Raw genomic sequence first — 228,697 nt, 5'->3', positions numbered from 1 at the left:
TGCCTTCGTTTAGTAACGCTAAACACGTCCACAGCTCTTGGAGCCCCATGTGCGCGGTTGTTCTCCGGAGACCCGGCCACGCCTGTCGAGGCGGCGGATGCCGACCTCACCGATCCGCAGACGGGCGAAGTCGGGCTTCGCATCACCGCGGCGGGGTGTGCCACGCGGAGCGGGTGCGTCTGAATCGGGGCACGGCCTCGGGGGCACACGCGGGTCAAGCACGTCATGGGCCACGTCGATGCCGACCGACTGACGAGCGAAAGAGCGGACACTGACGGATTCAGCTTCTCCGGCCTGCCGAGTGCACAGCAGTCTCGGGCAGCCGCTGCCGCACGGTGGTGGCGCCCCAATGCCGGCGGCCGACCACGCCTCTGCCGGTGACACGGCATGTCGGGGGCGTCGGCACCTCGGATTCAGGGGGACACTTGGACATGAACGAGCTGTGGCCCCCGCCCTCCCGCGAGGTCGCTGACGCGATCAGGTCACTGTGCCAGCGCCTGCTGACGGAAACGGACGCCCTGGTCGACACCTTCGCAAGGCCCTCTCTCGTGGCTCAGAAAGACCCTGCCCTCCTCGCCGATGCCTCGCTGGTCGAGGAGGATTGGGAACTCAACCGCTCCGATCTCGTCCAATGGCTGACCGCGAACGTCCAGCAACCGGGGCGGCGAGTGGAACCCTACGTCGGCCCGAGAGCCATGGCGTACATCAACGATCTCGTCTCCCGGGGCATTGCGCCCGACTTCGCCGGTGCGTGGCGTGTGGCGCTGGGGATCGGCTGGCGGCGATGGCTGGAGGAATGCGTGGCGCGCTGCGCCGACCGCGACCTTCTCGTGGGGGTCCTGGACGTCACGGCGCAGTCGATGGTGCAGTACGCCCTCGACTCGGTCGCAGCCCTGCGCCAGGCCGGCCTGACCGCTGCGGTGGGCAACGCGGATGCCGAGGGGATCGCGCTGATCCAGCTGATCGCCAGCGGGGCGCCGATGGCGGAGGATCTTGCCGAGAGACGCCTGCGCTACCGGATGGCACGGTGGCACACGGGTCTCGTGTTGTGGATCGATGATCCTCAGCAGGTCGATGCCCTGGACGAGGCGACCCTGGCCGTGCGCTCCGCTGCCACCGGTCGAACCGCTCTGGTGGCACGCGCCAGTGCGACGTCGCGGTGGATCTGGCTCTCGGGGGCGGGTGCCGTCCCGGACCTTCACCACGTGGAGCAGGTCATGGCGACGGCTGACGGGGTCCGCGTGGCGGTGGGAAGGCCGGGGCATGGGCTCCAAGGGTTCAGGACCAGCCACCAGGACGCCCTCGCGGCACAGGCGCTGGTCATCCGGCTCGGGTCCGACCGGCGATTCACGGCTTACGCCGACGTCGAGCTGATCGACGCGCTCACGAAGGACCGGGCCGGCGCACGTCGGTTCGTCATCAACACGTTGGGGTCGTTGGCCGAGGCTGACACGGCACTGCGGGAGGCGCTCCTCACCTACGTGCAGTGCGGATTCAACGCCACCCGGGCGGCCGCCCACCTCTACGCCCACCGAAACACCGTCGAGCGGCGCGTCTCGCGCGCCAACGAACTCTCGGCCGTAAAGGTGGAGGACAACCCGGCCCATGTGGCGGCGGCGCTCCTGGTGTTGGACATCGTGCCTGACATCGTGGCGACCAATCCCAGCTGAGCTCCGGGCGCGGCGCTCGACCTTCCTGACTCAGGGAAACGCCCGGAGGACGAACAGGGCAAGGGGTGGACAGGGCCGCGCATGCGATCCCGGAGGGGGTCGTGCAGGCAGGCTGCCATGGCCGGCAGCATAGGTCGGCCGGTATGCCCGCCCGGTGATCAGCGCAGGCCCCGTCGTCTTCGTCCGCGTCCGCAGCATCGACCTCAGAGCACTCCTCACGCTGGACCGCTGACGGATACCACTCCGGATCAGGTCGATCATGTACGCCATGCCTCGGGACGCAACCGAGCGGAACATAGACCGTGATCGCCGGTTGGCCAAACCGGCGGTCACGGCAACCCTTGGAGTGGTTTGTCAATCTCTGGGGCGTGGACGCCCCATCGACTTCTCAGTTCGGGAGGAGCACCCGGACTGGAGGAAAGCGAGTAGTCCTGTCTTATCCGATCAAGAAGCTCGCCCTCGTTGCCAAGGGGAAGGTTCGGTACCGGTTCGTGGTCGATGCAGCCCCTGATCCGGTCACCGGGAAGCGTAAGCAGCTGACGCGTACCTTCGGGGGTTGAGGGAGGCGAAGGCGCAGTACGCGAGCATCGTGCCTCGTCGCAGCTACACCATGACCCTGGCCCGGGTCCGCGGAAGGCTCGGGCACATCAGGCTCCCGGACCTCACCGAGGAACATGTGGCGGCATGGATGCGATGGGCGCTCCAGGAGGGGCGTGGGCGGGGAGCCTGCAGGCACCGTTCCTCCTGGTTCTGATGGGTCTTCGGCCGGCGGAGATCTGTGGCATGCGCTGGGCGGACGTCGACCTGGACGAAGTCACGGTGTCCATCCCCGACACCCGCACGGTCATGGGGAACGACATCGTCGTGGAGAAGGATGCCAAGTCGCTTGCCGGTGAGCGGCAGCTTCCTCTGCCGGCACCGGTTGCGGCTGCCTCGACCGCGTTCAGGGATGCTCAGGCCGACGAGAAGGCGGCGGCGGGGCAGGGGTACGAAGGCAGCGGCCACGTTCTCGTGGATGCTCGGGGCAGGGCGCTCAACGGACGTCAGCTGCGGGAGCTGGCCTACGAGGTCATGGACCGCACCGGGCTGCGTCGGGTCCGTCTGTACGACGCCCGGGCGAGCTGCCTGACATACCTGGCGAACCACGGGGTCCCGGACCACCTTCTCGCCCGGTGGGCCGGTCACGCCGACGTCCGGACCACGAAGCGCTGGTACGTGAAGCCGGATGTGGAGGACCTGCGGCCGGCGGCGGCCACGTGGGGAGGTCTGGCGAGTGGTTCCGCCCCCGTTCACGGAGAGAATGTGAGATGTGGGAGCGTGAACGGGTGAGTGAGAAGAACGTCGACAGCTTGCAATACCGCTTTGACGGGCCGGAACAGGCCCCGGTTCTCGTCATGGGGCCGTCCCTCGGTGCTACGTGGCACATGTGGGACCGCCAGGTGCCGGAGCTGGCCAAGCAGTGGCGGGTTCTCCGGTTCGACCTGCCGGGACACGGCGGTGCCCCCGCGCACCCGGCCGGCTCCGTCGCCGACCTCGCCGGCCGGCTGCTGGCCACGCTGGACGCGCTCGGCGTGCAGCGCTTCGGCTACGCGGGCTGCGCGCTCGGCGGCGCCGTCGGCATCGAGCTGGCCCTGCGCCACCCCGAGCGGCTCGCCTCGCTCGCGCTGGTCGCCGCCTCCCCCCGGTTCGGCACCGCGGACGAGTTCCGGCAGCGCGGGGTGGTGGTCCGTACCAACGGGCTCGACCCGATCGCCCGGAGCGCTCCCGACCGCTGGTTCACCGGCGGGTTCGCCGCCGCGCAGCCCGCGATCACCGAGTGGGCCGTGCAGATGGTCCGTACCACCGACCCGGGCTGCTACATCGCCGCCTGCGAGGCGCTGGCCTCCTTCGACGTACGGTCCGAGCTCGGCCGGGTGGGCGTGCCGACGCTGGTGCTGGTCGGCTCCGACGACCAGGTCACCGGCCCGGCGGAGGCCCGTACCCTGGTCGCGGGCATCCCCGACGCCCGGCTCGCGGTCGTGCCCGGCGCCTCCCACCTGGTGCCGGTCGAGCAGCCCGCCGCCGTCACCGACCTGCTCGTCCACCACTTCTCCACCGCCTGGCAGCAGCCCTTCGACACCGGGCAGACCGCCCTGCCGGCCGCGGTCGCGCCCGCCGTCCCGGCGCCCGCCCCGGCCGTGCCGGCGCAGGCCGCGCCGGTCGCCGAGATCGCCCCGGTCGCCGTACCCGCCCAGAGCGACGGGCCGCCCGACCGGTACGAGACCGGGCTGAAGATCCGCCGCGAGGTCCTCGGCGACGCGCACGTGGACCGGACGCTGGCGGACTCCGACGAGTTCTCCGGGGACTTCCAGGACTTCATCACCCGCTACGCCTGGGGCGAGATCTGGGACCGGCCGGGCCTGGACCGCCGTACCCGCAGCTGTGTCACGCTGAGCGCGCTGGTCGCCGGCGGCCACCTGGAGGAGCTGGCCGCCCACACCCGGGCGGCGCTGCGGAGCGGACTGACCCCGGCCGAGATCGCCGAGGTGCTGCTGCAGACCGCCGTCTACTGCGGGGTGCCGGCCGCGAACAGCGCGTTCCGGGTCGCCCAGCGGGTCATCCGCGAGGAGACCACGCCCGCCGAGTAGTGCCGCGCGCGGCGGGCGCGGGCGTGAAGATGGGAGACATGAAGCTCACGAAGAAGTCCCACGCCTGCGTCCGCCTCGACAAGGAGGGCCGGACGCTCGTCATCGACCCGGGCGCCTTCTCCGAAGAGGACGCGGCGCTCGGCGCGGACGCCATCCTGATCACGCACGAGCACCCGGACCACTTCGACGAGTTCCGGCTGCGGGCCGCCATGGAGGACAACCCCACCGCCGAGATCTGGACCCTCGGGGCCGTCGCCGAGCGGATCACGGCCGCCTTCCCGGGCCGGGTGCACACCGTCGGCCACGGCGACACCTTCACCGCCGCCGGCTTCGACGTCCAGGTGCACGGCGAGCTGCACGCGGTGATCCACCCCGACCTGCCGCGCGTCACCAACGTCGGCTACCTGATCGACGGCGGCGCGGTCTTCCACCCCGGCGACGCCCTCACCGTCCCCGACCACCCGGTGGAGACGCTGCTGGTGCCGGTGATGGCCCCCTGGAACAAGATCTCCGAGGTGATCGACTACGTCCGCGAGGTCGCCCCGCGGCGCGCCTACGACGTCCACGACGCCCTGCTCACCGACCTGGCCCTGCCGATCTACGACGGCCACCTCGGCCGGCTGGGCGGCACCGACCACCAGCGGCTGGCGCCCGGGGCGGCGGCGGAGGTCTGAGCCCGTTGTCACAGGCTCCGGGTAGGTTGTGAGGCATGCGCATCGCCACCTGGAACGTGAACTCGATCACCGCCCGCCTGCCCCGGCTGCTGGCCTGGCTGGAGAGCAGCGCCACCGACGTGCTCTGCCTCCAGGAGGCCAAGATCGCCGAGGAGCAGTTCCCCTTCGACCAGCTCCGCGAGCTGGGCTACGAATCGGCGGTCCACGCGACCGGCCGGTGGAACGGCGTGGCGGTGCTCTCCCGCGTCGGCATCGAGGACGTGGTCAAGGGCCTGCCCGGGGACCCCGGCTACGACGGCGTGACCGAGCCGCGCGCCATCTCGGCGACCTGCGGCCCGGTCCGCGTCTGGTCGGTGTACGTGCCCAACGGCCGCGAGGTGGAGCACCCGCACTACGCGTACAAGCTCCAGTGGTTCGAGGCCCTGAAGGCGGCCGTGTACGGCGACGCGCGGGGCAGCCGCCCGTTCGCGGTCCTGGGGGACTACAACGTGGCGCCGACCGACGACGACGTCTACGACGTGACGGCGTTCGAGGGCTCCACCCACGTCACCGCCGCCGAGCGCGCCGCGCTCGCCGCCCTGCGCGAGACGGGCCTGGACGACATCGTGCCGCGCCCGCTGAAGTACGACCGGCCGTTCACGTACTGGGACTACCGCCAGCTGTGCTTCCCGAAGAACCGCGGCATGCGCATCGATCTGGTCTACGGCAACGAGCCGTTCGCCAAGGCCGTCAAGGACGCCTACGTCGACCGCGAGGAGCGCAAGGGCAAGGGCGCCTCCGACCACGCGCCGGTGGTGGTCGACCTGGACGTGTGATGCCACGCTGGGGGCATGCGTCTTCCGTTCCTGGGCCCCCGGCACGACAAGAACGGTGAGCCGGCGCCGCCCGCCGACCCCGAGGCGGTCGCCGCGCTGCTGTCCGAGTGCGATCTGCTGCGCTCGCAGGCGGCCCGGGCGGGTGTCCGCCTCGACGACACCCCGGCCTCCCTGGTGGCCCTGGACCAGATGGACCCGCGCTGGCGCGACGACCCCGAGACGCTGCCCTGGCTGGGCCATGACGCCGGGCTGTACCTGGGCACGGTCGTGGTGCGCACGGTGCCCGGCGCCGCCTGGCGGATCCGCTCCGACGGCGAACCCGTCGTACGGCTCGCCTCCGGCCGGACGGTGGAGGTGGTGCCGGCCGGACAGGAGTGGGCGGCGAGCGGGGTCCCCGAGCTGTCCCAGGTGTACGCCGAGATCGCCGAGGACTGAGCCCGCCCCGGCCCCGGCCGCCCGCTGAACAGGCTCCTGGCGCCCGCTGACGTAAATACGGCTAATGCCCTGAAGGTGCGTGTCGTCCCTCAACCGCACGGCAGGCTGGATAGGTTGCGGCAACCACGACACAGCCGAGAGCGAGTGGGGCTGCGGATGGCCGTCGATCCGTTGATCGAACTGCGCAACGTCAACAAGTACTACGGGGAGCTGCATGTCCTGAGGGACATCGACCTCACGGTCGGCAAGGGGGAGGTGGTCGTGGTCATCGGCCCGTCCGGCTCGGGCAAGTCGACGCTGTGCAGGACGATCAACCGGCTGGAGACCATCGAGTCCGGCACCATCACCCTCGACGGCCGGCCGCTGCCCGCGGAGGGCAAGGCCCTCGCCCGGCTGCGCGCCGAGGTCGGCATGGTCTTCCAGTCCTTCAACCTCTTCGCCCATAAGACCGTCCTGCAGAACGTCTCCCTCGCCCAGGTCAAGGTGCGCGGGCGGCGCCAGGAGGAGGCCGACCGGCGCTCCCGCGAACTCCTGGACCGGGTCGGCCTGCTGAACCAGGCCGACAAGTACCCCGCCCAGCTCTCCGGCGGCCAGCAGCAGCGCGTCGCCATCGCCCGCGCGCTCGCCATGGAACCCAAGGCGATGCTCTTCGACGAGCCCACCTCCGCCCTCGACCCCGAGATGATCAACGAGGTGCTGGAGGTCATGCGGCAACTCGCCCGGGAGGGGATGACCATGGTCGTCGTCACCCACGAGATGGGCTTCGCCCGCGCCTCCGCCAACCGGGTCGTCTTCATGGCCGACGGCCGGATCGTGGAGGACCGCAGCCCGGACGAGTTCTTCACCGACCCGCGCAGCGACCGCGCCAAGGACTTCCTCTCCAAGATCCTCAAGCACTGACCGGGGGACCGCGACCCATGTGCCGTACCACCCGTGTGCCCCGCGCCCTGTGCGCGCTGCTCGCGCTGCTGGCAGCCGCCTGCGGCAAGGAGGGCAGCCCGCCCGGCAAGGGGCCGGCCGCCGGGAAACTCCCGCACTACCAGGTGGCCCAGGACGTCCGCCTGCCCGCCTCCCGGACCTGGACCCGGGCCAAGCGGCGCGGCCACTTCGTCGTCGGCGTCAAGGAGGACCAGCCCTACCTCGGCGAGAAGGACCCGGCCACCGGCGCCTACTCCGGCTTCGACATCGAGATCGCCAAAATGATGTCCGCCTCGCTCGGCCTGGCACCGCAGAGCATCCGGTTCCGCACCATCGCCTCCGCCAACCGCGAGACCGCCCTGCAGAACGGCCAGATCGACTACTACGTGGGCACCTACACCATCAACCCCAACCGCAAGAAACTCGTGGGCTTCGCCGGCCCCTACTACATGGCCGGCCAGTCGCTCCTGGTCCGCAGGGACGAGGACACCATCCACGGACCCCAGGACCTGGCCGGCAAACGCGTCTGCTCGGCGGCCGGCTCCACGCCGTACCAGCGCATCAGGGCCGACTACCCGAAAGCGGTCCTGGTCGCCTACGACACCTACTCCGTCTGCGTGGACAACCTCCTCACCTACCAGGTCGACGCGGTCACCACCGACGACGCCATCCTCATCGGCTACGCGGCCAAGGTCCCGGACGAACTCAAGCTCGCCGGCAAGCCGTTCTCCAAGGAGCCCTACGGCATCGGCGTCCCGCGCGGCGACAACGCCCTGCGGTTCGCCCTCGACGACGCCCTGGCGGCCCGCGAGAAGAACGGCGACTGGAAGAAGGCGTACGACGCCACGCTCGGCCTGTCCGGCGTACCCGCACCCCACCCGCCCGCCATCGACCGCTACCCGGCGGGCCGAGCGAGGACGGCATGAACGTACTGACAGACAACTTCTCGGCCTACGGCGCCGGTTTCCTCGGCACCCTCGAACTGACCGTCTACGCCTCCCTGCTGGCCCTCGTGCTGGGCTTCGTGATGGCGTCCTTCCGGGTCGCGCCCGTCGGCTCCCTGCGGATCTTCGGCACCGCGTGGGTCGCCGTCCTGCGCAACACCCCGCTCACCCTGCTGTTCTTCGCGGTGCTGCTCGGCCTGCCCCGGTTCGGACTCGTCCTGCCCTTCCAGGTGTTCGCGGTCCTCGCCCTCGGCTGCTACACCTCCGCCTTCATCTGCGAGGTGCTGCGCTCCGGCATCAACACCGTGCCCAGGGGACAGGGCGAGGCGGCCCGCAGCCTCGGCATGACCTTCGGGCAGACGCTGTCGCTGGTCGTGCTGCCCCAGGCGTTCCGGTCCGTGATCCCGCCCGTCGGCTCCACCCTCATCGCGCTCGCCAAGAACTCCGCGATCGCGGGTGCCTTCAGCGTGACCGAGCTGCTCGGCACGTACAAGACGCTCAACGAACTCGGCTACAACATCGTCTGGACGTTCGTCTGGATCGCCGTCGGCTATCTGATCGTCACGCTCGCCATCAGCGCCCTGTTCCACGCGCTGGAGCGCAAGTGGGGAGTCGCCCGATGACCGCCGCCCCCGCGCTCTACGACGTCCCCGGCCCGCACGCCCGGCGGCGGCACGCGCTGTACGGCGTCCTGTCCACCGCCGTCCTCCTCGCACTGCTCGCCTGGATCCTCTACCTGCTGTTCCACACCGGCCAGTTCACCGCCACCAAGTGGATGCCGTTCGAGTACCAGGGCATCCAGTGGCTGTTGCTGCGCGGACTCGGCAACACCCTGAAGGCGTTCGCCCTCGCGGCCGTCCTCTCCCTGGTCCTCGGCGGGGTGCTGGCCTGCGGCCGGCTGTCCGACCACCGGCCGGTGCGCGCGCTCGCCACGCTCGTCGTGGAGTTCTTCCGGGCCATGCCCGTGCTGGTGATGATCTTCTTCATCTTCGTGGCGCTGAAGGTGCAGCCGCTGCCCGCGCTGGTCGCCGGGCTCACCCTCTACAACGGCTCGGTGCTCGCCGAGGTCTTCCGCTCCGGCGTGCACGCCGTCGAACGCGGCCAGGAGGAGGCCGCGTTCGCGCTCGGCATGCGCAAGACGCAGGTCATGACGCACGTCCTCGTGCCGCAGGCGGTGCGCGCGATGCTGCCCGCCATCATCAGCCAGTTGGTGGTCGCGCTGAAGGACACCTCCCTCGGCTTCCTCATCACCTACGAGGAGTTTCTCCATGCCGGGAAACTCATCGCGTCCAACCTCGACTACGATTTGCCGTTCATCCCCGTAGTGATGGTGATCTCGCCGATCTACATCGGGATGTGCATGCTGCTCTCGTGGTTCGCCGGCTGGGTGTCCCGCCGTGAGCAGCGCAGTCCCAAGACCGAGGCGGTGGTCCAGGCCCCGGCCGGCCCTGGGGCGCTGCTGCCCGGTGGGGAGCCCCCCATGGCCCCGAAACCCTGAGGGGGGCGGCAGTTCAACGGGCCAGGCTCGTCCGGCGGCAGCCGGAGATCACTGCTCGCCGAGCGGGACGGACACCTGTGACGGGTCGTCCCCACGGCGGGGAGAAGGTCAGCTGCGCGCCGGACGGGTTGTGCTCGGCGGTGTGACATCCGCCACCGGCACGACCACGCCTGTGCCGTACGCGTGTTCGAGCTCCGGCATGGTGGGGCCGGGCACCGCGGCGTACTGTCGGTACAGCACCGTTCTGGTTACGCTGCGCGGACTGTCCCGACGGGAGGTACGCATGGGTCGCCCAGACAAGCGGAAACTGGCGGTTCTGGCGGTCTCGGCCGCCATGGTGTCGGTGGGGGCGGCGGCGCCGCCCGCCGCGCAGGCGAGCGAGACGGCCGCCAAGACGCCCGTGGCCGTCGGTTACGGCGGAGCCGTCGCCAGCGTCGACGCGGACGCCTCCGCCGCCGGCATCGAGATCCTCAGGCGCGGCGGCAACGCGGTGGACGCGGCCGTCGCCACGGCCGCCGCGCTCGGCGTCACCGAGCCCTACTCCTCCGGCATCGGCGGAGGCGGCTACTTCGTCCACTACGACGCGAGGACCCGCACGGTCCACACGATCGACGGCCGCGAGACCGCGCCGCTCGCCGCGGACTCCGGCCTGTTCCTGGAGCACGGCAAACCGATCCCGTTCGCCGACGCCGTCAGCAGCGGGCTGAGCGTCGGCACCCCGGGCACCCCCGCCACCTGGCAGAAGGCCCTTCAGGAGTGGGGCAGCGAGAAGCTGAGCACCGTGCTGGAACCGGCCGAGCGAATAGCCCGCGACGGCTTCACGGTGGACGACACCTTCCGGGCGCAGACCGCGGCCAACGAGACCCGGTTCCGCTACTTCCCCGACACCGTGAAGCTGTTCCTGCCGGGCGGCCGGCTCCCCGTCGTCGGCTCCACCCTGAAGAACCCCGACCTGGCCCGCACCTACGAGCAACTGGGCCGCGAGGGCACGGCGGCCGTCTACCGCGGGGACATAGGCGACGACATCGTCAAGGCCGTCGAACACCCGCCCGTGGACCCCGCCTCCGGCTGGAACGCCCGCCCGGGCAAGCTCGCCGAGAAGGACTTCGCGGTCTACCGCGCCAAGCTCCAGGCACCGACCCGGACTTCCTACCGCGGCCTGGACGTCTACTCCATCGCCCCCTCCTCCTCCGGCGGCACCACCGTCGGCGAGGCCCTCAACATCCTGGAGCGGACCGACCTGTCGAAGGCGGACCAGGTCCGTTACCTGCACCGCCTCATCGAGGCGAGCCGCGTCGCGTTCGCCGACCGCGGGCGCTGGGTCGGCGACCCCGCCTTCGAGGACGTACCGACCCGGGGGCTGCTGTCCCAGCGGTACGCCGACTCGCGCGGCTGCCTCATCAAGGACGACGCCGTCCTCACCAGCCCGCTCGCCCCGGGCGACCCGCGCCGTCCCGCACCCTGCGGCAAGGGCGGCACCGCGGCCCCGACGACGTACGAGGGAGAGAACACCACCCATCTGACCGTGGCCGACAAGTGGGGCAACGTCGTCGCCTACACGCTCACCATCGAGCAGACCGGCGGCAGCGGCATCACCGTCCCCGGCCGGGGTTTCCTGCTCAACAACGAGCTGACCGACTTCTCCTTCGCCCCCGCCAACCCGGCCGTCCACGACCCCAACCTGCCCGGCCCGGGCAAGCGCCCGCGCTCCTCGGTCGCCCCGACGATCGTGCTGGACCGGCAGGGCAAGCCCGTCGTGGCGGTCGGTTCCCCCGGCGGCGCCACCATCATCAGCACCGTGCTGCAGACCCTGACCGGGTTCCTCGACCGGCGTCTGCCGCTGGTCGACGCCATCGCCGCCCCGCGCGCCAGCCAGCGCAACACGGCGCGGACCGAGCTGGAACCGGGGCTGTACGACAGCGGGCTGAAGCGCCGCCTGGAGGCCATCGGGCACGCTTTCAGCCCCATCCCCGAGATCGGCGCCGCCACCGGCGTGCAGCGCCTGCCGGACGGCAGGTGGCTGGCCGCCGCCGAGAAGGTACGGCGCGGCGGCGGCTCGGCGATGGTGGTGCGCCCGGCGCGGTAGGGCTCCGGCGTGGTGCGCCCGGCGCGGTAGGGCTCCGGCCGCCGGAGCCCTACCGAGGGCTGCGGCGGCCGGAGCCGTGCGTCACGGCTCCGGTGCGGGCGGCGGGACCCGCGGGTCCGACGCGGGCGGGGACGCCCGGTCGGCGCGGAAGTCCAGCCGCCCGTCCGCGACGTCCACCGTGACCCGGCCGCCCTCGGCGACCGTGCCGTTCAGCAGCAGCCGGGACAGCTGGTTGTCCACCTCGCGCTGGATGGTGCGGCGCAGCGGCCGGGCACCGTACTCGGGCTGGTAGCCGCGCTCGGCCAGCCAGTCCACGGCCGCGGGCGTGAACTCCACCGACACGCCCTGCCCCTCCAGCAGCCGCCGGGTGCTCTCCAGCAGCAGCTCGGTGATCCGCCGCAGCTGGTCGCCCGTGAGCTGCCGGAAGACCACGATCTCGTCGATCCGGTTGAGGAACTCCGGCCGGAAGTGCTCCCGCAGCGGCCGCAGGATGCGTTCGCGCCGCGCCTCCTCGTCGGCATCCGAGCCACCCGGCCCGAACCCGATCCCGGTCCCGCGCCGGGTGATCGCCTCCGAGCCCAGGTTGCTGGTCATCACGATGACCGTGTTGCTGAAGTCCACCGTCCGGCCCTGGGAGTCGGTGAGCCGGCCGTCGTCCAGCACCTGGAGCAGGATGTTGAAGACGTCCGGGTGCGCCTTCTCCACCTCGTCCAGCAGCAGCAGCGAGTACGGGTGCCGGCGCACCACCTCGGTGAGCTGACCGGCCTCCTCGTGGCCGACGTAGCCGGGCGGGGCCCCCACCAGCCGGGAGACGGTGTGCCGCTCCTGGTACTCGCTCATGTCCAGCCGCACCATCCGGTCCTCGCTGCCGAACAGGGCCTCCGCCAGCGCCCGGGCCAGCTCGGTCTTGCCGACGCCGGTCGGGCCGAGGAAGAGGAAGCTGCCGATCGGCCGGTCGGGGCTGGCGAGCCCGGCGCGGGAGCGCAGCACCGCCTCGGAGACCACGGCGACCGCCTCCTCCTGGCCGACCACCCGCTGGTGCAGGTGCTCCTCCAGGCCGAGCAGCCGCTCCTTCTCCTCCTCGGTCAACCGGCTCACCGGGATGCCGGTCTGCCGGGACACCACCTCGGCGATGGCCTCCGCCGTCACCTCCAGCTGCCCCTCGTCGGCCCTCCCGTCCTCGCTGGCCGCCGCGATCCGCTGCTTCAGCTCGGTGATCCGGTCGCGCACCTGCTTGGCCTGCTCGTAGTCCTCGTCCGCGACCGCCTGGTCCTTGTCCCGGGCCAGCTGTTCCACCTCGCGCTCCATGGCGCGCACGTCCGTGCCCTTGGTGCCGGCGCCGAGCCGCACCCGGGCGCCGGCCTGGTCGATCAGGTCGATCGCCTTGTCCGGCAGCCGCCGGTCGGTGAGGTACCGGTCCGACAGCTCCACCGCGGCCACCAGCGCCTCGTCGGTGTAGCGGACCTGGTGGTGGGCCTCGTACCGGTCGCGCAGCCCGCGCAGGATGCCGATCGTGTCCTCCACCGTCGGCTCCGGTACCAGGATCGGCTGGAACCGGCGGGCCAGCGCCGCGTCCTTCTCGATCCGGCGGTACTCCTCCAGCGTGGTCGCGCCGACGATGTGCAGCTCGCCCCGGGCGAGGGCGGGCTTGAGGATGTTCCCGGCGTCCATCCCGCCGCCGTCGCCGCCGGAACCGGCGCCGACGACGGTGTGCAGCTCGTCGATGAAGACGATCAGCCGGCCGGAGTGGGCGCGGATCTCCTCCACGATGTTGTTCAGGCGCTCCTCGAAGTCGCCCCGGTAGCGGGTGCCGGCCACCACGCCGGTCAGGTCCAGGGCGACCACCCGGCGCCCGGCCAGCACGTCCGGCACGTCCCCGTCGGCGATGCGCTCCGCCAGCCCCTCGACGATCGCCGTCTTGCCGACGCCCGCGTCACCGATCAGCACCGGGTTGTTCTTGCCGCGCCGGGACAGCACCTCGATGGTCTGCTCGATCTCGGTGTCCCGGCCGATCACCGGGTCGATCCGGCCCTGCCGGGCCAGCTCGGTCAGATCACGGCCGTACTTGTCCAGGGTGGGCGTGTCGGTGGGCCGCTGCCGCTCCGGGCGGGGCGGCGCGCTCTCCGGGGCCTCCGGCGGCATGGAGCGCGGCTGGAACCGGGCCGCGTGCAGGATGTGCCCGGCCGCCGAGTCCGGGTTCGAGGCGAGCGCGCTGAGCACGTGCTCCGGGCCGATGTACCCGGCGCCGCTGGCCCGCGCCATGTCGTGCGCGTCCAGCAGGGCCCGCTTGACGGCCGGGGTCAGGGACAGCGAGGTCGGCGGCGGGGACTCGCCCGGCGGGTGCTGTGCCGGACCCGCCCGGTCGTCGATCTCCGAGGCGAGCGAGTCCGGGTCCGCGCCCGCCCGGCTCAGCAGGCTCCGGGTGGGCTCGGACGACACGGCCGCGCGCAGCAGGTGCTGGGTGTCCAGGTCCCGGCTGCCGTGCTCGGCGGCGTACTGGGCGGCTCCTCTGACCAGCTCCCGGGCCGGCTGGCTGAGCAGCCGGCCGATGTCGATGTGGCGGGGCGCCCCGCCGGCGGAGCCGCCGAAGAAGCGGGCCAGGAAGTCACCGAACGGGTCAGGAGGGTAGCCGTTGGTCATGGCGTTGCGTTTCCTTCGCTGACGACTGGCTCCGCCGGGTAACCGGGTAAGAGGCGCTCATGCCCACGATGACACGATCCGTTTCGTCGGGCATGTCCGCCTACGGGGAGGGGGATTCCCGTATTCGGGCGGCTGCGGGCGCGTTGTGGCCGGGCGCGCCGTTCCCCGCGCCCCCTTGGGGCGCTTACCTTGCCGTCAGGATGCGAGGGCCCTCTTCCGTGACCGCCACCGTGTGCTCGGTGTGGGCCGCGCGGGAGCCGTCGTCGGTGCGCAGGGTCCAGCCGTCGGGGGCCTCGTGGTAGCCGTCCTTGCCGCTCGCGATCAGCATGGGCTCGATGGCGAGGACCATGCCGGCCCGGAGCGGGAGGCCGCGGCCCGGGCGGCCCTCGTTCGGGACCTCGGGGTCCTCGTGCATGCGGCGGCCCACGCCATGGCCGCCGAAGCCCTGCGGGATGCCGTAGCCGGCCGTGCGGCAGACCCGGCCGACGGCGTGCGCGATGTCCCCGATGCGGTTGCCCACGACGGCCGCCGCGATGCCCGCGGCCAGCGCCCGCTCGGCGGTCTCGATCAGCCGCAGGTCCGCCGGGCGGGGTCGGCCCACCACGAAGCTGATCGCCGAGTCGCCGGCCCAGCCGTCCAGCACGGCGCCGCAGTCGACGGAGAGCAGGTCGCCGTCGCGCAGCCGGTAGCCCGTCGGGATGCCGTGCACGATCGCGTCGTTCACCGAGGCGCAGATCACCGCGGGGAAGGGGGTCGGGGCGAAGGAGGGGCGGTAGCCGAGGAACGGCGAGGTCGCGCCCGCCTCGCGCAGCACCTCCCGGGCCACCTCGTCCAGCTCCAGCAGCGTGACACCGACGCGGGCGGCCTCGCGTACGGCCGTCAGGGCGCGGCCGACGACCCGGCCCGCCGCGTGCATCGCGTCGATCGACGTTTCGGTCTTCAGTTCCACCATGCCAATTACTATACCGGTATTTTAATTGGGTGATGCCCGGCCGGGCCGGGAGAGGGGCGGCCGGGGGCAGAATGGGGGCATGGTGCGTACCCCTCTCACTCCCGAAGAGCGCGACCGCGGTGAGCGGCTCGGGCGGCTGCTGCGCGAGGCGCGCGGCGACCGGAGCATGGCGGACGTCGCCGCCGCGGCGGGCGTGTCCGCCGAGACGCTCCGCAAGATCGAGACGGGACGGGCGCCCACACCGGCGTTCTTCACCGTCGCCGCGCTCGCGGAGGCCCTCGGCCTGTCCATGGACGAACTGGTGGCGCGGTGCGCCCTGGCGCCCGTCTGAGCCGCCCGCCCGGCCCCCGGTGACCGGCTCCGCCACCGGAGTGCGAAACGTGATCGACTCCGTGCTTTGACGACGATGGTCTTGGCAAGGGCCGCCCGGAGGCTTACGTTCGTCCCTCTACCGCCTGCTCTACGGGCGTAGAGGCTCTGACGTCGTGTCGAAGGAGCAGCTCATGGCCAACGTCGTCCGCGCCGCCCTGGTCCAGGCCACCTGGACCGGTGACACCGCGACCATGGTGGCGAAACACGAGGAGCACGCCCGCGAGGCGGCCCGCCAAGGCGCGCGGATCATCGGCTTCCAGGAGGTCTTCAACGCCCCCTACTTCTGCCAGGTCCAGGAGCCGGAACACTACCGCTGGGCCGAGCCCGTGCCCGACGGACCCACCGTGCGCCGCATGCGGGACCTCGCCCGCGAGACCGGCATGGTGCTCGTCGTCCCGGTCTTCGAGGTCGAGCAGTCCGGCTTCTACTACAACACCGCCGCCGTGATCGACGCCGACGGCAGCTACCTGGGCAAGTACCGCAAGCACCACATCCCGCAGGTCAAGGGCTTCTGGGAGAAGTACTACTTCAAACCCGGCAACCTGGGCTGGCCCGTCTTCGACACCGCCGTGGGCAAGGTCGGCGTCTACATCTGCTACGACCGCCACTTCCCCGAGGGCTGGCGCCAACTGGGTTTGAACGGCGCCCAGTTGGTATACAACCCGTCCGCCACCCACCGGGGTCTGTCCGCCCACCTCTGGCAGCTCGAACAGCCCGCCGCGGCCGTCGCCAACGAGTACTTCGTCGCCGCCATCAACCGGGTCGGGCAGGAGGAGTACGGCGACAACGACTTCTACGGCACGTCGTACTTCGTCGACCCGCGCGGACGGTTCGTCGGCGAGGTCGCGAGCGACAAGAGCGAGGAACTCCTGGTGCGCGACCTGGACTTCGGCCTCATCGAGGACGTGCGGCAGCAGTGGGCCTTCTACCGCGACCGCCGCCCCGACGCCTACGAAGGGCTGGTGCGGCCGTGACCGACCTCTACTCCCGCCACCGCGCCGTCATGCCCGACTGGCTCGCCCTCTACTACGACGACCCGATCGAGATCACCCACGGCGAGGGCCGCCACGTCTGGGACTCCGCGGGCCGCAGATACCTGGACTTCTTCGGCGGCATCCTCACCACGATGACCGCGCACGCCCTGCCCGAGGTGACGAAGGCGGTCAGTGAGCAGGCCGGCCGGATCGTCCACTCCTCCACCCTCTACCTCAACCGGCCGATGGTCGAACTCGCCGAGCGCATCGCCCGGTTGAGCGGCATCCCGAACGCCCGGGTGTTCTTCACCGCCTCCGGCACCGAGGCCAACGACACCGCCTTGCTGCTCGCCACCGCCCACCGGCGCAGCAACACCGTCCTGGCCATGCGCAACAGCTACCACGGCCGCTCCTTCACCGCGGTCGGCGTCACCGGCAACCGCGGCTGGTCCCCGACCTCCCTGTCCCCGGTCCAGACCCTGTACGTCCACGGCGGCGTGCGCACCCGGGGCCCGTTCGCCCACCTCGACGACCGCGCGTTCATCGACGCCTGTGTGGCCGACCTGAAGGACGTCCTCGGCCACACCCGGCCCCCGGCCGCGCTGATCGCCGAACCCGTCCAGGGCGTCGGCGGGTTCACCTCGCCGCCCGACGGACTGTTCGCGGCCTTCCGCGAAGTCCTCGCCGCCCAGGGCGTCCTGTGGATCGCCGACGAGGTGCAGTCCGGCTGGGGCCGCACCGGCGACCACTTCTGGGGCTGGCAGGCACACGCCCGCAGCGGCCCGCCGGACATCGTCACCTTCGCCAAGGGCATCGGCAACGGCATGTCCATCGGCGGGGTCGTCGCCCGCGCCGAGATCATGAACTGCCTGGACGCGAACAGCATCTCCACGTTCGGCGGCACCCAGGTCACCATGGCCGCGGGCCTCGCCAACCTCACCTACCTCCTCGAACACGACCTCCAGGGCAACGCCCGGCGGGTCGGCGGACTGCTCATCGAACGGCTCCGGGCGGCCACCGCCGGGCTGCCCGGGGTGCGCGAGGTGCGCGGACGCGGGCTGATGATCGGCATCGAACTGGTCAAGCCGGGCACGGACGAGGCCGACCCGCAGGCCGCCGCCGCCGTACTGGAGGCGGCCCGCCAGGGCGGACTGCTCATCGGCAAGGGCGGCGGACACGACAGCAGCGCCCTGCGGATCGCCCCGCCGCTCACCCTCACCGTCGCCGAGGCCGAGGAAGGCGCGGCGATCCTGGAGAACGCGCTCAGGAGCCCGTACTGACGCGCCAGGGAGCCCGTCCCGCACCAGAAGAGAACGGGGTACGGCCATGACCACCGCCTCGGGTTCCCGGCACGGGCGGGAACCCGCCCCGTCCGTCCGCCGGGTGCTCACCCCGGAGCGGGCGCTCGCCGGGCGGCCCGAGGCGGTGGCCGGCGCCGGCCGGCTGGACCGGCCGGCGCGCCGGGCGCGCGTCGCCGGCGCCGCCGCGGCCCCGCCCGGCCGGGAGCCGCCGGCCGTCGTCCCGCTGCGCAGGCGAGGCCGCGAGCGGCCGAGCCCGAACCGAGGAGCAGTATGAGCAGCCGTACCGTCATCCGCCACGGTCTCGTCATCACCGCGTCCGACGAGATCCACGCCGACGTCCTCGTCGAGGACGGCCGCATCGCCGCCCTGGCCACGCCCCACTCGCAGAGCTGGACCGCGGACCGCGTGATCGACGCCACCGGCAAGTACGTCATCCCGGGCGGAGTCGACGTGCACACCCACATGGAGCTGCCGTTCGGCGGCACCCACGCCTCCGACACCTTCGCGACCGGCACCCGGGCCGCGGCCTGGGGCGGTACGACCACCATCGTGGACTTCGCGGTGCAGAGCGTCGGCCACACCCTGCGCGAGGGCCTGGACGCCTGGCACGCCAAGGCCGAGGGCAACTGCGCGATCGACTACGCCTTCCACATGATCGTCTCCGATGTCAACGACGAGACGCTCAAGGAAATGGACCTGCTGATCGAGGAGGGGATCACCTCGTTCAAGCAATTCATGGCATACCCGGGCGTGTTCTACTCCGATGACGGCCAGATCCTGCGCGCCATGCAGCGCTCCGCCGAGAACGGCGGGCTGATCATGATGCACGCCGAGAACGGCATCGCCATCGACGTGCTGGTCCGGCAAGCGCTGGCCCGGGGCGAGACCGGCCCCCGCCATCACGGGGAGGTCCGCAAGGCGTTGCTGGAGGCCGAGGCCACCCATCGGGCGATCCGGCTGGCACAGGTCGCCGGGGCCCCGCTGTACGTCGTCCACGTCTCGGCGACGGAGGCGGTCGCGGAGCTGGCCAGGGCGCGCGACGAGGGGCTGAACGTCTTCGGCGAGACCTGCCCGCAGTATCTGTTCCTGTCCGCCGACAACCTCGCCGAACCGGACTTCGAGGGCGCGAAGTACGTGTGCAGCACCCCGCTCAGGCCCCGCGAACACCAGGAGAGTCTGTGGCGGGCGCTGCGCACGAACGACCTCCAGGTGGTCTCCACCGACCACTGCCCCTTCTGCTTCACCGGCCAGAAGGACCTCGGCCGCGGCGACTTCTCCAAGATCCCCAACGGCCTGCCGGGCGTCGAGAACCGCATGGACCTGCTCCACCAGGCCGTCGTGGACGGCCGTATCTCCCGCCGCCGCTGGATCGAGATCGCCTGCGCCACCCCGGCCCGCATGTTCGGCCTGTACCCGAAGAAGGGCACCATCACCCCGGGCGCCGACGCGGACATCGTCATCTACGACCCGCGCGCCGAGCAGGTGATGTCCGCGGCGACCCACCACATGAACGTCGACTACTCGGCGTACGAGGGCAAGCGGGTCACCGGCCGCGTCGAGACGGTCCTCTCGCGCGGCGAACCCGTCATCGTCCAGCGGGAGTACACCGGCCGTGCCGGGCACGGCGTCTTCACCCCGCGCTCCACCTGTCAGTACCTGAACTAGGAGTGGCGACCATGGACTTCGGACTCGTCCTGCAGACCGACCCGCCCGCCTCCCGCGTCGTCGCCCTGATGCGCCGGGCCGAGCACAACGGCTTCCGCTACGGCTGGACCTTCGACTCCGCCGTGCTCTGGCAGGAACCGTTCGTGATTTTCAGTCAGATCCTGGCGAACACCGAGCGGTTGACGGTGGGTCCGATGGTCACCAACCCGAGCACCCGCACCTGGGAGGTCACCGCCTCCACCTTCGCCACCCTCAACGACATGTTCGGCAACCGCACCGTCTGCGGCATCGGCCGCGGTGACTCCGCGATGCGCGTCGCCGGGCGCGGACCCGACACCCTGGCCCGGATCAGCGAGGCCATGCGGGTCATCCGCGCCCTCGGCCGGGGCGAGGAGGCCGACCTCGGCGGCGCCAGGATCCGCATCCCGTGGATCAAGGAGGGCGCCGAAGTCCCCGTCTGGATGGCCGCCTACGGGCCGAAGGCCCTGAAGATGGCCGGCGAGGAGGCCGACGGGTTCATCCTCCAGCTCGCCGACCTGTACCTGACGGAGTACATGGTGAATGCGGTCAGGGACGCGGCGGCAGCCGCCGGCCGCGACCCGTCCGAGGTGACGATCTGCGTCGCCGCCCCGGCCTACGTCACCGAAAACGACTCGCCCGAGGCCCTCGCCCACGCCCGTGAGCAGTGCCGCTGGTTCGGCGGCATGGTCGGCAACCACGTCGCCGACCTCGTCTCCCGGTACGGCGAGCGCTCCGCCGACGTCCCCGCGGAACTCACCGATTACATCAAGGCCCGGCAGGGCTACGACTACGCCCACCACGGGCGCAGCGGCAACCCCGACACCGCGTTCGTGCCCGACGAGATCGTGGACCGGTTCTGTGTCATCGGCCCCGCCGAGCGGCACATCGAGAAACTGACCGCGCTGCGCGCCCTGGGCGTCGACCAGTTCGCGGTGTACGACATGCACGACGACCGCGAGGGCACCATCGACGCCTACGGCGCCCACATCATCCCCGCCCTGAGCTGACGGGCTGTGCGGGTCCGGGTCCCGGCGCCGCGGCGTCCCCGTGGCGTCCGGAGTGAAGGTCCACAGGGGTCCGGGAGCATCCGTGCTCGTTCGTCGGAGCCGGGAGGATGTCGATGGGGGGAACGCGGGTGCACGAGGTCGCGGCGCGGGCCGGGGAGGTGTTCGGGCTTCTCGCGGAACCGGCGAACTGGCCCTTGATGTCCAAGCCGTTCGTGCATGCCGAAGTCCTGGGCGAGGACGGCGGCTTCGAACGGTGCGGGATGCGGACCACGTCCGGGGAACGGGTGGAGGCCCGGGTCGCGCTGCGAAGGGTGGACGCCGCGCGGATGCGGACCGACTTCGAGCCGGATCGGCCCGCCCCACCGCTGACGCGGATGGAGCGGGCCTGGATCGTGGAGCCCGTGGGGGCGGAGCAGCGCCTGGTACGGGCTCGAGCACCGGTACGAGGCGGTGGGCGGCGACGCGGCGCTGGAGGAGACCGGCGCGGTGATCGACAGGATCGCGCAGGCCGAGACCGCGGCGGTGAAGGCGGCGGCCGAACTGCCCGCGGACCGGCGCATCCTGGTCGTCGACGAGGTGAGGGCGGCGGGTTCCGCGGACGCCGTGCACCGGGTGCTGTACGACGTCGCCGCCTGGCCCGGGCTGCTGGCGCACGTGGAGCGGGCCGAGGTGCTCCAGGACGAGGACGGGGCACAGCTCGTGGAGGTCGACACCCGGGAGGCGGACGGCGGAATCCTGGCCATGCGCACGGCGTGGGTCGGGCGGGGCGGCACGCTCGTCGCGTACAAGCAGTTGGTGCTGCCGCCGATCGGAAGCAGTCACACGGTGCGCTGGCGGGTGGAGCCGGACGGCGACGGCGCCACCGTCCGCTCCGAGCAGGTCGTGGTGCTCGCGCCCGACGTGGCGGACGTGGCCGCCGTTACGTCCCTTCGTGTGCAGGGAGTCGAGCGCGAGGGTGTGCCTGGTCCTCGACCGTGCGAAGGAGATCGCCGAGGCGCCCGCCCCGCGCCGCTGACCCGCGTCGGCGGCCGGGTACGGACCAGCTCGTGGGCAGTGGGCCTCCGGTACCCGCCGGTGCCCCGGAGGGCCACTGCCCCCGCCGTGCGTCAGTCGACGAGCAGCACCAGCTTGCCGCGGCCGTGACCGGTGTCGAGGGCGCGGTGCGCGTCGGCCGCCCGGTCGAGCGGGAACGCCTCGCGGATGTGGAGCTTCAGCAGGCCGCGCTCGTGGAGTCCGGTCAGCTCGATCAGGCGCTCCACCGAGCGGGCCGCACCGAGCAGTGGCACGCCCAGTTCCTTCGCGGTCTCGTCGTCGACCATCGTGCGGACGCGCTCGCGGTCCTTCACGACCTCGACCGAGGCGCGCAGGGCGTCACCGCCGACGGTGTCCATCACCGCGTCCACCCCGTCGGGCGCCACGGCACGAACCCGTTCGGCCAGGCCCTCGCCGTAGGTGACGGGCACGGCCCCGATCGAGCGCAGGTAGTCGTGGTTGGCCTCGTCGGCGGTGCCGATGACGGTGGTGGCCCCCCAGGCGCGGGCGAGCTGGACGGAGAAGGTGCCGAGCGCCCCGGCCGCGCCGTGGACGAGGACGGTGTCCCCCTGTTTGACGCCCATGGCCTCCAGGCACATGTGCGCGCCCTGGCCGTTGCCGGAGAAGCCGCCCGCGATGTCCCACGGCATGGACGCGGGCTTGCGGCAGATCTGGTCCGCGGGCGCGACCACGTACTGGGCGTAGGAGCCCAGGGTGCCGTAACCGAGCACCTCGTCGCCGGGCGCGAAGGCGGTGACACCCTCGCCCACCTGGTCGACGACTCCCGCGAACTCGTTGCCGGGCACGATGGGGAAGCTCAGATCCAGGAACGGGGGCGCCCAGCCCTGGCGGATGCGGCTGTCGAAGTGCTGGACCCCGGCGGAGCGGACGCGGACCCGTACCGTTCCCGGACCGGCCTGCGGGTCCGGTATCTCCATGGGTCGCAGCACGTCGGGAGCGCCGTAGGAGGTCAGGGCAGCTGCCTTCATCACCATCACCTGCAATCGAAGAGTGGAAGGGAAGGAGAGGATCGAGAGAACGCGGGCCGGAAAGAGGAGGGCCGGCGGAGGAGCGTCATTGAAGCAGCTCGGAATGGGCTGGAGCCGGTTTCGGCCGCCGATGGCCGCAGAGTGGTCTGATCCCGTTCCCGCGCGGCGCAGATCTTACGCCTGCCGCATCCGGCACCGTGCGAGCCGGGGTCGAGCGCGGGCGCCGAGGATCGGGCCGCCGGACTTCGCCGGTGTGCGACGGACGGATCACGAGAATCGGGTGGTCGGCTGGGCGCTGTTGTCCACCCTCCTGACCACCTGCGACGCGATCATCCACCACGGCGGCGCGGGCACCACGCTCGCCTCCGCCCACGCGGGCGTTCCGCGACTGGCGATCCCGCACGGCGCCGACAACCGGATCAACGCCGCGATGATCGAGGAGAACGACGAGATCGTGGCGCGGCTGACCGCCCTCGTGAAGTAGCCCCGGCCTCGCCCGCGGCCCCGGGGGCCACCGGAAGCCCCACGGGTGGCGTGCTCCCCGTCTCAAACCCCTTGACCTCAATTGCGCTTGAGGTTCAAGACTCGGACGCGGCGCCCGCTCGCGCCGGTTCGCGAACAACCTCAGAAGGAGCACGCGTTGAGCAACGACAAGATCGTTTCAGTTCTGGGCGGCACCGGTAACCAGGGCGGTGCCACCGCTCGTGAGCTGCTCTCCCGTGGCTGGCAGGTGCGTGCTCTCGTTCGCGATCCCGGCAAGGCCGAGGCCCAGGCCCTCGAGGAGCTGGGCGCCACGCTGGTCAAGGGCGACCTGGAGGACACCGACTCGCTGCGCGCGGCCGTCGACGGCGTCCACGGCGTGTTCAGCGTGCAGGCACTGGCCTACGAGCCGGAGACACTCGCGGCGGAGGTGCGGCACGGCAAGGCCATCGCGGACGCCGCCAAGGAAGCCGGTGTCGCGCACTTCGTCTACAGTTCCGTGGGCGGAGCCGAACGGCAGACCGGCATCGACCACTTCGAGAGCAAGTGGGAGATCGAGGAGCACATCAAGAAGACCGGTCTTCCCGCGACCGTGCTGCGTCCCGTCTTCTTCATGAACAACCTCCTCCACTTCGCGGACGCCCGGCCCGAGCGCCTGATGCGGCTGCCCGTGAAGGCCGACAAGCCGATGCAGTTCATCGCCTCGGACGACATCGGTTTCTTCGCCGCCACCGCCTTCGACAACCCGGCCGAGTACATCGGCAAGGAGATCGAGCTGGCGGGTGACGAGATCACGTTCCCGCAGGTCGCCGAGATCTATGAGCGGGTCACCGGCGTCCCCACGCGCTTCGAGGCCACCCCCGTCGAGGAGCGCATGTTCGAGTGGTTCGCCGAGGAGGGCTACCAGGCGGACATCCCGGCACTGCGCCGGATCCACCCGGGCCTGCTGACCCTCGAGGAGTTCCTGACCCGGCGGCTCCGCGCGGCCTGACGCGCCGGACGACGACGGTGTCCTCGGGGCCCGGCGGTTGCCGCCGGGCCCCGAGGCGGTGTCCCGTCGGACACGGCGGGCGGGCTCCCGGCCCGATCGCCGGGTACCCCCCACGAGTTGCCGGCCTGCCCGGCCGACGGGCCTCATCCGGCCTGCGAGGGGACCGGCCGCCCGCTCGCCCGCTCGTCACGGGCCGGCAGCTGCAGCGACCCGCACCCGGCGCACCGGCCGGGCGGTGGGCCGGTCACATCCCTGGCGGTGTACCGCGCGCCGCACCCGCCCGCCACCGGAACCGGCGCCACGGTGAGCGCACCGCCCGGGGCGGACCGGGCGGAAACCGGCCGGTAGCCGGGCGTTGTCCGGCAGGATGCCCTTGGGGTGCGCCAGGGCCCGGCTGCCGGACCACGGAAGCGGGCACCATGGCGGCGGAGGGGATGACACATGAGTGACGCCGGAACCGTGTCCGCGGCCGACCGCGCCGCCGCCGCGCTCGCCCGCACCGACCAGGTGTCCGTACCGCTCGAACCGGAGACCCACACCGGGACACGAGGACCGGAACTCGACGCCCTGACCGGCGAACTGGAGTCGCTGCTGGCCGAGTTGGAGGCGTCCGGCGAGGACGGCGCGACGGCCGCGGCGGTGGCCGCACGGCTCGGCCGGTGCCGGGCCCTGCGGTTCGTGCTGGAGGGTGATCCGGCCGACCGGGAGCGCGCGCTTCCCCTGCTGGACCAGGCCCGTACGTCGTCCCTGCTCGCAGCGGAAGAGCGGGAGGCCGCCTACCGAGGACTCGTGGCGCTCACCGGTTTCCGGCTGGTGGGACTCAGCCGTGACGCCTCCGTCCTTTCCGAGCCGCACTGGAGCGTGGACCGGCTCATGCGCCTCATGGAACTGGGCACCCCGCTCACCCACGGCGGGCCGGGCATCGTGGAGGACACCGCGCTGTTGACGCGGCTGCTGCTGGAACGCGAGCACCACCGGATGACTCCCGAACTGCGCGCCAGGACAGAGGGATTCCTCGCGATGACCCACGCGCTGCTGGCGGGCGACACCGGTGCGTTCGTCAGCGAGGCACGGCCCGTGCTCGCCGGTCTCACGGGCGAAGGGATACCGGCTTCGCTGGGCACCCTGCTGAACCTGATGCTGGGCGATCTGGAGCAGTCCCTCGCCAGGTCCCCGGGCCCCACGGAGCCGGAAACCGGGGGCACCGACACGGCCGTGGCCACCCGCAACGCCCTCACCGAGTTCCTGGCCCTGGCCGAGGCGATGTCACCCGGACTCGTCGGCCCGCGGAACGTGCCCGCACTCCTCGCCGAACTGACCGGAGAACACCCCGGCACCGGCCGGGAGGACGGCCGTACGCCGCTGCCGTCCCGGATGGTCGGTGCCTTCCTCCATGCTGCCGGCGCCATGTACTCCGGCGACGTCACGGGCTTCAGGGAGGCGCTCCGGCTGGTGCACGACGCGTGGGCCAAGGGCGAATTCGACGGCGAACCCAACGGCGCATGGCTCACCAACATCGTCCCCGTCATGCTCTTCGGGGCCGCCATGAACGGCGGCAGCCTGGAGGACGAGGACCTGGCCCTGAAGTTGTTCGAGACCCAGCGGTGGGAGGGCGACCCCGCCGGCACGGCCGCCGCCAACCTGCGCGTGTGCGGGGAGGCGACGCGGCTCACGGTGCGGCTGACCTCCGCCTTGGAGCGGGGCGACGTCAAGACCGTCTGGGACGTCATCGAGGCGCTGTGCGAACTGGAGGTGGACGAGGTCTACGCCGCCGCCGAGGAATGGACCGGTATCCACATCGGTATGGCCCTCGGCATCGCCTACCTCGGCCTCGTCGTCCTCGACGCCTCGGGCGCGGACCGGACCGCACACCTGAGGGCGGCCGTGCACCACATGCGGCGGGCCGTTGAGACAGCGGTGGACATGCCCGTCCTGCGCATCCTGCTCGACATGATGTGGGCCCCGCTGCTCACCCTGACGGCGATCGCCGAGTCGGACCCGAGCCGCATCGCCGAGGGCGTCCGGCGGGCCCGGGCCGCGCTGGCCGCCACCGAATTCAGCGGCGCGCTGCGGCCAAGGTCGCACGGCGCCATCGCGCTCGCCCTGGACACCCTGCACACGTTCACCGGGGACGCCGGGGCGCTGGACGAGGCCATCGGCGAGCTGACCCAGGGGCTGGCGGGCCTGCCCGCCGGCCTGCCGGGCGGCGTCGGCCTGCCGGGCAGCGCCGGCCTCACCTGGGACCTGGCCGCGCTGCACGCCAAACGCGCCTGGCTGCGGGCGGGCGCGCCCGGCACCGACGAGGACCTGACGGCCGCCCTCGGCCTCGCCCGTACCTCGCTGCGGCACTCCGCCGACGATGTCCTGCTCCAGCAGGGCGTCGGCCACGGCCTGCGGATCGCCCGCGCGGCGGCCGACCGGGGCCGCGCCGCCGCCTTCTGGGCGCTGCGCGCCGGGCGCACCGAGGACGCGATCGCCTGCCTGGAGGCCGGCCGGTCCCTGGTGTTCGGGGCGGCGGCCGTGTCCGCGGGCGTTGCCGACCGGCTGGCCGCGCTCGGCGAGGGCGAACTGGCCGAGCGCTGGCGGGCCGCCGCCGACCCCGCCCAGGACCGCGGCGCCGACCGCTCCCTGTGGGAACTCTCCGCCGACGTGGCCTCCGGCACCCCCGGCGGCCGCTCGGGCGGCTCCCCGATGGAGGTGCTGGCCGGGCTCGGCACGGGCAGTCCCGGACTGCCGGGTGACGTGCGGCGCCGCTCGCTGGAGCTGCTGCGCGGGCGGGGCGGGGCCGACCTGGAGCCGGTGCTGCCCTCGGTGGACGACCTGCGCGCCGGGCTGCGGGCGACCGGCGCGGACGCGCTGCTGTACCTGGTCCCGGGCGTCGACGACCCGGACGGCGCGGTACTGATCGTCCCCCGCGAGGGCCCCGCCGAGGCGCTGCTCCTGCCCGCCCTGACCCCGGACGGCCGCCGGCCCGTCGCGGAGTACCTGGCGGCCGGGGCGGACCGGCAGCGGCTGGAGACCACGGCCGGTGAGGAGGCCGACGAGGTGGCCGTGAAGGAGGGAGCGGCGGTCGGCAAGGAGGAGCGGGGGGCTGACAAGGAGGAGCGGGAGCGTGCCGAGCGGCGCTGGCTGCGGGCCCTGGACGGCATGTGCGCCTGGGCCGGAGAGGTGCTCGGGCCCGCGCTGGACCACCTCGGCGCGGGGGACCGGGCCGTCGCCGGGACGGATGTGTTCGCCACTCCAGCGGTTGTGGGTGCGGGCGCCTATATGGGTGCGGGTGCGGGTGCGGGTGCTGCTGCGGTCGCGGGTGGTGGTACGCGGGCCGATGCCGTACGGCTCGTCCTGGTGCCCTGCGGGGAACTGGGGGTCGTGCCCTGGCAGGCGGCCCTGCTCGGGTCGCCCGCGGGTCCGGGGGAGCCTGCCGGTTCCGGGGAGACTGCCGGCCCTGGGGTGCCCGGTCCCGGGGAGACTGCTGGCCCTGGGGCGCCTGGTTCCGGGGCGCCCGGCCCTGGCGCGCCTGCTGGTTGCGGGGAGCCCGGCCCTGAGCTGCCGGGCTCCGGCGTGCCCGGCCCTGAGGCGCCCGGTTGCGGGGAGCCCGGCCTTCGAATGCCCGGCCCTGGGGCGCTCGCCGGTTCCGGGGCGCCCGGTCCTCGAATGGCCGGTCCTGAGGCGTCAGACCCCGAGGCACCCGGCCTTGAGGTGCCCGCCTCCGGGGTGCCCGGCCCTGAGCCGTCAGGCTCCGGAGCGCCCGACGCCGAACTGCCCGGCCCGCGGGCCCCGCGCCCGGTGCGGGCCTGTGAGGTCGCCGTGCTCACCCACGCGGCCTCCGGCCGGGAGTTCCTGCGGGCCGCGGCGCGGCGGCGGATGCCGCTCACCGACCGGCCCGCCCTGGTCTTCCACGGCGGGGACGACCTGGAGTGGGCCGAGGAGGAGATCGACACCCTGGCCGCCGTGCTCTACCGCGACGCCGTGGTGCACCGGCCGCACGAGGACCCCGCCACCCCGGAGACCGTCCTGGCGCTGCTCGGCGGCCGGGCCGCCGCCCCCGCCTCCCTGGTCCATCTCGCCTGTCACGGGCTGGCCGGTACGGACCCCACCCGGTCCGCGCTGCTCCTGGCCGACCCGGACGAGGCCGACGAGCCGGCCCGGACCGCGGGCCTCACCCTGAGCACCCTGCTGGAGACGCCCGCCGAGGGCGACGCCTTCCGGTCGGCCGGGCCCCTGGTGGTGTGCGGGGGCTGCGAGACCGACCTGACCACCCGCGACCACGACGAGGCCCTGACCGTCACCTCGGTGCTGGTGCACCGGCTGGCCGCCGACGCCATCGGCTCCCGGTGGAAGGTCGACGACAAGCGGTCCGAGCTGATGATGCTCGTCCTGCACGACGCCCTCGGCCGGGGACTCGCCCCACCGGACGCGCTGCGCGCCGCCCAGCGCTGGATGCTCACCCCGCCGGACGAGCGCCCGCCCGTCCCGGCGCTGAGGCGTGTCTCGGCCGGGCGGCTGGCGGAGGACTTCCGCGACCGGCCGGACACCTGGGCCGCCTTCGTCCACCACGGCAACCCGGCACCGGCGGTGCCCGCCGCCCGGCAGCCGAAGGGAGAGCCCGTATGACCTCCGAGGACCTGCTGAGGCTCCTGGAGCACCACTGGACCACCGTCACCACCGGACTGGACGCGGACGACCACCGCGAACTGTCGGACGCGCTACGGGAGTTGCGCGAGCAGACGGTCACCGGCAACCCGGCCGCCGCCGCCCGTACCGTACGCCGGATCAAGCGCACGCTGTCCGCGCTGCCGCCCGGCCACCCGGTGGCCGAGGCGCTCGGCGGCCACCGCTACGCCGCCGGTCCCCGCGAACTGCCCCGCCTCGCCACGATCGACGCGGTGATCGGCGTCCTCGGCACCCCGCCGCCCGACCCCGCCGAACTGCTCCGCGCGGCCCGCCGGCGCCTCCTGGCCGCCCCCGCCCTGACCGAGGCCGAGCACACCGCCCTGGCCGGGGCGGAGGACGGGACCCCTGCCGGGGCGGAGGACGGGACCCCCGCCGGGACGGAGGACGCGACTGCCGGAGCCGGGCACCATGGACCCGCCGTGCGCGACGACGCCGGCTCCGCCCCGCCGCCCGGTGGGCCGGACGCCCCCGCCGCCGGTCTGATCCGGCTGCGCGACCCGGACGACGGCTTCCGCTACCCCCGCTTCCAGTTCAAGCCCGGTACGGCCGAACCCTTGCCGGTCGTCCGCCGGATCAACGTACTGCTGTGCGCGGACCGCGACCCCTGGGGAGCCGCCGACTGGTGGCTGGGCGGCAACCGGTGGCTGGGCGGGGTCCCCGCCGAACTGCTCGGCGTGGTGCCGGACGACGCGCTGGAACGCGCCGCCGCCGAACTGGTGGGGGCGGCCTGATGCCCGAACAGATTCCGCCGGACGGCGTCCCGATGGAGCCGGTGCGGCACGAGCTGCCGGCGGGCACGGTGCTGTGGCGGTGCCACGAGGAGCAGTACAAGGCCACCGAGTTCAACCCGAAGGTCGCCCACGAGTACTTCAAGGGCAACCGCTTCGACCCCACCGAGAAGGACCCCTACCGCCACCTCTACGCCGCCCTCGACCCGGTCACCGCGCTCAGCGAAGTCCTGCTGCGCTCGGTCGAGTTCGGCGGTGACGGGGTGCGCCTGATCCCCTGGGCGCAGGCGTCCCGGTACGTGCTGTCGGCGTTCCGCACCACGGCGGAGCTGTCCCTGGTGGACCTGACGACCGCCGAGGGGCTGGCCGCGGTCTGGCAGGACCACTGGCTGGTCGACACCGAGGAGTACGCCGGTACCCGGTACTGGGTGCGGGTGATCCGCGAGCGGTGCGCCGATGTGCAGGGGCTGTGGTGGACGTCCAAGCGGTGCCGGCCGCGCACGGCGCTCCAGTTGTTCGAGGACCGCTGTCCGTCCGGGCCCCTCGATCCCCGGCCCCGGGAGTGCCTGCGGCTCGCGTCCCGGGAGGACGTGCGCGAGGTCAACCGGCTGCTGGCGCCCCTGCGCGCGGTCGTCTCCCCGGAGGAGTGAGTACGGCACATCGCACGCCGCTGCCCGGCCTCCCGAGAAGGAGGCCGGGCAGCGGCGCGCGGCGTTTGGAGGTTCAGCCGAGCGGTGCCGGGCCGGGCAGCAGCGGCCGGCGGTCGGACCGGCGCATGGCGGCCTCGCTGACGGCGGGGTCCTTCGAAGCCGTCACCACCCCCTGGAGGAACTCGGCGGCGGCGGACTCGTACAGCTCGCGGGTCGCGGCGATCCGCTCCCGCGCGGCCTCCCGGCGGTCCTCCTGCCGGGCCTGGGCCGTCTCCCGCTCGGCCCGTGCCCGCTCGGTGGCGGCCACGCTCTCGTCGTGCTGCCGTTGCAGATCCTCCCGCCGCTCGACCGCCGTGCGGAAGGCGTCGAGGAACGGGTGTTCCCGGAACAGGCCGAGCAGGAAGCCGACACCGCCCGAGAGCAGCAGCAGCGCGCAGAACAGCCAGGTCACCGTCTGCGTGGACAGGTGCAGCCGGTCCACCAGGGAGGTGGCGTCCGCCCCCGGACCGCCGAGCCCGCGGAAGCCGGCGCCGTCTCCCTCCGCCGGAGTGTCGTGCTGCGTCACGAACCTGGCGCGCAATGTGCCGAGCAGCCAGGTCAGTGCGCCCCACACGCCGAGCAGGGTCAGGGACGGCAGCCATCCGCTGCGCGGCGCCCCGGTCGCCGAGCGCCACCGCAGCATGTGCCCCGCCAGGTGCGGCACGATCAGCATGACAACTGCGGACGAGACGGCGAGCGTGCCGGACAGCACGTCACCGCCGGTGCTGCCGACGCCGTGGAAGGGCTGGTAGGCGACCCAGTAGACGGGCACCTCGACGGCCATGATGGCCGCCAGCAGCGCCAGGGTCAGCCACCGGGGCAGGCCGGGGCGGGTCAGCAGTCCCTCCCAGCGGTCGGCCGACCCCTGGAGGCCGGTCTCCCGCAAGGCGGCCCGGTAGTCCTCCCCGAGCGCGGTGGCCGCGGTGCCGTCCGGCGCGGTGGCCGCGGTGGACACCGACTGCCAGTCGTCGCCCGGGTCCGTGCCCTCCTCCTTGCCGGTCGCCGGCCCGGTGCCGTCGTCCCCGGGCGCGGTGGCCGCCGGGGCGGGTCCGGCAGCGTCCCCGAAGCGGGCGCGCAGCCAGCGTTCCTCCACCCGTTCGCGCAGCCGGTCCCGGAAGCGCAGCCAGCGCGAGGAGCGCAGCGCGAGCAGGTCGAGCTGGTCCAGGGCGGTCCGGACGGCCTGGTCGGCCTCCCGCAGCCGTCTGTCCAGCAGCAGCGTCCGGGCCTCGCCCGTGGTCATGTCGGCGGCGGCCCGGGCGTCCTGGAGCCGGGCCTCCTCCTGCCGCCCGTGCAGCTCCTCCTCGATGCGGTGGACCATGGCGTCGCGCAGCCCGGCCAGCTTGGCGAAGTAGGGCAGCGGCTCGTCGCCGTACAGCAGCCAGGGGTCCAGCGTCTTCTTCCGGCCGGCCTGCCGTCCGTGCCGGCCGGCGTCCTTGAGCAGCGTGCCCTGGTCCCTGGCGTCCAGGACCAGGGCCGGGCGGGGAGCCCGCCGGGCGTGGTCCGGCCGGCGCCGGGCGGCGCCCGGTGCGGGCCGCCGGGGGAAGGGCAGCCGGAGGCGGCGCGGGCGCGGCCCGTCAGCGCCGGTAACGGGAGTCGACATGAGCCTCGGCCCTCCCTTCGAGCGCTTCCGTCCAGAAGGACTCGAAGTCGTCGGCCTCGCTGGGTTTCGCCTTGTACTGCATGCCGAGCCCGACCGGGAAGACGTCCATTCCCTTGATGCCGGGCAGCCCCCGCGCCTTGACGAGGGAGTCGATGACCTCGGCCCGCCGGGCCTTGGTGGACAGGTCCTGGCGGGAGAGGAAGAACTCCGGGTCGGCCTGCTGGAAGTCGCTGACGACGAGCAGCTTGGGCGCCGGCCCGTCGCCGGAGACGGTCTCCCCGATGCGGGCCAGCGCGCCCCACACGTCCGAACCGTTCTGGGTGCGGGCGCACTTGAGCTCGGCGAGCGCGGCGAGGGCCGCGTCCCGCCGGGCACCGGCCCGCTGTGCCTGCTGGTCGGTGGTGGCGTCGTGCGGCGGGTCGAGGTCGATCTGGCCCTGCCGGCAGGAGGAGCTGCGCGAGGAACGGGTGATGGGGGCGAAGTCGACGGTTCCGCACTTCTGGTCGGTGAGGAACTCCACGAAACTGTCCTTGAGTTTGGCCTCCGAGTCGAACCCCTCCTTCACCGCGGCGGCGGAACCGGAGCCGTCCACCACCACCCCGCAGGGTGTGGTGAGGGCCTCCTCCTGCTTGGTGCAGGACACGAGGGCGGACAGTGCGCACACCAGCGGGACGACGACGGCGAGCCGGCGGGTGGCGCGGACGGTGGACCGAGGGCCGGTCCTGGCCGAGTGATGCACGATGACGTTCCCTGGCCTTCCTGGGAGACGGGCAGTGGTGGGGCGGCGGACGGACGGCGGAGCGGGCGGGGTCATCCCTCGCGGACGCCGCTCGGGGCGCCGCCGTACGCCGCCTGGTTGTCGAGGATGTGCAGGGCCTGCGCCACGGCCGACGCGGCGGCGCCCCCGGCGTACCAGCGGTCGGTGAGCAGGCTGTCGTCGACGTGGTCCCAGGTGCGGTCCAGGGAGATCTCCCCGGGCAGCCAGCCCGTGGGCCGCGCCCCGTCGACCAGGCCGGCCGCCTGGCCGCCGGCCCACGCGGCGTCCCAGTAGCAGGCGATCAACTGGTTCGCCTCGTCGGCGAGTTGCTGGGCCCGCTGGCGGCATTCGGCGGCGGCCGAGCGCCACTCGCCGACCATCCGCCCGAACCGGGCGAGCGCGGCCGGCGCCGGCGTGCCGCGCACCTGGTACTGGTTCACCACCCGCACCGACTCCGCCCCGATCCGGATGTGCAGGGCGCGGTGCGCCCGGAGGGTGCGGGAGCGCAGCCGCGCGGTGCCGCGCCGCACCTGGGCGTGCAGGCCCAGGATGTACGGCGGGAGGCCGGTGGCGGCTTCGGCCGGCCGGTGCCCCGGTGCCGCTCTCCGCAGGAATTCCCGCAGCCGGACCGCGTCCCTGCGGCCGTGCGACCGGGCGCGCGCGGAGGACAGCAACCCGGCATTCAGTCGTCGGACCCGGACATTTATTCGAGCGTGGCTGATCATTTCGAAAATCCCCCATTCGTCGCGGGCGGTCCGGGTGGGAAGGCGCCGCGATGGGGAGAGGTTAGCGGAGCAAAACCCTTGGCGGGACTGGTCGTTCGCGGAAAACGGATCATTCTCGTGGGGCTTCCGGAAAACAACCGGATCCCGCCCGGCGGAGTACCGGATTAAGGGCCTTCCGGCAATTGCGGACGGTCCCCGGACCGCTGGATACTCGGGGCCGGTACGGGGAGGAGAAGCCGTGGAATTACGTCTCGACGGGACGCACTACCCGTTGGAAACGCTCGGTCCGGGAAAACGGCTCGGCGTCTGGTTCCAGGGCTGCTCGCTGGCCTGCGCCGGCTGCATGTCCCGGCACACCTGGGACCCGGCGGCGGGCACGTCCGGCACGGTCGACGAGGTGCTCGGGCTGTGGCGCCGGGCCCTCGCCGACGGCGCGGACGGCCTCACGGTCAGCGGGGGCGAGCCGCTGCAGCAGGCGGAGGCGCTCGCCGCACTCCTCACCGGCGCGGCACGGCTGCGCGACGGGGCCCGGCGGCACGAGGGGAGCGCCGGGCCCCGCCTGCCCGACCTGCTGGTGTACACGGGGTACGAGCCCGGGGAACTGACGCCCGGGCGGTGCCGCGCCCTCGACGGCGCGGACGCCGTGATCACCGGCCGGTTCCGGGCGGCCGAACCCACCCGGCTGGCCTGGCGCGGCTCGGCCAACCAGCGGATCCACCCGCTGACCCCGCTCGGCGCCGCCCGCTACGGCCCGTACCTCACTCGCGAATCCCCCGGCCCCCGCCTGCAGCCCGCACCCGGCCCCGACGGCGCGCTGCGCCTCTACGGCGTCCCGCTGCGCGGCGAACTGACCGCTTTCGAACGGGAGTTGAGGCGTGGCGGGGTGGCCCTCACGGACCGGAGCTGGCGGCCGTGAGCAGCCGGGCGTGGCTCTCCTCGGGGGTGACCAGCAGCACCGACCAGGACGGGTCCCGCCGCAACTCCTCGCGGACCGCGTCGAGCAGCCGACGGGCCACCGTCTCCACGGGCAGTCCGCCCCGGCCGGAGCCCAGCAGCGGAAAGCAGATCGAGGACATCGGAAGAGAGAGGAACTCGCTCTCGTGGCGGGCAAGTTCGAAGGACCTGCGCACCGCCTCGCCGAGCACGGCGGGGGACACGTGATAGCGGTCGCCGTCCCCGACCGGGGTGGCGATCGCCGCGTGGTGGATGCGCCGCACCCCCTGGGCGGCCAGGGCGCCGGAGGAGGTGGCGACGACCGTGCCCGGCCGCACCGGCATGCCCGTCCTGCCGTGCGTCCGCAGCCACACGCCCAGTTCCCGGGAGAGCACGTCGTCCACGATCTCGCCCTGGGCGTCCCGCAGGGCGGCGGCCCGGCGCAGCGCGCCGGAGACCGTGGGGCGGAACGTCTTGGACATCTCCAGGTAGGTGTTCTCCGAGGACACCAGGATGTCCACGTCCCGCACCTCCTCGATCGGGCACACCCGCACGGTGATCCCGGCCCCCGGGCGCGCCGGACGGGCCACCGCGGGCGCCGTGCGCACCGCGGAGTCCGCGGCCGGCTCCCGTACGACCGCGGCGGGCCGGTCCGCCCCCTGGCGGGCGACGGTCAGCACCGCCGCCGCCAGTTCGGCGATGACATCGTGCTCCTGGCTCTTGCGGAACCGCTCGGTGGTCACGCCGTAGACGGCCGCCGCGGCCTTGCGCCGGTCGGTGCCGGGCACCCCCCGGCGCGCCGGGAAGAGCCCGAACGCATGTGCGGCGGCGCGGGCCAGCGGATCGCTGGAGTCGTCGTCCCGCACCGGGCGCCCGCCGGCCAGCCGTCGTACCGCCGCGCCCAACAGCTCCTCGATGCCTGTCTGTTCGTCCTCCGGTCCGGCGCACAGCCCGGCCGCGACCGCCGCCTGGCGCAGCGCGTCCCTGGTGCTGTGGCGCAGCCCGGGCAGGCCGCGCCGCCTCAGTTCCCTGAGTTCGGCCACGAGGCTCTCGTGCGGGGGCAGGGGGTGCATGCTGCGCATCGTAGCCCCGAAGGGGTATCCGCTGAAGATCCGGGAAACCCCCTGTCACCCGCCGGGAACCGGCACGTCTCCGTCCCCTCGCGGCCCGCGCCCCGCACCACCGCGCCCCGGCGCACCCGCCGCGCCTCCCGGAGGGCCGGACGATGACGACCACGCGGCCCACCCGATTCGTCGACCCCGCCGACGGGGGCTTCACCGACGCCCGCAACACCGAGACCCGGCCGGTCCTCGCCGAGGTGCCTCGCGACCTGGCGGACCGCTTCCCGCTCGTCGCCGTGCTCTCCGCCGCGCGGCGGCCCGCCGAGGCCGTCGTCCTGCGCGTGCGCGACCTGACGGCCCGTCACGGACCGGCGGAGATACCCCTGGTGCTCAAGTGGTACCACCGGCTGCACGCCCCGGATCCGGCCGTGGAACACGAACTGCGGGAACTCGGCGCCCTCCCGGCCCCCCACCTGGAACGGCTCCTGGAGACCGGCGAGGCACACGGCCACCCCTGGCACCTGTACTGGTCGCACGGCGAGGAGACCCTGGAGAAGTACCACCGGGACCGCCCCGAGGGCCTGCCCCCCGACGCCGTACGGGACATGGTGGGCCAGCTGTACGGCGCCGTCACCGCGCTGCACGAACGCGGCGTCGTCCACCGGGACATCACCCCCGACAACATCATGGTCCAGACCCGCCGCGGCGACACGGCCGACCTCGTCCTCGTGGACTTCGGCGCCGCCGTCCACCGGCCCGAGGAGGTGCTGGAACCCCGCACCGACTGGCGCGGCAAGCCCCTCTACCTCGCACCGGAGGCCGGACTGCTCCGGCAGACCGTCTCCGAGGCCGGCGACTGGTGGTCGCTCGGCATGGTCGTCGCCCAACTCGCCCTGGGCCGCCACCCCGTCGAGTTCCGCCGGGACGAGGACGTGCTCGCCGAGATCGCCACCCACGACCCCGACGTCTCCGGGATCGCCCACCGCCGGACCCGGCTGCTGTGCGAGGGCCTGCTCACCCGGGCCCCCGAACACCGCTGGCAGGCACCGCAGGTACAGGACTGGCTGGACGGCCGGGAACCCCACGTCCACCCGCGCACCGGCGGCCGGATCTTCGCCGACGACCCCACCCGCCCGGCGATCCGCCCGTTCCCGTTCATGGGCCAGGAGTTCACCGGGACCGAGTCGCTCGCCCTCCACCTGGACCAGAACCACGTCTCGGCGGCACGCATGCTGGCCGACGACACCGACCGGGCCCGGCTGGCCGAGTGGCTGGAGCAGTTCCGGACCCTCGGCGGGCGCGGCGAGGAGGAACTGGCCCGGCTCGACGAGCTGACCGGGGAACTGGCCCGGCCGCCGTCCCCCGAGACCCTCGCCCGGCTGCTGAACTGGCTCGGCCCCGGCCTCGACGTCACCTGGCACGGGGCCCGGCTGGACGCGCCGACCATGCGCAGGCTGTGCCAGGGCGCCCGGGACGGGCACGCCGACGCGGTCGCGCTGTTGCGGCACCTGGCGGACCACCCCGGAGTCATGACCGAACTCGCCCGGCGGCCCGGCGGCCAGGGACTGGACGACACGGCCACCGCGTGGGCCCGGCTGCGCGCCCGGTGGGAGCCCACCGTCCGGGAGATCGCCCGGGACCGCCAGGACCGGGCGGCCCTGCGCCGCACCGCCGCGGTGGACGCCTGGCTGCTGCAACTGGCCCGGGAACCGGACCGCACCAGGCGCCTGCTCACCGGCACGCTGCTGCGCCTGCGCGCCGGGCTGCCCGAACCGGTGCCCTGGTTCGACGCGCTGCTCGCCGCCCAGGACGACGATCCCCGCCTCGTCGCCGCCGTCCGGCTCGGCGCGCGGGCCCGGCAGGAGGCCGAGCGGCGCAGGGCCCGGCGTGTCCAGGAGGAGCGGGAACTGCTGCTCGCCGCCGACCAGGACGGACTAACCGCCGTACTGCGCCGCATGGACCGCCTGCCCACCCTCGGCTGGGCGCTGTTCGGCGGCATCGCCGGCACGGCACCCTGGACCTTCGTCATCGGCCTCGCGGACGTCCTGGGCCGCGCCTCCCAGGAGGCCGTCGTCACGGCCTGGCTGGAGGCGCTGCCCGCCGCCGCGGTCGTCTTCACGGCGGAACTGTGGACCGCCGTCTACATCGGCCCGCCCTTCTACCACCCCCACCGCTCACTGGCCGGCCTGCTGATCCGCGGCGCGGACCGCCCCGGCCGGCTGGCCCGCACCCGGACCGGCCGCTGGACCGGGGCGGCGCTGCTCGTCCTCGCCGTCTTCCTCGGGTTCTACGCCGTCGCCGCCGCGCCCTGGCTGTGGCCGCTCGCCTCGGCAGTCGCCGTCGTCGCGTGGAGCGTCCACCGCTGCCGGGCATGGGGGCGCCGGCGGCGCGGTCTGCGGGCCCGCCGGCAGGCGAACCGCGCGGGCCGGCCGTGGCGGACCCGGACGGCGACCGACACGACAGGAGAACAGGCATGAGCTCGGGTTTCGCCCTTCCCGGCATCGAGATGGTGGCACCCGCCGTGTACTTCCCGCCGCCCCCGCCGCCCCTGGACCCCCAGGCGCTGCCGCACACCGGCATGCTCCACCTGCACGACGCGGCCGGACAGGCATCGGGCCACCTCACCGACGCCGCCGGCCAGCTCACCGACGTCGCCGAGCATGCCGCACACCAGGCAGCGGACGCGGCGCTCCAGGTGCTCGGCTCGCTCAGCGGCGTGCTGCTCGTCGGGCGCGCCGCCCTGCTCGGCACCCGGCTGCTGGCCGCCGGGGCGGTCCGGGCCGCCGAGGAACAGCGCTGCCTGGAACGGCGGCAGCGGATCGCGGCCACGGCCGCCGAACAGTGGGAGGCCGCCGCCTTCGCCGCCGTACGGGTCAACGCCCGTCGCCACGCCCTGCTGGCCCGGGTCGCGCGCGCCCAGGCCCTCGGCGGCCCGCCCGGGCCCCCGCCCCACCCCGACGTACCGCCGCCGCTCGCCCCCGTCGGCGCCCGGCTCGCCGACCTGCGGCGGGATGTGGCCCGCGCCGAACAGGCCCTGCACAGCGCGGAGCGGGCCCAGGCCGCATGGGAACAGCGGCGGCTCGCCGCCCAGTGCAGGCTGGACGAGGACCGCGACGACGACTGGCAACTCGCCCTGCGCGAGAGCCGCGAGCGCGCGCTACGCCGCTACGCCGCCGAACGCACCGCCGACGCCGAGGCCGGGCGGCTGCCCCACCCGGCCGCAGGCCGCCCGGCCCCCGCACCCACCGACGTCCGCGAGGTACGCCGCACCGGGGCCCGGATCCTCGGCGAACTCGACCCGTACGCCGCCCCCGAGACGGCCGGCCTCGCCGCGCAGGCCGTCCGGGACGCCGTACGCCGCGCCGCCGAGGACCCACGCCGGGCCCGTATCCACCTCACCGAGGCGCGCAAGTTCGTCCGCGACGCCAACCGGCAGGCGCGCGAGACCCGCGAGGCACAGGAACGCGCCGCCCTGCACCACGACTTCCTCGTCTACGAGACCCCCGAGGGCGCCGAGGACCTCACCCCGGCACCGGACGCCGTCGCCCTGCTGCGGCGCACTCTGGACGAGGGCGTCGCGCTCGGCCCGGCCGAACGGGAGCTGGTCGAACGCCGGGTCACCGAACGGGTGCGCGCCCTGGAGGCCCTCTACGTCCAGGAGCGGTGCGCCGGCGCCGTCGCCGAGCTGGCCAGGAGGTTCGGCGGCCGGGCCGGCCTGGGCCGGGGCGCGGGACAGGAGGTACGGCTCGACTGGACACCGCCGGGCTGGGACCCCGGGCACTGGCTCCGGGCCACCCTGCTCGACGGCCGGCTGAGCGTGGCCACCATGTACCGGGGCGGCCCGGGGGAGCGGACACCGCAACAGCGCGCCCTGGACGACGAACGCTGCGCCGAGACCCGCACGCGGCTCACCGAACTGGAACGGATCACCGAATCGCTGGGCCTGGAAGTGGAGTTCACGGTCGAGCACACCGAAGGGGCACTGCCCGGGGTGCCGGGGGAGAACGCCCTGGTGCTCGACGATCTGATCGGCGAGGCGGAACAGCTCGCGGACGCGTACCAGGACGTGCTCCCGCGGCCCGCCCGGCACCGCCACGCGGACGGCGGCGACCGCCGCGCGGGCTGACTTCCGGGGCACGCACCACCGGCGGGGCCCTGAGCACACCGCCGCGTCCAAGGCCCGCGCGCGGCCCGCGACAGCGCGCAACGGGGAGGAACGATGGACCTGTCCAAGGAAGACCGGCTGCCGCCCTTCGTGGAGGAGCTGACCGGAACACTCGGTGTGCACGCGCAGTACGTCCTGCACGGCAACATCCGTGATCTGCACCTGGTGCGCCGGCGCGGCCGGGACCGGTTCCACCCGCTGCTCGACGTGCTGTGGAATCCCCTGCGGCAGCAGGGCTACGAGGCACTGGTGGTGTGCGACCAGATCAGCGGCTTCGGCGTGGCCCAGGCCGGCGCGGGCGACGTCCAGGCCGCCGTGGCCGAACTCCTGCGGGGGACCGGGGACTTCCCCGGCCAGACGGCGGCGCGCCGCCAGGCCGTGCTGGACCAGCTGCGGAACATCACCGACGGGTGGGCGCGGCAGCGGAGCGAGGCACCGCGCGACGGCCGCCGGCTGCCGCCGCTGCGGGTCGCCCTGGTGATCGACCACGCCTCCCGGCTGCTCACCGACCCGGCCCGGCCGGCCCCCGACGAACGGGACTTCTTCCTCGCCTGCCTCAAACTCGCCCACGAGGCGCGGCCGTTGCCGCCCCGGACCGGCCCCGGCGGCCTGCCGCAGGGCCCCGGCCTGTTCAATCCGGTGATCTGGCTGGCCGAGGGGGAACGGGACGTCCCCGCCTGGCTGCTCTCGGGCAGCGAGCGGATCCGCGCCATCGCCGTACCGGAGCCGGACGCGGACGAACGCACCACGATGGCCCGCCTCCTCCACCAGGTCTACGAGCGGTACCCCGGACACGGCACCCGCGACGGCGCCGCCGCGCCCGGCGGCACGGACGCCGAGGAGACCTCCCGCGCGGTCGGCGCCTTCGCCCGCGCGGCATCCGGAATGAGCCTGCGGGCCATGGAGGAGAGCGTGAAGCTCGCCCGCTCCCGCGGCCTGCCGTTCGCCGCCATGCCCGACGCCGTACGCATCTACCGGCTGGGCGTGGAGAAGAACCCCTGGGGCCGCGACGAGATCCGGCAGCGGATCCAGCGCGGCGAGGACCCGGACGACGAACGGTCCATCCCCCGCCGGGTACTGGGCCAGGAGGCGGCCGTGGCCCGCACCCTGGACATCCTCAAGCGGGCCGCGCTGGGGCTGTCCGGGGCGCAGGCCACCAGCCCCGGGCACCGGCCGCGCGGTGTGCTGTTCTTCGCCGGCCCGACCGGCACCGGCAAGACCGAACTGGCGAAGGCCGTGGCCTCCGTGCTGTTCGACAGCGACCAGGCGTATCTCCGGTTCGACATGAGCGAGTTCTCGGCCGCGCACTCAGCGGACCGGCTCGTCGGGGCGCCCCCGGGCTACGTCGGCTACGAGGCGGGCGGCGAACTGACCTCCGCCGTACGGGAGAACCCCTTCCGCGTCATCCTCTTCGACGAGATCGAGAAGGCCGACAAGGGCATCCTCGACAAGTTCCTCCAGGTGCTGGAGGACGGCCGGCTCACCGACGGGCAGGGCGTCACCACCTATTTCAGCGAGTGCGTGCTCATCTTCACCTCCAACCTCGGTGTGCAGCGCACCGACCCGGAGACCGGGGAACGCGAGTGGATCGTGGCCCCCGGAACCCCGTACAAGGAACTGGAGGCCACCGTCCGGGACAACGTCAAGAAGCACTTCGAACAGGTCATCGGCCGGCCGGAGCTGATGAACCGGATCGGCGGCAACGTCGTCGTCTTCGACTTCATCTCCGACGACGTCGCCGAGCGGATCTTCGACCTCCAGGTCCGCAACATCCAGCGGCAGTTGGCCCACGGGCACCGGCTGGTCCTCAGGATCGAGGACAAGGCCCGGCGCGAACTGCTGGAGTACTGCACCCGGGACAAGTGGAACGGTGGCCGGGGCATCGGCATGGTGCTGGAGACCCACCTGATCAACCCGCTCGCCCGGGAGCTGTTCGCCACGTCCGGCCTCGGACCGGGCACCACCGTCGTGGTGACGGAGGTGCGCGAGGCAGAGAGCGGACGGGTGGACACCAAGGTCGTCGTGCGGAAGGGAGACGCCGTTGACGGAGCCGAGCGACTGGGATGACGACGACTGGCAGCCCGTCGACGGCGTCACGCTCCCCGGCCTCCCGCCCCCGGCCCAGCCCCCGCCCCTCGGCGAGCGGTGCCCGCGCTGCGCCACGGTCGTCCCGGCGGGCATCCCGCGATGTCCCGGCTGTCTGGCCCCGTCGGGCGCGGGGTCCCGTCCCGAGCGGCTGGCCGGCGGGGTGCTGCGGCTGGTGTTCCGGGCCGGCGGCGGCCATCTCGACGTCCCGCGCGGCGGGGAACTGCGGCTGGGCCGCAGCGGCGACTGGGCGCCCGAGGCGTCGGCGCTCCTGGCGGACGAGGAGACGGTGTCGGCCCGGCACGCCACCGTCGTGCACACCGCCGAGGGCGCGGCCTGGGTGACCGAGGTCGAGCGGGGCGCCACCAACGGCACCCGGGTCAACGACCGCGTCCTGGTGCCCGGCCGGGCCGTCCGCCTGCGCAACGGCGACCGGATCGAACTGGGCCCCAGGGCCGGCTTCGAGGTCCGCGGTGTCGAGGAGGAACCGGCGGACTGAGCGGCGGCGGCCGGGCTCAGTCGCCGCCCAGCGCGGCCACCGCGGACTTCGCCGCCTTGATGGCACCCTTGTTGATCTCGTCCGTCGTCGGCGCCTCGCGGGTCTCGAAGTCGCTGCCGCTGTAGGTGACGACGACGAGGGCGTTGGCGACGCGGGCCAGCACCACGCCCTCGCGGGTCTGCTGCTTGTCCTCCGTGGTGAGGCCGACGACGGAGTACGCGGTGTCGCCGAGCCCCGGCACGGCTCCGCCGCCGCTCTTCTCCGCGACCCGCTGCTCGTACTCCTTCTCCGCCTCCTGGTCCGACTCGCCGATCTGGAACGACACGTCGAGCCAGCGGTAGTCGTAGCCGTGCAGCGCGTTCCAGGAACAGGTGCGGCGCAGCTCGGTGTCCGTGGAGGGGATCTCCTTGCCGGCCGGCTCGGCGCCGGGCACCAGGGACTTCAGGGTGGCGGCGGGGACGGCGGCGCAGGGGGAGGGCGCGGTGGTGTACGTGGGTGCCGCCGCGGTGCCGGACGGGGCGGCGGCGGAGGTGCCGGCGGACGGGGTCCGGGCCGTCTGGTGCCCGGACGCGGGCGGGGCGGCGAGGCCGGAGGACAGCAGCCAGCCGGCGCAGGCGAGCACCGCGACCGGCGACAGACGCGCGGTGAGGGCGAGCGGCAGGGGGAGGGGACGCACGGGCACACTTCTCGTGGGGGAGAGGGGTGGAGGGGTCCGCGGGGCGGACGGGGGACGACAGTGTCACATGACTGCCTGTGGGGCGGAAGTGCCAACCCACCGCGCACCCACCCGGTCACGGGCCACGGTCACGACGTACCGGTCTGCCCGCCATCCGCCCGGGCCCCGCACCCCTTCGGCCTCGCGGACCGCCGGAGGCTACGGCACGCGCGCCGTCCACTCCGCAGAGCCGAACTTCGTGCGGGCCAGTTCCTCCGCCCGGGCCAGTTCCTCGTCGGTGACCTTGCCCTCGGCCAGGCCGTAGCGCGCGCGGAAGGAGGCGATCATCCGCTCGATGACGGCCTCGCGGGGCAGTCCCGTCTGCCGGCGCAGCGGGTCCACCCGCTTCTTCGCGCTCCTGGTGCCCTTGTCGGACAGCTTCTCCCGCCCGATGCGCAGCACCTCGACCATCTTGTCGGCGTCGATGTCGTACGACATCGTCACGTGGTGCAGCACCGCGCCCGGACCCCCGCCGGGCCCGACCATCCGCTTCTGCGCGGCGCCCGCGATCTTCCCCTGGTCGGTGGCGATGTCGTTCAGCGGCTGGTACCAGGCCCGGATGCCCAGGTCCCCGAGGGCGCCCAGCACCCAGTCGTCCAGATAGGCGTAGCTGTCCTGGAAGGACAGGCCCTGCACCAGGGAGTCGGGCACCGACAGCGAGTAGGTGATCGTGTTGCCGGGCTCGACGAACATCGCGCCGCCGCCGGAGATCCGCCGCACCACCTCCACGCCGTGCCGGGCGGCGCCCTCCGGGTCGACCTCGTTGCGCAGCGACTGGAAGCTGCCGATGATCACCGCCGGGGAGCCCCACTCCCACACCCGCAGCGTCGGCGGCCGGCGGCCCGCGGCCACCTCGGCGGTCAGCACCTCGTCCAGCGCCATGTGCAGGGCCGGCGACTGCGGGGCCTCGTGGATCAGCTGCCAGTCGTAGTCGGTCCAGTCCGTGGCGCGCGCGAGCGCCCGGCGCACCGCGATGCCCACGCCCTCCGAGGTCAGGCCGTACATCACCGTCCCCGCCGGGAGCGCCGCCTCGACGCGCGCGGCCAGCCCCGCCGCGTCGGTGTCCGCGGGCGCGCCCTCCAGGGCGCCGTTCACCGCGTCCAGCGCCTCGTCCGGTTCCAGGAAGAAGTCGCCCGCCACCCGGACGCGCCGCAGCACGCCCTCCTCGACGTCCACGTCCACGACGACGAGCTTGCCGCCGGGCACCTTGTACTCACCGTGCACTGCCTTGGCCTTTCGTTCATGCCGTGGGGATCAACGTCCGGCCCGCCCCGGGTGTTCCCGGCGGGTCACTTCGGGCGGGGGCCGTCCCCGTCGCGGCTCCCGGCAAGGGCGGCCTCCGGATGTACGTGCCGGACGGGCCCGGCAGGATCGGCGGTGGGCCGCGTAGCCGGCCGCGCGGCGGGGCAGCTTCCGGTCACGACAGATCACGACAGCCGTTCCCGGGCAAGCCGGCCGACGCGCGCACACCGAGGTGAGAGATGCCGTTCACGACCCGCCCCACCCTCCAAGGCACCTTCGGCATGGTGTCCTCCACGCACTGGCTGGCCTCCCAGTCGGCGATGGCGGTGCTGGAGGACGGCGGCAACGCCTTCGACGCGGCCGTGGCCGGCGCGTTCGTGCTGCACGTCGTGGAACCGCACCTGAACGGGCCGGCCGGCGAGGTCCCGATCCTGCTCGCCCCCGCGGGCGGCGCCGTGCGCGTGCTGTGCGGGCAGGGCGTGGCCCCGGCGGGCGCCGCCCCGGCCCACTACCGGGACCTCGGACTGGACCTCGTACCCGGCACCGGACCGCTCGCCGCCGCCGTGCCCGGCGCCTTCGACGCCTGGCTGCTCCTGCTGCGCGACCACGGCACCAAGTCCCTGGACGACGTGCTGAAGTACGCCATCGGCTACGCCGAGCACGGGCACGCGCCCGTGGAGAACGTCGGCGCGACCGTGACGAGCGTACGGCGGTTGTTCGAGACCGAGTGGCAGTCGTCGGCCGAGGTGTACCTGCCCGGCGGCCGGCCGCCCCGGCCCGGCACGCTGCTGCGCAACCCCGCGCTCGCCGCCACCTGGAAGCGGCTGCTGGCCGAGACCGCGCACGCGGGCGACCGGGAGACGCGGATCGACGCCGCGCGCGAGGTCTGGCGCTCCGGCTTCATCGCCGAGGCCCTGGTACGGCAGTCCGGGCGGCCCACCATGGACACCAGCGGCGAACGGCACACCGGCACCCTCACCGAGGCCGACCTGGCCGGCTGGTCCGCCCACTACGAGACACCGGTGACGTACGACTGGAACGGCTGGACCGTGTGCAAGGCCGGCCCCTGGAGCCAGGGCCCGGTGCTGCTCCAGCAGCTCGCCCTGCTCCCGCCCGAGCTGCCCGCCCCGGGCTCCGCCGACTACGTCCACCTGCTCATCGAGGGCTGCAAGCTCGCCATGGCCGACCGCGAGGCGTGGTACGGCGACGCCGCCGAGGTGCCGCTCGCCGATCTGCTGTCGGACGCCTACAACGCCGGGCGGCGGGCCCTGATCGGCGAGAAGGCCTCCTACGACCTGCGTCCCGGCAGCCCCGGCGGACGGCTCCCGAGGCTGCCCGCTCTCGCGCACGCGTGCGTGCCGGCGGGCGCGCGGCCCGGCTTCGACCCGATGGGCGCCGGGGAGCCGACCGTCGCCCCGCTGCCCGGCGCGCCCACCCTCGCGGAGGCCACCGGGGAGGCGCAGGTCACCGGGGAGGCCGATGCGGCCGGTGAGGCCGAGGTGGCCGCCGACGGCTCGACCCGGGGCGACACCTGCCACCTGGACGTCGTCGACCGCTGGGGCAACATGATCGCGGCCACGCCCAGCGGGGGCTGGCTCCAGTCCAACCCCGTGGTGCCCGAACTCGGCTTCCCGCTCGGCACGCGGCTGCAGATGACCTGGCTGGAGGAGGGCCTGCCGGGCACCCTCACCCCCGGCCGCCGCCCCCGCACCACCCTCACACCCTCCCTCGCCCTGCGCGACGGGATACCGGTCCTGGCGTTCGGCACGCCCGGCGGGGACCAGCAGGACCAGTGGCAGCTGCACTTCTTCCTGGCCGCCGCCCTGCGCACCCCCGTCCGCGGCGGCCTCGACCTCCAGGGCGCCATCGACGCCCCCAACTGGCACAACGACAACTTCCCCGGCTCCTTCCACCCGCGCCGCCGGAGCCCCGGCAGCGTGACCGTGGAGTCCCGGATGGACCCCGGGGTGATCGAGGAGCTGCGGCGGCGCGGCCATGACGTCACCGTCGGCCCCGCCTGGTCCGAGGGCCGGCTGTGCGCGGTGGCCCGGGACCCGGAGACCGGCATCCTCTCGGCGGCGGCGAACCCACGCGGCATGCAGGGCTACGCGGTCGGCCGCTGACGCCCTGCCCGGGGCCGGACCGACGAGCCCTCAGGGCCCGCGCCGACGGTCCTCCGGGCCGCGGACGACGTGCGCGGCCCACGGACGACGTGCGCGGGACCGGCGTCCGGGGGACCGGGGCCCGGGGGACCGTACGGCCCCCGGGCGGACGGCCCCCGGGCGGACGGCTCCCGCAAGGCCCGCGCCGACGATGCTCGACGGCCCCGTGCCGACGTGCGCGGTGCCCGCACCGGCACCTCCCGCGGGCCCCGCCGCGCCGACGGCCCCGGCCGGCCCCCCACCCGGCGCCGTACCGACCGCCCAACCCGTACCCGTCCGCCCAGCCCGTACCCGTCCGCCCAGCCCTGGACCCAGCGCCCCGCACCGTACCGAGGCCCCTCCGCGGGCCCCCGCTGTTCACCCCGATCCCACCCCGTGGGCACCCGCGGGCCCGGGGCTGTCAGTGGGACGTGGTCTGATGGGGGCATGATCGAAGAGACGGAAACCATCGAGGAGTTTCTCGCCCGCCACTCGGCCGACGTGGAGGAGGCGGTCCGCGAGGCCGCCGAGGCCGAGATCCTGCCCCGCTTCCGCCGCCTCGCCGCGCACGAGGTGGACCAGAAGAGCGGCCCGCACGACCTGGTCACGGACGCCGACCGGCTCGCCGAGCTGCGGCTCACCGAGGACCTCCGCGCGCTGCTGCCCGGCTCCGTGGTGGTCGGCGAGGAGGCCGTACACGCCAACCCGGCGGTGTACGAGGCGCTCCGGGGCGACACCCCGGTCTGGATCGTCGACCCGGTCGACGGCACCCGCCAGTTCGTCCACGGCGACGACGGCTTCTGCACCCTGGTGGCCCTCGCCCACCACGGCACCGTGATCGCCTCCTGGACGTACGCCGCCGCGCGCGGCCGGTTCGCCACCGCCGTCCGCGGCCAGGGCGCCTTCCTCGACGGCGAGCGGCTGTTCGCCGGCCCGCCCGAGCCCGGCCGGGACCTCGTCGTCGCCACCTCCCACCCGGACTACACCACCGACGAGCAGAAGCGCGCGCTGCGCGCCCTGTGGACCGACGGCCTCGCCCCGCGCGCGTGCGGCTCCGCGGGCCTGGAGTACCTCGCGATCGCCCGGGGCGAGCTGGACGCCGTCGCGTTCTCCTGGGAGGCCGCCTGGGACCACGCGGCCGGACTGCTCCTGGTCGAGGAGGCCGGCGGCACGCACCTCACCCTGACCGGCGAGCCGTTCCGCGTCACCGGCGGCAACGCCCTGCCGTTCACCGCCGCGCGGGACGCCGCCACCGCCCGCCGGGTGGCCGGTGTGCTGCGCACCGCCGCCTGACCGGCCGGGCCACCCGGGCCGGGGCGGTGTCGGTGCCCCGGCATATCCTGATCCCGAATGGCCGTCGGCTGACGAAGGGGTCCGAAGGTGCCGTCGATGCTCGATGCGGTCGTGGTGGGTGCGGGGCCGAACGGACTGACCGCCGCGGTGGAACTGGCCCGCCGCGGTTTCTCCGTGGCCCTGTTCGAGGCGAAGCCCACGGTGGGCGGCGGCGCCCGCACGGAGGAGCTGACGCTGCCCGGCTTCCGGCACGACCCGTGCTCGGCCGCCCACCCCCTCGGCGTCAACTCCCCGGCGTTCCGCGCCCTCCCGCTCGACCGGTACGGCCTGGAGTGGCTGCACGCCCCGCTGCCCATGGCCCACCCGTTCCCGGACGGCACCGCGGCCGTGCTGTCCCGCTCGGTGGCCGAGACCGCCGCCTCCTTCGGACCGCGCGACGCGGGCCCGTACCGCAGACTGGTCGAGCCGCTGCTCGCCCGCTGGGACACCCTCGTCCAGGACTTCATGTCCCTGCCGCTGACCGCGCTGCCCCGCGACCCGGTCACCCTCGCCCGCTTCGGCCTGGCCGGCCTGCCGCCGTCCACCTGGCTGATGCGCCGCTTCCAGGACGAGCGGTTCAAGACCCTCTTCGCCGGCCTCGTCGCCCATGTGATGGCACCGCTGGGCGGCCTCGCCACCAGCGCCATCGGGCTGGTCTTCGCCCTGTCCGCGCACGCCCGCGGCTGGCCGGTGGCCCGCGGCGGCTCCCAGGCCGTCTCCGACGCCCTGGCCGCGTACCTGAGGGACCTCGGCGGTGCGGTGCACACCGACTTCGAGGTCAAGCGCCTGGACGACCTGCCGCCCGCGCGCGCGTACGTCTTCGACACCTCGCCCGCCGCGCTCGCCCGCATCGCCGGCCTCGGCGACTACTACGCGAACTACCGCTACGGCCCCAGCGTGTTCAAGATCGACTACGCGCTGGACGGCCCGGTGCCGTGGACCGCGCCCGAGGCCCGCACCGCCGGCACCGTTCAGATCGGCGCGAACCTCGCCGAGATCGGCACCGCCCTGCGCGCCGCCTCCCGCGAGGGACACGCGCCCGAGCGGCCGTTCATGATCACCGTGCAGCCGAGCGTGGCCGACCCCACCCGGGCCCCCGAGGGCAAGCACGTCTTCTGGGCGTACGGCCATGTGCCCAACGGCTGGTCCGGGGACCTCACCGAGGCCATGGAACGCCAGCTGGAGCGCTTCGCCCCCGGCTTCCGCGACCGGGTGCTCGCCCGCGCGACGGCCGGGCCCGCCGAGATGGCCGCCCACAACGCCAACTACGTCGGCGGGGACATCGCCTGCGGCGCGGCCTCCGGACTCCAGCTGCTGCTGCGCCCCAAGCTGTCCCTGTTCCCGTACCACACCCCGCACCCGGCCGTCTTCCTCTGCTCATCGGCCACACCGCCGGGTCCCGGGGTGCACGGCATGTCGGGCCACAACGCGGCCAAGGCGGTCTGGCGGAGACTGAGACAGGGCTGAACCGACGCGAGCCGAGCCGGAGTTGTCCGGAAAGGTGCGACCGACATGACCAGCATCACCCTCGTCCAGGGGGACATCACCCGGCAGCACGCCGACGCCCTCGTCAACGCGGCCAACTCCTCGCTCCTGGGCGGCGGGGGAGTGGACGGCGCGATCCACCGCCGCGGCGGCCCCGCCATCCTGGCGGAGTGCCGCGCGCTGCGCGCCTCCCGGTACGGCAAGGGCCTGCCCACCGGCCAGGCGGTCGCCACCACGGCGGGCGACCTGGACGCCCGCTGGGTGATCCACACGGTGGGCCCCGTCTGGTCACAGGCGGAGGACCGCTCGGACCTCCTGGCCTCCTGCTACCGCGAGTCCCTGCGCGTCGCCGCCGAACTCGGCGCCCGCACGGTCGCGTTCCCCGCCATCTCCACCGGCGTCTACCGCTGGCCGATGCGGGACGCGGCCCGCATCGCGGCGGAGGCGGTACGCGCCACCCCGACCGCCGTGGAAGAGGTGCGGTTCGTCCTCTTCGACACCTACGCGTACGAGGTGTTCGCCCAGCACCTGGGCGGACGGTAGGCGGGCCGGGGCCGCGCGCCCGGGGCGGCGGCCGGCCCGTGCCGCCGACGGCGGCTCCTCGTCCGGCCGGCGCGGCGTGGTGTGGCCCGAGCGCGACGGGGAGAGACGGGGAGAACTGCCCTGGCATCACCGCGCCGGCACACGTCTGCCATCGGCTGTGCGATCAGGGCGACCTGCCCGCCCTGCCCCGGTTCGCGGCCTCCCGCCGACTGCCCCGGCTCCAGGCGGTACGGATGCTCGGCACCACCGACAGCGCCCTCAACGCCCTTCCGCTGCGCGCCGAGTACGAGTCCTCGGCCATGCGGCAGGGCATCGGGCACTCCGGCTCGTACGACGGTGCCGCGCGGCCCCGGCCGCCGGCTGTGCCCGCGCCCTGCCCGCGGGCCCCGGCGGAGCGCGTGACATCATCGGCGGGACCCGCGCCACGGTCCCGTGGGCCGCGGGCGCCGGCCGTACGTCGTACAAGGAGCACGAGACCCGCGATGAACCCCGCTCTGCTGGACGACTTCTCCCTGGAGATGACCGGCAAGGACGTGCCCCGGCTGGAAGAGGCGCGCGACGGCATCCCGCCCGGCACCCGGATCAACATCACCTTCCTGGCCGGCGAGGACAGCGCGACCCGGCTGGCGGCGGCCCGCGCGGTCAAGCGGCTCGGCTTCGTCCCCGTACCGCACATCTCCGCCCGCCGCCTGCCCTCCCGACCCGCGCTGGAGGAGTTCCTCGCCGGGCTGGCGGCCGACGGCACCGCCGAGAACGTGTTCGTCGTCGGCGGCGACCCCGCCCGGCCCGAGGGCCCCTACGAGGACGCCCTCGCCGTCCTGCGCACCGGACTGCTGCGCCGCCACGGCGTCCGGCACGTCGGCGTCGCCGGCTATCCGGAAGGCCACCCCGGCATCACCGACCGGGCCCTGTGGTCGGCGCTCACGGACAAGGCGGCGGCCATCGACGCGGACCGCTTCGCCGGCGACGTCATCACCCAGTTCGGCTTCGACGCGGACCCGGTCCTCGCCTGGATCGAGGCCCTGCGCGCCCGGGGCGTGCGGCTGCCCGTCCGGGTCGGCGTCCCCGGACCGGCCGGGGTGCGCCGGCTGCTGGGCTACGCCACCCGGTTCGGCGTCGGCACCAGCGCCTCCGTCGCCCGCAAGTACGGGTTCTCGCTGACCAACCTCATGGGCACCACCGGCCCGGACCGCTTCCTGCATGCCCTGGCCGACCGCTACGACCCCGGCCGGCACGGCGTGGTGAAGGTGCACTTCTACACCTTCGGCGGACTGCGCGCCACCGCCGAATGGATCGACGGCTTCGGGCGGCGGCACGCCCCCGCCCCCGCGCCGACGAATCGGTGAAGACACCGGCCGGCCCATGTCGACGTCGGATTTCCGCCAGCGGACGGGGCGGGCCGTGGCCGATGCTGGAGGCATGCGGACAGGCACTCACCTCGACCGGGACCACTGCGTGCGCGCGGTGCGCTCCAAGGACGCGCGGTTCGACGGATGGTTCTTCACGGCCGTCCTGACCACCCGGATCTACTGCCGCCCGAGCTGCCCGGTCGTGCCGCCCAAGCCGGAGAACATGACGTTCTACCCGAGCGCCGCCGCCTGCCAGCAGGCCGGGTTCCGGGCCTGCAAACGCTGCCGCCCCGACACCAGCCCCGGCTCCCCGGAGTGGGACCGGCGCGCCGACCTGGTCGCCCGCGCCATGCGGCTGATCGCCGACGGCGTCGTGGACCGCGAGGGCGTGCCCGGCCTCGCCGCCCGGCTCGGCTACAGCACCCGCCAGGTGGAGCGGCACCTGCTCGCCGAACTGGGCGCCGGCCCCCTCGCGCTCGCCCGCGCCCAGCGCGCCCAGACCGCCCGGCTGCTCATCGAGACCACCGCGCTGCCCATGTCGGAGATCGCCTTCGCGGCCGGTTTCTCCTCCGTACGTTCCTTCAACGACACCGTCCGCGAGGTCTTCGCCCTGTCCCCGAGCGAACTGCGCGCCCGGGTGCCCGCGAGCGGCGTCGGCACCCCCGGCGTGCTCACCCTGCGGCTGCCGTTCCGCGCCCCGCTCAACCCGTCCAACCTGTTCGGCCACCTCGCCGCCACCGCCGTACCCGGCGTGGAGGAGTGGCGGGACGGCGCCTACCGCCGCACGCTGCGGCTGCCCTACGGCCACGGCATCGCCGCCCTCGCCCCCCGCCCCGGCCACATCGCCTGCCGGCTCACCCTGAGCGACCTGCGCGACCTGACCGTGGCCATCAGCCGCTGCCGCCGCCTGCTCGACCTGGACGCCGACCCGGTCGCCGTAGACGAGCGGCTGCGCGCCGACCCGCTGCTCGCCCCGCTGGTCGAGCGGGGCCCGGGCCGCCGGGTGCCGCGCACGGTGGACGAGGCCGAGTTCGCCGTCCGCGCCGTGCTCGGCCAGCAGGTGTCCACGGCCGCCGCCCGCACCCACGCGGCCCGCCTGGTCACCGCGCACGGCAAACCCCTGGACGACCCCGGGGGCGGCCTCACCCACCTCTTCCCCTCGGCCGAGGCGCTGGCCGCCGTGGACCCCGAGTCCCTGGCCATGCCCCGCACCCGGCGCACCACCCTCACCACCCTGGTCCGGCTGCTCGCCGACGGCGGGCTGCGCCTGGGCGTGGACACCGACTGGGCCGAGGCCCGCGCCCGGCTGCTCGCGCTGCCCGGCTTCGGGCCGTGGACGGCGGACGTCATCGCCATGCGTGCCCTCGGCGACCCCGACGCGTTCCTCCCCACCGACCTCGGCATCCGGCGCGCCGCCGGGGCACTGGGCCTGCCGTCCACCCCGGCCGCGCTCACCGCCCGCGCGGAGGGCTGGCGGCCCTGGCGGGCGTACGCGGTGCAGTACCTGTGGGCGACCGACAGCCATCCGATCAACTTCCTGCCCGCGTGAGGCACGAGAGGCCACCCCGAGACCAGGACCCGACCCCCGGGCACCGCGCCCGCGCACTCCGCCCGCGCACTCCGCACGAGGACCAGCCATGAAGCAGCACACCGTCATCGACAGCCCCTACGGCCCGCTCACCCTCGTCGCCGACGACGGCGTGCTGTGCGGCCTGTACATGGCCGGCCAGCGCCACCGCCCGCCCGAGGAGACCTTCGGCACCCCCGACGACACCCCGTTCGCCGAGGCGGTGGAACAGCTCGCGGCCTACTTCGCGGGCGAGCTGAGGGAGTTCACCGTGGAACTCCGGCTGCACGGCACCCCGTTCCAGCGCCGGGTCTGGGAGGAGCTGACCCGCATCCCGTACGGCGAGACCCGCTCCTACGGCAGGCTCGCCGACGCCCTCGGCAATCCGAAGGCGTCCCGCGCGGTCGGCCTCGCCAACGGCAGGAACCCGGTGGGCATCATCGTGCCCTGCCACCGGGTGATCGGCGCGGGCGGCGACCTCACCGGCTACGGCGGCGGCCTGGACCGCAAGCGCCGCCTGCTGGACTTCGAGCGCGGAGCGGCCCTGTTCTGACCGCCGCACCCGCCCGGTCCGGGCCTACGCGTCGCCCTCCGCGGCCAGCCGGGCCAGCAGGGCGGGCAGCGCGGTGCCGATCGGTTCGCGGATCACCTCGTCGGCCCGGTCGTCGTACGGCGTCGGCTCGGCGTTGACGACGACGAGCCGGGCGCCGTGGTCGGCGGCGACCCCGGCCAGCCCGGCGGCGGGCTGCACCTGGAGGCTGCTGCCGACGGCGATGAACACCTGGCAGGCCTTGGCGATGGCCGCGGCCTCGCCGAGGACCACGGGATCCAGCCGCTCGCCGAACATCACCGTCGCCGGCTTCAGGATGCCGCCGCACTCCAGGCAGGGCGGGTCCGGCTCGCCCGCCGCCACCCGGGCCAGCGCGTCCTCCATCGGCCCCCGGGCGTGGCACCGGGTGCAGACCACACCGCGGGCGCTGCCGTGCAGTTCGAGGACCTTGCGGGCGGGCAGGCCGGCGAGCTGGTGCAGCCCGTCCACGTTCTGGGTGAGGACCCGGACCGGGACCCCGGACCGCTCCAGTTCGGCGACGGCCCGGTGCGCCGCGTTCGGCCGGGCCCCGAGCGCGCCGCTGTCGCGCCGCATCAGCCAGGACCGGCGCCGGATCTCCGGGTCCGCCATGTAGTACTCGTACGTGACCAGCTTCTCGGCCTCCGGATCGCGCCGCCACAGCCCGTTCGGCCCGCGGTAGTCGGGGATTCCGGAGTCGGTGGAGATACCGGCCCCGCTCAGCAGGGCGACGAGGGGCTTGGCCATGCCCCCGAGGGTAGGGCGCGCCCGCGGGCCGCCGCGAACGGATAAGCCGGGAAGGGCACGGCGGAAGGCTCCCGGAACGCAGACCTCCGGTGCTAGCGTCCCCGCATGGCCAAGGTGACCGTCTCGCTCGACGCCCAACTCGTCGTGGAGGTCATGGTGCTCTCCGGGGTGGGCAGTCCACAGGACGCCGTCGAACTGGTGGTCCGGGACTACATCGAGCGCGGGCACCGCACCGAGGCCCGGGCCGCCGCCCGGGACGAGGCGCTGCGCGAGGTGGCCGCGCGCCCCCGCGACCAGGAGGGCTGAGCGCCGTCAGGCCACCCGCCGGCCGTTCTCCAGCTCCGCCGTGCCGCCGCCCTCCGCCAGCACGTCCAGGGCGGCCAGCACCCGGCGGCCCAGCACCTCGGGCAGATACGCCGTCAGCTCCTCGCGGGCCACCAGGCGCCACGACAGCAGTTCCTCCTCCTGGAGCCGGATGGACGCCAGCTCGGCCTCGGTGAGCACACCGCCGTCGTACAGGTACGCCACCAGCGGCGGCCGGCCCACGCCGTGCGCCCAGTCCACCGCGAGCAGCCGGCCCAGCGGGCGGTCCAGCCCGATCTCCTCCAGCGTCTCCCGGCGGGCGCCCTGGCGCGGCGTCTCCCCGGTGTCCGACTCGATCGTCCCGCCCGGCAGCGCCCAGCCCTCCCGGTAGTTGGGCTCCACGAGCAGCACCCGGCCCTCGGCGTCCCGGAAGAGCGCGGCGGCCCCGGCGAGGACCCGGGGCAGACCCGCGATGTACGCGGCGAAGTCAGCAGTGGTGGTCATCGGGACAGGGTAACCAGCAGGCCCGCCCTACGAACCCGTCGTCGCCAGGCGCAGGGTGCGTTCGGCCAGCGCACTGATCCGTACGCCGTCGAAGCCGAACACCGCGCTGCGCACCGTGTCCCGCAGCGGCTCCCGCCACTGGGCCGGGATCGCCCGTGCCCCGGTGCGTACCCCGGCCACCGAGCCGGCCGTGGCCCCGTTGGAGTCGGTGTCCAGGCCGCCGCGCACGGTCAGCGCGAGGGTCCGGGTGAAGTCGCCCTCGCCGTACAGCAGCCCGGCGGTGAGGACCGCGGCGTTGGGGACGGTGTGGATCCAGCCGAGCCCGGCGGTCTCCTCGGCCACCGTGGCCAGGGTCTGCTCCCAGGGCAGCCGGGTCTCGTGCAGGCTCGCGACCCGCCGTACCGTCCGGGCCAGGCGGCTGCCCGCCGGTACCACCGCCAGGGCGGTGTCCAGGGCGTCGCGGACGGTCGGGGCGGTGAAGGAGGCCGCGATCAGCGCGGCGGCCCACATGGCGCCGTAGACGCCGTTGCCGGTGTGCGAGAGCACCGCGTCCCGGCGGGCGAGCTGTGCGGCCCGGACGGGGTCGCCGGGGCAGGTCCAGCCGAAGACGTCGGCGCGGATCAGCGCGCCGATCCACTCCTGGTACGGGTTGTCGTACGTCGCCGTCAGCGGTGGCCTCAGCCCGTTCGCCAGGTTCCGGTACGCGGCCCGCTCCGCCGTGAACGTCTGCAGGTACGGCAGCCTGAGCAGCCACAGGTCGCCGACCTGCTCGGTGCTGAAACCGAACCCGTGGGTCTCCAGCAGGTGCAGGCCGAGGATCGCGTAGTCCACGTCGTCGTCCCGGCAGCTGCCGTCGATCCGGCCGCGCACGCAGCACCGCCACTCCGGGCGCAGCGCGGCGGTCTCCGCCGGGTCGGCCGGCTCGGGCAGGTAGTCGGTCAGCGGCAGGGCGGCGGCCCGGCGCAGATAGCGGTCGATCCGGTCGCGGGTCCACACCTCGCCCTGCTCGACCGGCTTGCCGAGCATGTTGCCCGCGATCCGGCCGAGCCAGCCGCCGAGCAGCCGGTCGGCGAGGTCCGGTGCGGTGCGCTGGGTGCTCATGGCAGCGGGGTACCCACTTCCCGTCGCTCCGCGCGGCCTTCCAGGGTTCGGGCGGGGCATGACGGCGGGGGTGTCCTGCGGTTATCGTCACAGCGGCGCGACTGGCCCCGCCGTGCGCGGGGCCCGGAGAGCAAGGGGAAGACAAGGTGGCGGACGCTGCAGTGAACGAGACCCGTCGGGTGCTCATCGCCGCGGACAAGTTCAAGGGCTCGCTGACGGCCGTGCAGGTCGCCGAGCGGGTGACGGCCGGGCTGCGCCGGGTCGTGCCGGACCTGGCGGTCGAGGCGCTGCCCGTGGCCGACGGCGGCGACGGGACCGTGGACGCGGCGGTCGCGGCCGGCTTCGAGCGGCGCGAGGTCCGGGTGGCCGGGCCGCTCGGCGAGGAGGTGACGGCCGCGTTCGCGCTGCGCGACGGCACCGCGGTCGTGGAGATGGCCGAGGCGAGCGGTCTGCAGCGGCTGCCGGCCGGGGTCTTCGCGCCCCTGACGGCCTCCACGTACGGCTCCGGGCAGCTGCTGCGGGCCGCGCTGGACGCGGGCGCGCGGACCATCGTGTTCGGCGTCGGCGGCAGCGCCACGACGGACGGCGGCGCGGGCATGCTGTCCGCGCTGGGCGCGCGGTTCCTCACCGAGGAGGGCGAGCCGGTGTCCCCGGGCGGCGGCGGACTGGCCGGCCTGGCCCGCGCCGACCTCTCCGGGCTGGACCCGCGGCTGTCCTCCATCGAGCTGGTGCTGGCCAGCGACGTCGACAACCCGCTGACCGGGCCGAAGGGCGCGCCCGCCGTCTACGGCCCGCAGAAGGGCGCCTCGCCGGACGACGTGCGGACGCTGGACGCGGCGCTGGCCCACTTCGCGAAGGTGCTGGAGGCCGAGGTGGGCCCGCGGGCCGCCGAGTACGCGGCGTCCCCGGGCGCGGGCGCGGCGGGCGGCATCGGCTACGGCGCGCTGCTCCTGGGCGCCCGGTTCCGCGCCGGCATCGACGTCATGCTGGACGTGCTGGGCTTCGCGCCCGCCCTGGAACGGGCCTCCCTGGTGATCACCGGCGAGGGTTCGCTGGACGAGCAGACGCTGCACGGGAAGGCGCCGGCCGGGGTGGCCGCGGCGGCGCGGGCCGCGGGCAAGCCGGTGGTGGCCGTCTGCGGACGGCTCGCCCTGCCGGAGGAGGCACTGCGGCGGGCCGGCATCTCGGAGGCGTACCCCCTCACATCGGTCGAGCCGGACGTCGCCAAGTGCATCGCGGACGCCGGACCGATCCTGGAGCGGCTCGCCGTCCGCCTGGCTGAGGCCCATCTGGGCTGACCTCCTGGGGGCTCCGCCCGCCAGACCCCCGGCCTCGGCCCACCCACCACCCGTCTCGGCAGGCCGAGAGGCGACCGGCCGGGCCACGACCCGAGCCCTTGCCCCGCCGAGGCGGAAGCCCTCGCCCCGGCCACGATCTGACCCTCTGGCCCCGCCACCACCCCGAGCCCTCGCCCCGCCACGGCGGGAGTCGGCGACCGGGGGTGGCCGTGTGGCCGCGTCTCGACTTACCGAGACGGGTGGGCGGGTGGGCAAAAGAGGGGGTCCGGGGGCGGAGCCCCCGGGGGCCGGGTACGAGCGAGGGGCCCCCTACCCGAGCTGGGTAAGGGGCCCCTCGCCAAAGCGCCGCTACGGCAACTGCGCTGCCCGCGCCTCACGACGGTTGTCGCGGAAGTTGTTCACCCGCCGCGCCGTGGCGAACAGCGGAATCACCGCGCCCATCACCAGCTGCAGCGCGCAGCCCGTCTGCAGCAGCAGCTGACCGCTCGGCGCGTCGAAGGCCCACGCGGCCAGCAGCCCCATCGACAGCACGATCCAGCTGAGCATCGCCCCGGCCAGCCGGCCCCGCGGCTTCGGGTACTCCACCCGGCTCACCATCAGCCACGCCGTCCCCAGGATCGCCAGCAGCGTGGCCACGAACGGCAGCTCCAGCAGCACGATCGACACGACGGTCAGCGCGCCGAACGGCGACGGCATGCCCTGGAACATGCCGTCCTTCAGCGTCACGCAGCTGAACCGGGCCAGTCTGAGCACCACGGCCAGCAGCACCACGATCGCGCCCACCGCCGCCACCCGCTGGTGCGCGTCGTCGGCGACCATGCCGTAGACGAGCACGAAGTACGCGGGCGCGAGGCCGAAGCTGATCAGGTCCGACAGGTTGTCCAGCTCCGCGCCCATCGGCGACGAGCGCAGCTTGCGCGCCACGAGGCCGTCGAACAGGTCGAAGACCGCCGCGCAGAGCATCAGGATGACCGCCGTGGCCGCGCTGTGGCGGGCCATGCCGGACTCCTGGCTGCCGGTGAGGTGCGGGATCAGGATGCCGGTGGTGGTGAAGTACACCGCCATGAAGCCGCACGTGGCGTTGCCCAGCGTGAGCGTGTCCGCTATCGACAGCCGCAGAGAGAGGGGCATCTCCTCCTCTTCGTCCACCTCGTCGGCCTCGGGCACCCAGCCCGCCTGGGTCTCCGGATCAATCACGGTCAATGCGAGTCACCCCAGCCACGGTCTTCTGTCCGACCTCGACCGCGACCTCCACGCCCTCGGGCAGGTAGAGGTCGACACGCGAGCCGAAGCGGATCAGACCGATACGGTCGCCCTGCTCGACCTTCGTGCCCTCGGGGACGTAGGGCACGATGCGACGGGCCACCGCGCCGGCGATCTGGATCATCTCGATGTCGCCGAGTTCGGTGTCGAAATGCCAGACTACGCGCTCGTTGTTCTCGCTCTCCTTGTTGAAAGCAGGAACAAAGCCGCCGGGGATGTGCTCGACGGACGTCACCGTGCCCGCGAGGGGCGCGCGGTTGACGTGGACGTTGAGCGGGCTCATGAAGATCGCGACGCGGGTCCGGCCGTCCTTCCACGGCATGATGCTCTGCACCACGCCGTCGGCGGGCGAGATCACCCGGCCCTCGGCGATCTCGCGCTCGGGGTCGCGGAAGAACCACAGCATGCCCGCCGCGAGCGCGGTGGCGGGCACGGCGACGGCCCTGGCCGCGCCGGAACGGCGGGCCCGGACCAGGCTGACGGCTGCGGTGGCGACGGTCGGGAGGAGCCACGGCGATGCTCCGCGCGCGAGGCGTGCGCCTACCAGGCTGTCGCGGTGTGCAGAGGAGTGGGGCATGGATGACCTTCGTAGCGGATGATGCCGCGCTCTGACGGGGGACGGCGGCTTTCCCGGGATCGTACCGGGCGCGGCCCACAACTGGGCAAGCCAGGAAGCCGAGTCGGCGGCCGAAGAACGTCTACGGGGTGTGATCTTCTTCTCGAAGAAAACACCCCGTAACCGGACAATCAGCCCTGGAACCGATACTCTTCGAGCAGTCTGCGGCCGATGATCATTTTCTGGATCTCGGCGGTACCTTCACCGATGAGCAGCATCGGGGCCTCCCGGTACAGGCGCTCGATCTCGTACTCCTTGGAGAAGCCGTAGCCGCCGTGGATCCGGAAGGCGTCCTCCACGACCTCCTTGCAGTACTCGGAGGCCAGGTACTTCGCCATGCCGGCCTCCAGGTCGTTTCGCTCCCCGGAGTCCTTTTTGCGGGCCGCGTTGACCATCATCGCATGCGCCGCCTCGACCTTGGTGGCCATCTCCGCCAGCTTGAACTGGATGGCCTGGTGCCGGGCGATCGGCTTGCCGAAAGTGTGACGCTGCTGGGCGTACCGGACGCCCAGTTCGAAGGCGCGCTGGGCGACGCCGCAGCCGCGCGCCGCCACGTTGACCCGGCCGACCTCCACGCCGTCCATCATTTGGTAAAAACCCCGGCCGGTGACCCCGCCGAGCACCCGGTCGGCCGGAACGCGCAGGCCGTCCATGATCAGCTCGGTGGTGTCGACACCCTTGTAGCCCATCTTCTCGATCTTGCCGGGGATGGTCAGGCCCGGGCGGACCTCGCCGAAGCCCGGCTCCTTCTCGACCAGGAAGGTGGTCATCGACTTGTGCGGGGCGGTGCCCTCGGGGTGTCCTTCGTCACTGCGGACCAGCACGGCCACGAGCGAGGAGGTGCCGCCGTTCGTCAGCCACATCTTCTGGCCGTTCAGGACGTACTCGTCGCCGTCCCGGACCGCCTTGGACGTGATCGCCGACACATCCGAGCCGAGGCCCGGCTCCGACATCGAGAAGGCGCCCCGGATCTCGCCGGCCGCCATCCTCGGCAGGAAGTGCTCCTTCTGCTCCCGCGTCCCGTGCTGCTTGAGCATGTACGCGACGATGAAGTGGGTGTTGATGATGCCGGACACCGACATCCAGCCGCGGGCGATCTCCTCCACGCACAGCGCGTAGGTGAGCAGCGACTCGCCCAGGCCTCCGTACTCCTCCGGGATCATCAGGCCGAACAGGCCGAGTTCCCTCAGGCCGTCCACGATCGCCTGCGGATACTCGTCGCGGTGCTCCAGCTCGGTCGCGACCGGAATGATCTCCTTGTCGACAAAGTCCCGGACGGTGGAGAGGATCTCCTGCTGGACGTCGGTCAGACCGGCGGTCTGGGCGAGACGGGCCATCGCTTACTTCCCCTGTTCCCTCGGCTCGGGGCGGCCCGGCTGCTCGCCGCCGCGCTCCTTGACGTACGTCTCGGTGGGCACCATCACCTTGCGGCGGAAGACGCACACCAGGGTGCCGTCCTGCTTGTAGCCCTTGGTCTCGACGTGCACGATCCCGCGGTCGTCCTTCGACTTCGAGGGCCACTTGTCCAGCACGGTCGTCTCGCCGTAGATCGTGTCGCCGTGGAAGGTCGGCGCCACGTGCCGGAGCGACTCGATCTCCAGGTTGGCGATGGCCTTGCCGGAGACGTCCGGGACGGACATGCCGAGCAGCAGGGAGTACACGTAGTTCCCGACCACCACGTTCCTGCCGAAGTCGGTCGTCTTCTCGGCGTAGTTGGCGTCCATGTGGAGCGGGTGGTGGTTCATGGTGAGCAGACAGAACAGGTGGTCGTCGTACTCCGTGACGGTCTTGCCCGGCCAGTGCTTGTACACCGCGCCGACCTCGAACTCCTCGTAGGTGCGTCCGAACCGCATCGCGCTCACGCCTCCGGGATCTCGAACGTGCTGGTGCGCCGCATCCCCGCCGCGCGTCCCTTGCCCGCGATGACCAGGGCCATCTTGCGGCTGGCCTCGTCGATCATCTCGTCCCCGAGCATCGCGGAGCCCTTCTTGCCGCCCGCCTCGGAGGTGTAGTACTCGTACGCGTCCAGGATCAGCTCGGCGTGGTCGTAGTCCTCCTGGGAGGGCGAGAAGACCTCGTTGGCGGCGTCGACCTGGCCCGGGTGCAGCACCCACTTGCCGTCGAAGCCGAGCGCGGCGGCCCGGCCGGCCACCTCACGGAAGCCGTCGACGTTGCGGATCTGGAGGTAGGGGCCGTCGATCGCCTGGAGGTCGTTGGCGCGGGCGGCCATCAGGATCTTCATCAGGATGTAGTGGTAGGCGTCCGCCGGGTAGCCGGGCGGCTGCTCGCCCACCACCAGCGACTTCATGTTGATCGACGCCATGAAGTCGGCGGGTCCGAAGATGATCGTCTCCAGCCGGTCACTGGCCTCGGCGATCTCGTTGACGTTGTTCAGGCCGGCCGCGTTCTCGATCTGCGCCTCGATGCCGATCCGGCCGACCTCGAAGCCCATCGTCTTCTCGATCTGGGTCAGCAGCAGGTCCAGCGCCACCACCTGCTGGGCGTTCTGCACCTTGGGCAGCATGATGCAGTCGAGGTTGGGGCCGGCGCCCTCGACCACCGTGACGACGTCCCGGTAGGTCCACTCGGTCGTCCAGTCGTTGACCCGGACCACCCGGGTCTTGCCCGTCCAGTCGCCCTCGTTGAGGAACTTGACGATGGTGTGCCGCGCCTCGGGCTTGGCGAGCGGCGCGCACGCGTCCTCCAGGTCCAGGAAGACCTGGTCCGCGGGGAGGCCCTGCGCCTTCTCCAGGAAGCGCGGGTTGCTGCCCGGTACGGCCAGGCAGGAGCGCCGGGGGCGAAGGCGGTTGACCGTTGTCATGCGGGGACCTCCAGGGGGTCGAGCTTGTTCGCTTTCCGGATCTCGTCCACGATGCGGCCGATGATCCCGGTGATGTCGAAGTCCTTCGGGGTGAACACCGCGGCCACTCCGGCGGTCCTGAGCTGTTCGGCGTCACCGCTGGGGATGATGCCACCAGCGATCACGGGTATATCTGTGGCACCGGCCACACGCAGCCGCTCCAGCACGTCCGGGACCAGCCGGGCGTGCGAGCCGGACAGGATCGACAGGCCGACCGCGTGGACGTCCTCGGCGAGGGCCGCGTCCACGATCTGTTCCGGGGTGAGCCGGATCCCCTGGTAGACCACCTCGAAGCCGGCGTCCCGGGCGCGCACGGCGATCTGCTCGGCGCCGTTGGAGTGCCCGTCCAGGCCGGGCTTGCCGACCAGGAACCGCAGCTTGCCCACGCCCAGCTCGCGGGCGGTGGCCTCGACCCGGGCGCGCACGTCGGCGAGCGCCGAACCGGCCTCGGCGGGGACGGCCACCGGTGCGGAGGAGACCCCGGTGGGCGCCCGGTACTCGCCGAACACCTCGCGCAGGGCGGCGGCCCACTCGCCGGTCGTCACCCCGGCGCGGGCGCACTCCAGGGTGGCCTCCATCAGGTTCTCGGTGCCCTTGGCGGCCTCCTTCAGCCGCTCCAGTGCCTTGCACGGGCGCGGGTGGTTGAACGGCGGCTGGTAGCGGGTGTCCCGCCAGTTCCGCAGGGCCTCGACGACCCGGGCCTCGACCGCCGGGTCCACCGTCTGGATCGCGGTGTCCAGGTCGGCCGTGAGCGGGTTCGGCTCGGTGCCCTCGAAGACGTTGACGCCGACGATCTTCTCCTCCCCGGACTCGATCCGGGCCCGGCGCTCGGCGTGCGCGGCGACCAGCTGCGACTTCAGGTAGCCGGACTCCACGGCGGCCATCGCGCCGCCCATCTCCTGGATACGGTCGATCTCGGCGAGGGCGTCCGCGACCAGCCGGTCCACCTTCGCCTCGATCACCTTCGAGCCCTCGAAGATGTCGTCGTACTCCAGCAGGTCGCTCTCGTAGGCGAGCACCTGCTGGATGCGCAGGCTCCACTGCTGGTCCCAGGGGCGGGGCAGGCCCAGGGCCTCGTTCCAGGCGGGCAGCTGCACGGCACGCGCGCGGGCGTCCTTCGACAGGGTCACCGCCAGCATCTCCAGCACGATCCGCTGGACGTTGTTCTCCGGCTGCGCCTCGGTCAGGCCGAGGGAGTTGACCTGGACGCCGTAGCGGAAGCGGCGCTGTTTCGGGTCCTCGATGCCGTACCGCTCGCGGGTGACCTTGTCCCAGATGCGGCCGAACGCCCGCATCTTGCACATCTCCTCGATGAAGCGGACGCCCGCGTTCACGAAGAAGGAGATCCGCGCGACCACGTCGCCCATGCGCTCCGGCGGCACCTGCCCGGAGTCGCGCACGGCGTCCAGGACGGCGATCGCGGTGGACATCGCGTACGCGATCTCCTGCACCGGCGTGGCTCCCGCCTCCTGGAGGTGGTAGCTGCAGATGTTGATCGGGTTCCACTTCGGGATGTGGGAGACCGTGTACGCGATCATGTCCGTCGTCAGCCGGAGGGAGGGCCCCGGCGGGAACACATGGGTGCCCCGGGACAGGTACTCCTTGACGATGTCGTTCTGGGTCGTGCCCTGGAGCCGGGTGATGTCCGCGCCCTGCTCCTCGGCGACGACCTGGTAGAGCGCCAGCAGCCACATGGCCGTGGCGTTGATCGTCATCGAGGTGTTCATCTGCTCCAGCGGGATGTCCTGGAACAGCCGGCGCATGTCGCCCAGGTGCGCGACGGGCACTCCCACCCGGCCGACCTCGCCGCGGGCGAGGATGTGGTCGGGGTCGTAGCCGGTCTGGGTGGGCAGGTCGAACGCCACCGACAGACCGGTCTGGCCCTTGGCGAGATTGCGCCGGTACAGCTCGTTGGACGCCTGTGCCGTGGAGTGGCCTGCGTACGTGCGCATCAGCCACGGCCGGTCCTTCTGACGCTCAGTCATCTATGACCTCGGGTGTCTCAGACGTTCCGGAAGCGGTTGATGGCGTCGATGTGCTTCGCGCGCTTCTCGTGGTCGCGCACGCCGAGGCCCTCCTCGGGCGCGAGGCACAGCACGCCGACCTTGCCCTGGTGCAGGTTGCGGTGGACGTCGTAGGCGGCCTGTCCGGTCTCCTCCAGGGAGTACGTCTTGGACAGGGTGGGGTGGATCTTGCCCTTGGCGATGAGGCGGTTGGCCTCGTACGCCTCGCGGTAGTTGGCGAAGTGGGAGCCGATGATCCGCTTCAGGGACATCCACAGGTAGCGGTTGTCGTACTCGTGCATGTAGCCCGAGGTGGAGGCGCAGGTGGTGATGGTGCCGCCCTTGCGGGTGACGTAGACGGAGGCGCCGAAGGTCTCGCGGCCGGGGTGCTCGAAGACGATGTCGATGTCCTCGCCGCCGGTGAGCTCGCGGATGCGCTTGCCGAAGCGCTTCCACTCCTTGGGGTCCTGGGTGTGCTCGTCCTTCCAGAACTTGTAGCCCTCGGCGGTGCGGTCGATGATCGCCTCGGCGCCCATCGAGCGGCAGATCTCCGCCTTCTGGGGTGAGGAGACGACACAGATCGGGTTGGCGCCGCCGGCCAGCGCGAACTGGGTCGCGTACGAGCCGAGTCCGCCGCTCGCGCCCCAGATCAGGACGTTGTCGCCCTGCTTCATGGCGGCGCCGTTGCGGGACACCAGCTGCCGGTACGCGGTGGAGTTGACCAGGCCCGGGGCCGCCGCCTCCTCCCAGGTCAGGTGCTTCGGCTTCGGCATCAGCTGGTTCGTCTTCACCAGCGCGATCTCCGCGAGGCCGCCGAAGTTGGTCTCGAAGCCCCAGATGCGCTGCTCGGGGTCGAGCATCGTGTCGTCGTGACCGTCGGGCGACTCCAGCTCGACGCTCAGGCAGTGCGCGACGACCTCGTCACCGGGCCGCCAGGCGTTGACGCCCGGGCCGGTGCGCAGCACGACGCCCGCGAGGTCGGAGCCGATGATGTGGTACGGCAGGTCGTGGCGCTTGGTCAGCGGCGACAGCCTGCCGTAGCGCTCCAGGAAGGCGAACGTCGACACCGGCTCGAAGATCGAGGTCCACACCGAGTTGTAGTTGACCGAGGAGGCCATGACGGCCACCAGGGCCTCACCGGGGCCCAGTTCGGGCACCGGCACCTCGTCCAGGTGGATCGACTTGCGCGGGTCCTTGTCGCGGGTCTGAAGGCCCGCGAACATCTCCGTCTCGTCCTTGTGGACGGTGATCGCGCGGTACGACTCGGGGAGCGGCAGGGCGGCGAAGTCGGCGGACGTGGCGTCCTGCGACTGGATCGCGTCCAGGATGTCCTTCACGGTCACGGTGTTGCCTCCGGCGGTGAGCGCCCTGAGGGAGGGGCGCCTGAGGGTTCGTCGGTGCTGGGATGCGTGCTGCTGAGGGTGGTGAGGGGGTGCCGTCGGTTCGGCGCGGTGGTGCTCCGGCAGCGCTTTGTGGCGCGGGAGGGTGCCTGTGACGCAGGCGTCCGGGCGCGCGGGCCGGGGGCCCTCGGGGACAGCCGGCGAGCAGGTGATGTCCGCTCGCCGAACCGCTCGGACGTCCCCAACCTATGACACGGCGTGACAGGTGACAAGGCACTGAGTGCCAGAAATTGCTCTCAGATGAAATCTTTACGTAACAGATGAGCGATGATCGATCAACGCTCGGCAAACGAAACGGGCAGTGAGCGGCACTCAGTGCCACTCACTGCCCGTCTGTCGCGGTCCGGCCGGTTACGGCCGTTCTCCTCCGGCCGCTCCGCTACGACCGTTCCTTCAGCGCCTGTTCGATGGTGCGCATCACCTCGTCGAGCGGGGCGTCGGTGCGGGCCACCGTCACCAGGACCTCGCCCTGGGCGGCGGAGGCGGCGGTTGGGGTGCGCGGGGTGCTCTCCCGGCCGGCCCCGATGCCGTTGCCGAAGGTCCTGCGGACGATCGCGAAGGCGTGGTCGAGCTGGGCCTCCACGTCCCCCTGGCCGCCCGCCCGCAGCCAGCGTCTGAGGACGTGGTTGTGGGCGGTGACCACGGCCGAGGCGGCGACCTCGGCCAGCAGCGGGTCGTCGTTGGCGTCGTCGGCGTGCGCGTGCTCGTCGAAGTGGCCGAGCAGATAGCGGGTGAACAGGCGCTCGTAGCGGGCCACGGAGGCGATCTCGGCCTCACGCAGGGTGGGCACCTCGCGCGTGAGCTTGTAGCGGGCCACCGAGATCTCCGGCGCGGCGGCGTACATCCTCATGACCTCTTTGATGCCACGGCACACGGTGTCGAGCGGATGCTCGTGCGCGGGGGCGGCGTTGAGCACCGCCTCGGCGCGCACCAGCGTGTCGTCGTGGTCCGGGAAGATGGCCTCTTCCTTGGAGCGGAAGTGGCGGAAGAAGGTGCGCCGGGCGACCCCGGCTGCGGCGGCGATCTCGTCGACGGTGGTGGACTCGTACCCCTTGGTCGCGAACAGCTCCATGGCTGCTGCCGCCAGTTCTCGGCGCATTTTGAGCCGCTGGGCGGCGGCGCGACTGCCTGCGGCACTTTCCGGCGCGTCGGGCGTAGCTGGTGTACGTGAGGACTTGGCGGGCTGGGACATGACCCGAACGTACTGCATGCGCGCACGTCGATGCGCAGGTCCGGGACGTTCCCCGCCCGCCGGGGGCGGGGGAGCGGCGGCCGGGCCGAGCAGCCCGCCCCAGTCCGGCTCCGTCCGGAACCGGTCGCCGGCGCCGTCAGCGGCGGGCATACTCGCGGAAGCCGCGGCCGGTCTTGCGGCCGAGGCAGCCCGCGGCCACCAGGTGCTCCAGCAGCGGCGCCGGGGCGAGACCGGGCTCGCGGAACTCGCGGTGCAGCACCTTCTCGATGGCCAGCGAGACGTCCAGGCCGACCACGTCCAGCAGTTCGAACGGGCCCATCGGGTAGCCGCCGCCCAGCTTCATCGCCGCGTCGATGTCGTCCAGGGACGCGTAGTGCTCCTGCACCATCTTGACCGCGTTGTTGAGGTACGGGAACAGCAGCGCGTTGACGATGAACCCGGCCCGGTCGCCGCAGTCCACCGCGTGCTTCCCGATCCGGCCGCAGACCACCCGCGCGGTCGCGTGGACGTCGTCGGCGGTCAGCACCGTGCGGACCACCTCGACCAGCTTCATGGCCGGGGCCGGGTTGAAGAAGTGCATCCCGATCACGTCCTGCGGGCGCGAGGTGGCGCGGGCGCAGGCGATCACGGGCAGCGAGGAGGTGGTGGTGGCCAGGACCGCGCCCGGCTTGCACACCTTGTCCAGCGCCGCGAACAGCTGCCGCTTGACGTCCAGGTCCTCCGCGACCGCCTCCACCGCGAGGTCCACCTCGGCGAAGGCGTCGTAGGAGCCCGCCGGGACGATCCGCTCCAGGGCCCGCGCGGCGGCCTCGGCGGTCAGCCGGCCCTTGTCGACGGAGCGGGCCAGGGACTTGCCGACGCGCGCCTTGGCCGCCCGCGCCTTCTCCTCGCTGCGGGCGGCGAGGACCACGTCGTGGCCGGCCTTGGCGAAGACCTCGGCGATGCCGGACGCCATGGTGCCCGAGCCGGCGACGCCGACGGAGCGCACCGGACGGCCGCCGGCCCGGGTGTCCCCGGCGGCCGGGGTCAGCGCGTCCGGGACGACCGTCGCGCTGCCCGGCGCCGCGTAGGTGTAGAAGCCGCGCCCGGCCTTGCGGCCGGTCAGGCCCGCCTCGCTGAGCTGCCCCAGGACGGGGGCGGGCGCGTGCAGCCGGTCCCGGGACTCGGCGTACATGGCCTCCAGGACCGTCCGGGCGGTGTCGACACCGATCAGGTCCAGCAGGGCGAGCGGGCCCATCGGCAGACCGCAGCCGAGCCGCATGGCCGCGTCGATGTCCTCGCGGGAGGCGTACTTCGCCTCGTACATGGCCGCGGCCTGGTTCAGGTAGCCGAACAGCAGGCCGTCCGCGACGAAGCCGGGGCGGTCGCCGACCGCGACCGGTTCCTTGCCCAGCTCGACCGCCAGGGCGGTGACGGCGGCGACGGCCTGCGGCGCGGTGAGCACCGAGGAGACCACCTCCACCAGCTTCATGGCCGGCGCCGGGTTGAAGAAGTGCAGGCCGAGCACGCGCTCGGGGCGCGCCGAGCCGGCCGCCAGCCGGGTCACGGACAGCGCGTTGGTGCCGGTCGCCAGGATCGTGCCGGGGCGGACGATGCCGTCCAGCTCGCCCAGGATCTGCTGCTTGATCTCGTACGACTCCGGGGCCACCTCGATGACCAGGTCCGCGTCGGCCGCCGCGGTGAGGTCGGTGGCGGTGCGCACCCGGGCCAGCATCCCGGAGCGCTCCTCGTCGGTGAGCCGCCCGCGCCGCACGGCGCGGGCGGTGGCGGCCTCCAGGGCGGCGAGCGCCCGGGCCGCCTGCTCCTCGCCGACATCGATGCCGATCACCTCGCGGCCGGCCTTCGCCAGGACCTCGGCGATGCCGGTGCCCATGGTGCCGAGGCCGACGACGGCGACCTTCTTCAGCGGGGACGACGGGGACGAAGGGGTGTCGGACAGGGGAGCGGCCATCGCGGGACTCCAGGAATGAGGGTGACGACGAGGAGCGCGCCGGGCGCGCCGGCGAAGGGCGCACCACGGAGCGGAAGGGAGCGCCGGGTGCGCCGGAGCGCACCACGGTGCCCAAGGGATGCGGGTGTTTCCGGGCCGCGAGCGCACACGCCCGGTGAGCGCCGCCGGGCCACGGGCGCGTCCACGCCCGCGCACGGCGGGGGATCCGACCGGCCCTGTCCCGGAGCCGGGTCGTACCGCGGTACATACGGCGTACCGAACCGACGGAAAAGCTCGCTCGCGACGGCCGCGTCACCAGACCGTCGCCAGCGGAGTGCGAGGGGTACTCGCTCGTCTGAGCTTAACCGGCGGGTAACGAGCGCGCCAGACCCGCGAGGCAATCCTTCCGTGTGAGGTACCTCCCCCGTCCGCCGCTACCCGCCTACGCTGGACCTCGTGGACGAAGAGGTGCGCTCGCTCACGGAACGCTTACGGCAGGAGTCGGGCGGCACGGCCGCTTTCGACCGGCTGCTCGCCACCGAGGACCACGACGAACTCGCCGAGGTGCTCACCGCCCCGGGACAGCCGCTGTGGGCCAGGGAACTGGCCGCCTTCCGCCTCGGCCGGGCGGGCGACCGGCGCGCCTTCGAGGCGCTGGTGCTGCTGCTGAACCACCGCGACCCACCACGCTGCGCCTCCGCCGCGCACGCCCTCGCCCGCCTCGGTGACCCGCGCACCGCCCGGGCCGCCGCCGCCCTCGCCACCAACGAACTGCGCGTCGCCTACGCCCTGCACCCGGTACGGCTCCTGGTCGCCCTGCGCGCCCCGGAATCCGTGCCCGCGCTGATCACCACCCTGGAGCGGCGGCTCGGTCCGCACGACCCCTACCGCAAGGTCGCCCTGGCCTGTGTCGAGGGTCTGGGCGCGCTCGGCGACGACCGCGCCCGACGGGTGCTGAACGAGGCGCTGGCGCACCCCGCGCTCGCCGAGGCGGCGGTGCACGCGCTGGCCAGGCTCCCGCAGCAGCGGCCCGCCTGACGCCCGGTCAGCCCGCCGGGGCGCGCACGTACCGCACCTCGGGCACGGGCACGCCGTCCGCCTCGAAGGGCTCCTCCGCGCCGTCGGCCCGGAACCCGGCGCGCTCGTAGAAGCGGCGCGCGGGCGCGTTGCCCTTGAGCACCCACAGCAGCAGGCGCGCCCCGGCGGCGCACCGCCCGGCCGCCGCGGCCAGCAGCGCCCGTCCGATCCCGCCGCCCAGGTGCGCCGGATCGACGTAGATCGCGTACAGCTCGGCGTCCGCCGTGTGCGTCCCCCCGTCCCGGTACGGTCCGACCGCCGCCCACCCGAGCACCCGGCCGTCCCGCTCGGCGACCAGGTTCACCACCGGGCCGTCGCCGCGCGCGAACCGCTCCCGCCGCCGCTCGGCGTCCGCCGCGATGTCGAGCCGGTCCAGATACGGCTGCGGTACGAGCCCGCGGTAGGCGTGCCGCCAGCCGCGCACGCGGATCTCGGAGACGCGGTCGCAGTCGGCGAGGGTCATCGGGCGGATGTGTACGCGCGGCTCGTCCATGACGGAACCCTAGGGGCGGGCGCCGGCTGACGGCCGGGAATTTCGCGCGCCCCGGCGCTACCGGCGGAAACCCAGCAGGCCGTGCAGGACCGCACCGCGCGAGCCGGCCGCCGGCTTCGCCGCCGACTTCGCCGACGGCGGCTCCGGCTCCGGCGACCTGGCGCAGACCGCGTCGGCCGGTCCGGCGCCGCGCGGCACCGTGCCGTCGGCCAGATACGCGGCCAGGTACCGGTCCAGGCACGCGTTGCCGCTCAGCGTGACCCCGTGGTTGCCGCCGCCCTGCTCGACCACCAGGCTGGAGCGGGCCAGCAGCCGGTGCATGGCGACGCCGCCGGCGTACGGGGTGGCCGCGTCGCCGGTCGCCTGGAAGAGCAGCGCCGGCGGCAGCGCGTCCCCCGCGATGTCCACCGGCCGCAGCGGGGCCGTCGGCCAGAACGCGCACGGCGCGTTGTACCAGGTGTTGTTCCAGGCCATCACCGGCGCCTTCGCGTGCGCCGCCCAGGTGTCCGCCCGCCATCGGTGCCAGTCGCGCGGCCAGGGGGCGTCACGGCACTGCACCGCCGTGTAGACGCTGTAGCCGTTGTCCCCCTCGGCGTCCACGGCGGCGAGGGCGTCGTACGCGGCCAGCAGCGGCCCGGTGGCCCCCCGGCGCGCGTAGGCCGCGAACGCCTCGGCGAGGCGGGGCCAGTAGCCGTCGTAGTAGCCGCCGGGCGTGAAGGTGTCCTCCAGCTCCGCGGCGCCCACCCGGCCCCCGGCCGGCTCGCGCGCCAGCGCCGCCCGCATCGCGTACCAGCGGGCCTCGACCAGCGCGGGATCGGTGCCGAGCCCGTAGGCCGCGTCGTGCCGGGCGATCCAGGCCATCAGCGCGCGGTGGCGGTCGTCGAAGGCGTGGTCCTGGGCGAGGTTGTCCTCGTACCAGACGCCGGTCGGGTCGACGATCGAGTCCAGCACCAGCCGGTGCACCCGCCCGGGATGCAGCTTCGCGTACACCGCGCCCAGATAGGTGCCGTAGGAGTAGCCGAAGTAGCTGATCCGGGGCGCGCCGAGGGCCCGGCGGACCACGTCCAGGTCCCGGGCCGCGCTCACGGTGTCCAGGTACGGCAGCAGGTCCGCGTGACGGCGCCCGCAGGCCTCGGCGAAGGAGCGCGCCCGGTCGAGGTTCGCCCGCTCCAGCGCCGGGGTGGCCGGGACGGAGTCCGGGCGGGGCGCCGTGAAGTGGCCGGGCGCACAGGTCAGGGCGGGCGTGCTGCGGCCGACCCCGCGCGGGTCGAAGCCGATGACGTCGTAGCGGGCCGCCACGCTCTTCGGCAGCGCCGAGGCGACGAACCCGGCCAGCTCCAGCCCGCTGCCGCCGGGGCCGCCCGGGTTGACCAGCAGCGGGCCCTCGAAGGCCGGCGCGGTGTGCGGGACGCGGGACAGGGCGAGCGTGATCTGCCGGCCCGCCGGATCGGCGTGGTCCAGCGGCACCCGCACCGAGGCGCACTGGAGCGTGGGGTGGTCGCGGGTGGCGCACGCCGTCCAGACGGGCGCGGGGGCGGTGGCCGCCCGGACGGGGGCGGCGGTGAGCGAGCCCGCCACCACGGCGGCGACCGCGCCCAGCGCGGCTGCGCGTGTTCTCATACGGGTCCTCCCGGGACGCGGGGACGCGGCGAACCGTGCGGCACGGTTCCGCCCGGATCGTCCCGGCGCCGGGGCCCCGCAGAACCCGGCTTCGCGATACTTGACCCGATCGGGGCGCGGGATGCCCCCCAACGCGCCCCGGCCCGCTCACATCAGGCTGAGCTGTACCGGCTCCGCCGGGTCCGGGGCCGGTGCCGGCGCGGCCGGGCGGATCCGGCGGGCCTGCCCGGAGCGGGCGGGTCCGATGCCGTACTCCTCGGCCAGCTCGTGCACCTGACGGGTGATCCGGCGCTGGTACCACCTCGGCGCGTAGGCGCCCTCCGCGTACAGCCGCTCGTAGCGGGGCACCAGGCGCGGGTGGTGGTGGCCGAGCCAGGTCATGAACCACTCCCGGGCGCCCGGGCGCAGATGCAGCACCAGCGGGGTGACGGAGACCGCCCCGGCCGCCGCGATCGCCCGCACGGTCTCCCGCAGCCGCTCGGGGTCGTCGCTCAGGAACGGGATCACCGGCGCCATCAGCACCCCGCAGCCGATGCCGTGCTCACCGAAGGCGCGGACGACCTCCAGCCGGCGCTCGGGCGCGGGCGTGCCCGGTTCCACCGTGCGCCACAGCTCGGTGTCCAGGAAGCCGACGGAGACGGACACGCCCACCTCCGTCACTTCGGCCGCGCGGACCAGCAGCGGGAGATCGCGCAGGATCAGGGTGCCCTTGGTGAGGATCGAGAACGGGTTGGCGTGGTCGGTGAGGGCGGAGATGATGCCCGGCATCAGCCGGTAGCGGCCCTCGGCGCGCTGGTAGCAGTCGACGTTCGTGCCCATCGCCACGTGCTCGCCCTGCCAGCGGCGCGACGCGAGCTGGCGGCGCAGCACCTCGGGGGCGTTGACCTTGACCACGATCTGTGTGTCGAAGCCGATGCCCGTGTCCAGGTCCAGATAGCCGTGGGTGGCGCGGGCGAAGCAGTAGACGCACGCGTGCGAGCAGCCCCGGTAGGGGTTGACGGTCCATTCGAACGGCATGCGCGAGGCGCCCGGCACCCGGTTGAGCACCGAGCGCGCCCGCACCTCGTGGAAGGTGATCCCGCGGAACCCGGGCGGGTCGACCCGGGTGGTCACGGCGTCCGCGCCGAACAGCGCGGCGTCGGCGGCCCGGCCGTGGTCGCCGTCGTCGGTGAGGTTGTCCCAGCGCATGACGCCTCCTCGGTAGCACTGGGCACAGAATAGAACATGTGTTCGCATGATCGTGCGGACCCCGATTTGGGCCGCCGGGCGGCGGGGTGGTTGGCTTGCCCCATACCGGAAGACAGGTCCTGGAGGAACGCAATGGCGCAGGTCGAGGCCACTACCGAGCGGGTCGTCGCGGCGGACGCGGAGAAGGTGTTCGACGCCCTCGCCGACTACCGCGGCACCCGGCAGAAGCTGCTGCCCGAACACTTCAGCGAGTACGAGGTGCGCGAGGGTGGCGACGGCGAGGGCACCCTCGTCCACTGGAAGCTCCAGGCCACCAGCAAGCGGGTGCGCGACTGCCTGCTGGAGGTGACCGAGCCCACCGACGGCGAGCTCGTCGAGAAGGACCGCAACTCCTCCATGGTCACCACCTGGCGCGTCACCCCGGCCGGCGAGGGCCGCTCCCGCGTGGTCGTCACCACCACCTGGCAGGGCGCCGGCGGCATCGGCGGCTTCTTCGAGCGGACCTTCGCACCCAAGGGCCTCGGCCGGATCTACGACGCCCTGCTCGCCAACCTCGCCGCCGAGGTCGAGAAGTAGCCAACCGCCCACCGGTACAAGGAGGTTGACCTCCGGTCGGCTCCTTCACCGGTTCGAGTGGATCTCCGGTCCGGGCCGGGCGGAGCCGTAACCTCAGGCAACCGATCCCCGTTGTCGCCTCGCGCGGGAAACGCGCGAGGCGCGACGAGGGGAGCGGTCCGTGGGCGGGACGACACTGGCGCGGCAGGAGCCGGACGTGGCACCGGCGGCCGGCGAGGCGCCCGCGCCGCTGACGCCCCGCCGGGTCAGGCTGGTGTTCGCCGGGCTGATGCTGGCGCTGCTGCTGGCCGCCCTGGACCAGATGATCGTCGCCACCGCCCTGCCCAAGGTCGTCGGCGAACTGCACGGCCTGGACAAGATGTCCTGGGCCATCACGGCCTACCTGCTCACCTCCACCATCGGCCTGCCCCTGTACGGCAAGCTGGGCGACCTCGTCGGCCGCAAGGGCGTCTTCCAGTTCGCCATCGCCGTCTTCGTCGTCGGCTCCGCGCTCGCCGGCCGGGCCGGCAGCATGGACCAGCTGGTCCTCTACCGCGCGCTCCAGGGCGTCGGCGCGGGCGGCCTCATGATCGGCGTGCAGGCCATCATCGCCGACATCGTGCCGCCCCGGGAACGCGGCCGGTACATGGGACTGATCGGCGCCGCCTTCGGCCTCGCCTCCGTCGCCGGCCCGCTGCTCGGCGGCTACTTCACCGACCACCTCTCCTGGCGCTGGTGCTTCTACGTCAACGTGCCCTTCGGCCTGGTCACCTTCGCGGTCGTCACCGTCGTGCTGAAACTGCCCCGGCCGCCCGTGCGGGCCCGGCTCGACGTGCCCGGCGCGATCCTGCTCGCCGCCGCCTCCACCTGCCTGGTGCTGCTCACCAGCTGGGGTGGCACCGAGTACGCCTGGGACTCCCGGCCCATCCTCCTCCTCGGCGCCGGCGCCCTCGTCAGCACCGTCCTCTTCCTGGTCGCCGAGCGCTCCGCCGCCGAACCGCTCATCCCGCTGAGGCTGTTCCGCGACTCCGTGTTCACCATCAGCGGCCTGGTCGGCCTGGTCATCGGCGTCGCCCTGTTCGGCGCCGCCAGCTATCTGCCGACCTTCCTGCAGATGGTGGACGGGGCCAGCGCCACCGAGTCCGGACTGCTGATGCTGCCCATGATGGCCGGGATCGTCGGCGCCTCCGTCATCGGCGGCCACCTCATCAGCCACACCGGCCGCTACCGGATCTACCCCGTGCTCGGCAGCGCCGTCTCCGTCGTCGGCATGTGGCTGCTGTCCCGGCTCCAGACCGACACGCCCCGGCTGCACTACAGCATCTGGATGGCCGTCCTCGGCACCGGCATCGGCCTGGTGATGCCCGTCCTGATCCTCGCCGTGCAGAACTCCGTGCGCCCCGCCGACCTCGGCAGCGCCACCAGCGCCAACAACTACTTCCGGCAGATCGGCGGCAGCGTCGGCGCCGCCGTCTTCGGCACCCTCTTCGCCGAGCGGCTCACCTCCGCGCTCCGTGCCGAGCTGCCCCCGGGCGCGGGCACCCGCCTGCCCGCCGCCGACTCGATCACCCCGCAGCTCGTGCACGCGCTGCCCCCGGCCCTGCGCGACGCCTACATCCGCGCCTACGCCGACGCGATGCCCCGGGTCTTCCTCTACCTCGTCCCGGTGCTCGCCCTCGGCCTGCTCATCGCCTGCTTCCTGAAGGAGAAACCGCTGGTGTCCCACCACGCCCCCGCCACCGACCAGGAGACCGCCCCGGTGAACGTCCCGCTCCCGCACGCCCGTTCGCCGTTCTCCGCCGGCATCCCCGTGTGCGGCACGGTGCAGCACCCCGACGGCACCGTGGTGCCCCGCGCGGCGCTCACCCTCATCGACGTCGCCGGGCAGCAGGTCGGCCGGGGCGCCAGCGGCGAGGACGGGCGGTACGCGCTCGGCACGCCCGGCCCCGGCTCCTACGTGCTGATCGCCGCCGCGGGCGGACACCAGCCGCAGGCCGTCTCCGTCACCGTCGGCGAACGCCCCGTCGAACTGGACGTCGTCCTCGGCGGCGCCGGACGCCTGGCCGGCAGCGTGCTCACCGCCGACGGCAGCCCCGTCCGGGACGCCACCGTCACCCTCACCAACGTACACGGCGAGGTGGTCGCCACCACCCGCAGCGGACGCGAGGGCGGCTACGTCATCACCGAGCTGGTGGCCGGTGAGTACACCCTCGCCGCCAGCGCCCCCGCCTTCCGGCCCGCCGCGCTCCCGGTCACCGTGCAGGCCGCCCGGGAGACCCGGCAGGACGTCGAGCTCGCGGGCGGCGCCGTACTGCGCGGCACCGTCCGGGCCGGCGGCGGACGCCCCGTGGAGGAGGCCCGGGTCACCCTGCTGGACGCCGCCGGCAACGTCGTCGACACCCTGATCACCGCAGCGGACGGAACGTTCCGGTTCGTGGACCTCTCCTCCGGCGAGTACACCGTCATCGCCGCGGGGTACCCGCCGGTCGCCACCGTGCTCCAGGTCGCGGGGGGCGGACGCACCGAGCGCGACCTCCAGTTGGGGCACGAGGACTGACCGGGGGCGCACGCAGCGCGCCGGGCCGTGCGCCGGTGCATCCGGTTCATCCAATTCCAGGATTGCCACACATCGCGACCGGCGACCGCCTTACCGTAGTGGCGGGCGGCACAGATCGTTTTGCGGACAGCCGTGGAAGGAAAGGGCCTGGGCCATGGACCGTGGCAACGAGCGGGACGCGCCCGCCGGGCGCGGCGTCGGCGACACCGCGGCGGGCCGCGTCCCGCTGGCCGTGGTCGTCGTCGACCGCGCCGGCCTGGTGTCCCACTGGAGCAGCGGTGCGCGGCGTCTGTTCGGCGTCGGCCGGGAGGAGGCCGTCGGCAGGCCCGCGGCCGATCTGCTGCCCGTCTCCGGCGCCCTCCACGACGACGCCGACGACGCCGACGACACCGACGACCCGCGCGGCGGTCCCGCGGCGTACGACGGACACGGCCCCGACCTGGAGGCCTCCCTCGACGGGCTCAGCGGCTTCCCCCAGGCCGGCTGCGCCCGGATCCGCCCGCACCGGGAAGGGCCCGGCGCCGAGGAGCGGATCGACGTGCTGTGGTGGGCCTACCCGCTGGTCGGCCCGGACCCGTCCCGGCTGCTGGTGCTCGTCGCCGACGCCACCCGGCTGCGCGCCGAACGCGGCCACGACGCCCCGGCCGCCGAACGCATCACGCCCGGCTTCGCCCGCCACACCGAACTGCCCGCCGCCGAGGACCTCGAACGGCGCCTGCCCGACATCCTGCCCAACATGGGCCCGGGCCTGAGCGCCCGCATCGTCTCCCAGGTCCTCGAACTCGGCTACCCCATCCTGGAGTTCAGCCAGTACGAACGGGTGCCCGTGACCCCGTACTGGGGCGTGCCCCGCCGCCCCGGCCGCAACGCCGCCGAAGCCGTCGCCGAGCCCGCCGCCGTGACGGCCGGGCACCGGCCCGTGGCCGCCGCGGTCCCGGCCGGCGCCGAGCGGGACCTGGAGTACGCCGCCGTCCGCGAGCGGCTGGAGTTCCTGAACGAGGTCAGCTCCCGCATCGGCTCCTCCCTGGACCTCGGCGAGACCATCCGCGAGGTCACCAGCGCCGCCGTACCCCGGTTCGCGGACTTCGCCGGCACCCACCTGCGCGCCGCGGTGCTGGCCGGCGAGGGCTTCCCGGACGGCCCGCCGGACGCCAGCACCGTGATGTTCCGGGTCTGGGTCGAGCACAACGACGAACCCGGCCGCTGGGACGACACCGTGCCCGTAGGCGAGGCCTTCGCCTTCCCCGAGCACACCCCGTTCTACAAGTGCATGGTCACCGGCGAGCCCGTGCTCATCCCACGGGTCACCGACGAGCTGTCCCAGCGGATCTCCGGCGAGTTCGAGAAGCGCGACCTCAGGCCGCTCATCGGCGGCCGGTCGCTGCTGATCGTCCCGCTCAAGGCGCGCAACGTCGTCCTCGGCTTCATGGTGCTGATGCGCCGCCCCGACCGGCCGCAGTTCGACGACATGGACCGCACCACCGGCGCCGAACTCGCCGCCCGCGCCGGCCTCGTGCTCGACAACGCGCGCATGTACACGTACCAGGAGAACGTCGCCGACACCCTCCAGGACAGCATGCTGCCGCAGATCACCCCGCGGATGGCCGGCTGTGACGTCGCCACCCGCTATCTGCCCGGCACCCGGCTCGGCAGGATCGGCGGCGACTGGTTCGACACCATCAAACTGCCCGGCTCCCGCACCGCCCTGGTGGTCGGCGACGTCATGGGCCACGGACTGAACTCGGCCGCGATGATGGGCCAGTTGCGTACCGCCGTGCAGACCATGGCCGCCATGGAGACCCCGCCCGCCCAGCTCCTGCGCAACCTGGACGACCTGGCCCGCCGGCTCGGCGACACCTACCTCGCCACCTGCCTGTACGCGGTCTACGACCCGATCCGCGGCGAGCTGACCCTCGCCAACGCCGGCCACATCCCGCCCGTGCTGGTGCGCGCCGAGGACGGCGGCAGCAGGCTCCTCGACCTGCCCACCGGAGCGCCGATCGGCGTCGGCGGCGTCCCGTTCGAGGCCGTCCGGGTCCGGGTGGCGCCCGGCGACCGGCTGGTGCTGTGCACGGACGGCCTGGTGGAGGTGCGCGGCTCCGACATCGGCGAGGGCCTGGCCGCGCTCTGCGAGTCCGCCGCCCACCCCGCGGCCTCCATGGACGACGCCTGCGACACCATCATCCGGGCGCTGAACACCCGCGGCGGACGCAAGGACGACGTCGCCCTGCTCATGGCGCGCCTCAACGGCATCCCGGACGACCACGTCGCCGACTGGCGGCTCGAGTCCGTGCCGGGCGAGGTGCCCCGCGCCCGCCGCCTGGTGCGCGAACAACTGCTGGACTGGGGCCTGCCGCAGGCCGTGGAGACCGCCGAGCTGCTGGTCAGCGAGGTCGTCACCAACGCCGTGCTGCACGCGGCGAGCGACCGGATCGGCCTGCGGATCGTGCGCACCGACGCGCTGCTGTTCGAGGTCACCGACGACGAACCCGCCCTGCCCGCCCTGTTGAGCACCGGCCCCGACGACGAGTCCGGCCGCGGACTGCGCGTGGTCAGCCGGCTGGCCCGGGAGTGGGGCGCCAGCGCCACCGGGCACCGCAAGACCGTCTGGTTCGAACAGGCCCTCACCACCGGCCGCTGACCCGCCCGGACACGCCCCGCCCGGGAACCGGGCCGCGCGACCCTTGCCCCGCGCCGGTCCGCCGCGATATCCCGATCACGGAACCGACCCGTGGGGAGACCGCATGAACATCTCGGACACCTATCGCGACGCGTGGGAGAGCTACTGGAGCGAGACCTCCGGCGCCCGGGGGGAGGCGATATGGGACTGCGACCCCGTGCTGAGCGCCGCACCGCACAGCGAACTGCTCCTGCCGCACGCCGACCCGGGCCGTACGATCGTCGACCTCGGCTGCGGCAACGGCACCCAGACCCGCTATCTGGCCACCCGGTTCGCCCGTGCCGTGGGCGTCGACCTCTCGCACGCGGCCGTCGAACACGCCCGCCGCGCCGCGGGCGACGCCCCCGTCGAGTTCCAGCAGCTCGACCTCACCGACACCGCCGCCGTCCGCGCCCTGCACCGGCGGCTCGGCGACAGCCACGTCTACATGCGGGCCGTCATCCACCAGAGCGAACCGGCAGCGCGCCCCGCGGTGGCCGCCGCCGTCGCCGAGATCATCGGCACCGAGGGCCGGGCCTTCGTGGTCGAGCTGACCTCCGCCTCCCGGGACGTCCTCGGCCGCGCCGCCGCCGGTCCGGGAGGCCCGCCGCCCAAGCTCCGCCGCGTCTTCCACCACGGCCTCAAGCCCGCCGCCGCCCCGGACGACGAGATCCCGCGCCTGCTGGCCGAGGCCGGTCTCACCGTCCTGGCCGACGGCGAGACCGCCCTGCCGCAGACCGAGTACCTCCCCGACGGTACCCGCATCGACCTGCCGGCCCGCTGGTTCGTCCTCGCCCGGGCCTGACCGGACTCGGGCACCGCCGTCCCCGCCGGGGTCGTGGCCAGGGGACGGCCCGGCGCGTAACGTGACCCGGCATGAAGATCCTCATCAGTGCCGACATGGAGGGGGCCACGGGCGTCACCTGGCCGGCCGACGTGCTGCCGGGGACGCCGCAGTGGGAGCGGTGCCGGTCGATGTTCACCTCGGACGTGAACGCGGCCGTGGAGGGCTTCTTCGACGGCGGCGCCGACCGGGTGCTGGTCAACGAGGCCCACTGGACCATGCGCAACCTGCTGCTGGAACGGCTCGACGAGCGGGTGGAGATGCTCACCGGCCGGCACAAGGCGCTGTCGATGGTGGAGGGCGTCCAGCACGGCGACGTCGACGGCATCGCCTTCGTCGGCTACCACGCCGGCGCCGGCATGGAAGGCGTCCTCGCCCACACCTACCTCGCCAACCAGATCACCGGGGTGTGGCTGAACGGCGTCCGCGCCAGCGAGGGGCTGCTCAACGCCCACGTCGTCGCCGAGTACGGCGTCCCGGTCGTCCTCGTCACCGGCGACGACGTGGCCTGCGAGGACGCCCTCGGCTACGCGCCCGAGGCGCCGAAGGTGGCCGTCAAGGACCATGTGTCCCGGTACGCGGCCGTGTGCCGGACCCCGGCCCGGACCGCCGCCGACATCCGCGCCGCCGCCAAGGAGGGCGCCCGGCTGGCGGTCCGTCACCAGCCCGCCGAGGCCGGACCGTTCACGGTCGCCGTCGAGTTCGACGCCGAGCACCTCGCCCAGGCCGCCACCGTCGTCCCCGGCGTGGCGCGCACCGGCGAGCGGAAGGTGGCGTACACCAGCGCCACCATGTACGAGGGAATCAGGACGTTCAAGGCGGTCACCACGATCGCCTCCGCCGCCGTGGAGGAGCAGTATGGCTGACCCGCAGGCACTCGACGAGGTCGTGGAGTTCACCTCCGGCCTGATCCGCATCGACACCACCAACCGGGGCGGCGGCGACTGCCGGGAGCGGCCGGCCGCCGAGTACGCCGCCGAACGGCTGGCCGGGGCCGGCCTGGAGCCGTTGATGCTGGAGCGCACCCCGGGCCGCACCAACGTGGTCGCCCGGATCGAGGGCACCGACCCGTCCGCCGACGCGCTGCTGGTCCACGGCCACCTGGACGTCGTACCCGCCGAGCCCGCCGACTGGAGCGTGCCGCCGTTCTCCGGGGAGGTCCGGGACGGGATGGTGTGGGGGCGGGGCGCCGTCGACATGAAGAACATGGACGCGATGATCCTCGCGGTGGTCCGCTCCTGGGCCCGGCAGGGCGTACGGCCCCGCCGGGACCTGGTCATCGCCTTCACCGCCGACGAGGAGGCCAGCGCCGAGGACGGCTCCGGTTTCCTCGCCGGCCGGCACCCCGAACTCTTCGAGGGCTGCACGGAGGGCGTCAGCGAGGGGGGCGGCTTCACCTTCCACGACGGCTCCGGCCGGGAGATCTACCCGATCGCGGCGGGGGAGCGGGGCACCGCCTGGCTGAAGCTCACCGCGCGCGGCCGGGCCGGGCACGGCTCCAAGGTGAACCGGGAGAACGCGGTGACCCGGCTGGCCGCCGCCGTCACCCGCATCGGCGAGCACGAGTGGCCGACCCGCCTCACCCCCACCGTGCGGGCCGCCCTGGACGCGCTCGCCGCGCTGTACGGGATCGAGGCCGCACGCACCGACGTGGACCGGCTGCTGGAGAAGCTCGGCCCCGCCGCGGGGCTGGTCGAGGCGACCGTCCGCAACAGCGCCAACCCGACCATGCTGGACGCCGGTTACAAGCTCAACGTCATCCCCGGCGAGGCGGTCGCCTACGTCGACGGGCGCTATCTGCCCGGCACCGAGGAGGAGTTCGCGGCCACCCTGGACCGGCTCACCGGCCCGGACGTGCACTGGGAGTTCGCGCACCGCGAAGTGGCCCTCCAGGCACCGGTGGACACTCCGCTGTTCGCCGGAATGCGGGCCGCCGTCGAGGAGTTCGCGCCCGGCGGGCACGTCGTGCCGTACTGCATGGCCGGCGGCACGGACGCCAAGCAGTTCTCCCGGCTCGGCATCACCGGGTACGGTTTCGTCCCGCTGAAGGTGCCCGCCGGCTTCGACTACTCGGCGCTGTTCCACGGCGTGGACGAGCGGGTGCCCGTCGAGGCGCTGCGCTTCGGCGTCCGCGTCCTGGACCGCTTCCTGAGGACGGCCTAGCCGATGGGGGAGGAGATGCGCACCGCGCCGTACGGATCCTGGCCCTCGCCCGTGACCGCCGCGCTCGCCGCCGCGCACGACGGCCACCCGGACTGGGTGGGGTTCGTCGGCGACGAGATCTGGTGGACCGAGCCCCGCCCCGCCGAGGGCGGCCGGCGCACCCTGGTCCGGCGGCGCGCCGACGGCGCCGAGGAGACCGTGCTGCCCGCGCCGTGGAACGTCCGCAGCCGGGTCGTCGAGTACGGCGGCCGGCCCTGGACCGGGGCCGTCCGGGACGGCCGGCCGCTGATCGTGTTCGCGCACTTCGCCGACCAGCGGCTGTACCGGTACGAGCCCGGCGGCGAGCCCGTTCCGCTCACCCCTCTCTCCCCGGTGGGCGGCGGCCTGCGCTGGGCCGAGCCCCGCGTGGACCTCGGCCGCGGCGAGGTGTGGTGCGTGCTGGAGGAGCACACCGGGGACGGGCCGGACGACGTACGGCGGGTCCTGGCCGCCGTACCGCTGGACGGCTCGGCCGCCGCCGACCGCGCCGCCGTGCGCGAACTCACCGCGCCCCGGCACCGGTTCGTCACCGGCGCCCGGCTCTCGCCCGACGGCCGACGGGCCGCCTGGCTCGGCTGGGACCATCCGCGGATGCCCTGGGACGGCACCGAGCTGCTGGTCGCCGACGTGACCGGCGACGGCCGGCTGACCGGCGTCCGCACGGTCGCCGGGGGCCCGGAGGAGTCCGTCTGCCAGGCCGAGTGGGCCCCGGACGGCCACCTGCTGTACGCGAGCGACCGCGGCGGCTGGTGGCAGCTCTACCGCGACGGCACCCTGCTGTGCGCCCGCGAGGAGGAGTTCGGCGGACCGCTGTGGCAGCTCGGGCTGCGCTGGTTCGCGCCGCTGGACAACGGGCTGCTGGCGGTCCTGCACGGACGCGGACCGGCCGCCCTCGGGATACTGGACCCGGAGACCGGCGAGATCGTCGACGCCGCCGGCCCCTGGACCGAGTGCGCCCCCACCCTCGCCGTCCACGGCCAGCGCGTCGTCACCGTCGGCGCCGGCCCGCACACCGGGTACGAGGTGGTCGAGCTGGACACCGTCACCGGCCGCGCCCGGGTGGTCGGCGCCCGCCACCGCGACCCGGTCGACCCCGCCTACTACCCGCGGCCCGAGGTGCGCGTCTTCCCCGGGCCCGACGGCCGCGAGGTGCACGCCCACGTGTACCCGCCGCACCACCCCGCGAGGACCGCGCCCGACGGTCAACGGCCGCCGTACGTCATCTGGGCGCACGGCGGACCCACCGGCCGCAGCCCGCTCGTGCTGGACCTGACCATCGCCTACTTCACCTCCCGTGGCATCGGCGTCGCCGAGGTGAACTACGGCGGCTCCACCGGATACGGCCGCGCCTACCGGGAGCGGCTGCGCGAGCGGTGGGGCGTGGTGGACGTCGAGGACTGCGCGGCCGTCGCCCGCGCCCTCGCCGCCGAGGGCACCGCCGACCCCGCCCGGCTGGCCATCCGGGGCGGCAGCGCCGGCGGCTGGACCGCCGCCGCCTCCCTGACCACCACCGACGTCTACGCCTGCGGCACCATCCGCTACCCGGTGCTCGACCTCACCGCCTGGGGCCCCGGCGAGACCCACGACTTCGAGTCCCGCTACCTGGAATCGCTGATCGGCCCGCTCGCCGAGGTGCCCGACCGGTACGCCGAACGCTCCCCGATCACCCACGCCGACCGGCTCACCGTGCCGTTTTTGCTGCTCCAGGGCCTGGACGACGTTATCTGCCCGCCCGCCCAGTGCGAACGCCTCCTCGCCCGGATCGCCGGCCGGGGCGTACCGCACGCCTACCTCACGTTCGAGGGCGAGGGTCACGGATTCCGCCGCGCCGATACCATGATCCGCGCCCTGGAGGCGGAACTGTCGCTGTACGCCCAGGTGTTCGGGCTGGACCCGACGCCGCCCGCACCGAAGCTGGAGCTGTCCCCGTGAAGGAACTCGCCCGCCCGCACCGGCTGGCCCCGGGTGCCCGGGTCGCCGTCGTCGCCACCAGCGGGCCGGTGCCCGAGGAACGCCTCCAGGCGGGCCTGGACGTGCTGCGCGGCTGGGACCTCGACCCGGTGGCCGGCCCCCATGTCCTGGACCGGCACCCCGGGTTCGGCTACCTCGCCGGCACCGACGCCGACCGCGCCGCAGACTTCCAGAACGCCTGGTGCGACCCCGCCGTGGACGCGGTGCTGTGCGCCCGCGGCGGCTACGGCGCCCAGCGCATGATCGACCTGCTCGACTGGGACGCCCTGCGCGCGGCCGGACCCAAGCTGTTCATCGGCTTCAGCGACGTCACCGCGCTGCACGAGGCCATCGCCACCCGGCTGGGACTGGTCACGCTGCACGGGCCGGTGGCGGCCGGTGCCGACTTCGTCAAGAACCAGCGGGCCCAGGAGCATCTGCGGGCCACCCTGTTCGCGCCCGAGACGGTCCGCACCCTCGTCTCCGGCGGCACCGCCCTCGTCCCCGGCCGGGCCCGGGGCGTCACCCTCGGCGGCTGCCTGAGCCTGCTCGCCGCGGAACTCGGCACCCCGCACGCCCGGCCCTCCGCGCGCGGCGGACTGCTGTGCCTGGAGGACGTCGGCGAGCCGGCGTACCGGCTGGACCGCTACCTCACCCAGCTGCTGCGCGCCGGCTGGCTGGACGGGGCGCGCGGGGTGCTGCTCGGCTCCTGGGCGGACTGCGCAGGCCGGGAGGAGCTGCGGGCCCTGTTCGCCGACCGGCTCGGCGGACTCGGCATCCCGGTCGCCGAGAACGTCGGATTCGGCCACTGCGAGGGCGCGTTGACGGTTCCGCTCGGGGTGGCCGCCACCCTGGACACGGAGGCGGGCACGCTCACCCTGGACGAGCCGGCCCTGCGCTGACGCCGTAGGCTGGGCCGATGGCGCATCCCCCGTCCCGGTACCTCGCCGAAGGCCCCCGCGTGGGCATCCGGCCCTTCACCCTCGAAGACGGGCCCGAGTTCACCGCCCGGGCCCGGGAGAGCAAGGACCTGCACCGGCCCTGGCTGTTCCCGCCGGACACCGACGAGGCGTACGCCGACTACGCCGGCCGGCTGATCGACGACCCGGCCCGGGCCGGCTTCCTGGTGTGCGAGCGGGACGGCGGGGACATCGCCGGCTTCATCAACATCAACAACATCGTGCGGGGCGGCTTCCAGTGCGGCGCCCTCGGCTACGGCGCCTTCGCGCACGCGGCCGGGCGGGGCCTGATGCGCGAGGGCCTTCAGCTGGTGATCGGGTACGCGTTCGGGCCGCTGGGCCTGCACCGGCTGGAGATCAACGTCCAGCCGGGCAACGCCGCCTCCATCGCCCTCGCCCGGGGCGCCGGGTTCCGCCTGGAGGGCTTCTCGCCCGCCATGATCTACGTCGACGGTGCCTGGCGCGACCACGAACGCTGGGCCCTGACCACCGAGATGCGGAGCTGAACCGGCTCAGCCGCGCTGGTCCACGTACTCGAAGACCGACCCGTCCGGGTGCACCGCCAGGAGGTTGCGGCCCACCGGCGTCGGCACCGGCCCCGCGACGACCCGCGCGCCCAGCCCGGTCAGCAGCCGGTGGGCCTCCTCCACGTCCTTCACCGCGATCGTCGCCGCCACCTTGCGCAGGATCTCCAGTTCCTCCTCGGGGCCGCTCATCAGCAGGAACGAACCGACCGCGGCGACCTCGACACCGCCGCGCGTGAAGCGCAGCGCTCTGCCGCCGGTCAGCTGCTCGTAGAAGGGGATCGCGGTATCGAGGTCGTCGACGCAGATGCGCAGCGAAGCGCCCAGAATCTCCATGCGGACGAGCCTAGTTGGGGCCGCCCGGGGCGTGCACGGCCCCCGCGTTACCCGCTGTGGGGGACGGGTACCCGCAGGGCATGAACAACCGTTCGGAAAACCTGGAACATCATCTGGACCGGCACCTGGTCGAGGAACTGGCCCAGGTGGCCCGCGAGACGGTACGCGACGAACTGCGCGAGCAGACCCGCAGGCAGCGCCGCACCGCCCTGCTCTACGCCGCCTCGGGCGCCGCCGCCCTGTACGCGGGCGCCGCGGTGGCTCTCGCGGTGGGGCTGGCCCTGGCGTCCGGGCTGCCCGGCTGGGCCGCGGCCCTCATCACGGCGGCGCTGCTGGGCGTGGTGGCGTACGGCCTGCGCGGCGCGGCCCACGGCCGGCACGCCCCGCACCCACCGCACCGCGTCGTGGGCGGCTCCGCCCCGGCGGCTCCGCCGTCGGGCCTGGGCATGCCGTACCCGCCGATGCCCCAGAACCCGCCGGACGTCCCGCGCCACAGGGCCTGACGACGGCCACAGGGCCTGACGTGGACCCGACGCCGCCTCTCATCGCTCACCCGGTGAGCTGCGGCAGCACCTTCGTCCGGTAGAAGTCGAAGAACCCCCGCTGGTCCGGCCCGATCTGGTTCACGTAGATCCGGTCGAACCCGGCGTCGGCGAACGCCCGCAACGTGCTCACGTGCTGGTCGGCGTCGTCCCCGCACACGACCTTCTCCCGCACCATGTCCTCGGTGACCAGCTCGTGCAGCTGCTCGAAGTGCCTCGGCGAGGGCAGCACCTGCCCCATCTCGCCGGGGAGCAGCTCGTTGTACCAGAGCCGGTGCACCGTGCGGACGCACGCCTCCCGGTCGGTGCCGTAGCAGACCTTCGTGCCGCCGCTGACCGGCTTCGTCCCGCCGCCCCCCTCACGGAACCGGCCGACCATCTCCGGGTCGGGCGTCATCGTGATGAAGCCGTCGCCCACCCGGGAGGCCAGCGAGAGCGCCTTGGGGCCGAAGGCGGAGATGTCGATCGGGACGGGCTCGTCGGGGACGGTGTAGAGGCGGGCGTTCTCCACCGTGTAGTGCGTGCCGTGGTGGCTGACCTCCTCGCCGGTGAACAGCCGGCGCATCACCTCGACGGCCTCCTCCAGCATCTCCAGCCGCACCCGCGCCGGGGGCCAGCGGTCGCCGAGGATGTGCTCGTTGAGCGCCTCGCCGGTGCCCACGCCGAGCCGGAAGCGGCCCCCGGTCAGCACCGCGCTGGTCGCCGCGGCCTGCGCCAGCACCGCCGGGTGGATGCGTACGGTCGGACAGGTCACGGCCGTCTCGACGGGCAGCGACACGGCCTGGGACAGCGCCCCGATCACCGACCACACGAACGCGCTCTGGCCCTGCGCGTCGTTCCACGGGTGGTAGTGGTCGGAGATCCACAGCGCCTGGAACCCGGCCTGCTCGGCCATCCGGGCCTGCTCGATCAGGGCCGCGGGATCGTGTTCCTCGGCCGCCAGGAAGTAGCCGTACTCGGGCATGGGGAGACCTCCGCGAGGCTGGTGTGGCTCCTGGTGTGGCCGGGTAACCGGGCGCGCCCGCGCGAAACGCCGCCGGGGCGCGGGCGCCGGCGTGCGGCAGGGTGCCCGGCCGGCGTACCGGCCGCCCCCCGGACGGCGCAACGGTGACCCGCCCGGAGTTTGGCCGCCCCGGCCCCGGTTACGCGGAAGACCTCGGAGGCTCCACCGACGGCCCGGACCCGGCCGGCCGAGCCCGCGGGCGAACCGGAGCCGGCCCCCGACAGACCCGTAAGGAGACCGAGGAGACTCATGAACACCGACGAACTCGCCGAACTCGGCCAGCAGTTGCGCGTGGACAGCGTGCGGGCGTCCGCCGCCGCCGGATCGGGGCACCCCACGTCCTCGATGTCCGCCGCCGACCTGCTGGCCGTCCTGCTCGCCAACCACCTCCGCTACGACTTCGAGCGTCCCGAACACCCCGCCAACGACCGCTTCGTGCTCTCCAAGGGACACGCCTCCCCGCTGCTGTACGCCGCGTACAAGGCGGCCGGCGCCATCGAGGACGGCGAACTGGTCACCTTCCGGAAGCTCGGCAGCCGGCTGGAGGGTCACCCGACGCCCCGCAGGCTGCCCTGGGTGGAGACGGCCACCGGCTCGCTCGGCCAGGGCCTGCCGGTCGGCGTCGGCATCGCGCTCGCCGGGAAGCGGCTGGACCGCACCGGCTACCGGGTGTGGGTGCTGTGCGGCGACAGCGAGCTGGCGGAGGGCTCGGTGTGGGAGGCCGCCGAACACGCGGGCCACGAGAACCTGGACAACCTCGTCGTCATCGTGGACGTCAACCGGCTCGGCCAGCGCGGCCCCACCCGGCACGGCCACGACCTGGACGCCTACGCCCGCCGCTTCCAGGCCTTCGGCTGGCACACCATCGAGATCGACGGGCACGACATCGACAAGATCGACCGGGCCTACGGGGAGGCGCTGTCCACCGCCGGGCAGCCCACCGCGATCCTCGCCCGCACCCTCAAGGGCAAGGGCGTCGCCGCCGTGGAGGACCGCGAGGGACTGCACGGCAAGCCGCTGCCCGAGGCCGAGGAGGCCATCGCCGAACTCGGCGGGCAGCGCGACCTGCGGGTCCGGGTGAGCGAACCGCAGGTCGCCGCCGCGCTGCGCTCCCTCACCACCGAGGCGGTCCGGCTGCCGCACTACGAGGTGGGCGAGGAGGCCGCCACCCGGGACGCCTTCGGCAAGGCCCTGGCCGCGCTCGGCACCGCGCGCGGCGACATCGTCGCCCTGGACGGCGAGGTCGGCGACTCCACCCGCACCGAGGAGTTCGCCAAGGAACACCCCGACCGCTACTTCGAGTGCTACATCGCCGAGCAGCAGCTCGTCGCCAGCGCGGTCGGCATGGCCACGCGCGGCTGGGTGCCGTACGCCGCCACGTTCGCCGCGTTCCTGACCCGCGCCCACGACTTCGTGCGCATGGCGTCCATCAGCGGCTCCGGGATCAACCTGGTCGGCTCGCACGCCGGTGTCGCCATCGGCCAGGACGGGCCCTCGCAGATGGGCCTGGAGGACCTGGCGATGTTCCGGTCCGTGTACGGCTCCACGGTGCTCTACCCGTGCGACGCCAACCAGACGGCCCGGCTGGTCGCGGCCATGGCCGGGCTGGACGGCATCCGCTATCTGCGCACCTCCCGCGGCAAGACACCGGTGATCTACGGCCCGGACGAGGAGTTCCCGGTCGGCGGCAGCAAGACGCTGCGGTCGAGTGACGCCGACCGGCTGACGATTGTCGCGGCCGGGGTGACCGTGCCCGAGGCGCTGACGGCCGCCGACCGGCTCGCCGAGGAGGGCATCGCGGTGCGGGTCGTCGACCTGTACTCGGTCAAGCCCGTCGACGCCGCCACCCTGCGCCGGGCCGCCGAGGAGACCGGCTGCCTGCTCACGGTGGAGGACCACCACCCGGAGGGCGGTATCGGGGACGCCGTCGCGGAGGTGTTCGGCGACGGCCGGCCGTGCCCGCGGCTGGTCCGGCTGGCGGTGCGCACCATGCCGGGCTCGGCCGCCCCGGACGAGCAGCTGCACGCGGCCGGCATCGACTCCGCGGGCATCGCGGCGGCGGCCCGGCTGCTGGTCGAGGAGGCGGTCGTGCGATGAGCCACGGCGCCGCGCGGACGGTCCGCGCGGGCCGGCGCACGGTGGAGATCCAGCGGCCGGGGAAGGTCCTCTTCCCCGGCCGCGACGGCGCCCCCGAGTACACCAAGGGCGACCTCGCCGACTACTACCGGTCCGTCGCGCCGTATCTGCTGCCGCACCTGCGGGGCCGCCCGCTGATGCTGGAGCGCCGGCCGGACGGCCTGGACGGCGAGCGGTTCATGCAGAAGAACGCCCCCGGGCACTACCCGGAGTGGATCACCCGCGCCGAGGTCGCCAAGGAGGGCGGCACGGTCACCCACGTCGTCTGCGACGACACCGCGACCCTGCTGTACCTCGCCGGCCAGGCCTGCGTCACCCTGCACCGCTGGCTCGCCCGCACCGACCGGGCCGGCGGGCCCGGCCACCCCGACCGGCTGGTCTTCGACCTCGATCCCCCGGGGGACGACTTCGCCGCCGTCCGGGAGGCGGCCGGATGGCTGCGGGAGCTGCTGACGGAGCTGGACCTGCCCGCCGCCCCCATGACCACCGGCTCGCGCGGACTGCACCTCGTCGTCCCGCTGGACGGTCGGCACGACTTCGACGACGTACGCGAATTCGCCCGCCAGGTCGCCGAGCGCGCCGTGGCCCGGCACCCGGACCGGCTCACCACCGCCGCCCGCAGGGCGGACCGCGGCGACCGCCTGTACCTCGACGTGCAGCGCAATGCCTACGCGCAGACGGCGGTCGCGCCCTACAGCGTCCGCGCCCGCCCCGGCGCCCCGGTCGCCGTGCCGCTGACCTGGGAACAACTGGACGATCCCGGGACCGGCGCCCGCCGCTGGACGCTCGCCGACGCCCTGGAGCAGGCCCGTACCGACCCGTGGGCCGGGCTGCCGGGCCGCGGGCGCGGCCTGGGCCCGGCCCGGCGCCGTCTCGCGGACATCCGCTCCTGAAGGTTTGGCCAGGGCATGAGGGGCCACCCGCACGGAGAGGTGGCTCATGTCGAACACACACAGCACATCGCAGTCACAGCCTTCACGGAATGACCGGAAACAGACACACGACGAACAAGCACACGGCGAGACGGACCACCGGCGGCCGACCCCCATGCAGGTGCTGCGCTCGGCGCGCGAGCAGCTCAGCGAACTCACCGGACTCGTTCCCGAGGCGGTGACCTCCTTCGAGCAGACCGCGGACGGCTGGTCGCTGGAGGTGGAGGTGGTCGAGATCGACCGGGTGCCGGACACCATGAGCGTCATGGCGAGCTACCAGGTGGATGTGAACCCGGACGGAGAGCTCGAGGGCTACCGGCGCGTCCGCCGTTACGAGCGCGGGCGGGTCGACTCCCGCCGCTCCGGCGGTGGCTAGGCCGGCCGTCCGCGCACCGCGGCCACGCGTCCGGCGTGGTCGGACTACTCACGAGGAGGAAGGGCCGATATGACCGTTCTCCCGGCACAGCAGCCCGGCGGCGGAGGCGGCACGAGTGGCCTCTACGACGTCCTGGAGCTCGTACTCGACCGGGGACTCGTCATCGACGCGTTCGTGCGGGTCTCCCTGGTCGGCATCGAGATCCTGAAGATCGACGTCCGGGTCGTCGTGGCCAGCGTCGACACCTACCTGCGCTTCGCCGAGGCGTGCAACCGCCTCGACCTGGAGGCGGGCCCGCACAAGAGCCCCGGACTGCCCGACATCGTCGGTGAGATCACCGAGAGCGGCGCCCGCGGCAAGTCCAAGGGCGCGCTGTCCGGCGCGGCGCAGACGGTGGCCGACGCCTTCAAGCAGGCCCGTGAGGAGGGCGAGCGCGAGCCGAGGCAGGGCGCCCGCAGGACCACGGCCCGTCGTAGGGAGGAAGAGGAGTGAGCACCTACGTCTACGGCATCGCCGCACGCTCGCACCCGGGGCTCCCGGAGGGGATGCCCGGCGTGGGCGAGCCGCCGCGGCCGGTTCGGATCGTCACGGTGGGTGAGCTGGCCGCGGTGGTCAGCGACGCCCCGGACTCCCTGCGGCCCAAGCGCAGGGACCTGCTCGCACACCAGAACGTGCTCGCCGAGGCGGGCGCGGCCGGGTGCGTGCTGCCGATGCGGTTCGGCGGCGTCGCCGATGACGACGACGCCGTGAAGTCGGTGCTGACCGAGCGGGCGGACCACTACCTGGAGCGGCTGCGCGAGCTGGACGGCAAGGTCGAGTACAACGTCAAGGCCAGCCACATCCAGGACGCCGTGCTGCACCGGGTGATGGCCGAGAACGCGGAGATCCGCGGCCTCGCCGAGGCCAACCGCAAGGCGGGCGGCGGAAGTTACGACGACAAGATCCGCCTCGGGGAGCTGGTCGCCGGCGCGGTCAAGGCCAAGGAGGGCGAGGACGCCGCCGAGGTGCGGCGGCTGCTCGAGCCGGCCGCCGCCGCGGTCAGCGCCGGACCGGAGTCCACCGGCTGGCTGCTCAACGTGTCCTTCCTGCTGGCCCGAGACGGCGTCGACGAGTTCCTGGCCGCGGTCGACGGGGTGCGCTCCAGCCACCCCCACCTGGAACTGCGGGTCAACGGCCCGCTACCGCCGTACAGCTTCGTCGACCCCGGCCCGGCCGAACCCGCGGGCAGCACGGTCGGCGCGGACGCCGGAGCCCCGTAGCGGCGGGCCCGGCCGGAAGGAGGCTCCCGTGGGACTGATCTCGGAACTGGTGCTGCTGCCCTTCGCCCCGGTGCGCGGTGGCGCGTGGGCGATCCGGCAGGTGCTCCGTGAGGCGGAACGGATCTACTACGACCCGGCCGCCATACGCGCGGAGCTGGCCCGCCTCGAAGAACAGCTGATGGCGGGCGAGATCACCGAGGAGGAGTTCGACCGGCGCGAGGACGAGCTGCTCGACCGGCTGGAGACCGCCATGCACTCCGGCGACACGACTGGCAACGGGAGGGGACGATGAACAGGACGGCGCTGGGTCTCGCCGTAGGGGCCGGATACCTGCTCGGCCGCACGAAGAAGCTGAAGGCGGCGCTCGCGGTCGGCTCGCTCGTGGCCGGCAAGAAGCTCAACCTCGGCCCGCGGGCGCTGGCGGAGCAGGTGAACCGGCAACTGCTGGCCAACCCGCAGTTCAAGGAGATCGGCGACCAGCTCCGCGGCGAGCTGCGGGGCGTCGGCAAGGCGGCCACCGGTGCGGTGGTCGAGCGGCAGATGTCCTCGCTCGCCGACCGGCTGGCCAGGCGCACCGACCAGGTGCGCGACCAGCTGGCGGGCGGGCGGGCCGCCGGCTCCCGCGAGGAGCCTGACGAGCCCGAGGAGGCCGAAGAGGAGGAGGACGCCCGGCCGAAGGGCGCATCCCGGGGGGAGGCACGGCGCAAGGAGACCGAGAAGAAGCCCCCGGAGCGGAAGGCCCCCGCCAAGGGCACCTCCGAGCGGGGGTCCGCCGAGAAGAAGGCTCCCGAACGGAAGGCGTCGGGCACGAAGGCGGCCGGGAAGCCGCTGTCCGCCGCCGGGAAGGGAGTGGCCAGGAAGACCGGCGCGGCCGGGAAGGCGGCGGCGAAGCGCACGGCCGCGGTCGGCGGGGCCGCCCGCGGCGCCGTCACCCGGCACTCGAAGGGCGGCGATGACCGATGACCGAGACCCTCCGCTCCACGGCCTCCGGCCTCGCCCGCAGCGAGGCCGCCGACCGGCTCAAGGAGGAAGCCCGCGCCTACCTGATGGCGCAGGCCGAGCGGATGCTGGCCGGCGCCGGCCGCAAACTCGGCGAGACCACCGTCCGGCTCAACGACATCGCCGAGGGCAACAGCCCGGGCTTCGCCAAGCTGGCGCTGGAAGGCGGCCGCAAGCTGGCCGAGGGCAAGGGGCCGCTGCGCTCCGCGCTGGAACTGGGCGCCTCCCGCGCCAAGGACAGCGTGCTGGACACGGTCAGAAACCTCGGGGGCGGCAAGGGCAAGAAGGGCGGCGCGGGCCGGAAGCCCACCGTCATCATGGAGTCCGTCGACGTCGGCGTGCCGCTGCGCACGGCGTACGACCAGTGGACGCAGTACCAGAGCTTCAGCACCTTCGCCAAGGGCGTCAAGAGCGCGAGCCGCTCCGACGACACCCACTCCGACTGGCAGGCCAAGATCTTCTGGTCCTCCCGCAGCTGGAAGGCGCAGACCACCGAGCAGATACCCGACTACCGCATCCAGTGGTCCTCGGAGGGCGCCAAGGGCACCACCAAGGGCGTGGTCTCCTTCCACCGGCTGGAGGAGAACCTCACCCGGGTGCTGCTGGTCATGGAGTACTACCCGACCGGCCTGTTCGAGAAGACCGGCAACATCTGGCGCGCCCAGGGCCGCCGGGCCAGGCTGGACCTGAAGAACTTCGCCCGTTTCATCACCCTCAAGGGAGAGGCGGAGGACGCCTGGCGCGGCGAGATCCGCGACGGCGAGGTGGTCCGCAGCCACGAGGACGCCGTGGCCGAGGAGGAGCGGGACCAGGAGTCGGGGGCCCCGCCGTCCGGGGACGAGGACGAGGAGGCCGGGGCCCCCGCGAACGGGTCCCGGGAGCCCGAGGAGGAAGAGGAAGAGGAGCCCTACGAGGCCGGGTACGAGGAGGAGGACGAGGAGCCGGAGGAGTCCGAGGAGCCTGAGGAAGGCGAGGAGGGCGCCTACGACGAGTACGAGGAGGACGAGGCGGACGAGGCGGACGAGGAAGAGGAACCCGAGGACACCGGGCGCGGGGGTGGTCGATGACGACACCGAGCCGCCTGCCCGAGCCGTACGGACAGGCATCGGGGGCCAACCTCGCCGACATCCTCGAACGGGTGCTCGACAAGGGTGTCGTCATCGCGGGCGATATCAGGATCAACCTGCTCGACATCGAACTGCTCACCATCAAGCTGCGGCTGATCGTCGCTTCGGTGGACAAGGCCAAGGAGATGGGGATCGACTGGTGGGAGAGCGATCCCGCCCTGTCCTCCCGGGCCCGCCGGGACGAGCTGGCCCGGGAGAACGCCGAGCTGCGTGAACGTCTCGCCCGGCTGGAGGAACTGGAGCCGGGCCGCGCCCCGAAGGAGGCCCCATGACCGGACTGCGGTACGTGTACGCCGTGTGCCGCCCCCTCGGGGCGCCGTTGCAGGCCGAGCTGACGGGCGTCGCGGGCGCCCCGCCCGGCCTGCTCCACCACCACGGGCTGGTCGCCGTGGTCAGTACGGTCCCGGAGGCCGACTTCGGCGAGGAGGCGCTGAAGGCCCACCTGGAGGACCTGGACTGGCTCGCCGCGACCGCCCGCGCCCACCAGGGCGTGGTCGACGCGCTCACCACGGTCACCACCCCGCTGCCGCTGCGGCTCGCCACCGTCTTCCGTGACGACAGCGCCGTACGCGTCATGATCGAGGCCCGTGAGGACCACTTCCGGGCCCTGCTCGACCGGCTCGACGGCCGGGTGGAGTGGGGCGTGAAGGTGTACGCCGAGGAGGCGGCCGCCGAACCGGCCGGAGCGGCGGCCGCCTCCTCGGCGAAGCCGGTAAGCGGCCGGGACTATCTGCGCCGGCGCCGCGAGCGCGGCCAGGCGAAGGAGGAGACCTGGCAGCGGGCGGAGCGGTTCGCCCACGGGCTGCACGAGCGACTTTCGGCACGCGCCGAGGACTTCCGGCTGCACCCTCCGCAGAATTCCGCGCTCTCGCGGGCGGCGGGGCTGAATGTGCTCAACGCGGCCTACCTGGTGCCCCGGGCCCATTCCGAGGAATTCGTGGAATTGGTGGACCGGACGAAGGACGAGGAGCCCGGATTCCGGGTGGAACTGACCGGCCCGTGGGCCGCTTATTCATTCACGGGAGATACCGGGGACACCGGGGGCACCGGGGACACCGGGAGTGCCGGAGACACCGCGGGCGCCGCGGACGCGGGGGAGGGAGTGTCGTGACCGTTGTCGAACGGCGCGAGATCGCGCTCGTCGACCTGCTCGACCGGCTGCTGGCCGGCGGAGTCGTGATCACCGGGGACATCACCCTGCGGATCGCGGACGTCGACCTGGTCCGCATCGACCTGAACGCGCTGATCAGCTCCGTCAACGCGGCGGTGCCCTCGCCCTTCGAGCCCCGGCTCCTGCCCGCCCAGCCGTCCGAGGAGGCCCTGTGACCCCGCGCAACCGGCTCGACCTGGAACCCGACACGGTCGAGCGCGACCTGGTGAAACTCGTGCTGACCGTGGTGGAACTGCTGCGCCAGCTCATGGAGCGGCAGGCGGTGCGCCGCTTCGACACCGGCGAGCTGACCGAGGAGCAGGAGGAGCGGATCGGGCTCACCCTGATGCTCCTGGAGGATCGCATGGCCGAACTGCGCGACCGCTACGGACTGCGGCCCGAGGACCTGAACCTGGACCTCGGGCCGCTCGGACCGCTGCTGCCCCGCGACTAGGGAGCCGGCCGGGGCGTCATGTCACCACCGGTACCACCGCCCCCTGCCGCCGCCGGCCGTCGTGCCGCGGGCCACGAAACCCAGCAGCCAGAGGACCAGCACCGCCAGGGCGATCCACCAGAGAATCTTCACCGCGAATCCGGCGCCGAAAAGAACAAGGGCCAGAAGCAATACCAGCAGGATGGGAACCATGTGTGAAACCTCCTGCAGATCTGGTTTCCAGAAATCCGCGAATCAGGCTTCTTTACGGCACGGAATCTCCCCGCAGAAGGTGAATATGGACGGCCGGTGGTCAGGCGGTGATGTCCAGCGGGCGGTAGACCGTCAGCGCCTCCGGCAGCTTCTCCAGCGTCACCTCGCCCGACACCGACGTGACCTCGCCGTCGTAGGCGAGCGGGGTGCCCGGGGCGACACCGGTCAGCCGCAGCCGGTTCACCTGCACCGCCGAGTGCGCCGGCGACCGGGTCAGCGGTCCCGCCACGGCCGCCGCGAGCAGCCGCAGCGCGGGCCTGCGGCCCCCGTGCACCACCCGCACGTCCAGCAGCCCGTCCGCCAGATCGTTCCGGCGGCCCGGCGAGAGCCCCATGCGGTGGTAGACCCCGTTGCCGACGAACAGCAGCCACAGGGGCCGCGGTTCACCGCCCACCTCCACCTCCAGGGGATGCTCGCCGGCCCGCAGCACGCGCAGCGCGCCCAGCACCCCGGCCGGCCAGCCGCCGATCCGGTGCGACCAGCGGTCCCTGACCCGCACCAGCTCCGGGTACACACCGAGGCTGAGCGTGTTCAGGAACAGGCCCTCCCGGTCCCCGGCGGTGAACCGGCCCGCGTCCACCCGGACCGCCTCCCCGCGCCGGACCGCGCGGGCCAGCAGACACTCGTCCGCCACGCCCAGATCGGCGGCGAAGTGGTTGAGGGTGCCGCCCGGCAGCACCGCGAGCGGCAGCCCGTGCCTGAGCGCCACCCGGGCCGCCGCGTTCACTGTGCCGTCGCCGCCGCAGACCCCGAGCACCCGGGCCCGCGCCGCCGCCTTCTCCAGCTCGGCCTCGACGTCCTCCGGCGCGCACTGGAGGACCTCCGCCATGGGCAGCGCGTCGTGCAGCGCCCCGACCCGGTCCGCCGTCCCCGAGGCCCGGTTGGCGACCAGCACCAGCCCCTCGCCCTCGGGCAGCGCGGGCACCTCGACGCGGGACCGGGCGGGCAGCCCCGCCTGGGCGCGCGGCGGTACCAGCCGCCGTACCAGGAAGGCGGCGCCCGCCCCGAGCGCCGCCCCGGCCAGCACGTCGCTCGGGAAGTGCACTCCGGTGTAGACCCTCGACATCGCCACCGAGAACGCCACCGGCGCCATCGCCGCGCCCCACGCCGGCGACTCCAGCGCCACCCCGGTGGCGAAGGCCGCCGCCGAGGCCGCGTGTCCGGACGGGAAGGACGTGGTGATCGGCTGCCGCGTCAGCCGCCGCACCAGCGGCACCGGGTCCAGCTCCGGCCGGGCCCGGCGCACCGAGCGCTTGCCGAGCGTGTTGATCGTCAGCGAGGCCAGGCCGAGCGAGGCCAGGCCCCGGGCCGCCGCCCGGCGGGAGCGTGGCGTGCGGCTCGCGGCCAGGGCGGCGGCCGACGCGAACCACAGCACGCCGTGGTTCGCGGCCCGGCTCAGCCGGGGCAGCACCCGCTCGGCGCCGGGCCAGTGCCAGGCGGCGGCGGTCTCGAACAGCCGCCCGTCGAGGTCGAGCAGCGTGCGCAGCCGGGCGCGGGCGGCGGCCGACGCGGGGGCGGTCAGGTCCAGGTCAGGGCTCATGGGATGCGGTTACCCTGAAGGGCCCGTTTCCTGTGTACGCGCGGGAGGTGAACCCCGGATGCGGCTGCTGCTCGTCCGGCACGGCCAGATTCCGTCCAACGTGGACGGCCTGCTCGACACCGCCGTGCCCGGCCCGGGGCTGACCCCGCTCGGCCGGGCGCAGGCCGCCGCGCTGCCCGGGGCGCTCGCCGAGGAGGACATCGACGCCCTGTACGCCTCCACGCTGGTCCGCGCCCAGCAGACCGCCGCCCCGCTGGCCGCCGCCCGCGGCCTGGAGGTGCGCGTACGGGACGGCATCCGCGAGCTGTCCGCCGGCGATCTGGAACTGCTGCCCGGGCACACCCCCGAGGGCCGGCGGTACATGCGCACCGCGTTCGCGTGGGCGTCCGGGGACACCGCGCTGCGGATGCCCGGCGGGGAGAGCGGCGCCCAGGCACTGGGCCGGTACGACGCCGTGGTGGCCGAGGCCGCCGCGAGCGGGGCCCGGACGGTCGCCATGATCAGCCACGGCGCCGCGATCCGGGTCTGGACCGCCGCCCGCGCCGCCAACGTCGACGCGACCTTCGCCGCGGCCCGCCCCCTGGAGAACACCGGAGTGATCATCCTGGAGGGCACCCCGGCCGACGGCTGGAAGGTCCTCTCCTGGGAGGGCGCCGCGGTGACACCGGCCGACGAGGGCGGCCCGACGGGGGAGGCCGTGGAGACGACGGGATAGCGACGACCACCACACCGCCCCTCCCGATACCCGTTTGCCCCCGTACCCGCGGGCCGCGCAGAATGCCTGCCCATGGGACATCTGGAAGCCGCGCACCTGGAGTACTACCTCCCCGACGGAAGGGCGCTGCTGGGCGATGTGTCCTTCCGGGTGGGGGAGGGAGCCGTCGTCGCCCTGGTCGGGCCGAACGGCGCCGGCAAGACCACGCTGCTGCGGCTGATCTCCGGCGAGCTGAAACCGCACGGCGGCACCGTCACCGTCGGCGGCGGCCTCGGCGTGATGCGCCAGTTCGTCGGCTCCGTACGCGACGACACGACCGTACGGGACCTGCTGGTCTCCGTCGCCCCGCCCCGGATCCGGCAGGCCGCGAAGGCCGTCGACGCCGCCGAGCACGCCCTGATGACCGTCGATGACGAGGCCGCCCAGCTCGGCTACGCCCAGGCCCTCGCCGACTGGGCCGAGGCGCGCGGCTACGAGGCCGAGACCCTGTGGGACATGTGCACCACCGCGGCCCTCGGCGTCCCCTACGAGCGCGCCCAGTGGCGCGAGGTGCGCACCCTCTCCGGCGGAGAGCAGAAGCGGCTGGTGCTGGAGGCGCTGCTGCGCGGCACCGACGAGGTACTGCTGCTGGACGAGCCGGACAACTACCTCGACGTGCCCGGCAAGCGCTGGCTGGAGCAGCAGCTGAAGGAGACCCGGAAGACCGTCCTGTTCGTCTCCCACGACCGCGAACTCCTCGCCCGCGCCGCCGAGAAGATCGTCTCCGTGGAGCCGGGCCCGGCCGGCGCCGACGCCTGGGTGCACGGCGGCGGCTTCGCCACCTACCACGAGGCCCGCCGCGAACGCTTCGCCCGCTTCGAGGAGTTGCGCCGCCGCTGGGACGAGAAACACGCCCAGCTGAAGAAGCTGGTGCTGAGTCTGCGTCAGGCCGCCGCCGTCAGCCACGAGATGGCCTCCCGGTACGCCGCCGCCCAGACCCGCCTGCGCAAGTTCGAGGAGGCCGGCCCGCCGCCGGAGCCGCCCCGGGAGCAGGAGATCACCATGCGGCTGAAGGGCGGTCGTACCGGCGTACGGGCCGTCACCTGCGCGGGGCTGGAACTGACCGGTCTGATGAAGCCGTTCGACCTGGAGGTCTTCTACGGCGAACGGGTCGCCGTGCTCGGCTCCAACGGCTCCGGCAAGTCCCACTTCCTGCGGCTGCTGGCCGGCGAGGACGTCGCGCACACGGGCGAGTGGAAGCTGGGCGCCCGGGTCGTCCCCGGCCACTTCGCGCAGACCCACGCGCAGCCGGAGCTCCAGGGCCGCACCCTGCTGGACATCCTCTGGAAGGAACACGCCCAGGACCGGGGCGCGGCCATGTCCCGGCTGCGCCGCTACGAACTCACCCGGCAGGCCGAGCAGACCTTCGACCGGCTCTCCGGCGGACAGCAGGCCCGCTTCCAGATCCTGCTGCTCGAACTGGCCGGCGCCACCGCCCTGTTGCTGGACGAGCCCACCGACAACCTCGACCTGGAGTCCGCCGAGGCCCTCCAGGAGGGGCTGGAGGCGTTCGAGGGCACGGTCCTCGCGGTCACCCACGACCGCTGGTTCGCCCGCTCCTTCGACCGCTTCCTGGTCTTCGGCGGCGACGGCCGGGTCCGCGAGAGTTCCGAACCGGTCTGGGACGAACGCCGCGTCGAGCGGGCCCGGTAACCCCGGGCCCGCACCCCGGATCAGGGCCGGTCACGGGCCGCTACCGCCAGCGCAGCAGCGCGCCCATGCCGCCCGCCGGAACCTCCTCGCCGGTGTCCGCCAGCACCGGCGCCAGCGAGAAGACCGGCGCGTCCGTCACCACGGCCGCCCGCACCAGCGCGTCGTCGGCGCGGGCCGGCCAGGCGTGCTGTTCACCGAGGTCCCTCAGCTCCGTACGGCGCTCCGCCAGCTGGGCCGGGTCCTCGCCGATCCACACCTCGCGCCCGGTGTCCGGGCCGTCCGGGAGGATCAGCAGCTCGGCCAGCCGGTGTTCGCGGGCCGCCTCGATCAGCTCCGGCACCCCCTCGACGGCCGCCGCCCGCCGCTCCTCGTCGGGCGTCCGGGCGGACCGGTACCGGTCCACCTCGGCCAGGATCCGCTCCCGCACGTGCCGGGCCCGGATCTCCGCCACCTCCCGCGGCAACAGCCGGCTGCCCACGCCGTGTTCGGTCTCCACGGTCCGGTCCCGCAGCCGCGCCGGCAACCGCTCGTGCACCGACCGGCACTCCCGTGGCTCCCCGCACAGGATCAGCAGGTCCGCGCCGGTCTCGGCCTGGCAGGCCGCGAGCGCCTCGGCGACCTCCCGCGCGTTGTGCTCCCAGGTGTCCTCCACCTTCAGCTGGAAGTGCCGCTCGGACCAGTCGGACGCCTTCGCCCGGTGCATCGGCCACTGCCGGCTGCCCGTCACATGCCCGGCCTCCTCCCGCAGCACCGCGCTGCGCAGCTCGAAGTCGGCCCCGGTGCGGTCGATGTACGCCACCAGCGACACCGGGTCCTCGCCGGCCAGGTCCAGCAGCGGGGTGACGTGCGGCAGCGTGCCCCAGTGCACCAGGCCCTGCGGCGGGGCCTGGGTCAGCGGCACCTGGAGCACCACCTCGCCGTCCCGGGCGAAGACGGCCCGCCCGTACGGCTCGGTGCTGCGCTCCAGGGCCGCCACCGCGTCGTGCACCGCCCGGCAGGTGGCCTCGTCGGCGCCCTGCTCCCGCAGCTGCCGGGCCACCGCCTCGGCCGTCAGCCTGCGCTGGGTGTGCATGTCCTCCTCGTGCCGGGACAGGTCGACGTATGCGGAGGCCCATGACCTCGGATGTTCGTACAGTGGATTCAGGAACGCGAGTTCCATGGATTCCTCCCGGAAATCACTCGGGGGCAGTGCGTGCCGGGCGGGTACCCGTACCCCATGAACGAACACGACGAGCGGGGCACCACCATGACCGGAGTCGACCCCAGCCGGCTGGACGACCAGCAGCTCATGAAGGAGCTGGAGACGATCCACCGCACGCGCCACGACACCCTGCTGTACGGCTCGAACGACGCACTGCGGGCCCATAACGAGCGGATGGCGCAGCTGGAGGGCGAGTACCTGCGGCGCAACCCCCGCCGCCTGGTCAGCGCGGGCCGCACTCGCGAGGGCGCCCGGGAGCGCGGCTGCGGCGAGGCGGCGACCCCGGATACTCCCGGCACCTGACGAGGCGGCGACCCCGGACACCCCCGGCACCTGACGCCGTGTCCCCGGATACTCCCGGCACCGGCACCTGACGCCGCGACCCCGCAAGGCATACGAAGGGGCCGGCCCGGAAGCGGGCCGGCCCCGTGACCTGCGGGCGGTCGGCGGTCAGCCGGCTTCCCCGGCGAACACGTGGACGAACGCGTCGCAGAACGCCTTCAGATCGTCCGGCTTGCGGCTGGTCACCAGCTGGTTGGAGCCGTGGTCGCAGATCTTGACCTGCTCGTCCACCCAGGTGCCGCCGGCGTTCTGGATGTCGGTCCGCAGGCTCGGCCACGATGTCAGCACCCGCCCGCGCACCACGTCGGCCTCCACCAGCGTCCACGGCGCGTGACAGATCGCGGCGACCGGCCGGCCCTGGTCGAAGAAGTCCTTCACGAAGGCGACGGCCTTCTCGTCCATCCGCAGGAAGTCCGGGTTGGCGACCCCGCCCGGCAGCACCAGACCGCCGAAGGACCCGGCCGACGTCTGCTCCACCACCTCGTCCACGGGGAAGGTGTCCGCCTTGTCCAGGTGGTTGAACGCCTGGATCTCCCCCGGCTGTGTCGACACGAGCACCGGCTCGTGCCCGGCGTCCGAGGCGGCCTTCCACGGCTCGGTCAGCTCGACCTGCTCGACGCCCTCGGGTGCCACCAGAAACGCGATACGCATATGTCTCAGACTCCTTTCACTTGCCGCAGCGCCGCCCGGTGGGCCCGGGCGCGCCGCTTCCGCGCCCTGGCCGCCCGCCGGCAGCGCACCAGTTCCTCGCCGTACGGCAGCAGCACACACGCGCCGATCGCGACCCCGATGCCCGCCAGATAGCCCGGCGACAGCGGGCGCCGGCGCGGCAGCAGCCGCCAGGCGTCCGGGTCCCCGCGCCCTCCCCGCAGCAACGACCGCACCTGGTCGGAGTGCAGGCACATCAGGGACACCAGCCCGCCGAACGGCAGCGACTCCAGGAAGCTGTGGATGTGCTGCTCGACCGGCTTGACCTCGCGGTCGCTGTCCTCCGCGGTCCGCACGTCCCACAGCGCGGTCGCCTCGTGCGCCGCCGCCGCGCCCAGCTGCACGGCCAGCAGCAGGGGATTGACCTCGTAGCGCAGGGTGAGCGCGATGGGCAGGCCCACCTCCGCCATCATCAGGGAGTGGATCAGGGACTCCTTCGTCCCCGACGTGTCCTCGATCCGGGTGCGCCGGTGCATCACCCAGTCGGCGAGCCCCGGCACGAACCAGCCGGGCAGCAGCCCGTACAGCAGGAAGCGCGTCGTGACCTCGCCGACATCGACCGTCGCGCCCCGCGCGATCTCGGCCGCCTGGCCCGCGGCGCGGGGGGCCGGCCAGGGTGCGCCCTGCCTCATTCGCCCCCCACCAGCGCCTCGGCCAGCTGTTGCAGGTTCTCGTACCGGTCCTGGTGGGGCAGACCGGCGACGGCGTCGATCAACGTGCCGGGCGCGTTGCTCCGGCGCAGCGCCCGGGCCAGCTCGCCCGGCTGCGCGGGGAAGGCGTGCCGGCTCAGGTGCCGGGCCAGCTCCAGCCGGGTCCGCTCCAGGGACGCCGGGGACCCGAGGCCGCCCACCGGGCCGCTCCAGACCTCAGGATCGTCGTCCGCGGCCGGCTCCGGGTCGTGCCACTCCTCCACGCGCGTGGGGTGGCCGGACCGCAGCAGCCCCTTCAGCTCGTGCTTCATCTCGTCGTCCCGGTGGACGTTCAGCCGGTCACTGCCTCGCTGCATATCTCCCTCCAAGGGTCGAAGGTCCGCACCGCGTACCCGGTGCCACACGTCCGACACGGGCTCCCTGCGTCCGGCACGGGACTGTTCCCGCACCTGCGGCACAGGTCTCTGCGTCCGGCACGGGACTCCTCCCGCACGGTCACTGTTTGGCCCGGCCGGGCAGGAACTCCTGCACCTTCGCCTTCAGGCCCTGCTTGATCACCGAACCCCGGTCGGCGTCGCCCTTCAGGATCGAGGCGGCCGTCGCCTCCATCTGCTCCCAGCTGGCGTGCGGCGGGATCGGCGGCACGGCGGGGTCGGTGAGGAACTCGAGCACCGCCGGCCCGTCCGCCTCCAGCCCGGCCCGCCAGGCCGCCTCCACGTCCTCCGGCTTCTCCACCCGGATACCGGTCAGCCCGAGCGAACGGGCGAACGCCGCGTACTGCACGTCCGGGATCGACTGCGACGGCAGGAACGAGGGGGCGCCCTCCATGGCCCGCATCTCCCAGGTCACCTGGTTCAGGTCCTGGTTGTTCCACACGGCCACCACCAGCCGCGGATCCGGCCACAGGTCCCGGTACTTGGCCGCCGTGATCATCTCCGCCAGCCCGTTCATCTGCATCGCGCCGTCGCCGACCAGAGCGAACACCGGCCGGTCCGGGTGCGCGAACTTCGCCCCGATCGCGTACGGCACCCCCGGGCCCATCGTCGCCAGCGTCCCGGACAGTGAACCGCGCATGCCCGGCCGCATCGTGATGTGCCGCGCGTACCAGTTGGCTACCGAACCGGAGTCCGAGGTCAGGATCGCGTCGTCCGGCAGCAGCGGATCCAGCGCCCGGGCCACGTACTCGGGGTTGATCGGATCGGCCGCCACCGCCGCCCGCCGCTCCATCGTGGCGTGCCAGCGCTTCACGTTCGCGCACACCGTGTCGTACCACTTCCGGCTCCGCCCCTCCGCCTTGAGCAGCGGGATCAGCCGGCGCAGCGTCGCCTGCGCGTCGCCGATCAGGTTCACCTCGTACGGGTAGCGCATGCCGATCATGTGCGCGTCGATGTCGATCTGCACCCCGCGCGCCTTGCCGAACTCCGGCATGAACTGCGTGTACGGGAACGACGAGCCGATGGTCAGCAGCGTGTCGCAGTCCCGCATCAGCTCGTACGACGGCCGGCTGCCGAGCAGCCCGATCGGGCCCGTCACATACGGCAGCTCGTCACTGAGCACGTCCTTGCCGAGCAGCGCCTTGGCCACCCCCGCACCGAGCAGCTCGGCGACCTCCCGCACCTCCGCGACCGCCCCCGCCGCGCCCTGGCCGACCAGGACGGCCACCTTCTCGCCCGCGTTCAGCACGTCCGCCGCCCGGCGCAGCGCCTCGTCGGTCGGGGCCGCCGTGAACTCGCTCATCCCCAGGCTGGACGGCACCATCTTGAAGGCGTGCGTGGGCGGCGAGTAGTCCAGTTCCTGCACATCGCCCGGGATGATCAGCGCGGTCGGGCAGCGCCGGGCGTACGCGGTACGGATCGCCCGGTCCAGCACGTTCGGCAGCTGCTCGGGCACCGTCACGGTCTCCACGAACTCCGAAGCGACGTCCTTGTACAGCGTGTGCAGGTCGACTTCCTGCTGGTAGGAGCCGCCCATCGCGGTCCGGTTGGTCTGGCCGACGATGGCCAGCACGGGTACGTGGTCCAGCTTCGCGTCGTAGAGGCCGTTGAGCAGGTGGATGGCGCCGGGTCCGGAGGTCGCCGCGCACACCCCGATGCGCCCGCTGAACTTCGCGTACCCGACCGCCTCGAAGGCGGACATCTCCTCGTGCCGGGACTGGACGAACCGCGGCCGGTTCTCGGCGCGGCCCCAGGCGGCGAGCAGTCCGTTGATGCCGTCGCCCGGATAGCCGAAAACCTCCTCCACGCCCCAAGCGCGCAGGCGTTCGAGGATGTGGTCCGAGACCTTGGTGCTCATGGACAGACCTCCCGGTGGAGAGCGAAGCGGACGATCCGGTCAGCCCGTACCGAGTGACCTGCGCGGCAGACGGAAAACCTCCGGGGTGGGGCGGGCGGGGCGCGCCGACAGGGGCCCTTGTGCTTCCGGGCGCCGTCGGCCGGCCGGGTCGGCGTGTCGTGCGTCGGGGGCGTTGCGGATCGTCCGGTGCGTCTCGTCCGGTGCGTTCCGGTGGCCGTCACCCGTGCGGCCCCGCGTGTCGCGCGAATGGGCTCCGGCCGCGCGCGGTAGGGCCCCGCGCGGGCTGTCATGGCAGCGAGGGCACACCGACCGTGCCCCCGTGGCCGGGGCGCCGCACGGCGTCGCCGCGGTACGACCGTCCCGTCGGGGCCGGGTGCCGCACGCGTCGCCGTGGTGCCGGTGCGCCGGTGTACGGCCGTCCGACCGCCCGCCGCACCCCGCGAGGAGCCCCGCCCATGCGCCGCACCGCCCGCGCCGCCCTGTCCGCCGCCTTCGCCGCCGGTGCCGTGCTCGCCCTGACCGGGCCCGCCGCGTCCGCCCCCGGTGCCGTGCTCGCCCTGGCCGGGCCCGCCGCGCCGGTACCGCTCCCGGCGTCCTGCGACCCGCTCACCGGACCCGTACCGGTACCGGTGCCGGTTCCGGGAACCCTCGGCGCCGCGCCTATAGCCCCCGGCGACGGAACCGTGGGCGACCCGGGGTGCGAGGACGCCTCCCTCGGAGCCGGCGCCGGCGGGCGGGAGCAGGCCGGGCCGGACGGGGGCGGAGCCCCGGACGCCGGAGCCGTGGACGGCACGGGGAAGGAGCCGGCCGGGCCGGACGGCACGGGGTGGGACGGCTCGGCGCGGGAGGGCGCCGGGCAGACCGGCGGAGGACCGGACGGCTCGGGGTGGAACGGGACCGGGCAGGTCGGCGGGGGACAGGAGGCGGGTGGGCGCGAGGGGGCCGGGCAGACCGGCGGAGGACCAGGCGGCTCGGGGTGGAGCGGGACCGGGCAGGTCGGCGGGGGACAGGACGCGGGCGGGCGCGACGGTGGGGGCCGGGACGGCGGGAGCCCGGACGGTGGCGAGCGGGAGTGCTCGGGAGGGGGGTCCTGTGCGCAGGACGGACACCAGTGCGGGGAGTCCCGCGACGCGGCCTGCTCCGACGGCGGCCACGCCTGCCGTGAGGCCCCTGACGCCCCTGACGCCCCCGACGCCGACGGCTGCCGCCCGGCCGGCGTCCAGCACGGCGTGGACGCCGGAGCGGGCGGCACCTTCGAGGACTCGGTCCCCGCCCTCGCCGTCGGCGCCGCCCTGATCGCCGCCGCCTGCGCGGGCGCCGGCTACCGGCTGTACGGCCGCACACGCCTGGCGGCGGGGCGGTCCGCCGAAATGTGACCCCGGCGACACCGGCGACCGCCCATGGACAGCCGTACGCCGGGTACACGCCGTCGCGAGGGAACCGGCAGCGCCCCACCGGCACCATCCGCCCCGCGACCACCGGACCCGAAACGCAAGAACCGGCACGACGAACACGGACGGCACGGACAAGGAACGCGGACCAGCGACCACGCCCGGACACCAGGCGGCACGGCGAGCACGCGGAACGCACGGCCCGGGCGGGACGGCACAACGGCACCACGCACTCGCGGAGGCGGACATGCGGCGCACGGACCCGGACCGAGACCGCCGGGACGGCCACGGCCCCGTCCCCGGCACGGAGAACCGGGGTGCCGCTCGCGGCGGTGAGGACCACGGCGCCGACCACGGCCGGGCGCCCCGGGGCCCTGTTCCGCGCGGTGAGGACCGCGGCCCCGTCCACCCCCGCGCGGCCGATCCCGGTCCCGCCCCCCGAGGGAACGACCAGGAGCCCGTCCCCTGCGGTGAGGGCCACGGTTCCGCCCCCCGCCGGGACGGCCACGGCCCCGCCCCCGGCACGGAGAACCGGGGTGCCGCTCGCGGCGGTGAGGACCACGGCGCCGCCCACGGCCGGGAGCCCCGGGGCCCTGTTCCGCGCGGTGAGGACCGCGGCCCCGTCCACCCCCGCGAGGCCGATCCCGCCCTCCGAGGGAACGACCAGGAGCCCGTCCCCTGCGGTGAGGGCCACGGTTCCGCCCACCACCGGGACGGCCACGGCCCCGGCCGCCACGGTCGCGGTTCCGTCCCCCGCCGCGACGGCCACGTCCCCGCCCACCCCCGGGAGGACCACGGCCCCGTCCGCTACGGTCCGCCGCTGCCCGCCGATGGTCTGCCCGTGCTGCCCGAGTTGTCCGCCGTGGTCGCCGCCGCGGCGGGCCGCGCCGACGCCCAGCCCGTCGGCGGCGCGCCCGCCCTGCTGGAGGCGGCCTGCGGGTACTGGACCCGGCGCGGACTGTCCTGCGTCCCCGACCGGGTCGCCGCGGGCCCCGGCGCCCCCGCGCTGCTGCTCGCCATCACCGCCGCGCTGGCCGGCGACGGCGCCGACATCCTCGTACCCCGCCCCTGCGCCGCCTGGTGGGCGCCGTACGCCCGACTCCTCGGCCGGCCCGTGTTCCATGTGCCGACCCCCGCCGAGAGCGGCGGCGTGCCCGACCCGTACGCCCTGCTGGAGACCGTGCGCCGGGTCCGTGCCGAGGGCGGCGACCCACGGCTGCTGGTGCTGTCCGTCGCCGACGACCCCACCGCCACCGTCGCCCCGCCCGAACTGCTGCACGAGACCGTCGAGGCCGCCACCGCCGAGGGCCTCCACCTGGTCAGCGACGAGACCTGGCGCGACACCCTGCACGCACCGCGCGAGACCGTCCTGCTCAGCCCGGCCGAGATGTGGCCCGACGAGGTCACCGTCGTCACCGACCTGGCCGGTGCCCTGCTGCCCGCCGGCTGGCCCGCCGCCGTCGCGCGCTTCCCGGCCACCGGGGCCGGACGGCGGCTGCACGCGCGCGTGCTCGACGTCCTCACCGCCCTCGGCGCGCGGCTCGCCGTACCGGTCGCCGCGGCGGCCTGCTACGCCCTCGACGAACCGCCGCCCGTCACCGAACGCCGGGAGGCCACCGTCCGGCTGCACGCGCGCGTGGCCGCCGCCGCGCACGCCGCCGTGGTCGCCGCCGGCGCACTCGCCCGACCCCCGCAGGCCGGCCGTCACCTGTACGCCGACCTCGCGCCGCTGCGCGAGCCGCTGGCCGCCCAGGGGGCCGGGGACGCCCAGGACCTGGAGGACCTCCTCACCGCCCGGCTCGGCATGCCCGCGCCCGGCGGCCACCGCTTCGGCGACGACCTCGGCGCGCTGCGCGTGCGGCTCGCCACCGGACCCCTGCTGGGCGGCACGGACGAGGAGCGCACGGAGAGCCTCGCGTCCCCCGCACCGTTGGAACTGCCACACGTGCAACGCGCGTTGGTCTCCTTGAGGTCGGCCTTCGACGATCTCCGCGACGACGCTCAGCGATGGGAGCATCCTCGATGACGCAGCAGACGCATGAGCCCGGCCCGGCCACGACGACCACGGCACCCGGCGCGCCGGACCCCCGCGCCGCCCCCTTTCCCCCGCTGGCCGAGCCCCGCCCGCTGGGCGAACACCGGGTCTGGCCGCGCACCTTCCACGACCGGCTGACCGCGCCCCTGCCCGGCCTGAAGGCCCTCGCCCGCTTCGCCCGCGAAGGCGCCGTGCGCCCCGGCCCCGACGGCCTCGCCGACATCCCCCGGCTGCCGTACGAACCGGGCCCGCTGCCCCGTGTGGACAGCCGCACCCTGGCCGTCACCTGGGCGGGACACGCCAGCTGGGTCGTCCGGATCGGCGGGCTGACCGTCCTCACCGACCCGGTCTGGTCCCGCCGCATCCTCGGCACCCCGGCCCGCGTCACCCCCGTGGGCGTGCCCTGGGACGCGCTGCCCCCCGTCGACGCCGTCGTCATCAGCCACAACCACTACGACCACCTGGACGCCCCCACCCTGCGCCGGCTCCCGCGCGACACCCCCGTCTTCGTGCCCGCGGGCCTCGGCAACTGGTTCCGCCGCCGCCGGTTCACCCGCGTCACCGAGCTGGACTGGTGGGAGGGCGCCGAACTGTCCGGCACCCGCTTCGACTTCGTCCCCGCCCACCACTGGTCCAAGCGCACCCTCACCGACACCTGCCGCAGCCTGTGGGGCGGCTGGGTCCTCACCGCCCCGGACGGACAGCGCCTCTACTTCGCCGGCGACACCGGCTACGGCCACTGGTTCTCCCGCATCGGCCGCCGCTACCCCGGCATCGACCTGGCCCTGATGCCCATCGGCGCCTACGACCCCCGCTGGTGGCTCAGCGACGTCCACTGCGACCCCGAGGAGGCGGTCCGGGCCACCCTGGACCTCGGCGCCCGCCGCATGGCCCCCATGCACTGGGGCACGTTCATCCTCTCGGCGGAACCGGTCCTGGAACCGCTCACCCGGGTACGGGCCGCCTGGGAGAAGGCGGGACTGGAGCGCGCGGACCTGTGGGACCTCCCGGTCGGCGCGTCCAGAGTGCTGAGTCGAGGCCTCAGCCGGCGGCCCGGACCCGCCGCCACACCCCGGGGACCGCGCTGATCAGGACCGTCAGCACCACCGCCAGCACCACCCCCTCCCACGGTTCCTCGAACAACGACCCGCCCACGATCCCGATCACCTGATACGTCGCCGCCCAGGCCAGGCACGCCGGGAGGTTCCCCCGCGCGAACCTCCGCGGCGGCCACTCCGCCATCAGGCACGCCAGCATCACCGGTATCCGCCCGGCGGGTACGAGCCGGGACAGCACCAGCACGGCGATCCCGTGTTCGGCCAGCTTCCCCCGGGCTTGCGCCAGCCGCTCCTCCGGCGCCCGGGCCCGGATCGCCGCCAGCCACCGCGACCCGCTCCTGGACCGCATCCCGCGCCGGCCCAGCCAGTACAGCGCCACGTCCCCCAGGAACGCGGCCAGTGCCGCCGTCACGAACACCAGCGCCGACGAGTACGGCGCCCTCTGGTGGAGCGCGACCACCGCCGCCGAGCTCACCAGCGCGCCCGTCGGCACCACCGGCACCAGCGCCCCGATCAGCACCAGCAGGAACAACGACGGATAGCCCACCACCTGCTGCGTGGACTCGGGGGTCACGGTGGCCGACGCGGCGGCGAGCCAGGTCACCGCGCGACCTCCAGCCGCACGCTCTCGCCGTGCGCCAGCTTGTGCACCGCCACCCGGGGCGCGGCCACCGCGGCCAGCCGTACGAACTCGTCACCCGGCGCGTGGAACTCGTGCGGGCGTACCGCGTCCATGCCGATCGGCCAGTACGTCCCGTAGTGCACCGGCACCGCGATCCGCGGCGCCAGCCGGGCCAGCGCCCGCGCCGCCCGCCCCGCGTCCAGGTGCCCCTCCCCGAGATACGGACCCCAGCCGCCCACCGGCAGCAGCGCCGCGTCCACCGGCCCGACCCGTTCGGCCATCTCGTCGAACAGCCCGGTGTCGCCGGCGAAGTAGGTCCGCGCCTCGCCCTCCACGACGTAGCCCAGCGCGGGGGAGCGGCGCGGGCCCACCGGCAGCCGCCGCCCGTCGTGCAGCGCCGGCACCACCCGGACCAGCACCTCGCCCACCCGCACCTCGTCGCCGGGCACCACCTCGGTGATCCGCAGCTGCCGTAGCCGGCGCAGTCCGGGTACCGCCCGTGGTGCGCCCCGGGGCACGAGCAGGCGCGTGCCCGGGGCGAGGCAGGCCAGCGAGGGCAGGTGCAGATGGTCGGCGTGCAGATGCGAGACCAGCGCCAGGTCGGCGCGGCGGGCCCCGGCGGGCGGCACGGCACCCCGGCGGCGGCGCAGGTGCGCCAGCCGGTGGGCGAACAGCGGATCGGTGAGCACCCTGATGTTCGCGTCCTCCACCACGCAGGTGGCGTGCCCCCACCAGGTGATCTCCACCGGCACCTTCTTTCGCCTCCTTCGCGCGACTCCCCGAAGCCTACGGGCTGGAGTAGGGTCGGCGGCGAAATCGGGAGGTGAGGGGACGCCATGAGACAGCCGCGAGGGGTTTTCGGCACGCTGACGCCGGTGCGGGTCACCGCCATCGCGAGCCTGACGCCCCTGGAAGAGCTGGAGGCCGACCCCTTCCTGGTGGACTCCCGCAGCCAGCACGCCATGTGCGCCCGCTGGGCCGCCGAGCGCGGCTACGTCATCGCCCGGGAACTTCTCGTAGGCGGTCTGCGTTTCGACCACTGCGCGCTCTGGGAGGGGGTGCGCCCCGGGGTGGACGTGTTCGTCGCGCCCAGCCTCCGGGTGCTGCGCCGGGCCCTGTCGTCGGTGGAGGAGTTCACCGCCGAGTGCGCGCGCCGGGGCGTGCGCGTGGAGACGGTGGGGCGCGCCGAGCCGTCGTACGACGCGCAGATGAAGGCCCGGGTGCACCGCCGACTGTCCATGCCGACGGCCGGCTACGACGGCCGGTGACCCCGGTCCGCCCCGGTCGTCCGCGCCCCCGTGTGACAAGGTGGAACCGGGCCCGACCGGCCCGCTGGAGCGTAAGGAGGGTCCTCCTGGCCCGAGGGGCGGGAGGGCCGGGTTGTGAGGTGTACGGCGTGCGGGGCGTGCGGTGGCGGCGGATCGCCAGTCAGGTCGGGCGAAGCGTCGCCGTATGGGCGGTCTCCACGGTCACCATGCTGCTCCTCGCCGGGCTGCTGCCCGACTTCCGGCTCCAGTCCGCCGACGGCGACAGCGTCACCCGGATCGCCCTGGCCGCCGCCTGCGGTGCCGGAGCCTTCGGCATCCTGTCGGCCGTGGTCTGGCCACTGCTGGTCCGGCTGCTGCTGCTCGTGCCCGCGCTGGTCCTCGGCCTGCTGGTCTTCTTCCTTAACGGCTCCCTGCTGCTGCTCGCCCTGCGCGTCAACCCCTCCGGCCGGGGCGAGGCCGCGCCCGAGACCGCGGTCATCGTGGCCGCGGTGATGTCCGCCGTCGCCTCCGCGACCGGCGCGGCCCTCGCGGTGCGCGACGACGAGGCATACCGCCGCCGGCTGCACCGCCTCGCCACCCGCGGCCGCCGGGCCCACCCGCCCTGTCCCACCACGCCCGGCCTGGTCTGCGTCCAGCTCGACGGCGTCGGCCACGACGTCCTCACGGACGCGGTCCGCAAGGGCCTGATGCCGACGATCGCCCGCTGGCTGTCGTCACACGAGACCGCGGGACCGGCCGCGCACGGCATACGCCCGGCAGCCGACGGCATACGTCCGGCAGCCGACGGGATACGACCGCGCACGACCGGCGCTCGGCCGGCCGACGACGGCCGCTCCACCCACGGACCGTCCGCGGCTCTCGAACCGCCCGCCGCCCCCGGCCGCTCCGCCCCCGCACCGTCCGCCGCCTCCGGCAACGCCTCCGGGCCGTCCGCCGCCCTCCCGGCCCACGAGGCCACCGCCGCCCTCCCGGCCCAGGGACCCCGCGCCCCCCTGCCCACCCGCGCGCCCACCCACCGCCTCACCCCTTGGCGCACAGACTGGTCCAGCCAGACCGGGGCCAGTCAGCTCGGCATCCTGCACGGCAGCACCTTCGACGTGCCGGCCTTCCGCTGGTACGAGAAGGACCGCGGCGAGGTGATGGTGTGCAACCGGCCGACCAGCGCGGCCGAACTCCAGCGCCGCGCCGCCCTGCGCACCGGTGACGACGGACTGCTCGCCGTCGACGGCGCCAGCCGCGGCAACCTCTTCAGCGGCGGCGCCGGCGAACAGGCCCTGGTGCTGTCCATCGCCACCCGCCGCCGCGGCCGCGACAACCGCTCCCGGGCCGGCTACTTCGCCTACTTCTCCGACCCCGCGAACGCCGTCCGCACCGCCCTGTCCTTCGTCGCCGAGGTGGCCCGCGAGATCGGCCAGTCCACCCGCGCCCGGCTGGGCCGGCAGCGCCCGCGGGTCGGCCGGGGCGGCCTGTACCCGCTGATCCGCGCCTTCGCCACCGTCGTCGAGCGGGACGTCGTCGTCGCCGCGGTCATGGGCGACATGCTCGCCGGCCGGACCGCCGTCTACGCCGACCTCGTCGCCTACGACGAGGTCGCCCACCACTCCGGCCCGCACGGTCGCGACGCCGAGCAGGTCCTGCGGCGCCTCGACCGCTGCCTGGCCCTGCTGGAGCGCGTCGCCGAACACGCCCCGCGCCCGTACCGGATCGTCGTGCTGTCCGACCACGGGCAGAGCCCCGGCGAAACGTTCCGCGCCCGCTACGGCCTCACCCTCGGCGACCTGGTCCGGGCCGGCTGCGGGCTGCCCGTGCCGCGCCGGGCCCGGCAGACGCACAGCGGTGCCGAGGCCCGCGCCGCCGTGCGCGCCGCCCTGCGCCGCCCGGTGGAGGAGAAGGGCGAGCACCACCGTCCGGCCCGCCGCCGCGAGCCCGTCGTGCTGGCCTCCGGCAACCTCGGCCTGGTCTCCTTCCCGGACGTCCCGCACCGGATGACCAAGGAGGAGATCGACGCCCGCCACCCGGCCCTGCTCACCACCCTCGCCAACCACCCCGGCATCGGCTTCCTGCTGGTGCGCAGCGAGCGGCACGGCGGTGTGGTGCTCGGCGCGCACGGCGCGGAGATCCCGCTGGACCGGCTGGACGACGAGCCGGGCCCGCTGGCCCGCTTCGGCCCCGGCGCCGCGGACGCCGTCCGCCGCACCCACTCCTTCCCGCACACCGCCGACATCATGGTCAACTCCGCCTACGACCCCGCCGACGGCGAGGTCCTCGCCTTCGAGGAGCAGATCGGCTCGCACGGCGGTCTCGGCGGGGCCCAGTCCCGTCCGTTCCTGCTCTCCCCGGTGGACCTCTCCCCGCCGTCCGCCGACGGGACGGAACCGGTCGGCGCCGAGCGGATCCACCGCATCCTGCGCCGCTGGCTGGACGAGCTGAACGGCCCCCAGGTACCGCTGACGCCCGCCGCCGAGGAGGAAGAGGAGGGGGAAAAGGCCGCCTGACGGCCCGACACCCAAGCCGGAGCCGGACCCTCGCCTCCGGCGTGCGGCGGCCCCGGCCCGGCCGATGCCGGCGGCCCGACGCCCGAGCAAGGCGGAACGGCCCGGCGCCCAAGCCGGAGCCGGACCTTCGCCTTCGGCGTGCGGCGGCCCTGGTCCAGCCGATGTCGGCGGCCCGACGCCCGAGCAAGGCGGAACGGCCCGGCGCCCAAGCCGGAGCCGGACCTTCGCCTTCGGCGTGCGGCGGCCCCGGCCCGGCCGATGCCGGCGGCCCGACGCCCGAGCAAGGCGGAACGGCCCGGCGGCCAAGTCGGAGCCGGACCTTCGCCTCCGGCGTGCGGCGGCCCCGGCCCGGCCGATGCCGGCGGCCCGACGGCCTGGCCAGGCGGAACGGCCCGACGCCCAAGCCGGAGCCGGACCCTCCCTCCCGCACACGCCGGCCTCCGCCCCGGCCGGTACTCCCCCCGGCCAGTACCCCCGCCCTAGCCGGTCCCCTGCCCCGGCCAGTACCCCCGGCCCCGGCCGGTCCCCCCGGCCCCGGCCGGTCCCCCCGCCCCGGCGGACCCCTCGCGATCCGGCCACGGTTCTACCGGCCCCGGCACGCCGCCGGCTAGGCCATATGTGCGAGAGCGTGATCGCATGACAGACTGCTGCCCGCGTTCATCGGCACGTAGGGGAGGGCGTGGTCGTGAGTGAGCGGCGGGCTGCGCCCACCGTGGGCCAGGTGGTGCTCGGCAAGCGGTTGCAGGAGCTGCGGGAGGCCGCGGGGCTCAGCCGCGACGAGGCCGCCCGGGTCCTCAGGGTGGCGTCGGCGACCGTGCGGCGGATGGAGACGGCCGAGGTCGCGCTCAAGATCCCCTACGTGCAGGTGCTGCTGACCACCTACGGGGTGCCGGACGAGGAGGCCGACGCCTTCGTCCGGCTGGCCGAGGAGGCGAACCAGCCGGGCTGGTGGCAGCGGTTCCACGACGTGCTGCCGGACTGGTTCAGCCTGTACGTCAGCCTGGAGGGCGCCGCGCGGATCATCCGCTCCTACGAGCCCCACTTCGTCCCCGGCCTGCTCCAGACCGAGGACTACGCCCGGGCGGTGATGGAGGCGGGCACCGTCGGGCAGACCTCCCCGGAGACGGTGGACCGGCACGTGTCGCTGCGCATGGAACGGCAGCGGCTGCTGGACCGGAAGGACCCGCCCCACCTGTGGGTGATCATGGACGAGACGGTGCTCAGGCGCCCGGTGAGCACCGACCCGAAGGTGCTGCGGGACCAGCTGGACCGGCTGCTGGAGTACGCCGAGCGGGACCGGGTCACGCTCCAGATCGCCGAGTTCGCCGCGGGCCCGCACCCGGGGACGTACGCGCCGTTCACGCTGTTCCGGTTCGCCGAGCCGGAGTTGCCGGACATGGTGTTCACCGAGTACCTGACCGGCGCGCTCTACCTGGACGCGCGCCGCGAGGTGGCCGCGCACCTGGAGGTGCTGGACCACATGACGGCCCGCGCCGCGTCCGCCCGGCGCACCCTGAAGCTGCTGCGGGAGTACCGCGAGCGCCTGTGACCCGCCCCCGCGCCCGCCGTGACCCGTACGGGTCCCCGGACAGGTGCCCCGCCGGGCCTGCCCCTAGGTTCTGAGTAACAGGGCTGAACCGAGGGAGCGTACGTGACCGACACGCGGAGACCGCCCAGGGAGCCCGGTGCGGCCCTGCTGTCCGCGGGCAGCTTCTTCCGGCCCGGCACGCCCGCGCCCGACCTGCACAGCGTCACCCTGACCGGCGGCCGGCAGGCGGACGCCTTCTACCGGGACCGGTGGAGCCACGACAAGGTGGTGCACTCCACCCACGGCGTGAACTGCACCGGCTCCTGCCGGTGGAAGGTGTACGTCAAGGACGGGATCATCACCTGGGAGACCCAGGAGACGGACTATCCGTCGGTGGGCCCGGACCGGCCCGAGTACGAGCCGCGCGGCGCCGCGTTCTCCTGGTACACCTACTCGCCCACCCGGGTCCGCTACCCCTATGTCCGGGGCGTGCTGCTCCGGATGTACCGGGAGGCGAAGCAGCGGCTGGGCGACCCGGTGCTGGCCTGGGCGGACATCCAGAACGACCCCGAGCGGCGCCGCCGTTACCAGCGGGCGCGCGGCAAGGGCGGCCTGGTGCGGGCGCGCTGGGAGGAGGCGGTGGAACTGGTCGCCGCCGCGCAGGTGCACACCATCAAGACCTACGGCCCCGACCGGATCGCCGGGTTCTCCCCGATCCCGGCGATGTCGATGGTGTCGCACGCGGCCGGCGCCCGCTACCACTCGCTGATCGGCGCGTCCATGCTGTCGTTCTACGACTGGTACGCCGACCTCCCGGTGGCCTCCCCGCAGGTCTTCGGCGACCAGACGGACGTACCGGAGTCCGGCGACTGGTGGGACGCCGCCTACCTGATCATGTGGGGCTCCAACGTGCCGGTGACCCGCACCCCGGACGCGCACTGGATGGCGGAGGCCCGCTACCGGGGACAGAAGGTGGTGGTGGTCTCACCGGACTACGCCGACGCCACGAAGTTCGCCGACGCCTGGCTGCACCCGCACCCGGGTACGGACGGCGCGCTGGCCCTGGCGATGGGCCATGTGATCCTCAAGGAGTTCTTCGTCGACCGGCAGACGCCGTTCTTCACCGACTACGTACGCAAGTTCACCGACCTGCCGTTCCTGGTGACGCTCGCCGAGCGGGACGGGGCGTGGGTGCCGGGGAAGTTCCTGCGCGCCACCGACATCGGGCAGGACGGGGAGGGCGCGGAGTGGAAGACGGCCGTCCTGGACGAGACGACCGGCCGCGCGGTGGTGCCGAACGGCTCCCTGGGCTTTCGCTGGACCGAGTCCGGCGAGGGCCGGTGGAACCTGGAACTGGGCGACATCCGGCCCCGGTTGAGCCTGTACGGCAGCGAGGTCGCGGTGCCGGTGCAGGTGCTGCTGCCCCGGTTCGACACCGAGGGCGGGGCACACGGGCAGGGGCGGGGCGAGGTGCTGCGGCGCAGCGTGCCGGCCACCCGGCTGGGCGGCGCGGACGGCCCGCTGGTGACGACGGTCTACGACCTGCTGCTGGCCCAGTACGGGGTGGGCCGCCCCGGGATGCCCGGCGACTGGCCCGCCTCCTACGACGACGACCGCACCCCGGCCACCCCCGCCTGGCAGGAGACGCACACCTCCGTCCCGGCCGCCCAGTGCGTGCGTATCGCCCGGGAGTTCGCGCGGACCGCCGAACGCTCCCGGGGCCGCTGCATGATCATCATGGGGGCGGGCACGAACCACTGGTTCCACTCGGAGACGATCTACCGCGCCTTCCTGGCCCTGCTGAAGCTCACCGGCTGCCAGGGCCGCAACGGCGGCGGCTGGGCGCACTACGTGGGCCAGGAGAAGTGCCGCCCGGTGACCGGCTGGGCGACGCTGGCCGCCGCCTCCGACTGGTCCCGCCCGCCCCGGCAGGCGATCGGCACCGGGTACTGGTACCTGCACACCGACCAGTGGCGCTACGACCGCTTCGGCGCCGACGTGCTCGCCTCGCCGCTCGGCGAGGGCCGGTTCGCCGGGATGACCGCCGCGGACTGCCTGGCGCTGTCCGCCCGCGCGGGCTGGATGCCGTCGTACCCCACCTTCGACCGCAACCCGCTCGACCTCGGCGAGGAGAGCGGCGACCCGGTGGCGAAGGCGGTGGCCGCGCTGCGCGCCGGCACCCTGAGGTTCGCCTGCGAGGACCCGGACGCCCCGGAGAACTGGCCGCGCGTGCTGACCCTGTGGCGGGCCAATCTGCTGGGCTCCTCGGCCAAGGGCGCCGAGTACTTCACCCGGCACCTGCTGGGCACCCACTCCTCGCTGCGCGCCGACGAGGCCGCGCCCGGCGAGCGGCCGAGGGACGTGACCTGGCGGGAGCGGGCACCGGAGGGCAAGCTCGACCTGCTGCTGTCGCTGGACTTCCGGCACACCTCCTCCACGCTGCTGTCGGACGTGGTGCTGCCGGCCGCGACCTGGTACGAGAAGCACGACCTGTCCTCCACCGACATGCACCCCTTCGTGCACGCGTTCACCCCGGCCGTGGACCCGCCCTGGCAGGCCCGCACCGACTTCGACACCTTCAAGGCGCTCGCGGAGAAGCTCAGCGAACTGGCCGTGGACCACCTGGGCGTCCGCAAGGACCTGGTGGCGAGCCCGCTCCAGCACGACACCCCGGCCGAGACCGCCCAGCCGGGCGGGGTGGTGCGGGACTGGAAACGCGGCGAGTGCGAGCCCGTACCCGGCCGGACCCTGCCGAACCTGACCGTGGTGGAGCGCGACTACACCGCGATCGCCGCCAAGTTCGCCGCGCTCGGCCCGCTGGTGGAGCGACTGGGCCTCGCGGCCAAGGGGGTCGCCCTGCGCCCGGACGTGGAGGTCGCCCAGCTGCGCAAGTCCAACGGCACCGGCTACCAGGGGCGGCCGTCGCTCGACACGGCCGTGAAGGCGGCGAACACCATCCTCGCCCTGTCCGGCACCACCAACGGGCGCCTGGCCACCGAGGGTTTCCGCACGCTTCAGCGGCGCACCGGGCGGCCGATGGCCCACCTCGCCGCCGAGCACGAGGGCAAACGGGTCACCTACGCCGACACCCAGGCGGCGCCCGTGCCGGTGATCACCTCGCCGGAGTGGTCGGGCAGCGAGTCCGGCGGCCGGCGCTACACGGCGTTCACGCTCAACACCGAGCACGGCAAACCGTGGCACACCCTCACCGGCCGCCAGCACTTCTTCCTCGACCACGACTGGATGCACGAACTCGGCGAGGCCCTGCCGGTGTACCGGCCGCCGCTGGACATGCACCGGCTGTTCGGCGAACCACGCCTCGGACCCGACGGGCACCAGGAGGTGACGGTGCGTTACCTCACCCCGCACAGCAAGTGGTCGATCCACTCCGAGTACCAGGACAACCTGTTCATGCTGGCCCTCTCCCGGGGCGGGCAGACCATCTGGATGTCCCCGCAGGACGCCGACGCGATCGGCGCCGGGGACAACGACTGGGTGGAGGCGGTCAACCGCAACGGCGTGGTCGTGGCCCGCGCGATCGTCTCGCACCGCATGCCGCCCGGCACCGTCTACCTGCACCACGCGCAGGAGCGCACGGTGAGCGTGCCCAAGACGGAGACCACCGGGATGCGCGGCGGCATCCACAACTCCCTGACCCGGCTGCTGCTCAAGCCGTCCCATCTGATCGGCGGATACGCCCAGTTGTCCTGGGCGTTCAACTACCTGGGCCCGACCGGGAACCAGCGCGACGAGGTGACGGTGATCCGCCGCCGCGGCCAGGAGGTCGAGTACTGATGCGTCCGATGGCCCAGATCGCGATGGTGATGAACCTCGACAAGTGCATCGGCTGCCACACCTGTTCGGTCACCTGCAAACAGGCGTGGACCAACCGGCGCGGCATGGAGTACGTCTGGTTCAACAACGTGGAGACCCGCCCCGGGCAGGGCTACCCGCGCCGCTACGAGGACCAGGACAAGTGGCGCGGCGGCTGGGAGCTGAACCGGCGCGGCGCGCTCACCCTCAAGGCCGGCGGCCGGTTCAAGAAGCTCGCGGGGATCTTCTCCAACCCCCGGCTGCCCGAGATCAAGGACTACTACGAACCCTGGACGTACGAGTACCGCAACCTCACCGACGCCCCGCTCGGCGACGACTACCCGGTGGCCCGGCCGGTGTCGTCCGTCACCGGGGAGCCGATGAAGATCGAGTGGTCCTCGAACTGGGACGACAACCTCGGCGGCGCCCCCGCCTACGGCGACCTGGACCCGATGGTCGAACGCCTGCGCCAAGAGGCGTCCGACAAGGTGCGGTTCGCCTACGAGCAGACGTTCATGTTCTATCTGCCGCGGATCTGCGAGCACTGCCTGAACCCCTCGTGCGTGGCCTCCTGCCCGTCCGGCGCGATGTACAAGCGGGCCGAGGACGGCATCGTCCTGGTCGACCAGGACCACTGCCGGGGCTGGCGGATGTGCGTGACCGGATGCCCGTACAAGAAGGTGTACTTCAACCACGCCACCGGCAAGGCCGAGAAGTGCACCCTGTGTTATCCGCGGATCGAGGTCGGCCTGCCGACGGTGTGCTCGGAGACCTGCGTGGGCCGGCTGCGCTACCTGGGCGTCCTGCTGTACGACGCCGACAAGGTGACCGCCGCCGCCTCCGTACCGGACGACAAGGACCTGTACGAGGCCCAGTTGGGGGTGTTCCTCGACCCGGACGACCCCGGTGTGCTGCGTGCCTGCGAGGACGCGGGCATCCCGCGCGAGTGGACCGAGGCCGCCCGGCGCTCGCCCGTGCACGCGCTGATCAGCCGGTACCGGGTGGCGTTGCCGCTGCACCCGGAGTACCGGACGATGCCGATGGTCTGGTACATCCCGCCGCTGTCGCCGGTGGTGGACGCGCTGACCGAAACCGGGCACGACGGGGAGGACGCGGGCAACCTGTTCGGCGCCATCGACACCCTGCGCATCCCGCTGGAGTACCTGGCGGAGATGTTCACGGCCGGCGACACCCGGCCGGTGCGGGCCTCGCTGGAGAAGCTCGCCGCGATGCGCTCCCACATGCGGGCCCTCAACCTCGGGGAGACACCGGACCCCGAGATCGCCTCGGCGGCCGGCCTGCGCCCGGCCGGCATCGAGGCCCTGTACCGGCTGCTGGCCATCGCCAAGTACGAGGAGCGGTACGTCATCCCGACCGCCGCCGTCGGGGACGCCCGCCGGCTGGAGGAGTCGGCGGTGCCCGCCGAGTGCAGCCTCGACCACGCGGGCGGACCCGGCATGGGCGGCGACGGGCCGTTCGGCCGGGACTCCGGTCGCAGACGGCTCCCGCTGGTGACGGTGGAGAACTTCCACCTGCTGCGCGGACGGCAGACCTCGGACGAGGCGGAGGAGGCCTGATGCCCTCGGACGCGGTGCTCTACCAGGCGGCGGCCCTGTGCCTGACCTACCCGGACGAGGACCTGATCGCCCGGCTGCCGCTGCTGCGCGAAGCCGCCCCGCAACTGCGGGAGTTCACCGACCACGCGGCCGTCACCCCGCTGCTGGACCTGGCCGCGCACTACGTGGAGGTCTTCGACCTCAAGAACCGGCACAGCCTGTACCTGAGCTGGTGGCACGACGGCGACACCCGGCGGCGCGGGATGTCCCTGGTGCGCTTCAAGGACGTCTACCGCCGGCACGGCCTGGAGTTCAGCGGCGAGGAGCTGCCCGACTTCCTGCCGGCCGTGCTGGAGTTCACCTCCCGGACCGGCGACACCGCCCTGCTGACCGAACACCGCGCCGGCCTGGAGCAGTTGCGCACCCGGCTGGCCGCCTGCGGCACCCCGTACACGGGCGTCCTGGACGCGGTCTGCGCCGCCCTGCCCGCCTCCCGCCCCGGAGCACGCCGATGACCGTCCTGCTGTGGGGCGCCCTGCCCTACGTCGCCCTCGCCCTGCTGGTGGCCGGCCTCGTCTGGCGCTACCGCTACGACAAGTACGGCTGGACCACCCGCTCCTCGCAGCTGTACGAGTCACGGCTGCTGAACATCGCCTCCCCGGTGTTCCACTACGGCATCCTGTTCGTGCTGGCGGGACACCTGGTGGGGCTGTTCGTGCCGGTGTCCTGGACGGAGACGTTCGGTGTGGACGAGCACGCCTACCACCTGCTGTCGCTGTACGGCGGGACGGCGGCCGGGGTGCTGACGGTCGCCGGGGTCGGGCTGCTCGTCTACCGCCGCCGCACCCGCGCCCCCGTCTTCCGGGCCACCACGGCCAACGACAAGGCGATGTACCTGCTGCTGCTCGGCGCGATCGTGCTGGGCATGGTCGCCAAGCTGACGCACACCGGCGGCAGCGGGTACGACTACCGGAGCACCATCGCCCCCTGGGCGCGCAGCCTGTTCACCCTCCAGCCGGAGACGGGGCTGATGACGGGCGTGCCGGTGCTGTACCAGGCGCACGCGGTGGTGGGCATGGTGCTGATCGCGTTCGTGCCGTACAGCCGGCTGGTGCACATGTTCAGCGCGCCGGTGCAGTACCTGTTCCGGCCGTACGTGGTCTACCGGACCCGGGACCCCCGGCAGCTCGGCCCGCGGCCGGAGCGGCGGGGCTGGGAGCGGCTGGGCGGCTGAGCCCTCGGGAACGCCGCGGGCCGCGCCCCGGTGCGGGGGCGCGGCCCACGGGCACGGACGAGACTCAGGCCAGCTCGGCCGTCAGGGTGATCGTCGTACCGGCCAGGGCCTGGCTGACCGGGCAGTTCTTCTTGGCGTCCTCGGCCGCCGAGACGAAGCCCTGCTCGTCCAGGCCGGGCACCTCGCCGCGCACGGTGAGGTGGATACCGGTGATGCCCTCACCCGGCTGGAAGGTGACGTCGGCCTTGGTCTCCAGCCGGGTGGGCGGGGTGCCGGCGCCGGTCAGGCCGTGCGAGAGGGCCATGGAGAAGCAGCTGGAGTGGGCGGCGGCGATCAGCTCCTCGGGGCTGGTCTTGCCATTGGCCTGCTCGGCGCGCGAGGGCCACGACACCGGCTGCTCGCCGATGCCGGAGGAGTCGAAGGTGACGGTGCCGCTGCCCGAGGTCAGCTCGCCTTCCCAGACGGTGTGCGCGGTGCGCGTGGTTGCCACGTTGCTTCCTTTCGCGAGGATCGCGGTTGCCGGGGTTCCCGGTGCCCCTATCCGATCACATCCGGGCCCCTCGCACGTCCGAAGACCGGCTCCGCCGGGTGAACGGCGGGTGATGCCGCGGCGCCGGGGCCGGTCAGCCGGCGAGCGCGCGCAGGTGGTCGGCGGTGGCCCGGTCCGCCGGCAGGAACGTCTCGATGGCGAGTTCGGCGACCGTGATGTCCATCGGGGTGTTGAACGTGGAGATCGAGGACACGAACGACAGGACCCGCCCGGCGTGCTCCACGCGCAACGGCAGCGCGAAATACGGGACCGGCTCCGCCGGTTCGGCTCCCGGCTCCGCCTCGGGCACCGGGTAGGCCGCCACCTCCTCGTACAGCGCGCGCAGCCGGTCCGAGCGGTGCAGGGCGATCTCCCGCTCCATCTGGGCCAGCAGATGCCCGCGCCACTGACGCAGGTTCCGGATGCGCGGCGCCAGCCCCTCCGGGTGCAGCGTCAGCCGCATGGCGTTCGGCGCCGGGGACAGCAGCTTCTCCGGCACCCCCGCCAGCAGCAGCTCGATGCCCCGGTTGGCGGCGACCACCGTGTACCCGGCGTCGACCACCAGCGCGGGATAGGGCTCGTAGCCCCGGATGAGCCGCTCCAGCCCGTCCCGTACGCCCTCCAGCGCCGGATCGTCCAGCGGGGTCTCCGCGTAGCGCGGGGCGTAACCGGCCGCCAGCAGCAGGGCGTTGCGCTCGCGCACCGGCACCTGGAGCCGCTCGGCAAGCCGCAGCACCATCTCCTCGCTCGGCCGGGACCGCCCGGTCTCGATGAAGCTGATGTGCCGCGCCGAGGAATCGGCCCGCAGCGCCAGCTCCAACTGGGAGAGGCGGCGCCGCTCGCGCCAGGCGCGCAGCAACGGGCCGACACCGGGGCCGGCGGCGGGGGAGACGGGGCGGGCGGAGGCGGCAACGGACATACCCGTGACCCTAGTCGAGGCCCGGTACGCGTCGGTCCGCCGTCCGTACCCCGGCCGTGGCAGGCTGGGTGGCGTACCCCCGGCATGGAAGGGAGCGAACGGTCATGGCCGTAGCGCCGCTGTCGCAGCAGGAGATCGAGGACCGCCTGGCCGACCTGCCCGGCTGGTCGGTGCGGGACGGGCGGCTCACCCGGACCTACCGGCTCGGTTCGCACTTCGCGGCCACCGCGCTGGTGGTGCACATCGCCGGCATCCAGGACGAGCTGGACCACCACTCCGACCTGACCCTCGGCTACAACTCCGTGGCCCTCGGCGTGAACACCCACAGCGCGGGTGGCGCCCTCACCGCCAAGGACTTCGAACTGGCCCGCAGAGTGGAGGACATCGCCCCAGGCCACGGGGCACACTGAGCGATGTGCTCGATTACGAGAAGGAAGCCGAGGGTTACGACGCCCTGCGCGGCGGCGAGGCCCGGGCCGAGGCCGCCGCACGCACCGTCCTCGACCTGATACCCCCCGGGCCCGGACGCCTCCTCGACGTCGCCTGCGGCACCGGGATCGTCACCCGGCGGCTGGCCGCCGCGCGCCCCGGGCTGCGGGTGACCGGCGCCGACCTCACCCCGGCGATGCTGCGCCGGGCGGCGGCCCGGCTGCCCGGCGCGGTCGTCCGGGCCGACAGCCGCCGACTGCCCTTCCCCGACGGCGCGTTCGACGCCGTCACGACCATCTGGCTGCTGCACCTGCTGGACGACCCCGCGGACCTGCGCGCGGTCGTCGCCGAGTGCGCCCGGGTGCTGCGGCCCGGTGGGGTGTACGTCACCACCGTCGACAAGGCCGCCGCGCACAACGTCGGCAGCGACGTCGACGCGGTCCTCGCCGACCGCCCGCGCCGGCCCGCGGCCGACGCCCCCGCCGTCGTCACCGCCGAGGCCGCCCGGCACGGGCTGCGGCCCGCCGGGCACGGCACCTTCCTGAGCCCCGGGCAGGGCCGCAGCCCCCGCCGGACCATCGCCGACCTGCGCCGGGGCTGGTTCACCCTGCTGCCGCCCGGCGAGCCGCGCACCGAGGAGTACGCCGCCCGGCTGGCCGCGCTCCCCGACCAGGACCGCCCGCGCGCCGACCCGCTCTTCGGCGTGCGCGCGTTCCGGAAAGCGCCGCCCGCCTCGGCCTGAGCCGTGGTGACACCGCGACCAGGCCCCCGGACACGATTCCATCACGGAGTTTTCACATTCCGCTTCGAGAGGGGATCATGCGAAGATCACACAGCACGTCCCAGGGGGGGGGCCATGAGCACCGACTTCACACCACCGCCCATGCCGGGCTACGGACCTCCGGTCCCGCCGCCCCCGCCGCCCGTACCGCCCAGGAAATCCCGTACCGCGCTCATCGCGGTGGCGGCGGCCGTCGTCGCCGCCGCGGTCTCGGCCCTGGTCACCGTGGGGGTCAGCGGAGACGCCGAGGCCAAGCCGGCGCCCACCGTGACCGTCACCGAGACCGCGCCCGCGGACGGCGCCCGGACCGACGACGACGCGGCGGCCACCGACGACGGGGAAGCCACGGACAGCGCGGACGGCGGCGAGGAGGACGGCGTCTACGCCCTGGACGACACCGCCGTCTACGAGCCGGCCACCGAGGTCGCCCTGTCCGGGTTCGAGCGCGCCGTGACCGGCGAGTACGCCGAGCCGGAGAACACGCCGTACCTCCGGTTCACCGTCAAGGTGAAGAACGGCGGCAAGAAGGCCCTCGACGTCACGCAGCTCACCGTCAACTGCTCCTACGGCAAGGACGGCGAGAGCAGCGAATCGGTCTTCGACTCCGACGCCGGCCTGGAGGGCGGCCCGGAGACCAAGCTGCTCCCGGGCCGCTCCCTGAACGTGCCGTGGGGCTGCGAACTGCCCAAGGGGGAGAAGCTCATCCAGATCGAGGTCAGCCCCGACTTCGAATCGGACGCGGCGATCTTCACCGGCACCGTCAAGTAGCGGACCCGGCGGGGATGCCGCTCGTGGCCGGCACCCCCGCCGGGCCGGTCGTCAGGCGACCGTACAGGTCCGGTCGCCCAGCTTGAACGAGGCCGGTGGGGTGTTCGCCGTACCCGGCCGGCTTCCCGTGAGTCCGAAGGCCACCGACGAGCCCGCCGCCACCGTGCCGTTCCAGCTCGCGTTCTTCGCCGTGACCGCCGCGCCGGACTGGGCGTAGCCGGCGTTCCACATCTGCGTGACCTTCTGGCCGTCGGCCAAGGACCAGGTGAGGGACCAGCCGTGCCACGCCGAGGAACCGGTGTTGGTCAGCGTCACGTCGGCCTGGAAGCCGCCGGTCCACTGGTTGGTGACCTTGTAGCCGACGGTGCAGGAGCCCGTGGGCGCCGGGTCGGTTCCGCCGCCCCCACCGCCGCCGGTGTCGCCGGTGCCGGAGATGTCGCCGTAGACGACCCCGCGGCCGTTCGTCGACACGTACACCCGGCCGTAGACGCGCGGGTCACCGGTGATCGCCGCGCCGGTCCAGCCCCACTGGTGGGCGTCGTCGTTGATCCGGGTCCAGGACGCGCCCTCGTCCGTGGAGCGGAAGATGCCGCGCACTCCGCCGATCTCGGCGCTGGTGTACAGCGTCTGGTACGAGGCGCCCGGGGCGGCCTTGCCGAAGCCGACGGTGTCGGCCTGCTCCACGCCCGGCACCTTGGTGAAGCTCGCGCCGCCGTCGGTGGAGTGCCACAGCCCGTACGCGCCGTCCGCCGCCCCGCCCGCCAGCCACACGTCTCCCTCGGCGCCGGGCAGCGCCTTGAACCGCACGCTGTCCCCGCTCGGCAGGCCCGTGGCCGCGGAGGCGTTGAAGGTCGCCCCGCCGTCCGTACTGACGTAGAACTTCCCGGACTTGAAACCGTAGAAGGTCTTCGCGTCGACGCGGTCGGACTCGACGATCGCGCCGGCCGGGATGCCGGCGGACTCCGCCCAGGAGGTCCCGAAGCCCGTGGTGTGGCGCACTCCGGTGCCGGCCGGGCTCCACACGAACCGGCTGCCGTCCGCCGCCGCCGCCACCGTGCCCCCGCCCGAGACACCCGGAGGGTCCTGGCCCGCGAACCAGTTGGCCCCGTTGTCCGTGGAGAACGCGATGTGCGGCCCGGAGTCCAGGTCGCCGACGCGGACCACCGTGCCGGGATCGGACTCGGCGAAGTCCAGGCTGGTGGTGGAGGTGAAGGTCGGTGATGTGTACATCATGGACGGCACCGAGGTCAGGTCCGTGTGCCGGAAGCCGCCGATGTCACCGAGCGCGCTGAACAGCTGGGCACCGCCGGAGGGCGGGGCGGCGAGGTCGTTCACCGCCGTCTCCTCCAGGCCCCGCACCATCGGCTTCAGGCTGAACTGCCCGCCGCTGTCCCACTTCGTGAGGTCCTCGGTGCCGTAGATCGTGGCGCCCGTGCCGAACATCATGCGGGCGGAGTCGAACGGGTCGATCTCCAGCGCCTCCGTCATCCAGCCCAGTTTCGGCGTCTGTTCGGGCGGCGCCGGGTTCGCGCCGAAGGTCAGCCAGGGCGAGGAGGACACGTCGAGGGTGTAGCGGTTGGCGCGGTTCGGGTACGAGGTGTAGTCCCACGCCTTCGTCCAGGTGGCGCCGCTGTCGGTGGACCGGAACAGCTGGGTGTCCGGCCACCAGGAGCTGTACGCGGTCGCCATGAGGGTGGACGGATGCTGCCGGTCGACGCTCAGCCCGCTGAAGCCGTAGTAGGTGTCCGCCTCCGCGGCCGGGCTGATGTCGGTCCAGGCGCCGGTCGCCGTCGTGTACCGGTACAGCCGGCCCTTGCCGCCGTCGTAGGGGCCGCCCTTGTCGCTGTAGGCGAGGTAGAGGTACCCGTTCGCGGCGTCCAGGACGCCCTTGTGCGCCAGGTACCCGGTCGGCTGGCCCGCCAGCCTGCTCCAGGTGGCGCCCGCGTCCGTGGAGCGGTAGACCGCGTTGTCCTTGTCGGCGACGCCCACGTAGACGGTCTTCGTCGCGCTCCCGGAGCTGCCCGTGGACTCGTCGAAGGTGACCCAGACGATGCCCTGGTTGTCGCTCGCGTACCCGCTCGTGTCGCTCGGGTCCTGCTGGTAGTTGCCGGGGTTGGGGAAGCTCGTCACCTGTGACCAGGTCACCCCGGAGTCCGTCGACCGCCACAGGCCCTTGCCGCTGGGCGCGCCCAGGTACAGCACGCTGTTGCGGTTCGGGTCGACGGCCAGCCGCTCGCCCATGCCCCGGCCGGGCATGTTGCCGCCCAGCTTGAACGGCAGGTCGGCCTTCCGCCAGGTAGCGCCCCGGTCGGCCGAGCGCAGCACCGCCCCGCCCGTCGGGTCCCAGCTGTTGGTGTACGTCCCGACGGCCGCGTACACCTTGTCCGGCTGGACCGGGTCGGAGGCGAGGCTCACCACGCCGGTGTGCCCCCACTCGTTCCAGCCGACCGAGTCCAGCAGCGGGGTCCACGTCTTGGTCGCCTGCTGCCAGCGGTAGGCGCCGCCGATGTCGGTGCGGGCGTAGGCCAGGTTCTTCTCGGTGCGGTTGAAGACGATCCCGGGGACGAAACCGCCGCCGTCGATCCGGGCGTTCTTCCAGGTGTAAGTGTCCGCCGCGAGGGGCGGAGCGGAGGTGGCGGCGGCCAGTGCGGGCGGGGTGCCGGCGAGCAGTCCGGCGGCCAGCGAGAACGCGGCCACGAGGATGCGGGTTCTGCGCACGGTGGGGTTCACCTTTCCTGACGAGTGATCAAGAAGGTCACGGAGGCGGTGGTGCGTGTGGGCCGGGCGGCCCGACTGTGCGGTCGGGGCCGCCCGGCCCGGGTGGCCCCGCCGTCCTGTGGCGGGGCCGGGTACGCGGAGCGCCGGCGGGGACTATTCGAGCAGCTCCGCGTACGAGCCCATGGCCAGGGCGATGTCCGCCTCGGCCCAGAAGCGGTGGTACGTGAACACGGGCGCTGCGCCGCCCTTGAGGTAGGCCTCGATCTTCGACCAGTTCGGGTCGCTCTTGTAGAAGGACCGGAGCGAGGAGAACGTGGACGAGGAGTTGATCGCGTCGCCGTTGGGCATGGTGCCGGTCCAGCCGCTCGGCACGTACACGCTCTCGTTGAACCGGCTGTAGTCGGTCCGGGTCTCGGGCACGGCGATGCCGAGGCTGTCCTGGTAGTTGTTCCACATGCCGTCCAGCAGCGCCTTCGCCGTGGACTTGGCCGCCGTGTCACCGGACTTGGCGGCGTAGTACGTCAGCGTCTTGGCGTAGGCGGCGGCCACGCCCACGTCGTCGGTGTAGTCGGCGACGGTGACGTGCAGCCCGTTGTTGGAGCCGGGGTTCGAGGCGTTCCAGGTGTCGGGCTGGCCCGACCACTGGAGGGTGGAGGGGATGCGGTAGGTGCCGTCCGGGTTGATCGTGGTCTTGGACAGCGCCCACTTCACCCACTTGTCGAGGATCGCCTTGGCCTGGGCGTTCCCGGTCTGCTGGTAGTACTCGGCGACCCGCTCCATCGACCAGGCCTGGAAGCCGAACCACTGGTTGGACGGCGGGTCGTGGTAGACGGGCGCCGGGTCGTAGGCCATGCCGTAGAAGGTGGAGGTGCCGGCGGGCGGGGAGGCGTAGCGGCCGGCCCAGCTGTTGGTGGCACCGCCCGCGATGCCGCCCTCGGAGGACTGGAGCCACTGGTAGAACTCCAGCTGCCGCTGGAGCGACTTGCCCCAGTCGCTCGCGCCGGTGGCCGACTTGGGCTTCAGGGCGGCGACGGAGCTGAGCGCGTAGGCGGCCAGCGGGTTCTGGTAGCCGCCGTGGACGTGGCTGGAGCCGATCCGCCAGGCCCAGCCGGCGGAGGTGTCGGTGGCACCGCCCCAGGCGTAGTACCAGGACAGCAGGTAGTGCGAGGCGTCCTTGCCGGTGCCGGCCGGGCAGGACGTGCTCGTGCAGTTGCCGATCTTCTTGAAGTACTTGTCGTACATCGCGTAGCGCAGGTAGTCGCCCATCTTGGCGGCCTTGGCGACCGTCGCGGAGACATCACCGCCCTTGCCCTGCTGCTTGGCCCACACGTCCGCCCAGTAGGCGGCCTGCACCGCGCGGGAGTCGGCGTCCGGGGCGTTGGTGAACTTCCACTGCTTGGCGTAGGAGCTGTCGCCGGTGAACAGGTCCAGGTAGCCGTTGCGGCCGCCGTACTTGAAGGCGTCACAGGTCGGCTGCGGGACCGTCTCCCAGACCGACTCCTGCGCGCCGCGCTGGAAGGTGTTGATGTACGACGGTCCGGTGGCCGTCGGCCCGGCCTCGCACTTGCCGGGCTCGTTGCCGTAGCCGTAGACGTTGTCCACGTCCTGGATCCAGTGCATGCCGTAGACGTCGTCCGAGTTGTACGCGCTCTTCAGCTCACCGGCGATCGGGTCCGGGCCCACCGACACCGAGGTGTCCAGCCGCGCCGGGTACTCGTTCGGGGTGTCCAGCTCGGGTGCGTAGGTGGCCGGCTTGGAGGCGTTGTAGAAGGAGTTCGTCGGCTGGTCGGCGTGCGTGGGGATCATGTACTTCTCCATGATCTCCCAGGCGCCGTTGAACTTCGACCAGTCGCCGGTGACCTTGCCGTACATCGCCTGCAGCCACAGCAGGTAGCTGTACGCCTCGGAGGTGGTCTCGTGACCGTGGTCCGGGGCCTCGACGATCAGCGTCTCCACCGAGTGGTACGGGATGCCCTCGGGGGAGAAGTAGCCGTTCGCCGGGTTGGTGATCTTCCCGTACAGGTCCAGGAAGCGGGCGTCGTACGCCTTCGCCGCGGGCAGCTCGGTGACCGTGACCGTCGCCTTGGTGTGGCCGGTGGCGGACGCGGTGAAGGTCGCGCTGCCGGTGCCGGAGGAGTCGGCCGTGATGGTCACGGTCTGCGCGGTGTTCCAGTTCGACGGGGTGAAGGTCAGCGAGGAACCACCGGTCACGGACAGGCCGGTGTTGCCGTCCGTGCGGCTGGTGCTCACCGTCACGTTCGCGCTCGGCTGCGTGGACAGCTTCACCGAGAAGGTGCCCGACTTGCCCTGCTGGACGCCCAGTTGGGTCGGTGAGGCGACCACGGCGGGCCCGGAGGCCACCGTGATGCCCACCGGCGTGGAGGTGGCGGACGCGCCCAGGCTGTCGTACGCCTTCGCCACCAGGGAATGACTGCCCACGGTCAAACTTGAGGCCGAGAGCGAGTACGGCGCGCTGGTGTCGGTGCCCAGCAGCGTGGTGTCGTCGTAGAACTCCACCTTGCTGATGGTCGCGTTGTCGGCCGCCGCCGCGGTCGCCGCGAGCGGGACGGCGTCCCCCTGGGAGTAGACCGCGCCCGGGCTCGGGCTGGTCAGCACGGTCACCGGGGGCTGGTGGGCGCCGGCACAGGTGGTGCCGTTGACGGCGAAGGACGTGGGAGCGGTGTTGGCGCCGCTGTAGGTGAACTGGGCGCCGGTGGAGACGGCGGCGCCCGCGGCGATGGTGCCGTTGTACGAGGCGTTCTTCACGGTGACCGACTGGCCGGACTGGGACCAGGTCCCGTTCCAGCCACCGCTCAGCTTCTGGTTGCCCGCGTAGGCGTACGTCAGCGTCCATCCGTTGATGGCGTCCGTACCGCGGTTGGTGAGGGTGAGGTCGGCGGTGAAGCCCGAGCCCCAGTCGTTGGTCTTGTAGTCGACGCTGCACTGCACGGCGGCCGCGTGGGCGGTCTCCGCGCCGGTGGCGAGCATCGACAGCGGCAGGGCGAACGCGGCGGCCACCGCGGTCCACAACCGACGCGCGGTCGCGCGTCTGCGTCCAGGATCCATGTGCTGGTTCCTCCTTGCGGCTGCGGCTCGGGGAGAAGTCAAGGCTTGAACCAGTGGGAGCGCTCCCATAGTGAAGACGGCGTAACGGACGGTCAAGACCTGGACACTGCGAAAAACATTCGAGGAACCCGATCGTAAAAAAGTAAAGCGAACCCCCTGGGCTTTCCGGCCGGTTGGCGCTACCTTCCTTCGCACCAGTGGGAGCGCTTCCATCAGTCGACGTGTCCGTCAGGGCGCGCCACACCGCGAGGGCTCGCTCATGCGCCACCCCCCGTTCTGCGCACCTTCGGCCGCCACCGGCCAGTGGGCGAAGGGCTTCCAGGACGGCTCGGGCTGTGTGACACCCGCGAATCCGCCGACCGCCACCGCCTCGCCCGCGACGGCACACCACCGCGTACGGCGCCGGGCCGAGCGACCGCCCGTGCACCGCACCCCGTAGTTCCCGACACGGCACCACACGGCACCACACGGCACGACATCACACCGCACGACATCACACCGAAGGACACCCGCACTCATGAGTCGTAGTACCAGAACATCACTGCTCGCCGCCCTGGCGCTGGTCGCCGGGGCCTCCGGGACGGCACTGGGCATGCAGTCGGCCTCGGCCGCTGCCGCCGCCGTCCCCTGCACCGTGGACTACAAGGTGCAGAACCAGTGGAGCACCGGCTTCACCGCCGCCGTGACCCTCACCAACAACGCGCCGGCCAAGTCCAGTTGGTCGCTGAAGTGGTCGTACGCCGGCGACCAGAAGGTCACCAGCGGCTGGAACGCCAAGCTCAGCCAGAGCGGCAACGTGGTCACCGCCGCCAACGAGAGCTACAACGGCTCGCTGGCCACCGGCGGTTCGGTGAGCTTCGGGTTCCAGGGCAGCTACAGCGGCACCAACGCGGTGCCCGCCACGTTCACCCTCGACGGGGTCACCTGCAACGTCGACAGCGGCGGCGGCGGTGACACCGGCGGGGGCGGCGACACCGGCGGCGGGGGTGGCGCCGGCCGCGTCGACAACCCGTACACCGGCGCCAAGGTGTACGTGAACCCCGAGTGGTCGAAGCTGGCCGCGGCCGAGCCGGGCGGCAGCCGGATCTCCAACCAGCCCACCTTCGTCTGGCTGGACCGCATCGCGGCCATCAACGGCGTCAACGGCGGCATGGGCCTGCGCGCCCACCTGGACGAGGCCCTGAAGCAGAAGGGCTCCGGCGAACTGGTCGTCCAGCTGGTCATCTACGACCTGCCGGGCCGGGACTGCGCCGCCCTCGCCTCCAACGGCGAACTCGGCCCGACGGAGATCGACAAGTACAAGACGCAGTACATCGACGTCATCGCCTCGATCCTGGCCGACCCCAAGTACGCGGGCCTGCGCGTCTCCGCGCTCATCGAGCCCGACTCGCTGCCCAACCTGGTCACCAACGCCGGCGGCACCAACACCACCACCGACGCCTGCGTGACCATGAAGGCCAACGGCAACTACGAGAAGGGCGTGAGCTACGCCCTGGACAAGCTGGGCAACCTCTCGAACGTCTACAACTACATCGACGCCGGCCACCACGGCTGGCTCGGCTGGGACACCAACATCGGCCCGTCCGTCCAGGAGTTCTACAAGGTCGCCACGACCAACGGCGCCAGCGTGAACGACGTGGCCGGCTTCATCGTCAACACGGCCAACTACAGCCCGACCAAGGAACCGAACTTCAAGGTCACCGACACCGTCAACGGGCAGACCGTCCGCCAGTCGAAGTGGGTCGACTGGAACCAGTACGTGGACGAGCAGTCCTACGCGCAGGCCCTGCGGGACAAGCTGGTCGCGGCCGGGTTCAACTCCGGTCTCGGCATGCTGATCGACACCGGCCGCAACGGCTGGGGCGGCTCCGCCCGGCCCACCGGCCCCGGCCCGCTGACCTCGGTCGACAACTACGTCAACGGCAGCCGGATCGACCGGCGCATCCACGCCGGCAACTGGTGCAACCAGAGCGGTGCCGGGCTCGGTGAACGGCCGACCGCTGCTCCCGCCGCCGGGATAGACGCCTACGTGTGGGCCAAGCCGCCGGGGGAGTCCGACGGTGCCAGCTCCGCCATCGACAACGACGAGGGCAAGGGCTTCGACCGGATGTGCGACCCCACCTACGGCGGCAACGCGCGCAACGGCAACAACCCCACGGGCGCGCTGCCGAACTCGCCGCTGGCCGGGCACTGGTTCTCCGCCCAGTTCCAGCAGCTGATGCAGAACGCCTACCCGCCGCTGCCGTAACGCGGTGACTCCGCCGGGGCCCGCCCGACCCCCGGGCCCCGGCGGTCCGTTCCGGCATCCGCGTTTGCCGGAACGGCAACGGAAGTGGCCCCCGGCCGGTGTGCCGTCGCACCCTGACGGCAACCGGACGAAAGGCTGACCACCATGGCACACGGACACCACGAGCGGCACCACCAGCACCACGCCGGCCACGGACATGGCCACGGCCACGGCACGGACATCGACTGGAACGAACTGGCCGACCTGCTCGAATCCCAGGCGGAGCTGTTCGCCCCCGTCTACCGGGAGGCCATGGCCTGGCTCGGGCGGGACGTCACCGAGCCCGGGCTCGTCGTGGACGCGGGCAGCGGCCCCGGCGTCGTCTCCTGCCTGTTCGCCGAGGCGTTCCCCACCGCCCGGGTCGTCGCCGTCGACGGCACCGCCCCGCTGCTGGAACGCGCCCGCGACCGGGCCGCCCGGCTCGGCGTCGGCGACCGCTTCGACACCGTCGCCGGCGAACTGCCCGAGGCGCTCGGCCGCCTGGACCGCCCGGCCGACCTGCTGTGGGCCAGCCGCAGCCTGCACCACCTCGGCGACCAGCGGGCCGCGCTCGCCGCGTTCGCCGGGCACCTGGCCCCCGGCGGCACCCTGGCCCTCCTGGAGGGCGGGCTGCCCTCCCGCTTCCTGCCCCGGGACTTCGGCATCGGCCGCCCCGGACTCCAGGCCCGGCTCGACGCGCTGGAGGAGGAGTGGTTCGCCCGGATGCGGGCCGAGCTGCCGGGCTCCGTCGCCGAGACCGAGGACTGGCCCGCCCTGCTCACCGCGGCCGGCCTGAAGCACACCGGCACCCGCACCTTCCTGCTCGACCTGCCCGCCCCGGCCGGCGACCGGGCCCGCGCCTATGTCGCCGCGCACCTGTCCCGGGTGCGCGAGGGCGTCGGCGAGGCGCTGGACGCCGACGACCGCGCCACCCTCGACCGGCTCCTGGACCCGTCCGACCCGGCGAGCGTGCACGTGCGCCCGGACGTGTTCGTGCTCGGCGCCTACACCGTGCACACCGCCGTCCGCCAGGACTGAACCGGGACGTGACCCGCACCGGCCGCGGGACTCCGCCCTACGGCCGGCCGCCGGGCGGCGCGCGTCAGTTGGCGGCGAGGAACTGCTTGGCCAGCTGGTCCCCGAGGGAGACCGCGGCGCTGTGGCTCTCTATGGGGGAGACCTTGGAGTTCTTGAACAGGATGTAGGTCACCCCCGAGTCCGCGCCGCCGGTCTTGGGGTCCGGGTCGATGCCGAGCGCCTTGGCGGTGGCGTACGACGCCTCGCCGATGATCTTCGAGGGGCCGGTGTCGCCGACGACGGCGTACTCGACCTTGTTGTCGTAGATGACGGCGACCACACCGCCGCCCTTGATCCCGGCGTTCGAGTAGTTCCAGATGCTGCTGGTGCTGGGTACCACGACGTACGGCAGGGTCTCCGCGTTCAGCGGCTTGCCGTCGGACTGGTGGAAGGCGGTGTCGGCCTGGAACCAGGGGTCGCGGTCCTCGTTGCAGTTGGTGGTGCGCCGGCCGTCGCAGTCGATGTCCATGTCCGCCTTCCAGAACACCGCGCCGTTCTTGCCGCACACCGGGACCGTGGCCGAGGTCTCCTCGTCGGTCCGGTACTTGCCGTTGGAGATCTGGGAACAGGAGGTCACCTTGGCGAGCAGGTCGGCGGCGCTGACCGTGCCCTCCTGGGCGGACTTCGGGGCGGCGGCGGAGGCGTGGGCGGGCAGGAGACCGGCGGCGAGCAGGGCGGCGCCGGAGGCCGCGGCGAGGGTGAGGGTTCGGAGACGCACGGCGGGACCCTTCTGTTAGGAAAGTTTCCTTACCGGATGGGCTCCACCGTGCCCGCCCGGCATGCCCCCGTCAACCCTCGGGTCGCGGACGGCTGAAACCCGTGCGCATTGCGGTGATCGGGGCCGCTGGGGAGACTGGTGGGGTCGAAACGTGGCTCGGATGTCCGGCCGTTTCACGGTCGCCGTTTGCGGAGGCGAGTCCCATGTTCGTACGCGCGGTGTACGCGACCGGTGATCCCGCACTGCTGGACGCGGCGGTGCGGTCGCTGAACAGCGAGGGGCGGGACCTGTTGGAGGAACGCCCGGGATACCGGGGCGCGGGCATCTTCGTGGACCGCGAACTCGGCAAGCTCCTCGCGGTGAGCTGGTGGGAGACCGAGGCGGCGCGGCACAACAGCGACGAGGTCATGCGCGAGCGGCGGGAGGCGCTGCTGGAGCCCTTCGCCGGCACGGTGTCGGTCGCCGACTACGAGGCCGCGGTGGTCCACCAGATCGAGCATCCACGGCAGGGCGGCGGACTGCGCGCCGCCCGGCTGGAGTTCGACCCGCGCGACGCGGACCTGGTCGTCGACGCCTTCCGGGCCACGGTGGTGCCGCGGGCCGAGTCGCTGCCGGGGCTGTGCCGGGCCTCCCTGCTGCTCGACCGGGAGCGGGGACGGGCCGTGGCCGGCGCCCTGTTCGCCGACCGCGGCGCGCTGGCCGCCTCGCGGGCGGCCATGGCCGGCGTGCGTCACGAGGCGTCGGCCAAGGCGCACGTCGACGTGGTCGGCCTCGAGGAGTTCGAGGTCGTGTACGCCGACGTGCGCCCCGACTGAGCCGCGAGGCGGCGGCGGGCCGTCGGTCAGGCCATGTCGAAGGTGGCCGGGTCGGGGCCGAGCCGCCGGTCCTCGTTGAGCGCGCTGATCGCCGCGAGGTCCTCGTCGTCCAGGCTGAAGTCGAACACCGCGATGTTCTCCTCGATCCGGGACGGCGTCACGGACTTCGGGATCACGATGTTGCCGAGCTGGAGGTGCCAGCGCAGCACGACCTGGGCCGGGGTGCGGTCGTGCTTGCGCGCGATCGCCACGATCGCCGGCACCTCCAGCAGGCCCTTGCCCTGGCCGAGCGGCGACCAGGCCTCGGTGGCGATGCCCAGCTCCGCGTGGAGGGCGCGCGACTCGCGCTGCTGGAGGTGCGGGTGCAGCTCGATCTGGTTGACCGCCGGAATGACCGAGGTCTCCTCGGTCAGCCGCCGCAGGTGGTCGGGCAGGAAGTTGGAGACGCCGATGGCGCGCACCCGCTTGTCCGCGTACAGCTTCTCGAACGCCCTGTAGGTGTCGACGTACGTGTCCCGGGACGGCAGCGGCCAGTGGATCAGGTACAGGTCGACGTAGTCGAGCCCCAGCTTCGCCAGCGACGCGTCGAAAGCGCGCAGCGTGGCGTCGTAGCCGTGGTCGCTGTTCCAGACCTTGGTGGTGACGAAGATCTCCTCGCGGGGCACGCCGGAGGCGGCGATGGCCTTGCCGGTGCCCTCCTCGTTGCCGTAGATCGCGGCGGTGTCGATGCTGCGGTAACCGGCCTGGAGCGCCGTGGCGACGGCTCGCTCGGCCTCGTCGTCCGGCACCTGCCAGACGCCGTATCCCAGCTGGGGCATCTCGACGCCGTTGTTGAGGATGATCGGGGGGACGTTGCTGCTCACGAGCCTCTTGGTCCTTCGGTTGTCGACAGGTGTTACTCCCATGGTCAACGATCACGGGCCGTTCCGCATTCCTGGCCGCGCGCGTCACCGCGAATTCCCGGCCGCCGGCCCGCGAAGGTGCCGCGGGGCGGGGCGTCAGCCGCGGTAGAGCGCCTCCACCTCGTTCTCGTACGCCTTCTCGATCGCCTTCCGCTTCAGCTTCAACGAAGGCGTCAGCAGGCCGTGTTCCTCGGTGAACGGCTGGGCCAGGATGCGGAAGGTGCGGATCGACTCCGCCTGTGAGACCAGCGTGTTGGCGGCCACCACCGCGCGCCGCACCTCCGCCTCCAGATCCGTGTCGCGCACCAGCTCGGCCGCGGTCATCGCCGGCTTGCCGCGCATCTGGAGCCAGTGCTCGACCGCCTCCCGGTCCAGCGTGACCAGGGCGGCGATGTAGGGGCGGTCGTTGCCGACCACGAGGCACTGGCTGACCAGCGGATGCTCGCGGACCCGCTCCTCCAGCACGCCCGGCGAGACGCTCTTGCCGCCGGAGGTCACCAGGATCTCCTTCTTGCGGCCGGTGATGGTCAGGTAGCCGTCCTCGTCCAGCGCGCCCAGGTCGCCGGTGGCGAGCCAGCCGTCGTGCAGGGTCTCGTCGGTGGCCTTCCGGTTGTTGAGATAGCCCTGGAAGACGGTGTCACCGCGCAGCCAGATCTCCCCGTCGTCGGCGATGTGCACGGTCACGCCCGGGACGGGCGGTCCCACGGTGCCGTAGCGGGTGCGTCCGGGCGGGTTGGCGGTCGCGGCGGCCGTCGACTCGGTCAGGCCGTAGCCCTCGTAGATCTGCACGCCCGCGCCCGCGAAGAACAGCCCCAGCCGGCGGTCCATCGCCGAACCGCCGGACATCGCGGTGCGGATCCGCCCGCCCATCGCGGTACGGACCTTGGCGTACACCAGCTTGTCGAACAGCTGGTGCTGCATCCGCAGCGCCGCCGACGGGCCCGGCCCGGTGCCCCACGCCTTGGCCTCCACGGCCTCCGCGTACTTCACGGCGATGTCGACGGCCTTCTCGAACGGCCCCGACCTGCCCTCCCGCTCGGCCTTGCGGCGGGCGGCGTGGAACACCTTCTCGAAGATGTACGGCACCGCGAGGACGAACGTCGGCCGGAACGCGGCCAGGTCGGGCAGCAGGGCGGCGGCGTGCAGCTGCGGCTGGTGCCCGAAGCGGACCCGGCCGCGGATCGCGGCGACCTCCACCATCCGCCCGAAGACGTGCGCCAGCGGCAGGAACAGCAGGGTGGAGGCCTCGTCGCCCTTGCGGGAGTGGAACACCGGCTCCCACCCCCGCAGCACGGTGTCCGCCTCGCACATGAAGTTGCCGTGGGACAGCAGACAGCCCTTGGGGCGGCCCGTGGTGCCGGAGGTGTAGATGACGGTGGCGACCGAGTCCGGGGTCACCGCCTGCCGGTGCCGGTGCACCACCTCGTCGTCCAGGTGCGCCCCGGCGTCGTACAGCTCCTGCACACAGCCGGCGTCCAGCTGCCACAGCCGGCGCAGCCGCGGCAGCCGGTCGATGACGGTGGCGACGGTCATCGCGTGGTCCTCGTGCTCCACGACCGCCGCGGTCACCTCGGCGTCGTGCAGCATCCAGAGGCACTGCTCGGCCGAGGAGGTGGGGTAGACGGGCACCACCTGGGCGCCGATGGTCCACAGGGCGAAGTCGAAGAGGGTCCACTCGTAGCGGGTGCGGGACATGATCGCGACGCGGTCGCCGAAGCGGACGCCGTCGGCCAGCAGGCCCTTGGCGAGGGCCAAGACCTCGTCGCGGAACTCGGCGGCGGTCACGTCCCGCCACTGCCCGGCGGCGTCCTTGCGGCCGAGCGCGATGTGCCGCGGGTCGGTCAGGGCGTGCTCGAAGACGATGTCGGCCAGACCGCCCGCCGGCGGTGGCGACACCAGCGGAGGGTTGGTGAACTCGCGCAACCTCGCTCCCCGTTTTCTCGCGTCTCGGTGTCGCCGGTCCACGCACCGCAACAGCGCGGTGAAAGCTACCTCACACGATCCGTGCGCGGGAGGGGTCCGGAAGCCGGGCAAACCGTGCGTTCCGCCCCGGACGACCACCGGGAAATGCCCGCAGATGGGGAAGGGCCGGACACAATACCGACGGCACCGTAAGTTTCGGTACCGTAATCTCCACCGAATCTGTACGGGCCGCTTACGGTGGCCGACGCGCCGATGAAGGGTGGCTGGATCCGCACGGGCCCCGACGGGCCGGAGAGCGCGGGACCGGTCCCGGTGTACGCGGGCGGGCGGCCCCGGAGTCCTCGCCCCGTGACCGCCCATGGGCTGTACCGGCCGCCCGACCGCCTGCGCCGCCGCACCCGCCGGGGCGTTCAGCCCTTTGCCGCGGCTTTCTCGGGCACCGCCTCGGGCGCCGGAGCGGACGCCGGAGTGGGCGCCGGGCGGCCCGGCCGCACCAGCAGCATCACCAGGGCGCCCGCCACCAGCCCGGCCAGGCCCGTCACCACCAGGGCGCCGTTCAGCCCCGAGGCGAACGCGGCCCGCAGGGAGTGCTCCGGGACCCCGCCGCGCAGCAGCGCCCCGGCGCCGCCGCCGGCCAGCGCGTGCGCCGCTTCCTCGGGGAGCCGGCCGGTCATCCGCGAGGTGACGACGGTGCCGACGACCGCCACCCCGAGCGCGTAGCCCAGCTGCCGGACGGTGTTCACCGCGCCGCCCGCCATCCCGGCCCGCTCGGCCGGCACCGAGGCCAGCGCCGCCCCGGCCACCGTCGGCGCCACGAACCCGGTACCGATCCCGACCAGCACGAACCCCGGCACCAGTGCCGTCCAGTCCGAGCCCGCGCCCAGCACCGCCTGGCACAGCGTGCCCGCGCCGATCAGCAGCAGTCCGCCGCCGACCGTCAGCCGGGCCGGGACCCCGTGCAGCAGCCGGCCCACCAGCACCGCCACCACCATGGACATCACCGTCATCGGCAGCAGCGTCAGACCGCCGCGCACCGGCGACATCCCGAGCAGCGTCTGCATCCAGATCGACAGGTACGGAATGGCGCCGAAGGCCACCCCGTTGAAGGCGAACGCGCCCAGCATGGTGCCGGCGAACGCCGGCCGGCGCAGCAGCGACAGATCCAGCAGCGGATGCGCCACCCGCCGCTCCACCAGCGCGAACACCACCACGGCCAGCGCGGCCACGGCGAACGACACCAGCGTCGCGGGCGCCGTCCAGCCGTCCTCGCCGGCCCGCACGACGGCGTACGTCGCCCCGCCCGCGAACACCGCGAAGGCCGCCGTCCCCGCCCAGTCGACGCTCATGCCGCGCGGCCCGCGCGACTCCGGGACCGTCCGCAGCGTCAGCCACACCGCCACCACGCTCACCGGCAGGTTCACGAAGAAGATCCAGCGCCAGCCCGGCCCCTCGGTGATCAGCCCGCCCAGCACCGGACCGACCGCCGCGGCCCCGCCGCTGACCGCGCCCCACACCCCGAGCGCGGCCGAGCGCTGCCGGCCCTGGTAGACCGAGCCCAGCAGCGGCAGCGTCGTCGCGAACATCGCCGCGCCGCCGACGCCCTGCAACGCCCGCGCCGCCACCAGCAGCCCCGGCTCCGAGGCCAGCCCGCACAACAGGCTGGCCAGCGCGAACAGCACCACGCCCACCACATGCACCCGGCGCCGGCCCAGGATGTCGGCCGCCGCCCCCGCCCCGAGCAGCAGCGCGGCCAGTGCCAGCGCGTACCCGTCGACCACCCACTGCAAGTCACCCAGCGACGCGTGCAGCGAGCCCGCCATGTCCGGCAGCGCGACCACCACGATGGTCACGTCCAGCAGCAGCATGAACGTGCCCAGGCATATGGCCGTGAGCGTCCCCCAGCTCCGCAATCTCCTCAACTCCCTGATCGAACGTGCGGTCTACCGCCGCGTACGATGACCCGACGACGGCCGATCCGACGCCCCACCGGGCCGGGCGCGACGGAATCCGACAGGAGAGAGCATGCTGCGGATGGAATCCGACACCTTCGATCTGCTGGACCTCCAACTGCTCTCCGCGCTGGAGGTGGACGGCCGAGCCCCCTTCAGCCGGATCGCCGCCGTGCTCGGCGTCTCCGACCGCACCATCGCCCGCCGCTACCGCCGCCTGTGCGCCGAGGGCGGGCTGCGGGTCGTCGTGCTGCGGGACGCCGCACGGCTCGGCGAGGACCAGTGGATGCTGCGGCTGCGCTGCGCGCCCGACGGCGCCGCCGTCATCGCCGAGGCGCTCGCCCGGCGCCCCGACACCTACTGGATCGGGCTGTGTTCCGGCGGCACCGAGATCGCCTGCATCACCCGGCCGCGCAGCCCCGGCGACCACGACGACCTGCTGCTCGGCAAGCTGCCCCGCACCCCCAGCGTCGTCGAGATCCGCGCCCAGCAGCTCCTGCACCGCTTCTACGGCGGCCCGGTCGGCTGGCTGCCCAGGTTCCGGGCGCTCGACGCGGACCAGATCGCCGCGCTCCGCCCTGACTTGCCCGAGCCCGGCCCGGCCCGGCTGGAGCCCGGCGACGCCCCGCTGCTCGCCGTCCTCGAACGCGACGGCCGCGCTGGGTACCCCGAACTCCAGCGCGCGACCGGCCGCTCCGAGTCCGCCCTCCGCCGCCGGCTGTCCGCCCTGATCGCCTCCGGCGCGGTGTACGTCGACGCCGAGTACGACACCGCGGTCCTCGGCTTCCCCAAGACGGCCATGCTGTGGATCACCACCTCGCCGGGCGCCCTGGACTCCGTCGGCCGGACCCTGGCCGGCCACGACGAGGTCGTGTTCGCCTCCGCCACCGCCGGCCCCTCCCAGCTCGTGGTCACCGTCGTCGTCCGCGACACCGCCGCCCTGTACGCCTACATCAGCGGGCCCCTCGGCCGCCTGGAGGGGGTGCGACACGTGGAGGTGACGCCCATCCTTCGCGGGGTCAAGCAGCTCACCTACCGCCCGGCGCGGTGACGCCCCGGCGGGGTGTGCCGGTCAGCCGCCGCTGCGCCGCAGCCGCTCGCCGCCGGCCAGCACCGCCGCCGCCAGCGCGTCGGCGGCGGTGCCGGCCGGGCCCCGGCGGCGGCCGTGCACCAGGACGAAGTCGACCTTGCCCAGCTCCGGCAGGCCCACCCGCTCGGGCAGCCGGAACAGGCCCGGCGGGATCAGCCGCCGGGAGTGGGCCATCACCCCGAGGCCGGCCCGGGCCGCGGCGATCAGCCCGTTGAGACTGCCGCTCGTGCACACGATCCGCCACGCCCGGCCCTGCCGTTCCAGCACTTCCAGGGCGCGGGCCCGGGTGATGCCCGGCGGCGGGTAGACGATCAGCGGAACGGGCCGGTCCGCCTCCAGCCGCAGCCGCTCGGCGCCGATCCACACCAGGTCGTCGCGCCACACCAGCACACCGCGCGGGTCCTCGGGACGCCGCTTGGCCAGCACCAGGTCGAGCTTTCCGGCGGCCAGCCGCTCGTACAGCGTGCCGGACAGCTCCACCGTCAGCTCCAGGTCGACCTCCGGATGGTCGTAGCGGAAGCCCTCCAGGATCTCCGGCAGCCGGGTCAGCACGAAGTCCTCCGAGGCGCCGAAGCGCAGCCGGCCGCGCACGCGCGTGCCGGAGAAGAACGCCGTCGCCTGCTCGTGCACCTCCAGGATGCGGCGGGCGAACCCCAGCATCGCCTCGCCGTCCTCGGTCAGCTCCACCGAGTGGGTGTCCCGGGCGAACAGCTGCCGCCCGGCCGCCTCCTCCAGCCGCCGCACGTGCTGGCTCACCGTGGACTGGCGCAGCCCCAGCCGCCGGGCGGCCTGGGTGAAGCTCAGCGTCTGGGCGACCGCCAGGAAGGTGCGCAGGTGCGTCGGCTCGTACACACCCCGAGCCTAGCTCGGTCATCACGGAACACGATCACAGTCAGAGCGGTATACCGGATTCCCGATCGGCCACGGTGAGAGGACGATGGAGGGGGGCCGTGCGGGCCCCGGGACCGTACGACACAGCAAGACGACACAGAGCAATCGGAGCACCGTGACACGCCTGCGCCGGCCCAGTTGGCTGCCGATCGACCCGTACATCGTGCTGCTGCTCGGGACGGTGGGGCTCGCCGCCCTCCTCCCGGCGCGCGGCACGGCCGCCGACGTGACCTCGGGCGCCTCCACGGCCGCCATCGCCTTCCTCTTCTTCCTCTACGGCGCCCGGCTGTCCACCGCCGAGGCGCTGGACGGACTGCGCCACTGGCGGCTGCACCTCACCGTGCTGATCTGCACCTTCGTCATCTTCCCGGTGTTCGGGCTGGCCGCCCGGGGCCTGGTGCCGGTCCTGCTGACCCAGCCGCTCTACCAGGGCCTGCTGTTCCTGACGCTGGTGCCGTCCACCATCCAGTCGTCCATCGCGTTCACCTCCATCGCCCGCGGCAACGTGCCCGCGGCGATCTGCGCCGGCTCCTTCTCCTCCCTCGCCGGCATCGTGCTGACCCCGCTGCTCGCGGCGGGGCTGCTCGGCGGCGACGCGGTCGGGTTCTCCACGGACTCGCTGGTGAAGATCGTGCTCCAGCTGCTGGTGCCGTTCCTCGCCGGGCAGCTGCTGCGGCGCTGGATCGGCACGTTCGTCACCCGGCACAAGAAGGTCCTCGGCCTGGTCGACCGCGGCTCCATCCTACTGGTCGTCTACACCGCGTTCAGCGAGGGCATGAACCAGGGCATCTGGCACCAGGTGAGCCCGCTGCGGCTGGCCGGGCTGCTCGGTGTGGAGGCCGTCCTGCTGGCGGTGATGCTGGTCCTGACCTGGTACGGCGCCAAGGCGCTCGGCTTCGGCCGGGCTGACCGGATCGCCGTGCAGTTCGCCGGGTCGAAGAAGTCCCTCGCCTCCGGGCTGCCGATGGCGAGCGTCCTGTTCGGCAGCCAGGCCTCCCTGGCCGTCCTGCCGCTGATGCTCTTCCACCAGATGCAGCTGATGGTGTGCGCGGTCATCGCCAAGCGCCGCTCCCAGGACCCGGAGGCGGCCGAGGACGCGCCCCGGGAGCAGGGGGACGCGCCCGAGGGGTCAGCCGCGGACCCGGTCCAGGGGCAGCCAGAGAGCCGTGTCCTGCGCTGACCGCAGCACCTCGGGGTCCGCCAGTTCCGCGTCGTCCAGCGCCCGGTCCCACACCCGCACCTCGTCCAGCGCGCCGGTGAGGAAGGCGCGGCCGTCCATGCGCTGACCCAGGTGCACGCCGAAGGCCGAGTTGCGGCTGACCGAGCCCGGCCGGTCCGCCGTGGAGACGGCCGCGCCGTCGACGGACAGCGACAGCAGCCCGCCGCCCCGGCGGAGCACGGCGTGGTGCCACCGGCCGTCGTTGTGGGCGTCCGGGGTACGCACGGACGCGGACTGCGGCGCCCCGGCCCCGTTCCGCACGGTGATCAGCGCCTGCACCCTGTCGTTCGCGGGTTCCCCGCGCAGCCACACCTGCGGCTGGCCGGTGCCGATCCCGCCCATCCACAGCAGCGGCTGCTCGCCGGCCGCCGCCGAGTACCGGAACCACAGCGACACCGTGAAGTCCTTCGTGCCGAGGGGGAGCCCGGCGCGGAAGGGCAGCCGGACCGCGTCGTCCGTGCCGTCGAACTCAAGCGCCCCGCCCGACACGCCGTCGGCCGGTTCCGGGCCGCCGAGCACCGCCGCCGGGCGGGCGTGCCGGGCGAGGTCGGGGGTGACCGGGTCGGGGCCGCGGCGCGGGGCGAGCCAGTCCTCGGTGAAGCGGGCGAAGCGGATCTCGTCCCGGGCGTCCACCGCCCCGCCCTCGTACAGCAGGCCGACCGCGGTGGGGCCGATGCGCACCAGGTCCGAGTAGCCGGACCAGTCCGTGGTGACGACCGTGCCCCGGTCCGCGCCGTCCCAGGTCCGCCCGCCGTCGTAGGAGGAGCGGATCATCATGGTGCGGCGCCGGTCGGGGTCGCCGGGGCAGGCGAGCAGCAGGCGGTCGCCGAGCCGCAGCATCGAGCCCTGCACCTGCGGGGCGTACAGGTCCGGCAGGGCGCGGAAGGGCCCGGTGAAGGCGGTGCCGCCGTCCCGGCTGACGGCCTGGGTGCGGTGGCCCAGATCCGTGCCGTCCTGCTCCCGCCCGCTGACCAGGACCGAGCCGTCGGCGCGCTCGGCGAGGGTGAGTTCGGAGGGTTTCTGCCGGAAGGTTCCGTCGGCGGCGATGGGCCAGGTGTCGGTGGCGCCGATCCGCCAGTGGCCGCCGTGGTCGTCGCTGACGATCAGCGCCGCGTGGTTGGCGGTGATCCTGGTGCCGTCCCAGGTCTCGGTGTTGACGCCGAAGACCAGGCGCCCCGCATGGCGGCCGTGGGTCAGCTGGATGCCGTGCACGGGCCCGGTGGCGTACCAGGAGTTCCAGTCGGCGGGCAGGATCTCGGGGCTCAGGTCGCGCGGCGCGGACCAGGTCGCGCCGTCGTCGTCGCTGTACTGGAGGTGCGGGGTGCGGTCGCAGGGGACGCGGCAGTTGGCGCCGTCGGTACGGCCGGTGTTGTACGTCTCCGCGAGCCAGATCCGGCCGGTGTCGCGGTCCACGACCGGCGCCGGGTTGCCGTGGGTGTCGCCGGCGCCCTCGTTGACGACCTGGAGCGGCCCCCAGGTGCGCCCGCCGTCGGTGGAGCGCTTGAGCACGATGTCGATGTCGGCGGCGTCGCCGCAGTTGAGGACCCGGCCCTCGGCGAACGCCAGCAGGGTGCCGTCGGTCGTGCGCACCACCGCCGGGATGCGGAAGCAGGCGTAACCGGGGTCCTGGGACGCCTTGAACAGCACCTGCTGTTCGAACTCCGGTCCTGTGGCGGAGGGTTCGGCGTGGGCCGGCGCGGCGGGCAGGAGCAACCCGGCCGCGGCGAGGGCGAGTACGGGTCTGAGGCGGGTGCGGAGACTCGGCGGCACGGTGCGGCCTGCCCTTCGTCGGCCGGATGAGCGGACATCCGGACATCCCACGTCCAACGTGCGCTCCCACGACGGTAGTTGCGGGGTGCGCGGCTCACAAGAAGCGTGCACTCACGGGCGCAGGACGACTTTGCCGAGGTTGGCCCGGCTGGTGATCACCCGGTGCGCCGCCTCCGCGTCCTGGAGCGCGAACTCCCCGTGCACGGCGGGCTTCAGGACTCCCTCGGCATGCAGCCGCCACAGCTCCCGGCGCCACCGCTCGTACAGCTCCGGCCGCTCGCGGGCGATCAGCGCCATCTGGAAGCCGGTCACCGACTTGGCGCCCACCAGCAGGTCGTACGCCTGGATGGTGCCGCCGCCCGAGCTGTAGGCGACCAGGCGGCCGTGCGGGGCGAGCGCGGCCAGGGCCGGGGTGAGCAACTCGCCGCCGACGGCGTCCAGGACGCAGTCGACCGGCTCGCCCCAGCCGTCGTCGTCGTACCGCACACAGTCGTCCGCGCCGAGAGAGCGCACGAAGTCCGCCTTCTCCGCGCCGGAGACGGCCCCCACCACCCGGCCCGCGCCCCGCGCCCGGGCGAGCTGCACCGCCAAGTGCCCGACACCGCTCGCCGCCGCCGTGACGAGGACCGACTCGCCCGGCGCGAACCGTGCCGCCTGAAGCGCGCCGTAGGCCACCAGGCCGCTGCGCACCAGCGCGATCGCGGTGACGAAGCCGGCGTCGTCCGGCACCGGTGAGGCCATGGCCTCGTGCACCACCACGAAGTCGGCGTAGCCGTGCCCGAAGCACAGCCCGGTCACCCGGTCGCCGGTCCGGAAGCGGGACACGCCGGGGCCGGCCGCCACCACCTCGCCCGCGACCTCCCCGCCCAGCGGCACCGGCTCGGCGGCCTCGGCCACCTTGCGGACCACCGGCAGGGTGAGGCCGACGGCGGCGCAGCGCACCAGCAGCTCGCCGGGGCCGGGCTCCGGGACGGGCGCCTCCTCCAGGAACAGGGGGCCGCCGGCGGACTCGTAGCGGACGCGACGCATCGCACACCTCCTCGGGCCGGGCACACCGGCGCCGTCGGTCGCTTGACCGTTCGTTGGAAACACCCATGAATTCGTTGGGTTCCCCAACGGTAGGGGAGGTTCGTTGGGAAGTCCAATGATTCTTCGGTTAGGCTGCGGTCATGGCCGAAGCACCCCTGCCCGCGATCCGTTCCCTGCCGAGCTGGCTGCTGGGCCGGGCCGCCGCCCGGGGCCGCGCCCTGGTCGCCGACGCCCTGGCGGCCGAGGGGCTGAGGATGTGGCACCACGTGGTGCTCTCCGCCGTCCGCGACCTCGCCCCGGTCGCCCAGGCCGACCTCGGCCGAAGTGTGAGCCTGGACCCCAAGGACGTGGTCGGCATCCTGAACGACCTCCAGTCCGCGGGCCTGGTCGAGCGCGCCCCCGACCCGCGCGACCGGCGCAAGAACTCCGTCACCCTCACCGACGACGGCGCCCGGCTCCTCGCCCGCTGCGAGAAGGCCGCGCGCGAGGCCAACGACGAGCTGCTCGCCCCGCTGTCGGCCGCCGAACGGGAACGGTTCATGGACCTGCTGGCCCGCGTCTCCGGGGTTTCCGGCGTCCCGGGCGGCTCCGGGGACTCCACCGCGGACGGCTGACGTCGCCGCCCGGCGTTCTGGTCAGCCGCGGGCGGCCGGCGTTTCTGGTCAGCCGCGGGCGGCCGGTTCCGGCAGGGCGATGCGGTGCTCGCCCGCGTACACGTTCATCGAGGCGCCACGCAGGAAGCCCACCAGGGTCAGACCGGTCTCCGCGGCCAGGTCCACCGCGAGCGAGGACGGCGCCGAGACGGCCGCGAGCACCGGGATGCCCGCCATGACCGCCTTCTGCGCCAGCTCGAAGGAGGCCCGGCCGGAGACCATGAGGATCGTCCGCGACAGCGGCAGCGCGCCGCTCTGCAGCGCCCGTCCCACGAGCTTGTCGACCGCGTTGTGCCGGCCCACGTCCTCCCGGGTGTCCAGCAGCTCCCCGTCCTCGTCGAACAGGGCCGCCGCGTGCAGCCCCCCGGTCCGGTCGAACACCCGCTGGGCCGCCCGCAGCCGGTCGGGGAGGCCCGCCAGCAGCTCGGGGGTGACCCGGAGCGGGGGAGTGTCGGCGATGGTCCAGCGCGCGGTGGTGCGCACGGCGTCCAGGCTGGCCTTGCCGCACAGACCGCACGAGGAGGTGGTGTAGACGTTGCGCTCCAGGGTGAAGTCCGGGAGGGCGACACCGGGGGCGGTGTGCACGTCGACCACGTTGTAGGTGTTGGAGCCGTCCGCCGTGGCGCCCGCGCAGTAGACGATGTTCCGCAGGTCCGCCGCCGTGGCCAGGACGCCCTCGCTCACCAGGAAGCCGGCCGCCAGCGCGAAGTCGTCGCCCGGGGTCCGCATGGTGATCGCCAGCGGCTTGCCGTTCAGCCGGATCTCCAGGGGCTCCTCCGCGACGAGGGTGTCCGGGCGGGTGGAGACCGCCCCGTCCCGGATGCGCAGGACCTTGCGTCGTTCCGTGACTCGTCCCATGTTCCGATCAGCCCCGGTTCTGTGCGTGCTGGCCGCCGACCGTCTCATTGTCCTGCACATGGGGAGCGGGGGACCGGGCGGGGGCGGGGAACGGGGTGGGCGCGCGGATTATGTGGACGTCCGACAGTCTGACGGGAGCCGACAATTGCGGCGCCGGTTTCCTGTGGCCTCACCTGCCGTCGTACCGGCCGGTCACTGACCACACTGGTGCATCCCGCCACCCACGGCCACGAGGGGAACCCCGCAATGAACGGCTCGCGCATCGTCGCCATCGGCCACTACCAGCCCGCCCGGGTGCTCACCAACGACGACCTGGCGGGCATGGTCGACACCAGCGACGAGTGGATCCGCAGCCGGGTGGGCATCCGGACCCGGCGCATCGCCGGCCCCGACGAGCCCGTGGACGAGCTGGCCGCGCACGCCGCCGCCAAGGCCCTCGCCGCGGCCGGGCTGACCCCGGGCGACATCGACCTGGTCCTCGTCGCCACCTCCACCGCCATCGACCGCTCCCCGAACACCGCCGCCCGGGTCGCGGCCCGGCTCGGCATCCCCGGGCCCGCCGCGCTCGACGTCAACGTGGTCTGCGCCGGGTTCACCCACGCCCTCGCCACCGCCGACCACACCCTGCGGGCCGGCGCCGCCACCCGCGCCCTGGTCATCGGCGCCGACAAGATGTCCGACGTCACCGACTGGACCGACCGCAGCACCTGCGTCCTGGTCGGCGACGGGGCCGGCGCCGCCGTCGTGACCGCCTGCCCGCCGGGCGCCGAACCCGGCATCGGGCCGGTGCTGTGGGGCTCGGTGCCCGAGATGGGGCACGCCGTACGGATCGAGGGCACCCCGCCCCGGTTCGCGCAGGAGGGCCAGAGCGTCTACCGCTGGGCCACCACCCGCCTGCCGGCCATCGCCCGCCAGGCCTGCGAGAAGGCCGGGGTGGCACCCGGGGACCTGGCCGGCGTCGTCCTGCACCAGGCCAATCTGCGGATCATCGAACCGCTGGCCCGGAAACTCGGCGCCGTCAACGCGGTGATCGCCCGCGATGTCACCGAGTCCGGCAACACCTCGGCCGCCAGCATCCCGCTCGCCTTCTCCAAGCTGCTCGAACAGGGCGCCCTGAACAGCGGCGACCCGGTGCTGCTGTTCGGCTTCGGCGGCAACCTCTCCTACGCCGGGCAGGTCGTGCGCTGCCCCTGAGGTCCGGCCGCCGCGCGTACGCGCTTCCGCGCGCCTCCTGAACGGCCTTCCGGGGGCCTCCGTACGGGATTCCGCGCACCGTAGACTGTAGACGAAAGACAATCGATACCGAGCGTCCATCGCCCGCGTCAGACCCGCCCAGGAGGACCGCGATGTCGTCGACCGGACTGCCGCACGGGACGGTGCCCAGGCTGGAGCGGCCGGGCCCGCTGCGCGAGCGCGTGTACGAGGCGCTGCTGGAACTCATCACCACCCGCGCCCTGCGCCCCGGACAGCACCTGGTGGAGAGCGAACTCGCCGGGCACCTCGGTGTCTCCCGGCAGCCCGTGCGCGAGGCGCTGCAGCGGCTGAACACCGAGGGGTGGGTCGATCTGCGGCCCGCCCAGGGCGCGTTCGTGCACGAGCCGACCGAGGAGGAGGCCGACCAGCTGCTCACGGTCCGCACCCTGCTGGAGGCGGAGGCCGCCCGGCTGGCCGCCGCGCACGCGGACAGCGCCGGTGTCGCCGCCTTGAAGGAGCTGTGCGCCGAGGGTGAGCAGGCCGTGGCGGCCGAGGACGTGGACCGCGCGGTCGCCCTCAACGCGGCCTTCCACGGCAAGGTGATGGAGCTGGCCGGCAACACGGTCCTCGCCGGGCTCGCCGCCCAGGTGGACCGGCGGGTCCGCTGGTACTACACCCCGGTGGCCCGGCAGCGCGGCAGCCAGTCGTGGGTCGAGCACCGGGAACTGATCGCCGCCATCGACGCCCGGGACGAGCAGCGCGCCACCCGGCTGATGCGCGAACACACCGAGCACACCCGGCGGTCGTACCACGAGCGCGAGACCGCCTGACCGACACCCGCCGGGCGTCCCCCCGTTCGCTCATGGACGGGGGAACGCCCGGAACAGTACGGCGGGTTGAGCGGGTGGGCCGTCAGGTGGCCGGACGGGGCGCCGGGGCCGGCATCCGGTCCGTGCCGCCCCGGCCCGGCTGCCGCAGCAGCAGGGCCAGCGCCGCCGCCACCATCGAGACACCGCCGGCCAGCGCGTAGGCGCCGTCGTAGCCCCAGGCGCCGACCACCATGGAGCCGAGGCCGCCGCCGAACAGCCCGCTGATCAGCTTGCCGCTGTACACCAGACCGTAGTTGGTGGCGTTGTAGTTCTCGCCGAAGTAGTCCGGGGTCAGCGCCGCGAACAAGGGGTAGAACGCGCCGCCGCCGAAGCCGGAGAGGAAGGCGAAGAACAGGAACAGCCACTGGTTCTTCACCTCGCCGGCCCAGATGACACCGAACTGGGCGAGCCCCAGCACGACGATGACGAACACCAGCGTCGTCCTGCGGCCCCACAGGTCCGACAGCCAGCCCACCACCGCGCGGCCGATGCCGTTGATGACGGCCATGACACCCATCGAGGAGGCCGCGACCAGGGGACCGAAACCGACCTCCTTGGCGAAGTCGACCTGGAAGGAGATCCCGAAGATCGAGACCCCGGCCGTCATCACGACCATGACCCACATCAGCGGCAGCATCCCGGTCCGCACGGCCTCTTTGGGCGTGAACTGGCGTACCGCCGGCGGGTTCTTCGCCAGGCTCTTGGCACTCGTGCCGCTCGCCGGGCCCAGCGGCGGGGCCACGTCGGCGGGCCACCAGTTCTTCGGCGGGTCCTGGAAGAAGAACGCGCAGACGGCGACCACCAGCAGCACGTAGCAGCCGATCAGGTCGAGCACCCGGTCGTAATCCCCGGTGTCGAACGCGTAGTTGAAGATGAAGATGAAGGGCAGCGAGCCGTAGGCGAAGCCCCCGTTGACGAAGCCGGTCTTCGCCCCGCGCCGCTCCGGGAACCACTTGCCGACCATGTTGATGCACGTCGCGTAGATCAGCCCGGAACCGACCCCGCCCACGACACCGAAACCCACGATCGCCGGTAAGACGTCGCGCAGATGGGCCAGGGCCAGGAAGCCGAGCAGACACATCACGGCGCCGATGTACATCGCCCGGCGCGCCGTGAGCAGGCCCCGCTCGCGCAGCCAGCCCGCCGGGAACGCGATGCCCGCCTGGAAGAAGATCCAGACGCTCAGGATCCAGAACGTGTCGCTCTGGGTCCAGCCGTGGGCCGCGGACAGGGTGTCCTCCGCGGAGCCGTAGGCGTACTCCGAGACACTGATGGCCATCATGGAGACCCACGGGAGATACACCATGAGCTTGCGGGAGTGACCGAGGATGTCCCGGTCCGTCTCGCCGACGCGGTAGACCCGGCCGCGGGCGTCGGTCACCTCGCGGTAGGCGTGGTGCGGCCGGTCCGGTTCGGCCGGGGTCTGCCGTGTCTTCATGCGATCTGACGTCATGTCAGGCCAGCTCCTCGCCGGTGGGGGGAACGGATGGAGGACGGACGGTGCGCCGGGCACGGGGTGGGGCCCGGCGCCGTGCGGAGGGGGGAGGAGGGTGGGTCACACCCCTGGTGCGGTGGCGCCGGTCACCTCATGAACCGCCGGGCAGCAGGCCGGCCGCCCGCGCCCAGCGGTACTTGGCGCCGAGCACGGCCACCGGCTTCTCGGTCGTGTACGGATACGCCACGACCCCCCGCTCGAACAGGTACCGGCAGGCCCCCTCGACCTCCACGTCACCGGCGAGGGAGGCCACCACCGGCTTCTCCACGCCCCGTTCGCGGAACTCGGCCACCAGCCGGGCGGTCAGCTCCGCGAACACCATCGGCGGGGTGACGATGGTGTGCCAGTAGCCCAGCACCAGCGCGTGCACACGCGGGTCCGCCAGTCCCAGCCGGATCGTCGCCTCGTACGTCGCCGGCGGCTCGCCCCCGGTGATGTCGACCGGGTTGCCGGCCGCGCCGAACGGCGGGATGAACCGGCGGAAGGCCGCGTCCAGGTCGGGCGGGATCTCCATCAGCGACAGCCCGTTGTCCGCCACCGCGTCCGACAGCAGCACCCCGCTGCCGCCCGCGCCGGTGATGATGACGACGTTGTCGCCTCGCGGGGTGGGCAGGACCGGCAACGCGCGCGCGTACTCCAGCAGGTCCTCCAGGCCCGGCGCCCGGATCACCCCGGCCTGCCGGAGGATGTCGTCGTAGACCGCGTCGTCGCCCGCGAGCGCCCCGGTGTGCGAGCCGGCCGCCCGCGCGCCCGCCGCCGTACGGCCCGCCTTCAGCACCACCACCGGCTTCCTCGGCACGACCTCGCGGGCCGCCGCCACGAACGCCCGCCCGTCCTTGAGGTCTTCCAGGTGCATGGCGACGCACTCGGTGTGCGGATCCTCGCCGAACCAGGTCAGCAGGTCGTCCTCGTCCAGGTCGGCCTTGTTGCCGAGGCCGACGATCGCCGACACGCCCGTCCTCGTGGTGCGCGCGAAGCCGAGGACGGCCATGCCGATGCCACCGGACTGCGAGGTCAGCGCCACCGGGCCCTTGACGTCGTACGGCGTGCAGAACGTGGCGCACAGGTCCTGCCAGGTGGAGTAGTAGCCGTAGATGTTCGGGCCGAGCAGGCGCATGCCGTACCGCTCGGCGATCTCCACCAGCTCCGCCTGGAGCGCGTCCTCGCCGGTCTCCGCGAACCCGGACGGGATGAGCACCGCGTTGGGGATTCCCTTGCGCCCCGCCTCCTCCAGCGCCGCCGCCACCAACCGGGCCGGGATGGCGAAGACGGCCACGTCGACCTCGCCGGGCACGTCGGCGACGCTCTTGTACGCCTTGCGGCCCAGGATGTCGTCGGCCCGGGGATTGACCGGATGGACGTCACCGGCGAACCCGCCGTCGAGGAGGTTGCGCAGCACCGAATTGCCGATCTTCCCCGGCTCGCCGGAGGCACCGATCACCGCGACCGAGTGCGGGCGCATCAGCCGGCGCATCGAGGCGAGGATCTCCTCGCGGCTGTACGTCCGCCGGGGTGCCGGCCGCCGCTCGGCGAGGATGATCCGGATGTCGGCGGCGACCGCGCCCCGGTCCGTGGCGATCACCGGATTGAGGTCGACCTCCCCGATCCCGGGGAAGTCCGCGACCAGTTGCGACACCCGCCGGATCTGCTCGGCCAGCGCCCACCGGTCCACCCCGGCCCGGCCGCGGACCCCGCGCAGGATCTGGGCCGCCCGGATGGAGTCGAGCATCGACAGCGCCTCGTCGGCCGAGACGGGAGCGAGGCGGAACGTCACGTCCTTCAGCACCTCCACCAGCACCCCGCCCAGCCCGAACGCCACCACCTTCCCGAAGGCCGGATCGGTGACCGCGCCGACGATGACCTCCTGGCCCGCCGGCAGCAACTCCTGTACCAGCACGCCCTCGATACGGGCCCCCGCGTCGTAGGCACGTACGTTGCCGACGATCTCGTGGAACGCCGCCCGCACCCGGTCCGCGCCCTCCGCCCCCACGACCACCCCGCCGGCCTCGGTCTTGTGCAGGATGTCCGGCGAGACGATCTTCAGCACCACGGGCCCGCCCAGCCGCGCCGCCGCGGCCACCGCCTCGTCCACGTCCCGGGCCAGTTCCTCGCCCGGTACGGCGATCCCGTAGGCGTCGGCGACCACCCTGCCCTCGGGCGCGGTCAGCGCGGTACGGCCCTCGGCCCGCACCGACTCCAGCAGCGCCCGCACCCGGGCCACCCGGTCCTCGTCCAGCACCTCAGATCACCCCGTCCGACTTCAGAAGGCGCAACTCGTCCTCGCCGAGGCCCAGTTCACCGGCGTAGACCTCTTCGTTGTGCTGGCCGAGCAGCGGCGAGGAGGTCACCTCCACGGGGGAGTCGGAGAGTTTGATCGGGCTGCCGACGGTGACGAACTCGCCGCGTTCGGGGTGCGGGACGCGGACCACCATGCCGTCGGCGGCCAGCGAGGGGTCCTCGATGATCTCCTTGGTGGACAGGATCGGGCCGCACGGGATGTCGTGCGCGGTCAGCCGCTCCAGCACCTCCCACTTGGGCAGCGTGGCCGACCACTCCTCGATGAGCTGGAACATCTTGTTCAGCTTCGGCAGCCGGGCCTCCGGCGTGGCCCACTCGGGGTCGTCGGCGAGTTCGGGCCGGCCGATGAGCTCGGTGACCGGCCGCCAGCCGACGGGCTGGACGATGACGTACACGTAGTCGTTCGGGCCGCCCGGCGCGCACTTGACCGCCCAGCCCGGCTGGCCGCCGCCGGAGGCGTTCCCCGAACGGGGGACCTCCTCGCCGAAGTCCTCGTTGGGGTATTCGGCGAGCGGCCCGTGAGCCAGCCGCTGCTGGTCGCGTAGCTTCACCCGGCACAGGTTGAGCACGGCGTGCTGCATGGCCACGTCGACCCGCTGCCCGCGCCCGGTCCGCTCCCGCTGGAACAGGGCCGCGAGTATCCCGGCCACGGCGTGCACCCCCGTCCCCGAGTCCCCGATCTGGGCCCCCGTCGCCAGCGGCGGACCGTCTTCGAAACCGGTGGTCGCCATCGACCCGCCCATGGCCTGCGCGACGACCTCGTAGGCCTTGAACCGGGTGTACGGGCCGTTCCCGAACCCCTTGATGGAGGCATAGACGATCCGCGGGTTGATCTCCTGGACGCGCTCCCAGGGGAAGCCCATCCGGTCGACCGCGCCCGGCCCGAAGTTCTCGACCATGACGTCCGAGCGGCGGATCAGCTCGGTGAGGATCTCCTTGCCGCGCTCGGTCTTGGTGTTCAGCGTGATGCCGCGCTTGTTGCAGTTGAGCATCGTGAAGTACAGCGAGTCGGCGTCCGGCAGGTCCCGCAGCTGCCTGCGGGTGATGTCACCGGTCGGCGCCTCCAGCTTGACGACGTCCGCGCCGAGCCAGGCGAGCAGCTGGGTGGCGGACGGCCCGGACTGGACGTGGGTCATGTCGAGGACGCGAATGCCCTCAAGAGCCTTGGCGGACATGGGCGTTCACCTCACTTGTACATGGTCTGGTTCATGGTTCCGGGGGCGTACGCGTCCGGGTCGACCCAGACGTTGATCAGTGACGGCTTCCCGGACTCGCGGGCCCGGCGCAGGGCGGGGCCGATGTCGGCCGGGTCGCGGACCTCCTCGCCGTGACCGCCCAAAATCCGCGCGAACTGGTCGTACGGCACGTCACCGAGGGTGTTGCCGACCCGCTCGCGGTCCTTGCCGTACTTGGCGGCCTGGCCGTAACGGATCTGGTTCATGGAGGAGTTGTTGCCGACGATGCCGACGAACGGCAGGTCGTAGCGGACGAGGGTCTCGAAGTCCCAGCCGGTCAGGGAGAAGGCGCCGTCGCCGAAGAGGGCGACCACCTCCTTGTCCGGGCGGGCCTGCTTGGCGGCGAGCACGAAGGGAATGCCGACGCCGAGGGTGCCGAGCGGGCCGGGGTCCATCCAGTGGCCGGGTGACTTGGGCTGGACGACCTGCCCGGAGAAGGTGACGATGTCGCCGCCGTCGCCGATGTACACCGAGTCCTCGGTGAGGAAGTCGTTGATCTCGCTGACCAGCCGGTACGGGTGGATGGGCGAGGCGTCCGACCTGAGCTGCGGCAGCCGCTTGTCGAGGGCCGCCCGTTCGGCCGCGCGCAGCTCCTCCAGCCACTCCTTGCGCCGCACGGCCCCGTCGTCGGTCCGGCCGGACGCGGCCTCGGTGACGGCCTTCAGCACCAGTCCGGCGTCGCCGACGATCCCGAGGCCGATGTCGCGGTTCTTGCCCACCGTCCGGTAGTCGAGGTCGATCTGCACGACCGTGGCGGTGGGGGAGAGGCGCCTGCCGTAGCCCATGCGGAAGTCGAACGGGGTGCCGACGATCACGATGACGTCGGCGTGCGAGAAGGCGTACCGGCGGGAGAGCTGGAAGTGGTGCGGGTCGCCGGGCGGGAGGGTGCCGCGCCCGGCGCCGTTCATGTACGCCGGGATGTTCAGGGTGCGCACCAGCTCGACGGCCGCATCGGTGCCGCGGGTCGTCCAGACCTGGCCGCCCAGCAGGATGGCGGGTTTCCGGGCGTGCACCAGCAGGTCGGCGAGCCGTTCGACCGCCTCCGGGTCGCCGGCCGAGCGGGTCGAGGCCCGGTAGGCCCCGGCCCGTGGCACCCGGGCCTGCTCGCGCGGCACCTTGGCGTCGAGGACGTCCCGGGGGATCTCCAGGAAGGAGGGGCCGGGGGCACCGTGGTAGCACTCGCGGAAGGCCATCGACACCATGTCCGCGGCGCGGGCGGTGTGCGGCACGGTCGCCGCGAACTTGGTGATCGGCGTCATCATGTCGACGTGCGGCAGGTCCTGGAGGGACCCCATCTTGTGCTGGCTGAGCGCGCCCTGGCCGCCGATGAGCAGCATCGGGGACTCGGCGCGGAAGGCGTTGGCGACCCCGGTGACGGCGTCGGTCGTGCCGGGGCCGGCGGTGACCACCGCGCAGCCCGGTTTGCCGGTGATCCGGGCGTACCCGTCGGCGGCGTGCGCGGCGACCTGCTCGTGACGTACGTCGACGACCTCTATCCCCTCGTCCACGCAGCCGTCGTAGATGTCGATGATGTGGCCGCCGCACAGGGTGTAGACGCGGTCGACCCCTTCGGCCTTCAGCGCCTTGGCGACGAGATGGCCGCCGGAGATCAGGTCCTGGGCGGGTTGGTTGTCCTGGGTGCCGTCGGGGGTGTCGCCGGTGGTGTGGGGCATGGCGAGGTCCTCTCCCTTGCCGAGGCGTGCATACAGCACATTGCATACAGTCGACGAATACTGTATGGACTCGTTATCCCTCATCCGGCGGGCGCTGTCCAGGGGGTGTGGGCACTTCCGGCCACCGCGCCCGGCGGTTCCCGGCCGGTCACACACTGTGCGGCCGCCCTCGCGTACCGTGCGCGGCGGGCGGGCCTTGCAGGTGGGAGCGTTTCCGGCTGGCGCCCGGCGGCGGATACGCAGGTGAAACGCACTCCGAAACCTTGGTATTGTTGTCCATGTCGCCGCGGGGAACACGCCCCGCAAGGCGGCAGACACCTAGTCCGGGTGGCGGAATGGCAGACGCGCTAGCTTGAGGTGCTAGTGCCCTTTATCGGGCGTGGGGGTTCAAGTCCCCCCTCGGACACCAGTGGAAGACCCCTGTTCATCAGGGGTCTTCTGCATTTCTGGGCGGCAGCGTGACCGACCACGTGACCAACAGCCCAGAGAGTTGCCTGGTCAGACCAGGGATGACAGGCCGAGCCTGTTGGCTCCGGAGGCGGCGAGCTTCCGGGCTCCGTTCTTACGTGAGTGGCCGTAGCGGGCCATGGTGTAGCCCAGCGAGTGGTGCCGGACGTTCGCGGAAACCTCTACGGGGTTCTCCCCGGCCTCCAGATCGTTCGTGACCTTGCTGTGCCTCCGGTCGTGGATGCGGAAGTCGTCCGGCAGGTGCAGCCGGTTCCGGAGGGTGCGCCACCGTGCCGAGACCTCTCGGGGTCCTGGGGCCCGCCTGCCTCGCCCCGGTAGAGCGTGAAGCCGTCGCGGGCGAACACCAGGTCATGATCCCGTCCACGCGGAGCCGAGTCGTTCGCGTTCGGCGTCCTGGCGCTCCTTCCGCCACTTGAGGACGTTTATCACGGACTGATCCACGTAGATCACGGCGTTGGCGTCACCGTCTTTGGTCAGTTTCCGCAGCCGGTAGGTGTTGCCTTCCTCGACCACGACCCAGCCCGGTTCGATGGAGCCCTCAGCCCAGTTGATGAGGGACCACTTCATACCCAGGACTTCACTGCGCCGCACTCCGGTGCCGGCGTAGACGGTCCACAGCGGAGGTTGGCGGGTTGCCGGACACGCAAACTCGGACTATCAATGCGGTGTGGGATATCTCCCTTGCGCTGGCGAATGCCCTTCGGATCTTGCATCGACTGAACGTATTGGACGATGACCCGGCTAGCGGTACTGTCCGCGTTCACCAGCTGATTCAGCGAGCCGTCCGTGAAAACGAAGAAACACAGGATCATTTGACTGAACTGGTTTCTTCGGGCGCTGAATCCTTGATGGAGATTTGGCCGGATGTCGAGCGTGACGCCACCCTCTCATTGCTTTTGCGTGCAAATGCAGGCGCATTGATTGATCGTGACGGTGAATATCTTTGGCAGGGGACTGCTCACCCTATGCTATTTCGATTGGGTCGAAGCCGAGGAGAGTCGGGTGAAGTTGATGGCGCTGTTGCGTATTTCGCATCCCTGGCTGTCGATGCTCACAGCAAGTTGGGTCGTGACCACCCTGACACCCTTACTGCCCGCAATGAAGTGGCTTACTGGCGGGGGGAGATGGGCGACGTGGCGGGTGCTCTTGCCGCAACAGAGGAACTGTTGGTTGACCAGGTGCGAGTGCTCGGGCCCGACCATCCCTGGACCTTCGCCAGTCGGGGCAATGCCGCTGGATGGCGGGGTGATTTGGGGGATGTTGCTGGTGCTGTTGCTGCCTACCAGGAACTGCTCAGTGATCAACTACGAGTACTTGGTCCTGATCATCCAGGCGTACTTGCCACTCGAAACAACCTTGCTGCGATGCGGGGGTACGCCGGTGACGCGGCGGGGGCGGCCGCGGCTTTCGAAGAGCTGCTGGTGGAATGTCAGAATGTGCTGGGACCTGACCATCCCCGCACTCTCGCCACCCGCGGCAACCTTGCGTTCTGGCGAGCCAAGATGGGTGACTTGGAGACGTCTCGCAGCGCGTATGCAGATCTACTGGCTGATCGGCTGCGAGTGCTTGGCCCTGACCACAGGGATACCCTTAATTCACGCAGTGATCTCGCAGCGGTTCAAGGTGAGGCGGGAGACAGTGTTGGTGCGGTATCCGCCTACGAGCAGTTGCTGGCTGATCGACTCCGGGTGCTTGGGCCCGACCACCCCGACACACTAGCCACGCGCAGCAACCTCGCCGGCTGGCGGGGGGAGGTGGGCGACCTACAGGGTGCAATCGCGGCCACCGAGGAACTCTTGGCTGATCAACTGCGGGTGCTCGGCCCTGATCATCCGGATACGCTTGCGACCCGCAACAATCTTGCCGGAAGGCGCGGGCAAGCGGGCGATGTGGCTGCTGCTATCGCCGCGTACGAAGACCTGCTTGACCATCAGTCGCGGGTCCTAGGGGCTGATCATCCGAGCACTCTTGCGACCCGTGCCAATCTCGTCGGCTTCCGAGGGGAGTCCGGGGACGCCTCAGGAGCGCGTATCGCTCAGATGGATCTCCTCGCCGACCGACTGCGGATTCTCGGCGCCGACCACCCAGACACCCTGGCCACCCGCTATGCCTTGGCTGCGCTGCAGGGCCAGGCGGGGGATGCGGCAGGCGCTGCCAGCGCATACGAGGAGTTGCTGGCCGACATGTTCCGTGTCCTAGGGCCGCTTCATCCTGTCACCTTTGATGCATTTTGTGAGATGCAGTACTGGAGAGGTCGGGCTGCAGCAGACCCACAGTAGTGCTGCCGGTGATGTTCCTCCTTGGGGGCCCGGGGAAGAGGATCGCACCCGGGCCGTCATGGACGCCGTGCTCGGCGGACTGCGGACCGGGTGCGGACAGCTAAGCGGTGCGACCTGTGGAAGTGCAGGTCAGGCTGCCTAGAGGGAGATCAGGCCTTCTTGGTCTCCGCCAAGAAGACGTCCACCGAGGCATGGGCCTTCGAAGTGGCCCGCAGGCGCCTGAGGGGCGGGGGTGCGCAGCGACAGGCCGGCGATGACGGGCTGCCCCTGTCGGACCGTCCGTCGATCGCGTTGGCGGAGCGGGCGGTGCGCAAATCGCCCGGCCGCGATGGCGCGCGGAGCCTGGTCGATGCCGCACGGCGGGCCGGCATCGCCATCGAGGCGGCGGCGCTCGTGCGCGACCTCATCGATTCGGCGGGGGTTGCCACCGCCGAGGAGGTGCTGCGGGGCATCAGGGAGGAGGCGGCGGACCGTACCGCCCAACTCGATCGCCCGACGAGCGAGTTGATGAGCCACACGGAGTGCCGGTACTGCGGTCACGCCATAGCCCGGATCGTGGACGCTCCCTGGCTCCATAGCGCTGCGGCGCCCATGTCCCGAGGTTGTCGCGCCGCCAGTTACGACCGCGACGGCACTTGGGACGATTTCCTGGACCGGGTGTGGGAGGCGACTCCGTCGAAGTCGTACCGGTGAGTCTTCCGTAGGGGTCGTGGCGGAGCGATGGGATGAGTCGGGGGAGCCGCAGGCGGGGGATGGGGTGCCGTATTGCAATGGTCGGTCCAAAAACGTAGTCTCTGCGTATGGCCCGACCGAGGACGTTCGACGAAGAGCAGGCTCTGGACGCGGCGATGCGGACCTTCTGGCGGAAGGGGTACGAGGCCACCTCCACCGAGGATCTGTGTGCCGCCACCGGACTGGGGCGCAGCAGCATCTACAACACCTTCAAGAGCAAGCACGCCCTGTTCCAGCGTGTCCTGCACCGCTATATGACCACCATGAACGCGGGTCAGGCGGCCGTTCTGGAGGATCCGGAACTCAGTGGTGCCGACCGGATCCGTGCCCTGTTCGCCCGGGTGCTCGACGGTGACGCCGAGAACCGGCCCACCGGCCGCAGCCTGGGATGTCTCGGCGTGAACACCACCATCGAGCTCGCCGGGCGTGACGCCGTCGCGGCCGGGATGCTGGAACGCGACACCGCCCATCGGCTGGACATGCTGCGTGCCGCCGTCGAGGCCGGCCGGCGTGACGGCAGCATCACTTCCTCCCGGGACACGGGCGACCTGGCCCGGTTCCTCAACGCCACCATCGCGGGCCTGCGTGTCTCCGCCCAGGGCGGTGCCGACCGGGCCGCGCTGGACGCCGTCGTCGCGATCGCCCTCGACGCGCTCACCGCCTGACCTGACTGGCCGGCTCCGGCTGACTGCCGGTCGCGCCTGCCGGGTCGGTGGGGAGGGCCGTGGCGCGTCGTGGGCCTCGCTGCTGACCAAATTTTGAACCGACCCATCCAAAACTTCTTGTCTGTGACGATCTCTCGCGTCCTCGTTTTGGACAGGTCATTACGTAACCAGTCCTCCCGCCGACCCAGTGCGGGTTCACATTCGAAGGAGTAACCGCCGTGCCCCGTGCCGTCTACGTCCTGGCGCTCGGCATCTTCGCCATGGTGACCAGCGAGTTCGCGGTCGCCGGCCTGATGCCGCAGATGGCCGCCGGCCTGCACGCCACCGTTCCGCAGATCGGCTACCTCATCACCGCGTTCGCCGCCGCCATGGCCCTCGGCGGCCCGGTGCTCACCGTGGCGGTGATGAAACTCCCGCCCCGCACCGCCCTCCTGGTGCTGTTCGCCGTCTTCCTGGCCGGCAACGTCCTCGCCGCCACCGCGACCGGCTACGGCACCATGCTCGTCGCCCGGATCGTGACCGGCGTCGCCTCCCAGGCCTTCTTCGGCGTCGCCATCTCGCTGTGCGCCCGGCTCACTCGGCCCGAGATACGGGGGCGGGCCATCGCCGTGGCCATGAACGGGCTGATGCTCGGCACCCTGCTCGGGCTTCCGCTGTCCACCCTGATCGGCGAACGGCTCGGCTGGCGCGCCGCGTTCTGGGCCGTCTCGGTGCTCGCCCTGGCCGCCGCCGCGGCCACAGCGGCCGGTGTGCCGCGCCTGGCCGCCGCCCCGAGCGGGGGTCTGCGCGCCGAGGCCGGTGTCTTCGCCCGGCCCCGGCTGTGGCTGGCGCTGATCACCAGCACGCTGATCATCGGCGCCACCTTCTCCGCCTTCAGCTACTTCAACCCCATCCTCACCGGTCTCACCGGCTTCTCCGCGGGCACCGTCCCGCTGCTGCTGATCGCCTACGGCGCCGCCACCGTCATCGGCAACACGGTCGTCGGGCGGTTCGCCGACCGGTACACCCTGCCGGTCCTCGCCATCGGCCTGGCGCTCAGCCTGCTCTTCCTGACCGGCTTCGCGGTCTTCGCCGGTGTGCCCGCCCCCGCCGTGGTCTGCATGCTGGGGGTCGGCCTGGTGGGCGTCACCATGAACCCGGCCATGGTCACCCGGGTGCAGCGCGCGGGCAACGCCGGGCCGCTGGTCAACACCGTCCACTCCTCCTTCATCACGCTCGGCGTCATCCTCGGCTCGTCCCTCGGTGCCGTCGCCATCGACCTGTGGAGCCTGCGTGCCCCGCTCTGGCTCGGCGCCGGCCTCGCCGCCGTAGGACTGCTCACCGTCCTGCCCGAACTCGGCCGCAACGGCGGTACGTCGGCCGGCATGGGCGAAGTGGCGTCAGAGGCCGGGGCAGAGCCGGCCGGTCTGCGGGAAGCGGTACGCGAGGCCTGACCGGTCGGCGGACGCCGGGGCGCGGGGGCGTCGACATCGTGCATCGTGCCGGGCCGGGCGTGGGGATCACGCCCGGCCGGGCGCCGGGACTGCGTCGGGCCGGGCGCGGCCTTACGCCGGGTCGGGTGGGGGGACTCGCTGGGCCGACCGCGGGTGCCGTGTCGTGCTGGACGCCGATGTCGCGCCGGGCTTGTTGTGGGCTTGCGCGGACTGGACGAGGGCATTGCGCCGGGCTTGTTGTGGGCTTGCGCGGACTGGACGAGGGCATTGCGCCGGGCCGGGGTACCGGGATCGTATGGCCGGCCGCCGGCATCGAGCTGCGCCGGGCGGTGCCGGTATCACGCGGGCCGGCAGCCGGCATGTGCCCGCCGATACCTCGCCGGCCCGGCCGCCGATACCTCGCCGGCCCGGCCGTCGATACCCCACCGGGCCGGCCGCCAACGCCTCGCCAGGGCGCCCACCAACGCCTCGCCAGGGCGCCCGCCAATGCCTCGCCAGGCCGCCCGCCAACGCCTCGCCGGGCCGCCCCCGTACCTTCTGGACCGGAGCCCGGCACCCTGCCAGGCCCGGTGGCCCACCGGTCGGCCCGGCGCGGGCCGTCCGGTGGGCCGCCTTCCCCGACGATCACCTGTCGAATCCCTTGACGATCGCCCTCCCGGCGGATTAACTCACGTCCTAAATTAAGTCATGAGTGCAATCCCCGAAGGGACACCGGGACGCATGCGCAGCATCCGAGCCGCGGCCGTAGGCGCCGTCACCCTGTCACTCGCCCTCGCGGTCACGGCCTGCGGAGGCGGGTCGGCCACCGGCGGTGGGTCCAACGACTCGCCGAAGACGCTGACGTACTGGGCGTCCAACCAGGGGGCCAGCATCGAGGCGGACAAGAAGGTGCTCCGGCCCGAGCTGGACAAGTTCGAGCAACAGACGGGGATCAAGGTGAAGTTGGAGGTCGTACCCTGGTCGGACCTGCTCAACCGCATCCTGACCGCCACCACCTCGGGCCAGGGCCCGGACGTGCTGAACATCGGCAACACCTGGAGCGCCTCCCTCCAGGCGACCGGCGCGCTACTGCCCTGGGACGAGAAGAACTTCGCTGCGATCGGCGGCCGGGACCGGTTCGCCGAGACCGCGCTCGGCTCGACCGGAGCCCGGGGCGAGGACCCGGCCGCGGTCCCGCTGTACTCGATGGCGTACGCCCTCTACTACAACAAGAAGATCTTCGCCGAGGCCGGCATCTCCAAGCCCCCGGCCACCTGGGCCGAACTCGTCGAGGCTGGCAGGAAGATCAAGGCCGAGGGCAAGTCCCCGCTGGGCGCCGAGGGTTCGAACCTGTCGGAGAACATCCACCACGCCTTCGTCTTCGCCAAGCAGCGCGGCGCCGACTTCTTCACCGCCGACGGCAAGCCCGACTTCACCAACCCCAAGGTGGTCGACGCGGTCAAGAGCTACGTCGACCTGATGGCCAAGGACAAGGTCATCCCGGCCGGAGACGCCGAGTACGCGCAGAACCAGTCCGTCAGCGACTTCGCCAAGGGCAAGCAGGCCATGCTGCTGTGGCAGACCGCCTCCGCCAACCTCAAGTCCCAGGGGATGAGCGAGGACGCCTACGGCATCGCGCCCGTGCCGGTGATCTCGGGCACGCCCGGCGGCGGCACCCAGGTCAACTCCCCGGTCATGGGCATCAACATGGCCGTCTTCAAGAACACCGACAACCTTGACGGCGCCAAGCGGTTCGTGAAGTTCATGACGTCCGACGAGGAGCAGAAGATCCTCAACAAGGCCTACAGCGCCATCCCGCCGGTCAAGTCCGCGCAAGCGGACCCCGCGTTCGCCGCCCCGGACACCGCGGTACTGAAGAACACCCTGGCCACCAGCGCCGCCGCGCTGCCGCAGGTCCCCTCCGAGTCGCAGTTCGAGACGACGGTCGGTACGGCCGTCAAGGAGCTGTTCGCCGACGCCGCCGCCGGGCGGCCGGTGACCGCCGGCTCGGTGGAGGCCAAGCTGCGCAAGGCCCAGCAGCAGATGCCGGCGGCGTGAGCCCGACGATGACCACCACCGCCTTCAAGGAGCCGGTGCGCCAGGCCCCGTCCGGGGTGGCGGCCCGTGCGTCCCGCCGCCCCGGGCGGCTGCGCCGCCTCTCGCTGCCGTACCTGCTGCTCCTGCCGGCCCTGCTGCTCGAACTCCTCGTCCACCTGGTGCCGATGGTCATCGGCGTCGTGATGAGCTTCAAGGAGCTCACCCAGTTCTACATCCGCGACTGGGGCACCGCCCCCTGGTCCGGCCTCGGCAACTACCAGGTGTCGGTGGACTTCGACGCCCCCGTGGGCGAGGCCCTGCTGCACTCCTTCCTGGTCACCGTCGGCTTCACCCTGCTGTCGGTCGGCCTGTGCTGGCTGATCGGCACCGCAGCCGCGGTCTTCATGCAGGACACCTTCCGCGGACGCGGGCTGCTGCGCGCCCTGTTCCTGGTGCCGTACGCGCTGCCCGTCTACACCGCCGTCATCACCTGGGTGTTCATGTTCCAGCACGACAACGGCCTGGTGAACCACGTGCTGCACGACCAGCTGCACCTCACCGACAAGCCCTCCTTCTGGCTCATCGGCGACAACAGCTTCTACGCCCTGCTGACCGTCTCGGTGTGGAAGGGCTGGCCGTTCGCCTTCCTCATCGTGACCGCCGGGCTGCAGAACATCCCCCGGGAGCTGTACGAGGCCGCCGCGCTGGACGGCGCCGGGACGTGGCAGCGGATCCGCCGCATCACCCTGCCCTCGCTGCGCCCCGTCAACCAGGTCCTCGTGCTGGTGCTGTTCCTGTGGACGTTCAACGACTTCAACACGCCGTACGTGCTGTTCGGCAAGTCCGCGCCCGAGGCCGCCGACCTCGTCTCCGTCCACATCTACCAGTCCTCCTTCGTCACCTGGAACTTCGGCACCGGCTCCGCCATGTCCGTCCTGCTGCTGCTCTTCCTGCTCGTCGTCACGGGCGGCTACCTGCTGCTCACCTCGCGCGGACGGAGGGCCGCCGATGTCTAGCACCCGCACACCGGCGTCCCCCAGCCGTACGCCGGCGACCGCCCTCCGTGCGCCGGGGACACCCACCCGCTCGCCCATGGCACCGGCGCGCTCGTTCCTGTGGCTCCGGCGGGTCTTCCTCACCCTGCTCGCCGGGTTCGTGCTGGTCCCGGTGTACGTCATGGTCTCCAGTTCGCTGAAGCCGCTCGCGGACGTCACCGGCGAGTTCCGCTGGCTGCCCAGCGGGCTGACCGTCCGCCCGTACATCGACATCTGGTCGACGGTCCCGCTCGCGCGGTACTTCGTGAACTCGCTGATCGTGGCGGGCGCGGCGACCGTCTGCTCGGTCGTCATCGCCGTGTTCGCGGCCTACGCCGTCAGCCGCCACGACTTCCGCGGCAAACGCGTCTTCACGGTGACCGTGCTGTCGACGCAGATGTTCCCCGGCATCCTCTTCCTGCTCCCGCTGTTCCTGCTCTACGTCAACATCGGCAACGCCACCGGCATCGCCCTGTTCGGCTCACGCGGCGGGCTGATCCTGACCTACCTCACCTTCTCGCTGCCGTTCTCCATCTGGATGCTGATCGGGTACTTCGACTCGGTGCCGCGCGACCTGGACGAGGCGGCCCTGGTGGACGGCTGTGGCCCGCTGAAGGCGCTGCTGCGGATCGTCGTGCCGGCCGCGAGCCCCGGCATCGTCGCGGTCGCCGTCTACTCCTTCATGACCGCCTGGGGCGAGGTGCTCTTCGCGTCGGTCATGACCAACGACACCACCCGCACCCTCGCCGTCGGCCTCCAGGCCTACTCCACCCTCAACGACGTCTACTGGAACCAGATCATGGCCGCCTCGCTGGTCGTCAGCGTGCCCGTGGTGGCCGGGTTCCTGCTGCTCCAGCGCTATCTCGTCGCGGGCCTGACGGCGGGCGCCGTCAAGTGACCCCCACCCCTGATCCCGAAGGGACTTCCGTGTCCGAACCCATCGACCTGGCCGCCTTCCCGCCCGACTTTCTGTGGGGCACGGCCACCGCGGCGTACCAGATCGAGGGAGCCGTGGCCGAGGACGGCCGTTCGCCCTCGATCTGGGACACCTTCTCGCACACCCCGGGGAAGATCGCCAACGGTGACAACGGCGATGTCGCCTGCGACCACTACCACCGCCGGCGCGAGGACATCGGCCTGATGCGGGAACTCGGCGTCAACGCCTACCGGTTCTCCGTGGCCTGGCCCCGGGTGGTCCCCGGCGGCACCGGCCCGGTGAACCCCAAGGGCCTCGCGTTCTACGACGAGTTGGTGGACGATCTGCTGGAGGCGGGCATCACCCCGTCCGTCACCCTCTACCACTGGGACCTGCCCCAGGTGCTCCAGGACCGCGGCGGCTGGCCGGAGCGCGCCACCGCGCGGGCGTTCGCCGAGTACGCCTCCGTCGTCGCCGGCCGCCTCGGTGACCGCGTCACCCTGTGGACCACCCTCAACGAGCCCCTCTGCTCGGCCTGGATCGGCCACCTGGAAGGCACGATGGCGCCCGGCTGGACCGACCTGACCGCAGCCGTCCGCGCCTCCTGCCATCTGCTCCTCGGCCACGGCCTGGCCGCCCAGGCGATCCGCGCCGCCGCCCCCGGCGCCCGGGTCGGGATCGTCAACAACCTCTCCACCGTGCACCCGGCCACCGACCGCCCCGAGGACGTGGCGGCGGCCCGCCGGCTCGACGGCCACGTCAACCGCTGGTGGCTCGACCCCGTGCACGGCCACGGCTTCCCGGCCGACATGGTGGACACCTACGGTGTCGAACTGCCGCTGAAAGACGCCGACTTGGCGGCCATCGCGGCCCCGCTCGACTGGCTCGGCCTGAACTACTACTTCCCGCAGTACGTGGCCGACGACCCCGGGGGGCCGGCGCCGTACGCCCGTTCCGTCCGGCGCGAGGGCGTCCCGCGCACCGGCATGGACTGGGAGATCGACGCCTCCGGCATCGAGACGCTGCTGCTCCGGCTCGCCGAGGAGTACGGCGCCCGCACCCTGTACGTCACCGAGAACGGCTCCGCCTTCCCGGACGTCGTACGTCCCGACGGCAGCGTGGCGGACCCCGAGCGCCAGGACTACCTGGAGCGCCACCTCGCGGCCTGCGCCGCCGCCGTGCGCCGGGGCGCACCGCTGGCCGGCTACTTCGCCTGGTCCCTGCTGGACAACTTCGAGTGGGCGTACGGCTACGACAAGCGGTTCGGGCTGGTACACGTCGACTACCGCACCCAGGTCCGCACGATCAAGGGCAGCGGCCGGCGGTACGCGGACCTGGTCCGCGCCCACCGCGGCCTGACCCGCCGGGCGGCCTGACCCGCCGGGCCGACCGAGCCCGGCCCGGACGGCCGGTGGACACGGCAGGGGAGTCCGTGTCCACCGGCGCGCCACGCCTCTTGTATGCCATGCACACGGCAAAAACAGTGCACCTCCCGCCCCACGACGCGACCGGCTCGCATGACTCGGTCCGGCTACGCACGCCCGTGACGGGCCGCTCCGCCCGCGTGCGGGCCCCGGTCCTTTCAGGCTCAGCCCCTCCTCCGGCGTCCCGTCCCCGTCGCCAGCAGCAGCGCCGCCAGGCCGCCGGTCACCCAGGCGGGCCCGAGGACATCCGCGTCCCCGGATCCGAACATGCCCGCCGCGGCCAGCGCGAGGAGCACACCGGCGGACCGCGCGCCGGTGCCGGGCGGCATCGGGGCCGCCGTCCACGGGCGTCGGCGCGGAACCCACAGGCGCAGCAGCTCCGCGGCGGCCGCGAGCGCGGCGAGCCGGGAGCCCACCCGCAACCACAGCGGGGGCGTGGTGTCGCCCAGTTCACCCACGCCGACCACGGTGAACAGGGCGAACAGGGCGATCGGCAGCAGCCAGCCGAGGCTCGCGCGCATGTGGGTGCCGGGTGCCCGCTCGGTACGGGGGCCGTCCGTCGGCGCGCCCGCCTCGGAACCGGTGCCGTTCTCACTGCCCGGCTCGCCGGGAGCGCCGGGAGTGCCGGGAGTACCGGGGGTGCCGGGAGCGCCGGGAGTGCCGGGAGGGCCGGGAGTACCGGGGGTGCCGGGAGCGCCGGGAACGTACGGAGCCGGGGCCGCCGGGAGCGGGCGCAGGGCGCGCCTCTGGGCGTGGCGGAGGCGGCGGCCCGCGTCGCCGTACCGCTCCTGGTGGGCGGCGAGCTCCGCCTGGAGGGCGAGCAGCCGTTCGGCCATCGCGTCGAACTCCGCCCGGCGCCCGGCGGCCGCCCGGCCGGCCTCGCGTGCCGCCCCGGCGAGCCTGGACAGCGCCTCGGTGCGCAGCCGTACGGCCTCCTCGCGGGCCGCCTCCGCCTCCCGGGGCAGCTCGGCCGTCTCCGCCTGGAGCCGGGCCCGTTCCGCCTCGATGATCTCGGCGATGCGGTGCCGCTGGTCCGCCGACAGCTCCTGCGGCGCGCGGGCCTTGGCGCGGGCCACGGCGGCCCGGCGCCACTCCATCAGCGGCCGGCCGCGGTGCTCCCCGATCCCGTTGACGTGCACCTTGCGGCCGTGCGGGCGGTGGATGTACAGCACCTCGCCGCCCTTGCCGCCCGGTGCCTTGCCCCAGCTGACCCGGGTGAAGTCGGCGGCCGTGCGGATCCCGGCCGCGGCGAGGTCCCGGATCAGGCCCGCGCCGATGCCGTTGACGTCGCCCGCGGTGAGCCGGGTGGCGCGCAGCGAGCTCTCGACCGACTCCCGGCGCAGCACCAGCAGGGCGCGCCGCTCCTGGTGCTCCCGCTTGCCGTCGAGGCCGTCGATGCGGCGGGCCAGGGACCGTTCCCGGCGCAGCCGCCGCTCGTGGACGCGTTGCAGCGTCTTCGCGCAGGCGGCCTCGGCGCGCCCGCGGTCCCGGGCCTCGCGGTTCAGCCGCCGCCGGTCGGCGAGTTCGAAGGCGCGGCGCCCGTCCAGCAGACGGCGCAGGGCGCGGATCGACTCGATCAGCCGGCGGCGCTCGGCGCGGATCTCCGCGGGGGAGGGCGGAACGGGGGTGTGCCCGTCCCGGAGGGTGGTGGTGCTCTCGGTCAAGGTGTCTCGCTCAGGGGGCTGGAGGCCGCGGGGCGCGACCCGGAGGCGACGCCTCCGCCAAGGCGACGGCCGGCCGGGCGGAAAGGTTGCCCCACGACTATGACCTGGCACTTAATGCATATGATGTGCAAGTGCGTACATATAGCGTGAGGCCCGCGACCGCCGACGACCTCGACAGTGCGAGGTCCGTCATGCTCGACACCGTCTACCGCGACTTCGGCACCGGATACGTGCCCCGGTGGCACGCCGACATCGTGGACCCGGCCGCCTACTACCTCGCGCCCGCCCGGCACACCCTGCTCGTCGCCGTGGACGCGGACGGGCTGGTCGTCGGCACCGGCGCCCTCGACTCGCGCGGCCCGCAGTCGCCGCCGAACCCGCCCCGGCTGGCCGAACGGTACCCCTCCGGCACGACCGCGCAACTGCGCCGCGTGTACGTGCGCCCCAGCCATCGCCGTCAGGGTATCGCGCGCGAACTGGTGGCCCGGTTGCTGGACTTCGCCGCCGCGGACGGCGGCTACCGGTCCGTGTACCTGCACACCGACCCCGCCGTGCCCGGCGCCGAACCCTTCTGGCGCTCGCTCGGCACGGTCGTGCACGACGAGCGCGAGGACGCCGGGGGCGGACAGAGCGTCGTGCACTTCGAGATCCCCCTGAAGCGGACCGGAGGCACGGTGGGCGACCCCGAGCACGCGATGGCTTAGTGGAAATGATTTCCATGTAATCTGTCGTCGTCCGGAGCCAGCCGCACGCCACCCCCACCCAGCACGAACCCGAGGACCATGCCTGCCCCGCGCCCTTCCCGCCTGCTCGCCGCCCTGCTCGCCGCGCCCCTGCTCGCCGGCTGCTTCGCCTCCTCCGGCGAGGCGGACGGCGAGCCCGCCGACGGCTCGCGGCTCCGTGTCGCGCTCGCCTTCCCGCCCGCCGAACGGCTCTCCCCGTACGGCGCCGACGCCACCATCCTGAGCCGGCTCGGCATCACCGAGAGCCTCACCGCGCTCGACGGCAACGGCACCGCCGCCCCCGCCCTCGCCTCCTCCTGGCGCCGGCAGGACGCCGGCACCTGGCAGTTCACCCTGCGCGAGGCCACCTTCCACGACGGCTCCGAGGTCACCGCCGACGCCGTGGCCGCCTCCCTCGACCGGGCCGCGCACGCCCGGCCCGCCCCGGCCGCCCTGTCCGGAGTGACGCTCACCGCCAAGGCCGTGGACCGGCACCGGATACGCGTCAGCACCGGCCGGCCCGACCCCATCCTGCCGCTCCGGCTGTCCAGCCCGAGCCTCGCCGTGCTCTCCGCCAAGGCCTACCGGGACAAGGACCACGTCGACCCGGCCGGCGCCGGCACCGGCCCCTTCGTCCTGAAGAAGGTCACCGGCGCCACCTCCGCGACCCTCGACCGCTACGACGGCTACTGGGGCGGCCGCGCCCAGGCCGCCGGCATCGACGTCCGCTTCGTCCCCGACGGCACCGCCCGCACCAACGCCCTGCGCAGCGGCGACACGGACATCGCCGAAGCCGTCCCCGTCGCCCAGGCCGCCACGCTCCAGCCGGAGACCCGCCGGGAGACCGCCACCACCCGCACCACCAGCCTGCTGCTCAACCACCGCTCGGGACCGTTCGAGGACGCGCGGCTGCGCGCCGCCGCCCGCGCCGCCGTCGACACCTCCGCCCTCGCCAAGGACGTCTACGAGGGCCACGCCGACCGCGGCACCGGCATCTACGGACCCGCCGTCGGCTGGGCCGAGGGACGGCACCCGGCGCCGGTCGGCAGGGCCGCCCCGAAGCGGCCCGACGGCACCCGGATCACCCTGGCCACCTACGACAACCGGCCCGAACTCCCCGAGGTCGCCCAGGTGCTGAAGCAGCAGCTGGAGAAGGCCGGCTTCCGCGTCGAACTCGTCGTCCGCGAGTACGCGCGGCTGGAGAGCGACGCCCTCGCCGGGAAGTTCGACGCCTTCGTGCTCGCCCGCAACAGCCTCGTCGACACCGGCGACCCGGTCGCCATCCTCGCCGGCGACTACACCTGCGCCGGCAACTACAACCTGGCCCTGCTGTGCGACAAGGACGTCGACCGGGCCGTGGCCGAGGCCGAGCGCACCGCCGACACCGTCAAGCGGCAGGACGCGGCACTGCGCGCCGAGGCCCGTGTCCTCGGCACCGACTCCGTCGTACCGCTGGTCCACCAGCGCGTCATCACCGGCGTCGGCCGCTCCGTCAAGGGCGTGCTGCTCGACCCCTACGAGCGCACCCTCATCGGCACCGGCACCCGGCGCTGACCCGTGCGGACCGTGCTGTGGCGGGCCTCGCTCGCCTCCGCCCTGGTGTGCGGGATCGGCCTGCTGCCCTGGCTCAGCCGCACCGACCCCGCGCTCACCGTCCTCAAGGCCCGCGCCCAGGACCGTGACCCGGACCCCGCCGTACTCGCCGCCATCCGCGACCAACTCGGCCTGGACGCCGGGCCGCTGACCCTGCTCGGGCGCTGGCTCGGCGGACTGCCGCGCGGCGACGCGGGCCGGTCCTGGATCTCCGGGGCCGAGGCCGGACCCGTCGTCGTACAGGCGCTCGGCGCCTCCCTGCTGCTCATGGCGGTCGCCCTCCTGGTGGCCGCCTGCACCGCCGCCGCGGTCTGCGCCCGCACCCTGTACCGGGGCGGCCGGACCCGGCCCGGCGGCACCGGCTCCGCGATGCTCGCCACCCTGCCGGAGTTCCTCACCGCCTCCGTCCTCGCCACCGTCGTCGGCGTCCAGCTCGGCTGGCTGCCCGCCCTCGGCTGGTACGGGCCCCAGTACACCGTGCTGCCCGCGCTCGCCCTCGGCCTGCCCGCCGGAGCCGTCCTCGGCCGGCTCCTCGACGACCAGCTGCCCGGCGCCTTCGCCGAACCCTGGGCGCGCGCCGCCGCCGCGCGCGGACTGCCCCGGGCGCGCGTCGCCCGCCAGGCGGTCCGCCGCTGCCTGCCCGGACTGCTGCCCAACACCGCCCTGTTCGTCGTCGGCATGACCGGCGGCGCCGTCGCCGTCGAACAGCTCTACGACATCCCCGGCCTCGGCCGCACCACCCTCCAGGCCGCCCTCGCCCAGGACCTGCCCGTCCTCCAGGCCGGCACCCTCGCCCTGCTGCTGCTCGCCGCGCTCGCCACCGGCGCGGCCCGGCTCGCCGTCCGGCTGCTCACCGGCCCCGCCCTGCGCGACGGCGCCCTGCCCGCCCCGCCCCGGCTCACCCCGGCCGTCCGCCGCACCCCGCCGCTGCTGCTCGGCGGGGCGCTGCTCGCGGTCCTCGTGGCCGGCCTGCCCCGCGACCCGCTCGCCCTGAACACCACCGCCCGCCTCCGGCCCCCCTCCTGGGCCCACCCGTTCGGCACCGACGCGCTCGGCCGCGACCTGCTCGCCCGGGTCGCCCACGGCGCCCTGGACACCCTGCTGCTCGCGCTCCTGATCAGCGCCGGCACCCTGCTCGCCGGACTGCTGCTCGGCCTGGTGCCCCGGCTGTCCGGGCCGCTCGCCGACACCGTCAACGCCGTACCGCCCGTGCTCGCCGCGCTGCTGGTCACCGCCGTCACCGGGGGCGGCCCGGCCACCCCCGCGCTCGCCGTCGCCGCCGTCGCCTGGGCGCCGCTCGCCACCCACACCTCCGCCCTGCTCCGCCAGGAACGCGCCGCCCTCCACCTCACCGCCACCCGGGCCCTCGGCGCCGGCCGCTGGTACCTGCTGCGCCACGAACTGCTGCCCGCCGTCGTCCCGTCCGTCACCCGGCACGCCCTGCTGCGGCTGCCCGGCACCGCGCTCGCCCTCGCCGCGCTCGGCTTCCTCGGCCTGGGCGCCCAGCCGCCGTCCCCCGAATGGGGCCGGCTGCTCGCCGAGAACCAGCCCTACGCCGAACGCGCCCCCTGGGCCGTCCTCGCCCCCGCCGCCGTCCTCGCCGTCCTCGGCGCGCTGGCGGTGACCTCCGCGGGCGCCCTGCACCGCCGCCGCCCGGCCCGACTCACCGGCGCTTCAGAGACGGCGGCAGAGGCGGAGCCGAGGACGGCCCGACCCGTCGGCACCGTAAGGGAGAAGGCCGTCCGATGACCGCCCCGCGCACCGACCGGGCCCCGCTGTCCCCGCTGCTGCGGCTGCTGATCCTCACCCAACTCGCCTTCAACATCGGCTTCTTCGCCGTACTGCCGTTCCTCGCCGAACACCTCGGCACGGCGATCGGCATGGCCGGCTGGCTGGTCGGGGTCGTCCTCGGGCTGCGCACCTTCAGCCAGCAGGGGCTGTTCGTGGTGGGCGGCGCCCTCGCCGACCGGTACGGCGTCCGGCCCGTCGTCCTCACCGGCTGCGCGCTGCGCATCGCCGGGTTCGCCTGGCTCGGCCACGCCGAACGGACCTGGTCGGTGATCGGCTCCGTCCTGCTGATCGGCTGCGCCGCCGCGCTGTTCTCCCCGGCGGTGGAGTCGGAGGTCGCCCGGCAGGCCGTCTTGCGGGAGGAGGCCGGCGACGGGCCGCGCGCCCGGGTGCTGGCCCTGTTCACCGTCGCTGGGCAGGTGGGCGCCTTCACCGGCCCGCTGCTGGGCGCCCTGCTGCTGACGGCCGACTTCCGCACGGTCTGCCTGGCCGGCGCGGCCGTCTTCACCGCCGTACTCGCCGGGCACGCCGTCCTGCTGCCCCGGCACATCCCGGGCCGCGAACCCGTCGCCGTGCGCGGCGGACTCGCGCCGCTGCTGCGCAACCGCCGTTTCCTCGCCCTGTGTTGCGGCTACGGCGCCCAACTGCTCGCCTACAACCAGCTCTACCTCGCCCTGCCCGCCGAAGTACGGCGCGCCTCCGGCTCCCAGGCGCCGGTCGCCTGGCTGTTCGCGCTGTCCTCCCTGCTGGTGGTGGGCGCCCAACTGCCCGTCACCCGCTGGGCGGGCCGCCGGCTCACCCCGCGCCGCTCGCTGGCCGCCGGGCTGCTGCTGACCGGCGCCGGGTTCGCCGCCGTCGCCGCGGCCCGCCCGGCCGGCCTCACCGGCCCGGCCGGACTGGCCCCGCTCGCCGCCCTCGTCGTCCTGCTCACCGTGGGCCAGATGCTGGTCGCGCCGGTCGCCCGCGCCTGGCTGCCCGACCTCGCCGAACCCGGCCGCATCGGCCTCTACACCGGCGCCCTGTCCTCCGTCTCCGGCCTGCTGGTCCTGCTCGGCAGCACGGCCTCCGGCGCGCTCCTCGACCTCGGGCTGCCCCCGGCACTGCCCTGGGCGGTCCTGGCGGCGGTGCCCCTGGCGGCGATCCTGGTCCTGCCCAGCCAACGCCCCACCCACGACCCGGCACCCGAACCGGCCTGAGCCCGGCTCCGGGGCCGTACCGCAATCGGCGCCGGCATCTTTGCGCGACCTGGGGGCGCGCTCGGTACGGCTGCTGTCCGACAACCCGCGCGAGCGGGAGGCGCGGGTGCGGCACGGTGTCCGGGTGGCCGAGCAGATGCCGTTGCCGATCGAGCCGTGCGAGCGCAACATCAGGTATCTGCGCAGCGCACCGGAGAGGAGGGAGAAGCGCGATGAGTCTCCGGGCCCGGGTGGTCATCGTCGGCGGCGGGGTGATCGGCACGAGTGTCGCCTGGCATCTCGCCCGCGCCGGAGTGCGGGACGTCGTCCTGGTGGAACGGGACGAACTCGCCGCCGGCTCCACCTCCAAGGCCGCCGGCGGGGTACGCGCCCAGTTCTCCGACGAGCTGAACATCCGGCTCGGCGCGCGCAGCCTGGAGGCGTTCGGCAGCTTCGAACGGGAGGTCGGACAGGACATCGGGCTGCACCGGGTCGGCTATCTGTTCCTGCTCGCCACCCCGGAGCAGGTGGCCTCCTTCGAGGCGGGCGTCCGGCTGCAGAACTCCCTCGGGGTGCCCAGCCGCCTGATCACCCCGCGGGAGGCCCGCCGCCTCTGCCCGCTGATCACCACCGACGGCCTGCTGGCCGCCGCGTACTCCCCGGACGACGGCCACTGCACCCCCGAGGCCGTCGTCCACGGTTACGCGCGCGCCGCCCGCGCCCTCGGCGTGCGCGTCCTGCGCCACACCGAGGTCACCGGCATCGACCTGCGCGGCGGCACCGTCACCGGGGTCCGCACCAGCCTCGGCCCGATCGCCACGGACACGGTGGTCTGCGCGGCCGGTGCCTGGTCGCGGCCGGTCGGCGCGATGGCGGGCGTGGACCTCCCGGTACAGCCGCTGCGCCGGCAGATCGCCGTCACCGGGCCGGTGCCGGAGCCGCCGGCCAGGCTTCCCATGACCATCGACTTCACCACCAGCCTCTACTTCCACCGCGAGGGCCCCGGCCTGCTGCTCGGCATGTCCGACCCGGACGAGCGGCCCGGGTTCGCCACCGGCACCCACGACCGCTGGCTGCCCCGGCTCACCGAGGCGATGCGGCGGCGCGCCCCCGCCCTGCTGGACCTGCCCCGCACCGGCGGCTGGGCGGGCCTGTACGAGGACACCCCCGACCACAACGCCCTGATCGGCGAGGCCCCGACGGTGTCCAGGTTCCTGTACGCCACCGGCTTCTCCGGGCACGGCTTCCTGCAGGGACCCGCCGTCGGCGAGGTGATCCGCGACCTCTACCTGGGGCGCGCGCCCTTCCTGGACGTCGGCCCCCTGAGCGCCGAACGGTTCGCGGCCGACGCCCCGCGCCCGGAGGCCAACCTGGTGTGACCGCGCCGCACCTACGCGGCGTGGGCCGGTGGAGGCCGGTGCGTTCAGCCGGTCACCGCCTCGTGCACCAGCCGGCGCAGCTCGGGGAACAGCTTCAGGTTCTTCGGGCGTACCTGGGTCAGGAACTGCACGGTCAGGTCGCGGGCCGGGTCGACCCAGAACGCGGTGCCGGCCACGCCGGTCCAGCCGTAGGTGCCGAGGTGGGACGGGGCCAGGGTGCGGGCGGGGTCGGTGACGACGGAGACGTTGAAGCCGAAGCCGAGCCCGTCCATGCCCGGTTCCCGGTGGACCGGGGCGCCGAAGGAGCGGATGGTGGCCCCGCCGGGCAACTGGTTGCGGGTCATCAGCGCGAGCGTGTCCGGCTCCAGCAGCCGTACGCCGTCCAGCTCGCCGCCCCGGCGCAGCATCTCCGTGAACCGGTGGTAGTCGTGGGCGGAGGAGACCAGGCCGCCGCTGCCGGACAGGAAGAGCGGCCGACCGCGCACCGGCAGCCCCGGCACCGGCTCGATCCCGCCCTCGTCCGTCTCGCCGTACAACTCGGCCAGCCGGCCGGCCTGTTCGGGGCCGATGTGGAAGCCGGTGTCGGTCATGCCGAGCGGGCCCAGGATCCGTTCGGCGAAGAACGCGTCCAGCGGCTGCCCGGAGACGACCTCGATCACCCGGCCCAGCACATTGGAGGCGACCGAGTAGTTCCACTGCGTGCCCGGATCGGACTGCAACGGCAGCCGGGCGTACAGCGCGACGGTCTGCGCGAGGTCCTTGCCCGGCGGCACCGAGTACTCCAGGCCCGCCGCGCGGTAGAGCGCGTCCACGGGGTGGCGGTGGTAGAAGCCGAAGGTCAGGCCGGCGGTGTGGGTGAGCAGATGCCGGATCAGGACGGGGCCGGCGGCCGGGCGGGTGCGCACCTCGTCGCCCGAGCCGCCCGCGTACACCCGGGGCTCGGCGAAGTCGGGCAGATGGCGCTCCAGCGGGTCGTCCAGGGACAGCAGGCCGTCCTGGCGGAGCAGCAGCACCGCCACGGCGGTGACCGGCTTGGTCATCGAGTAGATCCGCCACAGCGTGTCCGGCTCCACCGGCCGCCGGGCCGCCACGTCCCGCAGCCCGTACGTGGTCAGGTGGGCGACCCGGCCGCCACGGGCCACCGCCACCAGGAAGCCGGGCAGCCGCCCCTCGTCGACGTACCGGGCGAAGTGCCCGTCCAGCCGGCCGAGGGCCCCGGGGTCCAGCCCCGCCTCCACGGGGTCGACGTCCTGTCGCAGCCGTCCCATCGCTCTCCTCCGGTCGCGTCCGCCCGTCCCGACTCGTCCGTTCCGCCTCTCATCGTCGCTCAGGAGCGGCGGCCGGGACAGGGGCGTGCGCGGCGGGGGCGCGCGACGCGGCTCCGGCCGGGCCCGGCAGCAGGCGGGCCATGGGCGCGGCGAGCGCGGCCACCGCGGCCAAGGCGAGCAGCGCGTCCTGGGTGCCCGTGCCGAGCAGCACGCTCGCCGCCGCCACGCCCACGGCGGGGCCGGCGTTCAGCGCGGTCTGCTGCACTCCGCCCGCCACCCCGGCCGTCCGCACCTGCGCCGCGCGCACGATCACCTGCGTGGCCGCCACCATCACCGTGCCGAAACCGGCGCCGAGCAGCGCGAAGGCGAGACCGAGCCCGGCCGGGGCGGTGGTCCGCGACAGCAGCACCCCCAGCGCGAGGGCGCCGCGGCCACCGCCGTCATCCGGCGCGCACCCCACCGGCGCAGCGACGCGGGGCACAGCGCCGCCGACAGCACCATCAGCACCGCCGGCGGCAGGCTGCTCAGCGTGCTGTGGAACGCGTCCATGCCGAGCCGGCGCTGGAGCACGTACGTGGCGACGAACAGGGTGCCGGACATCGACGCGGAGACGGCCACCAGGACGCCGAGCGCCGCCCCGGCCGACCGCGCGCCGATCAGCTCCGGCGGCAGCAGTGGGTTCGCCGCGCGCCGCTCGTGCCGGACCAGGACGACGGCCGTCAGCGCGGCCGCGGCGAGCCCCGCGCCGGAGACCGGCCGGGCCGTGACCGCGTACACCAGACAGGCCGGCGTCACCGCGAGCAGTGCGGCCCCGGGCAGGTCCAGCGGGGTCCGCTCGGGCGTGTGTCTACGCGCGCTGGGTGACCGGGAATGCGTGGGGCGCCGGGGCGGGTTGACCGGGGTATGACTCAAGACCCGACGCAAGAGGCACTGCTCGGCCTGCTCTCCGAAGGCCACGGCGGCGTACTGGTCACCCTCCGGCGCGACGGCCGCCCCCAGCTGTCCAACGTCAGCCACGCCTACTACCCCGACGAGCGGATCATCCGGATCTCCGTCACCGACGACCGCGCCAAGACCCGCAACCTGCGCCGCGACCCGCGCGCCTCGTACCACGTCACCAGCGCCGACCGCTGGGCGTACACCGTCGCCGAGGGCACCGCCGAGCTGACCCCGGTCGCCGCGGACCCGGGCGACGACACCGTGGCGGAACTGGAACGGCTCTACCGCGACGTGCTCGGCGAACACCCGGACTGGGACGACTTCCGGGCCGCCATGGTCCGCGACCGCCGCCTGGTGGTGCGGCTGCACGTCGAGCGCGCGTACGGCAATCCGCGCGAGAGCTGACCCGGGGCGGGCGCGCGGTGAGGTGCTCGGCGGGGCACGGCCGCCCGGCCGCGCGTTCCGGCGGTCCGGCTAAGACGGCGCCCAAGGCGCTTCGGCCGTCCGTGCCTCGATCGCGTGCAGTACGGCCACCATGTCCTCCCCGCCGTGGCCCCCGGCCACCGTCTCCCGGAACAGGGCGTGACACACGTCCAGGAGCGGGGAGGCGAGGCGGGCGGCGCGGGCCGCGTCGGCGATCAGCCGGTTGTTCTTCAGCACGTCCAGGGCCGCCGCCTGCACCGAGAAGTCGCGCTCGCGCAGCTTGGGCGCCTTCATCCGGGACACCGCGCTGGCCATCGGGCCCGCGTCCAGGACCTCCAGGAACAGCCGGCGGTCCACCCCCTGCCGCTCGGCGAAGTGGAACGCCTCGGCCAGCCCGGTCACCTGGGTGATCAGGAAGAGGTTCACCGACAGCTTCATCAGCAGCGCGCCCGGCACCGCGCCGCACCCGAACGTCTCCCGGCACATCGGCGCGAGCAGCGGGCGTACGGCGGCCACGACGTCCTCCTCGCCGGCGAGCATCGCGACCAGCCGCCCCTGTTCCGCCGGCACCCGGGACCCGGAGACCGGCGCCTCGGCGTACCGGCCGCCCGCCGCGCGGATGTCCGCCTCCAGCGCGCGGGAGTACTCCGGCGCGGTCGTGCCCATGTGTACGACGGTGCGGCCCGCCACGCGCACGGCCGGCTCCGGTGTGCCCCTGCCGAGGACCGCGTCCACCGCGGCCTCGTCGGCGAGCATCAGCAGCACCACCCCGGCCCGCGCGAACACCTCGGCGGCGTCCGCCGCGACCTCGGCGCCGGCCGCGCGCAGCGGCTCCGCCCGGTGCGGGGTCCGGTTCCAGACGACCAGTGGGATGCCGGCGTGCGCCAGGCGCAGGGCCATGGGCCCGCCCATCACTCCGAGGCCGATGAATCCGACGTTCATGACCGGCCCGCCCTTCGTACCGCGCGCCGCTTATGACACTCGTCATAGTAGCGCCGGTTATGACGGCGGTCATAGTCTGAGGGCGGAGGAAGCCGGGGGGGACGAACGGAGGCGACGCATGACCGAGGCGCGGCCCGGACCGCGGGAGCGGATGGTCTTCAGCGCGGCCCAGCTCATCCGGCGACACGGGGTCGCCGCGACCGGCATGCGCGAGGTCGCCGCGCACGCCGGCGCCCCGCGCGGCTCCCTCCAGCACTACTTCCCGGGCGGCAAGGAACAGCTGGTCAACGAGGCGGTCCAGTGGGCCGGAACGTACGCGGGCAAGCGGATCGCCCGCTTCCTCGCGGGGCTGGACGAGCCGACGCCGAGCGGGCTGTTCGCGGCGATGGCCGCGCAGTGGACCGACGAGTACGCGGCGGACGGCTTTGCCGCGGGCTGCCCGGTCGCCGCCGCCACGGTCGACTGCGCCACCTCGGCCGACGCGACCCGCCGGGCGGCCGCGGCCGCGTTCACGGCCTGGCGCGCGCCGCTCGCCGCGGCCCTGACCGGCCTGGGCGTGCCCGCCGCCCGCGCCGAGTCGCTGGCCACGCTCATGATCAGCACCCTGGAGGGCGCGATCCTGCTGGCCCGCGCCGAACACGACACCGCCCCCCTCACCACCGCCGTACGAGAGCTCGGCCCCCTGTTGGACGCCGCCGCCCACCCCCGCCCGACCCGGCCCACTGAGCAGGCCCGCACCCCTTGACCGGGCCCCCTGTCGAGCGCCGCCGCACGTTCTCGCGCTCAGGCCGTGCCGGCGCCGGCCGTTTCCTCCTTGACCCACAGTTCCAGCAGGTCCACGAAGTCGGCTGCCCGGGGGTGCCAGTTGAGTTCGGAGACGGCGGCCTGCCGGCCCCGGCGGGCGGCGCGGAGCCGTAGGTCGGTGTCGTCGGCCAGTCGTCGTATCGCGGTCGCCGCCGCCGACGCGTCCCGGTAGGGCACCACCAGCCCGCAGCCGTGCCGTTCGACCAGCTCCGCCGCGAGCGGGGTGGGCGTGGTGACGACGGGCACGCCGTGGGCCATGTACTCCACGACCTTGGTGGGCCGCGAGTGCCGGTAGTTGGGCTGGTCGTGCAGCAGGGACAGGCCGGCCAGGGCGCCGGACAGCCGGGCCAGCGCACGGTCGTTGGGCAGGAAGCCGTACCAGCGCAAGACCCCCTCCCGGTCGGCCGCCGCGAGCGCGTCCCGCACGTCGGGATCCGCCGTGCCGATCGCCTCGACCCGCACGGCCGGGGCCAGCAGCCGCGCCAGGGCGATCAGTTCGAGCGCGCCGCGCGCCCGGGACAGCTGGCCCAGGTAGACCACCCGGTCGTCACCCGGCGGCGGGGGCGGGCCGGGCGGCGGGGTGGCGAGGTTGGGGACGACGGGGTGACGGCCCCGGAACCGGTGCTGGTAGGCGTCCTCGGCGAGCAGCAGCCGCACCCGGCGCTCGGCCAGCCGCTCGGCCGCCCGCACCGCCGCGCGCAGCGGGGGACGCAGCGGCCGGGGCACCCAGCCCTTCATCGCCAGCGCCGCTGCCGTGTCCTCGTGCACGTCCCACACGGTGACCGGCACCGCCCCGGCCCGGCGCAGCCGGCGCAGGGTGCCGGGCAGGGCGAGCAGCAGCTCCGGGTCGTGCAGCAGTATCACGTCCGCCGCCGCGCCGCGTTCGGCCAGCAGCGCCCGGGCCGCGCGCAGCGCCGCGCCCCGGTCCCGCCCGGCCGCCCGGGGCAGGTCCACGCCCTCGACGTACGGCCGGGGGCGGGTGTTCCGGTCGGCGTACGGTGCCGCGTACACCACCTCGTGGCCGCGCTCGCGCAGCGCGGCGATCTGCCGGTGCAGTATGCGCGCGTCCTCGGGGTGGTGGACGACGGTGACGACGAGTATCCGCATGGCAGTGCCTTCCAACTCCCCGAGAACGCGCGGAGGCCGCGACGGGCCTACAGCACCTCGACGCCGGGCTTGCTGATCCGCCCGCGGGTGTCGAACAGCAGCCGCGCGGTGTCCGCGAGGGCGGGCAGGTCGTAGGCGGAGTGGTCCTGGAGCAGGATCGTCAGGTCGTACTCGCGCAGCGCGGCCGTCAGGTCGCCGGCGCGGGGCACCTCCACCCCGTCCACCGTCCACAGCGGCACGTGCGGGTCGTGGAAGGCGACGGCGGCCTGACGTTCCCGCAGCAGCCGGGCCACCGGCTCCGCCGGGGTCTCGCGCAGGTCGGCGACGTCCGGCTTGTAGGTGACGCCGAGCAGCAGCACCCGGGAGCCGTGCAGCGGGCGGCCGGCGGAGTTGAGCAGGTCCTGGGCGCGGCGCACCACGTACTCCGGCATCCGCCGGTTGATCTCCTGGGCCAGCCCGACGAACCGGAAGTCGTACCCGAGCGACGAACGCACCTTGTACGACAGGTAGTTGGGGTCGATCGGGATGCAGTGCCCGCCCACCCCGGGGCTCGGCCTGAAGGCCTGGAAGCCGAAGGGCTTGGTGCCCGCGCAGCGGATCGCGTCCCACACGTCCACCTGCAACTCGCGGCTGATGATCGCCAGTTCGTTGACCAGCGCGATGTTCACGTGCCGGTAGGTGTTCTCCAGCAGCTTGGCCATCTCGGCCTCGCGGGTGCCCTTCGCCTGGACCACCATGTTCACGAACTTGGCGTAGAAGGCGACCGCGCGCACCGCGCACGCCGTGGTGCAGCCGCCGACCACCTTCGGGGTGTCGCGCAGCCCGTGCTGGGTGTTGCCGGGGTCGATCCGCTCGGGGGAGAAGGCGAGCGCGAAGTCCTCGCCGGCCCGCAGCCCGGACTCCTCCAGCAGCGGCCGTACCACCTCCTCGGTGGTGCCCGGGTACGTGGTCGACTCCAGCACCACCAGCTGCCCGGGGCGCAGCCGGCCGGCCACCGCGCGGGTGGCCGAGACGACCGCGCCCAGGTCGGGCCCGCCGTCCTCGCCGAGCGGGGTCGGCACGCAGATCACCACGGTCTGCGCGCCCGCCAGACAGGCGTCGTCGCGGGTGGCGGTGAAACCGGCCGCCCGCATCCGGCGCACCTCGTCGTCGGAGACGTCACCGACGTGCGAGCGGCCGGAGTTGAGTCCCGCGACGACCCGCGGGTCACGGTCCAGGCCCACCACGCGCAGACCGGCCGAGGCCGCCTCGCGGGCCAGCGGCAGTCCGACGTAACCGAGCCCGATGACGGCGAGTTCCACCTTTCCGTACGGCGGCGGCGCTTCCATGTCCCCGAGCGAGGGGGTCCGTTCGACCTGCATAGGGATTCACCCGGCCTTCGCGGCTGCACTGGTGGGGGGCTCGCGGGGCGTCAGAGGCAGCCCAGCGAGCGATACGCCTCGCGGGTCGTCGCGGCGACCCGGTCCCAGGTGCGTTCCCGCGCGACCCTCGCGCGGGCGGCGGCTCCCCATTCGAGCCGTCGCTTATGACTGTAAAGCACCCTTTCGAGTTCATCCGCCCAAGCGTGTGGTGATTCAGCCGGAATCAGTCGTCCGTTCACCTCGTGTTCGACCAGTTCCCGCAGCGCGGGGAGATCGCTGGCGAGCACGGGAAGCCCGCCCGCCATCGCCTCGACCGGCTTGAGCGGGGTCACCAGACGGCACACCCGGGCGTTGGTGCGCGGCACCGTGAACACGTCCAACGCCCCGTAGAAATCCCGGACTTGGCCGTGCGGCACGCGGCCGGTGAACACGGCGGTGCCGTCGCCGGCCAGGCCCAGCCGGGCGGCCAGCCGCTCCAGGCTCGCCCGCTCCGGGCCGTCCCCGACGATCAGCAGCCGCAGCGGCACCCCGCGCCGCCGCAGCAGTACACCCGCATGGAGCAATGTGCCGATGCCCTCGTGCGGGGTGAGGCTGCCGACCGTGCCCACCACGAACGCGTCCGGGGCGATCCCGAGGCGGGCCCGCACCCCGGCCCCGTCCGGCGGCGGCCCCAGGAACGCCGCGTCCACCGCGTTCGGCACGATCAGCACCCGCTCCTCGGGCACCCCGCGCGCCACGATCTCGGCCTTCATCGCGGTACCCAGCGTCAGCACCAGATCGGCCCGGCGCATGCAGTCCGTCTCCAGCTCCCGCCGCCCCCGGTACACCGGGTCCGCGACGGTGCGCGCCGGGTCCTGGCTCAGCCAGGTCTCCTCCAGGAAGCCCCGCACCTCGTAGACCACCGGCAGGCCGTAGACCTCGCGCAGGGCCAGGGCCACCCGCCCGTTGCCGTGGTCGGTGGCCGCGTGCAGCACGGCCGGCCGCAGCCGCTCCACCAGCCGCCCCGCCAGCTCGGCGTTGCGGGCCAGCGCCGGGCCCTGCCCGTACGGCAGCCACCAGGGCAGCAGCCGGTGCTGCGGCACCCCGCCCACCAGCTGGAGCGCACCGGCGTCCAGCACCCCGCGCGCCACCGGGAACCCGATCCGGGTCACCACATGCGGATCGAGCCCGGCGGCCCGCTGTGCCTCGGCGAGCTTCTGGGTGCGCACGGTGTAGCCGGCGTGGGCGTACGGCAGCGAGTTGGTCACCAGGTGCAGCACCCGCCCCGGCACCGGCCGCACCGGCCGCCCGGCGGGCGCGCTCACCCGAACGGCCGACGGCAGCGCGCCCGGTCCGGCCGGCCGGGCCCGCCCGCCCAGCCACCGCTCCACCGGCCGCACCCGGCGCCGCAGCCCCGCCGGCAGCAGCCGCAGCCCCAGCAGCGCGGCCCGCGCCGGGTCCTGGCGCAACTCGCCCCAGGCCACGGATGCGGCCAGACTGACAGCGCGGGGGACACGACGGGACATGCCGCCACGGTAGGCCGACGCGGCGCACGGCGCCTCGGACGCGACCACGCGCCCACGCCGGCCGGGCACGAAGCTCCCCTCGTCTCCCCGTGTGCTGCCCCTTGTTCGACCGCCCGCGGAAGGCGAGGACATGAACGGCGTCATGAACGGCCCAGTACTCCATGTGGTCGGCACCCGGCCCAACTTCGTCAAGGCGGCCCCGGTCGTCGCCGCGCTCCGGACGGCCGGCTGCGACCAGACCCTGGTGCACACCGGACAGCACTACGACGCCCGGATGTCGGAGGTGTTCTTCCGCCAACTGGGGCTGCCCCGGCCGGACACCGACCTCGGTGTCGGCTCCGGCAGCCACGCCGGGCAGACCGCCGACCTGCTGGTGGCCCTGGAGGCCGAGCTGACCGCCCGCGCCCCCGCCCTCGTCGTGGTCTACGGCGACGTCAACTCCACACTGGCCGCCGCCCTGGCCGCCGCCAAACTGGGCCTGCCCGTCGCCCATGTCGAGGCCGGGCTGCGCAGCTTCGACATGGCGATGCCGGAGGAGGTCAACCGGCGCCTGGTCGACCAGCTCGCCGGGCTGCTGTTCGCCACCAGCCCGGAGGCCGTCGGCCACCTCGCCCGCGAGGGCGCCGACCCGGCCCGGGTGCACTTCGTCGGCAACCCGATGATCGACACCCTGCTCACCCACCTGGACCTGTTCGACCCGGCCGCCGCCCGCGCCGCGCACGCACTGCCCGAACGCTACGGCGTCGTCACCCTGCACCGCCCCGCCAACGTCGACGACCCCGCCGCCGCCCGCGCCGCCGCCGGCGCGCTCACCGAGGCGGCCCGCCACCTGGACCTCGCCGTCCCGCTGCACCCGCGCGGCCGGGACGCGCTGCGCGCGGCCGGCCTGGACGGCGCGCCCGGCGTGCACCTCCTCGAACCCCTCGGCTACGTCGAGTTCATGAGCCTGGTGCGCGGCGCCGCCGCCGTGATCACCGACTCCGGCGGGGTGCAGGAGGAGACCACCGTGCTCGGCGTGCCCTGTCTGACGCTGCGCACCACCACCGAACGCCCCGTCACCGTCACCCACGGCACCAACCGCCTGATCAACCCCGACGAACTGGTCCCCGCCCTGTGCAAGGCACTCGACGGCGCCCCGGCCGCCCCCGCCGAGGGACCACCGCTGTGGGACGGCAAGGCCGGCCCCCGGATAGCCCGCCTGATCACCCAGTGGCTGGAGCACCATGACTGACGCCGCCCTCGACCACGACACCCCCGGCCACTGGGACGCCCGCCACCGCGAGCAGGACGAACTGACCGCCGGCGGCCACCCGGAACTCGACCGGGCCGGCAACGAACTGTTCTACGCCCTCCGGCTCGGCACCCTGCTCGCCCTCATCGGCGACCTGCACTCCCCGGCCGCCCCGCTGTTCGTGCTCGACGCGGGCTGCGGCACCGGCTACTTCGCCCGCGCCCTGCACCGCTGCGGCCACCGCGTGGACGCCGTCGACGCCAGCCAGGAGGCCATCGACCGGGCCCGCGCCGCCGGCGACGGCCCCCGCTACACCCGGGCCCGGCTCGACGAGTGGCGCAGCCCGTGGCCCTACGACATCGTGCTCTGCGTCGACGTGCTGTTCCACCTGCCGGGCGACACCGAGTGGGCGGCGGCCCTGCGCAACCTCGCCTCCCTGGTGCGCCTCACCGGCCGGCTGATCGTCACCGACGCGGACACCCCCGTACCCCGGGCCCGCGACGGCCGGATCCGGCACCGGCCGGCGGACGCCTACCGGGCCGCCCTCGAACCCCTCGGCCTGCGCCACACCGAGTTCCGGCCCTACGGCTTCCGCGAGGCCGAGACCGGCTTCCACGTCTTCACGAGGATCCGCTGATGCGCCTGACCGATCTGCTCCACCCGCACCTGGACGGCGTCACCACGGTCGTCGACGCCACCGGCCGGGCCCTGCGCCTCGCCTCCTTCCTCCACCTCCCCGACGGCGTCACCCTGCGCCGCGACGACGGACGACGCGCCCTTCGCGAAGGCGACCTGGTACTCCTGTCGTACGGGCCCGACCCCGCCGTGCACGGCACCGAGGACGCCCTGCTCGCCGTCCTGCGCCGCCTGCGGCCCGGCGCCCGCGGCCTGCTGCTGTTCGGCCACCCCGGACCCGAACCCCCCTACCACCGGCTGCTGGACGACCTGGTGACCCAGCGCTGCCAGGTGCTGCGCGCCGCCCCGCTCGACTACGTCCACCTGCACGCCGGCGCGGTGTTCACCCGCCTCGCCACCGACGAACTCCTGCCCCCGCACGACTGGTTCGGCCGCCCGGTACCCACCGACGGCTTCGCCACCACCCTGCGCACGGCCGACGAGTACGTCCTCGCCGACCTCGCCGCCCGCACCCTGCGCGCCCGCCACCAGGACCTGGAACGCCGGGCCGAAGAGGCCGAACGCGCCCGGGACGCCGTCCGCGAGGACGGCCTCGCCGACCGGCTGGCCGCCACCGTACGGGAGAAGGAGCAACTGGCCTCCGCCCTGCGCCAGGCCCGCGACCGGGTCCAGGTGCTCCAGGCCCGGGTGACCATGCTGGAGGGATCCACCTCCCTCAAGGTCGGCCGGGCCCTGGTGTCGGCGGCCCGCTCGCCCCGGCGCGAGATGCCCGGACTGCCCCGCGAGCTGTACGGGCTGTGGCGGACCCGCTCCGCGCGCAGGACCGCGCCCGCCGCCCGGCCCGCCGCCGCCCGCACCGCGCCGGCAGCCGCCGACGACCGCCTCCACCTCGTACACCGGGCGTTCGCCGCCACCCCCCGCGACCGGCTGGTGATCACCGGCGTGCTCACCGACGAGACCGCCGAGGACTTCGCGGCGGACGCCGTGGTGAACCGGGCGCTCCCGCACGACGGCCCCGCGCTCGTCCGGCGCACCGACCCCGACGCGGTCGTGGTCCAGCTCAGCGCGTGCACCGGACACGGCCCCTGGGCGCTCACCGGCACCGGCGCGGCCCCCGACCTCGACCGGCGGCTCGCCCAGCTCCTCACCGAGGCACGCGCCCTGGGCCGGCCGGCCGTGCTGTGGCGGGACGCCCCGGCGTCCGCCGCGCCCGGCCTCGCCCAGCTGTCCTGGGACGCCGTGCTGGACGCCGACACCGGGGTACGGCTGTCCCGGCTGGACGCGGGCGCGGACGCCCGGGAGCGGCTGCGGGAGGCGTTCCAGTGGGACAGCACCCGGGTCCGGCTGGCCGAACTGGCCCGGCTGGTCGGCGCGCCCGACCCGCTGACCGGACGCCGGATAGCCGTGCTCGCCGCCCCCCGCGGCCGGCACGAGGTGGCCCGGCTCGTCGCCCAGGTGCTGGGCCAGCAGCACCGCCCCGCCGAGGTGGTCGTGCCCGACCCGGCCGGCCTGGAGGAACTCGACGCCGCGGGCGTGCCGGTGCGCACCGGGCCGCCCACCGCGGCCTGGGTCGCCGACTGGACCGACCTCACCGAGGACCGCCCGGACACCCTGCTGCTGGACCTGATGTGCGCCCAGGAGTACTCGGGCGCCGACGCGCTGGGCCACGCGGCGGGCGGCGCCGACTACACCTTCGTCCCCGAACTGCGCCGGCCGCTGCTGGTCCGCCGCTCCCTGCACCTCGCGGGCGCCCCGCCCGCGAGCTGGTGCGGCCGCGGCCACCGACTGTTCGCCGTGCGCGGGAAGGAACCGTCATGAGCCGAGTGATCCGGGCCCTGGTCTACGGCGACGTGGACCTCAACCTCATCGACGGCTCCGCCGTCTGGGCCCAGTCGACCGTGCAGGCGCTGTCCCTGGCCGGGTGCGAGACCCGGCTGGTGCTCAAGTCGCCGGTGCACACCGGCCGGCTGACCGATCCGCTGGCCGCCCTGCCCGGGGTGAGCGTGATCAGGCCCGCCGAGGAGCGCCTCGTCCCCGGGCAGGCCGGCCGGCCGCTGTCCCCGGTGCAGGCCTCCCGCCTGCTCACCCGGCTCGACGGGGACGAGCCCTGCGACCTGATCGTGCTGCGCGGACGCCGCATCGTCGGCCAGGTCGTCGCCGACGGCCACTTCGACGGGCGGATCTGGGCCTACCTCACCGACATCCCGCAGTCCGCCGCCGCGATGACCGAGCGGGCCCGCACCGAACTCGGCCGCGTAGCCGCCGCCTCCCGGCTGCTGCTGTGCCAGACCGAGGAACTGCGCTGCTTCCTGGAGACCTGGGTGCCCGAGGCCTGCGGCCGCAGCGTGCTCTGCCCGCCCGCCGTGCCGGAACCCGGCTTCCCGGTGCCGGACCACGAGCGGCCGCACGATCCGCTGCGACTCGTCTACACCGGCAAGTTCGCCCCGCTGTGGAACACCCTGCCCATGACCCGGCTGCCCGCCCTGCTGGCCGAGCGGGGCGTCCGGGCCGAACTCCACACCGTCGGCGACAAGATCCACGAGGACTCCGGCCACCCGGAGTTCCACGAGGCCATGTACCGGGCCCTGCACGGCTCCGCCCCCGGCGTCCGGCACCACGGCGGCCGGCCCCGCGAGGAGGCCATGCGCATCGCCGCCGGCTGCGACCTCGGCCTCGGCTGGCGCGACCCCCGGCTCGACGCCAGCCTCGAACTGTCCACGAAGATCCTGGAGTTCGGCGCCCTCGGGCTGCCCGTCGTACTCAACCGCACGCCCGCGCACGAGGCGCTGCTGGGCAGCGACTACCCCCTCTACGTCCCCGGCCGGGCCGAGACCGAGGACGCCGCCGAGGCCGTGGCCCGCGCCGCCCGCGACCCCGAGGCCCGCCGGCTCGCGGCCGGCCGCTGCCGGGCCGCCGCGAGCCGGTACACCCTGACGGCCGCCGCCGACCGCTGGCGCGCCCACCTCGACCGGGTCTTCCCGCCCGCGCCCCCCGCCGTCGCCCACCGCTCCCGCCCGCTGCGGGTCGGTGTCGCCGGTCACGACCTGAAGTTCCTCACCCGGCTGCTGGACCACTTCCGTGCCCTGCCCGGACTCGACGTCCGGGTGGACGCCTGGCCCGCGCTGGCCCGGCACGACCGGGCCGCGAGCCGCGACCTCGCCGACTGGGCCGATGTGGTGGTGGTCGAGTGGTGCGGCCCGGCGGCCGTCTGGTACAGCCGCCACAAACGGCGCGGCAGCCGGCTGGTGATCCGCCTGCACCGCTTCGAACTCGACGCCGAATGGCCGCACCAGGTCGACATCGACGCCGTCGACCGGGTCGTCTGCGTCAGCCCCTACTACGCCCGCCGCACCCTGCAGCACACCGGCTGGCCCGCGGACAAGGTCGTCACCGTGCCCAACTGGGTGGACGCCGACCAGCTCGACCGGCCCAAGGCGCCCGGCGCCCGGTTCCGGCTCGGCATGATCGGCATCGCGCCCAGCCGCAAACGCCTCGACCTCGGCCTGGACGTCCTCGAACTGCTGCGCGCCGAGGACCGGCGCTGGCAGCTGTCGGTCAAGTCCAAGCCGCCGTGGGAGTACTGGTGGATCTGGAACAAGCCGGAGGAACGCGCGCACTACGAGGCGATCCTGCGCCGCGTCCAGACCTCCCCGCTGCTCGAAGGGGGCGTCGTCTTCGACGACTTCGGCGCCGATGTGCCCACCTGGCTGCGCCGCGTCGGGCATGTGCTGTCCACCAGCGACGACGAGTCCTTCCACCTCGCCCCGGCCGAGGGCATGGCCTCCGGCGCCGTGCCCGCGCTGCTGCCCTGGCCCGGCGCCGACGAGATCTACGACCGGCGCTGGATCCACGCCGGGCCGCGGGCGATGGCCGAGGCGATCGCCGGGCTCGGCGCCGACGGGGAGACCTGGCGGGCCGCCGGCGAGACGGCCCGCGCCCAGGTACGCCGCACCTACGCGCTGGACCGGGTGGCGGCGGCCTGGACGGACCTGCTGGTCACGGACGGCTGACCGCGCGGGCGCGCCTCACTGGCGGCTGACGGTGCGGGTGACACCGGCGATCACCGTCGTCGCCAGGATCCACCCGGTGAGCACCAGCACGTAGGCCAGCACCTGGTACGCGCCGTGCGGCGCGAACGCGGAGTCCTGCCCGAAGGAGATCACCGGCAGCAGCAGGTCGAGGGTGTAGAACACCGGGTGGAACGGCGGCGCCTCGCCCGCCTTCAGCGGACGCGGATGGTGCAGCGCGAAGGCGAGGGAGCCGAGCGCGAGCAGCGACAGCAGCCAGCCGGCGGCACGCAGCGGCCGGAAGCCGTAGCCCACGGTGACGTCCTGGACCAGGCCCCACAGCCGCCCGTACCAGGGCAGCGTGTGCCGGTGCCGGCGCTGCTTGGCGAGCTGCACCAGCCGGGCCGCGTGATCGTCGCCGACCCGCCGGTAGGCGGCCGTCAACTGCTCGTAGGTGTGCGGCACATACCCGTCGCGCTCGCGCCGGAGCATGGGCAGCCGGCGCTCGGCCGGCTCGTGCGGGACGAGCGAGGTGTACGTCAGGTCGCCGAGCAGCACCGTCTCAGGCACCGAGGCCGGCTCCAGCAGCAGTACGTCGAGCTGGGCGCGGCGCAGATTCAGGGCGCCCTCCATGGGCGGGGCCTTGCGCAGCCACAGCTCCCCGATGGTGGAGCTGCCGGCCCGCAGCGCCGTACCGCCCGGGTGCGCGAGCCGGGTGTACGACAGGTCGAGCCGCCCCGCGATCCGGGCGCCGCGCAGGCCCGTCCAGCCGCGCACCTCGGCGTCCCGGACCAGCATGTCCCCTTCGACGGTGAGCGTCTCCGCGTCGAGCGCGGCGTTCCCGGGGTTGCCGAGCCGGGCCCCGTTGAGGTTCAACGACCCGGCGACGCTCGCGCCGTTGAGGCGTATCTGTCCCTCGGTGCGCAGGCCCGGCGCCCACAGGTCGGCGCCGAGCACCGCCTGGTTGAGCTGGAGCACCGGCTCCGCGGCGCCCGGCGCGGCCACCTCGGCGCCCTCCAGGTACAGGCTGCCGGTGATCCGGGCGCCGCCGAGCCGCAGCGTGCCGTGGCACCGGGCACGGGTCAGCCGCACCACCCCGTCCACCTGCACGGCGTGGGCGACCAGGCCGGGCAGCACGGACTCGCTGAGGTTCAGCTCACGCAGCCGGGCGGCGTAGCAGCGCGGGGCCTCGTCGAAGTGGCAGTGGCGCAGCCGCACCGGGTGGTCGATCGTCGCGTACTGCAGATCGAGCCGTCCGGTGATCCGGGCGCCCGCCACGCTCATCGACGGTATCTCCCCGTCCCGGCGCTCCCCGTCGAGCAGCAGCGCCCGCAACACTTCGGCCCGCACGGTCCGTTCGGGCCCCCACCCCGCCGCGTCGGCGGGGTCCTCGTCGGCCGTCTCCCGGAAGTCCACGAACTCCCCGCGCGGAAACGCCCGCCACACCCGCTCCTCGGCCGCCGTCAGATCGTCGATCTCCACCGGCGGACTCTCGCCCGGGGACGAAGCGCCTGTCAAACGGCCTGTCGGCGCCGGCCACTTCAGGGGGGGCGGGTCCGTGGGCCGCCCGCACCTCGTACGGTGCGCCGCCGGGGCCGGCCGAACCGGAGCGCAAGGGGGCTCGCCGCCGCCGGGCGCCGCCCGGACCGGCCCCGGCCTCCACGGACACCACAGCCCCTGGTCCGGCGGCGGACCAGGGGCGCACGGACGCGCGGCGGCTACGGCCGGACGTTCCACTCCGCGATCACCGGGTGGCCGTGTTCCGTGGACAGGCGGCTGACCGTGCCCGTGGCCAGCCGGAACAGGCGGCCGTCGGCGGGCGGCAGGCCCAGGCGGCGGGCGGTGAGGACGCGCAGGAAGTGGGCGTGGGCGACGAGGACCACGTCCCCCTCCGCCAGCGCCGGTGCCACGCGGGCCAGGACCCGGTCGGCGCGGGCGCCGACCTCGGCCGGGGACTCGCCCGGGTGGCCCTCCGGGCCGGGCCGGACGCCGTCGGTCCACAGGTCCCAGTCCGGGCGGGTGCGGTGGATCTCGACGGTGGTGACGCCCTCGTAGCCGCCGTAGTCCCACTCGTGCAGGTCGGGATCGGGCTCGATCCCGGGTATGCCGGCCAGTTCGGCGGTGCGCAGCGCGCGGCTCAGCGGGCTGGACAGCGCGCGGGCATAGGTCCGGCCGGTGAGGAGCGGGGCGAGGGACTTGGCCTGTTCCTCGCCCTGTCCGGTCAGCGGCAGGTCGGTCCAGCTGGTGTGCTGTCCCGACCTGCTCCACTCCGTCTCACCGTGGCGGACCAGCAGGAGGTCCCCCACGGCGGGTCAGCCCTTCTTCTCGACCGCGTGGCCGCCGAACTGGTTGCGCAGCGCGGCGATCATCTTCATCTGCGGGGAGTCGTCCTGCCGGGAGGCGAACCGCGCGAAGAGGGACGCGGTGATCGCGGGCAGCGGCACGGCGTTGTCGATGGCCGCCTCCACCGTCCAGCGACCTTCGCCGGAGTCCTCCGCGTACCCGCGCAGACCCTCCAGGTGCTCGTCCTCGTCCAGGGCGTTGACCGCGAGGTCCAGCAGCCAGGAACGGATGACCGTGCCCTCCTGCCAGGAGCGGAACACCTCGCGGACGTTGTCCACGGAATGCACCTTCTCCAGCAGTTCCCAGCCCTCGGCGTAGGCCTGCATCATGGCGTACTCGATGCCGTTGTGGACCATCTTGGAGAAGTGCCCGGCGCCGACGCGGCCCGCGTGCACATAGCCGTACGGGCCCTCCGGCTTGAGCGCGTCGAAGATCGGCCGCAACCGGTCCACGTGCTCCTTCTCGCCGCCGACCATGAGCGCGTAGCCGTTCTTCAGGCCCCACACACCGCCGGAGACACCGGCGTCGACGAAGCCGATGCCCTTGATGCCGAGCGCGGCGGCGTGCTTCTCGTCGTCCGTCCAGCGGGAGTTGCCGCCGTCGATGACCGTGTCACCGGGCTCCAGCAGGTCGCCGAGTTCGTCGATGACGGTCTGGGTGGCGGTGCCGGCCGGGACCATCACCCACACATGGCGGGGCGCGTCGAGCTTCTCGACCAGTTCGGCGAGGCTCTTGACGTCGGAGACCTCCGGGTTGCGGTCGTAGCCGATGACGGTGTGGCCGGCGCGGCGGATCCGCTCGCGCATGTTGCCGCCCATCTTGCCGAGGCCGATGAGACCGAGCTGCATGATCAGTTCTCCGATGCGTTCTTGAGGGTGCGGTAGGCGGCGACGAGGGCCGTGCTGGACGGGTCGAGACCGGGGACGTCGGCGCCCTCGGTGAGCGCGGGTTCGACCTTCTTGGCGAGGACCTTGCCGAGCTCCACGCCCCACTGGTCGAAGGAGTCGATGTTCCACACCGCGCCCTGGACGAACACCTTGTGCTCGTACAGCGCGATCAGCTGGCCCAGCACGGACGGGGTCAGCTCGGTGGCCAGGACGGTGGTGGTGGGGTGGTCGCCGCGGAAGGTGCGGTGCGCCACCTGCTCCTCGGCGACGCCCTCCGCGCGGACCTCGTCGGCGGTCTTGCCGAACGCCAGCGCCTGGGTCTGGGCGAAGAAGTTGGCCATCAACAGGTCGTGCTGGGCCTTGAGTTCCTCGCTCAGTTCGCCGACGGGCCGGGCGAAGCCGATGAAGTCCGCCGGGATCAGCCTGGTGCCCTGGTGGATCAACTGGTAGTAGGCGTGCTGCCCGTTGGTGCCGGGCGTGCCCCACACCACCGGCCCGGTCTGCCAGTCCACCGGCCTGCCGTCGCGCTGCACCGACTTGCCGTTGGACTCCATGTCCAGCTGCTGGAGGTAGGCGGTGAACTTCGACAGGTAGTGCGAGTACGGCAGCACCGCGTGCGACTGGGCGTCGTGGAAGTTGCCGTACCAGATGCCCAGCAGGCCCAGCAGCAGCGGCGCGTTGGCCTCGGCGGGCGCGGTGCGGAAGTGCTCGTCCATCAGACGGAAGCCGTCGAGCATCTCCCGGAACCGGTCCGGGCCGATCGCGATCATCAGGGACAGGCCGATCGCGGAGTCGTAGGAGTACCGGCCGCCGACCCAGTCCCAGAACTCGAACATGTTGTCCGTGTCGATGCCGAACTCCGCGACCTTCCCGGCGTTCGTCGACAGCGCCACGAAGTGCTTCGCCACGGCCTTCTCGTCGCCGTCGAAGGCATCCAGCAGCCAGGAGCGTGCCGAGGTGGCGTTCGTGATCGTCTCGATCGTCGTGAACGTCTTGGACGCGACGATGAACAGCGTCTCGGCCGGGTCCAGGTCGCGGACCGCCTCGTGCAGGTCGGCGCCGTCCACGTTCGACACGAACCGGAAGGTCAGGTCGCGCGCGGTGTACGGGCGCAGCGCCTCGTAGGCCATCGCGGGGCCGAGGTCGGAGCCGCCGATGCCGATGTTGACGACGTTGCGGATCGGCCGGCCGGTGTGCCCGGTCCACTCGCCGGAGCGGACCCGGTCGGCGAAGCCGGCCATCTTGTCCAGCACCGCGTGCACCTTGGGCACGACGTTCTCGCCGTCGACCTCGATCACGGCGTCCCGCGGGGCGCGCAGCGCGGTGTGCAGCACCGCCCGGTCCTCCGTGACGTTGATCCGCTCGCCGCGGAACATGGCGTCCCGCAGCGCGAACACGCCGGTGGCGGCGGCGAGTTCCTGGAGCAGGGCCAGGGTCTCGTCGGTGATCAGGTGCTTGCTGTAGTCGATGTACAGGTCGCCGACCCGTACGACGTACCGCTCGGCGCGGCCGGGGTCCGCCGCGAACAGCTCCCGCAGGTGCGGGCGGCCCTGGGCGCGGTGGTCGGCGAGGGCCGTCCACTCGGGGCGGTGGGTGAGCTTCGGGAACTCTGCCATCTCAGGCGTTCTCCTTGGGGGCCTCGCCCTGGAGGGCGATGGCGTACATCTCGTCGGCGTCGAGGCGGCGCAGCTCCTCGGCGATGAGTTCGGAAGTGGCGCGGACCTTCAGGGCGAGGGTGCGCGGCGGCTGGCCGGGCAGGCTCAGCGTGGCCAGCGGGCCCTCGGGCCGGTCCACGACGATGTCGCCGTTCGCGGTGCCGAGCCGGACGGCCGTCACGAACGGGCCGGCGCTGTGCACCCGGTCCACGGACACCTTCAGGCGGGCCTCCAGCCAGCGCGCGAGCAGCTCGGCGCTGGGGTTGTCGGCCTCCGCCTCCACGGCCGCCGAGGTGACCGGCACCCGGGCCTGGTCCAGGGCGGCGGCCAGCATCGACCGCCACAGCGTCAGCCGGGTCCAGGCCAGGTCGGTGTCGCCGGGCGCGTAGCAGCGGGCGCGGGTGTCGAGGACCTCCAGCGGCCGTTCGACGGCGTACAGGTCGGTGATCCGGCGCTGGGCGAGCGCGCCCAGCGGGTCCTTGGCCGGGGCCTCGGGGGCGTCCACCGGCCACCACACGACGACCGGGGCGTCCGGCAGCAGCAGCGGCAGCACCACCGAGTCGGCGTGGTCGGACACCTCGCCGTAGGTGCGCAGCACCACCGTCTCGCCGGTGCCGGCCTCGGAGCCGACCCGTACCTCGGCGTCCAGCCGGGAGTGGGTGCGGTCGCGCAGGGTGCGGGCGTGCCGCTTGATGACGACCAGGGTCCGCGAGGGGTGTTCGCGCGAGGCGTCCTCGGCGGCCTTGATCGAGTCGTAGGCGTTCTCCTCGTCCGTGACGATGACCATCGTCAGGACCATGCCCACGGCGGGCGTCCCGATGGCGCGGCGGCCCCGCACCAACGCCTTGTTGATCTTGCTTGCCGTGGTGTCGGTCAGGTCGATCTTCATGGCCTGCGCCAGCTCCGTCCGTCTCGTGCGAGCATCTCGTCGGCTTCCCTCGGTCCCCAGCTGCCCGACGCGTACTGCGCCGGCCTGCCGTGCGCCGCCCAGTACTCCTCGATCGGGTCGAGGATCTTCCAGGACTCCTCCACTTCCTGGTGACGCGGGAAGAGGTTGGCGTCGCCGAGCAGCACGTCCAGGATGAGCCGCTCGTACGCCTCCGGGCTCGACTCGGTGAACGACTCGCCGTAGGCGAAGTCCATGGACACGTCCCGGATCTCCATCGAGGTGCCCGGCACCTTCGACCCGAACCGGACGGTCATGCCCTCGTCGGGCTGGACGCGGATGACGATGGCGTTCTGACCGAGCTCCTCGGTGGCGGTGGAGTCGAACGGGGAGTGCGGGGCCCGCTTGAAGACCACCGCGATCTCGGTGACCCGGCGGCCCAGCCGCTTGCCGGTGCGCAGGTAGAAGGGGACGCCCGCCCAGCGGCGGTTGTCGATGCCCAGCTTGATCGCGGCGTAGGTGTCGGTCTTCGACTTGGGGTCGATGCCGTCCTCCTGGAGGTAGCCGACGACCTTCTCGCCACCCTGCCAGCCGGGCGCGTACTGGCCGCGCACGGTGTGCCGGCCCAGGTCCTCCGGCAGCCGTACCGACTTCAGCACCTTCAGCTTCTCGGTGAGCAGCGCCTCGGCGTCGAACGCGATCGGCTCCTCCATGGCGGTGAGCGCCATCAGCTGGAGCAGGTGGTTCTGGATGACGTCGCGGGCGGCGCCGATGCCGTCGTAGTAGCCGGCCCGGCCGCCGATGCCGATGTCCTCGGCCATGGTGATCTGCACGTGGTCGACGTAGGACCGGTTCCAGATCGGCTCGTACATCTGGTTGGCGAAGCGCAGCGCCAGGATGTTCTGGACGGTCTCCTTGCCGAGGTAGTGGTCGATCCGGAACACCTGGTCCGGCTCGAACACCTCGTGCACGATCGTGTTCAGCTCGCACGCGCTGGCCAGGTCGTGGCCGAACGGCTTCTCGATGACCGCGCGGCGCCAGGAGCCCTCGGGCGGGTTCGCCAGGCCGTGCTTCTTCAGCTGCTGCACGACCTTCGGGAAGAACTTCGGCGGCACCGAGAGGTAGAAGGCGAAGTTGCCGCCGGTGCCCCGGGAGGCGTCCAGCTCCTCGACGGCGTCCCTCAGCTGCTTGAAGGCGGTGTCGTCGTCGAAGTCGCCGGGGATGAACCGCATGCCCTCGGCGAGCTGCTGCCACACCTCCTCGCGGAACGGGGTGCGGGCGTGCTCGCGCACGGCGTCGTGGACGACCTGCGCGAAGTCCTGGTCCTCCCACTCGCGGCGGGCGAACCCGACGAGGGAGAAGCCCGGCGGCAGCAGTCCGCGGTTGGCCAGGTCGTAGACGGCCGGCATCAGCTTCTTGCGGGACAGGTCGCCGGTCACCCCGAAGATGACCAGGCCCGACGGCCCGGCGATGCGGGGCAGCCGGCGGTCGCGGGCGTCCCGCAGCGGGTTCGCCCAGTCGGCGGCCGGGATCACCGGCACGCGCACCTCGTCGGACGCCTGGGCGGCGGGGGCGTTGTCGGTCATCGGGCGTCAGCTCCCTTGCTCTTCAGGGACGTGGCGACGGCGTCCAGCAGCTCCTGCCAGGCCGCCTCGAACTTCGCCACGCCCTCGTCCTCCAGCTGCTGGACGACCTGGTCGTAGGAGATGCCGAGCCGCTCCACGGCGGCCAGGTCGGCGCGGGCCTGTGCGTAGCCGCCGGTCACCGTGTCGCCGGTGATCTCGCCGTGGTCGGCGACGGCGTTCAGGGTGGCCTCGGGCATGGTGTTGACCGTGCCGGGCGCGACCAGCTCGTCCACGTACAGGGTGTCCTTGTACGCCGGGTCCTTCACACCGGTGGAGGCCCACAGCGGGCGCTGCTTGTGGGCGCCCGCCTCCGCGAGGGCCTGCCAGCGGCCGGAGGCGAAGACCTCCTCGTACGCCTCGTAGGCCAGCCGGGCGTTGGCGAGGGCCGCACGGCCCTTGAGGGCCAGGGCTTCTTCGGTGCCGAGGGCGGTCAGCCGCTTGTCGATCTCGCTGTCCACGCGGGAGACGAAGAAGGACGCCACCGAGTGGATGGTCGACAGGTCGATGCCGCGCTCGCGGGCCTTCTCCAGGCCGGCCAGGTAGGCGGCCATGACCTCGCGGTAGCGCTCCAGGGAGAAGATCAGGGTCACGTTGACGCTGATGCCCAGGCCGATCACCTCGGTGATCGCGGGCAGGCCGGCCTTGGTCGCCGGGATCTTGATCATCACGTTGGGCCGGTCGACCAGCCAGGCCAGCTGCTTGGCCTCGGCGACGGTGGCCTCGGTGTGGTGGGCCAGGCGCGGGTCGACCTCGATGGAGACCCGGCCGTCCCGCCCGCCGGTGGCGTCGTACACGTCCCGCAGGATGTCGGCCGCGGCGCGCACGTCGGCGGTGGTCATCATCCGCACGGCCTCGTCCACCGTGACCCCGCGGACGGCGAGGTCGGCGAGCTGCTCCTCGTAACCCTCGCCGGAGCCGATGGCGGCCTGGAAGATCGAGGGGTTGGTGGTGACACCGACGGCGCTCCCGCTCGCCACCAGCTCGGCGAGGCTGCCCGAGGTGATCCGCTTGCGCGACAGGTCGTCCAGCCAGATGGACACGCCCTCGTCGGCGAGGCGCTTGAGGGCTCCCGGGGTCGCGATTGCTTCGGTCACTGTGCTCATCTTTCTACTTCTGCGTCGGTATCGGGCGCGGTGTGCGCCGGTTTCGGTGGGGTCGGTGTCAGGCGCGCGCGGCGGCGAGCGACTCGCGGGCCTTCGCGGCGACGTTCTCGGGGGTGAAGCCGTACTCGGCGAACAGGGTCTTGGCGTCCGCGGAGGCGCCGAAGTGCTCCAGCGAGACGACGCGTCCGGCGTCGCCCACGTAGCGGTACCAGGTCAGGCCGATCCCGGCCTCGACGGCGACCCGGGCCTTCACGGCCGGCGGCAGCACCCGCTCGCGGTACTCGCGCGGCTGCTCCTCGAACCACTCCACGGACGGCATCGACACCACGCGGGTACCGGTGCCCGCGGCCTCCAGCAGCTCCCGCGCGGCCACGGCGAGGTGCACCTCGGAGCCCGTCGCGATGATGATCACCTCCGGGACCTCCGTCGAGGACTCGCGCAGCACGTAGCCGCCCTTGGCCGCGTCCTCGTCGGGCGCGTACACCGGCACGCCCTGGCGGGTCAGCGCGAGCCCGTGCGGGGCCGGGTGGGTGGCGTGCCTCTTCAGGATCTCGGCCCAGACGATCGCGGTCTCGTTGGCGTCGGCCGGGCGGACGACGTTCAGCCCAGGGATCGCGCGCAGCGAGGCCAGGTGCTCGACCGGCTGGTGGGTGGGGCCGTCCTCGCCGAGCCCGATGGAGTCGTGCGTCCACACGTACGTCACCGGCAGCTGCATCAGCGCCGACATCCGCACGGCGTTGCGCATGTAGTCGGAGAAGACGAGGAAGGTGCCGCCGTAGATCCGGGTGTTGCCGTGCAGGGCGATGCCGTTCATCTCCGCGGCCATGGAGAACTCGCGGATGCCGAAGTGCACGGTACGGCCGTACGGGTCGGCCTCGGGCAGCGGGTTGCCCTGCGGCAGGAAGGAGCTGGTCTTGTCGATGGTGGTGTTGTTCGAGCCGGCCAGGTCGGCGGAGCCGCCCCACAGCTCGGGGATGACGGGGCCGAGCGCCTGGAGCACCTTGCCGGAGGCGGCGCGGGTGGCGACCGACTTGCCCTCCTCGAAGACAGGCAGGGCGTCCTCCCAGCCCGCGGGCAGCTCGCCCTTGCTCACCCGGTCGAACAGCTCGGCCCGCTCCGGCTGGGCGGCGCGCCACTCGGCGATCCGCTTGTCCCAGGCCGCGTGCGCCTCGGCACCGCGGTCCAGGGCCCGGCGGGTGTGCTTGAGGACCTCGTCGGACACCTCGAAGGTCTGCTCCGGGTCGAAGCCGAGCAGGCGCTTGGTGGCGGCGATCTCCTCCTCGCCGAGCGCGGAGCCGTGGGAGGCCTCGGTGTTCCGCGCGTTCGGGGCGGGCCAGGCGATGATCGTGCGCATCGCGATGATGGAGGGCCGGCCGGTCTCGGCCTGCGCGGCCTTCAGCGCCCGGTACAGGGCGGGGGCGTCGATGTCGCCCTCGGCGGTGGGCTCGATCCGCTGGGTGTGCCAGCCGTAGGCCTCGTACCGCTTGAGCACGTCCTCGGAGAAGGCGGTCGCGGTGTCGCCCTCGATGGAGATGTGGTTGTCGTCGTAGAGGAAGACCAGGTTGCCGAGCTTCTGGTGGCCGGCCAGCGAGGACGCCTCGGCGGAGACGCCCTCCTGGAGGTCGCCGTCGGAGACGATCGCCCAGATGGTGTGGTCGAAGGGGGAGGTGCCGGCCGGGGCGTCCGGGTCGAACAGGCCGCGCTCGTAGCGGGCGGCCATCGCCATGCCGACGGCGTTGGCCACGCCCTGGCCGAGCGGGCCGGTGGTGGTCTCCACACCGGCGGTGTGGCCGTACTCGGGGTGGCCCGGCGTCTTCGAGCCGTGCGTGCGGAACGCCTTCAGGTCGTCCAGCTCCAGCTCGTACCCGGCGAGGAACAGCTGGGTGTAGAGGGTCAGCGAGGTGTGGCCGGGGGAGAGGACGAAGCGGTCACGGCCGGTCCACTCGGGGTCCGCCGGGTCGTGACGCATCACCTTCTGAAAGATCGTGTACGCGGCAGGTGCCAGGCTCATCGCGGTGCCGGGGTGCCCGTTGCCCACCTTCTGGACCGCGTCGGCCGCGAGAAGCCGGGCGGTGTCCACGGCACGCCGGTCGAGGTCGGTCCACTCGAAGCCGTCTGAGGTCTGCGTCGTCATCTTCAAGAAGTCCTCGCTGAGTGGGGGATGGCTGGCCTGACGTGTTCAAACTTAAAAGTCTGACTTTTTCGAGGAAAGGTCGGGGTGTGTCAGCCTGTGGTGAATCTGGGACAGTGATCGAACGACGGAAACGGTGTGAAAAGGGCATGGCGGTCGTAATGGGGCAGGCTGGCGGCGGGGGGACCGAGGGCGGCGACGCCGGTGGTGACGGGACCGCTGCCGGCGACGGGATCGCTGGTGGCGACGGAATCAGAACCTTCCCCTTCCCGGCCGAGCTGGCCGTCGGCGGCGTCGGCATGCAGATCGGCCCCATGGGGACCGGCCGCACCTGGCACACCGAGGCCCCCCTGCACCGCGTCCACCGCATCGACTTCCACGTGGTCATGCTCTTCACCGGCGGCCCCGTACGGCACATGATCGACTTCGCCGAGTACGAGGCCGGCGCCGGCGACCTGCTGTGGATCCGCCCCGGACAGGTCCACCGCTTCTCCCGGGACTGCGAGTACCGCGGAACCGTCCTGACCATGCAGCCCGGCTTCCTGCCCCGCTCCACCGTCGAGGCCGCGGGCCTGTACCGCTACGACCTGCCGCCGCTGCTGCACCCCGGCCCGGCGCAACTGACCGCGCTCCAGGCCGCCCTCGACCAGCTCCGCCGCGAGTACGAGGACACCGCCACGCTCCCGCTCAGCCTGCACACGGCCGTCCTGCGGCACACCCTGACCGCGTGTCTGCTGCGGCTGGCCCATCTCGCCGCCAGCTCCGCGCAGACGTGCCCGCCCCACGCCGACAGCACCTTCATCCGCTTCCGGGACGCCGTCGAGCGGGGCTTCGCCGTCAACCACAGCGTCAGCGCCTACGCCGACGCCCTCGGCTACTCCCGCCGGACCCTGGTCCGCGCCGTCCGCGCCGCCACCGGCGAGACCCCCAAGGGCTTCATCGACAAGCGCGTGATCCTGGAGGCCAAGCGCCTCCTCGCGCACACCGACATGCCGATCGGCCGCGTCGGGGCGGCCGTGGGCTTTCCCGACGCGGCCAACTTCTCCAAGTTCTTCCACTTGCACACCGGCCAGACCCCGGTCGCCTTCCGGGCGGACATGCGGTAGGGCCGGGTGCGGCCGACCGTCGCGCGAGGGCGGGGGTTTGGGGGGCGAACGCGTGTTTCCAGCCAACCGCCCTGTTTTCTATTGACTATTGATTGACCATCTCTTTACCTTCGGTGGCGATGGGCGAGCGTCAACGCCCTGGGTCGTCTGTTCGTGCAGAAACGTTAAATCTCGTATCTTCCGGAGGTTCCCATGGACCAGCTCATCAAGCGCATGACCGAGGAATCCGTGTGGCAGCGCTGGGTCGCCGTCAACTCCGCCGAGGCGGCGAAGGACGGCTGCATCAGCGCCGCGCCCAAGAACGGCTGCATCAGCGTCACGGCGAAGAGCGGTTGTATCTCCCGCTGACGTCCGGGCCGTTCCGCTGACACGCCGGGCTGCCGGCGCGGCCTCCGCCGCGCCGGCAGCCCTTCCGCCACCACCGCCGACACCGCCCCGGAGATCCCGCTGTGAACCGCATGCCGAGTGCCGACGTGCTGGACAAGGTGCGTGACATCCCGATCTACCGCGCCTCCATAGAACGGGGTCACTTCCCGATCCTGGAGAAGCCGGAGATCGCCCGGGGCTTCCCCGACAACTGGATGACCCCGCGACTGGCCCGCGCGCTGGAGACGGGAGAGGCCGAGTTCGTCCTGTCCACGGGCACCAACCACGCCCGAATGCAGATCATCCGGCCGCCCTACTTCCTGCTCCGCTCCTACTACCGCCTGTGGCAGGAACACCCCGAACTCGGCGCCTCCTGGCACGCCGGGGCCCGGCGGGTCTCGCTGACCACCGTGCTGGCCACCGAGCACGTGGCACGCGTCAACGCCCGCAAGCCCGGCGCGACCCCCGGTGAACGCTGGCTCGACGACCGCACGCTGTACCTCAACCGCCGCCTGGACCCGGCCGACTGGGAGCGCGAGGACGTCGAGCGCATGCTCGGCGAGATCCGGGAGGTGGCCGGCGCCCACCCCGACGGCGCCTACCTCCTGGACTGCTCCGGTTACCACCTGGCCCACCTGATCCGCAAAGTCTCCGCCTGGGACCTGTGGGACGGCTTCCCCCGCCCGGCGGGCATCGTCCACGCCTACGAGTACACACCGCTCAACGTCCGCGCCTACCTGCGGGCCCACTTCGACTGCCCCGTGATCGACCTCTTCGGCAGCACCGAACTCGGCTACCTCTTCTACAGCGACGCCGAGGGCCGCTACCGGCCGTACCTGACGGACATGAGCGTCGAACTGATCCCGGTGGCGCCGGGCAGCGGCATCCACAGCCTCATCGTCACCAGCGTCCGCAACCCGTACATGCCGCTGGTCCGCTACCGGTCCGGCGACTGCGTCCGCACCCACGACGGCAGCACCGACCCGGAGCGGATCGTCTCCTTCTGCGGCCGGGAGAAGGAACTCCTGCCCACCAGCGAGGGGCCCGTCGCCCAGGCCGACCTCGACAGCCGCATCACCGGCGTCAGCGGCCGCGTCTTCCTCCACCACCTGAGGCTGACCGGCGACGACACCTGCCTGCTGGCCTACACCACCTTCGACGACGTACCGCTCACCCCCGACGAGACCGCCCGGCTCGCCGCCGACGTCACGGCCCTGACCGGGCGCTCCTGCCAGGTGGAGCACCGCGCCCGCCTACCGATCGGGCGCTCCGGCAAGTACGCCTGGCTGAGCGCGACCGACCAGCCCTGACCCACCCTCACGGCGCCCCGTTCCCCGGCCCGGCCACGACCCCGACAGGATTTCCATGCCCACGTCCGCAGCGCCCGCCCCCTCCGGCAGCGTCACCGAACAGGCCCCCACCGCCGAGGAGTTGCTCGGCCCCGTCCTGCACGACGAGGTGGTCCGGCACTTCCTGGCCAAGCCCGGCAGCCCCGCCGAAGCCGTCGTCCGGCACCAGGTCCGCGAGTGCCTGCGCTATCTGTACCTGGTCTCCCGCCACCCCGACCGGCTCGGCGGCCTCTTCCTCCCCGTCGAGCAGGACATCGACGAGATCTGGCACTACCTCATCCTGCAGACCCGCGAATACCGGGAACTGTGCGAACAGCGGCTGCCCGGCGCCCGCTTCATCCACCACCGGAGCATCTCCTACGACGCCTACCAGGAGGCTCCCGGGCGGGACACGGCCGCCGAGGAGGCGCTGCGCTGGATCCCCCTCTACATGGCCGCGTTCGGCCCCTTCGACGAGGACGCCGTGCCGCACTGGACGATCGTGCGGTTCCTGCGCGACGAACTCGGCCTGTCCCTGGACCAGATCGCCGCCCTGGCCGATGACGCGGCGCCCTCCGGGCAGCCTGCCGGAACACCGGGACAGGACGGCGCGGCGGCCCCGGTGCGGTCGGCCACATGACCCGGACGGCCCCGGCGCCCGCGACGCCGGACGCCTCCCGGGCGCCGGGCCGCGCGCTGACGGTGCTCGTCGTCTCCCAGGTGCTCGGCGGTGCCGGCACGGCGGCCGGCATCACGGTCGGCGCCCTGCTCGCCCAGGACCTGTTCGATTCCACGAGCCTGTCGGGGCTGCCGGTCGCGCTGTTCACCATCGGCGCGGCCCTCGGTGCCGCCGCCCTCGGGCGGGTCTGCCAGCACCGGGGGCGCCGCGTCGGACTGGCGCTCGGCAACGGCGTGGCCGCCGCCGGCAGCGCGGGGGTGGTCGCGGGGGCCGCGGCCCACCAGCCCGCCCTGCTGCTGGCCGCGCTCTTCGTGTACGGGGCGGGTACGGCCACGGGGCTGCTCGCGCGCTACGCCGGCGCCGAGCTGGCCCCACCCGCCCGGCGCGGCCGGGCCGCCGGCACGGTGCTGGTCGCCATGACCCTGGGCGCGGTCGCGGGCCCGAACCTCGTCGGCCCCACCGGCGAGCTCGCCCACGCCTGGGGCATCCCACGGCTGGCCGGGCCGTTCCTGCTGGCGACGGCCGCCTACACCGCGGCGGCCCTGGTGCTGCTGGTGTGGCTGCGCCCCCTCCCGGCGCCTCCGGAACCGGCCGCGGAGGGCCCCGGCGCGGGACCGGCCTCCGGCGCCGGGCCGCGCGGGCAGGTGCGCGGGATCTCCGGTGTCGTCACCGGTGCCACCGTCATGGTCACCGCCCAGCTGGTGATGGTCTCCGTGATGACCATGACACCGGTGCACCTGACCGGCCACGGGCACGGAACACAGACCGCCGGCCTGGTCATCGCCCTGCACGTGGGCGCGATGCTCCTGCCGTCACCGCTCAGCGGCCTGCTCGCGGACCGGGTCGGCGGCGGGCCCGTGGCGGTCGCGTCCGGTGGCGTCCTGCTGTGCGGCGGCCTGCTCGCGGGCCTCGCCCCGCCGGCCTCCGTCGTCCTGTCGGCCTGTGCGCTCGTCCTCCTCGGCATCGGCTGGAATCTGGCTCTGATCGGCGGCACCACCCTGCTCACGCTCGCCGCCCCCGCCGAGAACCGGGCCACGGTCCAGGGCCTCGCGGACGTGGGCATGTCCGTGGCGGGCGCGACGGGCGGCATGGTGTCGGGCCTGGTGGTGACGGGCAGCGGTTACCCGACCCTGGCGGTGGCGGCCGGAGCCCTTGCCCTGGCGGTGATCCCCGCGGTGGCGCTGCGCGGCTCACCCCGGTGACGACTCGCGCCCGCACGGCTCGATCCCGCCCGGTGGCGCGTCGCGCAGGCCGTCCCCGAAGCGCCGACCGATCAACCCGGTAGCGTCGGCCGGCCGGCCGGGAGGCGTCGGCCGGGCCAAGCGTGGAAAGCCAGGGCCGATGCCAGGGCCGGCGGGCCGGGAAGGAAGGTGCCGTTGACGGGCGGGGCGGGGGCATTCGCCCGAGCCGCGTCCGGCGGGGGCGACGGCTCCCGCGCCGACGGTGCTGGAGGGGGTCAGGGCACCGCGAGCCGGTCCGCACATGCCGGTCGGCTGACGGTTCGGGAACCCGGAGCGGGCGGGGCGGCTCCGCCGACCGGTGGTGCCCGGGGGTCACCGGAGCCGCCGCGCCGTCCGGTGCGGCGGTGGGTGGCGTCGTGGCAGGTGCCGGCGCAGCCACCGCAGAGGGTGGCGGGCGAGGGCCCGGACCGCCGGGCGCGGGGCCGAAGGGCCGGGCGAGGCGCGGGGGATGACGGTGCAGGTGCCCTCCGCCTCCATGACGCAGACGGGACCGCTCCCGGCCCCGGTCCGCCAGTCGACGCGGACGGTGACGGGCCGTGGCGGGTCGCCGGGCAGTTCAGCGGCCAGCTCGATCACGCGCTCACGGTGACCGCGCCGGGACCGGGCGGCCACGACCTTGCCGTCGACCAGGACTTCCGTCGGTCCCCGCGCGGGGCCGGCCCGCACGGTGACCGAATGCCCCTCCCGGTCGAGGTGGAAGCGGTGGTCACGGGTCATGGGCCACCTCCTCGGACCCGGCTCGCGCCTCAGCGGCGTATTCGTCCGGCCCTTCTGTCCCGGGCGCCGCGCAGCCGGCCGATGAGTTCCGCCTCGGAGACGTACTCCGGGCATCGGGGGTTGTGGCAGGGACCGGCCGTCCAGACCGGTATGAAGACGCCGAAGCTCTTGTGGCGCTCCACGACGGTGCCCACCGGCTGTTTGCACGAGCCGCAGACGAATTCCGACGTGCGCGTCCGGTGTTTCTGTTCGCCCCTCATGACCGCCATTTTACTGTCCCTTGGTGATGTTTTGCCATCACTTTAAAGAGTGACTTCGCTGAGCGCCGGGTGCGCGTGGCTCGGCGGTGTCTTGGCTGTCCTCGGCCGCGCCTCAGGTGTCGGGGGGCGGTTCCGGCCTCCGGCGCGGGTCGCCCGGCGGGTCCGGCCCGGAGGTGTGCGAGGCGCCGCCTGCCGAGCCGCCCCCCTCGGCGGCGGACGCGGATTCCGCAGGCGCCTCCGCGTATTCCGGAGGGGTGGCGCCGGGTGGTGGCGGGCGCAGCAGGCTGAGGCCGACGGACACGGCCAGGACGGTGGCGATGACGGCGAGGCTGAGCAGTGAGGGGATCTCGGGCACGGCGCTGCTGATCGTCTTGTGCGAGGCCTGGAGGACGAGTTTGACGCCGATGAAGGCGAGGATGAGAGCCAGGCCCTTGCTGAGGTAGTGGAAGCGGTCGAGCAGGCCGGCGAGCATGAAGTACAGCGCGCGCAGGCCGAGGATGGCGAAGGCGTTGCTGGTGTAGACGATGAACGCGTCGTTGCTGACGGCCAGCACGGCGGGCACGCTGTCGACGGCGAAGACGATGTCGGCGGCCTCGATCGCGGCGACGACGGCCAGCAGCGGGGTGGCGACGTGCTTGCCGGCCTCCTTCACGAAGAAGTGCGTGCCGGCGTACTCGTCCCGGACGGGGACCACCTTGCGCAGCAGGCGTACGGCGATGCTCTTGCCGGGATCGAAACTGTCGTCCTCCTCCCGGAGGATCTTGTACGTGCTGTAGAAGAGGACGGCCGCGAAGACGAACAGGACCGCCGTGAAGCGGCTCACCACGGCCACGCCCGCGGCGAGGAAGATGCCACGGAAGACCAGGGCGCCGAGGACGCCGAGGAACAGCACCCGGTGCTGATAGGCCCGTGGCACCCTGAAGTACCCGAAGATCAGCGCGAAGACGAACAGGTTGTCGACCGACAGGCTCTTCTCCAGCAGCCACGCGGTCGTGTACTCCACGCCGGCGGCCGTCCCGACCACGAGGAAGACGACCGCGCCGAAGACGATGGCCAGTCCGACCCAGACCGCGCTCCAGGCGGCGGCCTCGCGGAACCGGATGACATGGGCGTGCCGGTGCGCGAGCAGATCCACGGCCAGCGACACCAGTACGGTGACGGCGAAGATCATCCAGAGCCACAGCGGCACACTGTGCACGGTTCCGCCCCTTCCGGCGCGACGGACCGGTCGTCCTCGGGAGGCCGGTCATCTCTTCCGAGTCTGAGGGATGCGGCAACGGCTGTCCTCTCGGCAGGTCGCGCGCGGCGGCGCCCGGGCCCTGACCGCCGTGGAAGCCGGCCCCGGCGGCAGCGGAACCCGGGCCGTCCCGGCAGGACGCGCGGCGGGCTCGGCCCGGCGGCGCCACCGGCAGGCCGTCACCGGCAGGCTCCGACCGGCGGCCGTCCCGGACCGCCGGGAAGCCACCGCCGGTCGGGAAGCTACGACGCGTGCGGGCAGTCACCGCCGTGCGGGCAGCCACGACCCGTGCGGGCAGTCACCGCCGTGCGGGCAGCCACGACCCGTGCGGGCAGCCACCGCCGGTCGGGCAGCCACCGCCGGTCGGGCAGCCACCGCCGTGTGGGCAGCCACGACCCGTGCGGGCAGCCACCGTCCGCCGGGTGGCCACCCGGTGACCGGCCGGTGGTCCGCCCGCCCGGCTGCCGGTCTGCTACAAGGGTGCGGCAGGGAAGCAGGGGTGCCGGAGCGAAGAAGGGTGCGGGCGTGAAGCTGACGATTCTGGGCGGTGGCGGATTCCGGGTGCCGCTGGTGTACGGCGCGCTGCTGGCCGACCACGGCGAGGGCCGGGTCACCGAGGTGGTACTGCACGATCTGGACGACCGTCGGCTGCGGGCGGTCTCCCGGGTGCTGGCGGAGCAGGCCGAGGGTGTCCCCGGCGCACCCGTGGTGTCCGCCACCACCGACCTCGACGAGGCCCTGCGCGGCGCCGCCTTCGTCTTCTCCGCGATCCGCGTCGGTGGTCTTCAGGGCCGGGCGGCGGACGAGCGGATCGCGCTCGCGGCGGGGGTGCTGGGCCAGGAGACCGTCGGTGCGGGCGGCATCGCCTACGGACTGCGCACGGTCCCCGTCGCCGTGGACATCGCCCGTAGGGTGGCCCGGCTCGCCCCGGACGCCTGGGTCATCAACTTCACCAACCCGGCCGGCCTGGTCACCGAGGCCATGGCCCGCCACCTGGGTGACCGGGTCATCGGCATCTGCGACTCGCCGGTGGGCCTCGGCCGCCGCATCGCCCGGGTCCTGGGCGCCGACCCGAAGCACGCCTTCGTCGACTACGTCGGCCTCAACCACCTCGGCTGGGTGCGCGCCCTGCGCGTCGCCGGGCGGGACGAACTGCCCCGGCTGCTGGGCGATCCCGCGCTGCTCGGCTCCTTCGAGGAAGGCCGGCTGTTCGGCGCCGACTGGCTGCGGTCGCTCGGCGCGATCCCCAACGAGTACCTGCACTACTACTACTTCAACCGGGAGACCGTCCGCGCCTACCAGCGGGCCGAGCGGACCCGCGGCGCCTTCCTGTGCGACCAGCAGGCCCGGTTCTACGCCGAGGCGGCCGACCCGGGCGTCTCCGCCCTGCGCGCCTGGGACCGTACCCGCGCCGAGCGGGAGGCGACGTACATGGCGGAGAACCGGGAGAGCGCCGGTGCCGGCGAGCGCGAGGAGGAGGACCTGTCCGGCGGCTACGAGAAGGTCGCGCTCGCCCTGATGCGGGCCATCGCCCGGGACGAGCGGACCACCCTGATCCTCAACGTCCGCAACCGCTCGACCCTCCACGTCCTCGACGCGGACGCCGTCGTCGAGGTCCCGTGCCTGGTGGACGCGGGCGGCGCGCACCCCCTGGCCGCCGATCCGCTGCCCGGCCACGCCACCGGCCTGGTGTGCGCGGTGAAGGAGGTCGAGCGGCAGGTGCTGTCCGCGGCGGAGTCGGGTTCCCGTGCCACCGCGGTCAAGGCGTTCGCCCTGCATCCGCTGGTGGACTCCGTGAACCTCGCCCGCCGGCTGGTGGACGAGTACGCCGCCGCGCATCCCGGGCTGGGCTATCTGAAGTAGCGAAGCCGACGGATGTCTGCGGGGGCATGCCGGCGGGTGCCGGCAGCCGCGGTGGTCAGTCTAGAGCGGCAGTACCTCGCCCGCCGGGGCCGTGTGCACGGGCGCCGACACCGCCGGGAGCGCCACCTCGGCGGGCTCCTGCCGGTGCCGGGCGAGCCCGGCGGGCAGCAGCGGGCGCGGTCCCGCCAGCACCGTGTAGTCCTGGCCGAGGAACGGCGGCTCGATCACGCCGGGGTCGTCACCCAGCGCGAGCCGCACCGCCGCCCAGGGCGCGTTCACCCCACAGAGCGACAGCTGGTGCAGTCCGCCTGCGGGCCTGGTGTTGACGTCCAGCAGCACCGGGCGGTCGCCGAGCATCCGGAACTGGATGTTGGACAGATGGTGCAGCCCGAAGCCCTCCGCGATCAGCCGGGCCGGCGCCAGCCACCGTTCGTCCAGGGTGAAGCCCCGGCGGCGGCCGTTCTTGGTGCGGCCGATGGCGAGCCGTACCCGGTTGTCCGTCCCGGTCAGACAGTCGACGGACACCTCCGGCTCCGCCAGGCGGGGCATCACCAGCCAGTCCACCGCCTCCCCGGACCGCCGCAGCGCGTCGAGGACCGTGTCCAGTTGCACGTACGGCCCGGGGAAGCCGCTCAGCTGCGGCAAGGACACGGGGGACCGGGTGATCACCCGGAAGCCGGCCCCGCCCGCCCCGGCGGCCGGCTTGACGCACGCCTGGTACTCGGACTCCTCCAACTCTTCGACGGCGGCGAGGAGTTGGTCGGCGGTCCGGACCCGCCACCACGGCGGCACGGGGACGCCCACCGAGCGCACCGCCTCGTACCCGATCGCCTTGTTCTCGAACACGGCGACCGCCTCGGGCGTCGGCGCCAGCAGCGCCGTACCGGCCGCCGCGAACTCGGCCCGGTGCGCCACGATCGCGGCCTGGTGCAGCCGGGGCACGAACACGTCGATGCCGCGCCGGGCGCACTGGTCGAGCGCGTATTCGACGTACGCCGCCGGGGACAGGCCCTCCGGCTCCAGCTCGGCGGTGTCGGCGGCGGCCAGCACCGGCGAGTCCGGGTCACCGTGCGTGGCATGGATCTCGACCGCCCGGTCGCCGGGATTTCTCCGCAGCTGATCCATGAAGAACACGTTCTCCGCGTACGTGCGGTTGAGCCAGACGCGTACGCGAGAGAGCATGCAGGCCGCCTTTCGGTGTGCGGGCAGGGCGGAGCGGCCCGTGCCCGGGCAGGTGCGTGGAAGGGTCACCGAACGGCCCTGGGGGGACGGGGAGTCGGGGCGCCGGTGTCGGGGCGATCATACGGCCAACAGGAGCCCCCTCGCGCACCCTGCCGGTGCGGGTCCCCGCGCGTGTCAGTGGTTCCCGGTCGCCGTCGCCCCCTCGGTGACGGGGGCGGGCGCGGCGGCCCCCGCCGAGGCCCCCGAGGGCTCCGGCGAGCCGGCGACCGGTGCGCCGGCGGCCCGGGCGCGCGGCAGCCACAGCGCGATCAGCAGGCCGAGGGCCATGCCGGCCGCGGTGAGCAGGACGACCAGGAACTCCCCGTCCGCGGTGGCGGCCCGCAGCGCCTGCCCGGTCCTGCCGTCGGTGCCGGCGTCGGCGAGCGCGGTGAGCACGGCCAGGCCGATGGCGTTGCCCAGGTTGAGGGTGGTGGAGGCCATGCCGTTGGCGATGCCCTGCTCGCCGGGCGCGACCTTGGTGGCGGCGGCGATCCACATGGAGGTCCACACGATGCCCTGGCCCACCCCGGAGACGATCAGCCCGGGTACGGCGATGCCGTAACCGGCGTCCGCGTCGAAGCCGAGGGAGAGGGCCGCGGTGCCCACCGCGCCGATCAGGAAACCCGTGATCAGCGTGGTGCGCGCGCCCAGCCGGGTGGTCATGCGCTCGCCGAGCTGGGTGCCGGCGGCGATGGCGACGGAGGGCACGAGGAAGGCGAGCCCGGTCTCCAGGGCGCTGTAGCCGTGCACCGACTGCAGCAGCACGGTGAGGAAGTAGGGCAGGGTGCCGAACGTGGCCATGTACAGGAACGTCACCGTGATGGCCACGCTCAGGCTGCGGTTGCGGAACAGCCGGAACGGCATCAGCGGGTCGGCGCTGCGGGACTCGATCACGGCGAACGCGGCGAGGCACACCACGGCGGCGACGGCCGCGCCGATGACCGCCGGCGCGCCCCAGCCCCACTCCGGGCCCTCCACCAGCGCGAAGACGAGCAGGGTGGCGCCGGCGGTGACGGTCAGGGCGCCGGGCAGGTCGAACCGGCGGCCCGCGCCACCGGCCGGGTCGCGCGGGATGACGAACACGGCGGCCAGGGCTACGAGCCCGGCCAGCGGTACGTTGACGAAGAACACGGCGGGCCAGCCGAAGGCCTCGGTGAGCAGGCCGCCCAGCAGCGCACCGACGGTCAGGCCGCTGGCCCCGGCCCCGCCCCACACGGCGAGCGCCCGGTTCCGCTTGGGACCCTCCTCGAACAGGGTGTTGATCAGCGACAGCGTGGACGGCAGCAGCAGCGCGCCGCCGACGCCCTGCACCGCCCGCGCGGCGACGATGACCTCCGGGCTGCCCGCGAGTCCGCCGGCCAGCGAGGAGACGGCGTACACGGAGAGCGCCAGCACGAAGATCCGGCGCCGGCCGAGCAGATCGGCGGCCCGGCCGCCGAGCAGCAGGAAGCCGCCGGCGAAGACCACGTAGGCGCTGACGACCAGTTGCTGGGTCTGGCCCGGGAAGTCCAGGTCGGCGCCGATGTCGGGCAGGGCGACGAACACGATGTTCAGGTCGAGGGAGAAGATCAGCTGCGCCAGCGCCAGCAGCGCCAGGCTCCAGCCCGGCCGGGTCCGGCCGGGTCCGGTCGGCCGCGTGCGCGGCCCGGGGGAGGGGGACATGGTCGGCCCTTCGGGGTCATGGGCAGGACGGCCCGGCTCACTACGACAGTACGCATAGTCGCGTACTGTCGAACTTTCGCTCAACGGGTCCATCGGTATCCGGCCACACCGGCATCGGCCGCGGGGACCCGTGCGTTCCGGTGCCGGATCTGAACGCGCGCCTGGCCGTACGGTCGCGATACCGTGGAGCGGTGATCCCGCACGACCCGGACCCGGGACGGAATCCGGTCCGGGAACCTCATCCACGGTGACCGGAAAACAACCGTGATCCGCCAAGTAGCCACCCGGCGCGGGAAGCTGACGCCCGGCCGGAAGACTCTTGTCCCGGGCAGGGTCGGTGTGTTCTTGTGGTGCCATCGGATGATCGGAAGGGGAGTGCGGGGTGGAGTCGACGGCCGGCGCCGGACAGTTGCTCGCCATCAGCGACCTGCACATCGGCTATCCGGACAACCGCGCCCTCGTGGAGGGCATGCGGCCCGAGAGTGACGAGGACTGGCTGATCGTGGCCGGCGACGTCGCCGAGACCGTGGCCGACATCCGCTGGGCCCTCGGCACGCTCGCGCGCCGCTTCCGCAAGGTGCTGTGGGTGCCCGGCAACCACGAGCTGTGGACCCATCCCAGGGACGAGGTCACCCTGCGCGGCGTCGCCCGCTACGAACACCTGGTCGAGGTCTGCCGGGAACTGGGCGTCGTCACCCCCGAGGACCCCTACCCCGTGTGGCGCGGCGCCGGCGGCCCGGCCGTCGTCGCCCCGCTGTTCCTGCTGTACGACTACTCGTTCCTGCCGGCCGGCTGCGCCACCAAGGCGGAGGGCCTGGCCTACGCGGAGAGCACGGGCATCGTCTGCAACGACGAGTACCTGCTGCACCCCGACCCCTACCCGACCCGTGAGGCGTGGTGCCGGGCCCGGGTCGCCGAGACCGAGCGCCGGCTGGCCGAGCTGCCCGAGGACCTCCCGACCGTGCTGGCCAACCACTACCCGCTGGACCGGCACCCCACCGAGATCCTCTGGCACCCCGAGTTCGCCATGTGGTGCGGCACCGGGCTGACCGCCGACTGGCACCGCCGGTTCCGGGTCGCCACCATGGTCTACGGCCATCTGCACATCCCCCGCACCACCTGGCACGACGGAGTCCGCTTCATGGAGGTCTCCGTGGGTTACCCCCGCGAATGGCGCAAGCGCCCGGAACCGCCGGGAAGGCTGCGCCGCATCCTGCCGATGGAGGTCGAAGCCGGTGATCGAGGAGCTGCTCCCGGAGTCGGTCGTGGCCGTGGAGGCGCACACTGACGACCCGCTGTGGGAGACCCCGCTCTACCCGGCGGAGGAGGCGCTCGTCGTGCGCGCGGTGGCCAAGCGGCGCCGTGAGTTCGCCGCCGTGCGCGGCTGTGCCCGGCGCGCGATGGAGAAGCTCGGCGTGCCGCCGCAGCCCGTGCTCAGCGGCGAGCGGGGAGCCCCGCTGTGGCCGGACGGGCTGGTCGGCAGCATGACCCACTGCGACGGCTACTGCGCCGCCGCGCTGGTCCGCGCCGGTGACCTGGCCTCCCTCGGCATCGACGCCGAGCCGCACGGACCGCTCCCGGAGGGCATCGGCGACGCCGTGTTCCTGCCCGCCGAGGCCGCGCGGCTCGGCGAGCTGGCCCTGCGCCGGCCCACCGTGCACTGGGACCGGCTCCTGTTCAGCGCCAAGGAGTCCGTCTACAAGGCGTGGTTCCCGCTCACCCGCAAGTGGCTCGACTTCTCCGAGGCCGACATCACCCTGCATCCGGACACCGGCGGTGAGTCGTACGGCACCCTGCGCGCCGAACTCCTCGTGCCCGGACCCCTGGTCGGCGGCCGGCGCCTCCAGGCCTTCGAGGGACGGTGGATCGTCAGGGACGGAGTGGTGGCGACGTCCGTCGTCGTACCGCACGCGTCCCCGGCACCGAGCCCCTGACGGCCGGCCAACCGCCTGCTGCGCACACCCCCGTGGCTCCTGGGGACCGGCCAACCGCGTGTCGCGCACACCCCCGCGGCCCCTGACGGCCGGTCAACCACGCGCCGCACACACCCCCGCGGCCCCTGGGGAGCGGTCAACCGCGTGCCGGACGTGCCCCCGCGCCTCCGTAGCCGGGTGCCGCGCGGGTCCTCGCGTCCCTGACGCCGGGCGACCCGCGCGCCGCCGGGCCGTCAGGCGGGCGGGTACCAGTCGCGCAGCAGGCGGAAGAACTCCGCCTCGTTGCCCGCCAGTCCGGCGTGTGCCAGCGCCTGTTCGGCCTCGGCGAGGACCGCGGGCGGCACGACGGCCGGCCGGCCGGCCTCCGGCGGCCCGTCGAGGGCGGCGCGCACCGTGTGGAGCAGCCGCAGATACGCCTGGACGGCGGTGCGCTCACGATCGGTCAGTACGGCGGTGGGCATCGGTCGGCTCTCCCCGGGTAGGCGTCACGGTCACGCGCCCTGCGGCGCCGTGCACCGCGTCCCGCGGCGCACATCCCCAGCTTGCCGCCCGCCACTGACAATCCCGTCCGGCTCGGCCCGTGTTCGCCCGCTCAGCGCAGGCGCGAGGAGGAAACGGACACACCCGGGCGCCCCGTACGACCCGTCACCGACGGGCGCCGGGACCCGCCGCCCGGTTCACGACTCGGGCCGCTTCACGCTCTCCAGCAGCATGTCCAGCCATTCCGCGACCTTGTCCCGGTGCTGGTCGGTGGGCAACTGCGCGGCCCGCCAGGCGATTCCGCGCACCCCGTGGTCCTGCAGCAGCCGCTCCAGCGGGTCCTCCGCGGCCTCGATGTCGGCCCGCTCCCGGTCCGCGAGCTTCTGCAGCAGCTCCTGCTCGACGCGCTGTAACGCGCCCGCCAGTGCCTCGGGGTCCTCCGCGGTGAGGAAGCCGGCGTGCACCCGGAAGAAGCGCTGCAACGCGTCGCAGTGCTCCATGGTGGGCCGCCGGTCGCCGTTGATGAGGGCGCCGGCCTGCTGCCGGGACATGCCCGCGCCGTCGGCGATCTCCTGCTGGGTGTACCGGCGTCCGCCCGGTTTCAGCCGGGTGCGGCGCAGCAGGTCCAGGCGTTGCAGGAAACGGGCCTGGACGTCCGGTTCGCCCGCCGGCCGTCCGCTGAGCAGGGCCCGGACCACCGGCTCGGGCACCCCGCAGGCGATGGAGAGCCGCCCTACGTCGAAGACCTCGGCGTGCGGTACGCCGAGGCGGTCGGCGAGCGCGGTGACGCGGGCGACGACGGCCGGCAGCTGGGCGGTCGCCGAGGCGCCCGGATCCTCGTAGCCATCCGTCACCGACAGAACTCCTACGTCTCTAAAGAGGGCTTCAGGTGCGTCCGTGCTTCTCACGAGCGATCGCCGTGAACTTCCCGGAGAGTAGCCCGTGTCCGGAACCCACATCCAGGTGTCGCCACAACTGTGGCGAATTTGAGCCGTCAACCGGCATGAAATGCCACGATAGTTGACACGACTCTTGCCTGGGCAGCAGGATCGCATCGCCGCGTGAAAGGCCGCAGAGGCAAGAGGGGTGACCTCCCGATGGCACATCAGGCAGGAGGGCAGCGGCCGGCACCGCGGCCCGTCCCCGACACTTGCGACACCCGGGCGTACCTCCAGGACTACGGGGCGCTGCTGGAGTACATGTCGTGCCCGTCCCTGGTCGTCGACCACCAGTGGAACGTGGTCATGGCGAACCGGGCGTTCGAGACGCTGTTCCGTGACGTGCGTCCGCATCCGACGGCCATGCCGGGGGTGAACTTCCTGCGGTTCGTGCTGTTCCACCCGGACGCGGGCCGGATCCTCGGCGAGCACGAAGCGGCATGGTGCCTGCCGATGCTGGCCCAGCTGCGCACCGCGCTGGAAGCCTACGGCCACGACCAGGAACTCCAGTCCGTGCGCCGGGAGATCGCCCAGGACCCGATCATGGAGGCCGCCTACCGGCACGGCCTGCCGCACTGGATCCGCGCCGTCGGCGAGGGCGCGACCCGGCTCGACGGCGCGGTACGCCTCCTGCACCACCCGGACCCGCGCCACGGGCGCACCGAGTGCCGCATCGTGGAGGAGGCGCCGCAGCCGCTGCGGGAGCTGGGCTACCGGCGCCTGACGATGGTGCCGCGAGAGCCCCGCCGCCCCTCCGCACCGGTACGCCGCCCCCGCCGGACCCGCGGCACCACCTCCCACCTCACAGTGGTCCCGGCACCCGAGAGCTGACCTGGCCCGCGAGAGTGATCCGGCCGACAAGGGGGGGGCTTGGTCAGCGAGGACCGGCCTCCCCGGGCCCTGTCCAGCGCCCCGACCCTCGACCGGCGCCCCGGCCGGCACCTCCTGCCCCCGAGGCCGGCACCCCGCCCCCGACCCGCGCCTCCGCCTCGTCTTCCGCGCGCCCCCTCCGCGCCCCACCACACCTACGCAAGTCACTTGCAATGATTGCGCTACCCTTGCGCTCATGACGCGACGACTTGCGGAAGTGGCCAAGAAGGTCGGGGTCAGCGAGGCCACCGTCAGCCGGGTGCTCAACGGCAAACCCGGGGTCTCCGACACCACCCGGCAGGCGGTGCTGACGGCTCTCGACGTGCTCGGCTACGAGCGCCCCACCCAGCTGCGCGGCGAACGCGCCCGGCTCGTCGGCCTGGTCCTGCCCGAGTTGCAGAACCCCATCTTCCCGGCGTTCGCCGAGGTCATCGGCGGCGCCCTGGCCCAGCTCGGGCTGACCCCGGTGCTGTGCACCCAGACCAAGGGCGGGGTCTCGGAGGCGGACTACGTCGAGCTGCTGCTCCAGCAGCAGGTCTCCGGCGTCGTGTTCGCCGGCGGCCTGTACGCCCAGGCCGACGCGCCGCACGACCACTACCGGCTGCTCGCCGCGCGCAACATCCCGGTCGTGCTGGTCAACGCGGCCATCGAACACCTCGGCTTCCCGGGCGTGTCCTGCGACGACGCCGTAGCCGTCGAGCAGGCCTGGCGGCACCTGGCCTCCCTCGGCCACGAGCGCATCGGCCTGCTCCTCGGCCCCGGCGACCACGTCCCCTCGGCCCGCAAGCTCGCCGCCGCCCGGGCCGTCGCCGGCGATCTGCCGGAAGAGTTCGTCGCGCGGGCCATCTTCTCCATCGAGGGCGGGCACGCCGCCGCCTCCCGGCTGATCGACCGGGGCGTCACCGGCATCGTCTGCGCCTCCGACCCGCTGGCCCTCGGCGCCGTCCGGGCGGCCCGCCGCAAGGGGTACGGCGTCCCGGGCCGGATCTCCGTCGTGGGCTACGACGACTCGGCGTTCATGAACTGCACCGAACCCCCGCTGACCACCGTCCGCCAGCCCATCGAGGCCATGGGGCGCGCGGCCGTGGAACTGCTGAACGCGCAGATCGGGGGCACCGCCGTACCCGCCGAGGAGCTGCTGTTCGAGCCGGAACTGGTGGTGCGCGGATCCACCGGGCAAGCCCCGCGCGACTGAGCCTCCGGGAGATCCGGCTGGCTGTCGAATAATTACAGATTCTGCGCGGTCTCTTGCGAACGAATGTCGGCGGTGCTTGAGTGTGCGGCGCCCACCGCTCCTGCCACGAGTGTCATGAGGGGTCCACCGATGAGACACACCGGGTTCCGCCGTACCGTCGTCGCGATCGGCGTCTGTTCCTCCCTCGCCCTCGCCGCCACCGCCTGCGGGTCCGGTGCCGACGGCGCGGCGAGCGGCAAGACCCGCATCACCGTCAACTGCGAGCCGCCCAGGAGCGCCAAGGTCGACCGCGCCTTCTTCGAAGAGGACACCGCCGCCTTCGAACAGGCCCATCCGGACATCGACGTCGTCGCCCACGACGCCTTCCCCTGCCAGGACCCGAAGACCTTCGACGCCAAACTCGCCGGCGGCCAGATGGAGGACGTGTTCTACACGTACTTCACCGACGTCCGGCACGTCGTGGAGCTGGGCCAGGCCGCCGACCTCACCCCGTACCTGAAGGAACTGAAGAGCTACGACAGCATCCAGAAGCAGCTGCGGGACATCTACACCGTCGACGGGAAGGTCTACGGCATCCCGCGCACCGGCTACTCCATGGCGCTGGTCTACCACCGCGCCCTGTTCCGCGAGGCCGGACTGGACCCCGACCGGCCCCCGGCGACCTGGGACGAGGTCCGCGCCGCCGCCCGGAAGATCGCCGCCCTCGGCGACGGCACGGTCGGCTACGCCGACTACAGCGCCCAGAACCAGGGCGGCTGGCACTTCACCGCCGAGCTGTACGCGCACGGCGGCGACGTGGTCAGCGCCGACGGCGAGAGGGCCACCATCGACACCCCCGAGGGCCGCGCCGTGCTGCAAAACCTGCACGACATGCGGTGGACCGACGACTCGATGGGCAGCAGACAGCTCCTTGTCATCAACGACGTGCAGCAGATGATGGGTTCGGGCAAGCTCGGCATGTACCTCGCCGCCCCCGACAACATCCCGATCCTGGTCAAGGAGAAGGGCGGCGACTACCAGGACCTCGCCCTGGCCCCCATGCCGGGCGGCCACGCCACCCTCGTCGGCGGCGACGGCTACATGTTCCGCAAGAAGGCCACGCCCGCCCAGATCCGCGCCGGCCTGAAGTGGCTCGACCACATGTTCCTCACCCCGGGCAAGGGCTTCCTCGGCGACTACGCCCGCGCCAGGAAGCACGGCGCCCCCGTCGGCCTGCCCGAACCGCGCCTGTTCACCGGCGCCGCCGACGCCACCGACCAGCGGGTGAAACAGGCCAACGCCAACGTCCCGGTGGAGAACTACCGGGCGTTCCTCGACGGCAACGGCAAACTCCGGCTCAAGACCGAGCCGCCGCACGCCCAGCAGATCTACTCCGTCCTCGACGGCACCGTCTCCGCCGTCCTCACCAAGGAGGACGCCGACATCGACCGGCTCCTCAAGGAGGCGTCCGGCAAGATCGACGGCATTCTGGCCCGGGACTGACCGCCATGACGAAGACGGCCGAGCGACGGCCCGTCGCCCACCCGCCCGTCCGCCCGCTCCCGGCACCCGCCCCGGCCGGGCGCCGCCGACGCCGCCTGGCCGACCAGGCCCGCGCCCACGGCTTCCTCCTCGGCGGCCTGCTCTGCTTCGCCCTGTTCTCCTGGTACCCGGCGATCCGCGCGGTCGTCATCTCCTTCCAGAGGTACACCCCGGGCTCACCGCCCGAGTGGGCCGGCACCGCCAACTTCACCCGCGTCCTCGACGACCCCGAGTTCGCCGACGCCTGGCGCAACACGCTCACCTTCACCCTGCTGGCGCTGCTCATCGGCTTCGCGGTCCCCTTCGTGCTCGCGCTCGTCCTGAACGAACTGCGGCACGCCAGATCCTTCTTCCGCGTGGTGGTCTACCTGCCGGTGATGATCCCGCCGGTGGTCAGCGCCCTGCTGTGGAAGTGGTTCTACGACCCGGGGGCCGGCCTCGCCAACGAGGCCCTGCGCCTGCTGCACCTGCCCACCTCGCACTGGACGAACGGCACCGACACCGCGCTGGTCTCCCTGGTGCTCGTCGCCACCTGGGCCAACATGGGCGGCACCGTCCTCATCTACCTCGCCGCGCTCCAGTCCATCCCCGGCGAGCTGTACGAGGCTGCCGAACTGGACGGCGCGAGCCTCCTCCAGCGCGTGCGGCACGTCACGATCCCGCAGACCCGGTTCGCGATCTTGATGCTGATGCTGCTTCAGGTCATCGCCACCATGCAGGTGTTCACCGAACCGTTCGTCATCACCGGCGGCGGACCGGAGAACTCCACCGTCACCGTGCTCTACCTCATCTACAAATACGCCTTCCTCTACAACGACTTCGGCGGCGCCTGCGCCCTCAGCGTCATGCTCCTGGTCCTGCTCGGCGCCTTCTCCGCCCTGTACCTGCGGCTCACCCGCACCGAGGGGGACACATGACCCCGGACACCCGCACCCTGATCTCCCCGGCCGCCCTCGCCCGCCCGCGCGGAAAGGCCCTGTACTGGACGGTGTTCACCGCCGTCGTCGTCCTCTTCGCGCTCGCCTTCCTCTTCCCCGTGTACTGGATGGTGACCGGCGCGCTGAAGTCGCCCGACGAGGTGGCCCGCACCCCGCCCACCCTGCTGCCCGAGCACTGGCGTCCCGGCGGTTACACCGACGCCTGGGAGCTGATGGAGCTGCCGCGGCACCTGGGGAACACCCTCGTCCAGGCGGCCGGCGCATGGGCCTTCCAGCTGGTGTTCTGCACCGCCGCCGCCTACTCCCTGGCCAAGCTGCGACCGGCGTTCGGCAAGGTGGTCCTCGGCGGTGTCCTCGCCACCCTCATGGTCCCGGCACAGGCGCTGGTCGTCCCCAAGTACCTGACCGTCGCCGACCTGCCGCTGATCCACACCAGCCTGCTCAACGACCCCCTCGCCGTCTGGCTGCCGGCGGTCGCCAACGCCTTCAACCTCTACCTGCTCAAACGCTTCTTCGACCAGCTGCCGCGCGATGTGCTGGAGGCCGCCGAGATCGACGGCGCCGGAAAGCTCCGCGTCCTGTGGTCCGTCGTGCTGCCCATGTCCCGGCCGGTGCTCGGCGTGGTGTCGATCTTCGCGCTGGTCGCCGTCTGGCAGGACTTCCTGTGGCCGCTGATGGTCTTCTCCGACACCGGCGAGCAGCCGGTCAGCGTGGCCCTGGTGCAGCTGTCGCAGAACGTACAGCTCACCGTGCTCATCGCCGCGATGGTGATCGCCAGCATCCCGATGGTGGCGCTCTTCCTCGTCTTCCAGCGGCACATCATCGCCGGGATCGGCGCGGGCAGCACCAAGGGCTGACGCCGCCGCCCCGTCCACAGAAAGGTCACGCCCCGTGGGACAGCCCACCCCAGCCCGCAAAGACCCCGACTGGTGGCGCGACGCCGTCATCTACCAGGTGTACGTCCGCAGCTTCGCGGACGGCGACGGCGACGGCACCGGCGACCTCGCGGGCGTCCGCGCCCGGCTGCCGTACCTGGCCGAACTCGGCGTGGACGCCCTGTGGTTCACCCCCTGGTACCTGTCGCCCCTGAAGGACGGCGGCTACGACGTCGCCGACTACCGGACCATCGACCCGGCCTTCGGCACCCTCGCCGAGGCGGAGAAACTCATCGCCGAGGCCGCCGGGCTGGGCATCCGCACGATCGTCGACATCGTGCCCAACCACGTCTCCGACCAGCACCCCTGGTTCCGGGCCGCGCTCGCCGCCGGGCCCGGCAGCCCCGAACGCGAGCTGTTCCACTTCCGGCCCGGACGCGGCCCGCACGGCGAACTCCCGCCCAACGACTGGCCCTCGCAGTTCGCCGGCTCCACCGAACCGGTGTGGACCCGGCTGCCCGACGGCGACTGGTACCTGCACCTGTTCACCCCCGAACAACCCGACCTCAACTGGGCCCACCCGGCCGTCCGACGGGAACACGAGGAGATCCTGCGCTTCTGGTTCGAGCGGGGCGTCGCGGGCGTCCGCATCGACTCGGCGGCCCTGCTCGCCAAGGACCCGGACCTCCCCGACCTCGCCGCACACCGCGGACCCCACCCCTTCCTCGACCGCGACGAACTCCACGACATCTACCGCTCCTGGCGGCGCGTGGCCGACGAGTACGACGGCGTCTTCGTCGGCGAGGTATGGCTCCCCGACCCCGAGCGCTTCGCCCGCTACCTGCGCCCCGACGAACTCCACACCGCCTTCAACTTCTCCTTCCTCACCTGCCCCTGGGACGCCGGCCGGCTGCGCGCCGCGATCGACACCACCCTCGCCGAGCACGCCCCCGTCGGCGCCCCGGCCACCTGGGTGCTGTGCAACCACGACGTGACCCGCACCGTCACCCGCTACGGCCGCGCGGACACCGCCTTCGACTTCGCCACCAAGGCCTTCGGCACCCCGACGGACCTCGCGCTCGGCACCCGGCGGGCCCGGGCCGCCGCCCTGCTGTCGCTGGCGCTGCCCGGCGCGGTCTACCTCTACCAGGGCGAGGAACTGGGCCTGCCGGAGGCCGACGTCCCGCTCGACCGCATCCAGGACCCGATGCACTTCCGCTCGGCCGGCACCGACCCCGGCCGCGACGGCTGCCGGGTGCCGCTGCCCTGGGCCGCCGGCCTGCCCTACGCCGGATTCGGCTCCCGCGAGGAACCGTGGCTGCCGCAGCCGGCCGACTGGCCGTCGTACGCGGTCGACCGCCAGCGGCGCGACCCGCGCTCCATGCTCTCCCTCTACCGCACGGCCATCGCCCTGCGCCGCGTGTTCGGGGGCGGCCCCCTGACCTGGCTGCCCGCCCCCGACGGCGTACTCGCCTTCGCCCGCGCGGACGCGCTGTGCGTGGTCAACCTCTCGGCGACGCCCGCCCCGCTCCCCCCGCACTCCCGGCTCCTGCTCACCAGCGGCCCACTGGACCCCACCGGGCGACTGCCCCAGGACACGGCGGCCTGGCTGCGCGCCTGACCACGCCGCACCGTCGCGCGGCCGAGCCGCGCCCCCACGTACCACCGCGCCGTCGCGCCCGAGCCACGCCCCCACGTACCACCGCGCCATCGCGCCCGAGCCACGCTCCCACGTACCACCGCGCTGTCCCACGCACCCCACCACGAAGGGATCGGCACATGCACAGCAGCACCTCCGGACGACTCCGGCGCATGCCGGCCATCGGGGCGGTCGTCGCCCTCGCCGCCGGCATGCTCGTCACCCTCGCCCCGGCCGCCCACGCGGCGGCGGGCGCCACGCTCCCCTTCACCTCCGTGGAGGCCGAGTCGGCGAGCGGCAACGGCACCCGGATCGGCCCCGACCACACGCAGGGCACGCTCGCCTCGGAGGCCTCCGGCCGGCAGGCCGTCCGGCTGGCGCCCGGGCAGCGGGTGGAGTTCACCGCGCCGCGCACGGCCGACGCGCTCAACCTCGCCTACAGCGTCCCCGACGGCCAGTCCGGCGCGCTCGCCGTGTACGTCAACGGCACCAGGCTCGCCAAGTCCCTGCCGGTGACCGCCAAGTACTCCTACGTCGACACCGGCTGGATCACCGGCTCCAGGACCCACCACTTCTTCGACAACACCCGCATGCTGCTGGGCCGGACCGTCCAGGCCGGTGACAAGGTCGCCGTCGAGGCGACCGGCGTACAAGTCACCGTGGACGTCGCCGACTTCGAGCTGGCGGCCCCGGCCGCCACCCAGCCGGCCGGGTCGGTGTCCGTCGTCGCCAAGGGCGCCGACCCCAGCGGCAACGGCGACTCCACCCAGGCGTTCCGGGACGCCATAGCCGCCGCGCAGGGCGGTACGGTCTGGATCCCGCCGGGTGACTACCGGATCACCTCCTCCCTGAACGGCGTACAGAACGTCACCCTCCAGGGCGCCGGCCACTGGTACTCGGTCGTGCACGCCTCCCGCTTCATCGACCAGCCGAGCTCCGCCGGCAACGTGCGCATCAAGGACTTCGCGGTCATCGGCGAGGTCACCGAGCGCGTCGACTCCAGCCCGGACAACTTCGTCAACGGCTCGCTCGGACCCGGCAGTTCGGTGTCGGGCATGTGGCTCCAGCACCTGAAGGTCGGTCTGTGGCTCACCGGCAACAACGACAACCTGGTGGTGGAGAACAACCGCATCCTCGACACCACCGCCGACGGCCTCAACCTCAACGGCAACGCCAGGGGCGTCCGGGTGCGCCACAACTTCCTGCGCAACCAGGGCGACGACGCCCTGGCCATGTGGTCCCTGTACGCCCCGGACACCGACTCGTCCTTCGAGCACAACACCATCTCGCAGCCCAACCTCGCCAACGGCATCGCCGTCTACGGCGGTACCGACATCGCCGTGCGCGACAACCTGATCTCCGACACCAACGCCCTCGGCAGCGGCATCGCGATCTCCAACCAGAAGTTCCTCGATCCCTTCCACCCGCTGGCCGGCACCATCACGGTCGACGGCAACACACTGGTGCGCGCCGGCGCCATGAACCCCAACTGGAACCACCCGATGGGCGCGCTGCGCGTCGACTCCTACGACAGCGCCGTCAACGCCACCGTGAACATCACCAACACCACGATCACCGACAGCCCGTACAGCGCCTTCGAGCTCGTCTCCGGCGGCGGGCAGGGGTACCCGGTGCGCAACGTTAACGTCACCGGGGCGACCGTGCGGAACACCGGGACGGTCGTCGTCCAGGCCGAGGCACAGGGCGCCGCCGTCTTCAGGAACGTCACCGCCACCCAGGTCGGCGCGGCCGGCGTGTACAACTGCCCCTTCCCGGCGAGCTCCGGCTCCTTCACGCTCACCGACGGCGGCGGCAACTCCGGCTGGTCCAGCACCTGGTCGGACTGCTCCACCTGGCCGCGGCCGGGACAGGGCAACCCCGAACCCGACCCGAACCGCAACCTCGCGGGGGGCCGTCCGGCCACCGCGACCGGCTCCCAGGACGTCTACACGCCCGGCAAGGCGGTCGACGGCGACGCGAACTCGTACTGGGAGTCGGCCAACAACGCCTTCCCGCAGTCCTGGACGGTCGACCTCGGCGCGTCCTACGGCGTGCGCCGCGTGGTGCTGAAGCTGCCGCCGTCGGCGGCCTGGGGCGCCCGCACCCAGACCGTCGCGGTGCTCGGCAGCACCGACGGCACGCACTACACGACGGTGGCCGGCGCCCAGGGCTACCGCTTCGACCCCGCCACCGGCAACACCGCGACCGTGTCCCTGCCCGGCGGCACCAGCCTGCGCCATCTGCGCCTGACGGTCAGCGCCAACACCGGCTGGCCCGCCGGTCAGTTCAGTGAGGTGGAGGTCTACTCGTCCTGACCGGGTACCGAGGGAGCCGGGCCGGGGCACGGCTCCCTCTCAACGCTCCAGCTCCCGGTGGGCCGTCTCCGGCAGCCGCAGGTACACCAGGGAGGACAGCAGGCAGAGCACGGCGACGTACCAGGGGAAGAGCCCGGAGTGGCCGAGGTCCTTGAACAGCGTGCCGACGTACGGGGCCGTGCCGCCGAACAGCGCCACGGTGAGCGAGTACGGGAAGCCGATCCCGGCCGCGCGCACCCGGGGCGGGAACACCTCGGCGTTGACGGCCGCGCTGATGGACGTGAACCCGGTCAGCAGCACCATGCCCGCGCACTGCACCACGAGCAGCACGGCGAAGGAGTCGCGCAGCGCGTGCAGCAGCGGCACGCACAGCACGGCGAAGCCCACCCCGAAGCCGAGCAGCGGCGGCCGGCGCCCGACCCGGTCGGACAGCAGCCCGCCGAGCGGCTGGAGCAGCGCGAAGAAGGCCAGCGAGATCGTGCTCGCGAGCAGCGCGTCCGACTTCGCGACGCCCGCGTTGAGTTCGGCGTACGTCGGCAGGTACGACGTCCAGGTGTAGTAGGCGATGGTGCCGCCCGCCGTGATGCCGGCGATGAGCAGGGACTGGCGGGGATGGCGGCGCAGCGCCTCGAACAGGCCCGGCCGCGGCGCCGCCCGCTGCGCGGCGCTGCGGGTCTCCGCGGCGCCGCGCCGGATCCAGAAGCCGACCAGGCTGAACGCCCCGCCGAGCCAGAACGGCACGCGCCAGCCCCAGCCGTCCATCGAGGGTTCGGCGAGCGTGTTCACGAGCAGGGTGGCGATGCCGGAGGCGACCAGCTGGCCGGCGGTCGTCGAGACGTACTGGAAGCTGGAGAACAGCCCGCGCCGGCCCGGCCCCGCCGATTCCACGAGGAAGGTGGTGGAGGCCGCGAACTCGCCCCCGACGGAGAGCCCTTGGAGCAGCCGGGCGACGACCAGCACCACCGGGGCCGCGACGCCCGCCGAGGCGTAGGTCGGGGTCAGGCCCACCAGCAGGCTGCTGCCGCCCATCAGCAGGATGGTGACGGTGAGGGCGGCCCGCCGGCCGCGCCGGTCGGCGACCGCTCCCATGAGCAGCCCGCCCACGGGCCGCATGAAGAAGCCGACCGCGAACACGGCGAACGTCGACAGCAGCGGGACCAGGGAGTTGCCGGTGCCCTTGGGGAAGACCGCGGCGGCGATGTAGGTGGCGAGGAACGTGTAGGCGTACCAGTCGTACCACTCCACGGCGTTGCCCACGGAGGCGGCAACGAGCTGTCGCGCGGACCGTCTCGTCCGCTCCGGTGCCGTCGTCTGCTTGGCTGTCATGATCGCGTCTCTCCCCGGCCGGCGGGCTGTGCACACCTCATGTAGCGATGAGTTCACATCCGTGCCACCGCCCCCTTCCCTGACGTTTGATGCTCTTGGAACACTCGCTCCGCGCACATTCCGTCAGTCGGCGGCAATCGTGTACGTCAGGATGAGAGGACCCTCACGCATGCCCGAAGTCAACCGGCGGCGCTTCCTCCAGCTCGCGGGCGCCACCACGGCGTTCACGGCGCTGGCCGGCAGCATCCAGCGCGCGGCGGCCCTGCCCGCCCGCTACCGCACCGGATCGCTGGACGATGTGGAGCACATCGTCGTCCTGATGCAGGAGAACCGTTCCTTCGACCACTACTTCGGCTCCCTGCGCGGAGTCCGCGGCTTCGGCGACCCCCGCCCGGTCACCCGCAACGGCCGGTCCGTGTGGAAGCAGTCCGACGGCACCAAGGACATCCTGCCCTTCCACCCCGACGCCGACGACCTGGGCCTGGCCTTCCTCCAGGACCTCCCGCACGGCTGGAACGACGGCCACGCCGCGTTCAACGGCGGCAAGTACGACAAGTGGGTGCCCGCCAAGTCCGCGACGACCATGGCGTACCTGACGCGCGACGACATCCCCTTCCACTACGCGCTCGCGGACGCCTTCACCGTCTGTGACGCCTACCACTGCTCGTTCATCGGCTCCACCGACCCCAACCGCTACTACATGTGGACGGGTTACACCGGCAACGACGGAAAGGGCGGAGGGCCGGTCCTCGGCAACGAGGAGAAGGGCTACGGCTGGACGACGTACCCCGAGCGCCTGGAGCGGGCCGGCGTCTCCTGGAAGATCTACCAGGACATCGGCGACGGCCTGGACGCGAACGGCTCATGGGGCTGGATCAACGACGCCTACCGCGGCAACTACGGCGACAACTCGCTGCTCTACTTCAACCAGTACCGCACCGCCCAGCCCGGCAGCCCGCTCTACGACAAGGCCCGCACCGGCACCGACGCCCGCAAGGGCGAGGGCTTCTTCGACCGGCTGAGGGCGGACGTCAAGGCGGGCACGCTGCCCCAGGTCTCCTGGATCGTCGCCCCCGAGGCGTTCACGGAACACCCCAACTGGCCAGCGAACTACGGCGCCTGGTACATCTCCCAGGTCCTGGACGCGCTCACCGCCGACCCCGGCGTGTGGGGCAGGACCGCGCTGTTCATCACCTACGACGAGAACGACGGCTTCTTCGACCACGTCATCCCGCCCTACCCGCCGGCCTCCACGGCCCAGGGCAAGTCGACGGCCGACCCCGCGCCCGACGTGTTCAAGGGCGACAGCGGTCATGTCGCCGGTCCCTACGGGCTCGGCCAGCGGGTGCCGATGCTGGTCGTCTCCCCGTGGAGCAAGGGCGGTTACGTCTGCTCCGAGACCTTCGACCACACCTCGATCATCCGCTTCATCGAGCGCCGCTTCGGCGTCCAGGAGCCCAACATCTCGCCCTGGCGCCGCGCCATATGCGGCGACCTGACGAGCGCGTTCGACTTCTCCCGCCAGGACACCGCGCCGGTGGCGCTGCCCTCCACGGCCGGCTACCAGCCCCCGGACCGCGGCCGGCACCCGGACTACGTGCCGAAGCCCCCCGCCCAGGGCTCACTGCCCCGGCAGGAGCCCGGCAGCCGGCCCACCCGCCCGCTGAAGTACGCCCCCGTGGTGGACGGTTCGGCGGACACGGCGGCCGGCAAGTACACGCTCACGTTCGCCTCCGGGGCGGGCGCCGGAGCGGCCTTCCTGGTGACGTCCGACAGCCGCACCGACGGCCCCTGGACGTACACCACCGAGGCGGGCAAGACGGTGTCGGACACCTGGAACTCGGTGTACTCCGGCGGTGATTACGACCTCACCGTGCACGGACCCAACGGCTTCCTGCGCGTCTTCAAGGGCCGCAACAAGGCGGCCGGCCCCGAGGTCACCGCCCGGCACACGGGCGACGACATCGAGCTGACCTTCACCAACAAGGGCTCCGGCACGGCGCGGCTGAAGGTCACCGACGGTTACGGCGGCAGCCCGCTCACGGTGACGGTGCGGCCCGGCGCCACCGTGCGGCAGACCGTGCGCCTCGCGGCGAGCAAGCGCTGGTACGACCTGACCGTGACCTCCGACGCCGACCCCGCCTTCCTGCGCGGATTCGCCGGCCATGTGGAGAACGGACAGCCCGGCGTCAGCGATCCGGCGATCGCCAC

196 protein-coding genes and 1 tRNA gene (1 of these 197 running past the window's edge) are annotated in these 228,697 nt (G+C 73.3%); 121 read left to right on the top strand and 76 right to left on the bottom strand.

Annotated features, from left to right (window positions below; genetic code table 11):
- Nucleotides 1-431 precede the first annotated feature (431 nt).
- The 11 genes from Srubr_RS20350 (at nt 432) to ggt (ending at nt 11,667) form a co-directional block, all read left to right on the top strand.
- Nucleotides 432-1,670, top strand: coding sequence for a PucR family transcriptional regulator (locus tag Srubr_RS20350; RefSeq protein ID WP_189990548.1), 1,239 nt, complete (start codon nt 432-434; stop codon nt 1,668-1,670).
- Nucleotides 1,671-2,354: 684 nt separating this feature from the next.
- Nucleotides 2,355-2,999, top strand: coding sequence for a site-specific integrase (locus tag Srubr_RS20345; protein ID WP_229926465.1), 645 nt, complete (start codon nt 2,355-2,357; stop codon nt 2,997-2,999).
- Nucleotides 2,996-4,297 (top strand): bifunctional 3-oxoadipate enol-lactonase/4-carboxymuconolactone decarboxylase PcaDC, encoded by a 1,302-nt coding sequence (gene pcaDC / locus Srubr_RS20340; RefSeq protein WP_189990550.1) that lies wholly within the window; start codon nt 2,996-2,998, stop codon nt 4,295-4,297. Before Srubr_RS20345 ends, pcaDC begins: the two co-directional genes overlap by 4 nt.
- 38 nt (nt 4,298-4,335) lie before the next feature.
- On the top strand, nt 4,336-4,971 hold the full coding sequence (locus tag Srubr_RS20335; protein WP_189990552.1) for an MBL fold metallo-hydrolase: 636 nt from the start codon (nt 4,336-4,338) through the stop codon (nt 4,969-4,971).
- A 35-nt stretch (nt 4,972-5,006) separates the two neighbouring features.
- The gene (locus tag Srubr_RS20330; protein WP_189990554.1) at nt 5,007-5,786 is read left to right on the top strand and encodes an exodeoxyribonuclease III; all 780 of its coding nucleotides are present in this window, start codon (nt 5,007-5,009) and stop codon (nt 5,784-5,786) included.
- A gap of 15 nt (nt 5,787-5,801) precedes the next feature.
- On the top strand, nt 5,802-6,221 hold the full coding sequence (locus tag Srubr_RS20325) for a DUF6278 family protein (protein WP_189990556.1): 420 nt from the start codon (nt 5,802-5,804) through the stop codon (nt 6,219-6,221).
- A 156-nt stretch (nt 6,222-6,377) separates the two neighbouring features.
- Entirely contained in the window at nt 6,378-7,121 is a 744-nt protein-coding gene (locus Srubr_RS20320; protein ID WP_189990558.1) for an amino acid ABC transporter ATP-binding protein, read from the top strand.
- A gap of 17 nt (nt 7,122-7,138) precedes the next feature.
- Nucleotides 7,139-8,065 (top strand): glutamate ABC transporter substrate-binding protein, encoded by a 927-nt coding sequence (locus Srubr_RS20315; RefSeq protein ID WP_189990560.1) that lies wholly within the window; start codon nt 7,139-7,141, stop codon nt 8,063-8,065.
- Nucleotides 8,062-8,706: an amino acid ABC transporter permease gene (locus Srubr_RS20310; RefSeq protein WP_189990562.1), complete on the top strand. Its 645-nt coding sequence runs from the start codon at nt 8,062-8,064 to the stop codon at nt 8,704-8,706. The genes Srubr_RS20315 and Srubr_RS20310 overlap by 4 nt, the downstream gene beginning before the upstream one ends.
- Nucleotides 8,703-9,581 (top strand): amino acid ABC transporter permease, encoded by an 879-nt coding sequence (locus tag Srubr_RS20305; protein ID WP_189990564.1) that lies wholly within the window; start codon nt 8,703-8,705, stop codon nt 9,579-9,581. The genes Srubr_RS20310 and Srubr_RS20305 overlap by 4 nt, the downstream gene beginning before the upstream one ends.
- 283 nt (nt 9,582-9,864) lie before the next feature.
- The gene (gene ggt, locus Srubr_RS20300) at nt 9,865-11,667 is read left to right on the top strand and encodes a gamma-glutamyltransferase (protein WP_189990566.1); all 1,803 of its coding nucleotides are present in this window, start codon (nt 9,865-9,867) and stop codon (nt 11,665-11,667) included.
- 81 nt (nt 11,668-11,748) lie between these two features.
- On the opposite strand, the gene Srubr_RS20295 is transcribed toward ggt, so the two are convergent.
- Complete coding sequence (locus Srubr_RS20295; protein WP_189990568.1) at nt 11,749-14,307, bottom strand: ATP-dependent Clp protease ATP-binding subunit; 2,559 nt, start codon at nt 14,305-14,307, stop codon at nt 11,749-11,751.
- 184 nt (nt 14,308-14,491) lie between these two features.
- Nucleotides 14,492-15,259, bottom strand: a complete 768-nt coding sequence (gene map / locus Srubr_RS20290) for a type I methionyl aminopeptidase (RefSeq protein WP_189990570.1) — start codon at nt 15,257-15,259, stop codon at nt 14,492-14,494.
- Nucleotides 15,260-15,338: 79 nt separating this feature from the next.
- Here map and Srubr_RS20285 point away from each other — a divergent pair, with 79 nt between their 5' ends.
- The 7 genes from Srubr_RS20285 (at nt 15,339) to Srubr_RS20255 (ending at nt 21,742) form a co-directional block, all read left to right on the top strand.
- On the top strand, nt 15,339-15,590 hold the full coding sequence (locus tag Srubr_RS20285) for a helix-turn-helix domain-containing protein (RefSeq protein WP_189990571.1): 252 nt from the start codon (nt 15,339-15,341) through the stop codon (nt 15,588-15,590).
- Nucleotides 15,591-15,762: 172 nt separating this feature from the next.
- On the top strand, nt 15,763-16,605 hold the full coding sequence (locus Srubr_RS20280; RefSeq protein WP_189990573.1) for a nitrilase-related carbon-nitrogen hydrolase: 843 nt from the start codon (nt 15,763-15,765) through the stop codon (nt 16,603-16,605).
- Between the two features lie 29 nt (nt 16,606-16,634).
- On the top strand, nt 16,635-17,885 hold the full coding sequence (locus Srubr_RS20275; RefSeq protein WP_189990903.1) for an aspartate aminotransferase family protein: 1,251 nt from the start codon (nt 16,635-16,637) through the stop codon (nt 17,883-17,885).
- A 46-nt stretch (nt 17,886-17,931) separates the two neighbouring features.
- Nucleotides 17,932-18,180 (top strand): hypothetical protein, encoded by a 249-nt coding sequence (locus Srubr_RS42070; RefSeq protein ID WP_373319172.1) that lies wholly within the window; start codon nt 17,932-17,934, stop codon nt 18,178-18,180.
- Nucleotides 18,177-19,571 carry a dihydropyrimidinase gene (gene hydA / locus Srubr_RS20265; protein WP_189990575.1) on the top strand — a complete coding sequence of 465 codons (1,395 nt, stop codon included), beginning with the start codon at nt 18,177-18,179 and terminating at the stop codon, nt 19,569-19,571. Before Srubr_RS42070 ends, hydA begins: the two co-directional genes overlap by 4 nt.
- Nucleotides 19,572-19,582: 11 nt before the next feature.
- Nucleotides 19,583-20,599, top strand: a complete 1,017-nt coding sequence (locus Srubr_RS20260; protein WP_189990577.1) for a TIGR03842 family LLM class F420-dependent oxidoreductase — start codon at nt 19,583-19,585, stop codon at nt 20,597-20,599.
- Nucleotides 20,600-21,049: 450 nt separating this feature from the next.
- Nucleotides 21,050-21,742 carry an SRPBCC family protein gene (locus Srubr_RS20255; RefSeq protein ID WP_189990579.1) on the top strand — a complete coding sequence of 231 codons (693 nt, stop codon included), beginning with the start codon at nt 21,050-21,052 and terminating at the stop codon, nt 21,740-21,742.
- Here the strand turns inward: Srubr_RS20255 and Srubr_RS20250 are convergent.
- Complete coding sequence (locus tag Srubr_RS20250; RefSeq protein ID WP_189990581.1) at nt 21,706-22,620, bottom strand: NADP-dependent oxidoreductase; 915 nt, start codon at nt 22,618-22,620, stop codon at nt 21,706-21,708. The genes Srubr_RS20255 and Srubr_RS20250 overlap by 37 nt on opposite strands.
- 253 nt (nt 22,621-22,873) lie before the next feature.
- On the opposite strand from Srubr_RS20250, the gene Srubr_RS20245 reads away from it, so the two are divergent.
- The 5 genes from Srubr_RS20245 (at nt 22,874) to Srubr_RS20225 (ending at nt 30,143) form a co-directional block, all read left to right on the top strand.
- Complete coding sequence (locus tag Srubr_RS20245; RefSeq protein ID WP_189990583.1) at nt 22,874-23,104, top strand: glycosyltransferase; 231 nt, start codon at nt 22,874-22,876, stop codon at nt 23,102-23,104.
- Between the two features lie 156 nt (nt 23,105-23,260).
- A complete protein-coding gene (locus tag Srubr_RS20240; RefSeq protein ID WP_189990584.1) occupies nt 23,261-24,091 on the top strand; it encodes an NmrA/HSCARG family protein in 831 nt (276 codons plus the stop codon).
- 441 nt (nt 24,092-24,532) lie between these two features.
- Complete coding sequence (locus Srubr_RS20235; protein ID WP_189990586.1) at nt 24,533-28,705, top strand: CHAT domain-containing protein; 4,173 nt, start codon at nt 24,533-24,535, stop codon at nt 28,703-28,705.
- Nucleotides 28,702-29,496: a hypothetical protein gene (locus Srubr_RS20230; protein WP_189990588.1), complete on the top strand. Its 795-nt coding sequence runs from the start codon at nt 28,702-28,704 to the stop codon at nt 29,494-29,496. Before Srubr_RS20235 ends, Srubr_RS20230 begins: the two co-directional genes overlap by 4 nt.
- The gene (locus Srubr_RS20225) at nt 29,496-30,143 is read left to right on the top strand and encodes an RES family NAD+ phosphorylase (protein ID WP_189990590.1); all 648 of its coding nucleotides are present in this window, start codon (nt 29,496-29,498) and stop codon (nt 30,141-30,143) included. The genes Srubr_RS20230 and Srubr_RS20225 overlap by 1 nt, the downstream gene beginning before the upstream one ends.
- A gap of 73 nt (nt 30,144-30,216) precedes the next feature.
- On the opposite strand, the gene Srubr_RS41460 is transcribed toward Srubr_RS20225, so the two are convergent.
- The 3 genes from Srubr_RS41460 to Srubr_RS20210 form a co-directional block, all read right to left on the bottom strand.
- Nucleotides 30,217-31,782: a hypothetical protein gene (locus tag Srubr_RS41460; RefSeq protein ID WP_189990592.1), complete on the bottom strand. Its 1,566-nt coding sequence runs from the start codon at nt 31,780-31,782 to the stop codon at nt 30,217-30,219.
- Entirely contained in the window at nt 31,757-32,521 is a 765-nt protein-coding gene (locus Srubr_RS20215) for a hypothetical protein (RefSeq protein ID WP_189990593.1), read from the bottom strand. The genes Srubr_RS41460 and Srubr_RS20215 overlap by 26 nt, the downstream gene beginning before the upstream one ends.
- Before the next feature lie 71 nt (nt 32,522-32,592).
- Nucleotides 32,593-33,213, bottom strand: a complete 621-nt coding sequence (locus Srubr_RS20210) for a hypothetical protein (RefSeq protein WP_229926466.1) — start codon at nt 33,211-33,213, stop codon at nt 32,593-32,595.
- A 289-nt stretch (nt 33,214-33,502) separates the two neighbouring features.
- Between Srubr_RS20210 and Srubr_RS40895 the strand changes: the two genes are divergently transcribed.
- Nucleotides 33,503-34,180: a 4Fe-4S single cluster domain-containing protein gene (locus Srubr_RS40895; RefSeq protein WP_229926467.1), complete on the top strand. Its 678-nt coding sequence runs from the start codon at nt 33,503-33,505 to the stop codon at nt 34,178-34,180.
- Here Srubr_RS40895 and Srubr_RS20200 read toward each other — a convergent pair.
- Nucleotides 34,155-35,270, bottom strand: a complete 1,116-nt coding sequence (locus Srubr_RS20200) for a macro domain-containing protein (RefSeq protein ID WP_189990598.1) — start codon at nt 35,268-35,270, stop codon at nt 34,155-34,157. The genes Srubr_RS40895 and Srubr_RS20200 overlap by 26 nt on opposite strands.
- Before the next feature lie 152 nt (nt 35,271-35,422).
- Between Srubr_RS20200 and Srubr_RS20195 the strand changes: the two genes are divergently transcribed.
- From Srubr_RS20195 to Srubr_RS40890, 4 genes are all read left to right on the top strand, one after another.
- On the top strand, nt 35,423-37,735 hold the full coding sequence (locus Srubr_RS20195) for a serine/threonine protein kinase (RefSeq protein WP_189990599.1): 2,313 nt from the start codon (nt 35,423-35,425) through the stop codon (nt 37,733-37,735).
- Nucleotides 37,732-39,384 (top strand): hypothetical protein, encoded by a 1,653-nt coding sequence (locus tag Srubr_RS20190; protein WP_189990600.1) that lies wholly within the window; start codon nt 37,732-37,734, stop codon nt 39,382-39,384. Before Srubr_RS20195 ends, Srubr_RS20190 begins: the two co-directional genes overlap by 4 nt.
- Before the next feature lie 93 nt (nt 39,385-39,477).
- Nucleotides 39,478-41,490, top strand: coding sequence for an AAA family ATPase (locus tag Srubr_RS20185; RefSeq protein ID WP_189990601.1), 2,013 nt, complete (start codon nt 39,478-39,480; stop codon nt 41,488-41,490).
- Complete coding sequence (locus Srubr_RS40890; protein WP_229926468.1) at nt 41,465-42,007, top strand: FHA domain-containing protein; 543 nt, start codon at nt 41,465-41,467, stop codon at nt 42,005-42,007. The genes Srubr_RS20185 and Srubr_RS40890 overlap by 26 nt, the downstream gene beginning before the upstream one ends.
- 16 nt (nt 42,008-42,023) lie before the next feature.
- Here Srubr_RS40890 and Srubr_RS20175 read toward each other — a convergent pair whose 3' ends face one another.
- Both Srubr_RS20175 and Srubr_RS20170 read right to left on the bottom strand, forming a co-directional pair.
- Nucleotides 42,024-42,683 (bottom strand): hypothetical protein, encoded by a 660-nt coding sequence (locus tag Srubr_RS20175; protein ID WP_189990602.1) that lies wholly within the window; start codon nt 42,681-42,683, stop codon nt 42,024-42,026.
- Nucleotides 42,684-42,881: 198 nt separating this feature from the next.
- Nucleotides 42,882-43,946, bottom strand: coding sequence for a lipoate--protein ligase family protein (locus Srubr_RS20170; RefSeq protein ID WP_189990603.1), 1,065 nt, complete (start codon nt 43,944-43,946; stop codon nt 42,882-42,884).
- A 257-nt stretch (nt 43,947-44,203) separates the two neighbouring features.
- Between Srubr_RS20170 and Srubr_RS20165 the strand changes: the two genes are divergently transcribed.
- The 7 genes from Srubr_RS20165 to Srubr_RS20135 all read left to right on the top strand — a co-directional run bounded on the left by Srubr_RS20165 (nt 44,204) and on the right by Srubr_RS20135 (nt 52,934).
- Complete coding sequence (locus Srubr_RS20165) at nt 44,204-46,087, top strand: gamma-glutamyltransferase family protein (protein ID WP_189990604.1); 1,884 nt, start codon at nt 44,204-44,206, stop codon at nt 46,085-46,087.
- 465 nt (nt 46,088-46,552) lie between these two features.
- On the top strand, nt 46,553-47,398 hold the full coding sequence (locus Srubr_RS20160) for an inositol monophosphatase family protein (protein ID WP_189990605.1): 846 nt from the start codon (nt 46,553-46,555) through the stop codon (nt 47,396-47,398).
- Between the two features lie 87 nt (nt 47,399-47,485).
- Nucleotides 47,486-48,904 (top strand): phytoene desaturase family protein, encoded by a 1,419-nt coding sequence (locus tag Srubr_RS20155; protein ID WP_189990606.1) that lies wholly within the window; start codon nt 47,486-47,488, stop codon nt 48,902-48,904.
- Between the two features lie 45 nt (nt 48,905-48,949).
- Complete coding sequence (locus Srubr_RS20150) at nt 48,950-49,465, top strand: O-acetyl-ADP-ribose deacetylase (protein ID WP_189990607.1); 516 nt, start codon at nt 48,950-48,952, stop codon at nt 49,463-49,465.
- Nucleotides 49,466-49,947: 482 nt separating this feature from the next.
- Nucleotides 49,948-50,811 carry a methylenetetrahydrofolate reductase gene (locus tag Srubr_RS20145; RefSeq protein ID WP_189990608.1) on the top strand — a complete coding sequence of 288 codons (864 nt, stop codon included), beginning with the start codon at nt 49,948-49,950 and terminating at the stop codon, nt 50,809-50,811.
- A 73-nt stretch (nt 50,812-50,884) separates the two neighbouring features.
- A complete protein-coding gene (locus tag Srubr_RS20140) occupies nt 50,885-52,363 on the top strand; it encodes an AlkA N-terminal domain-containing protein (RefSeq protein ID WP_189990609.1) in 1,479 nt (492 codons plus the stop codon).
- 88 nt (nt 52,364-52,451) lie between these two features.
- Nucleotides 52,452-52,934, top strand: a complete 483-nt coding sequence (locus Srubr_RS20135; protein ID WP_189990610.1) for a methylated-DNA--[protein]-cysteine S-methyltransferase — start codon at nt 52,452-52,454, stop codon at nt 52,932-52,934.
- Between the two features lie 24 nt (nt 52,935-52,958).
- Here the strand turns inward: Srubr_RS20135 and Srubr_RS20130 are convergent, their stop codons facing one another.
- Complete coding sequence (locus tag Srubr_RS20130; protein ID WP_189990611.1) at nt 52,959-53,696, bottom strand: SIR2 family NAD-dependent protein deacylase; 738 nt, start codon at nt 53,694-53,696, stop codon at nt 52,959-52,961.
- A gap of 105 nt (nt 53,697-53,801) precedes the next feature.
- Here Srubr_RS20130 and Srubr_RS20125 point away from each other — a divergent pair, with 105 nt between their 5' ends.
- On the top strand, nt 53,802-54,002 hold the full coding sequence (locus Srubr_RS20125; RefSeq protein ID WP_189990612.1) for a type II toxin-antitoxin system VapB family antitoxin: 201 nt from the start codon (nt 53,802-53,804) through the stop codon (nt 54,000-54,002).
- A gap of 6 nt (nt 54,003-54,008) precedes the next feature.
- Here Srubr_RS20125 and Srubr_RS20120 read toward each other — a convergent pair whose 3' ends face one another.
- Together Srubr_RS20120 and Srubr_RS20115 are read right to left on the bottom strand one after the other, a co-directional pair.
- Nucleotides 54,009-54,503: an NUDIX domain-containing protein gene (locus Srubr_RS20120; protein ID WP_189990613.1), complete on the bottom strand. Its 495-nt coding sequence runs from the start codon at nt 54,501-54,503 to the stop codon at nt 54,009-54,011.
- A gap of 27 nt (nt 54,504-54,530) precedes the next feature.
- Complete coding sequence (locus Srubr_RS20115; RefSeq protein ID WP_189990615.1) at nt 54,531-55,604, bottom strand: ADP-ribosylglycohydrolase family protein; 1,074 nt, start codon at nt 55,602-55,604, stop codon at nt 54,531-54,533.
- Between the two features lie 161 nt (nt 55,605-55,765).
- Between Srubr_RS20115 and Srubr_RS20110 the strand changes: the two genes are divergently transcribed.
- Nucleotides 55,766-56,902: a glycerate kinase gene (locus Srubr_RS20110; RefSeq protein ID WP_229926469.1), complete on the top strand. Its 1,137-nt coding sequence runs from the start codon at nt 55,766-55,768 to the stop codon at nt 56,900-56,902.
- 348 nt (nt 56,903-57,250) lie between these two features.
- Here the strand turns inward: Srubr_RS20110 and pssA are convergent, their stop codons facing one another.
- The 9 genes from pssA to Srubr_RS20065 form a co-directional block, all read right to left on the bottom strand.
- The gene (gene pssA, locus Srubr_RS20105) at nt 57,251-58,069 is read right to left on the bottom strand and encodes a CDP-diacylglycerol--serine O-phosphatidyltransferase (RefSeq protein ID WP_189990907.1); all 819 of its coding nucleotides are present in this window, start codon (nt 58,067-58,069) and stop codon (nt 57,251-57,253) included.
- Nucleotides 58,070-58,091: 22 nt separating this feature from the next.
- On the bottom strand, nt 58,092-58,742 hold the full coding sequence (locus tag Srubr_RS20100) for a phosphatidylserine decarboxylase (protein WP_189753550.1): 651 nt from the start codon (nt 58,740-58,742) through the stop codon (nt 58,092-58,094).
- Between the two features lie 170 nt (nt 58,743-58,912).
- Nucleotides 58,913-60,118 carry an acyl-CoA dehydrogenase family protein gene (locus tag Srubr_RS20095; protein WP_189990619.1) on the bottom strand — a complete coding sequence of 402 codons (1,206 nt, stop codon included), beginning with the start codon at nt 60,116-60,118 and terminating at the stop codon, nt 58,913-58,915.
- Between the two features lie 3 nt (nt 60,119-60,121).
- The gene (locus Srubr_RS20090) at nt 60,122-60,634 is read right to left on the bottom strand and encodes a MaoC family dehydratase (protein WP_189990620.1); all 513 of its coding nucleotides are present in this window, start codon (nt 60,632-60,634) and stop codon (nt 60,122-60,124) included.
- A 5-nt stretch (nt 60,635-60,639) separates the two neighbouring features.
- A complete protein-coding gene (locus tag Srubr_RS20085) occupies nt 60,640-61,602 on the bottom strand; it encodes an HpcH/HpaI aldolase/citrate lyase family protein (protein WP_189990622.1) in 963 nt (320 codons plus the stop codon).
- Nucleotides 61,599-63,626, bottom strand: a complete 2,028-nt coding sequence (locus Srubr_RS20080) for a protein meaA (protein ID WP_189990624.1) — start codon at nt 63,624-63,626, stop codon at nt 61,599-61,601. The genes Srubr_RS20085 and Srubr_RS20080 overlap by 4 nt, the downstream gene beginning before the upstream one ends.
- Nucleotides 63,627-63,643: 17 nt before the next feature.
- Nucleotides 63,644-64,981, bottom strand: coding sequence for a crotonyl-CoA carboxylase/reductase (ccrA, locus tag Srubr_RS20075; protein ID WP_189990909.1), 1,338 nt, complete (start codon nt 64,979-64,981; stop codon nt 63,644-63,646).
- 442 nt (nt 64,982-65,423) lie between these two features.
- Nucleotides 65,424-66,254 carry a TetR family transcriptional regulator gene (locus Srubr_RS20070; RefSeq protein ID WP_189990625.1) on the bottom strand — a complete coding sequence of 277 codons (831 nt, stop codon included), beginning with the start codon at nt 66,252-66,254 and terminating at the stop codon, nt 65,424-65,426.
- Between the two features lie 118 nt (nt 66,255-66,372).
- Nucleotides 66,373-68,187, bottom strand: a complete 1,815-nt coding sequence (locus Srubr_RS20065) for a 3-hydroxyacyl-CoA dehydrogenase family protein (protein WP_189990627.1) — start codon at nt 68,185-68,187, stop codon at nt 66,373-66,375.
- 435 nt (nt 68,188-68,622) lie between these two features.
- Here Srubr_RS20065 and Srubr_RS20060 point away from each other — a divergent pair, with 435 nt between their 5' ends.
- Complete coding sequence (locus Srubr_RS20060) at nt 68,623-69,204, top strand: adenylosuccinate lyase (RefSeq protein WP_189990629.1); 582 nt, start codon at nt 68,623-68,625, stop codon at nt 69,202-69,204.
- A 7-nt stretch (nt 69,205-69,211) separates the two neighbouring features.
- On the opposite strand, the gene Srubr_RS20055 is transcribed toward Srubr_RS20060, so the two are convergent.
- From Srubr_RS20055 to Srubr_RS20045, 3 genes are all read right to left on the bottom strand, one after another.
- Complete coding sequence (locus Srubr_RS20055; protein ID WP_189990633.1) at nt 69,212-69,736, bottom strand: GNAT family N-acetyltransferase; 525 nt, start codon at nt 69,734-69,736, stop codon at nt 69,212-69,214.
- Between the two features lie 57 nt (nt 69,737-69,793).
- Nucleotides 69,794-71,356: an alpha/beta hydrolase gene (locus Srubr_RS20050; RefSeq protein ID WP_189990635.1), complete on the bottom strand. Its 1,563-nt coding sequence runs from the start codon at nt 71,354-71,356 to the stop codon at nt 69,794-69,796.
- Between the two features lie 147 nt (nt 71,357-71,503).
- Nucleotides 71,504-72,544, bottom strand: coding sequence for an Rv2578c family radical SAM protein (locus tag Srubr_RS20045; protein ID WP_189990637.1), 1,041 nt, complete (start codon nt 72,542-72,544; stop codon nt 71,504-71,506).
- Nucleotides 72,545-72,676: 132 nt separating this feature from the next.
- Between Srubr_RS20045 and Srubr_RS20040 the strand changes: the two genes are divergently transcribed.
- The 9 genes from Srubr_RS20040 to Srubr_RS20000 all read left to right on the top strand — a co-directional run bounded on the left by Srubr_RS20040 (nt 72,677) and on the right by Srubr_RS20000 (nt 84,776).
- A complete protein-coding gene (locus Srubr_RS20040) occupies nt 72,677-73,120 on the top strand; it encodes an SRPBCC family protein (protein ID WP_030787558.1) in 444 nt (147 codons plus the stop codon).
- Nucleotides 73,121-73,280: 160 nt separating this feature from the next.
- A complete protein-coding gene (locus Srubr_RS20035) occupies nt 73,281-75,656 on the top strand; it encodes an MFS transporter (RefSeq protein ID WP_189990639.1) in 2,376 nt (791 codons plus the stop codon).
- 154 nt (nt 75,657-75,810) lie between these two features.
- Entirely contained in the window at nt 75,811-78,297 is a 2,487-nt protein-coding gene (locus Srubr_RS20030; protein ID WP_189990640.1) for an ATP-binding SpoIIE family protein phosphatase, read from the top strand.
- A 103-nt stretch (nt 78,298-78,400) separates the two neighbouring features.
- Entirely contained in the window at nt 78,401-79,120 is a 720-nt protein-coding gene (locus Srubr_RS20025; RefSeq protein WP_189990642.1) for a class I SAM-dependent methyltransferase, read from the top strand.
- Between the two features lie 71 nt (nt 79,121-79,191).
- The gene (locus tag Srubr_RS20020; protein ID WP_189990646.1) at nt 79,192-80,025 is read left to right on the top strand and encodes a M55 family metallopeptidase; all 834 of its coding nucleotides are present in this window, start codon (nt 79,192-79,194) and stop codon (nt 80,023-80,025) included.
- The gene (locus Srubr_RS20015; RefSeq protein ID WP_189990648.1) at nt 80,018-81,322 is read left to right on the top strand and encodes a M20/M25/M40 family metallo-hydrolase; all 1,305 of its coding nucleotides are present in this window, start codon (nt 80,018-80,020) and stop codon (nt 81,320-81,322) included. Before Srubr_RS20020 ends, Srubr_RS20015 begins: the two co-directional genes overlap by 8 nt.
- Nucleotides 81,323-81,325: 3 nt before the next feature.
- Entirely contained in the window at nt 81,326-83,293 is a 1,968-nt protein-coding gene (locus tag Srubr_RS20010) for a S9 family peptidase (RefSeq protein WP_189990650.1), read from the top strand.
- Nucleotides 83,290-84,213: a S66 peptidase family protein gene (locus tag Srubr_RS20005; RefSeq protein ID WP_189990651.1), complete on the top strand. Its 924-nt coding sequence runs from the start codon at nt 83,290-83,292 to the stop codon at nt 84,211-84,213. Before Srubr_RS20010 ends, Srubr_RS20005 begins: the two co-directional genes overlap by 4 nt.
- A 17-nt stretch (nt 84,214-84,230) precedes the next feature.
- Nucleotides 84,231-84,776, top strand: a complete 546-nt coding sequence (locus Srubr_RS20000; protein WP_189990653.1) for a GNAT family N-acetyltransferase — start codon at nt 84,231-84,233, stop codon at nt 84,774-84,776.
- Nucleotides 84,777-84,782: 6 nt separating this feature from the next.
- Here Srubr_RS20000 and Srubr_RS19995 read toward each other — a convergent pair whose 3' ends face one another.
- Complete coding sequence (locus tag Srubr_RS19995; protein WP_189990655.1) at nt 84,783-85,130, bottom strand: VOC family protein; 348 nt, start codon at nt 85,128-85,130, stop codon at nt 84,783-84,785.
- An 80-nt stretch (nt 85,131-85,210) separates the two neighbouring features.
- Here Srubr_RS19995 and Srubr_RS19990 point away from each other — a divergent pair, with 80 nt between their 5' ends.
- Entirely contained in the window at nt 85,211-85,633 is a 423-nt protein-coding gene (locus Srubr_RS19990) for a phage holin family protein (protein ID WP_189990658.1), read from the top strand.
- Nucleotides 85,634-85,679: 46 nt separating this feature from the next.
- Here Srubr_RS19990 and Srubr_RS19985 read toward each other — a convergent pair whose 3' ends face one another.
- On the bottom strand, nt 85,680-86,636 hold the full coding sequence (locus tag Srubr_RS19985) for an LLM class F420-dependent oxidoreductase (RefSeq protein ID WP_189990660.1): 957 nt from the start codon (nt 86,634-86,636) through the stop codon (nt 85,680-85,682).
- Nucleotides 86,637-86,924: 288 nt separating this feature from the next.
- Between Srubr_RS19985 and Srubr_RS19980 the strand changes: the two genes are divergently transcribed.
- The 12 genes from Srubr_RS19980 to Srubr_RS19925 all read left to right on the top strand — a co-directional run bounded on the left by Srubr_RS19980 (nt 86,925) and on the right by Srubr_RS19925 (nt 95,108).
- A complete protein-coding gene (locus Srubr_RS19980) occupies nt 86,925-88,772 on the top strand; it encodes a transketolase (RefSeq protein WP_189990662.1) in 1,848 nt (615 codons plus the stop codon).
- Nucleotides 88,769-89,704: a non-homologous end-joining DNA ligase gene (gene ligD / locus Srubr_RS19975; RefSeq protein WP_189990665.1), complete on the top strand. Its 936-nt coding sequence runs from the start codon at nt 88,769-88,771 to the stop codon at nt 89,702-89,704. The genes Srubr_RS19980 and ligD overlap by 4 nt, the downstream gene beginning before the upstream one ends.
- Nucleotides 89,705-89,750: 46 nt before the next feature.
- Nucleotides 89,751-90,119 (top strand): gas vesicle protein GvpO, encoded by a 369-nt coding sequence (locus tag Srubr_RS19970; protein ID WP_189990667.1) that lies wholly within the window; start codon nt 89,751-89,753, stop codon nt 90,117-90,119.
- A gap of 69 nt (nt 90,120-90,188) precedes the next feature.
- A complete protein-coding gene (locus Srubr_RS19965) occupies nt 90,189-90,611 on the top strand; it encodes a gas vesicle structural protein GvpA (protein ID WP_189990669.1) in 423 nt (140 codons plus the stop codon).
- Entirely contained in the window at nt 90,608-91,378 is a 771-nt protein-coding gene (locus Srubr_RS19960) for a GvpL/GvpF family gas vesicle protein (protein WP_189990671.1), read from the top strand. The genes Srubr_RS19965 and Srubr_RS19960 overlap by 4 nt, the downstream gene beginning before the upstream one ends.
- Nucleotides 91,379-91,406: 28 nt before the next feature.
- Nucleotides 91,407-91,670 (top strand): gas vesicle protein GvpG, encoded by a 264-nt coding sequence (locus tag Srubr_RS19955; RefSeq protein ID WP_189990673.1) that lies wholly within the window; start codon nt 91,407-91,409, stop codon nt 91,668-91,670.
- Nucleotides 91,667-92,341, top strand: a complete 675-nt coding sequence (locus tag Srubr_RS19950; protein ID WP_189990675.1) for a DNA primase — start codon at nt 91,667-91,669, stop codon at nt 92,339-92,341. Before Srubr_RS19955 ends, Srubr_RS19950 begins: the two co-directional genes overlap by 4 nt.
- Entirely contained in the window at nt 92,338-93,444 is a 1,107-nt protein-coding gene (locus tag Srubr_RS19945; protein WP_189990676.1) for an SRPBCC family protein, read from the top strand. The genes Srubr_RS19950 and Srubr_RS19945 overlap by 4 nt, the downstream gene beginning before the upstream one ends.
- Nucleotides 93,441-93,776 (top strand): gas vesicle protein, encoded by a 336-nt coding sequence (locus tag Srubr_RS19940; protein ID WP_189990679.1) that lies wholly within the window; start codon nt 93,441-93,443, stop codon nt 93,774-93,776. Before Srubr_RS19945 ends, Srubr_RS19940 begins: the two co-directional genes overlap by 4 nt.
- Nucleotides 93,773-94,615 carry a GvpL/GvpF family gas vesicle protein gene (locus Srubr_RS19935; protein ID WP_189990681.1) on the top strand — a complete coding sequence of 281 codons (843 nt, stop codon included), beginning with the start codon at nt 93,773-93,775 and terminating at the stop codon, nt 94,613-94,615. The genes Srubr_RS19940 and Srubr_RS19935 overlap by 4 nt, the downstream gene beginning before the upstream one ends.
- Entirely contained in the window at nt 94,612-94,830 is a 219-nt protein-coding gene (locus Srubr_RS19930; RefSeq protein ID WP_189990683.1) for a gas vesicle protein, read from the top strand. The genes Srubr_RS19935 and Srubr_RS19930 overlap by 4 nt, the downstream gene beginning before the upstream one ends.
- The gene (locus Srubr_RS19925) at nt 94,827-95,108 is read left to right on the top strand and encodes a gas vesicle protein K (RefSeq protein ID WP_189990685.1); all 282 of its coding nucleotides are present in this window, start codon (nt 94,827-94,829) and stop codon (nt 95,106-95,108) included. The genes Srubr_RS19930 and Srubr_RS19925 overlap by 4 nt, the downstream gene beginning before the upstream one ends.
- 21 nt (nt 95,109-95,129) lie before the next feature.
- Here Srubr_RS19925 and Srubr_RS19920 read toward each other — a convergent pair whose 3' ends face one another.
- Nucleotides 95,130-95,300 (bottom strand): hypothetical protein, encoded by a 171-nt coding sequence (locus tag Srubr_RS19920; RefSeq protein ID WP_030605834.1) that lies wholly within the window; start codon nt 95,298-95,300, stop codon nt 95,130-95,132.
- A 100-nt stretch (nt 95,301-95,400) separates the two neighbouring features.
- Nucleotides 95,401-96,900 (bottom strand): bifunctional phosphatase PAP2/diacylglycerol kinase family protein, encoded by a 1,500-nt coding sequence (locus tag Srubr_RS19915; RefSeq protein WP_189990687.1) that lies wholly within the window; start codon nt 96,898-96,900, stop codon nt 95,401-95,403.
- A gap of 58 nt (nt 96,901-96,958) precedes the next feature.
- Here Srubr_RS19915 and Srubr_RS19910 point away from each other — a divergent pair, with 58 nt between their 5' ends.
- The gene (locus Srubr_RS19910) at nt 96,959-97,615 is read left to right on the top strand and encodes a histidine phosphatase family protein (protein ID WP_189990689.1); all 657 of its coding nucleotides are present in this window, start codon (nt 96,959-96,961) and stop codon (nt 97,613-97,615) included.
- 72 nt (nt 97,616-97,687) lie between these two features.
- Entirely contained in the window at nt 97,688-99,307 is a 1,620-nt protein-coding gene (locus tag Srubr_RS19905) for an ATP-binding cassette domain-containing protein (RefSeq protein WP_189990691.1), read from the top strand.
- Nucleotides 99,308-99,347: 40 nt separating this feature from the next.
- On the opposite strand, the gene Srubr_RS19900 is transcribed toward Srubr_RS19905, so the two are convergent.
- Nucleotides 99,348-100,466: a baeRF2 domain-containing protein gene (locus Srubr_RS19900; RefSeq protein WP_189990693.1), complete on the bottom strand. Its 1,119-nt coding sequence runs from the start codon at nt 100,464-100,466 to the stop codon at nt 99,348-99,350.
- Nucleotides 100,467-100,523: 57 nt separating this feature from the next.
- On the opposite strand from Srubr_RS19900, the gene Srubr_RS19895 reads away from it, so the two are divergent.
- Complete coding sequence (locus Srubr_RS19895; protein WP_189990695.1) at nt 100,524-100,811, top strand: DUF6158 family protein; 288 nt, start codon at nt 100,524-100,526, stop codon at nt 100,809-100,811.
- A 147-nt stretch (nt 100,812-100,958) separates the two neighbouring features.
- Here Srubr_RS19895 and Srubr_RS19890 read toward each other — a convergent pair whose 3' ends face one another.
- The 4 genes from Srubr_RS19890 to Srubr_RS19875 all read right to left on the bottom strand — a co-directional run bounded on the left by Srubr_RS19890 (nt 100,959) and on the right by Srubr_RS19875 (nt 104,500).
- Nucleotides 100,959-101,501: a type 1 glutamine amidotransferase domain-containing protein gene (locus Srubr_RS19890; RefSeq protein WP_189990697.1), complete on the bottom strand. Its 543-nt coding sequence runs from the start codon at nt 101,499-101,501 to the stop codon at nt 100,959-100,961.
- Nucleotides 101,502-101,506: 5 nt separating this feature from the next.
- The gene (locus Srubr_RS19885; RefSeq protein WP_189990699.1) at nt 101,507-102,190 is read right to left on the bottom strand and encodes a diguanylate cyclase; all 684 of its coding nucleotides are present in this window, start codon (nt 102,188-102,190) and stop codon (nt 101,507-101,509) included.
- The gene (locus Srubr_RS19880; RefSeq protein WP_189990701.1) at nt 102,187-102,564 is read right to left on the bottom strand and encodes a DUF2795 domain-containing protein; all 378 of its coding nucleotides are present in this window, start codon (nt 102,562-102,564) and stop codon (nt 102,187-102,189) included. The genes Srubr_RS19885 and Srubr_RS19880 overlap by 4 nt, the downstream gene beginning before the upstream one ends.
- 139 nt (nt 102,565-102,703) lie before the next feature.
- Nucleotides 102,704-104,500: a thiamine pyrophosphate-requiring protein gene (locus Srubr_RS19875; protein WP_189990703.1), complete on the bottom strand. Its 1,797-nt coding sequence runs from the start codon at nt 104,498-104,500 to the stop codon at nt 102,704-102,706.
- Nucleotides 104,501-104,955: 455 nt separating this feature from the next.
- Between Srubr_RS19875 and Srubr_RS19870 the strand changes: the two genes are divergently transcribed.
- From Srubr_RS19870 to Srubr_RS19860, 3 genes are all read left to right on the top strand, one after another.
- A complete protein-coding gene (locus Srubr_RS19870) occupies nt 104,956-105,876 on the top strand; it encodes a hypothetical protein (RefSeq protein WP_189990705.1) in 921 nt (306 codons plus the stop codon).
- An 835-nt stretch (nt 105,877-106,711) separates the two neighbouring features.
- A complete protein-coding gene (locus Srubr_RS19865; protein WP_189990911.1) occupies nt 106,712-107,917 on the top strand; it encodes an aminotransferase class I/II-fold pyridoxal phosphate-dependent enzyme in 1,206 nt (401 codons plus the stop codon).
- Complete coding sequence (locus Srubr_RS19860) at nt 107,914-109,014, top strand: MBL fold metallo-hydrolase (protein WP_189990707.1); 1,101 nt, start codon at nt 107,914-107,916, stop codon at nt 109,012-109,014. Before Srubr_RS19865 ends, Srubr_RS19860 begins: the two co-directional genes overlap by 4 nt.
- On the opposite strand, the gene Srubr_RS19855 is transcribed toward Srubr_RS19860, so the two are convergent.
- Complete coding sequence (locus tag Srubr_RS19855) at nt 108,968-109,588, bottom strand: DedA family protein (RefSeq protein WP_189990709.1); 621 nt, start codon at nt 109,586-109,588, stop codon at nt 108,968-108,970. The genes Srubr_RS19860 and Srubr_RS19855 overlap by 47 nt on opposite strands.
- The gene (locus Srubr_RS19850; protein WP_189990711.1) at nt 109,585-110,358 is read right to left on the bottom strand and encodes an MBL fold metallo-hydrolase; all 774 of its coding nucleotides are present in this window, start codon (nt 110,356-110,358) and stop codon (nt 109,585-109,587) included. Before Srubr_RS19850 ends, Srubr_RS19855 begins: the two co-directional genes overlap by 4 nt.
- A gap of 84 nt (nt 110,359-110,442) precedes the next feature.
- Between Srubr_RS19850 and Srubr_RS19845 the strand changes: the two genes are divergently transcribed.
- The 7 genes from Srubr_RS19845 to narI all read left to right on the top strand — a co-directional run bounded on the left by Srubr_RS19845 (nt 110,443) and on the right by narI (nt 121,500).
- The gene (locus Srubr_RS19845) at nt 110,443-110,874 is read left to right on the top strand and encodes a hypothetical protein (RefSeq protein ID WP_358690501.1); all 432 of its coding nucleotides are present in this window, start codon (nt 110,443-110,445) and stop codon (nt 110,872-110,874) included.
- 128 nt (nt 110,875-111,002) lie between these two features.
- Nucleotides 111,003-113,369 carry a phage holin family protein gene (locus Srubr_RS40885; RefSeq protein WP_229926470.1) on the top strand — a complete coding sequence of 789 codons (2,367 nt, stop codon included), beginning with the start codon at nt 111,003-111,005 and terminating at the stop codon, nt 113,367-113,369.
- Nucleotides 113,370-114,054: 685 nt separating this feature from the next.
- Nucleotides 114,055-114,918, top strand: a complete 864-nt coding sequence (locus tag Srubr_RS19830) for a helix-turn-helix domain-containing protein (protein ID WP_189990712.1) — start codon at nt 114,055-114,057, stop codon at nt 114,916-114,918.
- Between the two features lie 102 nt (nt 114,919-115,020).
- Nucleotides 115,021-118,692: a nitrate reductase subunit alpha gene (locus tag Srubr_RS19825; protein WP_189990714.1), complete on the top strand. Its 3,672-nt coding sequence runs from the start codon at nt 115,021-115,023 to the stop codon at nt 118,690-118,692.
- On the top strand, nt 118,692-120,287 hold the full coding sequence (gene narH, locus Srubr_RS19820; protein ID WP_189990716.1) for a nitrate reductase subunit beta: 1,596 nt from the start codon (nt 118,692-118,694) through the stop codon (nt 120,285-120,287). Before Srubr_RS19825 ends, narH begins: the two co-directional genes overlap by 1 nt.
- Nucleotides 120,287-120,781, top strand: coding sequence for a nitrate reductase molybdenum cofactor assembly chaperone (gene narJ / locus Srubr_RS19815; protein ID WP_189990718.1), 495 nt, complete (start codon nt 120,287-120,289; stop codon nt 120,779-120,781). Before narH ends, narJ begins: the two co-directional genes overlap by 1 nt.
- The gene (narI, locus tag Srubr_RS19810; RefSeq protein WP_189990720.1) at nt 120,778-121,500 is read left to right on the top strand and encodes a respiratory nitrate reductase subunit gamma; all 723 of its coding nucleotides are present in this window, start codon (nt 120,778-120,780) and stop codon (nt 121,498-121,500) included. Before narJ ends, narI begins: the two co-directional genes overlap by 4 nt.
- Before the next feature lie 64 nt (nt 121,501-121,564).
- On the opposite strand, the gene Srubr_RS19805 is transcribed toward narI, so the two are convergent.
- Nucleotides 121,565-121,990 (bottom strand): OsmC family protein, encoded by a 426-nt coding sequence (locus Srubr_RS19805; protein WP_189990722.1) that lies wholly within the window; start codon nt 121,988-121,990, stop codon nt 121,565-121,567.
- Between the two features lie 133 nt (nt 121,991-122,123).
- The gene (locus Srubr_RS19800) at nt 122,124-122,948 is read right to left on the bottom strand and encodes a helix-turn-helix domain-containing protein (RefSeq protein ID WP_189990725.1); all 825 of its coding nucleotides are present in this window, start codon (nt 122,946-122,948) and stop codon (nt 122,124-122,126) included.
- 104 nt (nt 122,949-123,052) lie between these two features.
- Between Srubr_RS19800 and Srubr_RS19795 the strand changes: the two genes are divergently transcribed.
- The 3 genes from Srubr_RS19795 to Srubr_RS19785 all read left to right on the top strand — a co-directional run bounded on the left by Srubr_RS19795 (nt 123,053) and on the right by Srubr_RS19785 (nt 124,926).
- Nucleotides 123,053-123,358 (top strand): 4a-hydroxytetrahydrobiopterin dehydratase, encoded by a 306-nt coding sequence (locus Srubr_RS19795; protein WP_189990727.1) that lies wholly within the window; start codon nt 123,053-123,055, stop codon nt 123,356-123,358.
- Nucleotides 123,359-123,363: 5 nt separating this feature from the next.
- On the top strand, nt 123,364-124,119 hold the full coding sequence (locus Srubr_RS19790; RefSeq protein ID WP_189990729.1) for a class I SAM-dependent methyltransferase: 756 nt from the start codon (nt 123,364-123,366) through the stop codon (nt 124,117-124,119).
- A gap of 114 nt (nt 124,120-124,233) precedes the next feature.
- Nucleotides 124,234-124,926, top strand: coding sequence for a hypothetical protein (locus Srubr_RS19785; RefSeq protein WP_189990731.1), 693 nt, complete (start codon nt 124,234-124,236; stop codon nt 124,924-124,926).
- Between the two features lie 51 nt (nt 124,927-124,977).
- On the opposite strand, the gene Srubr_RS19780 is transcribed toward Srubr_RS19785, so the two are convergent.
- Nucleotides 124,978-127,644 (bottom strand): cellulose binding domain-containing protein, encoded by a 2,667-nt coding sequence (locus Srubr_RS19780; protein WP_189990733.1) that lies wholly within the window; start codon nt 127,642-127,644, stop codon nt 124,978-124,980.
- Nucleotides 127,645-127,797: 153 nt separating this feature from the next.
- A complete protein-coding gene (locus tag Srubr_RS19775; RefSeq protein ID WP_189990735.1) occupies nt 127,798-130,710 on the bottom strand; it encodes a glycoside hydrolase family 48 protein in 2,913 nt (970 codons plus the stop codon).
- Nucleotides 130,711-130,969: 259 nt separating this feature from the next.
- Between Srubr_RS19775 and Srubr_RS19770 the strand changes: the two genes are divergently transcribed.
- The 3 genes from Srubr_RS19770 to Srubr_RS19760 all read left to right on the top strand — a co-directional run bounded on the left by Srubr_RS19770 (nt 130,970) and on the right by Srubr_RS19760 (nt 134,014).
- Nucleotides 130,970-131,149: a hypothetical protein gene (locus Srubr_RS19770; RefSeq protein ID WP_203855043.1), complete on the top strand. Its 180-nt coding sequence runs from the start codon at nt 130,970-130,972 to the stop codon at nt 131,147-131,149.
- A gap of 78 nt (nt 131,150-131,227) precedes the next feature.
- Entirely contained in the window at nt 131,228-132,958 is a 1,731-nt protein-coding gene (locus Srubr_RS19765; protein WP_189990738.1) for a glycoside hydrolase family 6 protein, read from the top strand.
- Between the two features lie 144 nt (nt 132,959-133,102).
- Entirely contained in the window at nt 133,103-134,014 is a 912-nt protein-coding gene (locus Srubr_RS19760) for a class I SAM-dependent methyltransferase (protein ID WP_189990740.1), read from the top strand.
- 64 nt (nt 134,015-134,078) lie between these two features.
- Here the strand turns inward: Srubr_RS19760 and Srubr_RS19755 are convergent, their stop codons facing one another.
- Nucleotides 134,079-134,771 carry a glycoside hydrolase family 75 protein gene (locus tag Srubr_RS19755; protein ID WP_189990742.1) on the bottom strand — a complete coding sequence of 231 codons (693 nt, stop codon included), beginning with the start codon at nt 134,769-134,771 and terminating at the stop codon, nt 134,079-134,081.
- 203 nt (nt 134,772-134,974) lie between these two features.
- Here Srubr_RS19755 and Srubr_RS19750 point away from each other — a divergent pair, with 203 nt between their 5' ends.
- Nucleotides 134,975-135,586: a hypothetical protein gene (locus Srubr_RS19750; protein ID WP_189990744.1), complete on the top strand. Its 612-nt coding sequence runs from the start codon at nt 134,975-134,977 to the stop codon at nt 135,584-135,586.
- Between the two features lie 26 nt (nt 135,587-135,612).
- Here the strand turns inward: Srubr_RS19750 and Srubr_RS19745 are convergent, their stop codons facing one another.
- The 3 genes from Srubr_RS19745 to Srubr_RS19735 form a co-directional block, all read right to left on the bottom strand.
- Entirely contained in the window at nt 135,613-136,449 is an 837-nt protein-coding gene (locus tag Srubr_RS19745) for an aldo/keto reductase (RefSeq protein ID WP_189990746.1), read from the bottom strand.
- Between the two features lie 135 nt (nt 136,450-136,584).
- Nucleotides 136,585-138,411 (bottom strand): AMP-dependent synthetase/ligase, encoded by a 1,827-nt coding sequence (locus Srubr_RS19740; RefSeq protein WP_189990748.1) that lies wholly within the window; start codon nt 138,409-138,411, stop codon nt 136,585-136,587.
- 410 nt (nt 138,412-138,821) lie between these two features.
- Complete coding sequence (locus Srubr_RS19735) at nt 138,822-140,321, bottom strand: MFS transporter (protein WP_189990751.1); 1,500 nt, start codon at nt 140,319-140,321, stop codon at nt 138,822-138,824.
- A 112-nt stretch (nt 140,322-140,433) separates the two neighbouring features.
- Between Srubr_RS19735 and Srubr_RS19730 the strand changes: the two genes are divergently transcribed.
- Entirely contained in the window at nt 140,434-141,411 is a 978-nt protein-coding gene (locus tag Srubr_RS19730; protein ID WP_189990754.1) for an Lrp/AsnC family transcriptional regulator, read from the top strand.
- 21 nt (nt 141,412-141,432) lie between these two features.
- Here the strand turns inward: Srubr_RS19730 and Srubr_RS19725 are convergent, their stop codons facing one another.
- Nucleotides 141,433-142,302 carry a LysR substrate-binding domain-containing protein gene (locus tag Srubr_RS19725; protein ID WP_189990756.1) on the bottom strand — a complete coding sequence of 290 codons (870 nt, stop codon included), beginning with the start codon at nt 142,300-142,302 and terminating at the stop codon, nt 141,433-141,435.
- 154 nt (nt 142,303-142,456) lie between these two features.
- Between Srubr_RS19725 and Srubr_RS19720 the strand changes: the two genes are divergently transcribed.
- Entirely contained in the window at nt 142,457-143,521 is a 1,065-nt protein-coding gene (locus tag Srubr_RS19720; protein WP_229926471.1) for a bile acid:sodium symporter family protein, read from the top strand.
- Here the strand turns inward: Srubr_RS19720 and Srubr_RS19715 are convergent.
- Complete coding sequence (locus Srubr_RS19715; RefSeq protein ID WP_189990760.1) at nt 143,471-145,330, bottom strand: sialidase family protein; 1,860 nt, start codon at nt 145,328-145,330, stop codon at nt 143,471-143,473. The genes Srubr_RS19720 and Srubr_RS19715 overlap by 51 nt on opposite strands.
- Before the next feature lie 111 nt (nt 145,331-145,441).
- Nucleotides 145,442-146,359 (bottom strand): quinone oxidoreductase family protein, encoded by a 918-nt coding sequence (locus tag Srubr_RS19710; protein WP_189990781.1) that lies wholly within the window; start codon nt 146,357-146,359, stop codon nt 145,442-145,444.
- 140 nt (nt 146,360-146,499) lie between these two features.
- Here Srubr_RS19710 and Srubr_RS19705 point away from each other — a divergent pair, with 140 nt between their 5' ends.
- Nucleotides 146,500-146,973, top strand: coding sequence for a MarR family winged helix-turn-helix transcriptional regulator (locus tag Srubr_RS19705; RefSeq protein WP_189990782.1), 474 nt, complete (start codon nt 146,500-146,502; stop codon nt 146,971-146,973).
- Between the two features lie 48 nt (nt 146,974-147,021).
- Here Srubr_RS19705 and fdhD read toward each other — a convergent pair whose 3' ends face one another.
- Nucleotides 147,022-147,870 carry a formate dehydrogenase accessory sulfurtransferase FdhD gene (fdhD, locus tag Srubr_RS19700; protein WP_189990784.1) on the bottom strand — a complete coding sequence of 283 codons (849 nt, stop codon included), beginning with the start codon at nt 147,868-147,870 and terminating at the stop codon, nt 147,022-147,024.
- A gap of 246 nt (nt 147,871-148,116) precedes the next feature.
- On the opposite strand from fdhD, the gene Srubr_RS19695 reads away from it, so the two are divergent.
- Both Srubr_RS19695 and Srubr_RS19690 read left to right on the top strand, forming a co-directional pair.
- On the top strand, nt 148,117-149,064 hold the full coding sequence (locus Srubr_RS19695) for a beta-ketoacyl-ACP synthase III (RefSeq protein ID WP_189990786.1): 948 nt from the start codon (nt 148,117-148,119) through the stop codon (nt 149,062-149,064).
- A gap of 152 nt (nt 149,065-149,216) precedes the next feature.
- Nucleotides 149,217-149,894, top strand: coding sequence for a GntR family transcriptional regulator (locus Srubr_RS19690; RefSeq protein ID WP_189990788.1), 678 nt, complete (start codon nt 149,217-149,219; stop codon nt 149,892-149,894).
- Nucleotides 149,895-149,976: 82 nt separating this feature from the next.
- Here Srubr_RS19690 and Srubr_RS19685 read toward each other — a convergent pair whose 3' ends face one another.
- The 4 genes from Srubr_RS19685 to Srubr_RS19670 form a co-directional block, all read right to left on the bottom strand.
- The gene (locus tag Srubr_RS19685) at nt 149,977-151,386 is read right to left on the bottom strand and encodes an OFA family MFS transporter (protein WP_189990790.1); all 1,410 of its coding nucleotides are present in this window, start codon (nt 151,384-151,386) and stop codon (nt 149,977-149,979) included.
- A 133-nt stretch (nt 151,387-151,519) separates the two neighbouring features.
- Nucleotides 151,520-153,664 (bottom strand): acetate--CoA ligase family protein, encoded by a 2,145-nt coding sequence (locus Srubr_RS19680; RefSeq protein ID WP_189990913.1) that lies wholly within the window; start codon nt 153,662-153,664, stop codon nt 151,520-151,522.
- 4 nt (nt 153,665-153,668) lie between these two features.
- Nucleotides 153,669-154,901, bottom strand: coding sequence for a formyl-CoA transferase (gene frc / locus Srubr_RS19675; protein ID WP_189990792.1), 1,233 nt, complete (start codon nt 154,899-154,901; stop codon nt 153,669-153,671).
- 11 nt (nt 154,902-154,912) lie between these two features.
- Nucleotides 154,913-156,634 carry a thiamine pyrophosphate-binding protein gene (locus Srubr_RS19670; RefSeq protein ID WP_189990915.1) on the bottom strand — a complete coding sequence of 574 codons (1,722 nt, stop codon included), beginning with the start codon at nt 156,632-156,634 and terminating at the stop codon, nt 154,913-154,915.
- A 321-nt stretch (nt 156,635-156,955) separates the two neighbouring features.
- Between Srubr_RS19670 and Srubr_RS19665 the strand changes: the two genes are divergently transcribed.
- Nucleotides 156,956-157,043 (top strand) — tRNA-Leu (locus Srubr_RS19665).
- A 407-nt stretch (nt 157,044-157,450) separates the two neighbouring features.
- Here Srubr_RS19665 and Srubr_RS19660 read toward each other — a convergent pair.
- Nucleotides 157,451-157,669 carry a hypothetical protein gene (locus Srubr_RS19660; protein ID WP_189990794.1) on the bottom strand — a complete coding sequence of 73 codons (219 nt, stop codon included), beginning with the start codon at nt 157,667-157,669 and terminating at the stop codon, nt 157,451-157,453.
- Nucleotides 157,670-157,767: 98 nt separating this feature from the next.
- Here Srubr_RS19660 and Srubr_RS19655 point away from each other — a divergent pair, with 98 nt between their 5' ends.
- The 8 genes from Srubr_RS19655 (at nt 157,768) to Srubr_RS19620 (ending at nt 167,553) form a co-directional block, all read left to right on the top strand.
- Nucleotides 157,768-159,381, top strand: a complete 1,614-nt coding sequence (locus tag Srubr_RS19655; RefSeq protein ID WP_229926472.1) for a tetratricopeptide repeat protein — start codon at nt 157,768-157,770, stop codon at nt 159,379-159,381.
- Between the two features lie 159 nt (nt 159,382-159,540).
- Nucleotides 159,541-160,074 (top strand): hypothetical protein, encoded by a 534-nt coding sequence (locus tag Srubr_RS19650; protein ID WP_189990796.1) that lies wholly within the window; start codon nt 159,541-159,543, stop codon nt 160,072-160,074.
- A 107-nt stretch (nt 160,075-160,181) separates the two neighbouring features.
- The gene (locus Srubr_RS19645; protein ID WP_189990798.1) at nt 160,182-160,778 is read left to right on the top strand and encodes a TetR/AcrR family transcriptional regulator; all 597 of its coding nucleotides are present in this window, start codon (nt 160,182-160,184) and stop codon (nt 160,776-160,778) included.
- Nucleotides 160,779-160,996: 218 nt separating this feature from the next.
- Nucleotides 160,997-162,211 carry an MFS transporter gene (locus Srubr_RS19640; protein WP_189990800.1) on the top strand — a complete coding sequence of 405 codons (1,215 nt, stop codon included), beginning with the start codon at nt 160,997-160,999 and terminating at the stop codon, nt 162,209-162,211.
- A 720-nt stretch (nt 162,212-162,931) separates the two neighbouring features.
- The gene (locus Srubr_RS19635) at nt 162,932-164,248 is read left to right on the top strand and encodes an ABC transporter substrate-binding protein (RefSeq protein ID WP_189990802.1); all 1,317 of its coding nucleotides are present in this window, start codon (nt 162,932-162,934) and stop codon (nt 164,246-164,248) included.
- Nucleotides 164,249-164,256: 8 nt separating this feature from the next.
- Nucleotides 164,257-165,243 carry a carbohydrate ABC transporter permease gene (locus tag Srubr_RS19630; RefSeq protein ID WP_189990804.1) on the top strand — a complete coding sequence of 329 codons (987 nt, stop codon included), beginning with the start codon at nt 164,257-164,259 and terminating at the stop codon, nt 165,241-165,243.
- Nucleotides 165,244-165,319: 76 nt separating this feature from the next.
- Nucleotides 165,320-166,159, top strand: coding sequence for a carbohydrate ABC transporter permease (locus Srubr_RS19625; protein ID WP_189990806.1), 840 nt, complete (start codon nt 165,320-165,322; stop codon nt 166,157-166,159).
- 29 nt (nt 166,160-166,188) lie between these two features.
- Complete coding sequence (locus Srubr_RS19620; RefSeq protein WP_189990808.1) at nt 166,189-167,553, top strand: GH1 family beta-glucosidase; 1,365 nt, start codon at nt 166,189-166,191, stop codon at nt 167,551-167,553.
- Between the two features lie 212 nt (nt 167,554-167,765).
- On the opposite strand, the gene Srubr_RS19615 is transcribed toward Srubr_RS19620, so the two are convergent.
- On the bottom strand, nt 167,766-169,265 hold the full coding sequence (locus Srubr_RS19615; protein WP_189990810.1) for a hypothetical protein: 1,500 nt from the start codon (nt 169,263-169,265) through the stop codon (nt 167,766-167,768).
- 131 nt (nt 169,266-169,396) lie between these two features.
- Here Srubr_RS19615 and Srubr_RS19610 point away from each other — a divergent pair, with 131 nt between their 5' ends.
- From Srubr_RS19610 to Srubr_RS19590, 5 genes are all read left to right on the top strand, one after another.
- Complete coding sequence (locus tag Srubr_RS19610; RefSeq protein WP_373313372.1) at nt 169,397-169,969, top strand: GNAT family N-acetyltransferase; 573 nt, start codon at nt 169,397-169,399, stop codon at nt 169,967-169,969.
- Nucleotides 169,970-170,047: 78 nt separating this feature from the next.
- Nucleotides 170,048-171,541, top strand: a complete 1,494-nt coding sequence (locus Srubr_RS19605; protein WP_189990812.1) for an ABC transporter substrate-binding protein — start codon at nt 170,048-170,050, stop codon at nt 171,539-171,541.
- Nucleotides 171,542-171,544: 3 nt separating this feature from the next.
- Entirely contained in the window at nt 171,545-173,329 is a 1,785-nt protein-coding gene (locus tag Srubr_RS19600) for an ABC transporter permease subunit (protein ID WP_189990815.1), read from the top strand.
- Nucleotides 173,326-174,564: an MDR family MFS transporter gene (locus Srubr_RS19595; RefSeq protein WP_189990816.1), complete on the top strand. Its 1,239-nt coding sequence runs from the start codon at nt 173,326-173,328 to the stop codon at nt 174,562-174,564. The genes Srubr_RS19600 and Srubr_RS19595 overlap by 4 nt, the downstream gene beginning before the upstream one ends.
- Before the next feature lie 212 nt (nt 174,565-174,776).
- A complete protein-coding gene (locus Srubr_RS19590; protein ID WP_189990818.1) occupies nt 174,777-175,922 on the top strand; it encodes an NAD(P)/FAD-dependent oxidoreductase in 1,146 nt (381 codons plus the stop codon).
- 44 nt (nt 175,923-175,966) lie between these two features.
- Here Srubr_RS19590 and Srubr_RS19585 read toward each other — a convergent pair whose 3' ends face one another.
- Genes Srubr_RS19585 through Srubr_RS40875 form a run of 3 tightly spaced genes read right to left on the bottom strand, consistent with a single transcriptional unit; the run spans nt 175,967 to nt 178,102 of the window.
- Nucleotides 175,967-177,190 carry a serine hydrolase domain-containing protein gene (locus Srubr_RS19585; protein ID WP_189990820.1) on the bottom strand — a complete coding sequence of 408 codons (1,224 nt, stop codon included), beginning with the start codon at nt 177,188-177,190 and terminating at the stop codon, nt 175,967-175,969.
- A gap of 49 nt (nt 177,191-177,239) precedes the next feature.
- Nucleotides 177,240-177,521, bottom strand: coding sequence for a hypothetical protein (locus Srubr_RS40880; RefSeq protein WP_230426665.1), 282 nt, complete (start codon nt 177,519-177,521; stop codon nt 177,240-177,242).
- Entirely contained in the window at nt 177,521-178,102 is a 582-nt protein-coding gene (locus tag Srubr_RS40875; RefSeq protein WP_229926475.1) for an MFS transporter, read from the bottom strand. Before Srubr_RS40875 ends, Srubr_RS40880 begins: the two co-directional genes overlap by 1 nt.
- Between Srubr_RS40875 and Srubr_RS19575 the strand changes: the two genes are divergently transcribed.
- Nucleotides 178,094-178,534 carry a PPOX class F420-dependent oxidoreductase gene (locus Srubr_RS19575; protein ID WP_189990822.1) on the top strand — a complete coding sequence of 147 codons (441 nt, stop codon included), beginning with the start codon at nt 178,094-178,096 and terminating at the stop codon, nt 178,532-178,534. The two genes, Srubr_RS40875 and Srubr_RS19575, sit on opposite strands and share 9 nt — an antisense overlap.
- A gap of 69 nt (nt 178,535-178,603) precedes the next feature.
- On the opposite strand, the gene Srubr_RS19570 is transcribed toward Srubr_RS19575, so the two are convergent.
- Complete coding sequence (locus Srubr_RS19570) at nt 178,604-179,494, bottom strand: NAD(P)-dependent oxidoreductase (protein WP_189990824.1); 891 nt, start codon at nt 179,492-179,494, stop codon at nt 178,604-178,606.
- Between the two features lie 118 nt (nt 179,495-179,612).
- Here Srubr_RS19570 and Srubr_RS19565 point away from each other — a divergent pair, with 118 nt between their 5' ends.
- On the top strand, nt 179,613-180,239 hold the full coding sequence (locus Srubr_RS19565) for a TetR/AcrR family transcriptional regulator (RefSeq protein ID WP_189990826.1): 627 nt from the start codon (nt 179,613-179,615) through the stop codon (nt 180,237-180,239).
- A gap of 38 nt (nt 180,240-180,277) precedes the next feature.
- On the opposite strand, the gene Srubr_RS19560 is transcribed toward Srubr_RS19565, so the two are convergent.
- From Srubr_RS19560 to Srubr_RS19550, 3 genes are all read right to left on the bottom strand, one after another.
- On the bottom strand, nt 180,278-181,405 hold the full coding sequence (locus Srubr_RS19560; RefSeq protein ID WP_189990828.1) for a glycosyltransferase: 1,128 nt from the start codon (nt 181,403-181,405) through the stop codon (nt 180,278-180,280).
- A 47-nt stretch (nt 181,406-181,452) separates the two neighbouring features.
- Complete coding sequence (locus Srubr_RS19555) at nt 181,453-182,733, bottom strand: nucleotide sugar dehydrogenase (protein ID WP_189990921.1); 1,281 nt, start codon at nt 182,731-182,733, stop codon at nt 181,453-181,455.
- Nucleotides 182,734-182,816: 83 nt separating this feature from the next.
- On the bottom strand, nt 182,817-184,271 hold the full coding sequence (locus Srubr_RS19550; RefSeq protein ID WP_189990830.1) for a glycosyltransferase: 1,455 nt from the start codon (nt 184,269-184,271) through the stop codon (nt 182,817-182,819).
- A 142-nt stretch (nt 184,272-184,413) separates the two neighbouring features.
- Between Srubr_RS19550 and wecB the strand changes: the two genes are divergently transcribed.
- The 4 genes from wecB to Srubr_RS19530 are packed head-to-tail and all read left to right on the top strand — an operon-like array spanning nt 184,414 to nt 190,148.
- A complete protein-coding gene (gene wecB, locus Srubr_RS19545; protein WP_189990832.1) occupies nt 184,414-185,502 on the top strand; it encodes a non-hydrolyzing UDP-N-acetylglucosamine 2-epimerase in 1,089 nt (362 codons plus the stop codon).
- Entirely contained in the window at nt 185,495-186,139 is a 645-nt protein-coding gene (locus Srubr_RS19540) for a class I SAM-dependent methyltransferase (RefSeq protein ID WP_189990835.1), read from the top strand. Before wecB ends, Srubr_RS19540 begins: the two co-directional genes overlap by 8 nt.
- A complete protein-coding gene (locus Srubr_RS19535) occupies nt 186,139-187,956 on the top strand; it encodes a hypothetical protein (protein ID WP_189990838.1) in 1,818 nt (605 codons plus the stop codon). The genes Srubr_RS19540 and Srubr_RS19535 overlap by 1 nt, the downstream gene beginning before the upstream one ends.
- Nucleotides 187,953-190,148 (top strand): glycosyltransferase, encoded by a 2,196-nt coding sequence (locus tag Srubr_RS19530; RefSeq protein WP_189990839.1) that lies wholly within the window; start codon nt 187,953-187,955, stop codon nt 190,146-190,148. The genes Srubr_RS19535 and Srubr_RS19530 overlap by 4 nt, the downstream gene beginning before the upstream one ends.
- A gap of 15 nt (nt 190,149-190,163) precedes the next feature.
- Here Srubr_RS19530 and Srubr_RS19525 read toward each other — a convergent pair whose 3' ends face one another.
- From Srubr_RS19525 to tkt, 8 genes are all read right to left on the bottom strand, one after another.
- Nucleotides 190,164-191,627, bottom strand: coding sequence for an AsmA family protein (locus Srubr_RS19525; RefSeq protein ID WP_189990841.1), 1,464 nt, complete (start codon nt 191,625-191,627; stop codon nt 190,164-190,166).
- A 236-nt stretch (nt 191,628-191,863) separates the two neighbouring features.
- Nucleotides 191,864-192,451 carry a histidine phosphatase family protein gene (locus Srubr_RS19520; RefSeq protein ID WP_189990843.1) on the bottom strand — a complete coding sequence of 196 codons (588 nt, stop codon included), beginning with the start codon at nt 192,449-192,451 and terminating at the stop codon, nt 191,864-191,866.
- 6 nt (nt 192,452-192,457) lie between these two features.
- Complete coding sequence (gene gnd / locus Srubr_RS19515) at nt 192,458-193,336, bottom strand: phosphogluconate dehydrogenase (NAD(+)-dependent, decarboxylating) (protein ID WP_189990845.1); 879 nt, start codon at nt 193,334-193,336, stop codon at nt 192,458-192,460.
- A gap of 2 nt (nt 193,337-193,338) precedes the next feature.
- On the bottom strand, nt 193,339-194,991 hold the full coding sequence (gene pgi / locus Srubr_RS19510; protein WP_203855041.1) for a glucose-6-phosphate isomerase: 1,653 nt from the start codon (nt 194,989-194,991) through the stop codon (nt 193,339-193,341).
- A gap of 1 nt (nt 194,992) precedes the next feature.
- On the bottom strand, nt 194,993-195,919 hold the full coding sequence (gene opcA, locus Srubr_RS19505; RefSeq protein WP_189999388.1) for a glucose-6-phosphate dehydrogenase assembly protein OpcA: 927 nt from the start codon (nt 195,917-195,919) through the stop codon (nt 194,993-194,995).
- A complete protein-coding gene (gene zwf / locus Srubr_RS19500) occupies nt 195,916-197,502 on the bottom strand; it encodes a glucose-6-phosphate dehydrogenase (protein WP_189999387.1) in 1,587 nt (528 codons plus the stop codon). Before zwf ends, opcA begins: the two co-directional genes overlap by 4 nt.
- Nucleotides 197,499-198,644 (bottom strand): transaldolase, encoded by a 1,146-nt coding sequence (gene tal, locus Srubr_RS19495; RefSeq protein ID WP_189999386.1) that lies wholly within the window; start codon nt 198,642-198,644, stop codon nt 197,499-197,501. The genes zwf and tal overlap by 4 nt, the downstream gene beginning before the upstream one ends.
- A gap of 58 nt (nt 198,645-198,702) precedes the next feature.
- A complete protein-coding gene (gene tkt, locus Srubr_RS19490) occupies nt 198,703-200,778 on the bottom strand; it encodes a transketolase (RefSeq protein WP_189999385.1) in 2,076 nt (691 codons plus the stop codon).
- A 146-nt stretch (nt 200,779-200,924) separates the two neighbouring features.
- Here tkt and Srubr_RS19485 point away from each other — a divergent pair, with 146 nt between their 5' ends.
- From Srubr_RS19485 to Srubr_RS19465, 5 genes are all read left to right on the top strand, one after another.
- Complete coding sequence (locus Srubr_RS19485; protein WP_229926984.1) at nt 200,925-201,881, top strand: helix-turn-helix domain-containing protein; 957 nt, start codon at nt 200,925-200,927, stop codon at nt 201,879-201,881.
- A 192-nt stretch (nt 201,882-202,073) separates the two neighbouring features.
- Nucleotides 202,074-202,229, top strand: a complete 156-nt coding sequence (locus Srubr_RS19480; RefSeq protein ID WP_189999384.1) for a hypothetical protein — start codon at nt 202,074-202,076, stop codon at nt 202,227-202,229.
- Nucleotides 202,230-202,339: 110 nt separating this feature from the next.
- A complete protein-coding gene (locus tag Srubr_RS19475) occupies nt 202,340-203,557 on the top strand; it encodes a phenylacetate--CoA ligase family protein (protein WP_373313645.1) in 1,218 nt (405 codons plus the stop codon).
- Nucleotides 203,558-203,612: 55 nt separating this feature from the next.
- On the top strand, nt 203,613-204,215 hold the full coding sequence (locus Srubr_RS19470; protein ID WP_229926983.1) for a glycine-rich domain-containing protein: 603 nt from the start codon (nt 203,613-203,615) through the stop codon (nt 204,213-204,215).
- On the top strand, nt 204,212-205,456 hold the full coding sequence (locus Srubr_RS19465; RefSeq protein WP_189999382.1) for an MFS transporter: 1,245 nt from the start codon (nt 204,212-204,214) through the stop codon (nt 205,454-205,456). Before Srubr_RS19470 ends, Srubr_RS19465 begins: the two co-directional genes overlap by 4 nt.
- Nucleotides 205,457-205,807: 351 nt before the next feature.
- On the opposite strand, the gene Srubr_RS19460 is transcribed toward Srubr_RS19465, so the two are convergent.
- From Srubr_RS19460 to Srubr_RS19450, 3 genes are all read right to left on the bottom strand, one after another.
- A complete protein-coding gene (locus Srubr_RS19460; protein WP_189999381.1) occupies nt 205,808-206,212 on the bottom strand; it encodes a hypothetical protein in 405 nt (134 codons plus the stop codon).
- Between the two features lie 29 nt (nt 206,213-206,241).
- Nucleotides 206,242-206,472, bottom strand: coding sequence for a hypothetical protein (locus Srubr_RS19455; RefSeq protein ID WP_189999380.1), 231 nt, complete (start codon nt 206,470-206,472; stop codon nt 206,242-206,244).
- A gap of 112 nt (nt 206,473-206,584) precedes the next feature.
- Complete coding sequence (locus tag Srubr_RS19450; protein ID WP_189999379.1) at nt 206,585-207,670, bottom strand: TerC family protein; 1,086 nt, start codon at nt 207,668-207,670, stop codon at nt 206,585-206,587.
- A 564-nt stretch (nt 207,671-208,234) separates the two neighbouring features.
- Here Srubr_RS19450 and Srubr_RS19445 point away from each other — a divergent pair.
- Nucleotides 208,235-209,572 carry a 6-phospho-beta-glucosidase gene (locus tag Srubr_RS19445; protein ID WP_189999378.1) on the top strand — a complete coding sequence of 446 codons (1,338 nt, stop codon included), beginning with the start codon at nt 208,235-208,237 and terminating at the stop codon, nt 209,570-209,572.
- Nucleotides 209,573-209,632: 60 nt separating this feature from the next.
- Here Srubr_RS19445 and Srubr_RS19440 read toward each other — a convergent pair whose 3' ends face one another.
- Nucleotides 209,633-210,754: an ATP-grasp domain-containing protein gene (locus Srubr_RS19440; RefSeq protein ID WP_189999377.1), complete on the bottom strand. Its 1,122-nt coding sequence runs from the start codon at nt 210,752-210,754 to the stop codon at nt 209,633-209,635.
- Nucleotides 210,755-210,928: 174 nt separating this feature from the next.
- Complete coding sequence (locus Srubr_RS19435) at nt 210,929-212,455, bottom strand: MFS transporter (protein ID WP_189999376.1); 1,527 nt, start codon at nt 212,453-212,455, stop codon at nt 210,929-210,931.
- 382 nt (nt 212,456-212,837) lie between these two features.
- On the opposite strand from Srubr_RS19435, the gene Srubr_RS19430 reads away from it, so the two are divergent.
- Entirely contained in the window at nt 212,838-213,743 is a 906-nt protein-coding gene (locus Srubr_RS19430; protein WP_189999375.1) for a metallophosphoesterase family protein, read from the top strand.
- Complete coding sequence (locus Srubr_RS19425; protein ID WP_189999374.1) at nt 213,691-214,389, top strand: 4'-phosphopantetheinyl transferase family protein; 699 nt, start codon at nt 213,691-213,693, stop codon at nt 214,387-214,389. The genes Srubr_RS19430 and Srubr_RS19425 overlap by 53 nt, the downstream gene beginning before the upstream one ends.
- A 233-nt stretch (nt 214,390-214,622) precedes the next feature.
- Here the strand turns inward: Srubr_RS19425 and Srubr_RS19420 are convergent, their stop codons facing one another.
- Both Srubr_RS19420 and Srubr_RS19415 read right to left on the bottom strand, forming a co-directional pair.
- Nucleotides 214,623-214,850: a hypothetical protein gene (locus tag Srubr_RS19420; RefSeq protein ID WP_189999373.1), complete on the bottom strand. Its 228-nt coding sequence runs from the start codon at nt 214,848-214,850 to the stop codon at nt 214,623-214,625.
- Between the two features lie 216 nt (nt 214,851-215,066).
- Nucleotides 215,067-215,723 (bottom strand): helix-turn-helix domain-containing protein, encoded by a 657-nt coding sequence (locus tag Srubr_RS19415; RefSeq protein ID WP_189999372.1) that lies wholly within the window; start codon nt 215,721-215,723, stop codon nt 215,067-215,069.
- A 243-nt stretch (nt 215,724-215,966) separates the two neighbouring features.
- On the opposite strand from Srubr_RS19415, the gene Srubr_RS19410 reads away from it, so the two are divergent.
- The 7 genes from Srubr_RS19410 (at nt 215,967) to Srubr_RS19380 (ending at nt 225,160) form a co-directional block, all read left to right on the top strand.
- Nucleotides 215,967-216,638: an MmyB family transcriptional regulator gene (locus Srubr_RS19410; protein ID WP_189999371.1), complete on the top strand. Its 672-nt coding sequence runs from the start codon at nt 215,967-215,969 to the stop codon at nt 216,636-216,638.
- Nucleotides 216,639-216,873: 235 nt separating this feature from the next.
- Nucleotides 216,874-217,872: a LacI family DNA-binding transcriptional regulator gene (locus tag Srubr_RS19405; RefSeq protein ID WP_189999370.1), complete on the top strand. Its 999-nt coding sequence runs from the start codon at nt 216,874-216,876 to the stop codon at nt 217,870-217,872.
- 129 nt (nt 217,873-218,001) lie between these two features.
- Entirely contained in the window at nt 218,002-219,354 is a 1,353-nt protein-coding gene (locus Srubr_RS19400; RefSeq protein WP_189999369.1) for an ABC transporter substrate-binding protein, read from the top strand.
- A gap of 5 nt (nt 219,355-219,359) precedes the next feature.
- Nucleotides 219,360-220,310 (top strand): carbohydrate ABC transporter permease, encoded by a 951-nt coding sequence (locus Srubr_RS19395; protein ID WP_189999368.1) that lies wholly within the window; start codon nt 219,360-219,362, stop codon nt 220,308-220,310.
- Nucleotides 220,307-221,188 carry a carbohydrate ABC transporter permease gene (locus Srubr_RS19390; RefSeq protein ID WP_189999367.1) on the top strand — a complete coding sequence of 294 codons (882 nt, stop codon included), beginning with the start codon at nt 220,307-220,309 and terminating at the stop codon, nt 221,186-221,188. The genes Srubr_RS19395 and Srubr_RS19390 overlap by 4 nt, the downstream gene beginning before the upstream one ends.
- A 34-nt stretch (nt 221,189-221,222) precedes the next feature.
- Nucleotides 221,223-222,827 carry a glycoside hydrolase family 13 protein gene (locus Srubr_RS19385; protein ID WP_189999366.1) on the top strand — a complete coding sequence of 535 codons (1,605 nt, stop codon included), beginning with the start codon at nt 221,223-221,225 and terminating at the stop codon, nt 222,825-222,827.
- Nucleotides 222,828-222,985: 158 nt separating this feature from the next.
- Nucleotides 222,986-225,160: a discoidin domain-containing protein gene (locus Srubr_RS19380; protein WP_189999365.1), complete on the top strand. Its 2,175-nt coding sequence runs from the start codon at nt 222,986-222,988 to the stop codon at nt 225,158-225,160.
- Nucleotides 225,161-225,199: 39 nt separating this feature from the next.
- On the opposite strand, the gene Srubr_RS19375 is transcribed toward Srubr_RS19380, so the two are convergent.
- Entirely contained in the window at nt 225,200-226,486 is a 1,287-nt protein-coding gene (locus Srubr_RS19375; RefSeq protein ID WP_189999364.1) for an MFS transporter, read from the bottom strand.
- Between the two features lie 169 nt (nt 226,487-226,655).
- Here Srubr_RS19375 and Srubr_RS19370 point away from each other — a divergent pair, with 169 nt between their 5' ends.
- A protein-coding gene (locus Srubr_RS19370; RefSeq protein ID WP_189999363.1) for a phosphocholine-specific phospholipase C crosses the window boundary here: on the top strand, nt 226,656-228,697 show its 5' portion. Its footprint extends 7 nt past the window's final position; 2,042 of the gene's 2,049 nt are visible here — the first part of the coding sequence; it begins with the start codon at nt 226,656-226,658; its stop codon lies off the right edge, out of view.

It is taken from the genome of Streptomyces rubradiris, from assembly GCF_016860525.1.
Classification (GTDB): Bacteria; Actinomycetota; Actinomycetes; order Streptomycetales; family Streptomycetaceae; genus Streptomyces; species Streptomyces rubradiris.
Note: the sequence above shows the minus strand (reverse complement) of the source record. Positions and strands in the feature narration are given on the sequence as shown.

What these genes read in the sequence shown, in the direction of transcription:
- Srubr_RS19730 (WP_189990754.1), top strand. Translation starts at nt 140,434, where the DNA reads ATGCTGCGGATGGAATCCGACACCTTCGATCTGCTGGACCTCCAACTG.
- Srubr_RS19915 (WP_189990687.1), bottom strand. Translation starts at nt 96,900, where the DNA reads ATGAGCCCTGACCTGGACCTGACCGCCCCCGCGTCGGCCGCCGCCCGC.
- Srubr_RS20025 (WP_189990642.1), top strand. Translation starts at nt 78,401, where the DNA reads ATGAACATCTCGGACACCTATCGCGACGCGTGGGAGAGCTACTGGAGC.
- Srubr_RS19875 (WP_189990703.1), bottom strand. Translation starts at nt 104,500, where the DNA reads ATGAGCACCAAGGTCTCGGACCACATCCTCGAACGCCTGCGCGCTTGG.
- zwf (WP_189999387.1), bottom strand. Translation starts at nt 197,502, where the DNA reads ATGACCGACAACGCCCCCGCCGCCCAGGCGTCCGACGAGGTGCGCGTG.
- Srubr_RS20080 (WP_189990624.1), bottom strand. Translation starts at nt 63,626, where the DNA reads ATGACTGAGCGTCAGAAGGACCGGCCGTGGCTGATGCGCACGTACGCA.
- Srubr_RS19965 (WP_189990669.1), top strand. Translation starts at nt 90,189, where the DNA reads ATGACCGTTCTCCCGGCACAGCAGCCCGGCGGCGGAGGCGGCACGAGT.
- Srubr_RS20145 (WP_189990608.1), top strand. Translation starts at nt 49,948, where the DNA reads ATGAACCCCGCTCTGCTGGACGACTTCTCCCTGGAGATGACCGGCAAG.
- Srubr_RS20185 (WP_189990601.1), top strand. Translation starts at nt 39,478, where the DNA reads ATGGACCTGTCCAAGGAAGACCGGCTGCCGCCCTTCGTGGAGGAGCTG.
- Srubr_RS20125 (WP_189990612.1), top strand. Translation starts at nt 53,802, where the DNA reads ATGGCCAAGGTGACCGTCTCGCTCGACGCCCAACTCGTCGTGGAGGTC.
- Srubr_RS19770 (WP_203855043.1), top strand. Translation starts at nt 130,970, where the DNA reads ATGCGCCACCCCCCGTTCTGCGCACCTTCGGCCGCCACCGGCCAGTGG.
- Srubr_RS19910 (WP_189990689.1), top strand. Translation starts at nt 96,959, where the DNA reads ATGCGGCTGCTGCTCGTCCGGCACGGCCAGATTCCGTCCAACGTGGAC.
- Srubr_RS19890 (WP_189990697.1), bottom strand. Translation starts at nt 101,501, where the DNA reads ATGCGTATCGCGTTTCTGGTGGCACCCGAGGGCGTCGAGCAGGTCGAG.
- map (WP_189990570.1), bottom strand. Translation starts at nt 15,259, where the DNA reads ATGGTGGAACTGAAGACCGAAACGTCGATCGACGCGATGCACGCGGCG.
- Srubr_RS19565 (WP_189990826.1), top strand. Translation starts at nt 179,613, where the DNA reads ATGACCGAGGCGCGGCCCGGACCGCGGGAGCGGATGGTCTTCAGCGCG.
- Srubr_RS20090 (WP_189990620.1), bottom strand. Translation starts at nt 60,634, where the DNA reads ATGCGGTTCGGACGCACCTACGAGGAGTTCGAGGTCGGCGCGGTGTAC.
- Srubr_RS19795 (WP_189990727.1), top strand. Translation starts at nt 123,053, where the DNA reads ATGGCCGTAGCGCCGCTGTCGCAGCAGGAGATCGAGGACCGCCTGGCC.
- Srubr_RS20050 (WP_189990635.1), bottom strand. Translation starts at nt 71,356, where the DNA reads ATGAGAACACGCGCAGCCGCGCTGGGCGCGGTCGCCGCCGTGGTGGCG.
- Srubr_RS20195 (WP_189990599.1), top strand. Translation starts at nt 35,423, where the DNA reads ATGACGACCACGCGGCCCACCCGATTCGTCGACCCCGCCGACGGGGGC.
- Srubr_RS20250 (WP_189990581.1), bottom strand. Translation starts at nt 22,620, where the DNA reads ATGAAGGCAGCTGCCCTGACCTCCTACGGCGCTCCCGACGTGCTGCGA.
- Srubr_RS20275 (WP_189990903.1), top strand. Translation starts at nt 16,635, where the DNA reads ATGCCCGACTGGCTCGCCCTCTACTACGACGACCCGATCGAGATCACC.
- Srubr_RS19705 (WP_189990782.1), top strand. Translation starts at nt 146,500, where the DNA reads ATGGCCGAAGCACCCCTGCCCGCGATCCGTTCCCTGCCGAGCTGGCTG.
- Srubr_RS20040 (WP_030787558.1), top strand. Translation starts at nt 72,677, where the DNA reads ATGGCGCAGGTCGAGGCCACTACCGAGCGGGTCGTCGCGGCGGACGCG.
- Srubr_RS19585 (WP_189990820.1), bottom strand. Translation starts at nt 177,190, where the DNA reads ATGGGACGGCTGCGACAGGACGTCGACCCCGTGGAGGCGGGGCTGGAC.
- Srubr_RS19645 (WP_189990798.1), top strand. Translation starts at nt 160,182, where the DNA reads ATGGCCCGACCGAGGACGTTCGACGAAGAGCAGGCTCTGGACGCGGCG.
- Srubr_RS19980 (WP_189990662.1), top strand. Translation starts at nt 86,925, where the DNA reads ATGAACACCGACGAACTCGCCGAACTCGGCCAGCAGTTGCGCGTGGAC.
- Srubr_RS20235 (WP_189990586.1), top strand. Translation starts at nt 24,533, where the DNA reads ATGAGTGACGCCGGAACCGTGTCCGCGGCCGACCGCGCCGCCGCCGCG.
- Srubr_RS20295 (WP_189990568.1), bottom strand. Translation starts at nt 14,307, where the DNA reads ATGACCAACGGCTACCCTCCTGACCCGTTCGGTGACTTCCTGGCCCGC.
- Srubr_RS19410 (WP_189999371.1), top strand. Translation starts at nt 215,967, where the DNA reads ATGGCACATCAGGCAGGAGGGCAGCGGCCGGCACCGCGGCCCGTCCCC.
- Srubr_RS19395 (WP_189999368.1), top strand. Translation starts at nt 219,360, where the DNA reads ATGACGAAGACGGCCGAGCGACGGCCCGTCGCCCACCCGCCCGTCCGC.
- Srubr_RS19995 (WP_189990655.1), bottom strand. Translation starts at nt 85,130, where the DNA reads ATGGAGATTCTGGGCGCTTCGCTGCGCATCTGCGTCGACGACCTCGAT.
- Srubr_RS40880 (WP_230426665.1), bottom strand. Translation starts at nt 177,521, where the DNA reads ATGGTGGCGGCCACGCAGGTGATCGTGCGCGCGGCGCAGGTGCGGACG.
- Srubr_RS19845 (WP_358690501.1), top strand. Translation starts at nt 110,443, where the DNA reads ATGAGACAGCCGCGAGGGGTTTTCGGCACGCTGACGCCGGTGCGGGTC.
- Srubr_RS19690 (WP_189990788.1), top strand. Translation starts at nt 149,217, where the DNA reads ATGTCGTCGACCGGACTGCCGCACGGGACGGTGCCCAGGCTGGAGCGG.
- Srubr_RS42070 (WP_373319172.1), top strand. Translation starts at nt 17,932, where the DNA reads ATGACCACCGCCTCGGGTTCCCGGCACGGGCGGGAACCCGCCCCGTCC.
- Srubr_RS20320 (WP_189990558.1), top strand. Translation starts at nt 6,378, where the DNA reads ATGGCCGTCGATCCGTTGATCGAACTGCGCAACGTCAACAAGTACTAC.
- Srubr_RS20315 (WP_189990560.1), top strand. Translation starts at nt 7,139, where the DNA reads ATGTGCCGTACCACCCGTGTGCCCCGCGCCCTGTGCGCGCTGCTCGCG.
- Srubr_RS19440 (WP_189999377.1), bottom strand. Translation starts at nt 210,754, where the DNA reads ATGCTCTCTCGCGTACGCGTCTGGCTCAACCGCACGTACGCGGAGAAC.
- Srubr_RS20345 (WP_229926465.1), top strand. Translation starts at nt 2,355, where the DNA reads ATGGATGCGATGGGCGCTCCAGGAGGGGCGTGGGCGGGGAGCCTGCAG.
- Srubr_RS19595 (WP_189990816.1), top strand. Translation starts at nt 173,326, where the DNA reads ATGACCGCCCCGCGCACCGACCGGGCCCCGCTGTCCCCGCTGCTGCGG.
- Srubr_RS19420 (WP_189999373.1), bottom strand. Translation starts at nt 214,850, where the DNA reads ATGCCCACCGCCGTACTGACCGATCGTGAGCGCACCGCCGTCCAGGCG.
- Srubr_RS20280 (WP_189990573.1), top strand. Translation starts at nt 15,763, where the DNA reads ATGGCCAACGTCGTCCGCGCCGCCCTGGTCCAGGCCACCTGGACCGGT.
- Srubr_RS19695 (WP_189990786.1), top strand. Translation starts at nt 148,117, where the DNA reads ATGAACGGCTCGCGCATCGTCGCCATCGGCCACTACCAGCCCGCCCGG.
- ggt (WP_189990566.1), top strand. Translation starts at nt 9,865, where the DNA reads ATGGGTCGCCCAGACAAGCGGAAACTGGCGGTTCTGGCGGTCTCGGCC.
- Srubr_RS19800 (WP_189990725.1), bottom strand. Translation starts at nt 122,948, where the DNA reads ATGTCCGTTGCCGCCTCCGCCCGCCCCGTCTCCCCCGCCGCCGGCCCC.
- Srubr_RS19475 (WP_373313645.1), top strand. Translation starts at nt 202,340, where the DNA reads ATGCCGAGTGCCGACGTGCTGGACAAGGTGCGTGACATCCCGATCTAC.
- Srubr_RS19455 (WP_189999380.1), bottom strand. Translation starts at nt 206,472, where the DNA reads ATGAGGGGCGAACAGAAACACCGGACGCGCACGTCGGAATTCGTCTGC.
- Srubr_RS20085 (WP_189990622.1), bottom strand. Translation starts at nt 61,602, where the DNA reads ATGACAACGGTCAACCGCCTTCGCCCCCGGCGCTCCTGCCTGGCCGTA.
- Srubr_RS19885 (WP_189990699.1), bottom strand. Translation starts at nt 102,190, where the DNA reads ATGAGGCAGGGCGCACCCTGGCCGGCCCCCCGCGCCGCGGGCCAGGCG.
- opcA (WP_189999388.1), bottom strand. Translation starts at nt 195,919, where the DNA reads ATGAAGATCGACCTGACCGACACCACGGCAAGCAAGATCAACAAGGCG.
- Srubr_RS19590 (WP_189990818.1), top strand. Translation starts at nt 174,777, where the DNA reads ATGAGTCTCCGGGCCCGGGTGGTCATCGTCGGCGGCGGGGTGATCGGC.
- Srubr_RS19460 (WP_189999381.1), bottom strand. Translation starts at nt 206,212, where the DNA reads ATGACCCGTGACCACCGCTTCCACCTCGACCGGGAGGGGCATTCGGTC.
- Srubr_RS19920 (WP_030605834.1), bottom strand. Translation starts at nt 95,300, where the DNA reads ATGGTTCCCATCCTGCTGGTATTGCTTCTGGCCCTTGTTCTTTTCGGC.
- Srubr_RS19710 (WP_189990781.1), bottom strand. Translation starts at nt 146,359, where the DNA reads ATGCGTCGCGTCCGCTACGAGTCCGCCGGCGGCCCCCTGTTCCTGGAG.
- Srubr_RS19895 (WP_189990695.1), top strand. Translation starts at nt 100,524, where the DNA reads ATGAACGAACACGACGAGCGGGGCACCACCATGACCGGAGTCGACCCC.
- Srubr_RS20095 (WP_189990619.1), bottom strand. Translation starts at nt 60,118, where the DNA reads ATGGCCCGTCTCGCCCAGACCGCCGGTCTGACCGACGTCCAGCAGGAG.
- Srubr_RS19575 (WP_189990822.1), top strand. Translation starts at nt 178,094, where the DNA reads ATGACTCAAGACCCGACGCAAGAGGCACTGCTCGGCCTGCTCTCCGAA.
- Srubr_RS19550 (WP_189990830.1), bottom strand. Translation starts at nt 184,271, where the DNA reads ATGTCCCGTCGTGTCCCCCGCGCTGTCAGTCTGGCCGCATCCGTGGCC.
- Srubr_RS19775 (WP_189990735.1), bottom strand. Translation starts at nt 130,710, where the DNA reads ATGGATCCTGGACGCAGACGCGCGACCGCGCGTCGGTTGTGGACCGCG.
- Srubr_RS19880 (WP_189990701.1), bottom strand. Translation starts at nt 102,564, where the DNA reads ATGCAGCGAGGCAGTGACCGGCTGAACGTCCACCGGGACGACGAGATG.
- Srubr_RS19485 (WP_229926984.1), top strand. Translation starts at nt 200,925, where the DNA reads ATGGCGGTCGTAATGGGGCAGGCTGGCGGCGGGGGGACCGAGGGCGGC.
- Srubr_RS20070 (WP_189990625.1), bottom strand. Translation starts at nt 66,254, where the DNA reads ATGCAGTACGTTCGGGTCATGTCCCAGCCCGCCAAGTCCTCACGTACA.
- Srubr_RS20135 (WP_189990610.1), top strand. Translation starts at nt 52,452, where the DNA reads ATGAAGCAGCACACCGTCATCGACAGCCCCTACGGCCCGCTCACCCTC.
- Srubr_RS19380 (WP_189999365.1), top strand. Translation starts at nt 222,986, where the DNA reads ATGCACAGCAGCACCTCCGGACGACTCCGGCGCATGCCGGCCATCGGG.
- Srubr_RS19945 (WP_189990676.1), top strand. Translation starts at nt 92,338, where the DNA reads ATGACCGAGACCCTCCGCTCCACGGCCTCCGGCCTCGCCCGCAGCGAG.
- Srubr_RS20325 (WP_189990556.1), top strand. Translation starts at nt 5,802, where the DNA reads ATGCGTCTTCCGTTCCTGGGCCCCCGGCACGACAAGAACGGTGAGCCG.
- gnd (WP_189990845.1), bottom strand. Translation starts at nt 193,336, where the DNA reads ATGCAGCTCGGTCTCATCGGCCTCGGCAAGATGGGCGGCAACATGCGC.
- fdhD (WP_189990784.1), bottom strand. Translation starts at nt 147,870, where the DNA reads ATGGGACGAGTCACGGAACGACGCAAGGTCCTGCGCATCCGGGACGGG.
- Srubr_RS19660 (WP_189990794.1), bottom strand. Translation starts at nt 157,669, where the DNA reads ATGAAGTGGTCCCTCATCAACTGGGCTGAGGGCTCCATCGAACCGGGC.
- tkt (WP_189999385.1), bottom strand. Translation starts at nt 200,778, where the DNA reads ATGACGACGCAGACCTCAGACGGCTTCGAGTGGACCGACCTCGACCGG.
- Srubr_RS20310 (WP_189990562.1), top strand. Translation starts at nt 8,062, where the DNA reads ATGAACGTACTGACAGACAACTTCTCGGCCTACGGCGCCGGTTTCCTC.
- Srubr_RS19375 (WP_189999364.1), bottom strand. Translation starts at nt 226,486, where the DNA reads ATGACAGCCAAGCAGACGACGGCACCGGAGCGGACGAGACGGTCCGCG.
- Srubr_RS19760 (WP_189990740.1), top strand. Translation starts at nt 133,103, where the DNA reads ATGGCACACGGACACCACGAGCGGCACCACCAGCACCACGCCGGCCAC.
- Srubr_RS19860 (WP_189990707.1), top strand. Translation starts at nt 107,914, where the DNA reads ATGACGCAGCAGACGCATGAGCCCGGCCCGGCCACGACGACCACGGCA.
- Srubr_RS20100 (WP_189753550.1), bottom strand. Translation starts at nt 58,742, where the DNA reads ATGCCCCACTCCTCTGCACACCGCGACAGCCTGGTAGGCGCACGCCTC.
- Srubr_RS20055 (WP_189990633.1), bottom strand. Translation starts at nt 69,736, where the DNA reads ATGGACGAGCCGCGCGTACACATCCGCCCGATGACCCTCGCCGACTGC.
- Srubr_RS19905 (WP_189990691.1), top strand. Translation starts at nt 97,688, where the DNA reads ATGGGACATCTGGAAGCCGCGCACCTGGAGTACTACCTCCCCGACGGA.
- Srubr_RS20165 (WP_189990604.1), top strand. Translation starts at nt 44,204, where the DNA reads ATGCCGTTCACGACCCGCCCCACCCTCCAAGGCACCTTCGGCATGGTG.
- ligD (WP_189990665.1), top strand. Translation starts at nt 88,769, where the DNA reads ATGAGCCACGGCGCCGCGCGGACGGTCCGCGCGGGCCGGCGCACGGTG.
- Srubr_RS19605 (WP_189990812.1), top strand. Translation starts at nt 170,048, where the DNA reads ATGCCTGCCCCGCGCCCTTCCCGCCTGCTCGCCGCCCTGCTCGCCGCG.
- Srubr_RS20140 (WP_189990609.1), top strand. Translation starts at nt 50,885, where the DNA reads ATGCGGACAGGCACTCACCTCGACCGGGACCACTGCGTGCGCGCGGTG.
- Srubr_RS19555 (WP_189990921.1), bottom strand. Translation starts at nt 182,733, where the DNA reads ATGGAAGCGCCGCCGCCGTACGGAAAGGTGGAACTCGCCGTCATCGGG.
- Srubr_RS41460 (WP_189990592.1), bottom strand. Translation starts at nt 31,782, where the DNA reads ATGTCGACTCCCGTTACCGGCGCTGACGGGCCGCGCCCGCGCCGCCTC.
- Srubr_RS20000 (WP_189990653.1), top strand. Translation starts at nt 84,231, where the DNA reads ATGGCGCATCCCCCGTCCCGGTACCTCGCCGAAGGCCCCCGCGTGGGC.
- Srubr_RS20150 (WP_189990607.1), top strand. Translation starts at nt 48,950, where the DNA reads ATGACCAGCATCACCCTCGTCCAGGGGGACATCACCCGGCAGCACGCC.
- Srubr_RS19750 (WP_189990744.1), top strand. Translation starts at nt 134,975, where the DNA reads ATGTTCGTACGCGCGGTGTACGCGACCGGTGATCCCGCACTGCTGGAC.
- hydA (WP_189990575.1), top strand. Translation starts at nt 18,177, where the DNA reads ATGAGCAGCCGTACCGTCATCCGCCACGGTCTCGTCATCACCGCGTCC.
- wecB (WP_189990832.1), top strand. Translation starts at nt 184,414, where the DNA reads ATGAACGGCCCAGTACTCCATGTGGTCGGCACCCGGCCCAACTTCGTC.
- Srubr_RS19470 (WP_229926983.1), top strand. Translation starts at nt 203,613, where the DNA reads ATGCCCACGTCCGCAGCGCCCGCCCCCTCCGGCAGCGTCACCGAACAG.
- Srubr_RS20190 (WP_189990600.1), top strand. Translation starts at nt 37,732, where the DNA reads ATGAGCTCGGGTTTCGCCCTTCCCGGCATCGAGATGGTGGCACCCGCC.
- Srubr_RS20230 (WP_189990588.1), top strand. Translation starts at nt 28,702, where the DNA reads ATGACCTCCGAGGACCTGCTGAGGCTCCTGGAGCACCACTGGACCACC.
- Srubr_RS19990 (WP_189990658.1), top strand. Translation starts at nt 85,211, where the DNA reads ATGAACAACCGTTCGGAAAACCTGGAACATCATCTGGACCGGCACCTG.
- frc (WP_189990792.1), bottom strand. Translation starts at nt 154,901, where the DNA reads ATGTCCGCCAAGGCTCTTGAGGGCATTCGCGTCCTCGACATGACCCAC.
- narJ (WP_189990718.1), top strand. Translation starts at nt 120,287, where the DNA reads ATGCCCTCGGACGCGGTGCTCTACCAGGCGGCGGCCCTGTGCCTGACC.
- Srubr_RS20115 (WP_189990615.1), bottom strand. Translation starts at nt 55,604, where the DNA reads ATGAGCACCCAGCGCACCGCACCGGACCTCGCCGACCGGCTGCTCGGC.
- Srubr_RS20350 (WP_189990548.1), top strand. Translation starts at nt 432, where the DNA reads ATGAACGAGCTGTGGCCCCCGCCCTCCCGCGAGGTCGCTGACGCGATC.
- Srubr_RS19560 (WP_189990828.1), bottom strand. Translation starts at nt 181,405, where the DNA reads ATGCGGATACTCGTCGTCACCGTCGTCCACCACCCCGAGGACGCGCGC.
- pgi (WP_203855041.1), bottom strand. Translation starts at nt 194,991, where the DNA reads ATGGCAGAGTTCCCGAAGCTCACCCACCGCCCCGAGTGGACGGCCCTC.
- tal (WP_189999386.1), bottom strand. Translation starts at nt 198,644, where the DNA reads ATGAGCACAGTGACCGAAGCAATCGCGACCCCGGGAGCCCTCAAGCGC.
- Srubr_RS19625 (WP_189990806.1), top strand. Translation starts at nt 165,320, where the DNA reads ATGGCACCGGCGCGCTCGTTCCTGTGGCTCCGGCGGGTCTTCCTCACC.
- Srubr_RS20260 (WP_189990577.1), top strand. Translation starts at nt 19,583, where the DNA reads ATGGACTTCGGACTCGTCCTGCAGACCGACCCGCCCGCCTCCCGCGTC.
- Srubr_RS20225 (WP_189990590.1), top strand. Translation starts at nt 29,496, where the DNA reads ATGCCCGAACAGATTCCGCCGGACGGCGTCCCGATGGAGCCGGTGCGG.
- Srubr_RS20130 (WP_189990611.1), bottom strand. Translation starts at nt 53,696, where the DNA reads ATGGCCAAGCCCCTCGTCGCCCTGCTGAGCGGGGCCGGTATCTCCACC.
- Srubr_RS20200 (WP_189990598.1), bottom strand. Translation starts at nt 35,270, where the DNA reads ATGCACCCCCTGCCCCCGCACGAGAGCCTCGTGGCCGAACTCAGGGAA.
- Srubr_RS20120 (WP_189990613.1), bottom strand. Translation starts at nt 54,503, where the DNA reads ATGACCACCACTGCTGACTTCGCCGCGTACATCGCGGGTCTGCCCCGG.
- Srubr_RS20335 (WP_189990552.1), top strand. Translation starts at nt 4,336, where the DNA reads ATGAAGCTCACGAAGAAGTCCCACGCCTGCGTCCGCCTCGACAAGGAG.
- Srubr_RS20285 (WP_189990571.1), top strand. Translation starts at nt 15,339, where the DNA reads ATGGTGCGTACCCCTCTCACTCCCGAAGAGCGCGACCGCGGTGAGCGG.
- Srubr_RS19670 (WP_189990915.1), bottom strand. Translation starts at nt 156,634, where the DNA reads ATGCCCCACACCACCGGCGACACCCCCGACGGCACCCAGGACAACCAA.
- Srubr_RS19785 (WP_189990731.1), top strand. Translation starts at nt 124,234, where the DNA reads ATGAGCACCGACTTCACACCACCGCCCATGCCGGGCTACGGACCTCCG.
- Srubr_RS20045 (WP_189990637.1), bottom strand. Translation starts at nt 72,544, where the DNA reads ATGCGCTGGGACAACCTCACCGACGACGGCGACCACGGCCGGGCCGCC.
- Srubr_RS19535 (WP_189990838.1), top strand. Translation starts at nt 186,139, where the DNA reads ATGCGCCTGACCGATCTGCTCCACCCGCACCTGGACGGCGTCACCACG.
- Srubr_RS20015 (WP_189990648.1), top strand. Translation starts at nt 80,018, where the DNA reads ATGGCTGACCCGCAGGCACTCGACGAGGTCGTGGAGTTCACCTCCGGC.
- Srubr_RS20160 (WP_189990605.1), top strand. Translation starts at nt 46,553, where the DNA reads ATGATCGAAGAGACGGAAACCATCGAGGAGTTTCTCGCCCGCCACTCG.
- Srubr_RS19900 (WP_189990693.1), bottom strand. Translation starts at nt 100,466, where the DNA reads ATGGAACTCGCGTTCCTGAATCCACTGTACGAACATCCGAGGTCATGG.
- Srubr_RS19870 (WP_189990705.1), top strand. Translation starts at nt 104,956, where the DNA reads ATGCGCCGCACCGCCCGCGCCGCCCTGTCCGCCGCCTTCGCCGCCGGT.
- Srubr_RS19765 (WP_189990738.1), top strand. Translation starts at nt 131,228, where the DNA reads ATGAGTCGTAGTACCAGAACATCACTGCTCGCCGCCCTGGCGCTGGTC.
- Srubr_RS20065 (WP_189990627.1), bottom strand. Translation starts at nt 68,187, where the DNA reads ATGGCCGCTCCCCTGTCCGACACCCCTTCGTCCCCGTCGTCCCCGCTG.
- Srubr_RS19570 (WP_189990824.1), bottom strand. Translation starts at nt 179,494, where the DNA reads ATGAACGTCGGATTCATCGGCCTCGGAGTGATGGGCGGGCCCATGGCC.
- Srubr_RS19950 (WP_189990675.1), top strand. Translation starts at nt 91,667, where the DNA reads ATGAACAGGACGGCGCTGGGTCTCGCCGTAGGGGCCGGATACCTGCTC.
- Srubr_RS19970 (WP_189990667.1), top strand. Translation starts at nt 89,751, where the DNA reads ATGTCGAACACACACAGCACATCGCAGTCACAGCCTTCACGGAATGAC.
- narI (WP_189990720.1), top strand. Translation starts at nt 120,778, where the DNA reads ATGACCGTCCTGCTGTGGGGCGCCCTGCCCTACGTCGCCCTCGCCCTG.
- Srubr_RS19685 (WP_189990790.1), bottom strand. Translation starts at nt 151,386, where the DNA reads ATGACGTCAGATCGCATGAAGACACGGCAGACCCCGGCCGAACCGGAC.
- Srubr_RS20010 (WP_189990650.1), top strand. Translation starts at nt 81,326, where the DNA reads ATGGGGGAGGAGATGCGCACCGCGCCGTACGGATCCTGGCCCTCGCCC.
- Srubr_RS20330 (WP_189990554.1), top strand. Translation starts at nt 5,007, where the DNA reads ATGCGCATCGCCACCTGGAACGTGAACTCGATCACCGCCCGCCTGCCC.
- Srubr_RS19530 (WP_189990839.1), top strand. Translation starts at nt 187,953, where the DNA reads ATGAGCCGAGTGATCCGGGCCCTGGTCTACGGCGACGTGGACCTCAAC.
- Srubr_RS19465 (WP_189999382.1), top strand. Translation starts at nt 204,212, where the DNA reads ATGACCCGGACGGCCCCGGCGCCCGCGACGCCGGACGCCTCCCGGGCG.
- Srubr_RS19540 (WP_189990835.1), top strand. Translation starts at nt 185,495, where the DNA reads ATGACTGACGCCGCCCTCGACCACGACACCCCCGGCCACTGGGACGCC.
- Srubr_RS19405 (WP_189999370.1), top strand. Translation starts at nt 216,874, where the DNA reads ATGACGCGACGACTTGCGGAAGTGGCCAAGAAGGTCGGGGTCAGCGAG.
- Srubr_RS19390 (WP_189999367.1), top strand. Translation starts at nt 220,307, where the DNA reads ATGACCCCGGACACCCGCACCCTGATCTCCCCGGCCGCCCTCGCCCGC.
- Srubr_RS19635 (WP_189990802.1), top strand. Translation starts at nt 162,932, where the DNA reads ATGCGCAGCATCCGAGCCGCGGCCGTAGGCGCCGTCACCCTGTCACTC.
- Srubr_RS20305 (WP_189990564.1), top strand. Translation starts at nt 8,703, where the DNA reads ATGACCGCCGCCCCCGCGCTCTACGACGTCCCCGGCCCGCACGCCCGG.
- Srubr_RS19630 (WP_189990804.1), top strand. Translation starts at nt 164,257, where the DNA reads ATGACCACCACCGCCTTCAAGGAGCCGGTGCGCCAGGCCCCGTCCGGG.
- Srubr_RS20020 (WP_189990646.1), top strand. Translation starts at nt 79,192, where the DNA reads ATGAAGATCCTCATCAGTGCCGACATGGAGGGGGCCACGGGCGTCACC.
- Srubr_RS19435 (WP_189999376.1), bottom strand. Translation starts at nt 212,455, where the DNA reads ATGTCCCCCTCCCCCGGGCCGCGCACGCGGCCGACCGGACCCGGCCGG.
- Srubr_RS20030 (WP_189990640.1), top strand. Translation starts at nt 75,811, where the DNA reads ATGGACCGTGGCAACGAGCGGGACGCGCCCGCCGGGCGCGGCGTCGGC.
- Srubr_RS19480 (WP_189999384.1), top strand. Translation starts at nt 202,074, where the DNA reads ATGGACCAGCTCATCAAGCGCATGACCGAGGAATCCGTGTGGCAGCGC.
- Srubr_RS19400 (WP_189999369.1), top strand. Translation starts at nt 218,002, where the DNA reads ATGAGACACACCGGGTTCCGCCGTACCGTCGTCGCGATCGGCGTCTGT.
- Srubr_RS19940 (WP_189990679.1), top strand. Translation starts at nt 93,441, where the DNA reads ATGACGACACCGAGCCGCCTGCCCGAGCCGTACGGACAGGCATCGGGG.
- narH (WP_189990716.1), top strand. Translation starts at nt 118,692, where the DNA reads ATGCGTCCGATGGCCCAGATCGCGATGGTGATGAACCTCGACAAGTGC.
- Srubr_RS19985 (WP_189990660.1), bottom strand. Translation starts at nt 86,636, where the DNA reads ATGCCCGAGTACGGCTACTTCCTGGCGGCCGAGGAACACGATCCCGCG.
- Srubr_RS19935 (WP_189990681.1), top strand. Translation starts at nt 93,773, where the DNA reads ATGACCGGACTGCGGTACGTGTACGCCGTGTGCCGCCCCCTCGGGGCG.